This window comes from Nodularia harveyana UHCC-0300 (assembly GCF_034931085.1).
Lineage (GTDB): Bacteria > Cyanobacteriota > Cyanobacteriia > Cyanobacteriales > Nostocaceae > Nodularia > Nodularia harveyana.
The window spans coordinates 1-173,705 of sequence record NZ_JAYGHG010000007.1 but is presented as its reverse complement, the minus strand read 5'-3'; the positions used below and the strand labels follow the sequence as shown (position 1 = coordinate 173,705).

Genomic DNA, 173,705 nt, shown 5'->3' with positions numbered 1-173,705 from the left:
TCTTCCATATCACTTAATTTATCAGATTTTGGGGAGAATTTTTAGCGATGGGCGAACGCACAAGCATATCCGCAGGACTCAGCCCCTCCTTTGGCGATCGCTCTTCCACCCCCCCCTGAACGGTTACTATCAAGAACATTCCATTCAGGTTTACTTCTGAGTAAATTTTCTATATAAAATCTACTTGTTCTACTCATCATAAGAAAAATCTCCTAATAAATTAATGAAAGAAAACTGCTATTTTTTGGCTAAAGCCCAAATACTTGCAGGATATAGCTCTTCATTTTTCAGACTATGCCAATATTTAACATAATATTCACAAATACCATTTTCAGCATGAGAACGTAAACATTGCCTATTTCCCCAAGAGCCAGTTTGAATATGTTCGAGAGGAAATCCACATTCAGCCAAAAAGTATTTTAATCCAGTTTCTGTCCAGCGCGTACAATCAACTGGACAGTGATGTACTCTGATTAAAAATGGTACTGTGATTAAAAAGTAACCTCCTGGTTGAACCATCTCATAAATATTACGTCCAGCACGGTAAGGCCATAGTAAATGTTCAAAAACCTGTTCTGCTATCACTAAATCAAAGGTTTCATCTAATTTTTGACTACAGATATCTAAATCTGGATAACTTAAGCTTTTATAAGAGTGAAAGCTAAAATCTTGCCATTGTTTACCAGATATTTCTAAAACCTTTAATTCTAATGGATTGATACTTTCAACCAGTTTTTTTGTTTCCTGGTTCATTACTATCCTAATCCACTGTTCACACTCATTACCCATGCGCCAGTAGAGATTGTAAGCATAACTAATTATTTGTCGCCAGCTTTTATATATTTTTTCCCCTAAAGAAATTTCACTGTCTTGACAAATTTCTCGCCAAGTTGTTAATTCTCGACGTAAAACTTGGGATATACCTGTTTTTAATGTTAATTTCATTAGACTAAAACCCCAATAAATTAATTTGCGAATAAAATTTGTTTTAACTTTTTCTCAAGCTCAGTTGTCTCTATCTCATAAGATTCCTTAGATCCAACATAACATCTATGAACATCATGATTAAAGCCTAAACATTGAGAAATTACAAAATAGCAGGTGGAAATATGTTCAGGAGGAAAAATTTCGATCACATCTAAAGGTTTTCCATAACGATAAATAATGTTTGCAAAAGCTGCGCCATGCTCCCCAACTATATATCTAGCATTAGCAAAGGTATTTATTTGATCTTCCAAAGATAGTTTACTACAATCAACACACTCAAATCCTAAATTAAGACACATTTTTATAACTTCGTCACGATTAGAAAGGCTTCTTTGAGTATTAGGTGGACGTAAAAGAAGTATCTTTTTATTTTCTCTAGGACTACTTGTGTCAAAATTTAATAAACGCAAATTTCTGAATATACCTTGTTTTGTTAATTCATGGGATCTGATACAAATTAACTGGTTAATCTTAATATATTCTTTGTCTTGAATAATCCAAGAGCGATCTTGAAGATTTGCTAATTTAATAGCAGTTTGAAAATAAGAAGATTTATAAAGTTTTTGGCAAACAATTATAGGTAAATCAGAAAATAAGTTTAAATCTGATAATAAACTCATTTTGGGTAAGGTGTCATTATAAAAGTGAAAATAGTTATTGTCTCCCCAAGGATGTCGAAGTAAAATAGCTTTTTCAAAATGAATATTTGACTGATTTATTTTATGAAAAGCTAATGGTAAATAAGGAAGGGCTACAGTTTGTCCTGTGGGTAAAGCATAGCATTCTTCAATGATTGCATTTGTTCTCGCAATTACCCCTCCCATTAATGGTTCTATAATTGTAGGTTCTTTGATTTCTATGACAAATTCTTGATGACGATAGGGACTATAGGTTGTTAACTCATAACATCGCTGTTTTGCTGATAAATCATCGTCGGGTAAAATGAGATGATCTGATTCTGTAGGTTTAAGAAAATCAGTATTTAAATAATGAACAATGTGGTCTAAAATTGAGTAAGATACTCTTTGCCAACCCAAGTTTCTGAGTTGAAGTTTTAACTCAAAGGGAATAGCTTGAATAATTTTTTTCATTTAATAACCTGCTGATATAATTGCATATACCGTTGAGCCTGTAAGTCAAGAGAATATTCTTTAAGGGCTATATCTCGACAATTTTCACTCATCTTTTTTTCGTAATGCTTTATCTTCCAGTAGCACAATACCATCAGAAAAATCTTGCGTATCTTCTGGTTGAGCTAAGTAACCAGTTATTCCTGGACGGACTAAATCAGGTACACCACCAATTTTGAAGGAAACCATTGGTGTACCACAAGCCATACCTTCTTGTAACAAGCTCAACCAACAAATGAGATTGAAAGCACGTCCTTAATTCACCCAATTTTCAAGTCTCAGTCCCGCAACTCGTCCAAACTCCTTGATATTATTCGTGACTAAAATTAATCCCAGCGAACGTGCATGGCCAGCAATCATTGTGTCATAGGGTCCGATAGGAGTGCCAAGCTTTGTGAGTTCCGCTTTAATTTGTCCAAAATGAGCGGCTGCTTTAGCTTCAAAAGGTTCAACTTCCATGCGGGCTACCAAGTTTTCAATGGTCAGTAAGTTTTGCTCTGTAACAGCAGATCGTTCTGCACCAAAAATAAGTTCGCCAAGGGTGACAGTAGAGATACACATCTGTCCATCATGTTTCTTAAACAAGGCTCGCACTTGCGCCGGTTTATTTTTCATCGTGTAGATCACGATGTTTGTATCAAGCATATACTTGAGCATCCTTTCAACAAACTTCAAAAAGACTCCCGAATTTGCTCTTCTGGCTGTTCACGAGAGGTCATGAAGTCTGATGAAACATTATAGTTATCAAACCAAGTGTCCCAAGATTCCCCGGCTGGGGTAATTATGCGGATGTTACCCACCGCAATAATGGTTACTTTTTTTACGGTTTCTGGCAATTCCACGATTTTGGGTAAACGAACAGCTTGAGTTTTATTCGTTCTAAAAACATTGGTCTGTACACTGCTCATAACACACCTCTATTAAGGGATATACAACCAGTATATCCTAAATGATGATTGCAGCGATTTTCAGTATTTAACACCTTGAGCAAGCGCACGTTACCGCAATACCTGTTCATATAGTTCAATGTACCGCTTTGCTTGCAGTTCTAAGGTGTATTCTTCAAGAGCGATGTCTACGACGGGCTACGCCTACGCCCGACAATTTTCACTCATTGTTTTCCGTAAATGCTCATCTTCTAGTAATTGGGTAATCCCATTACAAAAATCTTGCGTATCTTCTGGTTGAGCTAAGTAACCCGTAATTCCAGGACGAACTAAATCAGGTACACTTAGGTGATTAATAATTTTCTGTCTAGAATAGCTGGGTTACAGAGTAAAAAGCTCTCTGTATGTTCCATACTTTTAAGTAATTGATTTGGACTATTAACTAAATTAAAATCTGGAATACTATAAACTTGATAATTATATTTATCAGCAAAATAAACAAGCTCTTCAGGGTTAGAATTATAAGCTTGTAAGTTTTTCATATTCCACTCTATCAAAATACTAGGCTTTTCCTGCTGAATACATTGAATTGCTCCTTTCAAAACTTCCATCTCAGCACCTTCAACATCTATTTTAATAACCGAAACTTTTGGCTTTTCTCGATTTTTCCATTCTAAATCTATAGTGGTGACAGGAACTGTAGTCTTACCAGTTATAGGCATCCTATTCGTATTGCGAAATCCATCATAAGCTCCCAGATTCTTAAAAGAGAAACAAAATTCTAACTCTCCCATTTCTGCACCTACAGCTTTTTCTATCAAAAACCAGCGATTTGTAAACAAGCTACCTTTTAAGGTTCGTTTTAAGTAACTTACAGAATTAGGGGAAGGTTCAAAAGATACAACAGTACAGGAATCAACTTTTTTTAGAATTGGTATAGCCATCAATCCAATATTAGCTCCAATGTCGAAATAAAAGCTGTTGTCTGATAATAAATTTATAATAATTTTAATATTCTCTTTTTCATAAACTCCTTCAGTTAAATACTTCTGATAAATAATTGAGTTTTTTGGAAAAAAAACTTTTGTATCAAAATAAACAAATGATTTTTTTGCTACCAAGTATTTTAATTTGGTAAAAATTTTCTTAATGATCATTATTTTCATGATATGGACGTATAGAGCTTTTGTATTTACAATTTGGCAAACAAAGCATCTGCTTGTAAGAGTTCTCCTCCCGGTCCACGAAACCCAGGACTTAATTCCATTAAACGAAAATCTAAATTTTCTAACAAAGAATAAATTTCCGAAAAAACCGAAGATCCATCATAAAGAGGTTTAAAAGACACTTCAATCCAAATAAATTTGGTGATTTCTAAAGCCTTTTTCCCAGACATCAAAACCAAGTGTTCACTTCCTTGTACATCGATTTTTATTAAATCAATAGACTTAATATTGTAGCTAATGACTATATTATCTAAGGTCTGAGATTTACATTGAATTATCTCAGATTTGGATAATTTAACCTCAGCTAGTTCAGGCATTTGTTGTTTTATTTTAAGAATAGATGAGGTTGCTTCTGATTCGTTAACTTCAAAGTTAATATACCCTGGAGATTGGGATAAAACTGATTCTACAACATCATATTTTGGGTCAATGAATATTTTCCTCAAGGCGGAGGCTTTATGAGGTAATGGTTCAACCAATAAGCATCTAGAAATTCCACAAGACCTCTCAACAGCTTTGGTGAAATTTCCATCATGAGCGCCAATATCTATTAGCGATATTGGCGCTCCTACCTTTAGATAGCCTTTTAGTAAATTTTGTATTTCATTATAAGGTATGCCTAAAAATTTATATAGATATCTTTTCGCACGTAATACTAATTTAGTAAATAAAAACATAGTATCCTCATTGTGATTAATTTAATTGACTTAAATTCAGTCCTATTTCCAGTGAGCCATACATCCATGACTGCTCGAGGAAGCGAATACCTGCATGAGTTGAAGGTCGTGTAACTTGAAATTCAAGGCAGTCTTCGACACGGTCATAATACTCAACATTGGGGAGGGTTAAGTCTAGTCCAACAAAGTATGAACCGACCGCGAGATGATCAATACTGAACATGAAAGAAATATAGTTTTGTCCTTCTCTGAGAGAGATTAATTCGTTGGATTTTAATGCTCCCAACGAGCCAAAACCAACTGGATTACCAAACCTATCTTTTAGATGTAAATCTAAACTTGTTAGTATTTGACTTGGGGAAAAAACTTCAGCATCTATCTTAACTTGAGAGATTGAATAAGTATCAGTTAGTGAAATTTCTGCTGACACAATTATAGGTTTCTTATTGTTTTTGATAGCTCTCTTGAATGAACTTGAAGCTTTCGCACCTTGTAAGTAAAACTGCACTCCAGCTAATGGTTCACTATCTAGAGCCAAGTGACCTGATTGAAATACTATACAACGTTTGCACAATGACTGGATTGCACTCATATTGTGACTAACAAACAAAACCGTCCTTCCCTCCTTTCCCACATCCTCCATCTTCCCCAAACACTTTTTCTGAAATGCAGCATCCCCCACCGCCAGCACTTCATCCACAATCAAAATCTCAGGCTCTAAATGCGCCGCCACCGCAAAGGCCAACCGCACATACATCCCCGATGAATACCGCTTCACAGGTGTATCCAGAAATTTCTCTACCTCCGCAAATGCCACAATTTCATCAAACTTACGTTTAATCTCCTCCTTACCCATACCCAAAATTGCACCATTGAGAAATATATTCTCTCGTCCTGTCAACTCTGGATGAAACCCCGTACCTACCTCTAATAAACTGGCAACCCTGCCCTTAATTTTGATGTTTCCTTGGGTTGGTTCAGTAATGCGGCTAAGAATTTTTAACAGCGTTGATTTACCCGCACCATTCCGGCCAATAATTCCTACTCTATCACCTTGTTTAATCTCAAAAGATACATCCTTCAAAGCCCAAAATTCCTCAAAAGCAGGATTTTCATTCTTAGCTTTAGGATTTATTAAACTACCAAAGGATTTAACCTTATCAGTAATAACATCCCGCAGAGAAGTATAGCTTTCCTGCTTTTGATGACCAATAATGTATTTTTTACCCAGATTCTCAACGCGAATTACTGTATCAGACATTTTTAATCTTAATTACAAATTAGTTTTTAATATTACTTTTTCTGTGTATTAGGGAATTATATGCACCTAAAGCCTTTAACATCACGTCTAAATTTATTTGCTATCCATCGCTTTGGCAAAATCATCTGTAGTGTTACACAAAAACGCAGGATTTAATATTTCGGCGATGCTATAAGGACAAGTATCTAAAAAAGTAGCTAAACTTAATCCTGTTTCTGCTGAGGCTTCCCGTCGAGCATTACGATAAGCTTTGGGTAAAATAGCGGGAATATATTGCTGTAAACTAGGTTTTTCTGCTAGTAAATCTTGTAAGTCATCCCGTTGGTTAGCAATAGTGGTAAACCAACTTATAGAACGTTTTGTAGGCTGATGTTGCCACTTGAGTAAATGAGCTAGTAAAACCACTAAGCGATTTTTTAACTCATTTTTTTCTCTAATCCCCATAGAATCTAACTCTTCTGCCAGATTTTCCCAGTCTAAAGCTGTTACATCTCGACTAGCTAAAGCTAAGTGCTGCTGACTTATCCAAGCTAAAAAATCTGTTTCGTAGAGAGATGACTCAGACATAAAACCTTGAGAACCCAAAAGTATGTAATTATCTTAACCCTACTAAATTACATCTGCAAACTTTCTTTCCATTTTACGGAAATACCAAATACCACTAATTAATAGTAGAGCTACGAGTCCCAAAGACAGCAGAAAACCTGGTAAATATAACTGTGATTCTCCACCTAAAATAGCCCAACGGAAACCATCAATTACCCCGACAATGGGATTTAATGAGTAAATAAATCTCCATTCTTCGGGAACTACAGTACTACTGAATCCCACAGGGGAAATATACAAACCAAACTGGACAATAAACGGGACAATAAACCGAAAATCTCGATATTGAACATTCAAAGAAGCTAACCATAATCCTGCTCCTATAGAAGCAGCAAAGGCAATACCAATAAATAAAGGTAGCGTCAAAATTCGCCAAGTAGGAACAAAGTTATACCATGCCATTAACCCCAATAAAATTATTCCCGAAATCATAAAGTCTACAAAGCTAACAACCACTGCACTTGTCGGTACTATTAACCTGGGAAAATATACCTTAGAGAGTAAGTTGGCATTGGCTATCAAACTATTGCTGCACTCTGAAAGGGAATTAGCGAAAAACTGCCAAGGCAACATTGCTGAAAATACGAGAATGGGATAAGGCGCACCCTCTGATGGTAAATTGGCTATGCGACCAAATATGATGGTAAACACTATCATCGTCAGAAAGGGACGAATTAATGCCCAAACAATACCAATTGCTGTTTGCTTATATCTGACTAAAATGTCACGCCAAGCTAGAAAATAAAATAGTTCTCTATAGCGCCATAAATCTTGCCAATACTGTTTTTCTGCCCGTCCAGCTTCAATTATTAACTCTTGCTGGGGAACACTTTTTTGAATATTCATAGACAATAAAAAGAATTGAGGGCATGAGAACTTAGCTGTTTGGCATTCATCCGTGTAAACTCGCCCACAGAAGGATTTCCATGAGGATCAATTACTCCTGTTACCTGCTGCCATAGTTCCCTGGGTGCTAAGGAAATGTTATATGTGCCATCATCAGACTGACGCACATAATACCACTTCTTTTGCTGGCAGTGTTCACACCAAAAAGCCTCTAACCACTCTCCTTGTATGGGAACTGCTGTGTGATTAGCTATTGATAAAGATGCAGCTCGCCGACTTAACCCCCTTTGCTGTAACTGACCTGGTTGATCAGCAAAAAGTCTATACTTTTTACTCACACTATCTAGATAACAGCTATGAATAGGACAGTATATAGCTCTACGTTTGGAACGTTTCCGATTTCGGTCACACCTTTTCTGCAATTCGACCTCCTACATACAACTAACAAGGAAGGTTACGTTTGGAGGGACTGAGATCAAATAGACCATCGAAGCCCAACTCCTAAAAACTAGTGATTTATATTTAGAGAAAGTACGAAATTCTTGGTCGATACTTTGTTAAGTAAAATTTGTGTTTTAACCTTATGATAAGGTATCATTCATGAATTCATATAGGAAGTTGTTGGTAATCTTTTTACTGCCTAACTTATAGCATATGCAAGTAACTTTGAGGTATAAACTTGTTTGAATAATTAACAATTGCAACTCCTACTGAAATCCATTGAAGACCTTAAACCTCTCTAATATTCAATGCCTGACGCAAAACCTCAAGGTATTGTTGCGCGATAATTTTAGGTGTAAAGTTTGATTGCAGATACTGACGGGCTGCTTTGCCCATCTGTTTCCTTAGTTCTTGATTACGCCTCAGCAAGCGGATAAATTCCGCTAGCCCATGACCATCACCATGATCAAATGCTGCGCCACACTTTCCTTCACTAATTAGTTGTCTTAAGCTGGAATAGGGTGAACAAACTACTGCCAATGGCCTACCTGTTGCTAAGGCTGAGTAAAGCTTGCTAGGTAAGACTAAACTTTCACTAGATGGGTTAACACTTACTAAAGACAAATCGCTAGCTGTGAGAGAATAGGGTAAAACATCTTTATCTTGATACGGTAAAAATGTAAAATTGTTTAGCCCTAATTGATGGACTTGTGCAATTAATTCTTTGCGTTTAGCCCCTCCACCGATACAAACAAACTGTACTGGCTCATGTTGCAGTTCTATAGCAGCTTTTAATAATGTATCAATGTCATGACATCGGCCCATATTACCAGAGTAAAGTACAGTGAATTTATTCACTAAGTCATACTTCCAAGCAAACCAGTTTTCTTCTTTGGCTATGGGGACAATCAATTCTGGGTTAGCCCAGCTATGAATTATAGAAACCTTATCAGCCACCTGCGGACAGTATTCCACAACGCGCTGTTTCATCTCAGGACTCAAAACTACAATTCCTTTAGCCTTGAGCCAGACTCGCTGATTAATGGCTTGCCAAAGTTTTGCTACCCAATGATTTTTAGATACCACACCCAGGGTAATGGCAATATCTGGGTAAAGATCATATATTATGCAGACATAAGGCAATTTGAAGAGAAGGTTAGCTAAATAACCTACAATTGGTAAGAATGGTGGAGCAGTTGTTACTAATAATACATCGTTGCGCCGCCAACCTCTCAGTAGATAGAGGAAAGTACGCACGGTGTACAAAACACCATTTACCAGTTTACCGCGAATTCTCCCTGGAAAAAGTTGGGCGCTACGCGATCGCTGGATTTTAATCCGATCAAAACGTTCTAAATATGGAGCCTTATTTAAGCTAAAAGCATATCCAGGCTGACTGGTAAAAACCTCAATATTCACCCCATACTCTTCTAATTGCTTGACAAGTTCCTCAATCAATTGTCCTGTAGCCGCATAATCTGGGGGAAAAAACTGTGTAACTACAGATAACTTAATTGATTGCTGGACTTTGAGAGCATCGTGATATTCATCTGCTGCTCCCAGAGAAATGGGTGGCGAGATGACTTTTCCATTAATCGATTTGTTCAGTTTCATCTATCATCTTATTGTAAATAAATCTTTCTGGTGATCCACCGAACTACTTAAATCATTAATAAATGACATGGATCAATCAATTTTTACGTTTATCCCCTGAAATTTTTGTGTTTGATAGTGTTGACTGGGTTAATGATGCATATTAAATAGATTAGGTGAGCATTGCGATCAAAAATAAAGATAGATGATTAAAGTCTCGATCATACAAGCAAGACAAGATAATCACTCCATTAATCAGCAACAGCAACTTGTGTAGTGAGTCCTAAAGTTAATTATGCACCCGTTCAACTATCTCATCCAAGGTAGCTAAGTATAGTTTCCCAAACTACGTTATTCTACTGTGGAAATTTCATACTAACCTAAAATTACTTTGTTGTCATCGTGTACGGTATTCTTCATGAAAAACTTACGGTACGAAGTTAAACTTAAAACAAATATTTGTGCAACCGTACCTTTACTATAAAATTAAGTATTGGATTTCCTAAAATGGATATGTGATTACACTGTACTTCAGTCAAAATCCCATGATTTTTCGCCTAAAAATAGAAGTTTTACTATGATTGGCGGAAGCATAATTTTGATATTTGAGTTACAAATAATACCTATTGGACTGCTTGCTGGAAAATTAATCATGGATTAAACGTATATTTTCGATATATTTTTTGAAACTATTATCAAAATCCCCTGAGTTATAACTAGCTAATATCAGGTGTTATACTAAATCAGTAATATACTCCACAAAGGATTGAGTACATAAATATTTTATTTTTAAATACTGAGTTTGAAATCAACGTATATTTTAATGCACTGATACTACTAGTATACTATTTACAACCTTGGAATTAAATTGCCATATAATAAAAAGATATATACATAACGGTAGTTCCGTTAAAGATATAATAAGATACTTTACTATATGGCGTTCCTAGATGTGGTGAAGTAAAAATTTATATGTGCTTATCTGTTCTTGATTAATCTTTTTCCCCTTGGAAGATACTTCCTAAGCACTAATCCGAACATATCCTCACTTATGAGAGATTTATCGAGTATATAAGCTAATGCTATTATTTTTACCAGCAGAACTTATATCTTCTTATGGGTGTATGTATTAAGAAACTAATACCAAATTTTATCATCTTATCAATAAATGAAGAATCAAGTATATCAGCCTTCAAATCCCGAACAGAATATAAATTCCAAAAGTCCATTTATTCAACATTTAAATATGCCAGGGTATGAAGAACAAGAAGAATGGAATTATCAAGAGTTTCTGGGTTTGCTACAACGCAGACTAGTAGTGATTGTTGGGGTGGCGACAACTTTAATGACAGGTATAGCTATCAACTTGATATTAAATCCTAAACCAGCAGAATATGAAAGCAAATTTCAGATGCTGATTGAACCTGTTAATTACTCGAATCAAGTAGTTGATATTGTCAAAGAAGTTAATCCATTGTCATCTAATCAAGGTAATTTGGATTATGAGAGTCAAATTATAGTCTTGAAAAGTCCTGAACTGATACAAAATAGTATTAAGAAATTACAAGGTGTTTACCCATACATTAACTATAACTATTTGAGTAATTCTTTAAGGATTGTTCGTGTAGGTCAAACCAAGATTCTAGAAGTCAGGTATCGTAGTCAAGATCCGGTAGAATCGAAAGCAGTATTAGAGCAAATTTCTCAAGATTATTTAGAATACAGCCAGGAAAAACGGCAAACTAGTCTAGGTCAAGGACTAAAATATATTAATAGAGAACTGCCATCCATCCAAAATCGAGTAGATCAAATTCAGCGAGAATTGCAAATTTTCCAACAAAAGTATAATTTCATTAGTCCGGAATCCCTTGCGGGTCAAATTGCTGAAGAGAGTTCTGATTTAACTCAAAAACAGCAAGTAATGGAACAAGAGTTAGCCCAAGCTCGTGCTAATAATGCTTTCTTGCAAAGTGAAGATGGTATTAAGACATTATTGGATAGCTATCCTGTGTATCAAGAGTTAAATAATGAATTGCGTCAATTAGATATTGAAATTATCAGTGCATCAACTCTTTTGCAAGACGAAAACCCAAATATTATTACATTAAAAGAAAGACGAAACCAACTGCTACCATTAATACAGGAGGAATCAGACCGATATATCCGAACCAAGCGAGCAGAATCAGCTTCTTTGTTGAGGTCTTTAGAGGTTAATAGGCAAGAACTGCAAAAAAATCAGCAAGCCTTAGAACAACAGAGTAAACAATTACCGAATTTAATCCGGGAATATACTGAGATACAACGCAGATTACAAATTGCCACTGAAGGTTTGAGTCGTTTTTTATCTACCCGCGAAAATTTGCAAATTGAATTTTCTCAGACAGAGGTAGCTTGGCAATTGATTCAAGCACCGGAGCAACCAACAAATCCTGTTGTGTCTTCAAGTCTGATGCGGGATGTGATTGTAGGATTAGCTGCCAGTATCTTCTTGGCTATAGGTGCAGCTTTGATCATTGATAAGCTCGACAACACCTATCACAATGCATGGAGTCTCAAAGAAAGGTTACAGCTACCTTTGTTAGGCACTCTTCCCTTCAGTAAAGACTTGCAAAGAGGACAATTGGACACTATTCAAGCAGAAAAATCAATCAGTGAGTTTTCAGATTCAGTTAATCCAGAGGGGTCAAACTATTACAACTATCCTACAAATTTTATAGAATCCCTACGGGTGCTTTATACAAATATTCAATTGTTGAATTCTGATTCTGAAATACAATCTATTACTCTGACTTCCGCTATGGCAGGTGACGGCAAATCTACAATTGCTTTTCATTTAGCTCAAATAGCGGCAGCTATGGGGAAACGAGTATTACTTGTGGATGCCGATATGCGGCGACCATCTGTTCATGTTTTATCAAATTTAAATAACCTCTGGGGATTGAGTAATTTAATTACTTCAAATTTACCATTTGAAAAAGTAGTTAGACAACTACCTGAGATGAATGCTGTATCTATTATTACTGCTGGACCGCAGCCGCCTGATTGTGCAAAGTTGCTGTCATCAGAAAAAATGAAGGGGCTGATGAACAATTTTCATGACACTTTTGACTTAGTTATTTATGATGCTCCTCCTATGGTTGGACTAGCTGATGCTAGTTTGATAGCTTCTCAAACAGACGGTCTTCTGATGGTAGCAAGGATAGATAAAACAGATCGTTCTGTGTTGGAGCGAGTAGTGGCTGACCTGAAAATCGCACCTATCAATATTTTAGGTGTAGTTGCTAATGGGTATCAAGGTAATATCAATAGTGATTATTATCAACAGGTGTGATGATTGGCCAGTAGATAGACTAGTGCTATCTGCTGAAATTTTGACTAATATAATATGTTGTTTATCTCTGAGAGGATTTTATGCAGATAGTTAAAATTTGCTGATTTATGATGTTTTTGATTATACAGTGGGTAGTCTAAATTAAATATTAAGATGTAGTGTGGGCTTAGTATAGCTATGTCTACTAAGCTGTATACTAGGCTGCATTAGTGATATTTAAGTAAATGTACTATTTTAATATAGTACGTTTTGTATAAAGATATTGCGGGAATAAATTTTAATCAGGGGATGTTTTGATGGAAAAAATACAAAGGATTATCAATGGTAGTGGTATTTATCCAGTTATTAGCGTCAAGTATGCTTTCTGGAATTTAGGGACAACCTTGATAACTTTGCTTCTACTGTTTATGGGTTTCTCAATTGAATCAGCAGCAGCTATGGATAATGTCGTTTCTGAAAATTCAGATCCGGAATTAGGTGCATCTCAAAACCTCATAATATCTTCTATAGCATCTCCACTTAATTCACAGCCAAATGTTAGCTTACGCCAAAGATTGTTGGAATCTAAAAAGACTAATGTTCTGATTATAAGGGATGGTTTGACTACTAAGGTTAAGCAGAATAGATTCAGCAGTTCTTTACCTGTAGACAATTTTTTGCTGGAATCTCAGGACAAGCTAAAAAGCAATGATGATTATGCAATTATTAATACTGATTCGTATTTAAAACAGGAAGCAGAAGGAAATATCAATTTATGGCAGCATAAACCAGGTAAAGTTCTGGTACAACTAGACTCTTCATCATCTGTGGGTGACAGTTTTGGCGAGACTAATAAATTACGCCAAGAACTTTTAATTGAACCCATAGTCGGTCAGGATGAACCTCGAAAATCTGCTCCCTCTTCAACTGCTGGGACTCCTTCTGCTTATGGTGCTAGTTATGGTCAAGCCTATATTGGCGGTGGGTTATTTTTTCCTCTAGATCAAGATAAAGATAGGAATGATGGTTCTTTGTCTCTTGGTTTTGGGTTGGGAAATCCCATTGATTCTGTGGGATTGGAAGTTAATATCAATATTACCAGTGTGGGTGGTGGACCGACTTTTGATTTTGGCGATAGCGGTGGTGTAGGTTTTAAGCTACATAGATATGTAGGGGATAATACATCTGTAGCTATTGGTTGGTCAAATCCGATTAAATGGGGCGATGTGACTTTAGCTAAAGATACTATCTATGGGGTTTTCACTCAAGCATTTGCACTGCAACCAGATAATCCTCAGAATAACTTACCTTTAACTGTTTCTCTAGGTGTTGGGACTGGTGCTTTTAGTTCTAAAGGTGCAATAGAGGCAGGTGACAATAGTGTTAATTTTTTTGGAGGTTTAGGTTTAAGGGTGATTCCTGGAGCATCTCTGGTAAGTAGCTGGACGGGGAGTGCGTTGAATGTGGGTGGGTCTTTTGCCCCTTTCAAGGATACACAGATAGTCATTAATGCTATTATTACAGATGTTACCAATAATTTGGATACTGGCTTGGGTTTGGCGGTAACAGCAGGGTACGGTTTTCGATTTTAGATAGTGCATTATACGGAAATTACATCACAAATAAGACTCATGAAAAAACAACAACTCTCTCTTGCTCTCAGTTTGGCCTTGTTTGGTTGTCTAGTGGGCGCGCCCATGAAAGCAAATGCTGGTAGTGGTCCTGTTACCGGAGGTTCCTTTTTTAACTTTCTGGGAAATATACGAGGAAGTATTAGCGGTTTCACAGGTTTCGGCGGAAGTGGTTTCGGTTTCAGGTTTTCACAAAAAACTCAAGATGAATTGAATGTAGTTGCTACCAAGATATTGGAGGAATACCAAGATGTAAATATGCTATTTGCTGTAGTTCAAAATAAATCACTGATGGAAAATGGGGAAAGTCCTATTGTAGATATCAATATGCTGAATGCTGCTATTGTTAATTACAATAATACTGTAATGGAAAGTAGTCCTGAAGAACTGGAACGATTAGCAAAAGATCCAGAGTTTATCAGAACTGGTAAGATGCTCAAGGAATTAAGGGCTGTTCTGAAGAATAATTAACTGAATGCGAAACTCCCCACCTTCTCTATAAGATGCTATGGAAAGGATTTTACCAAGGTGGGGATTCGTCAGATGTCAGGTGATGATTATAAAATGCTCGGTAAATATGGGTGTTATTAAGAAAGAGATATTAAAATAAGCATTATCATTATAAAAAATAAAGAAAAGCTAATAATATCCCGATTTTTGATTATCTGTGAATTTGGTGATTAGCAGTTTGATGATTAATTGGTGTGGTGTACAGAAATCATGAGCATAACTGTGAGGCGTTTCTATGTCAGAAAAAAATTCTCCAGAGATTATTAATAGTGCTGTGACTCTGTTAGCTAGGTATGCAGAGGGGAAACGCAATTTTAGTGGGGCAAGCTTGGGTGATGCTGACTTGCAAGGTGTTGATCTGAAAGGATCTGACCTCAGCTACTCTGATTTGAGTGAAGCTAATCTCAATGGTGCGAATCTCAGAGGTTGTGATTTAAGTTTTGCAAATCTCAATCAGGCTAATTTGCAAGATGCTAATTTGCGTGGTGCTTTATTATTTTCGGCTGATCTGCGTGAAGCTGATATTCGGGGAGCGAAACTGGAAAAAGCAGATTGCGATCGCAGTACACATTTTCCTGAGAACTTTGATCCAGTGTCTGTGGGATTGCAGATTAAAGAAAGTTAATTAATTTTCGGAATATTGGTGTAATTATACACAACTATATTTTTAGTGAATGTGTAGATAAATAGATAATTTCAATCTACTACTTTAAGTAATCCTCGTTGCAAAGCATCAAATACTCGACTGATCTGCTGTCTTTCTTCTTCATTAAAACCTTCTTTAGATAGGAGTGTTGACATTAATAACTGCTGATCGTAGCGGGTAATTCTGCCAATAGTGAAGATATGCTTTAACAGCTTCTCCAACGGTATTTGCTTTGAGGAAACATTACTTTGCATATTTTTTCTGAAAAAAGTATTATTAGTCCTATAGCTTATAGCTTATAGGTTTAATATAAACCTTTTTACTAAATATGCCCTTAGTAGCACCACGGAATAATAAAGAATAACTAATTTTCAAGTACAGAATAAATCAGTATTGTCCGCATAGATAGAACCACTGAGGAATACACAATAGCTGATTATGACTGTTCTGCCTCCCTTTCTATACCTCCTTTTAGGTAGAATAACCAGGGAACTCAGTCAAAAGTAACTTAAAAATCATGGTATCAGCTCAAATTGGGATTATTGGTGGTAGTGGTTTATATAAAATGGCAGACCTTAAGGATGTGGAAGAGGTACAAATTGAAACTCCTTTTGGTTCGCCTTCTGATGCTTTGATTTTGGGAACACTGTCAGGAACGAAAGTTGCATTTTTAGCCCGTCATGGTCGTAATCATACTTTATTACCTTCTGAATTGCCATTTCGCGCCAATATCTATGCGATGAAGCAAGTGGGTGTAGAGTATTTAATTTCGGCTAGTGCGGTGGGTTCGTTAAAGGCTGAAGCAAAACCTTTGGATATGGTGATTCCAGATCAGTTTATTGATAGAACTAAAAATCGGGTTTCGACGTTTTTCGGTGAAGGAATTGTGGCTCATATTGCCTTTGCTGATCCGATTTGTCAAAATTTAGCTGGGGTGTTAGCTGATGCGATCGCATCTTTAAATTTACCAGATGTGGTTATGCATCGTGGTGGTACTTATGTATGCATGGAAGGCCCCGCATTTTCGACTCAGGCGGAATCCCATCTTTACCGCAGTTGGGATGCAACAGTGATTGGAATGACCAATTTACCAGAGGCCAAGTTAGCCAGGGAAGCGGAAATTGCTTATGCAACTTTGGCACTGGTGACAGATTATGATTGCTGGCATCCAGATCATGATAGTGTGTCGGTAGAAATGGTGATTGGTAATTTACAGCGCAATGCCGTTAATGCTCAAAAGGTAATTCAAGAAACTGTGCGACGTTTGAGTGAAAATCCACCGATAAGTGATGCTCATTCGGCGTTGAAGTATGCAATTTTAACTCAGTTGGATAAAGCACCTGCGGCGACTAAGGAAAAGTTGGGGTTATTGTTGCGGAAGTATTTGTAATTATAGCTATAGTCATCTCCCCCAACTCCTTTCCACAGATGGAGAGGGGAGACACAGAATAGCTGTCATAAGTAATTAACCAGACTTCACCCCACAGGTATGGAGAACAGAGAGAGAAAATTTAAGCTACTTGAAAATCAAAGTTGAAACTAGCCCAATTTTTGACATCTAATATATAGGAGTCAGTTAATGTAATGTTAATGTCGGATTTGACTGCACTAGCATTATGCAAATCTTGTAACAATACTTGGGCGATTTCTAAAGGTTTTAATAATGCTCCAAAGGGTCTTTGATCTGTGATGGGATACTTGGATTTTTCTAGGTATCCTAATGTTTCTTTAAAGGGGGCGGTGCTGAGAATCATTTGGTGTTCACATTCATAAGCTGGACCTGGGATCATCCATTCGGAAGAGGTCACGGCTTTTGGTAATAACAGGGTTTCACCTGGTGGAATAACTACTTGTTGAAACGGGGGCTTGGTGTTGAGAAAGGTAGACTCTTCAGATTGCCAGGGATAAAAGGCGATCGCATTCATCTTATTCTTTAATCCTACCAGCATTAAATATATCGGGCGATCGCTCTGATTCTGCAATCGGTATTGCATTCGACTCCCAATCGGGACAATGGGATTAGTCAGGGCTGTCAGCAGTGATTTTTTTTGCTGTTGTTCTGGGTTCAGACTGCGTGTGGTTTCCCGTTCCATGACGACGCGGGGGGATAAATTGTTAATGATCTCCAGAGTGGCTTTAATTGGTAACTGGGAAGAACCTTCATTTTCTGTGAGTCGCCATAACTTTGCGGCTAAGAGAGTGGGTAATTTTGACATTAACCTTTGTACTAGCAATTTCACAGCTTCCCCGGATTCTCCAGATGTGTTGGGGATCAGTTGGCCTGCGGGAGTGAATAAACCATAGCGGTTAGAAGTTGCTGAGAGTTTTCCAAACACACAATCGGCTGGTTGTTCTCCGGCGACAACTGTCGAAATATTCTCAATGGCGGCGAAAGCACTGGTAGCATCTACTCGCTCAATTCTTTCCAATCCAGTATCTAAACCAACTATCAAATTTAAATTTCTGGGTAATACCCGCACTGCTTCTTGGCATAGTTGTCCCACTTGTAGCGGGGTTTCTGGTTTAATTTTAGGGATTTGGGCTTTGGCGGTGAGGCCAGTGCGCGATCGCAATATTAACTGCTCTCCTGTTAATAGGTTAAACCGGGAATTAGCTCCATAGTTTTCTAATACTTGTGGTGGTAATCCTCCTAGAAATAGCTGGGCTGTTCTACCATCATCTTCTATAGCTCGAATCACGCCCTCAGCCCCTACTGTGAGGTTGGGAAGAAGTAAATTATCCACAGTTAAGGCTTTTTGGAGATTTTTCTCGTCATTATCCCATCCTGGCTGCTGATTGCTACCCAGCTTATGCATATAGCTTGCCACATGGGAAAGGCTGAATTGAATTGTCGTTGCTGGTGTAGTTTCCCACAAATATCGCGTTAAGGCGTAAGTAAATAAGCCAGCACTAAATCCAGAAAATAATATTTCCCTCGCTAACTGTTGAGTGTCAGAGGTCGCAGTTAACACAAGTTCATTACTGGGGTTAGAGTTTTGACTTCTGAGTTGTTGTAAAAACTCTAGTTCCTCAATTGCTAGTTGTGCTTCTGGTAATTCTGGGCGGGCGCGAATACGCCATCCTGTGGACTCGACTTTGCTAGGAGCATAATAACTGGTATCTAATACAGCTGTTACTCGTTCTGTAGGGAGCGATCGCAACAATAGCCGTACTGTTTCTTCTAATATATAGTTGACTATTTCATCTTTTTGTGCATCTTGAGGATTAGCTGGAACCAAAGCATTCTGCACAGTATCAATAAATCTGCCTGATTTGATGCGCGTACCATAGCCACTGAAGTGGAATAATGCCACATCACCAGCTTTAACTTGCTGTCCCAGGTGTGCCAAAAAAGCCTCTTCAATAGATGTCCTGGTGGCTTTTTCTGCCGTTAAAGTCAGGATATCTGAGGCGAGGAAGCCAAATCGATGAATTAACAGTTCTTTTTGCAGTTCCACATCGGTGAGACAACCAGCCAATGCAGGACTTTTTTGATATTGATTAATGCCAATCAATAATGCTAATTTACGTTGACTAGGCTGTGCTAAAGCTTGAGAGTAGCGATCGCTTAAAGTCAACCACTGAGCTTCAGTCACACCCAATACTGCGAGTATAGAACCAATCCGTTGTAAAAAAGTCCGACGCTTCATAATTAGCCATCAGTCCTCAGCCCGTCAGCTAACAGCTTATAGGGCTGAAGTCTGTAGTGTAAAGTTAAAGTTTATACGATTTGCTGATTATTAGTTATCAGTCATCAGTTAGCAGTTATCAGTTATCAGTCAAGAGACGTTTAAATCCCCCACCTTATACCTTGATACCTGTTCCCTGTTCCCTGTTAACTGTTAACTGATTGTTGCATAGCCCGCGCCAACTCCGCCGCCACTTCCGGACGGGAAAATTCTGGTGGTGGTAATTCACCACGGCGCAGCATTTCTCTGACTTTGGTTCCTGAGAGGTGAACCCGTTCTTCTGGCTTACTGGGGCTAGTTTTACTAGTAGCCATTTGTTTGCTGCGTGTGCAGTAAAAAGCGTGTTCAAACTTCATTGGCACAATACCCAATTCACCAGGCTCAAACTCGTCAAAGATGTGTTGAGCATCATAAGTGCCGTAATAATCACCCACACCAGCATGATCCCGTCCCACAATAAAGTGAGTACAACCGTAGTTTTTCCGGACTAAGGCGTGAAAAATCGCCTCTCGTGGCCCAGCATAACGCATGGCAGCTGGATTAATTGCTAAAATCACTCGTTCTTGGGGATAATGGTGTTCCAGCAAAATTTCATAGCAGCGCATCCGCACATCAGCCGGAATATCATCTTCTTTTGTCGCTCCTACCAACGGGTGTAAAAATAAACCATCAACGGTTTCCATTGCACACTTTTGGATATATTCATGGGCGCGATGGATGGGGTTACGAGTTTGAAAACCAACGATAGTCTTCCAACCCTTGTCCCTAAACATCTGTCGGGAAGCGGCGGGATCGATTTGGTAGGCGGGAAATTGGGAATGGGGATCGCGTTGCAATAACCAAATGTCACCAGCCAGATTTACAGAACCTTGATTATAGACTACCTGCACACCTGGATGTTTAGCGTCATCAGTGCGATAAACATTAATAGCCTCCTGATTTTTATCGTAGATATACTTTTGCGTTAATTGCAAAACTCCGATAAACTCACCGCTCAGGTTATCCAAACGGATCAGATTACCTTCCTGGAGAGGGGAGGCTATTTCTTCGGTTACTGACAGTGTAATGGGTATTGACCACGCCACTCCATTCGCTAGCCGCATTTCTTTGACGACGCGGGTGTAGTCTGCTTGGTTCATAAAACCCGTCAGTGGACTAAAACCGCCGATAGCAATCATCTCTAAATCAGAAACCGCCCGCGCATCGAGTTGGATACGTGGTAAAAAGTCGGCTTTTGAGAGAAATTCTGCCTTTTGTTCTGGTGTAGCGATACGGTTAACCAATTGTCCACCGTGGGGTGCAATGGCATCTGGATGTTGACTCAACGTAATCCCCTCTTTGACTTAACTGCAATTGTTTCAAACTATGTACTAACTTACCAAAATGCTGCTACGCAATTGACAAAGAGTTTGAGAATGGAGAGATGCGATAAATTGTGTCTGTAGAAGAAAGGGATAAGTTAGGCTTGAGTTAATGTATTTTACAGGCGGTGAAATATGACGGCTGTATCCCCTGTTGTGAAACCTGTTAGCCAATTACGGTTAGCACCTGGTAGTACAGTGACTATCCAGGATGTGAGTTGGGAGGAGTTTGAGTCTATTTTAAGAGAGTTGGGCGAAAAGCGATCAGCACGTATTGCTTATAGTCAGTCAACGTTAGAAATCATGGTTCCTCTACCTGAACACGAAAAGCCAAAGGATTTACTTTCCGATATCGTCAAAATTTTACTCAAGAAGACTGGGAAAAAATACGAACCCTTTGGTTCAACCACCTTCAAACGGGAAAATATCGCCGGGGTCGAACCAGATGCTTGCTTTTATATTCAGAATTACCAAAGCATGATTAGCCGGCGACGACTAGAACCGAATGATCCTCCTCCCGATTTAGCCATTGAGATAGATGTCACTTCTAAAACAACCCTCGATGCTTATCAGGCGATCGCAGTTCCTGAGTTATGGATTTACGATAATAGTAAGCTGACTATTTATTTACTTGAAAACGGGCATTATCTTAAATCTGATCATAGTCCTACTTTTCCCTATATCCCTTTAACGCAAATTATACCTGCCACCGTGGAAAGGTCTTGGCAAGTGGGAACTGTGCAAGCTTTAGAGGAGTTTGTTGATCAAGTTAATAGTTTCTAGTGGCGTAAATAAAGCCACCATATTTACCTAGTTAAGATTGCAATTAAGCGTATAAATCCAGGACTTACGCAACAATTGCCAAAAATATTGATTTATCAAACCGCCAAGCCGCCAAGAACGCCAAGAAAACGTAGATTATGCGTAAGTCCTAAAATCGTATATTGTATAAATACTGTCTGAAAAATTCACCAGATATGGTTAACCTGACTTTAGACGCAGCGCTGGCGATCGCAAATATTGCTTGTAGTAAGTTCTTTGAGTCAAGTTTCGGTAAGTTAGGCGAAAAATTTACGGAAACTGGAGTGCAAAAGATTGGCGAATTATATACGAAGATTCGGAAGAAACTCAGTGGTAATACGGCTGCGAATAATGCTTTAGCTGAAGTGGAAAAAGGTAAAGAAGATGCGTTACAGCGAGTTGCAGTTTATCTGTTAGATGAGATGCAAGCTGATCCTGATTTCGCCCAGGATGTAAAAAAGATTGCTGATGAAATTAACATTCATCGGGTGGAAGACAACAGCAGCCAGACTCAGAACAACTATGGTGGGCAGAATTATCAAACGAAGACAGGCGATCGCAATAATAATACATTTGGTAATGTCACTCAAAACTACTATGGAAGTCCGCCACCCGATTGACTGGATTCGTCCGTAGGAAAACGGATAAATTCAAACACCACTAATTCTATTATTAACTCGCTACGTCCTAATACTAGCTATTGGCAAGGACGGACAGATGAACTTGGGCAAATGCAGCAATGGATACATTCAGACAAGGTAAGGCTTATCGGTGTAACGGCTGCGGGTGGTTATGGAAAGTCGGCGTTAGTTGCGAAACTCTGTGAACAATTAACAGATTTTCCCCAGCAAATTTGGACAACTTTTAGTGATGCGTATCCTTTTGCAGTTTGGGGACGTTGGTTGTTGGATGAGTTGGGAAAACCAGCGCCAGAAAAACCAGAAGATTTGTTAATTGCTGTTTGCAATTGTTTGCAAACGGAACGATATTTACTGGTACTGGATAACCTGGAAACCTTGCTGCAAAATGAACAGGAAAGGCAGACTTATCTACAGTTTTTGCTACATTGGTTTAGTTCTAGCAGTAAGAGTGTAATTTTGCTGACTAGTCGGGAAAAACCAACTTTACCAAACAACACCCTCAACCAAAGTCATTGGCTACCACTATCTGGACTTTCCCCAAATGCCGGGGTAGAGTTATTGCAAGCGTTGGAAATTCAAGGTTCAGAATCGGATTTAGTCGCATTTGTCAATCAGACAGATGGACACCCTTTATTGCTGAAGCTGGTAGCTGGATGGCTGAAAGCTGAGGAGGGAGAAGAAGCGGATATTAGTCTTTTGCAAGCAGATATTTTTGATATATTAGGTTTGCATCAAGGTAATCCAGAGATGAGTATTGCTAAAATTCTGGATGCGAGTCTGCAACTTTTAGAACCCAGTTTACAAAATTGGTTGCACTATTTGAGTGTATATCGCCTGGCTTTTGACTGTTCAGCAGCAATGGAGATGTCTTCGGGTAATTTCGCTGACGAGACAGAAGTAAAATCACAGCTGCGAAAACTAGCAAAACGTTCTTTATTACAAGAGAAGAAACAGCAAGGAGTGTGGAAGTTTTATTTTCCACCGTTAATTCAAACTTATTTACAAAAATTATCTTCACCAGCAGCGCATGAATACGCCATCGCATACTACGAAAAATGTCGGAAACCGCAACTTTTAACTACAGATAAACTGGATGATGTGGCGGAATATCTGGAAATTTTTCATCATCACTGTGAACTGGGGGAATATATCCAGGCTTTTTCTAGCATCTATTACTGTGAAAATAATCACGATAATTGCGATGAATTTTTGAGAAAAAATTATTATTTTCCCATTCGGTTGACATTGTATGAGCATTTATATCACGAATGGCAGCAGCCGGAGAATAGAGATGAATTAAAGCGCTACAGTGATTTACTTCAAGTTTATGGCGATGTATTGCAGTTTCTCAACCGCCGTGATGAAGCTTTAGAACACTACGAAGATGCTTTAAAATTCTACCGCGAAATTGGCGATCGCTTGGGTGAAGCTAATACATTAAAAGCCATTGGCGATGTTTTGCAGTTTCTCAAACGTAGTGATGAAGCTTTAGAACGCTACCAAGAAGCTTTAAAATTCTACCGCGATATTGGCGATCGCTTGGGTGAAGCTAATACTTTACAAGCCATTGGCGATGTTTTGCAGTTTCTCAAACGTAGTAATGAAGCATTAGAACACTACCAAGATGCTTTAAAATTCTACCGCGAAATTGGCGATCGCTTGGGTGAAGCTAATACTTTACAAGCCATTGGCGATGTTTTGCAGTTTCTCAAACGTAGTAATGAAGCATTAGAACACTACCAAGATGCTTTAAAATTCTACCGCGATATTGGCGCTCGCTTGGGTGAAGCTAATACTTTACAAGCCATTGGCGATGTTTTGCAGTTTCTCAAACGTAGTGATGAAGCATTAGAACGCTACCAAGATGCTTTAAAATTCTACCGCGATATTGGCGATCGCTTGGGTGAAGCTAACGTTCTGCAAGAGTTTGGTAAATTACAACCAGAACCCCAGTCAGCACTCAAATATCTCCAGTCAGCACAAACCCTCTACATCCAAATTGGCAGCGTTTATAGTCAAAGTCGTAATTTGCTGTTTATCGCTGATATCCAATCAAAAATGGCAGATTTAGATGGTGCAATTAATTCATTAAATGATGCAGCTGCACTCGCCAGCACCATTAATTATCAACCATTTCAAGAATACGCCCAAAAGCGCATAGCCATAATTAACTCTCTACTCTCCTTTTTTGCACTAATAGCATCATGGAAAGATAGACTCAAGCATTTGTTTGAGCAACGGTGGTTAAAATTGGCGCTGTGTTTTTTACTCGGCTTAATTACTTTTCTGCTGCTACGCCGCTAAACACAAAATTAGTCAGGAATATTTTTGCTGAAAAGGGTATATATGAGCGCACCTTTTCCATTATCTATATAATACACTGTCAACTCATAAAAAGTCAACAGTCTCAGCCCAGATTAACGTGAGTTCGACGGACATCAAAAACCCCTCTCCAAACCTCTCCCCTGCAAGGAGAGAGGCTTTAAAACCTTGATTCTTCCGTTGGCAACTAGTAATTTTTCTGCCCCTTTCCGCGTCGGAGAGGGGTTGGGGAGAGGTTCATCGAATTCACGTAAATTAAAGCCATTGAAATTTCCGACTTTTCACCCTGTGGAAACCTAACCCCCCAGCCCCCTTCCCTACTAGGGAATGGGGAGAATTTAAAGCCTCTCCAATATAAAAGTTTTGCCTTTTCCCTCTCCTTGTAGGGGAGGGTTAGGGAGGGGTAGGAGAGAGGTTTGGAGAGAGGTTTGGAGAGAGGTTTTCGGTGATTAAATTGCGCTGCCTAACTAACTAAATTGTGCAATAATCCCGCCACCTAAAACTTTGTCGCCGTCATACCACACAGCAGCTTGTCCAGGGGTGATGCTGAATTGTGGTTCATCAAACACCAAACGCACACGGGAGTTTTCCAGAGGAATCACTGTGACTGGTGTGGGTTGAGAACGATAACGAATTTGCACTTCGGCGCGAATGGGTGTGGATGGTTCAGCGATAGAAACCCAATTTACTTGATTGACTGTGCATTCAGGCTGAGTTACCTTGGTGCGATCGCCTACAACCACTTTATTATTAACTGCATCTAATTCAATCACATACAACGGTTCAGCCGCCGCAATTCCCAAACCTTTACGCTGTCCAATAGTGTAATGATGGACACCATCATGTTGTCCCAAAACTTTGCCACCGACATCCACAATATCCCCCGGTTTGGGTGCAAGATATTTATCCAGAAATGCCCGCATGGAACCGTTGCTTTCCACTAAACACAAATCTTGACTTTCTGGCTTATTCGCAGTGGTTAACCCGTATTCTGCGGCAATGCGGCGGGTGTCGGCTTTTTCTAGTTGCCCTAGAGGAAATACGGTGGCGGATAGTAAATCCTGAGACAAATCATACAGAAAATAAGATTGGTCTTTGTTACGGTCAACAGCTCTTAATAACTGGTAACGTCCAGTAGTTTCGTCATAGTTAATTTGAGCATAGTGACCAGTAGCAATGCGATCGCATCCTAACTTTTCACGAGCATATAGCACCATAGGCCCAAACTTCACCGTTTTATTACACTGAGAACAAGGCAGAGGTGTGATTCCAGCGCTGTAACCAGTCACCAGAAAATCAACAATCTCGGTTTGAAACACCTCACGAATATCCACAACCTCGTGGGGAACCCCCAACTGTTCACAGATATCAGCCGCGTCGATCATTCCTTCAGAGCAACATTGACCCTTACCTTTCATTAACCAAAGGGTCAAACCAATTACTTCATAGCCCTGATGATGCAGAATAGCTGCGGCGGTGGAACTGTCAACACCACCAGAAAGACCAACGACGACTTTTTTCATATAATTTTTTTAAGCTATTGGCTGCTACTGATAGAGATAAAAACCCATCCTCAACAGCTTGATGGCGAAATATTGACTTTACTTCTTACCTGGATTTTTATCTAATCCCAGAAACACTACAGTTTCGGGACTCTCCAATTGTAGCACATACATCTTCAAAGCCTTGCTAGTCAAGCACTTCAGTTTGCTAGTTAACTAACAATAGCTTTCTGCCTATTTTGAATGTATTCATTGCCACTTGAATATACTACATATATAAAAGATACTTGCTATAACAGTGCATTTATTGCTTTCAAAAGAAGAATTATCTAGGAATCTTGTTACTACTATGTACAGTCACGTATCAGGTAAATTTACCAGCTTTGAGATTATACCCTTGTTTTTGGGTAGTTGTTTGGCGTTGATGCCTCAAACTAGTCTTGCACAAACACTACCTAATGTTCAGCCAGCAGTGGAATTTAATCAGTATACCCAGAATTTTCAGCGTTATTTAGTGTACGTTGATAGTGGTAATTCCCAAACTTTGCAACAAGTCCGTTTGATTGTACCTGATGCTTATATTCGCCAGTACCAAGGGCGTACTATCATTCAGTCGGGAATTTTTGGTGAAATAATTAATGCTCAAAATCTGGCCAGACAACTACAGTCATACGGCATTAATAATGCTCGAATTGTGAATTTTAGTGATGGTCAAGAAGTTAGTTCGGTTAATTCTGGGCAATCTTCAACGTCAAACTTTCCCGTTCAGACACAAGGTTCAGCCTACTATGCAGTGATTCCGGCTGATTCCATAAATGTACCCTTGATTGCAGACAAGATTAGATTGAGTAGTGGATATTCTGATCTTATATTGGAAAGACAACGACCACGAGGACCACACGTCGCAGTTGGGCCTTTTACTAAATATTCAGTAGCCGTGGAATGGGATAAATATCTGCGAAAGTTAGGATATCGTAACTCCAGGGTTTATTACGGTAAGTAGATTTTATTACATTCAATTTCAATGAAGGGTGGGCAAGACTTGTACTCAGGGTAGTCGAAATGCCCACCAAAAATTAGCACAGGGATTCAGAGGAAGAAGAAGCTGAGGATTCAAACTGATGCAAGCTAGACAAGCACAGGTTTCACAGGTGGTAGTCACTGCTAGCCAAATGCGGGATATTGAAGGGCGAATCTTTGCGGCTGGAATGCCTGTGGCGGCTTTAATGGAAAAGGTGGCGGGATTAATTTCTCTGCGTGTTCAGGCGGTGGCGGGATCTTCTGTGGGGATTTTCGTCGGTCCTGGTCATAATGGGGGCGATGCTTTGGTGGTCGCCCGTGAGTTACACTTTCGCGGCTATGAGGTGTGGCTATATTCTCCTTTTTCTAAGTTTAAGGAGTTAACTTCCCAGCATTTACAATATGCCCAAAGTTTAGGGATTAAGTGTTATCACGATGTTGAGCAGTTACCGGATTGTGATTTTTTGATTGATGGGTTGTTTGGGTTTGGTTTAGAAAGACCAATTACTGATCATATTGCTGTGGCGATTAATCACCTCAATCAATGGGGTAAGCCGATTTTGAGTATTGATATCCCTTCAGGTATACACACTGATACAGGTGAAGTATTAGGCACTGCTATTCGAGCCACTCATACTTTTTGTTTGGGTTTATGGAAGTTGGCTTTTTTACAAGACCAAGCTTTAGAATATATCGGCAAAGCTGAATTAATTGATTTTGATATTCCTGGGGCTGATGTGCAAGCTGTTTTAGGGAATCCACCGCAGATTAAACGCATTACTTCTGTTACAGCACTTTCAACTTTACCTTTACCTCGCCCAGCTGTAACGCACAAGTATAAGGAAGGTCATTTACTGTTGATTTGTGGTTCCCGTCGCTATGCAGGGGGGGCAATTTTAACGGCTTTGGGGGCGCGTGCTAGTGGTGTGGGTATGCTTTCAATTGCTGTACCAGAATCTTTAAAGCCTATTTTAGTGTCGCATTTGCCGGAGGCTTTAATTATAGGTTGTCCAGAGACGGAAACTGGGGCGATCGCACATCTGCAATTACCTGAAAATACTGATTTGAGTTCCTTTAGGGCGATCGCCTGTGGTCCTGGTTTAACAGTGGATGCTGCGCCCATTTTCCCAGAGGTAATTAACAGCGAGATTTCTTTAGTCCTCGATGCTGATGGTTTGAATATTTTGGCAGATATGGGAACCATCCCCACATTAGAAAAGCGTCAAGCGCCAACAGTTCTGACACCCCACACAGGGGAATTTCAGCGATTATTCCCTGATATTGCCGACCCCAAGTCAGACAGAATCAAAGCAGTGCAAGAGGCGGCGGTGCAAAGTGGGGCTGTGGTCTTATTAAAAGGGGCAAGAACTGCGATCGCCAACTCCCAAGGTGCAATTTGGGTTAATCCTGAAAGTACCCCAGCCTTAGCCCGTGGTGGTAGTGGCGACGTATTGACCGGGTTAATTGGGGGATTATTGGCACAAGCTGCGACTAAAGAAATACCTGTAGAGGATATCGTCGCAACCGCCGCTTGGTGGCATTCCCAAGCCGGGATTTTAGCCGCCCAAGAGCGCACAGAATTAGGTGTCGATGCCTTTACCTTGACTCAATACTTGATGCCAGTTATCAAAAATCTAGGCAACAACTAGGCAATGCCCAAAATCTAATAATCTGAAACGTAGTGGGTGACCTGAGACTCGAACTCAGAACCAGCAGATTAAGAGTCTGATGCTCTACCATTGAGCTAGTCACCCGCAAACAGAACCTCATCTTAGCATATTTCTATGAGACTTGCAAGAGGAGAACCAAAGAACAAATCATCTTTAACCAATGGGATCATTTCCCGGATTAACAGCGTGAAGCGGATACCTCATGAATAAAAATATCTATGTCAAAAAAATTTTGATTCTAGCAGCAAATCCTGATAATACTATTCGCTTGCGTTTGGATCGGGAAGTAAAAGAAATTGATGAAGGATTACGACGAGCAAAGAAGCGAGAGCAATTTCAATTAGAACAAAGATGGGCAGTGAGTTTGCGGGACTTTTACCGAGCAATTTTGGATGTTCAACCCCAAATTGTCCACTTCTGCGGACACGGTGCTGGACAGGATGGTATTGTCCTGGAAGATGAGACTGGACAGGTGGCGTTTGTGCCGGCAGATGTCCTAGCCAGTATGTTTAAACTATTTGCCCAAAAAGGTGTAGAGTGCGTAGTTCTGAATGCTTGTTATTCAGAGTTACAGGCGCAGGCAGTTAGCCAATACGTTAATTATGTGATTGGCATGAATAAAGCTGTGGGTGATCAAGCCTCTATCGCCTTTGCTGTGGCATTTTACGATGCTATCGGCGCTGGGGAAGAGGTAGAGTTTGCTTATGATCTGGGCTGCTCTCAAATGATCGGTTTTTTAGAGCATCAAACTCCTGTTCTCAAGAAAAAAGAGTTAATCGAGTTAGTTAATACTTCCTTTAACACAGAAATTATTCCCCCTAACCCCTACCAAGGGTTATCTGCTTTTGAGGAAGAGGACGCACCTTTCTTTTTTGGACAAGAGAAATTTGTTGATAGTTTAGTACAAGCAATTGACAAACAACCATTGGTAGCTGTGGTTGGCCCTAGTGGTAGTGGAAAATCTTCTGTGGTATTCGCGGGGCTGGTTCCTCAGTTGCGAAATGAAGAAAACTGGTTAATTGAATCTTTCCGTCCAGGAAATGAACCTTTCTATCAGCTTGCCTTTGCCTTAGTGCGGCAATTAGAACCGGAAGTTGGTGAAACTCAACAATTGCGAGAAGCTGTAGGATTAGCGAGTGATATGCAGCAGGGTAAAATTACTTTGCAACAGGTAATGTCTCGCATTATAGAACTTAACCCTAACAAACGTTGTTTGCTGATTGCAGACCAGTTTGAGGAACTATACACACTTTGTCAGATCAAGGAAGCACAGGAAAGTTTTGCTGATACATTGCTGAACGCTTTTCAGCAGGAACATCTCACATTAGTCTTAACTTTACGAGCTGATTTTTACGGCTATGTACTTTCCCATCGTCCCTTTCGAGATGCCTTACAGCAATTTACACCACAGTTACTGAGTTCCATGAGCCAGGAAGAACTACGCTCAGTAATTGAACAACCTGCCCACAAGCTAGAAGTACAATTAGAGTCTCAATTAACACAACGTATCCTTGATGATGTAGGGCAAGAGCCAGGGAACTTGCCATTGTTAGAATTTGCTCTCACCAGGCTGTGGAAAAAACAGCAAAACCGAGTGCTAACTCATCAAGCCTATGACGAAATTGGCGGTGTCAAAAAAGCCATAGCTGATCATGCCACTCAGGTTTATCAACAACTCAGTAAAGAACAGCAACAACAGGCACAGCGAATTTTCGTGCAGTTAGTACATCCAGGACAAGGAACAGAAGATACTAGGTGCATTGCTACCCGTGCGGAAGTGGGAGAGAATAATTGGGGATTAGTCAGTTATTTAGCAGGACATCAAGCACGTTTATTAGTAACTGGAAATCGTGAACAGGAAGATACCGTTGAGGTGGTACATGAAGCTTTGATCCGGGAATGGGAAACCCTACAAAAATGGATAAATGCTAATCGTCAGTTCCGTACTTGGCAAGAGCGGCTCAAGGTAGCATTACAGGAATGGAAAAATAGCAAACATGACACTGGGGCTTTGTTGAGGGGTGTACCCTTAGCTACGGCAGAAGATTGGTTAGACAAACGCACAGATGAATTGACTCAAGAGGAACGAGATTTCATTCAAGTTAGCGCTCAACAACGGGATAGGGAAAAACAAGAACAAGAAAACAGGCGACAGCACGAATTGGCTTTAGAACGACAAGCAAAATCTCGACTGCAATACTTGGTAGTTGTCTTATCTGCTATTGCTAGTATTACTACAGGTATTCTTGCCTATCCTCTCGTATTACGCTGGCAAGCAGCTAGGCTGGGAGAAATGGTAACAATTTCATCTGGTGAATTTATTTTTGGTACAGATGATCCTAAGTCCGATCTGGGCGAACAGCCCGAAAGAACCGTGTATCTTCCAGAATTTGAAATTGAAAAGTATGAAGTCTCCAATCGTCAGTATCACTTATGTGTTAGAGCCGGAGATTGCTATTTACCTGTAAAAGGGCTGATTAGATTCAATGACAAAAGGACTTTAGACCATCCAGTTGTCGGGGTTACAGTTATTCAGGCAAACCAATACTGTCGTTGGTTGGGGAGACGCTTACCAACAGAATTAGAATGGGAGCGAACTGCACGAGGTTTAGAGGGTCATTTATGGCCGTGGGGTAATAAAAACCCAACACCTAAATATGCAAATATTGTTATTGGTAAAAACGAACCAAGAAACACCAAACCTGTCAAAAGTTATCCTGAAGGTCGTAGTATGGAAGGAGAAGTTCACAACCTAGTAGGCAACGTTTGGGAATGGACGGCATCTTATTCTGATTGGTCTTCTGACTCTGATCAAAACAAGCATATTTGGGATGGCCAAGTGGAAACATTAACTTGGGATAAGCCGCTAGCTTTACGAGGAGGTAACTGGAAAAACATCATACCAAGAATTACGTATCGCACAGGAAGTTTACCAGACAGTACTTATGACAAAATTGGTATACGCTGTGCTAAGTAATAATGAATATGGTACTTTGTGTATTAAACTTAAATAAGAAATAATACTTAAATATTTTCTCTAAAAAAAAATGTCTGAATTAAAATCTTTAGAATTTTCGCCTCCGAAGCCTTGTTATGAAAGTATTGCCTACTTTGATAATGATAAGGGACAAAAGTTTATTATTAAAGTCAGTAGCTATGATCAAGCATCTGTCGAGGAGTACACAAAAAACTTACAAGCTCACTTAGAATATGTTTCAGAAAATGTAACTGTTACTTCTAACTTAGCAACCGAAAATACTTTTATTGAAGAAGAAACTGAAACAGACCCTACTGAGACGCAATTACAGAACAGCCTTGAAATTGTTATCAAAGCTAATCAACCATTAGGAATGGAGCAACCAAAATCTCTGAGTTTTCGCTTGTCAAATTTGATGGAAAGTGTTGATATTGATGAGAAAGAAATAAAATTCGCTAAGATTTTTCCTGCCCAACAAGGGACAAAGATAACTATTAAAGTAACTAGAGGAATAGTATCGGCTCAACTTTTGAAAGACAAAAAGCCTGTACCAAGACAAAAAATAGAAATAGCTGCTGGAGACGAAAAGCACTTTGAAATTCCTGTAAATTCTTCTGACAAGTACTCTGTTGCAATTACTGGGATCGCTAAGATTACAAGCGAATATGAAATTAACGGAAATGCCTAGTTACGTGAAATATGATAGTAATCTATAGGCTGTAACGCTCTACAACTGTCTCACAGCAAGTTTCACCTGCTCCGTTATCCAATTATCGCTGGTATAAGCCGCCGCACTCAACTTTCTATTCGGGGGTTTTTCACTAGCAACAGCCGCCAACAATTCTTCCAGAGGATTACTTGTTGCTCTCCATGCACGTGTCACCCTACGAGGTTGGTCTAAAGCTGGTAATTCTAGACAACGGAAATTAGTTGCACCTACAGTTGCAAACACCTTAATAAAATTCACACCTTCTTGATATCCATCTGGAAGGCTAGTATGGATGCGAACAAATGTTTCCATTCCTGAATCTAAAGGTTCAAAGTCAGCCGCACCGCTAGGATATATCTGAGAAATACTCCAATCTGGCTGAATTGCTAAAACGGTAATATTCAAAATTTGAGCAGACTGATTACGAATACGTAGAATGACGTTTTCATCAACGTTCAGAATAGGATAATTACCAGAAGTATTCAATAGTAATAATTCATGTCGATTTTCTCCTTGGCATAACTCAAATTGCAGCTTACCTGCTAAAGAAGACAAGGGATCATTATTATTTAACTCTAAAGTGGCTTGATATTTAGCTAAGTGTACCAAGCGGTTGACCACTTTACTAGCAGCATTTAATTCACCTACAATTAATGATGGTCGCAAATTAATTAATTCTCCCCCAGCATCAAGAATTTCATATTCGCCTTGTGTATTGACAGATACTTGATAACTGACAGGTTCATCACTAGGTTTATCAAGAGACAAAAATTCTACCCAGCTATTGCCTTCAACTCTTGTTTTTGCGGCTTTGACTGCTGCCAAGGCTTCTGTAATATTTATACCTGAAGTCAGTTGATTATCTGTAGAGGATAACAGGCGTACCCTGCGGACCAGCTTTACACTAGAACTAAGTTGTAAGGCATAAGCTCCATCTTGAATCATTCCTGCTTTTAAAGTAGGTACTGGCTGAATCGGTGTACGAATCACCTCTTGTTTTACCAGAAGTTGAGTAATTTCTGCCCAGGATTCCTCAGCATTCAATTCTACAATTTTAACCAGAGCAACTCGCTTGTGAGTCTGGGTTAAATCTGTTGTGCCTAATTCGTAGATAACAAACTCTACACCTCTACACAAACCTTGTGCTTTCCCCGCTTGCAACAGGACTCGATTATTTGCTACATCTACTCTTTTAACAATCACAGCAGAGGGAGAAACTATTGATTGTCCACTGAAAATAATGCGATCTCCCTCACCTTGCAACATAGGTGTTTGCTGTTTAAACTGGCTATTGATTTTTGCCAGGATACGTGAGTGTAATACCTTGTAAGTAATTTCATTTCCCAGTGTTTGCAGAGAGTCCAATAGCCAATAAGTCAATGCACCGTTGTGTTCTTTACCATTGAAAGGATACTCATACGCATACTCATTATCCCGACAAGCAGCTAATAAAACATAGCCTTGGGGTTGGGGTAACCAACCACTGGTGGCTGTCAGATTGCGAGTTACTACTTGCCCTTGTGTTAACTGTTGCCAGTTTTGCACTAATTCTTCAGCAGATGCAAGTAGACTATTTTGGGGTCGTAGTGTTGTATCAATGAAATTACTACTCAAACCGCGAATTCCAGGCTCATCTACTCCTCCCCTTGTTGCACCTCCAGAATGACAACTGTCTAGCACCATTGTGATAATTAACCCTTTATCCACCATATTCTGGAGGATTTTTGCTAATTCTAAATCACGAATATAGCGGCTTTCTGAGTTGCCAATATTCATCGGTACAATGACCTCATCAACACCGAATTTTCCTTTAACTTCTGGATAAATTGTTACCGCACGTCCACCGTGACCGGAATAGTGAATGTATACTTGGTCTTGAGGTTGAGCCAATTCAATTAATTTTTGAAATTGAATAATAATATTCTCATAGGTTGGTAACGTTTCCCCAGTCTCTTTTGGCTGACTAGGAGTATCCGAGTGAGAAGCTGTTAATTTAAAAATTTGCAATTCTGGTACTTGCAGGGTTTTTTTCAAAAAAAATTCTACATGATTAATATCGCGTGAACATCCCCAAAGGCTTTTGTAAGAAGAACCATCAGGTAATCTGTTTGGTAGATAAGCATCAATCCCTATTAATAAAGCGAAGAATTTGGAGGTAGGTTGAGCATCTGTTGTAATTAATTCATGTTGCATAAACTGAGAGGATATTTTACTCATATCTTGCACCTAACCCATAGAAAACAAATAATATAGGACTTACGTGTTATTGGTGGAGAAATATGGATGCAGATAAAAAAGCCGTTGTATCACCGGTCAATGTGCGATCGCACGCAGAAGCCGAATTAGAACTGAAGCTGCGGGAACTCAAGTTTAGACAGGAACTGAGAAAAGATTGGATTTTATTTATTGTTCGGGATGTTGTGATTTTCTCAGTGGCGATCGCCTTCGTGTTCTCTATCTGCGGCTATTCCCTATTCATCCTCATTAACAAGTAACGCACATTTAATTAATTTAGCATCTACGCATAATCTACGTTTTCTTGGCGGTATGCGCTTCGCGCCCGCTACGCGAACGATAAATCAAGATTTTTGGCAATTGTTGCGTAAGTCTTCTGATTTTTTTATTGCCAAATAGGGGATGAATTAAGTATGTATAAATAGTGAAAACAAGTGCAGGATATATGCCTCTGAATAATTACAGAAGTTTACTATATTTTCATGCTTATTTGTTAATTATTTAGATTAATTTATTAAGCACAAAAAATACTTCCGCCAATTACGGGAATCAATCAGTGTATTATTATTTCAGAATGATTCAAGGGTCTTATATCTATTTATTTAACTGCCTCATGTATCGGATGTCATCAACGACACAAATTATTAGCTTCTCTAGTAGCAAAATATTTTGATACCAGACACAATTTCAGTTAAGCTAATAACGAGGCTCAGTTTATACTTACTGAAATCTGAGGACAAGCAATAAATGTGTGCCAATTTATATCACATCCTGATATAAAGACAACAATTCCGTCTGAAGGGCAGTAATGCAACCTAAAAAAAAGTTAGATCAACTATGGATCATACGCTGTTTTGCCGCAGTGTTACTATTTGGTCAAGTTATGCTGCGTTTACTCCAAGGAAAAACTTACTACCGGAAAATTTTGTCCCACATGGTAACTGCTGGGCCGAGTTCGGTGTCTCCAGTTCTCCTTGTGGGTGGGTTTTCGGGTATGATTTTTACTATTCAAACTGCCAGAGAATTACTCAAATTTGGTGCAGTAGATGCAATAGGCGGTGCTTTTGCGTTAGCTTTTTGCCGAGAATTAGCACCAATTTTGACAGCGAGTATTGTTGCAGGTCAAGTAGGTTCTGCTTTTGCCGCCGAAATCGGTGCTATGCGAGTCACAGAACAAATTGATGCTCTTTATATGCTGAAAACAAATCCTATTGATTACTTGGTGCTTCCGAGAGTAATTGCTTGCATTTTGATGATGCCAATTATGATGATTTTTGCTTTAATTATAGGTATCACTGGCGGGGTTTTTGCTGCATCACATTTTTATAATATTGATCCGGAAACGTTTTTAGAATCTGTAAGAACTTTTTTGCACCCATCAGATTTAACGATGATTTTAGTCAAGGGACTGATTTTTGGCGCTATTGTTGCTATTAATGGCTGTAGTTGGGGACTAACGACGAAAGGAGGTGCAAAGGAGGTGGGAGAGTCAGCAACAACGGCAGTTGTCACTACTTGGGTATTAATTTTTATGATGGACTTTTTCATCTCTGTGTTGATGTTCGATAAGTCTATAATTTAGCTAGAGTCTCAAATTACAGGTGGATATGCTAAAAAATAAACATCCTTTGATGGGTGTTTTGGCAATTATGTATAATCATTTACTAATCAGATTTTATCTGAAAAAATAACATGAATTACGTAACAGTATGAAAAAATAAACCACAAATGACACAAAGTTAAGAGGGTTCCCAAGAGTTATTGCGTAAGTCATACATAACTAATTTTATTGCTAAAAAAGTATCAAATTCTACTTTAAATTATTATTTTTACTAATCATTTATATAAAAAAATCATAAATATTACTCGGAAACGAGCCATGAATAAATTTGATTGCTATATTGTAATAAATAATTAGTCTGGTGAGGATGAGGAAGGCTGTGCGTGATGATTTACGTTCCTTAGATATTAGTCAGAAAGAGTTACGAAAGTTGACTAGTTTACCTGTTAAAGATGAATTGATTATTCTTAGCCATCCTGTAAGGAGAATTTTTCAAAGGGTTATACATAAACTTAAGGGGTCTGAGGGAGCAACTGTAGTTTTTATTAGTTGTTCTATTTTGGTTGTTAGTTATTTGGTTTTTGATGTAATTATTAGACTCTTTGCTAAGTGGATTATAATTCCTAGTTGGTTATTGTTAATTATTTTAGGTTCTTGGGGTAGCGGTATTACACAGATTTATTTGTATTTATCATGGCGAAAAAAGCTAAAGATTCTGCATAAGAATATGACAAATTCTTTAGAAATACTTTTAAGCGATGTTGATAGATATAATACGATGATTAAAGCAATTGATATTAATGATCAAATAGAAGATGCTGGTAATCCTGGTGTGGTTATTAAAGAAAGAAGCAAAGTTATTGCTGCTCTGAAGCTGACAAGAAATGATTTAGTCAGAGCTTTGAAAACTGAAAGGATTTTAAGAGAAAATAAACATTTTATTCTCACGAATACAGAGTTATTTGCTAATAATTTAGCGACTTTAACGGCAATGCAAGTGACAGAAGAAGCTACGGAGCATGGTAGATTACTCAATGAAGCTTTGCAAATTGCTTTGGATGTGCAACTAGAAATGAAAAGGTTGCAAACCCAAGGCTAAAAGTAATGTTATGGGTTTTTGCCTGAAGCTACCCAGGACTGCGATCAAAGGTCTAACATAAAGAGGTGTGAATTTAGCGATCGCCTATAGGTATGGACTGGAAAGAAATTAGAGGTAACTGGGTACTGATACCGCGCAAGCCTATCGGGATTATCCATTTTTTGGGAGGTGCATTTGTAGCTACTGCACCCCATCTGACTTATCGCTGGTTACTGGAACAACTGGCTGACAAAGGTTATGTGATTATCGCTACGCCATTTGTTAATACCTTGGATCATGTGGCGATCGCTAAAAGGGCATTACTCAACTTTGAACGCACCATAGAAAGACTACATGATGCTGGGACATTACGCCAGATGTATCTGCCTACTTATGGACTAGGGCATAGTATGGGTTGTAAACTACACTTACTCATCGGTAGTCTGCTACCCGTAGAACGTGCCGGTAATATTTTAATTTCCTTCAACAACTACGCCGCTAAGGAAGCTATTCCTTTAGTCGAACAGTTAAATTCTACTTTCCTGGTTGAGTTTACACCCTCACCACAAGAAACCAACCAAATCATACATGAAAGCTACAATATTCGTCGCAATTTATTAATAAAATTTAGTAACGATACTATTGATCAATCAGCACCTTTAACCAAAATATTACAAGCTCGCTTTTCAGACATGGTGACCACACAAACCTTAGCAGGTACTCATACTACACCCTTGGGTCAAGATATCAAATGGCAACCTGGAGGATCATTTACCCCATTTGACGCTTTAGGACAATGGTTTAGACAAGAAATTTACCGAGATTTAAACCAGCTAAAACGCGCCATTCTGTTATGGATAAATCCGTTGTCATCTCCATAGAGTATTTTCTGATTTTCTAAATAAATAATTTCCGTGAATTAATTATTTTCTGATATCAAGAGGCAATTCATAAGATTTTTAATCGATTAAAACATTATGAAGGTCTTTTAGATTGATTATTTCAATTTTTTATTGACTTTTGAATTAGCATTTTATATGTTTCAAATTCTGGTAATTGATGATGATATTTCTATCCAAACACTCCTGAAAAGAATGTTAGAAAGGCAGGGCTATCAGGTAGTTACTGCGAGTAATGGAGAAGAAGGAATTGCTCAGGCGATCGCATACCAACCGGCACTAGTGATTTGTGATTGGATTATGCCAGGATTAAATGGGCTAGAAGTCTGTAAACGCATGAAAACAGATCCCAAATTATCCACTACATTCTTTATTTTTCTGACCTCTTTAGATTCCATTGCTGATCGTGTCAAAGGATTGGATGCTGGTGCAGATGATTTTATCTCTAAACCTATTGAACAAAATGAACTGAAAGCCAGAGTGAGAGCCGGATTGCGCTTGCATCAATTAAGTCAGGATTTACACAACCAAAAACTATTATTAGAAACAGAATTGACAGAAGCCGCAGAATATATGCGATCGCTCCTACCTTTACCCAGTACCGAACCTTTGAGGATCAATTCTCGCTTCATTCCTTCCCGACAACTCGGTGGCGATTGTTTCGATTACTACTGGCTAGATTCCGACTATCTAGCGATATACCTCCTAGATACAGCCGGACATGGACTCAAAGCCGCCCTTCCCTCAATTTCCGTTCTCAATTTATTACGTTCTCGCGCCTTAAAAGGTTTGAATTACTATCAACCCAGTGCCGTACTTAAAGCCTTAAATCAAACCTTCCAGATGAACTATCAAAATGATAAATATTTTACTATTTGGTATGGAGTTTATAACCGAGTTAATCGGCAGTTAATTTATTCTAGTGCGGGTCATCCCCCTGCAATATTAATATCAGGTACATCTCCCAAAAATACTAATATTGAATTACTAAAAACTCCAGGAATGCCAGTGGGAATGTTCCCAGATACCAAATATGTTGATGGCTATTGTCATATTGAAAAATCTAGTAATCTCTATATTTTTAGTGATGGTGCTTACGAAATCACAAAATCAGATGGCACACTTTGGAGCTTAGATGCTTTCATTCAAATACTTGTTAGTATACAACATACTCTTGACCGTCAATTAGAGCAGGTCTTGAATTATTTGATTGCGTTAAACTCCAAAGAGGCTTTTGATGATGACTTATCAATCCTACAAATTAATTTCGATTAATTATTTTTTAGATAGTAAAGTCTGATGAAACTGCTCTTGATCAGCAAATATCTCGAATACTTTATCCATACCTGTTAATTCAAATAATATTCTCACTTGCTCATTAATAGAACAAAGAACTAGCCTAATATCTGCTGCTCGTAAAGTTTTAAAAGCTAAGACCAAAGCCCCCAAAGCTGAACTATCCATAAAGGAAATATCTTCACAATCAACTAATATAGTTTTCGTACCAGCTTCTTTAATATCAGTAAGATGTTGTCGTAGTTCTTCTGAGTTGGTAGTATTGATAATTCCACTAAGTTTCACGATCTTGACTGCTTGATTCATCATAATAATCCCCAGATTTTTGTTAAAAATGTCATGATTTTGTTAGTATTATATCCGAATAGGTAGAATTTGGAAAAACTAGCAAAATTATAGACAAATTAGTGAATGATTAGGCAAACATCATAAATCCTAGATTGAAACTAAAAAAGTATCACAAATTTCACTTTGTCAAAAAAATATAAACATCAGATTGTACTCAGAAAACTTTTACAAATTATCATCCTTAAAATCACAACTTTAATTTGTCCCTTAATACTTACATAGTAAATACAAAACACCCCACTTTCATCGAGGAGTGGAGTGTTAAATAATCTCAGATATAGAGAATAACTTAAACTTTGGAAGACCTTAAGTTATTCTATAACTTCTTTCACTTGGTCTTTGATATTTTCTTTAGTGTGAATAACTTCCGCTTCAACCTGTTTAGCTTGACCGGTAGTTTTATCTTCTGGATTACCTGTGATTTCGGCAACTGCTTCTTGTACCTTACCTTCGATATTTTTCGCAGTAGCTTCTACTCTTTTTTCAATGCTCATATTCACTTTATAACTATCAACTATTCAATAGACTATCACTAAACATTTAGTGTCTTTATCTATCATTGGATGTATTCTGGGGAAGAAAATATACAATATTTATATTATTGTTATCTACCGCCAGAGATAAATTTAGGCTTTGGGCTTCATACTAACAGGACTTACGCACAATTAACGGCAAAAGCAAACACAGAATAAACAGCGTAAGTCCTCATTAACTAACTAAACATTCACCTTAGCTTTTGACCAAATCCCGTTTTCATCTTCGTCAAATTCCTGATGAACAGTTTTCCAAGCTGCTTGTTCAGCTTTGAATTCATCATCTGTCTGATTTAAGATGGCATTATAACGATCCATAAATGTCCGTTGAGCTGCTTTAGAAAGGTGAGAGCGAACTTCCACAGATAAATCCTCTGGACTTTTACAGGGACCGGAACAAGGATGGGTCAATGTTTTATCAGTTGTATGAATTTCTTCGCCTCGACAACTTTCCAGTAATAATTGAAATTCTCCCTGGCGATCGCTCGGTACTTCTGCCATTAAGACAAACTCACCAGCTTGTAAGCGGGTTTGATAAATTGTAGCTTGATCTTCCGGCATTCCCCAAGCAGTTAAAGCCGATACTAATCCAGCGCCAGCACTCCCGGCGATCGCACCACTCGCAGCACCTAACAACAACGCACCAATAGGACCGGCTGCGACAATTGGACCCACAAACGGAATGAATAGCACACCCACACCAGTCAGCAAGCTCAGAAACGAACCAAACAAAGAACCAAAAATAGCTCCCGTTCTTAAGCCTCCCAGAATCACATCTTTCTTACTAATAAAACCAGAAATTCGCGTTTCTGACTGGAAGTCTTTCCCCAGGATCGAAATATGATCTCTAGGTACACCCCTATCGAGTAAACGTCGAATCACTTGGTCAATTTGCTTTTCTGCTTTAAATACAGCTGATATGGTACGTTCTGCTTGATAAACTTCTGGCACTTGATACTCCTTAAAACTAATTTTCGTTATAGAAAAAGTAGATTGACTTTGATGCAGTAAATTGAAATTATCTACTTATTTTCTATTCTTGAAAAAACCTATGTACAAATTATGCAAAATATCGAGACTATAAACATCACCCAGAGGAAAGATTATTCAACATAATTAATTACCACTTAAGGTTAGGTTTAATATGTCTATTAACGGATAAATACTATGGTCAGTGAGACCCAAGAACCACAAACCCGCCAGTCAGGATAAGCTGATAGATTAATTAGTTCTATGAAAAATAACTTTAATACTCTCAATGGTCAATCACCGATTGTCATTGCACATCGGGGAGCCAGTGGTGAATTACCGGAACATACTTTGGCGGGTTATCAACTGGCTATAGAACGCGGTGCTGATTTTATTGAACCTGACTTAGTTTCTACCCAGGATGGGGTATTGATTGCCCGTCACGAGGCTAATATGATTAATACTACCGATGTTGTAAATCGTCCAGAATTTAGCGATCGCCACACCACCAAAATCATCGACGGAGTTACTCACACAGGCTTTTTTGCCTCAGACTTCACCCTGGCAGAAATCAAGACCCTGCGGGCAATTATGCCCCAAAACTTCCGCCCCCAACAGTTTAACGGTCTCTATGAAATTCCTACCTTAGTAGAAATCATCCAGTTAGTGCAGCAGGTAGAAACTCATACAGGCAAAAAAATTGGCATTTATCCCGAAACCAAACACCCAACTTTTCACGATACTTTGGGTTTGTCCCTAGAAGCACCCCTGCTAGAAACCCTAGCCAGAAATAATTTTACTGACCCCAATCGAATTTATATTCAATCCTTTGAAGTCAGCAACCTGAAACAACTCAGTCAACAAACCGATATACCTTTAATTCAGTTACTCGGTGCAAATGGGATCAATCTTGATGGTTCACTCATAGAAACTCAACCTTACGATTTTGTCGTCAGTGGTGAACCCCGCACCTACGCTGACCTGCGAACACCAGCAGGTTTAGTAGAAATTGCCACCTACGCCTCTGGTATTGGTCCCTGGAAACGGATGATTGTCTCAACTCTCTCCGTACCCACCACCCTGGTAGAAGATGCCCATACCGCAGGTTTACTTGTACATCCTTATACCTTCCGCAATGAAGAACGTTTCCTAGCTGCTGAGTACCAAGGTAATCCCGCCCTGGAATACATACAGTTTATTAATTTAGGTATTGATGGCTACTTTACAGACTTTCCTGGTACAGGTCGGGAAGTCCGCGACCAATTGGGGTGAAGAAATTTAAGGTACTTCAATGGGAATTAAACCATTTTCTGGCAAATAGTCGCGGTAACGTCCTTCGTCTGCTAGGACTAATACTAGGCGCACGGGATAATCTGGCGAAATTTGCAAATCAGCCCAGGGGACGGCAATTTCTAAGCAATCATTTAAAGCAACTTGGGCGCGGGTATAACGGGGACACCATTCATAATGTTCTCCAGCTTCCTGAAACTGGGTTGATTGGGTGAGTAAGTTAATTGCGAGATGGTGGTGGTAGTGGTAATTAAGTGGGGCGATATCTGGAACATCTGCGATGGGGATGGGGCTATTGTGCATTGTCTTATTAGGGTAGAACCACAATAAGTTCAACTCTTCAGGTAAATCTCGTCCGGGAATTACACCATTTTTCAAGTCTAGGCGCACATAGAAATTTAGGTGATCTACGCCGTACCACAGGCGCTGAATGACGCTGCTATTGTGCATAGTTCCCCGCGCCCCGCCAATTTCTATGCGTCCGGCTTTGTCCCAGTCCTGTTCATCACCTTTACCATCAATGATGGGATGGATAAATCCTTGTGGTTTATGGTCGCCTTGGGCTTGATGATTTTCTAGGGGTTGGCGGAGATAAGATGGGGCTGGTTCATTTAAGGCTTGGTAAATTCCTAACAGGTGTTGCCGAAATAATTGGTCGAAAATGGCATCCTGATTAGAAGAATGTCCTTCTCCAAACCACCAGAACCAATCGGAACCTTCGGCGGCGTATAGGGCTTCCCAGGCTGCTGGGTTGGTTTCTTCGGTGGCTTCGGGATGTTGGGCGAGGGTGGCTCTGGCGTGGGCTAGGTAGTCCCAGGCGCGATTTTTTACCGGGTCGCCGATCCAGGTGGTGAAACTACCATCTACCCAGGAACCGCTATGTAGCTGTTCTGCGGGAATTGTGGCTGTGGGGGGAAATTGTTCTAGAAATTCGGAGACGGTGACTAGTTTGAGATGGGGTTCGTCGCTTAAGCTTTGATATAGTGCTTCTAAGAAGGGTTTGCCGTCTTGGGGATAAAATTCCCAACAGTTTTCGCCGTCTAAGGCAATGGTGACTAGCCAAGGTTGTTCGCTATGGCTTTCTTTTTGCATTTTGGCGATCGCCTGTAAGTGTCCCACCAAGTCTGCTGCGGCTTGTTTGGGGGACATGGAACTGTAGGTAAAACCAATTAAATCTGACAATCTATGGTCACGAAAGACAATGGAGACATCACCGGCGGGAGTTTCCAGGCGATAGGGTCTATATAATAATTCTGGTTGCTGGATGTTTCCGGCTCCATCTCGGTAGAAAAAGTGTTTCAGCGACCAACCCAAAACCGCTTCATCTGAGCAAATCCACTTGAATCCTTGTTTAATAATATACGGAAGAATTTCTGGGCTGACTGATTGCTCGGAAGGCCATAAACCCCGTGGCTCCTGCCCAAAACGCTCTGTGTATAGTTCCCAAGCCTTACGCAAGTGGCGGGGAATGTCTTCTACCCACTGAAACCGATGTTGAGGTAGTGTCATTCCAGGTACTGCTATCTGCCCAGAGTTGGTATCAGCTAATAAGGGCAAAATCGGGTGAGTGTAGGGCGTGGTGGTAACTTCTAGCTGCCCAGTACCTTGCATTTTCCGGTGTTGGGGGATAATGCGGCTGAGAATTTCGCGCTGTTTGGAATATATGCGCTGGCGATCGCTTAAAGTAAAATTCCGACCCTGCTTAAACCAAGCTGCAATTTCCGGATCATCCCAAAACAAAGGATCAATCCAGGCCAGATTATGCCATGCCAACAAATCACTGTAATCTGGCAATTGCCAATTAGCCAAACACCAATCCTGCCCCTTTTCCTGTCTTTGGTCATATAACTCCCTATAGCGGGGATGGGGGTCAATTAGAGTATGGTGATTAGCATCAAAAAAGTGTTGGATAATAAATTCTCTTTGTTCCTGAGTTATTTGAGCATCAGGAGTCAAACTCGCAATTAAATAAGGATCAAAAGCAGTCCCTGCAATATAATCTTCTAGCTGTAATATTAGGGACGGGACTAAATTTACCGTCTGGTGTAACTTCGGATACTTCTCTAAAATTAATATTAAATCTAAATAATCTTTCGTGCCATGCAATCTCACCCAAGGTAAGCGGTAATCCTGACTGGTAGAAGGGACTGCACTGCTGTTAGGAGATTTATACAGAGGCTGGTGTTGATGCCAAATAAAAGCAATGTGTAATGGATGAGACATATAAAATGGTAGAAAATGAGGAATTGGGTGTGGGGTAAAGACTATAGCTAACCCCGGAAACCCGCAAAATCGCACCTTTATTTCTCGTCTCCGCTTGCGGTGAACCAGCGCTGTAGTCGGGTTTCCCACCGTAGGCGAAGGGGTTGGGGGTGGGGTTCAATATTCTGTTAACAGGAATTGATATGATACCACCACCCCGGTAATTACATTATTTGCTCAATTTCCGCGATTTCGGGAATAATTTCCTTCAGACGACGTTCAATACCCATTCTCAAAGTCATAGCAGAACTAGGACAAGAACCACAAGCACCTTGTAACCGCAGCTTCACAATTGGGCCATCCAATTCTACGAGTTCCACGTTACCGCCATCAGATATCAAGTAAGGGCGCATTTCATCCAAGACTGTTTCCACGTTTTCAATTGTCAGTTCCATTGTTTCAGACCTCTTGTATTAGGAAAATGTTGATATTCCTAGTTTAATAACTTAATTTTAGATACAATCGCCCCTAGATTTTGTGTTGACAAGATTTCCAACGCTGATATGTCAACAACTGCTGGTATCTTATACCATTTCTCGATCAAACCGTCCTGAATTTCCTTCCTGTTTTATTTGTCTACTTTCCGGCCTCAAGCCCTGGGAGTATACCCTGCGCGACTGGTTAAGCGAGACAGCGCAACCCAACGCATTTGTTGGGTTTCATGCTTCAACCCAACCTACGAATTAAGGCTTTTTTCAATTTGGCTAAGGTATTACTCAATGACAAGAACGTAATACAGGTTGTTGATACAGAGGTACTGTGAAGGTGACAGTGGAACCGAGTCCTTCGCCCAGACTGTAAAAATGGACTTCGCCACCCATGGCCTCTATCAGCTTTTGGGATATAGCCAGTCCCAAACCAGTACCGCCATACTGACGAGTCCGGGAACCATCAACTTGAGAGAATAATTGAAAAAGTTTATCTTGTTTGTCTAGAGAAACACCAATGCCTGTATCTGCAACTCTTACCCTGACCATTCCTGGAAATTCTTCTCCTTGGAATTGGGTCGGCTTCAACATTAAATCAGCGCTGACAGTAATGCCACCTTCTTGGGTAAATTTAATGGCATTGTTCGCTAAATTCAGTATAACTTGTAACAGCCTTTGGTAATTACCTTGAACAATAATTTCATCTGATGTGGGCTGTATCTGTATCCGAAAACTCAAGTTTCTGGACTCTGCTTGGGGACGCAGAAAATTTTCCACATCATCAAATAGCTCGTTTAGCTTGACTGGGGAGCAAACTAGCTCCATTTTCCCAGCTTCGATTTTGGCTATATCTAAAATATCGTTAATAATATGTAGCAGATTTATGGATAGATGATGGGCTTCTGAGATGAACTGATGTTGTTCTTCCGGGTCATCTGCCATTCCTTCTAAAATCAGCTTTAAAAATCCGATCATTCCGTTCAGGGGAGTCCGAATTTCATGGGAGACATTAGCTAAAAATTCGCTTTTGAGGCGGGATGCTGCTTCTGCTTTTTGACGGGCTGCTTCTAGTTCTTTGTATAAGGTAGCATGAGCGATCGCCGTTCCCAACTGATCGGCAAACTCTTTTGCTAGTTCTAGTTCCCCATCCGTCAATGGATAAAATTCATCTCGCAGACTAATGGCAATTAATCCGTTAGCCTGGTCTTGATAGCAAGTTGCGACTACTAAGATCTTCTGTTGGGGAAACAGATTATACCCCGATACCTCCATGACGACGGGTTCTAATGTTGCCAAGGCCTGGGCAAAGGCTGGCTCAGAAGTTACATTTATTTCTAAGCCCAGCATGGAAGCACGGTCTGGCTGATGATACTCTGCAATTACCCGGATTTTAGAACTAGAAGGGTAGTAAGGACAGATAATGCAACGCTCTAGCCGCAGGGCTTTTCCCAAACTGTCAACTGTTTGTTGCCAAATGACATCTAAATCCAATGTCCGGCGAATATTTCTGGTAATTTTATTTACCAGTTTCTGGTATGGTGGGCTACCCCCAGTTTTCCGCAGTAAACGTAAAGCCAATTCTACCTGTGTAAGTTCCGGTGCGATCGCCTTAATTTCTGGTTTGTTGCGAGTCATTTGTAACAACCGTCCCATGACCAAAACTGTACTCGCAGTAGTTCCCAATGGTGGCATCATTGGGGAAATCACTAACTCCAACTCCAACAATTCTTGGCGGTAGCTAAACCAGCATTGCAACCTCTCCGGCACCAAACTAGTTAAAATCCGGTGCAGTCGTTCCAAGTAAGCACCATTGTCTAGAGGAACAAAAACTTTGTCCTCCTGGCATTGATTAACTATTTGCTTCGGATTTAATCCCCAGAGTTCGCTCTGCTGCCAATAAAATGTCAGATAGCGTCCTGACCCATCTTGGGTATATACCAACTCAGAACCGACATTGGGCAAAGATTTATCGGTTTTACTAGTCGAATATTCCAGATTCTGGGGAAAGAAGTCAGCCAATTGGGAGTTAGCAATAATAGTCATTAATCGAGTTGGATAGACAAATGGCAACTCAAAACGGTTTAGCTCCAGCTGCTCAAAAAAATTTGGCGTAATTTATTACAGCTTTTGCATCCTTACATTCGGTATTTTGGCTTTTATTGAATCTAGATTGAGCAACTTTACATGATTTTTATTTTGTATTTACTGTTTGTTTATTGATGTCAATCATTCCACTCACCCCGTGGCGGCACAGGTATGCGCCGAGGAGTTCTTGTTAGTTCATCATCTCTGGGAATTTCACCGCGTAACCATTGACGAATTGCCACCTCAATTACTTTACTCGGATCATTGGTGAGGTGCTGAATTTTTTCTACTAACTCCGAGTCCAGGCGGACAGCGATTTCTACCTTATCGGTTCGTTGTTGCTCCGCTCCGGTAGCTTTCTCTTTCATATTCATAGGTTTATATAGTCAGAGATTGTTAGGTCTAAAGCTTTGTCCTGCGGTGATTATCTACCATGAGCGTGAGTTAAGTCACTACTATGAAGCGCTAATTGACTACATAGTGAGATTTTTTCGCCAAAATCCTATTCAACTCACAAGATTTAATTTTCAAAGGTAAATTTGATCAAAGTCGCTCAACAATGGCTCTAGAATTTGTGTCAGTAAACCAGTAGTTATAGGCAGTTACGCTGTGTAACTGCCCACGGTCTCTACATTATTTACCTATATATATTTATTGTACGCTCCTGATTGGTCAATCCCATCATGTAAAATAGACATTACATATAGACTTTACATATATTTTTTAAACTCAATCTTTAATAATCCCTGGGCTAGATATGGTGGGAAGATGGTAAATCTGAAATTCCAAATTGTTTCATGCTCCCAAAACAGCGTCTGGGCTAATAAAGCATTAAAATATATGAAGTAAATTCCTTGTTTAACTTTACCTGACACTTCAGCAAAAATAGTATATGACTGACGTTCCCGCAGATCGCATTCGCAATTTTTGTATTATTGCTCACATTGACCACGGGAAATCTACCCTCGCAGATCGCTTGCTACAAGCTACTGGCACTGTGGATGAGCGCAAAATGAAGGAGCAGTTCCTCGACAACATGGATCTTGAACGGGAGCGCGGCATTACCATTAAGCTGCAAGCTGCCCGGATGAATTACAAGGCCAAAGATGGTCAGGAATATGTTCTGAATTTGATTGATACCCCTGGCCACGTGGATTTTTCCTATGAAGTTTCCCGCAGTCTTGTGGCTTGTGAAGGGGCGCTGTTAGTAGTAGATGCTTCTCAAGGTGTAGAGGCGCAAACTTTAGCCAATCTCTATTTGGCTTTGGAACATGACCTGGAAATTATCCCGGTTTTAAACAAGATTGATTTGCCTGGCGCAGAACCAGAGCGGGTAATTGCCGAAATAGAAGAAATTATTGGTTTAGATTGTAGTGGTGCTATTCTGGCCTCTGCCAAAGAGGGAATTGGCATTAGTGAAATTTTAGAGGCTGTGGTAGAACGCATCCCACCCCCCAAAGACACTCTGGATGCACCTTTACGGGCATTAATTTTTGATAGCTATTACGATATCTACCGGGGTGTAATTGTTTATTTCCGGGTGATGGATGGCAAAATCAAAAAAGGCGATCGCGTTTATTTGATGGCATCCGAGAAAGAATACGTCATAGACGAATTAGGCGTACTTTCTCCCACCGAAAAGCAAGTAGAAGAACTCCACGCCGGAGAAGTAGGCTATTTTGCCGCCGCCATTAAAGCTGTAGCTGATGCGCGGGTAGGAGACACCATTACTTTATCTAAAGCTAAAGCCACAACCCCTTTACCTGGTTACACAGAAGCCAAGCCAATGGTATTTTGTGGGATGTTCCCCATTGATGCTGACCAATTTGAAGACCTGCGCGAAGCTTTAGAAAAACTGGGACTCAACGACGCAGCCCTGCAATACGAACCAGAAACCTCTAGCGCTATGGGCTTTGGTTTCCGTTGTGGGTTCTTGGGGTTACTGCACATGGAAATTGTTCAGGAACGTTTAGAGCGAGAATACAATCTGGACTTAATTATTACAGCCCCTTCGGTTGTTTACCGTGTAATTACCCTGAAAGGGGAAGAACTGTATATAGATAATCCCAGTCGCTTACCCGCTCCCAACGACCGCGAAAAAATTGAGGAACCCTACGTTAAGGTAGAAATGATTACGCCGGAAACCTACGTGGGCAGTTTGATGGAACTGTCACAAAATCGGCGCGGCATTTTCAAGGATATGAAATATCTCGCCCAAGGACGCACCACACTCACTTATGAGTTACCTTTGGCGGAAGTAGTTACCGACTTTTTTGACCAGATGAAGTCGAGATCGCGCGGTTATGCCAGTATGGAATATCATCTCATCGGCTACCGCGAAAATCCCTTGGTGAAACTGGATATCATGATTAACGGTGATCCCGTTGATTCCTTAGCCATGATTGTTCACCGAGATAAAGCTTATGGTATGGGGCGGTCAATGGCAGAAAAACTCAAAGAACTCATACCCCGACATCAATTTAAAGTGCCAATTCAGGCATCAATTGGTAGTAAAGTCATCGCCAGTGAACACATCCCCGCCTTGCGAAAAGACGTACTCGCTAAGTGCTACGGTGGCGACATCAGCCGGAAAAAGAAACTCTTGCAGAAACAAGCCAAAGGTAAAAAGCGGATGAAATCTGTGGGAACTGTGGATGTACCCCAGGAAGCTTTTATGGCTGTGTTGCGTTTAGACCAAAGCTAACCACCTTCACACCTGAATATCCAAAACCTGTCCCTTTCCTGATTCAGGAGAGGGAAATATTTTTTTATCGTTGTTTTTTTTTGACGAGCAACCTTTGTTTCCGTCGTCACCCACCGCAACATCCCTAGTCCCCAATTCCCAGCAATAAAAAACAGAAAGTCTTTTCTCCTCTTTCTCTGGTTGTGTTATTTTGATTTATCAGCTCTGTCCAAAAATTGTAGTAAATATACTCACTAGAATTAGCATCTTTGTATTTTTAGATAAATGTAGTTGTTTAGAGATTTATACCGTATAGGAGAGTTTAATGAAAATACTGGTGCTGAGTTGGGAGTTTCCGCCGAGGATAGTGGGGGGAATTTCCCGTCATGTGGCGGAATTATATCCGGAACTAGTGAAGCTAGGACATAAAATCCACCTACTTACTTCGGAGTTTGGTGAAGCGGCGATGTCTGAAATAGTTGAGGGAATTCATGTTCATCGCGTAGCAGTTGCAAATAGTCATGACTTTTTCCACTGGGTAGGAAATCTTAACCAGAGTATGGGAGATTACGGTGGTAAGTTAATTCTGGAGGAAGGAGGATTTGATTTAATTCATGGTCATGATTGGTTAGTTGGAGATGCTGCGATCGCTCTAAAGCATAACTTTAAAATCCCCCTAATTGCCACCATCCACGCCACCGAATACGGTAGACATAATGGTATTCATACTCCTATTCAAAGTTATATAAATCACAAAGAACATTTACTAGCTGATAACGCCTGGCGAATTATCGTCTGTACAGACTATATGCGGCGAGAGATCCAACAAGCCTTACATAATCCCGAAGACAAAATTGATATTATTTATAACGGGATTCGACCAGAAAAGAAACAACACGACGACAGCTTTCATGCTCAAGCTTTTCGCCGCCAATTTGCCGCCGACCATGAAAAAATTGTTTATTATGTTGGTCGCATGACTTATGAAAAAGGTATCTCTGTATTAATTAACGCCGCCCCTCAAGTCCTAAAGTCAATGGGAGGGAATGTCAAATTTGTGATTATTGGTGGGGGAAATACAGACTCTTTTCAACATCAAGCCAGAGATTTAGGAATTTTCCACAAGTGTTATTTTACCGGATTCCTCTCGGATTCTTACTTGGATAAATTTCAAACCATCGCCGACTGTGCCGTATTTCCCAGTCTTTACGAACCCTTTGGTATTGTAGCTTTAGAAAGTTTTGCCTCTCGTGTTCCTGTAGTCGTATCCAATACCGGGGGATTTCCCGAAGTAGTGCAGCACACCAAAACAGGCATAGTTACCCAGGCCAACAACCCCGATTCCCTCGCCTGGGGAATTTTAGAGGTTTTGCAAAATCCTGGTTATCGCCAATGGTTGATTGATAACGCTTACAGAGATTTAGCCCAACGCTTCAACTGGACAAAATTAGCAAAAAAAACAGAGGCAGTGTATCAGCGAGTTCTGCAAGAGCGATCGCAAACTATCTGGCATTAAATATTACAAGAAATCCAAAGCTTTTAGTCACATAGTCTAGAGAATTAAAGATTACTCCAGATTCTTAGACGTTAAAAAACAGTACAATCCCTGTACGCTGGAAATTTTCCCCTTTTTGGTGCGAGAGTTAGCAGTAATTGTGGTTTGCACCAGCAACTTAATATGACCAAGGTATTCCCAAACATAGCAAAGTGGTTAAAGACTCTAGGAACCTCATGGATAAAGATGGGAGCCGAAATCATATCCCGTCTCAGAGCATTCCTCACACCCCAGTACCAAGAGAAAATAGATTTACGTCCCCCCTTAGCAGGCCCTGTGCATCTTTTAGGCGGTGGTGGACCAGATGTTGAAGAAGCCATTCAATGGATGATTAATCAAGTCAGAGAATCAGCTAGCTATTCCCACAAAGTTAATGTTATAGTCCTCCGCACTTACGGCGGTGATGATTACAATCGCGTCATTTACAATATGCAGGGAGTTAACTATGTAGAGACCCTAGTCATTAGCAATCGCCAAGATGCCAACAGACCAGACATTCTCGATAAAGTTAAAAATGCTGGCGTAATCTTCTTTGCTGGTGGCGACCAATGTCAATACATCCGCAATTGGAAAAACACCAAATTGGAAACGGTGATTAAATCAGTTTACGCCAAAGGCGGTGGTATTGGCGGCACTAGTGCCGGTGCAATGATTCAAAGTGATTACGTCTACGATGCTTGTGCTTCTTCCGAAGAAGGTATTGAAACCAGAGAAGCCCTCGAAGATCCTTACTTAGATATTACCTTCACCTATAACTTTTTTCCCTGGAGTCACTTGAGGGGAACCATCATCGATACCCATTTTGACCGCCGGAAAAGAATGGGTAGAATCATGGCTTTTATCGCCCGTCAAATTCAGGATGGCGTATCCAAAAGTGTTTTAGGGATAGCCATTAACGAAGAAACATCAGTTGTGGTCGATAAATTCGGTATGGCTAAAGTCATGGGTAGAGGTGCAGCCTATTTTGTCTTAGGAGACCATCCACCAGAAGAATGCAAACCCGGAACACCCTTAACATTTTGTGATTACAAAATTTGGCGCGTTCCCCGTGGCGATACCTTCAACCTCAGAAATTTACCCAGCAGAGGTTATTATCTCCGCAGCGTCAAACGCGGACGGTTGTCTTCAGACCCCTATTAAATCAGTGAACAGTTAACAGTTAACAGTTATCACGCCGATTTAGTCGGAATCTTTGACAATTGTTAATTGGGAACTGGAAAACATTATTCTACACTCTTGTGGTGCGGGCATACTATGGCAGACTCAGTACAAGTCTTGCCCGCCTTTATATTCTCGCTCTCGTCGTCATAGACTGTAAACTTTCAACAGTAGAAATTACCTGCTGTGCTACCGTGTCTATTTCCTCAGCCGTATTAAATCGTCCAATACCAAACCTGACCGCAGCATAAGCTAACTTTTCCGAATGTCCCAAAGCTGTCAGCACATGAGAAGGCGCTGTACTTGTAGAAGAACAAGCAGAACCAGAAGAAACCGCCATCACTGGCTGCAAACCTAACAATAACGCCGCCCCATCTACATCCTCAACACTAATATTTAAATTTCCCGCCAGTCGCTGGGTGAGATGTCCATTCAGGTGAACCCCTGACAATTGGGAAAGCTGTTCCCATAACCTTTGTCTCAGTGCCATGAGGCGTTTATTTTCCGTCTCTTGGGCGGCTAAAGCAATTTCGACAGCTTTGCCAAAACCGACAATTTGGGGTGTGTACAAAGTCCCAGAACGCCTTCCTCGTTCATGTCCACCGCCATGCTGTTGGGGTGCAATTTGCACTCTCGGATTACGCCGACGGACGTATAAAGCCCCAATACCCTTTGGTCCATATACTTTATGTGCAGTCAGCGACATCAAATCAACTTTCATCGCCTCTACATCCAGGAAAATTTTACCAATAGCTTGGGCTGCATCTGTATGGAAAATTATCTGATTTTCCCGGCACATTTCCCCAATTTCTGCCAACGGTTGTAATACCCCAATTTCATTATTTGCAGCCATGACTGAAACCAAAATTGTTTCCGGTCGCAAGGCTTTTTTTAACTCAGTTAAATCAATTAACCCATCTGGTTGAACTGGGAGAACAGTAATCTCAAAACCCAGAGATTTTAAATAAGTACAAGGGTCAAGCACTGCACTATGTTCTGTAGCCACAGTAATAATATGCTGACCTTTGGAAAAATAAGCTTCAGCTACACCTTTAATAGCTAAATTATTCGCCTCTGTTGCACCACTTGTAAATACAATTTCTTCTGGTATCGCATTAATAGCTGCGGCTAATATTTCCCTTGATTTTTTTACAGCCGCTTCTGCTTCCCAACCGTAAACATGACCAATACTAGATGGATTACCAAAGTGTTCTGTAAAATAGGGAATCATTGCGGCTAATACCCGTTCATCTACAGGTGTAGTCGAGTGAGAATCGAGATATATAGGACGAATAGACATAAATTAACTTAAAATTTGGCTGAGGTTTTTTAAAATACTGAGGACTTTATATAATTCATTTTCTCTTTTTAATAATGTAAATTGGTCAGACAAAGCATAGTGGGGAATATTTTCTTGAATAAACTTCAGAAAAATAAACTCACTACCATTAGTCACACATCCAAACACAGCTTTTTCTGGATGAGGATTAGCTAACATATAAGTCAGTGCTTGGGGTATAGCTTCTAGAAGAGAAAAACTAGAGCGTTTAGATTCAATTACCAATAACCAGAATTGTGCTTGAATTACTAGAACATCAATTCTACCTCGAATAATTTCTCCGTTATCTTCCGCCGAAATTTCAATTGATTGTTCACTTCTAATAAAAAAGGGTTCGTCATAAAACCCAGCCAGATTTAGCAAAGGTGATAAAACGACTAATTTTACGGTTTCTTCGGATAAAGGAGGATATTTTACTAACCGCAGAAAATGAGATTTTATTTTGTCTAACTCTTGTTTTTCTAAATCTCTAGTTTCCGGTAAATTCTCCAACCATTCTGGAAAAAAGTTCTCATCTTTAGCCTGTTGCAGACCAAATCTGTCTTCTAAATAGGCGAGTCCAACATTTTGCGCTTGGATAAATTGAACCATATTTTTCTGAGAATATATAATTTGGTTAATTAGAACAAACCATTACCTAAAGCTTTGACCTAGTTTCATTAAAATTTGGACAATTTTATATAATTCATTTTCACGTCTATATAAACTGAATCTATCAGACAAAGCATATATTACGGCTTTATTTTGTTTAATTAATTTGATAAATTGGAAATCTTCCCCATTCATGATTAACGAATAGACAGGATAATCAGAAGTAGGCGCAGCTATCATGTAAGTAAGTGCTTGAGGTATTGCTTTCGCTAAGGAAAAACTAGAACGTTTAGATTCTATAATCAATATCCATAATTTATTTTGTATAACTAATACATCGATTTTACCCTTAATAATTTCCTGAGGCGATTCTGACCCTTCTTGATTAATAATAGTTTCGCTAATCTTGATAGATTCTTCTGTGGCGATGTAAAAGGGATAACGATAAAACCCAGCTAAATCTAGTAAGGGAGACAGGACTACCATTTTTACTGCTTCTTCTAGCAGAGGAGTAGTTTCAAATAAGCTGAGATAGTTACTTTTAACTCTATCTAAGTATTGCTTTTCTAATTCAGAAATTTCAGGTAAAGAGTCAAACCACTCTGTAAAAAATTGCTGGTCTTCCGATTTCTCTACAGCAAAATTTTCTTTTAAGTAAGCGAGGGTGATATTCTGCGCTGGAATAACTTGAACCATGTTTGTTGCAACTGGCGAAAAGTCTTATACCTACCTCGATGATAGCGCTATTAGGCTCACTGAGGATTTGAAGTGGCTGCTAATTCCTGTAATTTAGTTAATACTGCTTGTGCGTGACCTTTGGTTTTGACATTCGGCCAGGTGTAGGCAATTATCCCATCAGGTGAGATGAGAAATGTTGACCGGGCGACACCCATATATTCTTTCCCCATGAATTTTTTTAAGCGCCACGCGCCATAGGCTTCTATAAGATGATGTTCTGGGTCACTTAAGAGGGTGATGGATAAGCTATGTTTATCAATAAATTTACAATGGGCTTTTTGTGTGTCTGGACTGACACCTAATATTTTTGCTCCCAGGTTGCTGAAGTCTGGAGTCAAGTCTGTAAAGTCTTTGGCTTCGGTGGTACAGCCTGGGGTATTATCTTTGGGGTAAAAGTAGAGTACAACCCACTGTCCGCTAAAATCACTGGTGCTAATGGGCTGATTATTTTGGTCTGGTATGGGTAGGTTAGGCGCAGTTTGTCCAGTTTCGGGGATGTTAGTCATGATGAGCGTGATATGAGAAGGGCATCAAGATTTTACCTGGATTAGGCTACCATGAATTTTTTATCACGCAGAGGCGCAGAGAGGAGAGTTAAATATATTCAAATTCAGCAATTTTTTTCTTTATCTCATGTCACACTATTTATATATTTTGCTAGTTACAGGCTGCTTATTCTTGGCTGAAATTCCAGTTAATTTCTAAGTTTTATTGTGTACACTATATCCATCCTGAAAAAGTTTAGGTTACCAAATTACGAATTACGAATTACGAATTACGAATTAAAAATATGCGACGTGATTTTACTAACCGCGATGAGTTAATAGCCTACCTGCGGGAACAATTCCCTGATGCGCTAGAACGGGATGATCATATTAGTGAAACTGTGGGAGGACGTAAAGCGGCTGAGAAATTACTCAAAGAAGTTGATCCAGTCGCTTACGAGAAAACACGTAACTCTTTAACTGGGGCTGTAACCAGACTTTCCCCCTATATTCGTCATGGGGTTTTAAGCTTGCGGGAAGTTCGGGATGATGTGCTGGAAAAAGTACAAGACCCGAATGATGCTAGTAAATTGATTAATGAATTGGGATGGCGTGACTATTGGCAGAGATTATATCTTAAGTTAGGCGATCGCATCTGGGAAGATCAAGAAGAGTATAAAACTGGGTACACCCCAACAGATTACGCTGATAAACTACCAGCAAATATCACCGCAGGGACTACAGGAATGGTTTGTATTGATAGCTTTAGCCAGGAATTGCGTCAAACTGGCTATTTACACAACCATATCCGGATGTGGTTAGCCGCTTACATTGTCCATTGGCGGCGGATTCGTTGGCAAGCTGGAGCTAAATGGTTTTTAGAACACCTACTAGATGGCGACCCTGCAAGTAATAATATGTCATGGCAGTGGGTCGCCAGCACTTTTAGCCATAAACCTTATTTTTTCAATCGTGAAAACTTAGAACGCTATACCAAAAGTGTTTATTGTCGCCAATGTCCCCTGTATGGCCATTGTGACTTTGAAGATAGCTATGAAAAATTAGAACAACGACTATTTCCCCAAGGTGAATTTACCAAAAAACCTAATAGTCAAAGTTGGCAAAGAGGCAAAAAAGGTAAACAATGAATAAACCAATAGTTTGGGTACATGGAGACTCCCTCAGTCCGGAAAACCCCGCCTTACAAGAATACCCCGCAGCCCCAGCTATCTGGGTATGGGATGAGGAATTAATTGCAGAATCGCAACTCAGCCTCAAACGGATCACATTTATTTATGAATGCTTATTAGAATTACCCATAACTATTCGTCGTGGTAAAGTAGCCCCAGAAATCTTAAAATTTGCCCAAGAAAACCATGCTGATTTAATAGTAACAACCACCAGTCCCAGTCCCAGATTTAATCATATTAGCGACCAAATCGAAAAAACCTTACCCCTAGAACTGTGGGAAACCGACCCATTCTTAGAATACGACGGACACATAGACCTGAAAAGATTCTCCCGCTATTGGAAAGTCGCCCAAAAACACGTTTTTGATTAACTCTCCCTCTCCGCGCCCCTTTGCGTTTAAATCTTAAAATGCTAACCACCCTCGCTGACAGCCAAAACATCCTTTCCGACCTCATCACCCGCTACTCATCCCGTGTAGATTACCTAGTCATCCGCCTCGAAGAATCAGAAGGAACAGATATTTCACTACGTGGAAACCAAGTAGAAACACTGAGTGAAGGCATTTCCATTGGTGGACACATTCGCGCTTGTTATCAAGGTGGGTGGGGATTCAGCAGCTTTAACCAACTAGCGACCATTAGAGAACGCATTGAAGAGGCGATCGCCGCAGCCAGAATGGTAGGTGATGAAAAAACCATCCTCGCCCCCATAGACCCAGTACAAGCAATATGCAGACTACCCCTCATCGGCACTGACCCGCGCAACATTCCAGTGAGGCAAAAAAAAGAACTGTGCGATCGCTATACTGACCTATTAAAAAGCACTGACCATCGCATTACCACCACCTCAGTCCGCTACAGTGACAGCGCCCAAAAAGTAATTATTGCTACCTCCGAAGGAACCTTCATCGAACAATCTTGGGTAGATATGGAAATGGGCTTCGCCGCCACCGCCAGAAACGGTGAAACCGTCCAAACAGGGAGAGAAACTACAGGTTCTCGCAAAGCCTACGAAGATTTAACGGTTTTGGACGAACAAGTCACAAGTGCCGCCAAAAGAGCTATTACCGCCTTAACTTTACCACCAGTCAAAGGTAATACCTACACAGTAGTCATTGACCCCATCCTCACAGGTTTATTTGTTCACGAAGCCTTTGGACACATTTCCGAAGCTGACATGGCTTACGAAAACCCAGACCTATTAGAAGTCATGAGCATTGGGAGGCGGTTCGGCACAGAAGAACTACAAATTTTTGATGGTGCAGCCCCAGAAGGTCACAGAGGTAGCTATTTATATGACGATGAAGGAACACCCAGTACTACTACGCAACTAATTCAAGATGGTATTTTAGTCGGACGTTTACATTCCCGTGAAACCGCAGGGAAATTAGACGAAGCACCCACTGGTAATGCTCGTTGTCTGAACTATCAATTTAACCCCATTGTCAGAATGACAAATACCTGGATTCAACCCGGTAAAACACCAGTTGCCGACTTATTCTCTGGGATAAAATCAGGAGTATACGCCCGGAACTGGCTAGGTGGCATGACTAACGGCGAAATGTTTACCTTTAGTGCTGGGGAAGCCTGGATGATTAGAAACGGTGAAATAGCCGAACCTATAAGGGATGTCACCCTAGCGGGAAATGTCTTCCAAACCCTAGCCGATATTGAAGCCATTGGCGATGATTTTTATTGGGATGAGTCTGGCGGTTGCTGTAAAGGTGGACAGAACGGCTTACCCGTTGGTTGTGGTGGTCCCAGTCTCAGGATTCGGGATGTAGTAGTTGGGGGAGAAAGCTGAAATACTCCCCAATTTCCATTACTCTGAGCGAGAATCTCCTCTTTCCTCTCGGACTTGGCGTAACTGTTGGATCAGTTTTTGACCAGATTCTAGAGTAGAAGACAGTGAATTGTTATTGACTTTCGGTGTACTCGATGAATCGGGAATAACCACCGATCCCGGCGCTGGCTGCTCATTGTTAATTTGCAGTTCTGGTAATGGTTTGAGACTAGCAGCCGGTGTCTGCTTTTGATTACCTTCAGCAGCATTGCCGTTATTTTGAAAACGCAGACTAAAGGGATAACTACTGATTTTCTGATTTCCTTGAAGAGTCCTGTTACTAAAATATTCTCTTGTCTTTGACTGCAAATCAGGAGAAACTGATTCCCCTTGGAATTTAATATCTAAAACCCTGCCTTGAGGATCTACCACTAAGAAACCCAAAACAGTACCTTCAACATTGGGCTGATTAGCAATAATCGTTTCCCTGATAACTGGTTTTTCTTGGGAATTTGGGTATGCTTGCTTAATGTTTTGTCTCAGGTTTTCATAAGAGGTTAATTGAGCTATGACTCCCTGTGTCCGATTGACTTTCTCAACGGGCAAATCAGGCGTTTTGGGTGCATTTCCTGGCTGCCATTTGGGAATAGGTTGACTTCCCAGCACTAGCTTATCTTGAGCTTGTGGGGTTGGTTGCAGCCGAGCAATTAGCTCTTGGTTAGCATTAGTTGTAGCCCCACTATTAGCAGTTTGGGGAGTGGTATTTCTGGTGGTAGTCGCGGCGGTTCTGGGCAAATCCGGAGGTAGTTGAGAAGGATTTACCTTTGGTAGTCCTTCTACGGGAATTGCTTGGTTTGCTATTTTAACTTCGTTGTAATTAAAACTGGGACCGGATGAGGTAAATTTTTGATTAACCGCATTGAAACCAGAGCTATCAAATGCAAATTCTTCTCTGGAGGGTACTGACTCCGAGGCAGAAGGAGCGCCCGGCATAGGCCTAGCTGCTATGTTCGGTACTGGTAGAGGTCTGCCGGAGGGTAAGGAAACATTGCGGTTAGGAACAATCCTATAGTTAGATGTGATGTTTGGTGGCAGTACAGTCTGTCTATAAACAGGAGGCGGTAAGGGGGGTAATAAACTCCTCTGGGCATCCAGTTTGGGTGATAAAAGTGATGGTTGTTGCGGTAATTCCGGTTGGAAGGCCAGTTGGGATGGTAATGTGCTGGGAATATCTGGTAAACGATTTTGGTCAGATTGACTTAATTCCAAGATACCCACTGTTTTGGGAGATACTGATACCTGAGATGATGGCTCAGAATCTACGGGCATCAATGGCACAATCATGGCAATAGCACCATGAATGCCAAGAGAGGCTATGGCTGCGATTCCAGTGGGCTGGCTGAGGATATCTGGGATATTTTTTAGCAGGGAGACGTAAGACATAGCTGTTATCGTTCACTCGGCTCGGTTGCGGTTGACTAGCAAAGTAATTTTATCTTAATTACAAGGGATGCATCCTGTGGAGAATCATAACAACCTATTCTGGGAATGAAAATGGCAGCATAGGTTGTTTCCTGTTGTTAATTTTTCGATGAGAAAATATTTGTCTGGTTTACTAGGTACGGGAAAATAATCAGTTTTGAATTGTCATTTTTATGAGGAGTTGCACAGTATGGCTGGGAATCTAGGGTATCTGGATCTGCCATAGGCATCAGATGAACTATATTTGTTGCAGTTGCTGGTTTTATTACCCCAATATTTTGGCGTGTTTTCTGTCTTTTTACCAAAGAGCAACCTGACTTTTAAAACACAGTGTAGTTTAGCCTAATTCTACCACATCAACCCCATTTAACTCTGTAGCCAAACTGCCTATTTACCTGGATTTTACCGGGATAAAAATGGTAAGAAAAGCAAATTGACTGTTGCTAACCCATATTCCCTAAAAATGCCATTACCCACAATTATTGTGCCTGGATATTTAGAAAGTGCGATCGCCTACCGCCCATTAGAACAATCCTTACTGCACTTAGGCATACCCACTATGACAGTACCACTGCGGCGGCTTGACTGGTTACCTACCATTGGCAGGACTGTCACCCCCATTGTGGAGCAACTCGATCGCACAGTTAAAGAAATGTTGTACAAACATAATACTCCTCAAGTCAATTTAATTGCTCACTCCGCCGGTGGTTGGATTTCCCGCATATATCTAGGAGATCAGCCTTATCCAGTACCTGGTGAGATGAAATCCTGCTGCTGGAAAGCTCACCCTTTAGTTAGGAGTTTGATTACCCTGGGTACACCCCATATTAGCCAAGAACGTTGGACACGGCGAAATTTAAATTTTGTCAATCACCACTACCCCGGTGCTTTCTACCAAAGTGTGCGTTACATTTGTGTCGCCGGTAAAACTATCTTTGGTACGAGAAAACCCGGCGGTTGGTTAGCTTACAACAGTTATCAACAAACCTGTGGTCAAGGTAATACCTGGGGAGACGGAATCACCCCCATTGCGGCGGCTCATCTGGAAGGTGCAGAAAATCTGATTATTCCCGGTATCAAGCATTCTCCCAGAAGCCCAGGAATTTGGTATGGCTCCCCAGAAGTTTTAAAATCTTGGGTGCATTATTTGTAGTGGAGTGTGGGAGGTTTGGGGGGTGTGGGGAGTGTGGGAGGTGTGGGGTGAGTTTAGGAAAATTTACCTTTCCTTGAGAAAAGTTACATAAATTTATTTTTCTTAGTTAAGATCGTATTAAAAATACACATTTAGCTAAGAACAGCAAGGGGACAGAATGGAAAGTACCCAGTTCGATAGAATTTCCCGGCGAGTGGCGACGATTTTAGCAGTGGCAATTCTGAGCCTGTGCTTGATTTACATCACTACAGGCATTTTGATTTCTTTTTACTACGAACCCACCGCCGGCGGAGCGTATGAATCTTTGAAAACAATTAATACACAAGTCCCTTACGGGTGGTTGTTCCGCAGAGCGCATGATTTAGCTGGGAATGCCCTCATCGTAGTGGCGCTGGTGCAAATTGTTGTGATGTTTTTAGGGCGGCAATTTCGCAAAAGTTGGCTGACTGCTTGGATTAGTGGAATTTTCTTAACTTTAAGCGCCATTGGTCTAGACTGGACTGCCATGCTTTTAGATTGGACTCAAAAAGGCTACTGGCGTTTTAGCATTGAGCTAGGAACCATTGAAGCCATTCCTGTGATTGGTGGGCAATTACGAGACATCCTTACAGGTGGTGGAGCCATTAGCACAGTCACTGTCACGCACCTTTACACTATCCACAGTTATATTCTCACCGTTGCTGCTCTGATTTTGGCTGTGGTACATTTATCAGCTTTAATTTGGCAAGAACAGCAAATGTATAAATTAAATGGATTCAATTCTTAGGCGCGTCACCGGTAAAAAGTTGAGATAATTTCTCTAAGGGTAGTTCTTCCACCTCTGGTAAAGTTTCTAGAGACAAGCGAGTTGATTGGCTACCACCGGATAAACGCTTTAACAAATTAGGTCTGGGGTCATGCAACAAGTATATGATGCGATCGCCTACTAACCACTCTTGACTAGCTGGCATCACCTGTAAACGGTCTTCTCGTTCTACCAACAACGGAATCAAATCCCCCGTCTTAATCTTGTCTTGGATGCGGTCTTGTTGCTTACTAAACTCCACATCATTGAGTGTAGTTGTCCCCAGCTTCACCCTGCCATCATTGAGGTACTCATTCCAAGTCTTAATGGCTAACTCTGTCGTAAAAGCTTGGTTAACCTTCTGATTATTACTGGAATTAGCTTGGGGGTTACGGGGAAACACTGCCAACACACGGGGCGGACTAAATTCTTCCGCCGCCCTTTGAGCCAAGACAAAATTCACCTCACCATTATTAGTCATCGCCAAGAAAGTTCCCATAGAAGCCAATCCAGCCTCTTCTAAAACCGAAACATCCAGCGCACTACTAGAAATCACCCGAATATCTTCAGCTGCGGCTTTGGCACAACGTTCCGGGTCAGTGTCAATCATCACTACTGTTTCTCCCCGTTCTTTAAAGAAACGAGCAATCAACAAACTCAAGGGATTGCAACCCACAATCACCGCTCCTGTGGCATCCTTGGAAGTGATCCGCAGCCATTTAGCAATGGTTCCAGCCGTTAACCCTTGACAAACCACCGTCATGATAATTGTCAAGAATACTAGCGCTTTAATAGCATCACCACCATTAATCCCGCGCTGTGTCAACGAAATGGCAAACAAAGAAGCCACAGAAGCCGAGACAATACCTCTAGGGGCTACCCAACTTAAAAATAGTTTCTGTCGCCAATTCAGGTTACTGTTCCAAGTACAGCAGAGAATATTAATGGGGCGAACCACGAACATCAGGACTAAAACAGTAAATACACTACCCCAACCCAAGGCAAACACACTAGCAATGGAAAGGTCTGCCGCTAGGAGAATGAATAGCACCGAGACGCTGAGAATTGTCAGCTGACCTTTAAAACTTCGTAATAGCCGCTCTTCTGGTACTGAGGAGTTAGCGAATACTGCACCTGCGATTACCGTGGTCATCACTCCCGATTCACTGCGAATCGTCTGCGCCAGAGCAAATAAACCCCAAAGAATCGCCAGGACTACCAGATTTTTGACTTCTGAGGAGAGAAAATTGGCACGCTTAAAAATCAAGCTCATCAAGTAACCACCTACGCCACCAATGATCGCACCAATTCCCAGACGCATCACTAAACCGATAATGGCATTGATGGGGTCAGCATCGCCGTTGATAATGGTGTCCAGAACCACGAAGGCCAGAATAGCTCCTACGGGGTCGATTAAAACTCCTTCCCCTTCCAATATCGTTGCTACTTGACGATCTACGTTGATTTGTTTGAGCAGGGGACTAATCACAGTTGGCCCTGTGACTACAATGATTGAGCCGTAGAGAAAAGCGATATTCCAAGGAAATTCGCCCAGCCAGTGGGCGGCCATACTCCCACCAATTAAGGTGATCAGTGTTCCCAGGGTGACCAGTAATTGGAGACTAACGGAAACTCTGCCCAATTCCTGTACATCCAGGTTGAGTCCGCCTTCAAATAAAATGATTGCCGTTGCTAGGGCAACAATCACTTCTAGCCCCGCGCCCAGGACATGAGGATGCAACACCCCCAGCCCATCGGAGCCAAGGAGAATGCCTAGTAACAATAACAAGACAATACTGGGTAAGCGAAAGTATGCAGCTAACACCTGGGCGGTAATGCCTGCAACAACAACGCTGACTATCTGTAGGGTTATTTCAAAAGATGCTTCCATGTTGTAGATTTTGAGCTATATATTTCAAAATCTTTTGTAAAGAATAGTAAATATCACCTCTACAGAGTACAGCATCACATCCTCTGTCCCCAGGTAAATCCAGAGTTTTTTCATACTTGGTCGTTTATGTTACTTAATTTGGCAATTATGGGGGCAAAAATCGAATGGTGCTAGGGCGGATATTAACAATCTGTAGTTACAAGTGAAAAATTGTCGTTATGACAAGGGGGGAAGAGGCAGGGGGGCAGGGTGCAGGGTGCAGGGGGGAAATGTTTTCCCAATACCCAAGACCCAAGTTGCACTGAGCGTAGCCGAAGTGTCCCCAATACCCAGTTATAGTATCAAACACTAGAAACAATTCCACAGCAACATTAGTGTCTACTGATGTTGTTAGGTTATGTCCTTGATGCACAAATTCCACTATAGGCTATGTGTTGCGGCCCATTCTAGCCTTGAAAAAGTTTTTTGGGAGAACCTGTTGACATCCCCTGTTAAATCAGTTATTTTATATAAAGTCTGAGTCTTACGCCCCCATCGTCTAGAGGCCTAGGACACCTCCCTTTCACGGAGGCGACGGGGATTCGAATTCCCCTGGGGGTATTTCCAGAATATCATATGAGACTTTCTCATGCCTAAAATAGGCTTTTCTAAGGTAATTTTGTAACCGGAAAAGCCTATTTAATTTTTAACCTAACTGCTCTAAACGCTGGTGAATAGCTAAAAGATTTGTCCGCAGATCATTACTGAGACGACGTTCAATGATACTGATGGGCATGGTTAGTTTCGGCCAAACTTGAATGGTGTAACACACAGTAGTACCTTGTTTCTTACCCTGAGAATAAGGCTGGAAAGACCAGCTACCAGAAAAGCCTTTGAAATCTCCCTCTACCATGCAGAAATTAATTTCTTGAGGGAAGTATTCTTCTAAGTCCAAAACTACACGGGCAGAAAAGTTAAACTTGAGTAGGCGTTGAGAGCCTATTTGTTCTAATCTAATGCCACCGTGAGGATGATCCAGCAAAGAACTTTTAGCTAGGTTGGGAATGAAGTCAGATAAGGCTTCATAGTCTGTGAGGAGTTTCCATATCGGTTCCACGGGGTGAGGGATTTGGATTTTAGCGCTAATTTTCCTCTGCCTTTCGGCTATTTTCTCCACGTTCACTACTACATCTGGTAAACCAACTGCATCAATGGCTAAGTTGTTTTCTAGCTGTGTGTGATCGCTAGTGGTGCTGGAATCAAGATTTTCGGTGAGGTTGTGTTGTTCAGTCACTGTCAGTATATGCTTTGCTGTTATGGGAAAATTGGGGGAGAGTTAAGGTAAAACAAACTTCGCTGACGGGAGAGTCTGAAATTGGTTGACTCTCAACGGCGATCGCCCCATTTAAGTGCTGTACTAAAGATTTGACAAGGGCTAATCCTAGTCCAGTACCAGGGTGCCAACGTCCTTTACCACGACGGAATTTGTCGAAAATATAGGTGGCTTCTTCTTCGGAAATGGCACGCCCTGTATTGATCACTTTAATAATAACTTGATCGATTTGTGATTCAACTTGGTGAAATGCTTCTAAGTGAATTAACGTATCTCGCTCAGAATAGTTATAGGCGTTATTTAATAATTCTTGGAGAATCCGGTCAAAACTCTCTAGTTCTGTTTGTAGTGTTAAAGGCTCTTTAGGTAAATCTACGGTAATGCTTAAACCTTTATTTCCTAGCCTTTGAGAAAAGGCTGCACCGATTTCCTCAATTTTACTGTTTAAATCGATGGTCTGAAACTGGATGGGTTCTGGGTCAGATTCTAGTGTTTGCAAGGTGAGCAAGTCATTAATTAAGTTGATTTCCTTAGTACATTCCTGCTCTAAGATGTCTAAATACTTAGATTGACGCTCCGGTGCTATTCCTGGCAGACGTAAATTTTTAATTGACATCAGCATATTTGTCAGGGGGTAGCGCAGGCGATCGCTCATGTTGCTCAAAAACTCATCTTTGAGTTCATTGATTTCACGGAGTTGTCCCACATATTGCCGCGTTTTATCATGCAATTTGGCTTGAAGTTCCAGACTGCTTTGTAATTTCGCTGTCCGTTCATCGACTACAGTCTGTACGTGCCTTAATGTCTGTGATTGAATGATGGCATTGCTGAGTTGAGCGCAGACCATTTCCAGAAGATTTAATTCTGCTGGTTGCCAATTGCGTGGTAATACTTGTTGTAATACTAGGAATCCTAACACCTTACCTTGATTCTCTAATGAGATTAACAGCACTGTTGGCAAAGCTTTTATTTTAAATAATGGGGCGACTGTAGCAGCTGTTTCTATCCCAATAGATTCACTGATGATCACTGGGTTGCCCAGATTTTGAAACACCCGTTGACACAAGCTACACTCTGCCACAGAAAATGTCTGATTTAAACTTTCCCCTTTCCTCTTCTGAAGATTTTGGCTTCCCCGGTTCCATTCTCCAGCCACGGTAGCTTTAGCGTTGGGAATTTGTTTTTTAGGTTGATGTTTAAATAGTGGATCTGTATATTTCAATAATATTAACAAACCCCGATCTACCTGTAGTGATTCGGCTGTAGCGGCGATCGCTAACTGGAGCATTTGATTTAACTCCAAATTACTCCGACTCAGTAGAGTTAACTGCTTGATTAAGCCTTGATGATAGTTATTTTTTTCTAGATACTGATCTTGACTAGCAATTAACTGTGATTGTGTTACTTGATCAAAAGCGATCGCGCAGGACAATGATATATTTTTTAACAATTCTTTTTCTGACTCTTGCCAATCGTAACCCTGCAATTTGAGCAAAAAAATCACGCCGTTATTTTTGCCCCTGAACTGCGTAGGGATAGCCAAAACTGCCTGAATCGGTAATGGTAAATATTCACACCCAACTAACAAACTATTTTGAATAGTCGAAATATCCTCCATTGTCAATGCTTCAGCAGCAGATTGTACTACTGGCAAGTCCATAATTAACTGTTCCATAGGTAACATCTCACTAAGATGTGTCCTTCTGAGATACTCCTCAGAACACCAATTAGCAGCAGTCGCATTACCTGTAGCTTCCTTATTTACTGTGACTAAGCAGCAACAATCAACATTAAAGCTAACCCCTAACAATTTGGCAATCTCTTGTAGCATCAAAGCTGTCACCGAAGTGTTAGCAATGATGTGGTTGATTCTTTGTACCAGATGGTTGACTAGTTGTTCCGAATGCTGCATCAGCTTAAATGGGTATGATTGTAGCCGATCTATTTCATCCGGGTATCTTGATGGCAATGATAGATAATTATTCATTTATGGCACACTTTCGGATACTTAAACCATTTTTCGTCTACTCAATTTCTTGAACTATCCTTCACTTTTTATGACATAGTGACACATCAGAAAGTGGCACATCTTTGATGAAGAATTTTTATACCCTGTTATAGTTCCCTCTATTTCAGATGCCCAGGTTACTGGTACATTTACCTGATGTTCATAACAGGATAAAAATATTGAGAATCTAGTGAAATGATGCACCCAGATATAATTTAGCTTCTTCAGAAAATTTTATTAACTAATTATAGAGCTAGGATATCTGATCTCTAACTATACATAAACCGTATTTTCTCTCGATTTAAGAGAATAAACCTAGGACTATAACTGTATTAATACTGGAATTACGACTAACCTTAAAGATTTTTCACTAAAGTTTTTTGAGAGACTAGTAACTTTACTATTGGTGTGACAAAGACTCATATCTGATAATTACTGGGTATAGAACCCATCTGAGTGAAAAACTAGTTCCCAACACGTCCATTCATGCAATCATCCTTCGTGCTGCACTGACCAGGATAAAAGAAACATAACTTTAAGCAGATATGAGATAGATACTTGATTCGAGTTGAATAGAATTTTAATCTAATGTCATATAAATATAAATTAGCATATATATTTATTCCCCTAAAATCTACCCATAGCTAGATGGAAACTCAATTATCAATACAGCCCACTTCCACTCGTGAAATGGGCTGTACTCATCGGTATAAAAAATTAAGAAGCTAAACTGGCGACACTCAGAGGAACCATATCGCCATTCCTCGTTAGCCCTAGCAACATAGGTTGTTGGGGTGGAATCAATTGACCTGTGAGTACACAACGTTCTTCTTGCTGCGCTGTCGCTGTAATACTAGCCCGAATATCGGCTTGGGAAAACCGGGGTTTCCACTCACCTGACTTTTGTTGTACATAGCTCCAGAGTATATCTCTGATTAAAGCTTGATATCCTTGATTTCCAGCCATTTCTTTGAGTTTATCTTTCAGTTCCCGTTCCAAGCGGATGCTGGTAACTTCCATTTCGGTGGTGGGAGTGCGAGCGATTGTATGCATAACTTTTGCTCCTGAAAAGCATGGAGAGTATGGTAATACAAGTGTAGTATGTTTAAACAAATGTTCAAATAGGTAAAATTGGCTGTCAATTACTTAACTAATATCTGCTGATAAAGCATGGAGCAGAGAAGAAAGAATTAACCGCAGATGGACGCAGATAAGTTTGTAACTAATTAAATTAAGAAACGCTGTATATAGCTGGGGAGTAGGAAGTGGGGAGTGGGGTAAAAGCCTTTCGGTGTCTAAGTTTTATGATCAGTTTATGTCCTAAAGTTTTTGGCGGTTGCTATATCTGAAATTGGATTATACCTCCAGGTAGATACAAGTGTAAGCAGTTTAGAAGTAGAACTATAGAAGCTGAAATTGGCTGAAGAATATCTGTGTCTAATAGGATGATTAATTAAGTATTGACATTTTAATTATTGAAGGCGGGAAGCCACTAATTTTGTTAAATATTTGATACCTGATTCCATTTATGAAAAAGCACAGATTAATATTTTTATACCGATTTTTAGCGACTCCAGGGATTGATTAATCTGAGAATATTCCTTGGATGTGTTATTGCAGTTTTTATTGGGAATAAAAGATGAAGATTGTTAATTTTGTTTTCTCTATTTTACGCCCAGCGCGGTTTGTAATTGTGGCTTCTGCTTGTATGCTGCTATTTTTATCCAGTGTATTACCTGCTTTTGCTATCAGTAGCTATCAAAGTGATCGACGGGAAGGGACTACACGGCTGCTGGAAACTCAACGCAAAACTGACGAAGTGGCTACATCTACACCCTTGACTCGGAAAGAAGTTCAAAAAAATTCCAAGAAAGGACTCAATGAAGTTCAGGGAGATGCTGATATTGATAAGATGAAGAATCCAGAAAATTCACAGAGTTCAACTTCAGTAGAAGATAATGTGCAGAATTTATTAGAAAAAGTGACTGGTAAACAGTAACCTTTACCCGTAATTAGGAATACGATAATATACAAAGCTCCGGTTGCTGATAATCGGGGTTTTCAGATTTTTATATATAATTGAATACATTTTTAGATATCTATTGATTGAGGAAAGTTTAATTATTATTGATCTTTACAGGATATTTTCTGTATTGAGATTGACTGTTTTTTCCAAGTTTGATGGTATGTTTGTTTTGTGCAGTTTCGCTGATATTTTGATTAATTTAAGAGTGCTTTAAGCATTTAATCCAATTGTTATATAATATGGTATAGTCAAGAAAAAAAATCAGGAAGTTTGTGGCTCTTGTATTGTTCATATAAATATGAAAATGGGTGAGCATTTACCAACATTTACTATATCAGTAATTCCCCAATCCCCGACAGTAGTGTTTTCTACTATGATGACACGAGAGCCAATGTGAGTTGAGGGAGATTTCGGGGGCTAACTTAAGATAATTTATTGTGCAGTCGCGCCTGTCAGATGATGATCTGCTGCTTAAATCCCGATTGCTCAAATCCCCTAAATCCAGAAAACACGAAGTTATGCCGAACTTGTAGCACCCCGTTAGTGCCACTTTTGCGAAATCGCTTCCGCGTGATTCGGGTACTTTCCGATGAGGGGGGATTTGGCAGAACTTATTTATCCGAAGATACAGATAAACTGAATGAAAGTTGTGTAGTTAAACAATTAGCGCCAAAGTTTCAAGGAACTTGGTCACAAAAGAAGGCTGTAGAGTTGTTTGCTGAGGAAGCCAAGCGTCTACAGGAATTGGGAGAACATCCACAAATACCAACTCTGTTAGCTTATTTCGAGCAAGATAATTGTTTGTATTTGGTACAACAGTTTGTAAATGGACAGAATTTGTTAACGGAGTTGCAACGGCGAAAAGTTTATAGAACTGAGGAAATCCACGGAATTTTGGGGCATTTATTGCCTGTTATCAAGTTTATTCATGATCGTGGTGTGATTCACCGTGATATTAAACCAGAAAATATTATCCGCCGACATGGTGACGGACGATTAAGCCTGATCGATTTTGGTTCATCGAAGCAATTAACGGCGAGAGTCCAGAAAAAAATGGGTACGTCTATTGGTTCTCATGGTTATTCGCCTTTGGAACAAATCAGAGATGGTAAGGCTTACCCTGCTAGTGATTTGTTTGGTTTGGGGGCGACTTGCTTTCATTTACTGACTGGAGTTTCTCCGTTTCAGTTGTGGATGGAATATGGCTATGGTTGGGTGACTGATTGGCGAAAATATTTGCGGAGTCCATTGAGTAAGGAGTTGGATTATGTTCTCGATAGACTGTTGAGTAAAGATTTGCAGCAGCGTTACCAATCAGCAGATGAGGTGATTAGCGATTTGACTCCAAAACAATTACTAGCGCTACCCGCATCTGGTAAGTCTTGGGGTAAAGAAACAGTAACTCAGGTTTCATTTTTACCGGTTAAATATAGTTTACTGAAAGGTCTGGTGTTGGTATGTGCGTTAGTTCTATTATTTGGGATTGAAGATTCTTGGTATCAGCAGTATCTCCGTGTTCAAACTGTTTTATGGTCTCGGTTGAGTCAACATGATAGTAATTCGGTGGAGTTGGCTGCTGAGGCTGATGTGAGTTTACAGAATATTACTTTGGATCAGGCTCTGGAAGGTCATGAATATTTGGTGTTATCTGTGGCTATTAGTGGTGATGGTCAGATTTTTGCTAGTAGTGGCGATCGCCTGATCAAGGTCTGGAATCTGGCTACAGGAAAGGAAATTGCGACTCTCAACAGCCATTCTCAACGGGTAAATGTCGTAGCTATCAGCCCTGATGGACGGACTCTGGTGAGTGGTAGTGATGATAAAACTATCAAAATCTGGGATTTGGAGACTAATCAGTTAGTTCGTACTCTCCGGGGACATTTGGATTCTATTCAAGCTTTAGCTATTAGTCCGGATGGGATGACTCTAGCTAGTGGTAGCGATGATCAAACTATTAGACTTTGGGATCTTTCCCAGGGAAGATTAATTAGTACGCTGACTGGTCATACATCTTGGGTGCGATCGCTGGCTATTAGCCCGGACGGGATGACTCTGGCTAGTGGTAGTTTTGATAAAACCATTAAACTGTGGGATTTGCAGAAAGCAACTTTGCTCGGTACTTTGGGGGAAGATGCGGAAACGGTGACAGATGTGGCTTTTAGTCCAGATGGGATGACTCTGGCTAGTGCTAGCCGCGATCGCACGATTAAATTGTGGAATTTAGCGACAAAAGAGAAAATTCAGACGTTCCCAGAAAATCCGGCGACGGTGACAGCTATTGCTTTTAGTCCAGATGGAAGAACTCTGGCTAGTGGTGGGCGCGATCGCATGATTAAACTTTGGGATGTGGTCACAGGTGAGGAAATACTGACTCTGGTGGGACACGCTGATACTGTGACTTCACTGGCGATTAGCCCTGATGGTCAGACCTTAGTTAGTGGTGGTGAGGATAACAGAATTATGATTTGGCGGGTGTCTGACCAATCGCGCCCCTGACTAAAATTACTGTACAATCCACACCGGAGGCGATCGCTTCGGGGATATTACCTTGTACTGCTTGCTGTAATAATCCTTCACGAGAAGCCCCGACCACCACCACATCATAACTTTCGGTTTTCACGAGGTTAATTACTCCTTCAGCCACGGAATCAGCTTGGACAGGAATAGCTACTACATTGCTGGATAATTTGCGGCGACGCATCAATATGCGGACGGCTTTTGCTAAAACTGTGATTTCTGGTTTTAACTGCGATGGTTTGAAGACCTGGGTTAGCCGAATATATGGATCATTCCCCAATGTCACTAAGGCGGGTAATAATTTAATTGCTACCGCCGCATTCGGTCCCCCAGCCATTGTCACTAGCCAGCGATTGAAGTGGGTAGTTTTACCCAGTTTGATTAGCATCACATCGCAGGTGGCTTGGCGAATGATCGTGTCTACAACATTGCCGAAAATCTTACCTGGGGTAGAGGTTTCACCTTTCCAGCCCATTAAAATCAGGTTGATGTGTCTTTCTTGGATGGTTTCTAAGATCGCCTGGGCGGGATCGTGGGCGACTCGAATTTGGGTGTGTAAGGGGATGCGCCACTTTTTCGCTAAAACTTCGGCTTGTCTGAGTAAACGGCGACTTTTGGCGGTTCTGACTGCTGTTTCTGATGGGGAACTGTGACGAGATACTAAGATGATTTGCACACACTCTATTTCATAGTGGCGATCGCGGGCAATAGCGGCGGCCATTTGTAAGAGAATGGCGGCGGTTTCGGGATTCGCTACTGGTACTAATAATCGACCTCTGCCAATGTTGGGCGATCGCGTTTGATAAACTACATAAGAAGGTTCCGGCTGTGATTCTGGGGTCAAGTTGCCATAATTGAGATGTTCAGCCTGGGCGCGGATAATATCTGCACGGGTAATAATCCCAATTAATTTTCGCCCTTCCACTACTGGTAAACGGCTGATTTGATATCTATCGAGTAAATACAAGACATGACTCAGGTGATGCTTGGGTTTCACCGTCATGGGAGAGTGGATCATAATTTCCCTCAGTAAGACATCCTGGGGTGACTGTCTATCACGGAGAATGTAGGAATCACTATCCCTTTGGGTGACAAAATCCGATTGGGTGATAATTCCGACTAATTTGCCATTCTCTACTACAGGAAAGCCGCGATGATGGGAACGAGAAAATACTTGCATTGCTTCTTCCAATGTCATCTCTGCATCCAGAGTTTCTACTTGTTCCTGCATGACATCGTGGGCTGTTAACTTGGTTAATATGCCTTCGGGAGAAACAGCTTTGGTAATTGTGATCCCTTTTAGCTGTAAGAGTTTGTCATATAAGGAACCAGGTATGACTTTTTCCGAAACCAAGTAAGCGGCTACAGAGACAATCATTAACGGTAGTACGAGATTGAAATCTGTAGTCATTTCAAACACAATCACAATGGCTGTAATTGGGACTTTAGAAACGGCGCTAAAAAAACCTCCCATCCCGGCTAGGGCGTAGGTAGTAGGGGAATCTACTTGCAAGAAATAAGAGGCGGATACACCCACTAAGTGTCCTAAACAGGAACCTAAAATTAGACTAGGCGCAAATAAACCCCCAGGCGCACCGGAACCAAAGGCGATCAGGGTGAGGAGAAATTGCGAGACAAAGGCGATCGCCGCAAATGATATATTAGGTTCACTAATAATCATATACTCTCGTAAACCCGCATAATTACGGAAAGATTCCGGCAGCATTGCCACTAATAAACCGGAAACACATCCAGCTAAGGCCATTTTTAGAGGTAAGCTGAGGTGGAAAGATTGATAAATTTTGCTACTAGCGATCAAACCACGATTAAATAATGCCCCCAGACACCCGGCTAAAATCCCCAATAGTAAAAAAAAGGGAATTTCTGCTAAGGTAAATTTACTGGAGTGTTCCATTAATTCCAGGTTGAGTTGCAAACTACCGCCACCCAACAGACGGGAGACTACACCACCAATAAAGGAAGCAATAATGGCGGTTCCTAAAGTCAGCCCGGATAAATCTTGCAGTAATTCTTCAATAATAAATAGTACACCAGTGAGCGGGGCATTAAAGGCAGCCGCTAAACCCGCACCCGCACCAGCTGCAATCATCTGGCGGCGATGATCTGGGGAAGTGGGAACCCATCGACTCATTCCTGCTGCTAAACCCGCCCCGACATGAACGGTTGGCCCTTGTCTCCCCAACGCCATTCCGGAACCCAGGGTGATGATCGCACTGATTAACTTGACAATTGCGACTCGCCATGATAAGGCAATCGGCACATTAGCGAGAGTAGCTTTAACTTGGGGAATACCGCTACCTGAAGCTTCTGGCGCAAATCGATTCACTAACCAACCGGCGATGAAGCCAAAGCCCAGACCAATGGCAGGTAAGATTAATATGACTGGGAAGTTTTCGCTAGTTTGGACTCGCCATGTACCTAACGATGATGATCCGACTTTCAGGAATACCGCAGAGAGAGCGGCTACTAGACCAATAATACAAGCTTCGGCGATCGCTAAACCTTTTCTCGGTTGTAACCAGGGGCGAAAGCGCTGAGTTAACTCAGAAAGCGCCATCATAATTAAAAATCAATTATATAAAAACCAGCTCTCACTATTGATATTAAATTTTGATGTAATATTTAATATTTTTTGCCAGTGATTGACAATCCTTCTACTATTAGTGATGGAGTATAACAAGAACCATTCCAATCAGCATCACTACCTAGTGCTACCAGTTGTTTGAGAACTGTATAAACATTACCTGCCACCATTGTATCTTTAACCCGGCCAATGATCTCACCGTTTTTGACCCGGTAGCCCAAATCAATATTTATGGAAAAGTCACCAGAAATCCCGTTACCACCACCTAGCATTTGATCGATAATTAAACCATCATCCATTTGATGAATTAATTCTGGTAGTGATGCGGAACCGGGCTGAATTAAGAGATTATATAATTCAGGGGTCGGATAACTGCTGAGACTAGGGCGAAAACCGTTACCAGTGCTGTGAATACCGAGTTTTTTTCCGGTAGTGCGATCGCCATAAAAATTTTGTAAAATCCCCTCTTGGATAAAGACTAACGCCTGAGTGGGAGTCCCCTCATCATCAAAAGGACAACTATAGGGGCCAGCCTGGGGGTCTTGGTAAAGGGTGAGACTAGGTGATATCACTTGCGTACCTAGACGTTCTACCCAAGGAGAAGCTACTTCCAGAATCCGCTTCCCATTTAAAGCTGCTTGTACAGTCCCCCAAAGCATATCAGCAGCTTTAGAAGTAAACAAAACTGGAACCCGACCAGTGGGGGGTGGAACATTATTTTTAGACCACTCTAATCTCTGTAAAATTTGATGGGCTAATTTTTTTGGGTATAAAATATCTCGTTGGGTTTGTCCATCCGCAACACTTAAAAAATCATTACCCCTCACCCATTCGGCTGACATATAGCAACTTAGGGTAGTATCATTGTAGTAACAATTTAAACCTTGACTGTTCACAAGTCTAGTAGTTTCTACATCACATTCCCAATCACTATTACAAAGCACCTCTGGATAGACATCACGGATGAGAGCAATGGCTTCTTTACCCCAATTGACTAATAATTCTAATGGTACGGTTTGCCCGATGTCTGGATAAGATGCTTGAGAATGTTGGACTAATTCCACTGCTTCTGGTTGATTCAGCTGACTTAAAGCCAAAGCTCTTTCCACCATTGTTTGGGCATCGACATCACCATAAGCTACCGTTAATCCTGGTCGCCCATTGCGCCACAGTCTGAGTGCTGTACCTTCAGATTCACTGGTTTCTAGCTGTTTGAGACGGTTAGCCTCAAAAAATACGGGACGGGAAAGCGACCGCGATTGATAAACCTCAGCCGTTTCCGCTCCCGATTTGATAGCTACTTCCAGCAGCTGTTCCGCTAGTGTATCTTGTGACAAGTTTTCAGAACCCATGACCCTCTGTGAATTATGGATGGTGGATTTTGAGCTATGGCTAGGGACTGGGGACTAGGTATTGGGTACTAAAAATCTTTCCCCCCTGCTCCCTGCTCCCTGCTCCCCTGCTCCCTGCTCCCTGCTCCCTGCTCCCCTGCCTCTACTTATGCCAGATTTAAATTTTGCAGGAGCCAAAATCCCGTAAAAGATTCGGCTTCAGGATCTGACTGGACACCAATAAAATGGACTCCATTAGCTTCTTGTTTAGCTTTCTCATAACCCTTGGCTTCTGCTAAAGTCTGGGGATTTTTGATATTAGCCAAAATCCAACTTTCAGTAGCACCAGTTTCTAAAACCAATCTTTCCCCTTGTTTAGTATCAAAATTCAAGCAAGCCAATTCCAAACCCGATAGCCATCCAGCAATGGGTAAAGCCCTGGGGGAGAAAATTAATACACCAGGAATGCGAGTTTCCGGGGTGACGTTTGCTAATTCCAGGGGAAAAGCTTCACCAAATCCAATGTCCCAATCTGGCATTTCCGCAAATTCCGCAGCTTGTAGGCTGACAAATGCCCACTGTTTACCTTCCAAAGCATCTGGTAATCGTTGGGGTAAAGGGCTATCTAAACGTACAGAGGGATGATTTGCTCCTTGATACCCTGGTTCTTGAGGATAAACTTCCTCCATTCGTTGTCTCAACCATTGATTGAGAACTAAAATGCGCCGGCTAGCTTGGGCGGGTATCCCCGCATCCTGACAAGCTTTAGTAATCATATTGTTCATTTGACGGCGAAAGAAGCGGATTTTGATTGGTGCTTCTTCTGCTTTTTCAATAGCCTCCTGTAACGCCGTCCGCAACCAAACCGAATTCACCTCAGTACTAGGACAATACTTGGCATAACGAAATAGAGATTCCGGTTTTGTGCGAATATCCGAAGGACTTTCACAGATTAAGACTTCCCAAACTTTTTTCTGCTTATCGTCCAAAATAGGACGAGAGTAAAAATCGATTTCCCAAATACTACCCATGTTTTGCCGTGAGATTCTGGCGACTTGATATTTTCTTATATTTTCATCATACGAGGGAATGGGGACTGGGGAGTGGGGAGTGTGGGGAGTGGGGAGTGTGGAGTGTGGGGAGTGTGGGGAGTGTGGGGAGTGTGGGGAGTGTGGGAGGTGTGGGAGGTGTGGGAGGTGTGGGGAGTGTGGGAACGATTTTTATTAATCCAGGACTAATCAGCGAATGGGAAAAAGAGGACGGGATACCAGCTTTGACGCAATATTTCTGCCCCGCAACTGGAAACTAACCATTCTTGGAGTTTACCTATTGTGCCGGAAGAGACTGCGATCGCACTAATATTAGTCATGACTCCTGTCTCTAAAATCTGGGTGATGGGGTTTCCTTCCAAGATTTCTGTCTGTACTTGTACATTCACTGACTCTAATTCGGCTTTAATCTGAGATAGCTTTTCCTCAGCTTGTTCTGGGAGGATTCTTCTCGGTGATCTGGGATTGTCGATGTCTTCTAACACCCAACAAAGCTGACAGTCTTGGAGATATTTATCGGACTGATTTTCAGCTAACTGTTTAACCTGTTTCACCACATAATTCGAGGCTTTACTGTCATTATAGGGAATTAGCAAAGAGCGAAAAAGGTGCTGACAACGGAGTGTTAATTCCTCAGCAGTATAAGCAGAGAATAATTGAGGACGCAATACTAATAAAGGGATCTCTGTCTGGCGGGATAAGTCAGCCATCGTACTACCCACTAGTTTTTCTGTGAGGCTGCTGCGGCTTTGAGAACCCAGTATAATCAGTCGAGATTCGTGGGTTTGGGCTACTTTCAGGATTGTATCTACTGGCTTTCCTGATTCCACTTCTATTGTTACTTTTACGTCACTAGCAGTTTCACTAATGGCTGCTGCTAGTTGGGTTTTAGCTGCTGCTACTTTTTCAGTATCTACTTGGGGAATAATGCCTTTTTCCCAGAATGGAACAACGTGGAGAAACACAATTTCTTTGATTCCAGCCAGCTTTAGACTGGGAATAAATTGTGATAGACGATGCAACCCGTCAGAAAAATCTGTGCAAATTAAAACTTTGTCAAACATAGATAATTAATAAATAATTTCAAGTATTGGATTTGCAGATTTTGATTCTGCACCAGGATATGAATTATGGTGCTGCAAATTTATGGTTAATTGGTGCAAAAGTACTTAAATTCTCTCACATTGTTGACGATTGTTTCAATATGGCTTGGTGCATAAAATTTCTGGATTCGGGAGGGCGATCGCTAAATATCTGGGTGATTTTTGCGCCTCTATGCTTTGCACCAACTCAAGGAGGGTAGAATAGGTCTTATTTCTTACCGTCAACAGAAAAACTATGACCATGAATTTTACTCTCCAAGGTGCATTTGCTAATGGTTCTGTGCTGAAGGTGATTAGCGGCTTGAATAACTTTGACCGCGATCGCGTCGCTGCTACAATCAAAGCGGCTGAAATTGGTGGTGCGACTTTTGTGGATATCGCCGCCGATGCTGCTTTGGTGCAGATGGCTAAAAACTTAATTAATTTACCAGTTTGTGTATCAGCAGTTGAACCAGAAAAGTTTGTGGAAGCTGTGAACGCTGGTGCAGATTTAATTGAAATTGGTAACTTCGATAGTTTTTACGCCCAAGGACGCAAATTTGAAGCGGAGGAAGTTTTAGCACTAACTCGCCAAACCCGCGCCCTGCTGCCAGAAATTACCCTATCTGTGACTGTTCCCCACATTCTGGAACTAGATCAACAGGTACAACTAGCGGAGGAACTTGTAAAAGCAGGGGCTGATATTATTCAAACTGAAGGCGGTACTAGCAGCCAGCCGACACACGCCGGAACCTTGGGATTAATTGAAAAAGCATCCCCCACCTTAGCCGCAGCCTACGAAATTGCTCGTGCAGTCTCCGTACCTGTACTGTGTGCTTCTGGTATTTCTAGCGTCACCGCACCCCTGGCGATCGCCTCTGGTGCATCTGGTGTTGGTGTGGGTTCAGCAATTAATCAACTCAACAGCGAAGTAGCGATGATTGCTGCGGTTCGTGGTTTAGTGGAAGCCTTGGCTACTGCTAACAGTCGCGCGATCGTTTAATTCAGTAGGGGATTGGGTATACCATCCTTTCCCCCGCTTCAATCAGTAAATTCACGGTTTTTGCAGATATTATCTTTACCTTTAATCCTTAGCAATAGAAATATCATTGGACTTAATCACCGCATAAGCTTCTGTCCCTTGAATTATTTCTAACTCGTCGGCTGCATTTGTCGTAATAATCGAAGTTAACTCAACTTCATGCACAACCATCAATGTTACTTGAGTATTCACTTCTCCTCTAATAACTTGTTTCACCACACCTTTGAGAATATTTCGAGAACTTACTTTCAGAGGTCGCTTAGGCGCAGTAGTTTCTACTTCCAAAGCATCAGCAGGTTTATTTTCTCTGGATTTGGTTGGTATTCGTGATGGAGACGATGCAGGTCCATCCAAACCACGTACCAACTCTCGCAAAATTTCGGTCTTTGTGCGTTGAGAATGTTGACAAAATTCCTCTAAAATTTTGCGTTCTTCTTCAGATGTTTGAAATGTAACCCATCCTTGTTCTTTTCTTGGCATAAGATTACCAATAAAATTGGTTATTTTGAATAATTTTGCTAAAATTCCATCCAGCTTTGATTTTACTCAAAAAGTCTACCTAATTTGGGTAAAACTGCAAGCTAGTAAATTGAACCCCTTATCTGAGATTACTACCAATCAGGAGACACCTGAGTAGCGGTCATGATTTACGCCGCATAATCTCATTGTTATAAAGGAATCCACATCATGTCTTGATTGCAGATATAGCGATCGCCGAGGACGTGAGGACAACAACAGATCCTGGAAACTTTGCCATTAGAGGATTTTAAGCTCTTAGCTATAGTTGACACCCGGAATTGACAAGTAGCATACCAACCATATACTAAAAAAATTGGTAAAAAATAGCAATAAGTTGGTATTCTATGAAAAATGAGAAATTGCACCATGAAAAGCAAACGTTTTTTTAGTCTGACCACTTGGATATTAGTGGCGTTTTTAGCAGTCGTAGGTTGTAATCAGGTAACAAACAACACTCGTGACGTAACCTCCACCCCACAGGCTCAGGGAACAGAACTGATAATATCAGTAGCCGCGAGTATGCAAGATGCTATGAAAGCAATAGAGCCTTTATACCGAGATAAATATCCCAATAGTAAAATTACTTACAACTTTGGTAGCTCCGGCTCACTACAACAGCAAATTGAACAAGGAGCGCCGGTTGATGTCTTCATTTCGGCTGCTGAAAAACAAATAGAGGCTTTAGATCAAAAAAATCTTTTAGTTCCAAGTACTCGTAAAAACTTATTAGGAAATGAAGTTGTTTTAATTGCTTCTCAAACAGCCACTGGTATCTCTAACTTTCAAGATTTAACTAATAATCAAGTCCAACGATTTTCCATTGGTGAACCCGAAAGTGTCCCCGCAGGACAATACGCCCAGGAAGTTTTGACGGCTCTGAACCTGTATGATGTCATAAAACCGAAAATTGTCTTCGCTAAAGATGTCCGTCAAGTTTTGTCTTATGTCGAAACTGGTAACGTTGATGCGGGTATTGTCTATGCGACAGATGCTCAGAGTTCAAACCAAGTAAAAGTAGTCGCCACTGCACCAAAAGACAGTCATAAACCCATTATTTATCCTATAGCAGTGATTCAACGCAGTCAAAACCAAGAAGCGGCTCAAGAATTTGTTCAGTTTCTTTCTAGTGACACTGCAAAACAAGTATTTGAGAAATACGGATTTACTCCCCTCAACTAAAGGGAGTGTGGGAGTGTGGGAGGTGTGGGGAGTGTGGGAGAAAGATTGTAATTTCCTACTGACCAATGACTAATGACTAATGACTAATGACTAATGACTAATGACTAATGAATTAAGTATCACTGTACCCAGTTACCAGCATTGAATTACATGGAAGCTGATTTATCCCCTTTATGGATTTCCCTCAAAACCGCTTTAGTTGCTACAATTTTTGCCTTTTTTTCGGGAATTATTGTCGCGCGGTGGATGCTGAATTATCAAGGTAGAGCTAGAGGTTTCATAGATGGTATCTTCACTTTACCTCTGGTTTTACCACCGACAGTTGTGGGTTTTTTACTACTACTATTATTTGGGATCAATAGTCCAGTTGGTAAACTTTTAATGGGACTGGGTGTAACTCTGATCTTCTCATGGCCAGCGACGGTAATTGCATCTACTGTGGTGGCTTTTCCGTTGATGTATAAGACAGTGCTAGCAGCCTTTGAGCAAGTCGAAACCGATTTTATCAACAGCGCCCGGACTTTAGGATCTCCCGAATGGAGGATATTTTGGCAAATTATTCTGCCATTGGCTTGGCCTGGGGTTGTTGGTGGTACAATTCTCGCTTTTGCTAGGGCTTTAGGTGAATTTGGAGCTACATTAATGCTGGCGGGGAGTATTCCCGGTAAAACCCAAACTATACCCATCGCCATCTTTTTTGCGGCGGAAGCGGGGAATATGCGTAAAGCATTAGTTTGGGTATTGGTGATGGTGGCGATTTCTTTAGGTGTGATTGCGGCGATTAATTCTTGGTCTACTGCTGAATTTCCTGCAAAATCTCGGAGGAGAAAGACTGACACTGTTACGAAAAAACTGTTTAATTTTCTGATTTTTGGTCAGTTTAAAGATACTGTAATTTCCAAAAATGATTCCTCATATCCAAAATTAGCACGAGAAAAGATTGACTATTCCGGGGTTCCCAGGTCAGAACCAGAACTTATAGTCAATCTACATAAGAAGTTACCCGATTTCACTCTAGATGTTGCGTTTACCGCCGATAAACATCCTTTGGGCTTGTTAGGTGCTTCAGGTTCCGGTAAAAGCATGACTTTACGTTGTATTGCGGGATTGGAATCTCCCACGCAAGGAAGAATTGTTTTGAATGGGCGAGTTTTATTTGATAGTGAACGGGGGATTAATATTCCTAGTCGTCAGCGTCGGGTTGGTTTCGTATTTCAGAATTATGCTTTGTTTCCTCACCTGACAGTAGCCCAAAATATTGGCTTTGCTCTGCAAGATTTGCCGAAAACAGAACGTCCCAGGCGTGTGGCAAAATACTTGGAGATGATACATTTGACGGGTTTAGGAGACCGTTATCCGCATCAACTTTCTGGGGGACAACAACAGCGTGTGGCTTTGGCTAGAGCTTTGGTAAGTGAGCCAGAAGCTTTACTTTTAGATGAACCCCTTTCGGCTTTAGATAGTTATTTGCGAGATCAGATTGAAAAGTTGCTGATTCGGGTAATTTCCCAGTACCAGGGGATAAATTTGTTTATTACCCATAAGTTAGAAGAAGCTTACCGGGTTTGTGGAAATCTTTTAGTGCTTTCTCAAGGACAGGCGATCGCCTATGGGTCGAAACAAGATATATTTCATAAACCACCAACATATACAGTGGCTCAAGTCACAGAGTGCAAAAACTTTTCTCCGGCTCGGTTGATTAACTCACACACCATAGCCGCATTGGACTGGGAATGTAGCTTAAGTGTGATTGAACCTATTCCAGAACCTTTAAATTTTGTCGGAATTCGCGCTCATCAAATTAGCTTTTCTCATCAACCCCATGAGGATAATACCTTTCCCTGCTGGTTAGCTGACACCAGTGAAACACAACACCGAACAACTGTTTATATCAAGTTGCATGATTTACCTAACGGTGCTGATGATTATCATTTACAGGTGGAACTCTATAAGGAAAAATGGATGGCACTTAAAGACAGGCCGTTTCCTTGGTATGTTCGATTAGATCCCCTTCATCTGATTATGATGCGGGAGTAAGCAAGTTAGTTCTCAAGATTCTGAGCCTAATATACTAAATCCCCCGCAGAGATGGGGGGAAGTATGTTAACAGGACTTACGCGAAATTATGAAAAAACGTTCGCGTAGCGTGCGCGTAGCGCATACCACAAAGGACACAAAGAACACGTAAAGCCTTCGGCATAGCTGCGCTTACCGCGTTAGCGTCTCCCCTTGGGAGAAGTCAAGAGGGTTTGAGAGAGTTTTTGCGTAAGTCCTAGTTAAGTCAAACTATCTTTTAAGGCATAAATTACTTGATCTTGCTGTTCTTGCTTTAGTTCTGGAAACATGGGTAAAGATAGCACTTGTTGAGCCGCTAACTCTGCTACTGGTAATTGTCCTGGCTGATAACCAAGGCTTTGATATACTGGCTGTAAATGTAAGGGATGAGGATAATAAATCATGGAATTTACTCCCCGTTCTTGTAGTTGATTTCGCACTGAGTCTCTGTAGGTGGCGATAGCACCATTTGTCCCCTGACTTAATATACGAATGGTGTATTGATTCCAAACACTCATCCCGCCGGCTAGTTCTTGTGGTGCAACAATACCGGGAATTTGACTGAGAAACTGTTGGTAATAAGCGGCGATCGCACTTCGTTTACTATTCCAAATATCTAAATAACGGAGTTTAATTTGCAGAATAGCGGCTTGCAAACTATCCAAACGACTGTTTACACCAATTTCTTCATAGTAATAGCGATTTTTCTGCCCATGTTCCTTGAGGACTCGCAGTTTCGCCGCTAATTCCGGATCATTTGTGGTTATAGCTCCACCGTCGCCGCAACCACCCAAGTTCTTGGTAGGGTAGAAACTAAAGCAACCAATATGTCCGATGCTACCCACTTTTTGATTATTCCAAGTTGCACCTGTGGCTTGAGCGCAATCTTCTATAACTGCTAAATTATGAGCATTAGCTATGTCCATTAGTGCTGTCATATCCACAGGTTTTCCAAATAAATGCACCGGGATAATGGCTTTGGTTTGAGGTGTAATTGCTGCGGCTACTTGCTGCAAATCTAAATTAAAATTATCACTATCAATATCAACAAAAATCGGTTTTGCACCCACAGCACTAATGACTTCGGCGGTGGCGACAAAGGTAAAGGGTGTGGTAATTACTTCATCACCTTGACCAATTGATAAAGCTCGCAAAGCTAAGTAAAGTGCATCAGTACCAGAGTTACAAGCTATGCAATTACTGACATTATGATAAGCAGCGAACTGTTGTTCAAAGTTCTCAACTACAGGACCGCCAATATAACGCCCAGAAGCTAATACTTCTAAAACTGCTGCACTTACTTCTGCTTCAATATGGCTGTATTGTTCTTTAATATCAAAGGCAGGAATAGAATTTATGCTTTGGATCATGAGTTTTTATTTTATCTAAAAATACACAGGATGCTCTCCGACTACTAATTTTTGCCCTGGTTTATTTTTATTAATAACCTTGGTTAAGACTTTCGCCCCAAATCAGCATCAAATTGGGTTTTTACGGAAATTATTTTATGGACAAGGATACCATTAGTAGGTAGAAAACGTGATAGATATAAGCCAAGATCCCAGAGGTGGAATTAAAGTTCCAAGTGTGCTTGCTGTTCAATGGAGAAAACTGGGGGGAGGAAGTAAAATGACGCAGCAATATGTGCAGATTTTCTGGTGAGGATAATGCAGGATTTAATCAAGTTGGATGTGGTGGATTTAGCTCTGGCTGTAGGTTTGATGGCGATCGCCATTGGTTTATCAGCTTGGGAAAAATTAGGCATAGAGTTAAATTTAGCGATCGCTACAGGTAGAACTATTTTACAACTACTGGTATTGGGATACGTTTTAGACTTCATCTTTGCTTTAAACAATGTTTGGGGGGTTTTGGCGATTTTAGCAATAATTTTGACTATGACCGCAATTGTTGCCCGTAATCGCATCAGTCCCAAAATTCCCCAGGTTTTACCCTTGGTTGGGGGCGCAATTTTTATCAGTACTACGGTCACAGTTCTTTATACCAATTTCTTAATTATTCAACCGGAAAGATGGTACGAACCTCGTTATATCATTCCTCTGGCTGGAATAGTCTTAGGTCATGGGATGAATGCAGCTGCGATCGCCGGGGAACGTCTTGTGAGTACCATTAATAGCCAGCAAGTAGAAATAGAAACACACTTAAGCTTAGGTGCAACTCCCCAGCAAGCAGTCAATGAGTACCGCAAACAAGCCATCAAAGCCGCATTTTTACCTACTCTTAATCAAATGATGCTCATGGGAATGGTCGCTATTCCCGGAATTACCACCGGACAGTTAATTGGCGGAATCACACCTGTAAATGCTGTTTCCTACGAAATTTTAATTATTTTCATGGTGGCGATCGCTAATTTGCTCACAACTATATTAGTCACCAGAGGATTGTACCGTCAGTTCTTTAACTCCGCCGCCCAGTTGGTGAGGTAAGGGAGTGTGGGGAGTGTGGGGAGTGTGGGGAGAAAGATTGTAATTTCCTACTGACCAATGACTAATGACTAATGCCCTAAAATAGAAATTGACGTTCCCCAGCAGTTACAGTGTCTGAATCTCTGCCCATACGCGATCGCTATGTCGTTTTAATTGATCAAATTGTCGAATCCACCCTCAAGGGCAAAATTAGCTCTGTAGAAATGGTGTATCAAATGCTGCAAAAAAATATTGTGGCGGGGACGGGGGAAGTATTGGAATTAGTGTTGAGCGATCGCCTCAGTAGCATTCAAGCTCAAATTGATGGTGAGACAGATGAACTGAAAATAGCCAAAGCGAACCGCAAATTAAGAGCGCTGAAAACCATTCAAACTCAATGGGAACGATATTCTCAGCAAAATCAAGCCACAGAAGCGATCGCCACCGCAGTTAAAGAAATTACCACAGCCTCTACAGATGAACGTCTGGCTATATTCTTAGCTGTCATCGACCCCAATCAGAAACAACCGCCAAATGTCCCACAACTACAGCAATTAGCCAAAGGATTACAACAATTTGCTCAGGTAAATTCTGACCTAGAGGAAATCTCCCTGGGAATTACCCGTGGTCTAGCCACTTGGCAAAGATTACAAGACAGCCTAGTCAGCTGGATGTATGAACAAAATCAGCAATTGGGTTTTGGTGGTGTTCCCGGAGAAACTGGCCCTTGGGCAACTTGGGCAAAAAAAGTTAATAGTCACATACTCCAATCGCTGCTTCGCACCTTAGCAATGGGAGAACCCACCATTGAATTTGCGGAAAAAAACAGCAGTATTCCCCTCAGTGACTGGGTAGAAGTGGCATTAGTTTTACAGTACCTACAACGAGGTTTAGTCAATTGGTTTGACCAACAAGCTTACAACGTCCAAGCCGGCTCTAAGTTATCAATTTCCACCTTTTTAACCTTTGCAGTCATTTGGAGTCAGTTAGCCAGTGGTTTTCAGAGTCAAGCCATCTACACTAATGGCTGTTCTCAAATTATGCTCCAGATTCTGCGAAACTTTTGCCAGAGGTCATATTTTCCCCTGTATGGCGGCATTTTCGCCTCTTTTTCGGGCAGTTATTTACGAGATGCACTAGATTATCTGGATGAACCACTGCGACGAGTTGAGGGAACCCAAGAAAAAGCCAGGATTCTTACACTTTTAGGCTATTCCCAACGGGCGTTAGGAAAATATCAGCGTTCGATTCAGTTTCATCAGGAAGCTTTGGAGATTGCTAGACAAGCAGGCGATCGCCCCTGTGAAATTGCCAATCTCAACCACCTCAGCCGTACCTATGTACAAGAAAAGAATTACACTGAGGCTATTAATTACAGTCAACGCGCCTTAATGTTGAGTCGCCAAACAGGAGAACGCACAGCCGAAGCCAATGCTTTGGTTAATTTAGGTTACAGCGAAGTTATGCAGGCGCGCAAGCTAGAACAGGCAGAAACAGAAGTCTATGAAGCCGCTATTAACTATTTGGAACAAGGCTTAAAGTTATCAGAACAAATAGGAGATATTCAAAGTCAAGCTTTATGTTTTAATAGCTTGGGTATTGCTTATTTAGTTATAGGTCAATCAGCAGCAGCAATTCCCTATTTAGAAAATGGGTTTAAAACAGCCCAAATTGCTGGTGATTTATATTTGCAAGGGCGCAACTTAGCCTATTTAGCAAAGGCTTATTATAATTTACAAAATTCCGAAAAAGCTATTTACACTGGCTGTTTAGGAATGTATCTCCTAGAGCAAATTGCTTCTAATGAATGGCGACAATCAGCAGGTTTACTGGCAATTTTAAAAGGGCAAATCGGCGCTGAATCTTTCCAAACTTTTTTACAGCAACATCGTCCCAAAATCATCGCCATTATTGGTGTAGATGGCTATGATTATATCCCCAAATTGTTAGCAAGATTTCAGGAAAGTATTTGACGGCTGGGGTTGTGGAATTAGAGGCTGAAATAGCTGTTTTTGCCTCCTTCTACCCTGTGGATAACACGGAAGCTGTATTGTAACAAAAAAATACTAAAAGATAGCTGATGCGATCGCAATTTTTACCGATTTAGTGTAAAATAATAGATATAGCAAAGCCCGGCGACAATACCAATGTGAACCGGGAGTTGCAAACTTATATGGAAATAACTCACCACTAAAGGCGAGGCGTTTTCCAGAGACGACATCAGGAGCAATCCATAAGACGACATCAAGAACAGTCCATAAGACCACATCAGGAGCAATCCTTATGAATATATCAGGAGCAATCTCTATGCATAGATTAGCAGATAAAGACCAAATTGATCAAGATGTTTTTACCGATCTGCAAAAACAAGTGCAACAAATGACCCGCACTTTCATTAATATGTGCCGATCAGCCTACTCTGCCAAACTCAACTCTAACCGTGCGGAGTTAAAAGCCATGCAAGAGTTATTTGGCTGGACAGGAAGCACCTTAAACCCCTATGCAAAGGTAGGAAAGTACATAGCGGAGATCGAAATCAGCAATCTAGATTTGCTGGATTGCAACACTATTAAAGCGCTGTGCTACGATAAATTTCAGCCAATATTAGAACGCCTCAAATCTGAACGCCTCACAGTCGCAGAAGTCCGCCAGGAAATGGCAGAAATTAACCAAGAGGTCAAAAAAGACAAACCACCCCAGCAAATATTGGAGTGGAAAAAAAGGAAAACTGGTGAACACACGTTAATAATTTGTTTGCAAGATGTGGAAACCGCGAGAGAATTTGAAACTAGGCTGAAAGCCTCCCAAATCCCCTTACCTTTGTTCATCAGGTCTTTACTGAAACCAGAACCAGAACCAGTGCAATCTGATATTACTAGGGAACCGCCTAGAGAACAGCCCCAAGTTAGACCTTCCCGAAAAACTATCCAGGATGTTAATTTTGTTTTCTGACCAATTCTGGAATCAGAGAAGGACGTTCGGCTACGGGAATTTCAGATGCTTGAAAAGCGGCTAGTTTACTTTGTGCTGTGCCAAAATTAGGGTCACGTCCGATAACTGTGGCTAAAGTTCCAGTTTGTCGCCAATTTTTAGCTGGTGGTGCGTGTCTACCGGCAATGTAGGCAATTACTGGTTTATCAATGGCTTCAGAAATATAGCGGGCTGCGGCTTCTTCACTGTCTCCCCCTGGTTGACCGACTAAAACAATGGCCTCTGTGGTTTCATCTTCATCGAGGATTTGCAGCCATTGCAGAAATGATGAACCAACGATCGCATCACTACCAATACTGACACTTATTGATTGTCCTAAACCGGCTTTAGTTAATTCCCAGGCCACTTCATAAGTTAGGGTGCTGCTGCGGCTAACAATTCCCACGGGGCCTGGTGTATACAATTCGCTGGGCTGAGTACCCAAGAGGATTTTTCCTGGGACAATAATTCCCGGACTGTTGGGTCCGACGATTAAGGTTTCCCCGGCTTCGGCTGTGCGGAGTAATTGCACCATATCTAATGGTGGTACGCCCCCAGTAATGATGATAATCTGGCTAATATTAGAAGCGATCGCCTCTAAAGCTGCATCTAAAACTTGGTATGGGTGGACGCAGATAATCGCTGTGTCAATTGTGCCAAATTTCTCCACTACCTCCTCTACTAAATCGAAGATGGGCAGATCATACAATTGCTGTCCACCATATCCAGGATTGACACCAGCAACCAAATTTGTCCCATAGGCCTTCATTTGAGCAATATCAGTTGCTGTAATAAATTCAGAAAAGCCCTGGATTAATACTTTGCTGTCTGGTGTTAAGTTCATAAAAGGAATAAGTTTATTTATAGCAGGGAATAGGGAATAAGAAATAGGCTCGCCCTGAGCTATCTGTACTAATTCAGGACTTAATGCCGTACCTAACTCAGGATTGTGTTGCTGGTGAAATCATACCTTTTTATGTGCAGTCAGCTTGGCCAAACGCACAGATGCGGCGACGGCTTCATCTAAATTTTCTACTACGATGAGAGCATCAGTTTCCGTATTGATAGTAGCTAAACAATTCTGAGCGATATTAAACTCCGAGCCAGCAATCCGCACTACCAATTGGGGAAAATGGTTATCCCGGCTGGTTCTACTGCTACCTCTGACAGTGGTAGATTTGGTGTCCGGGTGTTCTGGCTGGACAAAATTGCGAATAATTGCGTAGACTTCCTCTGTTTGAGGTACACTACCTAAAAGATTGAGTAGTATTACTTGAATGCTTTTGTCAGCAGCTAATATATTTAAACCTTTAGCCAAGCGATCAGCAAAGCCGCGCTCAAAGCGATCGCTAAAAGTCCGGGGAGAAACATCTGTGACGAAAGCATGGCGCAGATTTAGACAACTACCAGCCTTTCCACCGACACTGGTGACTAGATCTAAGGTAGCCATCATAGAACCCATACCATTGCCTAAAATCCCGATTTTACCGTGCAGGTCTAAACTATCCCAATTGCCTAAATGACGTGTGGAACTTCCGCTCTGACGGTGGGCTATTTTCACGGCTATTTCTGCTAAATCTGGATGGCGACCAATGGCGCGTTCATTAATACTGACTTTCCCATTCAAGGCCATGACTTCACCTGATGCACTCACGGCTAAGGGATTAATTTCCACTAAGTCCAAGTCTTGCTGTACAAATAATTGATACATTTTTTCTACAACAGAACTGACAGACTGCATTAGTTTACCTTGCAAACCCATTTTCAACGCTAGTCTCCGGGCATAGAATGGAGAAAATTCTTGTTCTACTACGACATGGTGCATTTTCTCCCCTGCGGCTTCCCAATCAACATCAGCTTCTGTGCAACCTAGAAGCACTGGTCGGCAGACAGCCGTATCTAAAACTACTGCTAGATAAAGTTCTTGTTCGCCAATATACTGAGATTCTGCCAGTAAAACTTCTGGTAATTCTCTGCCAATGGGCAAGTTAAATAGGGTTTGTGCAGATGCGATCGCATCAATGGTTGTTCCTACAAATCTGACTCCCCCAGCTTTTGCCCTTTCCCCAGCATATACCTGGGATTTCAGTACAATCGGATAGCTAATTTTTAACCGTTTCAAATCTGTAGGATGATCAATTCTTTGGGAAGGCAAGACGGGAATCCCAATGTTACTAAACCATTCCTTAACTTGGTATTCTAATAAATCCATTTACTTGCACCTGTATTTACACTGCCCATTGCATTTATCTGGTGCTGATTTTCACTTTTAATAGCACTATAATTACAGAATTTAGTTTTTTTCATCTACAATAAATAATTTTTTATTTCTTAATATGTTAATTCTATCGGATGCGGTCAAACAATTTTCAATTTGGGAGCAGTTACTATACTTTTATGACTATAGGACTTACGCATAAATTACGGGATAATTAACCACAGAGACGCAGAGGACACAGAGGAATAAGAATTTGAGTGGTCACTGCGATGCCCTGAGCAGTTCGGCAAGCTCACTGTAACACCTGTCGAAGGGAGCTTGTCGAAGTGAGAGTTTTTGTGTAAGTTTTGACTATAAGTGATTGATTTTGCTAGTTGACCTGCCAGTTTATAACAAAATGAGCATTTATGTCAAAAAACTTAATGATTTATCTTAATATTTCTTTTCACTTGCGGTTAGGGCTGAGAAACCTGGGAATTATCTGAGTAGAGCCGTAATTTTACTGATTGACAGTATTACACTACTTGGGATGTATATTCATGCTTTACTTTGTATGTTATGAGCCACCAAATTTAAAAAATCCTGTATAAATTTGTTATTCCCATTTGTTTGGCAATCATCTATTATGGTGTTAAATTCTACCAATTTCCACATAGTTCTATTTGATTTCCTTTTGGACTAGATAAACAAAACAATATAGAAAATCAGTAGTAAATTTCTATGAAAGTAGCAGTTAAACAGCAAGACTTACAACTTTTAGCCCTGAGTTTGCATGAGGAAGTTCTGCGAAAATTCCCTTCTGGTGAAACCTTTGAAATTAAGTGCGCTATTAAAAAAGACGAGTTAATGATTTTGGTGGAACATCTAGAGGATGTGACTTTTAGGACTGAAGATATATTTTTGCTACTGAAACAAGTCCTTGAGTCGTCACTAACGGACCAAGAACAGCGCGTGCGATGCTTTCTGAAAAAATTTGGCGAAGAACTTCCTCACGCTAAATGTTCTTTGATGATCTACCAACGGGAGAAAGTGCGCTCATCCATACCTCTTTCATCTTCTCTCACCTATACTCCACCAATCATAGAGGATGAGCTAGAAGAACCCTATGATGTTTGGGTGGATACACCGGATTCGTTAACTGAGCAGTCAGAACTCCCCGTGAAATCTCTGCTGCTAGGGATAACTCTGATGGGAATTTGTGTGTTTGGTAGTGGATTTTACTTGCTGAGTCGTCCTTGTGTGATGTCTGAGTGCCGAGAACTGCAAGTTGCTGAACAGTTAAACTGGGAATCTCAACAAATGATCCGCACTGTTAATTCCACAAGTGAATTAGTGGGAATACAACAGCAACTAGAGAGAGCTACCAGTGATTTAGACAATATTCCTATGTGGTCACCGCGCTACGAAAAGGCTGAGGAGTTAAAAGCTAGTTTGTCTATGGAGTCAAATCAAATTCAGCAGGTGGTGAAAGCTATAGAGGCGGCGGATGTTGCAGAGCAAAAAATGCCTCCTAGTGGGAAAAGTTTTGCCGATTTACAAGATATGCAACATTTATGGCGAGTGGCGATCGCACCATTGGAGGCGATACCTTCTAGTAGTGAAATGTATGACCTAGTGCAACCGAGGTTATCAACATATCGTCAGAGTTTGCAAACTGTCAATCAGGAATTACTAGGGCAAGAAAAATGGGTTAAAAAAATCAATGATGCTAAAGCTGCGGCCATTGTAGCTACAGAAAGGGCAGCCACCGCTCAATCTTTAAGTGAATGGGAAAAAGCACAGTCTACTTGGCAAATAGTGATTAATGCTTTGAATATTATTCCCCCCACTAGTCCGGTATACCCAGAAGTCCAAGAACTGTTATCAGAGTATCAACCTCAACTATTCAAGACACGCGATCGCGCTATCAAGGAACAAACAGCCGCCAGAAATTATCAAGAAGCCATTAATACAGCTAATCAAGCCAAAACCTACGCAGAAAATAAGCAGTGGGAAATAGCAGTAACATTTTGGGATCAGGCTTTACAAAATATCCAACAAATTTCTCCAGATAGTTTTTACTACAATGCATCTCAGAGACTGATTGAACCTTATTCCACCGCCCTTAAGGAAGCACAAAGAGAACTCCAAACCATTAGGGTTATGGTAGAAGTTCGTGATGATCTCGATGAAATTTGTACTAGAGAAATTCGCATTTGCACTTTTACGATTAATCAAACTGCAATAGCTGTATCCCTCACCCCTAACTATGAATACCTGATTTACACCACATTATTTGCCAACGATCCGGAGACGAACAATCACTGGTATCTTTTGCAAGAATCTTTAGGGGTAATAGGCGATCGCGTGAATCTGCCAGTATTTATTTACGATACCCAAGGACAGGGATTATATACTCATATCCCCAAGGGTAGTAATTAATTACTAGGTTCTGGGATAGGACTTACAGAAGTTTCAGTTAAGGCTAGCTGAGGGAGTGAAGCACAGTATCAAGCCAATTGTATTAGAACAAGCTGACCGAGTAGGGGGAATTTTGCGTACAGAAACATATTGCTAATGTTGTTTAGTTATTTGCAAATTAAAATCAAACCTCATCCAACAGAACGTTCTTATTATGAAGAGTTCACAAAAAAGGATTTAAGCAAAAATAATATTTCTACCGCTTCCGTTGCGATTAAATATCCCTTTGTAGGTGTCCATGTCTAAATTAAGAGCTATTCCTGCGGAGCGCTATCTCTATTCCTTCGGTCTCGTAAGGGATACGAGACGCTACCACAAATGCTATTGCCTATTTTTGAAAAAATTAAAGCATCAAATTCAATTAGGGTAGGACTTTCAGGGATATTTTACCGAAAATGTCATAAAGGGAGCGGTAGAGCCAAAATAATTAAAATCCAATGTTAGAAAATCAGATTTTATTCTCAATTATTATTCCTACCTACAATCGTCCACAGCTATTAACAAATTGCTTGCAGTCTCTAGCTAATCTAGATTATCCTGATAATCGTTTTGAGGTGATAGTTGTGGATGATGGTAGCAAGATATCTCTAGATACAGTGGTTAAACCCTTCCAAAATCAGCTAAATCTCACCTTAATTTCCCAAACTAACACAGGTCCAGCAACCGCTAGAAATACAGGTGCTAATCTGGCAAAAGGGCAATATTTAGGATTTACTGATGATGACTGTACCCTCGATCCAAATTGGCTCTCAGCCCTGGAAAATACCTTCTCCAATAGACCAAATGCCCTCTTAGGGGGGAAAACTATCAACGCCTTGCCAGACAACCCATACTCCACAGCCAGTCAATTACTCATTGATTACATCTACGATTATTACAATCTAAACTCTTCTCAAGCTGAGTTTTTCGCTTCTAATAATTTTGCTGTTTCTAGGGAATTATTTAATCAAGTAGGGCAATTTGATCTTAATTTTCCCTTAGCTGCGGCGGAGGATAGGGAATTTTGCGATCGCTGGTTATTCTCTGGATATTCGTTATATTATGTTCCTCAAGCCATAATCTACCATTCCCATGATCTCAATTTACCGAAATTTTGGCGACAACATTTTAATTATGGTTGTGGTGCATTTCACTTTCATCAGATTCGGTCACGGCGTAATCAAACCTCAATGAAAGTTGCACCATTGCACTTTTATTTGCGGCTACTAGCTTACCCATTGATGACAAAATACCAGATACTATCTAAAGTTTTAATTTCTGGCTTATTATTTATCTCCCAAATAGCTAATATTTTGGGATTTTTTAGAACAAAATTGCAAAATTTTTAATTTGCTATCACATAGAAAATATTTATGAAAATTCTGTTAATTACTGATTATGCTACCCCGACAGGAGGGGCTGAAATTCTGACTATTGCACTTAGAGATGGATTGCGATCGCGCGGTCACGATGCACGGCTATTTGCAAGTTCTGCCCGTCCCATGAACTCTGAGAGCCAAGCTGACTACCACTGTTTTGGGACAACATCTAGTTTTCGTACTCTATTACAAACAGCTAACTTTTGGGCTTTTGGGAAATTAAAACAAATCCTCGCAGAATTTCAGCCTGATGTAGTTCACGTAACCATATTTTTGACTCAACTTTCACCCTTAATACTACCTCTACTCAAAAATGTGCCGAGTCTTTACTATGCTGTTTGGTATCGATCTATTTGTCCCACTGGTACTAAAATTTTACCTAATGGAACAGCTTGCCAAGTAAAAATGGGTATGAATTGTTACCAGAATCATTGCTTACCTTTGTGGGATTGGTTGCCATTAATGATACAAATGAAATTGTGGCAACATTGGAGCAATGCCTTCAACTTGTTTGTAGCTCCTAGTCAAGCCGTAAAACAACATTTAATGGCAGCAGGTATTAATTCCGTCGAGATAGTTTGGCATGGTACACCAATTCAACCCCAACGTCCTCCCCTGTCATCACCTGCAACAGTAGCATTTGCGGCTCGACTGGTGAAAGAAAAGGGAGCAGAGGTGTTGTTAAAAGCTTTTGCCCTGGTGGTAACTCAGATACCAGAGGCAAGGTTATTATTATTGGGAGATGGAGCCGAAAGAGAAACTTTACATCAGCAAATCATTGACTTAGATATTACTACTAACGTCTTAATATATGGTTTTATGTCACGGATAGAGATGGAAAAATTATTCTCTGTTGCTTGGGTACAGGTAGTTCCCTCTCTTTGGCCAGAACCGTTTGGTACGGTTGTGATTGAAGCGATGATGCGTGGAACCGCAGTGATAGCAAATGCAATTGGTGGACTCGCTGAAATCGTTGAAAACAATGAGACAGGCTTGCTTGTCCCCCCTGGAGATTCACAAGCTTTAGCAGATGCGCTGCTAAAAATACTCCAAAATAAGGAATTAGCAGAACAAATGGGTAAAAGAGGCAGACAGTTGGCTATTGACCAATACTGTCAAGATAAGTATGTCGAGAATTTTCTTGAGTTATACCAAATTCTTCATGCTAATTATCCATCAATAAAACAACAAATATGATTTCCAGCAAATCTTAGTAGTTAATAAAAAAATCGTCATTTTTTATATATTGAAACAATAGTAATGATTAAACAGGGTTTTCTGAATTTCCAAATTCTCGTAGAAATATTAAAGCTTTTGAGCAAATTTTTCTTTTATTTTGTTACGCGATCGCAAGAAATTATAAAAGATAAAATAAGCTTTCAAAAAACCAATAATCTTCCCCAAATAATCAAATTTCTATTAAGGATTTACCCTCTTCCAGGCTATCAAATGAGTTCAACTCTAAATGGTTATCTGGGAACTACTATTAGGAACATCTGGAAGAATCGGAGAAAGCCAGATATTATCAAAGTTGTCAAAGAATATGGAAGCAAGGTCATTCATCCTGAAGTTTCTATCATTATTCCTCTCTATGGCAGAATAGACTTCATGAAGTATCAATTAGCTCTATTTGCTGATGATCCCGACTTTCAAGACAATGAGTTGATCTATGTTCTAGATGATCCTCGACTATATCAGGATTTTATTGATTATTGTGATGCACAAGCCGTCACTTTCCAAGTACCATTTAAAACAGTCTATTCAGGGGCGAATTTAGGCTACTCAGGGGCAAACAACTTAGGGGTATCTGTTTCTAGTGGACAGCTAATCCTTCTTTTGAATTCAGATGTGATGCCCATAGGATCGGGTTGGGTTTCATCATTGGTCAATATATATAAGAGTCTTAATAATGTAGGAGTAATAGGAGCTAAATTACTTTATGCAAATGGAAGTATTCAACATACTGGCATGAAATTTATCAACTGTAGCCCTTGGGGTGATTTATTCATTAATTACCATCCACGTAAAAAACAACCTAACTTTCCTGAGATTGACTCTAAACCACAAAAGCTACCGGCAGTAACAGGGGCTTGTCTGCTGGTCTCTCGGCAATTATATGAGCAAGTTGGTGGTCTAGATGAAGAATATATTATTGGAGATTATGAAGACTCTGATTTTTGCTTGAAATTACATACCCAGGGATTTGAAAATTATTATATACCTGATATAGAACTATTTCATTTGGAAAGACAATCCTTATCTATTCACCAGAAAAATGAGGAACTATGGCGAGCAAATTGCACCAAGTATAATTGTTGGCTTTTTAATCAAAAATGGGGACAATATATCAGTGATAATCATCTTTAATTACCAATTTATGTAAATAATATGCTAAACAGAATAAAAATTCTAATCATTTCTCATGGACATCCGGCAATAATCAAAGGAGGTGGAGAGATTGCTGCTTATAACCTCTTCAAAGAATTAAGAAGCCGTGATAATTGTGATGTTGTTTTTCTCGCCTATAAACAAGGTAAACCTATTTATTCTTCTAGCGTTTTTGAAACCTTTAAATCTGATGGTTCTGAGATATTAATAACTGGAGGATACTTCGATTATTATAATTTTTCTCAGTTAAACACTCGATTACACCATTGGGAATTTCGCAGTTTTATAGAGTCTTTTGCGCCTGATGTTATTCATTTTCACCATTACATACATCTGGGACTTGAATTTATTAGAGAAGTTCGTAAATACTCAAAAAATATCCCAATCTTGATGACACTACATGAATATCTAGCAATTTGTAATAATGATGGACAAATGGTAAAAACATTTAACAACCAGTTATGCTACCAATATGAGCCTGATAATTGTCATAAATGCTTTCCCGATAAGAGTGCGGAAGACTTCAAACTTAGAGAGCTTTATATCAAATCCTTCTTGAGATTGGTTGATTTATTCATCGCCCCTAGTAATTTTTTGCTGGAAAGATACGTGACCTGGGGCATATCTAGATCACGAATAATTTATTTAGACTATGGTCAACCAGTGATTCTTCCAACCCCACCCAGAACCCTAGCTGTTGGTGAACAGAGAAACCACTTTGCTTACTTTGGACAACTCAATAAATATAAGGGAATGCTTGTACTACTAGAAGCTATAGAAAAACTGACACCAGAAATACGAACAACTATCTCTTTAGACATTTATGGATCTAATTTGGAATTGCAACCAAAATCCTTCCAAGATAGCTTTTGGGTATTGCTCGACAAAACCAAAGATTGTGTTCATTACCATGGACTTTATCAATCCGAAGAATTAGCTAGATTAATAGCAAATATAGATTGGGTAGTTGTTCCATCAATTTGGTGGGAGAATGCTCCTTTAGTGATAGAAGAAGCTTTCATGCACAAAAGACCAATAATATGTAGTAATATCGGTGGCATGGCTGAAAAAGTTGAACATGAAAAGTCAGGATTAAATTTTAGGGTTGCTGATTCTACAGATTTAGCTGAGTGTATCACCAGAGCAGTGACCGAAGAGGGTTTATGGGAAAAGTTATCTAATGGAATATCACCACGTTTAACTATTCAAGAGGTTGCAGATAAAACTTACCAGATATATGTTGACAAATTACAAAATACCATTGCATGAACTGATATCAAAAATACAAAATAGTTAACTCAAGTTATAAATTAATCAACAACAAGCTAGAAATTTTTTATAAATAGGATAGAGGAAGATTGTCTCAATATAATAACAATGAAAGATCAAAGCCTTACTCAGAAATTTGTTTTTATCAGTTCTTGCTGCGAACCTTGGGGAGGTAGTGAAGAACTTTGGTTTGAATCGGCAAAATATTTAAAAAATCTAGGTTATGTAGTTACTGCTTATAAGAATGGGGTAAATACAAATACTCGATTTAAACAATTGAAAGCTGATGGAATTAAGGTCAAAGATATAAAATACTTAGTTCAACTCCTACGCAAACTAGACTTTTTACTGGTTTCTAATCATCCTGTTTTATCCCTGTTCATAGTCTTCAATAAATATATACTCAAATATTTACAAGCATCTTTAGTAGTAATTTCTCAGGGGGAAAATTTCGATGGAGTAGAAATTGCCAAGCTTTGTCTTAGGCTCAATCTACCCTATGTGATCATCAGCCAGAAAGCATCAGATGCAGTTTGGAAACATGGTATTACCCATAAATTAATGCAAGATGTCTATGTTCAAGCCAAATATTGTTTCTTTGTATCTAAACACAATTTGTCTTTAACAGAAGCTCAAATTGGCTATCATTTGCCCAATGCTGAAGTTATCAGAAATCCTCATCGAGCTATAATTCAAGAAGCTTTACCATATCCCAAACTAGAAAATGATTGTTGTAAACTTGCTTGTGTTGGTCGTTTCTGGATTTTAGATAAAGGACAAGATATTTTATTAAGAGTTCTCGCTCAAGACAAGTGGCAAAATCGTCATTTACATATCTCTTTTTTTGGACAGGGAGTTGATCGAGATGCACTGATGGATATGGCCAAACTTTTGGGAATTAAAAATGTTAGCTTCCCTGGTTTTGTAGAGAATATTCTAGATATTTGGCATCATCATCACGCCCTGATTATGCCTTCTCGTGCAGAAGGTTTACCCATAGCTTTAGTAGAAGCAATGATGTGTGGTAGACCAGCCATCGTCACAGATGTAGGAGGTATTTCAGAAGTCCTAGAGGACAATATCACAGGCTTTATAGCTCAGGGTGCTTTTTTTGCAGCAATTGATGAAGCTTTGGAACGAGCTTGGCAACGTCGTTATGAGTGGGAATATATTGGCAAGGAAGCATCTATATCTATTAGGGAGATAATTCCACCCCATCCAGAACAGATATTTGCTGATAAGTTGGTACAATTATCTACTTTGGAGGTTAATTCTGCGCCTATAGGAGATAGAACATGAATTTGCGTCCTTCTCAGAATGATAAAAGTAGTAGTAATGTATCTGGTTTTGTCAAGATTAACAGTGCTAGAAGTCAGTTATTTTCAATCAGAGCATTTTTGACAGGTGCATGGCTAGATTTACGCTCATCGTCGGGATTTGCTAAACGGCTGTTTTTACAAAATATAGCTCAACGTTATCGTTATTCATCTCTGGGACTGTTTTGGGCATTTGTACCTTCAGCTTTAATAGCCATCTTACTGACATTAGGACAGCGCGATGCTGCAACGCCCACCTTTGGCGATCGCATTCCCCTTTTAATGGTAGGTACAGTGCCACCACAAGTTTATGGTATCTTTGGGCTAATTATGGCACAAACGTTTCTGGAAGCATTAAATATTCAGCGCGTTTCACTTAATCAATACATTCACCTATTGGTCAGACAAAAAATTCCTCTAGAAGCTATCATGATGGCTGGTTTGGCAGAATCCACTTTTGGTTTCTTGATGCGGTTGCCAGTGTTGATTGCTATTCTTTTAGTTTTTAATATCAATCCTGCTTTGACATTTCCTCTCGCTTTTTTGGGTATTGCCTCAATTATTAGTTTCGGATCTGGATTGGGTTTATTATTAGCTCCTTGGAATGCTTTAAGTAAAGATTTAGAAAATGTTATGCAGTTTTTTCCTTGGATTATATTTCTGGTTACTCCTGTATTTGTGGTTATACAACCAGGAAATTGGCTTTATTCTTTACAGCAATTTAATCCACTCACTTATCTATTTGAAGGGACAAGATTTCTAGCTTATGGTGTGGGTACAGTTAATACTTTAGTTCTATCTATATTAATACCTTTAACTGTAATTTTAATTTTAGTAAGCTGGTTATTTTGTCGTTTATGTTTACCTTATATAAATGAGCGATCGCTAAATTAAATCATGGAAAAGATACTATTAGAAACAAGACAGCTATCAAAACGATTTTGTCGAGATCCCAAGTTATCACTTCGCTATACAATTGCAGATATTTTCTGGGAATTTCGCCGTAAACCAGAAGGAGAAAATCATCTACGTCCAGGTGAATTTTGGTCTGTTTACGATGTTAATCTACAACTGAGAGCCGGGGAAGTTCTAGGGTTGATTGGACATAATGGTGCGGGGAAAAGTACATTAATTAATTTAATTACGGGAATTTTACGCCCTACTATAGGTGAGGTGACATGGCATACTAATCAAGTGATAATGATCGATAATCAATCTGGATTAAATGGTGTGCAGACAGGGCGAGAAAATATCTACAATAAACTATCAATGTATGGACTTAGTGAACAGCAAATTAAGAAAAATATTCATGACATTATTGACTATTCGGGTATTCAAAGCTTTATTGATGCCCCTGTGGGTACATACAGTACAGGAATGAAGTTGAGGTTAGCATTTTCTATTTATACTCAATTACAACCAGATGTTTTTATTATAGATGAAGCTTTAGGAGGGGGAGATATTCGCTTTCAGCAGAAGTTTCAAACTTATCTCAGAGACTATATTAAAAAAGGTGGAGCTATATTACTGGTTTCTCATCAAATGTTTCAAATTAAATCACTTTGTCACCGTGTTGTTCTTTTCAATCAGGGACAAGTACATAACACTGGGGAACCTGATGAGATAATTCACGCTTACAACGAATTGATGGAAACAAGAGAAAATTATACAACTAAACAAGAAACTCTGTCAGGGACTATCGAGACAAATAATATTCGTGCTGAAAATATAGATAAAAATTTAGTAACTAGAGAGAAACAGGACACAGTTAAAATTGAACAAGTAGAAGTAATTGCCCTCAATGGAGAAGAAATTTTTCCAGGTAGCAAAGTTGAACTTCGGATAATTTGCCATTCAGAGATTGATAACTATCCTATCAATATCAATTTCGTTTTGGGAAAAGATGGATTATTCCCTATCGCCATTATTTATAGTCATTATGGTGAACAATGTTATAAAATAAAGATGGGGGAAAATAATTTTAAATGTACAATAAATGAATTACCTCTCTTGCCAGGAAAATATCAATTAAAAGTAGTGATAGTAGAAGATGGTAATCTTGATTTATTAGCACTGAAGGGGGAACAGGATGAACCCTTTTTCTTTGAAGTAAAAGGCTTAGTAGATCCTGGAATGAATTTGGCTCGAAGTTATAGATGCTTATTTCATATTCCAGTACAGTGGGAATAAAAATATTAGGTGTATTAAAATATTTTGAATAGATAACTGAGCATGGCCAGAAAAAAGAAAAGATAAGATTGCTACTTTTGATACTAAAAAAATTTTATCAATGTTTGTTTCTATTTTGGAACCGTAAAATATGGCAAATCATCCAACATCAAATTGGAAAAATCTTTTTTCCATACTTTTTCAAGATAATTAGCATATTGTTCAACTAGATTGCTTATTTTCTCTTGTTTACTGCCTTCAATAGTTTGAAAAGGCTCCATAAATTTAACCTCAATTTGACCGGTAGAGGTTAAGGAGATATTAACTGGCATACATATACTGTTTGTTGTTAAGGCCATTTTAGCAAAACCAGGTTGAAAGAGTCGGGGACGATTGAAAAATGGGTAAATCAATGCTTTTTTACCAGTAAAAATTGCATCAGGAGTTATAATGACAATCCCTCCTCTTTTTAAAATTTTGTGACATTTAAAGGTTTGTCTCTTTAATCCTTTTAACCGATCTTGCCCCATTTCTTCTGGTATCATTTCCTCGATCCAGTCATCAGATAAAGAAAGTAATTGAAGTGCTTCTTTATGTGTTCCAATTATTCCCATATTTTTTTCTAAATTTGCTCGATAAAGAATCAGAATAATCAATAAAACTAGAACTGAACGATTAGTCAGCAAAATTACACCTTGCTTTTGTTGATAGATTTTTTGAAAATTGGAAAACCCTATAATCTTTACCCAGTGGTTAAAAGATATATGATTCATTTGTGATAAAGCAATGTATTTCCAACGAAGCCAACAGTTGTTAATTAAACTTTGTTCTATGATATCGTTCTCAGAAATTACTGAGTGATCCATCAAGATCAAGAATTCTTTTATCAAGGCTACTTTATTGTCAAAAAAACGGTTTCTAACCCATGTTTTTTGACAAAACCACTTTAAGAAAGTATGTCCAATACCATAGGGTAATACCCAAGATTTACTCGTGGGAATATAATTGGAAAAAAGATAGGATAAACGTCTATTTAATCTGTATCTTTTTTCGGAATTTGTTAGATGCTTATCAAGAAGTATATCAAATATCTTATGGTGTCCAAAATCGTTCAAGTATTGTTTCTCAGTTAGTAAGTAACTTGGTTGTGAAAAATCAATAATTAAATCATTGGAGGTGATATAAGATTCAGTAAGAGGTGACGTTGCTTTTCCTAAAAAAAAGCTGATAATTTCTGATATTATGTACCACAAAAAAAACTGAAAAGCAAGTATTATTTTTGCTTTTTTTAGAACAAAATCTTTAAATCTCACTGAGCAACCTCCAATAAAAAAGATTTGGCTTGTTGATATCTTACTAATGCTTCAATACAGAAACTAGTTGTTAACTCTGCTGAACCATACCAAGAGTTCTTCTGATTACTACCAAAGTAAAAAATAATATTAGGCCAATTACCACTGTCTTCCTGTGTATTTAGTAAGAAACTAATGGCTTTATCCAGAGTTGGTGTTAGATGGCTGAAATTAAGCAAGGTACAAGCTGCCAAAGCCGCATTTAGCGGATCATCATAGCTGGCATTTTCTAATCTAGATATGATCTTTTCTTTTAAAACTCCCAGTCTATTAATACCATTAAAATAGGCACGAGAGATAAAATAGTAATGACCAAAAACCAAAGAACAAAAATAAAAATCAGATTCTTCCTCTTTGCCCTTAAGAATCACATCAATTACATAATCTATAGCTTTTTGGGTTTCCTCAATTTCGCCTAAATAAAGAACAAGATTAGTATTTGGTTCTAAATCAATAACATTTTTGGTTATAGTTGGAAAAATTTCCCACCATTTTAAAGCAGATGGGTATTTTAGCCGATAATTGAACCAGTATCCAGTATGAGTAAACAACATAGAAAAACTAGGTATCAACCAGTTGGAAAACAGTCCATCTTGGTTACGATTAGCTAAAAGTAGTTTTTTATTATTTAGAGATATACCATATTTCGTTAAAATAAACGACACACAGGATGTATCACTTATATCGGGTAGTGAGGTAAAGGCACGAAGATAAGGATTTTTAGATGGATAATAATGCCAAATCCCAGGACGTACCATATTGGACAAAAGGAAGTTCAATCCTTGGGAAATCATCTCTTTAACCTTAGGAGTTTCCCGAAAGGAAAGACAATAAATAATTAAGGCAGTGGAGTAATTACAGCTATCAAAATAGCAAGTTGTCCTTGTACATCCCTCTACACTTGTATCTCTTTTTTCCGTCAGATAAGTTGCAAATTCACCATCAGGAAGTTGACTAGACCAAAGAAAATTGATTGCCCGATCTATAGCAGTTTCTAACGATAAATTATCCAATAATAATTCAGGCTGTTGTTTCATTTTTTTAGACCATTTAAAAACAGGTAGATTAATTCTTTAATTTACGGTAATATGCAGGGATATCCCATGTCAACAACCCACGAGCATCTCTGCACCACCACCAGATGCGACTTGAGTAGAATATGACATAAATCCCTAAAAAAATTAAATTGATTGGGTCTTTCTCGATGGCTAAATATATAGCTCCTAATGGATAAAATATGTCATAATATTCAAATAAAGCCAAGCGGTCATTGCCAGAAGGCTTAACAATAATAATATTTATTTTCCAGAAATAATGCCGGAGATATTCTGTTATTAAATAAACTGACAGTAAAATCCAAATTAAGGGGTGATGAAAGAAAAACAATATCCCCATGAGTGCTATAACCTCTGCTGGGAACACAATCCATTTCCCCAATCTCTGTAAGGTCAGAGGAGAATTACTCACAGCGAAGGTATTAACCCCAGCACCAAGATCATTTTCAATATCTTGTAATTGATGCCACAAAATACTTCTTAATCCGGCCGCCAGAGACCAAACACCAATCAAAATTAACCAGATAAACGGTAGGGGTTTATGTGCATTGTTTCCTATCCATAATACGGCAAACAAATGTGGCAGGAAACTTTCGCCTAATGCTATTGCCAAAACACCCCAAAATCCCCGTTTCTTTAGGCGAATTGGTGGTATTGAGTAAAGGGCAAAAACCAGCCAATTACTCACATAAATTCCCAAAATTAAAGGGGTATGCCTGAGAAAAACTAATACTATTAACCCTGGTAAAATAGTAGCTATTAAAACAGAAGTAATAAAAAGTGGAGATCTGCCAAACATATAATTAGTTTTTCCACTGATATGATCTTCTTCTGCATCACAAATATCATTAATTATGCTTGCGAAAGTTGCATCTAGAACTAGGGCAATTAAAAGGAAAATTAAAGCAGGCCAGAGAGTGAATAAAGATACATCTAAAATGGCAGATGTAGCGTAACCACTTCCTAGTATTGCTCCTAGTTTGTACACCCACCAATCTTTTGCCCTGATTACAGCAGCTAACTTTTCTAGTTGAATCATGAATTTACTTAGCATGAGAAAAAATTATTGTATTTTATAAAAGCATTTACTTGCGATATCCTATGACTTTAATAGGTACACCTCTGTTAGGTGTGAGAATTACCCCGCGACGCTTAGGTATTTCCCTTCTACTATCTGTTAAGGCAAATTCGTAGCGAGACAGTAAGGTTACTAAGGCTACTTTAATCTCAAACATAGCCAGAGCTTCCCCTATACAACGCCTAGCTCCGCCGCCAAAAGGCATAAATTCGTAAGGGCTATATTTGCGTTCTAGGAAGCGTTCAGGTTTAAATTTATCTGGTTCCGGATAAATATCCTCTCTTTGGTGTAAAAGGTAAATACAGCACATAATACGGCTATATTTTGGCAATTTATAATCGAGTATATCTAGATCCTGCTGCGCCACTCTGGAAAATGTAAACACAACGGGAGCATGAATACGTAAGGTTTCATTACAGACTGCTGTTAAATAGGGCAGGGCAACAACATCATTTGCTGTATATTCCTCGCCTAAACTATCTATCTCCTGCAAAACCCTCTTTTTTACTTCTGGTTGGCGATGTATCCAGTACAGCGCCCAAGCCATTGTTGTAGAGGTTGTTTCCAGTCCTGCTAACAAGAGTGTGATTAGTTCATCTCTGAGTTCTTGTGGGGTCATGCCCTGACCTGTTTCATCTTTAGCTGTCATCAACAATGACAATATATCAGTTCTATTACTTTGAGTAGAATCGCTAGAACGTTCAGAGATTTCTCTGTAGATTAGATCATCTAACTCTTCTCGATGACGCAGAAATTTTCCCCACAGACCCCAATCTTTTTGGAGAAATTTTAAAAATAGAAAACCTGAAGTAAAGGGGGAATTAAAAGTATCAAATATATAAATTAACAGTTGTCTGATCTTATCATAGCGATCTCCCTGATAAAGACCAAATACTGCCTGCATAATTACCTGCAAAGAAATATCTTGAGTAAGTTCAACTGCCTTAAAACTAATATGGAAGGGGTTTTTGGCGATCGCCTCAGTAGTTAATTTGGTTACTAACTCTCCATAGACCTGTAACCTTTCTCCGTGAAAAGGTGGCATCAAAAGTCGGCGACGAAGTTTGTGTTTTTCCCCCTCCAACATAACCACTGCACGATCACCTATGAGAGGTTGGAGGACACCAATACCATCACCTGGTGAAATCAATTCTTTGCGATCGCCCAAGGTGGGCGTATCCCCATCGTGAGTTAATATGTATTGTATTAGTTTAGGATTATTGACAAATATCAAGCGTTGATTTGCTCCAATCCCGTTGATGTCTGCCTCAAAGATATCGGGGCTATATTTTTGGCAATTTTGTAGATAAGAAACAGGGTCAATGATCCATTGGATGAACTGTAACCATTGAGGAGCCTTAACTATAGGTACTTCTTTTGGCATGATAAAGTCGTTATAAAAAAATAGGGAGTGTCATCTTTTCAGATCGCTTAAAATATTTCGGATATCTTCTGAGTTTATGTCATAGCTGTAATTGTGTGAAATTATATCTCGCCAGTCACGGTATAAACCCAGAGGCGGTGGGAAAATGAGGGATTTAGCTGTTGCTGTTGCCAAAAATCCTGAAACAATGGAACTATAGCAGGGAACAGGGAAGAGGGAACAGGGAACAGGCTCGCCCTGAGCGTAGTCGAAGGGCTGGAAACTCTTTAATTGTGAGGGTTTCATGATCTGTTTCTGTCCTAAACTCCTTGGCGGTTGCTATAGAAGCTAAATTTATATCTAAACTATGCCTGAACTTCCCAAGAGTCTCGAAGAAGCGATCGCGCAATCTCGTATAGCCACCCAAGCAGCCCTTGCAGATGGCTACAGTCGCTTACAAGTTGATTTTTTGTTCCCAGAACTAAAACTGATGCCGGTGGCGGTACAATTTTTGCCGATGTTTGCAGAATATGATTCCCGCCTGAAGGTTTTCTTTCCTGATGCTGGTGCGGCGGCTTTAGCTAAACGTGATTGGGCTGATACACCGTTTAAAATTTTGGATATCGGTACTGGTCGGGCGGCTTCTCTACAGTCGAAAATTCAGCCAGAAGATGAGATCTTCTTATTTATTTCGCCCACGGCGGTGGAAGTTCCCCAAGTGGAAAAGTTATGCGAAGATATAGGCGATCGCCCTTTTGTAATGTTAAATCCCCGCCTGGAAGATTCTGGGGTAGTGGGTATTGGTTATACAGCCAGACAAACCCGCCAGCGTTTCATTAGCACTATTGAATCTTGTTATTACCTGCGTCCTGTGGATGATACCACGGCTGTATTTCGCTGCTATCCGGGATTATGGGAGGTATGGGTTGAAACTAATGGCGAGTATGAAAAAGTGGCAGAATTACCCAAAAGACCCACCGGTGATGAGTTGGATTTAATTATGGGACAACCACAAACAGCCTCAGATGGTACACCTGCGAAAAAGCCGAGCATATTTAAGGGTTTACAACGGTTTTTTAAAGCTTTGAGTAGTTAATATCATCTCCGTTTAATTAGTTACGAGTACCACAATCATGTCACCCCACCCCCAACCCCTCCCCGCAAGCGAGGAGGGGAGATATAGCAAAGGTTTGGTAGGTTTTCGCGTTTCGTAATTATTCAATCGGACTTGATATAACCGCAGTCCAGAAATGATTCACCACGGATGTTAGTTGATATCTGTGGTATTGCACGCCCAGGAGGTTAGGACATAAACCGATAATAAAACCCAGTCCCTACTCCCTACTCCCTACTCCCTCCCCTCTATGACTATAATGCTCACCAATGACGACGGAATTGATGCTCCTGGCATTCAAGCTCTGTTTCAGGCTATAAATGGTGAAAACATCATGATTGCTGCCCCTAAAGACCATCAGTCAGGATGTGGGCATCAAGTTACGACTACTTCTGCAATTCATTTGCAACGCCGTTCGGAAAATAAATATGCGATCGCTGGGACTCCGGCTGATTGTGTGAGAATTGCTACCAGCCACATTTGCCAAGATATCAAATTTGTACTTTCCGGTATTAACGCTGGGGGAAACTTGGGCGTAGATGCTTATATTTCCGGTACTGTGGCGGCGGTACGGGAAGCTGCTACCCAAAATATTCCCGGAATTGCGATTTCCCAATACCACAAAGGTAGACAAACTTGGGATTGGAATGTGGCTAGCCAGTGGACTGCTAAAGTTTTAGCCGATTTACTCCCCCGTCCCTTGGAACCAGGAAGTTTCTGGAATGTGAATTTGCCACATTTACAACCGGGAGATCCTGATCCTGAGATGGTATTTTGCCCACCTTGTACTAAACCTTTACCGATAAACTATCGCATGGAAGGGGATAATTTCTATTATGTGGGGGACTATAGCCAACGCGATCGCACCCCTGGGAGTGATGTTGATGTTTGTTTTTCTGGTAATATCGCCGTCACTCTGTTAAAAGTCTAATTTTTAGCAGGTGCAACTGAGATACTTTTGTGCTGCACCTGCTTTACTTGTACATTAACGTAGTAATTCTTCTACTTGATGCTGACTCCACAAATTTTTATAGAGACCCTCTGTTTGCAATAGTTCTGAGTGATCACCTATTTGGACAATTTGACCTTTATCCATCACCAAAATCCGGTCAGCCATAGCCGCCGCAGATAGCTGATGAGTAATAAAAATAATGGTTTTACGTCGGGAACCACTAGACAGATTTTCGAGAATTTGTGTAGCAGTTTGATTATCGACGCTGGAAAGGGCATCATCTAAAATTAAGATGGGGGATTCCATCAACATCGCTCTAGCTAAGGAGGTACGTTGTCGTTGACCACCAGAAAGAGTTATACCCCGTTCCCCAACAATGGTTTCATATTGATCGGGAAAATTAGTAATCTCTGCATCAATCTGGGCTAGTTTAGCTACAGACTCCACATCTTGTAACTCACTAACTGGGTCTCCGTAGCGGATATTATTTTTAATTGTGGTGCTAAACAAGAAACTATCTTGAGGAACGTAGGCGATCGCCTGACGTAAATCTGCTAATGATATCCTGGTAATATCGACATGATCGAGAAACAATTGTCCCGGCGCAATATCTAACAAACGCGGTAACGCATTGGCTAAAGTTGATTTACCAGAACCAATCGCCCCCACAATCGCCACAGTTTCCCCAGGAAAAATTGTAAAGTTGACCTGATTTAAAGCTGAACTAGTCGCACCAGGGTAAGTATAGGTGAGATTTTCCGCCGTCAGTTCTCCTTTAATCTCATTCCAGGGTAAATCTATAGTATCGGCTGCGTCTTCAATTTTCGGTTCTACAGACAGAATCGACTCTAGACGATCAATACTAACTTCACCACGTTGATAAGCAGTAATGGTGAAACCTAATAAAGCCGTGGGAAAAACTAGACGTTCGACATAAATTAGTAGCGCCAAAAAGTCGCCCACAGCCAGGGTTCCCGTGGATATTTGTGTCGCCCCCAGCCAGATAATTACCAGAGAACTGAGATTAGCTAAACCGCCAATTAACGGAAACAGTATATTACGGCTTTTAGCCAATTTTACGTTAGCCGCCAATAGCTGCTGATTCTTGTCGGCAAAAGCCTGACGCTCATTTTCTTCTTGGGCGTAGATTTTAATCAGCGCTATCCCACTGACATCTTCTTGAATGAGTTCACTCATCTCAGATAATTCTTCTTGGACTATACCTTGTTGGTCGCGGAGGCGATCGCTAAATATATGCACCAACCAGAACATAAAGGGATACACAGCCAAAGAAGCCAGTGTGAGATTCACATTAATTGCCAGCATGACTGGTAGGGTGAGAGCATAGGCAAACAGAGTATTTGCTAAACTCAGTACCGCAAAACCCAACAATCTCCTGACATTTTCCACATCACTGGTAGCACGATTAATTAAATCCCCAGGAGTATTAATTTCAAAATAGGCAGGTTCTAGCCGCAGTAAATGTTGAAAAATCCGTTGTTTGAGATCAAATTCTACCTGTCTTCCTACCCCAAATATCCAGATGCGCGAAGCCATCCGGATCAGCCACATGGAGGAAGTGAGCAAGACAATTGCTACCACATAATATAATATGTCCTTGAAATCAAAGCTGTCCGAAAGTTCGTCAACGGCTGAACGAATCAACCAGGGGATATAAACACCCAGCCCATTGACAGATAATAAAGCGAAAATGCCTAATGTAGTTTCCCGCCAATGGGGACGTAAATAAGCACCGAGTTTACCAAGCCGTCGAAATTCTGCCATTAAAGGGATCTTGCAACTTAATCTTCTAAGATTGAACTGCGGATAAGTTTGTATTTTATGGGAATTTGGGCAGTCCGCCCTACCTTACTTTAGCGAATTCAGATTAAACCACAGATGCAGACAGATAAAAACCGATCAAACATCTGTGGTTACCATTCTCAGAGGTTAAAGTTACTTTTCTAATTAGGTGTTTGATTACCACGCAAGAAAAAGTAAATTTGGCTGAGATAACTTTCCCAAACTTGAGTTGTGAGTTGCAGAGTTTCTGCACTGGGTACAAAGTCTTCAATTCGCAATCCGCGAGTAGCAATTTCTTGGGGAGGAGTTTGGGACAGGTAAGGTGGAACATTCACACCCAAAGAGTTGAATGCTATGGTTGTATCTGGATTCAGCAAGGTAGGATTGCCCGGCACATCGGAAATTATCGTCGGGGTAGTGGCTGGATTCCATGCTACCAGAGCCTCTTGTCCAGAACTGTCAAGTCTGAGATCCGAAACTAGACGATGATTCTGAATAATTTGCTGAGTGGCGAAGCTGGGATTACCAAGGATAGCGATAGGCGCACTCACCAGAAAGTAGGCGATCGCAGGTGTACTCGCCAACAGTAAAATTGTCAACGACCAACCCAACAAATAACCGCCTGGTTTATCGATTCCGCCGCCCTTAATTTTTTGAGCCGCAAACATCAGTAGTAAAACAGAAGCCCCCAAAGGTTTCAGGGGAAATGATACCACCTTCCACAAAGATGCCACAGCTGGTTCAGTAGGGTTAATAAACGACAAAGCTAGGACAACCAAGACAATGACTAAAACTAATCTCCCAATAAAGGTTCCAGAAGGATAAAATCTTTGGAACAGAGAGTATACAACAGTGCCAATCAACAGCCACAGCAGTACTCGACTTAGCAATAGAAACATAGATTAACTCTCAAATTTTCTGGTGCTGTGAGCCAGTTGTAAACAGGAGTTTCCTCCATGAACAACTGACACACCCGTAAGGGTTAGCCTCGATATTTTCGGCATAAAATGTATTTTCTCGTCAAATTGTAATCGTACTATTACTTGAGAGCAAATACCTCCAGCCCATTACCACAGACTACCGCCGTAGTGATTTTAGTGCAATTTTTCCCCACTGCGTGTATTATTTTTGATTTTTAGGATGAGTAATGTAGCACCAGTAAACTCAACTCATTGTGTAGTTATCAACTCTAAAGGAAAAACTATGTCGTCTGAACAGCCCAGCATCTTAGTTACAGGGGGAGCAGGATATATTGGTTCCCATACTGTACTTGCCTTGAAGCAAGCCGGTTATCAAGTCATCATCCTCGATAATTTGGTTTATGGGCATCAAGATTTGGTAGAAAAAGTTTTGCAGGTAGAATTGGTAGTAGGAGATACAGGCGATCGCCCTTTATTAGATGATTTATTTAAAACCCGTAATATCACCGCCGTTATGCACTTCTCCGCCTATGCCTACGTAGGGGAATCGGTAACAGACCCGGCTAAATATTACCGTAATAACGTTGTGGGTACTCTGACGCTGTTAGAAGCCATGCTAGCAGCCTCCATTAAAAAATTTGTGTTTTCTTCCACCTGTGCCACCTATGGAGTCCCAGAAATCGTACCCATTCCCGAAAACCACCCCCAAAACCCCATTAATCCCTATGGGGCTACCAAACTGATGGTGGAACGGATTCTGTCGGATTTTGATATTGCTTACGGTTTAAAATCAGTCCGGTTTCGCTATTTTAATGCAGCTGGCGCTGATCCTACTGGATTACTAGGAGAAGATCATCAACCAGAAACCCACTTAATCCCCTTAGTCTTACTCACAGCTTTAGGTAAAAGAAAATCTATTTCTATTTTTGGCACAGATTATCCCACCTCTGACGGCACTTGTATTCGTGATTATATTCATGTCAGCGACTTAGCAGCAGCCCATGTTTTAGGATTGCAATATCTCTTAGAAGATGGCGACAGCGAAGTTTTTAACTTAGGTAATGGTAATGGTTTTTCCGTCAAAGAAGTAATTGCAGCTGCTCAAACAGTTACCGGATTGAGTATACCAGTGACAGAATGCGATCGCCGTCCCGGAGACCCTCCATCCCTCATTGGTAGTGGCGAAAAAGCTAGAAAAATCCTCAACTGGCAACCACAATACCCAGACATCAAAGATATTGTCACTCATGCTTGGCAATGGCATCAACACCGACACGAGTAACAGTAAACAGTTATCAGTAAACAGTAAACAGTGTTCAAGGCGATTTACTCAGGGGTTTCCACCCAACTATCTCTGATAACTGATAACTGATAACTGATAACTGATAACTGCTCTCATTCTCCTTTCTTCCCCCGCAGCACAAAAAACACAATACCCAAAACTAGGGAAATCACCCCAACTAGCAGCATAATATTGGAACCTGATGTAATCTCCACTTCTTCAGTCCCGATATTATTGCCATCTGGCACATTTTCGGGATTTCTGACTGTTCCACTAGCCACAGTTACCTCAAAATCAAATTGAAACGGTTTAAAACTCGCCTCAGTCGCCGGTTTACCACTGAGCTTTAACTGATACCGTCCTGGCTTCGGGAAAGTAATTTCAGCACCCGGAATACCTTGATAACGTTCAACGGCTACAGGTTCTAAAGATGGCTCAATTAAAGCTGGTTCCCCCGGCGTATGGGGTTCAGCATAAATCAATAATTCACAATCACATTCCGTTAAAGGAACCACCTCACCACCTTTACGTGTCAGCGCAAACCAAGCTTGAGAAGGTTCTCCAGCACGAGGATTATCATTCGGCTCAATGTGGATAGTAGCACCCACATCTTCTGATATTTGCACCTGATGGGCAAAAATAGGATCAGCAGTAGTTATTGAAATGAATAAACAACTCAAAAATAGAAAAACATAGATAATTCTTCGGCTGTTACCATACTTCTTACTACGATTTATTTGGGGGTACATAAAACTTCTCTATATTTAACATTGACCAAAACAAAGGTGAACGCACCAATAACACCACCAAGGTGACAATTACTATTAACACTACCGCTAATTTATTTGCCCATGTTGATTGCAATGAACCAAAATAATGGGAACCAATCAATACAGCATGAATGGTACTTAAGAGTAAAGCTGGTACACTCAACAGATGAATATATCGCCAAAGCTTACCCAAGTATTTTTGTAGTGATTCAAAACTTGTCAAAGCTGCCGGGGTAATTAACACTAATGCTACAGCACCCGCCGCCATGCCCCACTGAAAATCTGGCGGTAAGAACCAGAAAGCCCGAAATTGCCACTGCAAGGAATGTTCAATGCTATGGGTGGTATGAACCACAGCCAGGACAAAAGCACCCACTCCCAACCCCCGACGGTAACGCAAAGGTGAAGCCCATAGGCGGCTGATGGGACGGGCAATTAGTGCCAAGATTAGGCAGATTAAAGCGGCGTGTCCACTGTAATCTACCATTGTGTCACCAGTCCGCAACAAAGTCAGTATGCCAATGATTAATGTTACCCAGCCGCCTAAGCGAAATAACTGACTGCGCCGATCTTTATTCACCAAAGAAGTAGAGACACCTACACCTAGCATCGTGGGTAAAGTTCCCATACCAAAAGCCAACATGGTGGCTGCACCCATCCATAAATTACCAGTTTCCGCCGCCTTAATTTGGGCTGCATATAAAAAACCACAGGGCATTAAACCCCAGGTCATGCCTAAAAGCATGGGTGTCCACCATCTAGTTTTAGAGGAAAGCTTCAGCATCCCTGCACTAAGACGCTCATGTAAACGTCCTTGTAGTAACGGATGTAACAGAGGGATTCGTGGTAGTAAGTCTGGTGTTACTTGTCCTAACCCAAACCAAATTAGCATTAGCCCCGTAATAATTGCCATCCACCGCCGGAAATCACTGCCTACACCTGCAAACTGTCCACCTTGCAGTAGTACTGAACCCAGCGCCCCTATACCAGCACCTACTAAAGCGTAACTCAACAGCCGCCCCAGGTTAAGTAAGAGATGAAATTTTAATTGCTGTCGCCACTGCGGTATTTTGGCTGCTGTTTGCTGCTGAGAAAGGGAAAAGGCGACGGTTAGGGGGCCACACATCCCAAAGCAATGGCCAAAGCTGCCCAGGAAACCCAGGATGGTGATGAGTGACAAATCTAGCATTCTGATAAATTCTGGCGGCAGGTTTCTAGTGCGGAAATTTACCTTAAGTTTATGGCTTTGTCAAAAGACGAGTTGTCAAACTCTGTGTTCGTCTGTGGTGAAATTGATTCTATGGCTACGCTTGTAGAAAATTGATTATTGCACTTTCCATGACTGGAAATAAAAACTGGAAATTGACAAAAAGGAGTTGTAGCTTAACTAGAACAGGACTTACGCAATAATTGCCAAAAATCTTGATTTATCCAACCGCCAAGCCGCCTTCGCGTAGCGTCTCCCCTTGGGAGAAGAACGCCAAGAAAACTTAGATTATGCCTAAGTGCTATAGAAGCAAAAATTTTACAAAGCTATTTTTGCAGAAAATTAACCGCTTTTTATGTAGGAGTGGCCTTTGATTATGACCCAGAAACTAACGACAGAACAACTAACGCAGATTATCGCTGAGGTGGGAAACCTGCAAGCCAGTCGAGAAGCAGAAATTGCACCGGAAGAGGTCAAACAAATTTTACAGGAATTAGGTTTAGCACCAGAGTTGCTAGATGAAGCGCTGGTTCAAATGCAGCGTCGGGAAGTTCTAAAAGTACGGCAAAAACGTCATCGGACAGTTGCTATTGGGATCTTTGCTGCGGTGGCGATCGCCATTACTGGGACAATATTCACTATTAAACAGCATAATTCTACTCTGGAGCGAGTTTCCACTCAAAGCAACCGGATCACTCTCACCCAAGATGATGGCGCTGACCTGAGAAATATTACCCGCCAGAACAACCCAGAAATTTTTTACCGTGTGACATTAAAAGATACACCCGTGGGTCAAAAGCTAGATTTAAGGTGTAATTGGATTAATCCTAATGGCGAAATTGTCAAACAAAACCGCTATCAAACCCGTGAAATTGACACATCCATTTGGAATACTCAGTGCCGTTACACTATAGGTTCTGCATCAACTCCAGGTAGGTGGAAGGTAGAAATGTTCCTCCAGGGTCGCCAACTTAGTGAAACGGAATTTGAAGTGAAATAGTATGGAAAACATTCCGCCTGGTGAAAAGACTAATCAACCCCAGCAATTTATTGGCTATTGGGGTTATGGTTCTCGACGTGAGTTAGAAGCGCAGCTAAATATGATGAGACTGAGGTGGGAATCAGGGAATAAAGGAACCACAGAGGCACAGAGAACACAGAGATATGAGGATTTTAGAGATATTTTCGATAAGTCCTCTATGCTGAAAAAGCTGCATATTTCCTTTGAAAAGCTATCTGATTCCGCGCCTATTTGGAATGTTATTTATATTGGTAATTCCCCAAGAAAAATCTTTTCTAATCATCATCCAGAACTACTAGCTGGTATATCTGCATCGGGAATAGAGACTGAATTATATACAGATATATGGGTAAAATTACAGGGAACAGACTTAATTTTAGGACGAGAACCTTTTGGCAAAGTCCCCCTGTATTGGATGCAACAAGGACAAGTGATTTGGTTTGCATCTCGTCTGCAACTGCTTTTGTCAGTGATGGAAAATCCTGAAGTTAATATTCCGGCTTTATACGGTTATTCTTGTTTTTCTTATGTTCCCAATCCCTTAACTCCGGTGAGTCAAATATTTGCAGTGACTGCTGGAGAAGAATTAGTTTGGCAAAGTCAGTCTGAATCACAAAGGCTTTCAGCACCAGTTTCTCAACGTTTATCAGAATGGTGTGAAGCAGCTGTGCAAATAAAAGATGAAACAACGGCTGTCCAACAACTACAAACTCTCCTGAAACAAGCTATTCAACGGCAAATTTCCGACTTAACAGATGAGCCTGTCGGCGTTTTTCTCTCTGGGGGATTAGATTCTGCGGTTGTCGCCGCCTTACTGGTGCAAGCAGGGATAAAGGTAATTGGCTATACCTTGGATTTTGGAAATTATGGGATTTCCGAATCTCTCTATGCTGAAATGGTTGCCCAACATCTGCAAATTCCTTTGGTAAAAGTTGATGCTAAACCTGAGCAAATTCAGAAGGCTCTAATTTCCACTGTACAGGCGCTAGATTTGCCGTTTGGTGATGGCGTAACAGTGCCATTATTCCTGTTAGGACAAAGAGCTAGCCAAGATACTAGGGTGATTTTTAACGGCGAAGGTGGCGACCAATTGTTTGCAGGTTGGACGAATAAACCTTTAATCGCCGCCGGGGTTTACCAAAGCGAAAATTTATCTATGTCAGAAAGTTTTATTCAACAATATCTCCGCACTTTTCACCGTCTTTGGGGTTATGAGGCTCAAATCTATCAGCCAGATATTTATGAACAAATCCAAAATTTACACCCAGAAGATTGGATTACAGAAGCACTTAATCCTGAGTATAGTACAGCAATTTTGCATCGGTTGCGTCGTGCAGGTTTGATGCTGAAAGGGTCACAGAATATACATCCCCGCGCTACGGCTTTAGGGTTTGCTCATGGGTTATATGTGCGATCGCCTTTCTGCGACTTACCCTTAGCTGAGTGGACTTTTCAGCTATCTGGAGAACTGTGTTTAAAGGCATCTTGTGAGAAATATATCCTCAAGCGCAGCGTAGAAAATTTATTACCTTCAGAAATTGTTTGGCGACAAAAGCGCGGTATGGGAGTTCCCTTAACCTCTTGGTGTTTAGATCAGTTTTGGCCTCACATAGGTAAGTGGTTAAATCCTGGTAAACTACGTCTAGAAAATCGCTTTTCTCCCCATCTGGCAGCAGAAATTGCTGCTGGAAAATTGGGCGCTCATATTCAAGGTCGTCGCATAGGTGAAATTTTATGGTTACTAATTATGTGGCAACTTTGGCGAGTTTATGTATTAGGTGAAGAGTCTGGTAAAGCATCTTTTGATCATCCATTTTGGCTACCACAAACACTATGGAGATTGCAGAAAAAATGGCAAAATTAATCACAAGTTATCCTCTATCCTTGGCTGAAGAGTTACTTAATACTTATGATTCACCTCTCTATATTTATCAAGCTGATATTTTAAATCAAACTATCACACGCATCACAGAGGCTTTTAATTATCCTCAGACTCAATTTCGCTTTGCTAGTGTTACCAATGGCAATATATCACTGCTGCAAATTTTTCACGACGCAGGTTGGGGACTTCATGCTAATACTCCTGGAGATATTTATCTGGGATTACAAGCAGGTTTTTCACCAGAACAAATTGTCTACAGTGGGAGTAATTTAAATCGGGTCGAGATGGAACAAGTTTTAAATTGGGGTGTGGGAACTCTCAATTTAGATAGTATTTCGCAGGTGCAACTTTGTTGTGAAGTCTATAAATCTTTGAGTAACTCTTTTTCTCCTCGTCTAGGCTTACGTCTGAATTTACCAGAGATTACTGGTGATAGCCGGATTGGTGTACGTGTAGAAGAATTTGCTGATGCGATCGCCCTCACTCGTCAAGTAGGATTAAAACTGAGCGGATTGCATTTTTATCGAGGTACAGGGACAAATGCAACCACAGCCTTTACCAAGGTAATTGATCAGGTAATAGCCACAGCCCAACTTTTACCTGATTGGGAATATTTAGATTTTGGCGGTGGTTTTGGCTATCCCTATCATCATGAAGGTGCAGCTTTTAACTGGGAACAATTTGGTGCAGATTTGAGTGATAAAATCAGTCGTTTAGGCAGAAATATTGAGTTAGTTATTGAACCTGGACGAGCTGCGATCGCAGGTTGTGCTACTCTACTTACTAAAGTAGTTTCCGTCAAATGGCAATCAGAAAAACAACTGATTGGGGTAGATACTACTGTGGCTAATATATCTGTTCCCTCAGTACATGGCGGTTATAGAAAAATTGTCGCGTGGAAAGAATCAGAATCTGCAACTCATCTCACAGATGTGTGTGGAAACACAACTTATTCAAGAGATTATTTAGGAAAAAATTGCCAATTACCAGCTTTAGAAATTGGTGATATCATTGCCATTTTAGATGTTGGTGCTTATGGTTATGCAATGTCATCTCACTTTTTACATCGTCCCAAACCAGCCGAAGTTTTATTAGAAAACCGTACACATCGCTTAATTCGGCGGCGGGAAGATTACAGTATTTTATTAGCAAATCAGGTGATTTAATAAATTACTCATTTAATATTTATCAGAGTTTGCGGTTTATATAAAAGACACAATTAAGTCAGGGTAAACAAAAATTAAATATTCCCAAATCCTTACCCAGGATAAATATTTCGAGAGTTAACAACCAGGGAAAATTAACGATATGAAATGTATTAAATGCGGAACTGATAATAATCTCAAGGACAGAACACGTAATCAAGGGCGATGTATTAAATGTCAACATCAGTTTGTATTTGAACCGACCAGCATGGGTACTATTAGGATTACTGACCCCTTTTTTGCGAAAGCTATTGCTGACATTTCCGCAAATAACACTTTGTTTTTTACTCCTAAACAGTTATTTTATATTTTGAATAATCGTGTTAATGTTTATAGCACAGTGGGTTGGAAATGGTTATTTAACTATTGTTTTTTTAATATATGGGCTACAGGATTTTTCGGAGTTTTCTCTTCTATCTTTGTAGGATCATGGCTGTTACCATTAATTGAATTACCTAGAGAAACGACCTTTATAGTTGTTAATATATGTGTCCAAATATGGTTTATTTACAGAATTTATACCCAGTCAAGTAAAGTTAACCATAATCAACGAATGCAAAATGCTAAAGTTTTGTGTTTGATAGGATTTATTATGCTGATGGGCGGAATTTATACTAGTGTAGTTATATTAAATTCATTCGCTGTATTTACCATCTATGTTCTTTTAGGGATGTTGTCGATTTACTTAGGATTGAAACGGTTAAATCAATCTCTAGTTCCGCAGGAATTTTTATTTTCTCAATCTCAATTTCAAGAATGGTTTTTTCATTGGGAACAAATCAATGGCTCAATTGTCAAAATGCTTCCTTTTCCTCGTCAACAAATTGCACCTGTAACCATTAATCCTGATGTCACAGCTTACAGTTTTGATAGGTTAGTAGTTTGCGATAGTGCAGCTATTGCTCAACTATTAATTGCGAATAATTTCCACTTTGAAAATAACTGTGCAATTCTCAGCGTTACTGGATATCCGGAAAGCATTTTTGACACCACGATGCAAATGCTTCGCCGCAATCCAGAATTAAAAGTTTATAGCTTCCATGATTGTAGTCCCCAAGGTGTTGGTTTAGTTCACCATCTCGGTACTAGTCCTAATTGGTTCCAGGACAGTAACGTTGCAATTATTGATTTGGGATTATTACCACGTCAGATTATGGCTGCGAAGCGGGGAATGTTTATTCAATCTTCTGATAATTCGGCGCAAAGAGCTAAAGAGTTACCTGGGAAAGTTCGTCAGAGTTTATTAGCTGAAGAATTAACATGGCTAGAAGCTGGTAATTTTGTGGAATTAGAATCATTTAGTCCGCAAAAATTGATGCGAATTTTGCATCGTGGTATGGTCAATGGTCAAAGTTTAAATAACGGTGAAAGCAACTTGCTTTTAGTTGATGATTCGGGAAATTCTAATTCTATGTATATTCTCCAAACCTTTGGTTAATTGTTTATTTTCGATTTACTTGCAACCAAATTTCTAAACTCACAAGTAACCACAATTTGACACCATAACGACTCCAAGTATCGCCTTCATAGTTTAACCAGTTGCGAATTGGTAATTGATTAAAATAAGGCGCGATGGCTGCATTGCGATTCAGTAATAAATCTCTGGCTTCTTTTTGCCAATATTTACGAAATCCTAACTGTACGGGAACCATCATGCCACTTTTAGGGCGATGAATAATTGCGGCTGGTAAAATATCGGCGTTCGCCTGTTTTAAAACTGCTTTTTCTTGCACTCCCGAAACCTTGTACTCAGGAGGAATTTGCATACTTAATTCTACCACTCTTTGATCAAATAAAGGAGAACGACCTTGTAAATTAGCAGCTTGAGTTAAGTTACTAACTTTAGTGAGAATTTGGTCAGCACCTTTAAATTTAATATTCATGGCCATCAAACGATTCAGATAGCTGGCTGGGGAATTTAAATCTTCTTGAAAAACCCAAGGTGCTGTTTCTATGGCGGTCAAAACTTCTGGTTTTAAAAGTTGTGGTAAATCAGCAGCGCACTTTTGAAAAGAAATTAAATAGGCTTGTAAAGAATCTTGATTTGTGACAGAATTATATAAACTATTCATCAGCATTGGCTGGTTTTTAGGTCCGCCAAAACAAGGGTCGCCACCTTCACCATTTAAAACTACTTCTACTCTTTCTCGCGCTAGTCTTCCTAGTAACAAATTAGGAATAGTTAGTGGGTCGCCAATGGGGTCATCTAAATAGGCCATTGTTTGGGGTAAACGTTCCCACATATCTTTAAAAGTAATTTCTAAAATATGGTGTTGTGTTTGGCAATGAGTAGCGACGAGACTGGAAAATTCTAACTCATTGGGACATTCTGAGCCAAAATGAATTGAGAAGGTGTGGACTGGGGAATGATGAAATTTTGCCGCTAAAGCAGTGATGGCGCTGGAGTCTAAACCACCTGAAAGAAAAACCCCTACAGGTTCGTTTGGTGGTGGTAAATATTCTTGAATAACTTGGTCTAGGAGTTCTCGCAAGCGATCGCCATGCCATACTAAAGGTTGGTCTATGGCTGTAATCTGTTCTTGCAACTGCCAATAAGCTTGCACTTTTTCGTGAGGAAATTGTAAAACAGTTCCAGGTCGGAGTTCCCGCACGTCTTGCCAAAGGGTTCTTTCTCCGGGGACAAAGGCGCAACAAAGGTAATCGCGTAAAGCCACCAAATCCACATCAGAGGAACGATAAGGTGATAAAGTTCTCAATTGAGGCGCAATCCAACGCACCCCACCAGTGGTAGTGTAATACAGAGTCCGGCTACCGATGCGATCGCGGATCAAGTGCAAAACCTGTTTTTCCCGATCCCAAACCACCAGTGCGAACATTCCCACCAGTTGCTGAAGACATTCAAAACCCCATCTTTCCCAAAGATTGGCAACTAGTTGGAGATAATTCTCTCTAAAGCTATGTGGTTCAATTCCCAACAGTTCTAGCAACTGCGTTTGGTTCGTTAACCAAATATCACCAACAATAATAAATCTTTTTCCCGGACTGATTGCTAATTTCTCGCTCAGAAATCCAGAAGCTGCGCGTGGTAGAATCACCACAAATTTTTCATCTCGCCAAGCTATATCTTCATAACTTGCATCAACTTCTCCCCAACCTACGCGCCAAGTCGGATTAGTTTTGATTAATGAGTTTTGAGAAGATTTACGGCTTTTAAAGATATCAAATAGCATGGTGAATTTTTAACGCATAATAATTGATTTATGAATCTGGTGGGATATTTTTTGTTTGTCATACCATTTCTGTGTAAAGCTGCGCTGAATTTCTTTCCTTCCTTCCTTCCTTCCTTCTTTGTGTACTTCGTGTTCTTCTCCCAAGGGGAGACGCTAGCGCGAACGTGGTTCGTTCCTCCTATAATTCAGCGCATCCTCATAAAGAATTGGTATAACTTGTAAACAGTTATTTAACCAATATTTTTAAAGTGTGATTGGTGAATCTACATAAATTGTCGGTTCTTGCATCGTAAACTCGATACCAAAACTAACTAGTTTTTTGGAAATTTTCTCATTGGCTAATTCTAATAGGCGTTTACGTAATTGTAAGGAGTTATCACTAGAACCCAAAATAAAAAACGTTACTCTGGTGCGAGTTGTCTCGGTTGAATTATGATTTAAAAAAGTAATACTAGTGCTACCTGGATCTATACCAAATAGTGAGTTAGTGCTTTCGGCTACTACCTGCTCAACTAAAGCCTTTTCTTGTTCTTGCAGCAGGGTGACAAAATCGAGGTAGAGCAACACCATGACTTTTTTACCTCGAGTAATATTTTCAATTTCTAAGTTAGCTAAAATCGAGTTGGGAATAATAAATAAGGTACTCTTAGCAGCAGTCCGAATTTTGCTAGAACGAATCCCAATTGATTCTACTCTTCCAAATAACCCTTCCGGAATTTGTGCAGATTTCTGCAAGCGAATATATTCTCCAGCAATAAAGGGTCTATCTAAATACAAAACAATGGTTCCTAACAACTGTTCTAGGGTCTTTTGTGCCGCAAATGCGATCGCTAAACCACCGATACCAAAACCAGTTAATAACCCAATTAAATTAAATTCTTGACTCTGTGCAAAAGCAATAATAGCAATAAACCCAATCATCACATTTGCTAGGGTTTCAAATACTAAAAGCAATTCGTCTACTTCTCTTCCTAATTTACGCACTAATTCAATACCATAGACGCGAATAAATTGGCGAAATAGACGAGAAGAAAGCCAAGCTAGACTAATAATTACAGCTAAGTCGATAATGGGTGAAAGAAATCTATATATCGATTGATATTCGCTAATCCATGCTAAGGATAAGGATATCAAAATTAAACTACCTGCGATTCTAAATAAGTTTCTAATCGGTTCAATTAAGTTATTGTAAATACTTGCTACCTGCTGCGGTGCAAAACGTTGAATAACAATTCGCAGAAAAGTAGGAGTATATCTTCCAGCTAATACAGATAGCAGGATAAACAATAAAAATAGACCAAATCTAGACAGGAATAATATGGTGCTTTCGCGCTGGAAAAATGCCAGGATAATCTCTGAAATCTGATTCATTATGTCTAAATTGTAATCGGTGAGTCCACATAAATTGTTGGTTCTTCTATCTCAAATTCAATCCCATATTCTTTTAAATATTCAGTCATACTTTGAGTTGCTAAATCTAATAGTTGACGACGTAATTCCATAGAAACATCTCCAGAACCCAAAATGAAGAAAGAAACTTGTGCTTGACTTTTATCTGGGTCTACTAGATTATTAATATTCTTAAAGTTCACGTCTGTATTGCGTGAATCTAGTCCGAAAATACCATTGGTACTTTCTAAAATAATTTGACGAATTAGTGCTTTTTCTTCACTACTAATGGCTCGATAAAATGTCAAATACAATATAGACATGACTTTTTTCGCGCCTGTGAAGTTTTCTATATTGACTTGAGTTAAGGAACTATTGGGAACTATCACTACGGTTCCTTTCCCAGAGGTACGAATACGTGTGGATCTCAAACCGATAGATTCAACTCTACCAAAAGTACCGTCTGGTAGTCCGATATAATCATCAATTACAAAGGGACGGTCAAGATATATTACAATCCCACCTAAAACTTGTTCTAAGGTTTTTTGCGCTGCAAATGCTACTGCTAAACCACCAATTCCTAAACTGGCTAGCAATCCTAAAAGATTAATTTGATGACTTTGAGCATAAAGCAGAATAGCTAGAAATATAATGATAATATTAGCTAGCCATTTAAAAAGGATGAGGAATTCACTGCTAATTTTTTTCCCGGTTTGAAAAGCAGCATTTAATAGATAAAAATCAAAGAAGTTCTTAAATAATCTAGAGGCTAATAAACTTGTGGCGATCGCCAGAGATAAACTAATAATAATTTCTAATGAATTAGTCCAGCTATTTCTTGGTAGTAATAATGAAAGTAATTCTACCCCAAAAATTGCTGATGCAGAAATTATAAAAATTTCATTAGGCTGAATTAAGTTTTGGTAAATATCTTTATTACTTTGAAAACTTTTGATTTTTTCTAATCCTAATTTCAACCAGACAAAAATTAAACGAGAAGTTAAGAATATACAGCTTCCAGCTACTAATCCCAGTAGAGCAATTGTGATTTCTCTAGTGGTAATAATTTTTGGTAAAAAATCTAACATTTATCCCATGAATCATGCAACTTTTATGTAGCCAAAGCACACACAAAAATCAGCGCTGACTACTTCTGACAGATACGCCTTTAGTTAGTCAACGACTAGAATTTGTGTTGCCATTAATATTACAATAATTAGTCACTCATTTGAGTGCTGGGAAAAGGCTATCCACAAGTAAATACTGGATAGGTAGGTTACTGATAGGATACAAATATTTAATATACAATCAAACTCTTTCATGTTACTGTACTCAAGGTAAAAGTGTGCGAGAAGGTGGAGAATCTTAGAATGTAAACCTGGCTATCAACATCCAAATTGCCGGATGCACCAAAACGAGTTCAACTATAACTAAGTAAAATTAATTACGTCGCCTAATAAATAAAACTACTAATTGAGGGTAGATTAGACGTGGCTAACTCCCGTAGTTATTTATGACAAATTGATGTACAAACAAATACACTGTCTTACCTGACCCCAATTAAGCTGAGGTGGGAGGCTAAATAGCTATGATAAATTGACCTAGCCTAATTTTCAGCTAGCTGTTTTCACCAAAGCTTTATTTCTGCTGCTAGCCACACACTGCTGTACAAATCAGCAGCAATAACAAGCTAGCTAGCATTAGTTAGCCTATGAGCTTATTCTTGTGTACGTTATCTTTATCTTTGCTTCTTATTATAAATCTAAACTCGACAAATGTTTAAAAAATAGTCAAAAAATTTAGTCTTTGAAATATTTACGCGGAATATTCTCTTCTATTCTCTGTGCAGTTTTCTTTCATTACCACTTAACTTGCACACTCATTGTTACCCAATATACAAAATTTATGACGTTATGTAAACCCTGCGTCTCTGTTTATTGAGAATCAGGAAATGTTGCCATTGCTAAATTTGAATCTGAAATAGCAATATTACATTCCTTGGAGTATATTCTATAAGCGCGCCGCAAATGCAAGGGTAGCTTTATTCAAAATTAAAATTGGTGAGTTTTTAATACTAGCATGAGCGATCGCCATCATACAATTGCAGAATTCCGTGATGTTCTATGATCAAATTTAGCTTCTTAGCTGTTGCGATAAGTGCTGGGTAACCTTAAGGTTTATAAACTATTGAGTAAACTTGGGAAATCTCTCCCCACCCGCAAAGCCTTTATGAGATCAATTTCTAGGCGTTGACTAGGATAAGCCGCAATAAAAGTTAGTATAGAAAGACCATCTGGTTGAGTAGCACCTAAAACTAATGCAGATCTCAACGCTTGTACTCCGGCCTCATCGTCTCTGACTAAAGCCTCAGAAACGTTACCGAGAATTGTTGTGCCAATTTCAGTATAGAGTAAATTACTGAGTGTGACGAAATTAATCGGTAATTTTGCTCTCAGTGCTTCCACAAACAAGCGGCGTTCTTTGGGAGATATTCGTCCGGTATAAAGCTCAAAACCCCTGGGAAATTCCCCAGTATCTGCCGAGTGCTGTAACTCCGCTAGGGAGATAGATTCTGCAAACAGACCAAAACGGACTACAACGGTATCAGCAGCCAGTACAGAGGTATTTGACCCCCAAAACTGTGTCAACGCGATCGCACTCCAGAAACTTGCAACTATCGTTAGGTTTTTCCAGTTGCTTCCCATGAAACTTTGACTTCATCAATAAAAAGAGCATAGCAGCGCTATGCCCCTATTAAATATTATTCCTACCCTATAGAGGCATAGGAATGATCCATAGTTAGTTAAACTTTAGCAGATGCCTTAGTAACTACATTTAGTTCACCCTTGGCATACTTAGCAGCAAAATCTTCTAGAGAAACTTGCTTAATCTTGCTAGCATTACCTGCTGTACCAAATTGCTCATAACGGTCTGCACAAACCTTCTGCATATATTTAATGGAAGGCTTGAGGAAGTGGCGGGGGTCAAATTCTTTGGGATTTGCAGCCAAAGCTTCACGAACGGCGGCGGTGATAGCTAGACGGTTATCGGTGTCAATGTTAACCTTACGCACACCACACTTGATGCCTTTTTGAATTTCTTCTACAGGTACACCGTAGGTTTCGGGAATTGCACCACCATACTGGTTAATAAGTGCAAGTAAATCTTCTGGTACAGAAGAAGAACCGTGCATCACCAAGTGGGTGTTAGGCAAACGGCGGTGAATTTCTTCAATGCGGCTAATTGCCAAAATTTCGCCTGTAGGCTTGCGAGTAAATTTGTAAGCACCGTGACTGGTACCGATAGCAACAGCTAACGCATCTACTTGAGTTGCTTCTACAAACTGTGCAGCTTCGTCGGGGTCAGTTAGCAATTGAGAGTGGTCAAGTGTACCTTCAAAACCGTGACCATCTTCAGCTTCACCAGCACCAGTTTCTAAGGAACCTAAACAACCTAGTTCACCTTCAACGCTGACACCGAGGGAATGAGCGACGTTTACCACTTCGCGGGTAACGTTGACATTGTACTCAAAGCTAGCGGGGGTTTTAGCATCAGCTTCCAAGGAACCATCCATCATGACGCTGGTAAAACCGTTCTTCATTGCTGAGTAGCAAGTAGAAGGTGCATTACCATGATCTTGGTGCATGACAATGGGAATGTGAGGATAGGTTTCTACTGCTGCTAGAATCAGGTGACGCAGAAAGTTTTCTCCAGCGTAAGCACGAGCGCCTCGTGAAGCTTGTAAAATTACAGGGCTATCTGTCTCGGCTGCTGCTTTCAGGATTGCCTGAATTTGCTCCAAATTATTAACGTTAAAAGCTGGAATACCGTAACCGTTTTCAGCCGCGTGGTCCAAAAGCAGCCGCATTGGTACGAGCGCCATATATAGTCCTCCTAATTTGTTTTTCAGCTAATCAGTCTACGAAAAGCGTAATATTTACGCTAATCTTAATACTTTTTTCAACTTATAGGAAATTATAACTAGTGTCGGGTGTTTATGTTGAATAACTTTACGCCCTCTTTCATCACGATGCCTTATAGTATGCATATACTACTGTATGGTCAGTCACAGTCTCGTTTAATGCTTTAGTTACTATATATCCCAAATCTGGTCTTAGTGCGGTAAAGGGTGGCATCTCAGAAAACTATGAGTCAGCTAGCGATACATTACTTATATTGTGGCGATCGCCCAAATTAGCACACCTAGTTTATTTATGATTTCAAGTGGGTCGCCCGAGACTCGAACTCGGAACAAATCGGTTAAAAGCCGAGTACTCTACCATTGAGTTAGCGACCCTTTTGTTTTGCAACTTTGCTATAGTAACACGATAATCTGAGATTTGCAAATACTTTTAGAAAAAATTTGCTGTTAACCTTACAGATGCCGTGCAGCTAGCTTTTGGAGCTAATACAGTCAGATTTTCGCCAGTATTCACAGCATTACGAGGAGCAGTCCAAGGTTCCAGACAGTAGAAATCTTTGCCTTTGAGTGTCCAAAACACCAGACGAGAATAAATCTGATCGTAATCTAAAGTCAGTTTTAGCCGACGGCTACGGTCGATGACTGTGGCACATTGACTAGTCAAATCCCCAAAAGCCACATCAATTTCATCGCGGTTGAAATCAAAACTACCCTCAAAGGCATGAATTTCCTTAGTATTCTGGTCTTGATACTGCCCAGAAGGAATTTGAAACTCTAGCTGATTCTTATCACCATCCATAAGAAAATAAGGATGGAAACCAGCAGAAAAAGGCATAGGTATAGATGACAAATTCTGATACTCCTGCCGAATTACCAGAGTATTACCTTGCAATTCATAGGTAAAAATCAATTGCCAGTCAAAAGGATAAACTGCCTGAGTTTGCTCGTTGCTCTTAAGTACCAGAGTCAAGCTAGCTTTCCCTTGAGTTTTTTCCTCAGTTACCTCCCAAGGTAACTCCCGTGCAAAACCATGTTGTTTGAGAGTGTAGCGTTGCCCATTATGGGTGTACAAATTATCTGGTAAATTGCCACAAATAGGAAACAGAATCGGATTTCCGCCTCTGACGCTCAATTCCGGATGAGTAAAGCGTTCAGTATCCAGATAGAAAATTTCTTGCCCCTGCATCCGCCAACGGGTGATGATACCGCCTCTTTCTGGGACTACTTCGATTTGAGAGCCAGCACTTTCATCACTCAGGATGTGAGTCTTGTATTGTTGTTGTTCAACGCTGATAGTAAACACAAGTTTAATCCTTATTTGTTCATAGGGCATCCGACCTTGGGGATAGATCCGGGGGACAAGCAGAAATAGAAATCATCTAGTCCCCGGTCACTGAGCGACTTGTAGTGAGCGCCGTCGAAGTAAGTCGAAGTCCAGTCCCCAACTTATTTGTCTTCTGCAAACACAAAGCGATACAACTCACTGGGGTCTGGTTCAGGACTACTTTCGGCAAACTGCACAGCTTCGTCGATGACTGCTTGAATTTTCTGGTCAATGGCTTTGAGTTCACCATTGTCAGCTAAGTTTTGCTCAACCAGATAAGCTGCTAGCTTCTTAATAGGGTCACGAGAGAACCAGAATTCTTTCTCGGCTTTGCTGCGCATTTCATCTGGGTCAGCGAGGGAGTGTCCCCGGAAACGGTAGGTAAGAGCTTCAATTAATGTGGGACCTTCACCTGCACGGGCGCGGGCTACGGCTTCTTGGGCTACGGCTCGCACTGCTAACACATCCATCCCGTCTACTTCCACGCCTACCATGTTAAATACACTGGCTTTTTTGTAAATTTCTGGCTGGGAAGTGGCACGTTCATGAGACATCCCAATTGCCCACTTGTTATTTTCTACCACAAAAATAATGGGCAGTTTCCAGAGGGCGGCCATATTTAAGGTCTCGAAAAACTGACCGTTGTTAGCTGCGCCGTCGCCAAAAAAGCAGGCTGTTACTTGGTCTGCCTTTTCGTCTTTTAACACTTCCCGGCGGTATTTGCTTTGAAACGCGGCTCCAGCTGCTACAGGAATACCTTCCGCCACAAAAGCATAACCACCTAGTAAGCCATGTTCGGCAGAAAACATATGCATGGAACCACCACGACCTTTGCTGCACCCTGTGGCTTTGCCAAATAACTCCGCCATCACTTCTCTGGCTGGTACACCGGCACTGAGAGCATGAACGTGGTCGCGGTAGGTGCTGGAAACGAAATCTTCCCCTGGTCGCATGGACTGGATGACACCTGTGGAAACGGCTTCTTGACCGTTGTAGAGGTGGACAAAACCAAACATTTTGCCTCTGTAGTACATTTCAGCACATTTGTCTTCAAATGAGCGACCCAGTACCATATCTTCATACAGCCGCAAGCCTTCTTCTTTAGTGATGTTGATAGTGGCAGTATTAAATGTAGGTAACGTGCGTTCGTGAAACATTATTTTTTAGTATTCCTATAGTAAAACTGAAATTTACCATGTCAAATAAGTTGAGAAAAGACAATATTTGCTTTTCATCCCCAAAAATTTAGGCACCAAACAGGTTTATCGGCAATAGAGGTGCAGCGATGAGTGAATCTTTTCTGGTTCTACCCAAGCTTGGCGAGGATTTAACTTTAGGAGCAACGGATACACCCCTGAGTTTGATCACTCCCTACTCCTGTTTATAGGCTATCAATCAGGATAGCTTTGTTTCTGCATATCCATGCACAATTTAGCAAAAATCCATCAGCAAATTTATTTATGTAGCGATATAGTTGTAAATTAAATTTGTTTATGTTAATATCACGAATCCTTAACTAACAAATTTCTTTTTTAAGATAGTTTCTGAAACTGCATTATTGGGAGAATTAGTGAAGGATGAAGAGCTATAAGTTCTTAAAAGCTGAAATACTGCGAGTTAAAACCTAGTATTGATGTTTTTTAGACAAATGATAAATATTACCACTTGATTATTATTCAAATTTGAGAAAGGGAAAAAATTAGTTGTTTGAACATATACTTATAATCTAGGTTAACCACGGTATTATTGACTCTATTATTATGGCAGGGTTTACGTGCCTGGAATCCTCTAGGTGAATTATGTTGATCACGGTGCAGGGGAAGTAGACTGTGCGAATTCCGCTAGATTACTACCGAATTTTGGGACTACCGTTGGCGGCAAGTGATGAACAGTTGCGACAGTCATACAGCGATCGCATTGTACAATTGCCGCGAAGAGAGTATTCTCAAGCAGCAATTACTTCTCGCAAACAACTGATAGAAGAAGCTTACGTGGTTTTATCCAATCCTAAAGAACGTAGCAGTTATGACCAGCTGTATCTTGCCCATGCCTATGGACCTGAAGGTAATGCTACTGTTTCCGTGGAAAACCAGACAGAAGGCAAAAACGCTGATACTGATATCCAGAGTCTGAGTATTGACATTTCTCAAGGGGAATTAGTTGGTGCTTTATTGATTCTGCAAGAACTGGGGGAATATGAACTGGTACTGAAACTAGGTCATAATTACCTCACCAATACTAACGATGTCGCCTCTGCCAGAGTAGCGAATAATCTTGACAGTGAAGAATTTCTCGAAAGTTCTGAATACCCAGATATTGTTCTGACTGTAGCTTTAGCTTGTCTAGAACTAGGTAGGGAACAATGGCAGCAGGGTCACTATGAAAATGCGGCTATTTCTCTAGAAACTGGTCAAGAACTACTAGGGCGTGAAGGGCTATTTTCTAGCGTCCAGACGGAAATGCAGGCGGATTTGTATAAATTACGCCCCTATCGAATTTTAGAATTGTTGGCATTACCCACAGAAAAAGTTGCCCAAAGACGACAAGGATTGTCATTCTTACATGATATCTTGAGCGATCGCGGTGGCATTGATGGTACTGGTAATGATCAATCTGGTCTGAATATCGATGATTTTTTGCGGTTTATCCAGCAATTACGCCACTATTTAACAGTTGCTGAACAACATAAGCTCTTTGAAGCTGAAAGCAAGCGTCCCTCGGCTGTAGCTAATTACTTGGCAGTTTATGCCCTCTTAGCACGGGGATTTACTCAACGCCATCCGGCTTTAATTCGTCAAGCCAAGCAAATGCTAATGCGTTTGGGAAAACGTCAAGATGTGCATTTAGAGCAATCACTGTGTGCGCTGCTATTGGGACAGACCGAAGAAGCCACCCGTGTTTTAGAACTTAGTCAAGAATACGAAGCCTTGGCTTTGATTCGGGAAAAATCTCTAGATTCTCCTGACTTACTACCGGGACTATGTTTATATGCTGAACAGTGGTTACAAAATGAAGTCTTCCTCCACTTTCGAGATTTAGCTAACCAGCAAGCCTCATTAAAAGATTATTTTGCTAATTCACAGGTACAAGCCTATTTAGAAGCCTTGCCGACCGATGCCGAAACCACCCATGAATGGGCTGTAATCAACCGTCAGTCTTTTTCCCAACCCCCCCTGCAAAGTGATCATGCAACTGCTGTTTCTCCTCAATTTGCTTACGCTAAAACACCTACTGCGGATTTAGCAGCAACGCCAGAACAGAAAATAAATGAAAATCCTAACTCTTCCCTCAGTAATGGGAAGACATGGCTGGATAAAATGGCACCGAATGCCCACTCATCGCCAGATTTAGCAGATTTTGCTCATCCTCAGCCACGAACGGGACAAACTCACCCTAGTATCAATGGTGCTGGTGGGTTAACTTCCACAGGTCATGCGAAAAAGCGCCGTCGCCGCAAGGCGCGTCCAGGTATTAACCATGCCGATCCTCAACAGCAAGCGGCTTTGGGGGCTAATTTAGCGGGAAAAACACAACTTGTTTGGACTGTCTGTGCTTCCTTGGCAGGAATCTTAGTGTTTTGGTTGTTAGTTTCCACAACATTTGGATGGGTGAAAAACTTATTCTCCCCTGCACCAGTTTTGCAAGGTGAACAGTTAAGGGTAGAACTGAATCAACCACCCATAAATATTCCCGACCCCAACACCGAGTTACAACCCCCAGAAGGTACTCTGAGTGATAAGACGGCGCAAGAAGTTATTCAAGTTTGGTTATCGACTAAAGCCGCAGCTTTAGGGCCGCAATATCAGGTAGATAGTCTACAAGGTATCTTAACCGGTACAACTCTTTCTCAATGGCAGCAACTAGCCCGACAAGAAAGGTTGCAGAACCGCTATCGGACTTATGACCACACAGTGAAGGTGGAATATGTTGATCAAAAATCCAATCAAGCTGTAGTGGTGGCGACTGTCAGGGAAGTAACACAGTTCTATGACCAAGGTCAGATTAGAAATTTTTCTGATGAAACTTTGCGAGTCAGGTATTCTGTAATTCGACAAGGTGATGTCTGGCGCATCCAAAGTATGTCAGTTATTAATCAAATCAGTATTAATTTCGGGAGTCGGGAGTCGGGAGTGGTCTGATTTTACCAGCAGAGTATAAGAGGATGTTTGAAAAGTCTTATTGTCGGTAACAAAACATTCTAGATCCCCCTAAATCCCCCTTTTTAAGGCTAGGGGGGATCATTACGTGCCTAAAATCACAGCCGAACACTTTTAAAACAACCTCTAAGGTTGATCTCTGATTGGGATCAAGTTTTTCGGTATTCATGATCTAAATGTCATGACTCTATAACATTTAGCCGGGAGTGTGAGATTGATTTGAGTATTTTGTCATGGTTTAATGACATTGTGATCCCGCAACAGGTTATAAATGCGTAGAACAGCCAAAAAGTAACTGGAAACCCCTTGATCCCTAGTCAGGTTTACTGGTTAATATTTACTTAACAAAGTAACTGCTTCGATCCCAAAGAAATGCTAATCATGGCAGCATCGAGGAATCTCAAGGTAGTTAGTCTGAATTTAAAAACAAACTAAAAAGTTAAACACTGGGCAAAACCAGAGGTCAAGAATCAGAAATTCATCTGGGGTAGATGACATTTTATTTTAGAAAAGATTCTGTAACCCAGGAAACTCATTTACCTCGCCAACTACTGGAGGCCACAATTATGGCAAAAGAACGCCCACCGCTAGAAGAGATGACATTACGGCAATTACGCAAAGTTGCCAGTGAATATAGCATCTCTCGTTATAGCCGGATGCGTAAATCTCAACTGCTGGCAGCGATTCAAGAAGTCCAGCGCAGCAAAGTATCTCTTAGTCCAAATCGTTCACTGGAGGCACAGGAAACCGTGGAAGCAGCAAAATTTGAATTAGGTCAAGAAGACCGGACTGGTGGTTCTCTGGCTGATGTTGATGAAGGATTGGCGGACTTACCACAGGGTTATGGTGAAAGCCGGATTGTACTTTTACCCCGTGATCCTCAATGGGCGTATACTTACTGGGATATTCCTAATGAACATAAAGCGGAACTACGCCAGCAAGGTGGACAACAATTAGCCCTGCGGATTTACGATGTGACTGATATCGATTTAGATGACCAAAGCCCTCACAGTATTCAAGAATATCCAGCTGATGAATTGGCAAGGGAATGGTATATTCCTATTCCAGTGAGCGATCGCGATTATGTCATAGATATTGGCTACCGTACTGCTGATGGTCGTTGGTTAGTATTGGCACGTTCTGCCAGAGTCCACATTCCTCCTGTTTATCCATCTGACTGGATTGAGGATGCTTTTGTAACTGTCAATTTTGATCAAGATTTACGTGGTCAAACTGTTTACGAATTAGTCCCTCCGGCGAAGAAAGCAGCCCCAGTTTCAGCCGGAGTAGGAGTAAAAGATCACAGTAGCCCCATATATGACGAAATCTTTGGGTTGGCTGAGTCTGCTGAATCACAACGAGTTGCTGGTTCTATTTTCGGTTCCATGCAGCAAGTACCGGGTTATCCACGTCCTGAAGAAGCTATTAGTTCCTACGTTTTCCCTTCTGGTGTAGGTATGTGGGCAGTTCCCACTGCGTCTGGTTTAACTATGTCTGGTGCTGGTATGTCTGGTTCAGGCTTCTCGGCTGGCGTACCAATGAATCCCCGCAAATTCTGGTTAGTTGCTGATGCTGAGTTGATTGTTTACGGTGCAACTGAACCTGATGCCACTGTGACAATTGGCGGTCGTCCCATTAAACTGAATCCAGACGGGACATTCCGCTTCCAGATGTCCTTCCAAGATGGTTTAATTGACTATCCAATTGTGGGTGTTGCGGCTGATGGTGAACAAACACGATCAATTCACATGAAGTTTAATCGTGAGACTCCATCCCGGAATACTAATACTAAAGATGACGCTGTTTTAGAATGGTTTGCTTAATACCATTTCTTAATAAATAGGACTTACGCAACAATTGCCAAAAATATTGATTTATCTAACCGCCAAGCCGCCAAGAACGCCAAGAAAACGTAGATTATGCGTAAGTCCTAATAAAGTTGCGCTAAATATCTTTCCTTCTTTCTTTGTGTCCTTTGTGTCCTTTGTGGTTAGTTACTCCTAATATTTCAGCGCATCCCGACACAGAATTGGTATAGTCAATCAAAAATAGAAAAATCTTCCCCGCTATATTAATTTGATGGCGGGGTTTTTGTTTCGTTAAACCTTAGCTGAACTTTGGGTTTTCAAATAGCTAAATACAGATTTATCGCCAATATCTGAGGGAATTGCTTGGAATGCTTTACGCCCGGCAAATACTAGTAATAAAATTGCCCAAATTCCTAATAAAACTTGTTCTGATTCAGTTGGTAAAATCCCGACTAAATGTCCTAGCAGAAGTAAGGGGACTGTGAAAGTTAGGACTTTAGTTTCTAGGCGATTAAAACAAAAGGCTTCTTTGAAGAAAATACCTGTTAATGCTACGAAGGTAAAGCCAATGCCAAATAATGTCAGGGGTTGGTTGTAAACTGCGATCGCCAAAGGTTGACTACTAGAGAATGCCAGGACTATGGCTGATATACTGCCGATTACCCAACAAACTTGTAATAGTCGGTGCAGTACTGCCATGTAGATGTGAATTGTCCAGAGGCTAATACCTAAACCCAGACTGAAACAGGCATATAAAGGGGTGAGTGCTGCTATAGTAGTGGGGGTATTGTTGAATAAAACCAAAGCGCTACCAATGGCAAAGCTGAGTGTCGCTAGCATTAACCCCGCCCGGTAGATAATTACGCTAGTGCGATCGCTCTTGTCAATTGTAAATTCCCCAAACTGACCTTGATAAACTTCTGATGGCGATAGTGTTTGTGTAGTCATATTCAAAAAACTAGAGTTGGGATAATTTGTAGCAGTTAAAGACTAAATTTTGTCGAGGGTATTTAAGCTGAATTAAACTTAATTTTTATCCGGTTTAGTGTTTCTGCAAAAATAAAACTTGTAACGGATCTTGCCTGTGAATTTGCAATTGTGAAGAAGCATTACCGCTATTGATGGCAATTTCTACCCAGCCATGACTACCAACTAAAGCCGCTAGTTCTCCCACTTTCACATCGCTGTAAGTTTCACATCCGGGTATTTGCACCCCAGCAGCTTGAACACACCAATTTTGACCTTGCACATATTTTCCGGGAATATTGCTGACTAAGTTGCCAAAATGGTCAATATATTGAATACAACCTGTCACACCGGAATTAGTTGGGTTGCATTCGCCTATATTCAACTGTACCAAAGTTGCGGCATCGATTTCTGTTCCTAGCTGTTTTAAAGGTACACCACTAGCCAGATGAGCGCCGATGGGGGCAAAAATATCTCTACCGTGAAAAGTTTTGCTAGGGTCGGGTGTGCGCCAATAGTTAGGGTTTGTGAGTTCAACGGTATTAATGGCTGGACTTTGACTGAGGACTCCACTAAAAATGCCATTATTTGGACCGACGAGGAACCCTTGAGCAAATTCTACGGCGATCGCGCTGCGCCTACTCCCCACTCCTGGATCTACCACCGCCACATATACAGTACCCACGGGGAAATAGGAATAAGCATTGAGTAGAGAAAATCTAGCTGCGGCGATATTTTGCGGCGGAATCTGGTGTGTTAAGTCTACCACCCTGATTTGGGGGTTGATTTGAGCAATAACCCCTTTCATCACACTCACATAAACATCTTGATCGCCAAAATCGCTGATTAGCGCTAGCAGTGGTGGTTGATTGATCTGTTTTTCAGGCATGGGTAAACGAATTATATTAAGAGATAATTTTCTGTATCTACAGATACCAAAAATTTGATATATTAAGAATACAAAACATATTAAAAATTAAACAGAGGTAATCTGATGAGTCAGAATAAACTACAAACTATCAGTAAACTACGAGAAACTCATAGGCTGAATATTCAAAAAAGCCTAGAACATCGCTTACAAGTAGCAAAAGATAACAGCGACGAGCGGCTGATTCATCAATTGGAAGCAGAAATCAAATATATCCGTTAAAACAAAAGTTTATAGGGTTTGTCAATTATATTGGCAAACCCTAAATAATGGTACATTCAACTAGATAATTATCTCGAATATTGTTCAACGTATTCTTTTCTGTGGTCTTTCATCACTGTTGCTAACGTCTAATTCTTCCCGACGCAGGTTTTCTTGAACCTCAACGTTATCTGTTTCCACAACCTTATTAACATTAGCATTGACTTCTTTAATGCAGCCTTTAGTAACAGCTTGATAAATTATCCAAACTTAATCGGGACATAATTGTTTTATTTTTATCCTTTTTCCTCACTACTTTATTTCGTAATTACCTGTTTACTGAGGATATTTGTGACTTTAAAGGACATAATGACGAATATAGCAATCCTAAATGATATGTGAGAGTTCAATAAGCCTCAAATGCCTATAAAATAAGGATTTTTATCTCAGTGTTTTCTCACATTTGGGTTAAGATTGCTATATTTGGCTAAAAAATGCTGTCATAATTAGGCTATTTTGAATTACAAAAATGTAACTATTATGTCCCGTTTACTTTATAGAAATCTCTAGACAGAGGTTTTTATTTTTAATATGATGTGTTCCGGAGATTAAAAAGTAAAATATTTCCGGTTTTTTCTACACTTTTTGATTTTTAAACCAAGGAGAATACCAAAATGGCTAACATTCAAATTGCTGATTTAACACAAGTTGAAAATCAATTCGATGAACTATCTGATATGGAATTGGAAAATGTAGTAGGTGGTGATTGTGTGATTTTTATTGTGCCTGTATTTGTTAGTATCAATATCATCAGTATCAGTTTTTCCTTTAATCCTTGATCTCTCTCAGAGGATGTCTGAGAAGTAAGAAAGCCCACGTAACGGTATCCTGTCAGTAGAAAAAATACTTAAGTACGACAGCGTTACGAGAGCCATGAATCCATCCTACCCAAGTAACTTGACTTCGCAACAATGGGAACTGCTATCAAGACTCATTCCAGCAGCGAAAACCGGCGGTAGAAAACGCAGTGTTGATTGCGATCGCAAGTTAACCAAGCGGCTCGATAAATTTCCCAATTTGTGAATACAAGAGAGAGACGTTGTATACAACGTCTCTACATTCTGATTAAGGTTTGGGCTTGTAAGTGGAAGCAACGTGTAATTCTTTCAATTGCTTAACATCGACCCCTGAAGGTGCATCAGTGAGTAAACACCGGGCTTGTTGTGTCTTGGGAAAAGCAATGACATCCCGAATGGATTCTTCCCCAGCCAACAACATCACCAAACGATCCAAGCCATAGGCAATACCACCGTGTGGCGGTGTACCATATTCAAAGGCATCTAAGAGAAAGCCAAATTTATTCTGTGCTTCTTCCGGCGACAAACCAATGGCTTCAAACACTTGCTGTTGAATATCCCCTTGATAAATCCGCAGACTTCCACCACCAATTTCTAAACCATTTAACACCAAATCATAAGCTTGGGCGCGGGCGGTTTTTAAATCACTGATATCTTCGGGATGGGGTGCAGTAAAGGGGTGATGCAGTGCTTCTAGGCGTTTTTCGTCAGCATTCCACTCAAACATGGGGAAGTCTGTAATCCAGAGTAAGTTGATTTTTTCGGGATTAATTAATTTAAATTCCTTAGCTACAACTTGCCGCAATCTGTCTAAAGTTTTATTAACTGTCGCGGTGTCACCAGCCCCAAATAATAACAAATGTCCCGGTTCTGCACCTGTGCGTTGCAAAATTTCCTGTTTTTGGGCTTCACTGAGGTTGTCTTTAATTGCGCCGATAGTGTCGATTTCACCATTTTCTCTGACGCGGATAAAAGCTAAACCTTTTGCACCGGCTTCGCTGGCTTCTTTAAATAAGTCACCACCTGGTTTAATGCGGACGTTAGAAATGGCATCGTTACCCAGGGGAATGGGGAGAATTTTGACTATACCACCACGGGCGATCGCATCCCGAAAAACTTTAAATCCAGAATCTTCAAGAACATCGGAAACATTGACTAATTCCAAACCATAGCGAGTATCTGGCTTATCACTACCATAGCGTGCGATCGCATCGGCGTAGGTCAGACGGGGGAATGGTAAGTTTAACTCAATACCTTTGACTGTTTTGAAGATATGAGCCACTAACTTTTCATTCAGTGCCATAATTTCCTCTTGGGACATGAAACTCATTTCCATATCCAACTGGGTAAATTCTGGTTGTCTGTCAGCGCGTAGATCTTCATCACGGAAGCAACGGGCAATCTGATAATATCGATCCATACCCGATACCATGAGTATCTGTTTGAATAGCTGGGGTGATTGGGGCAAAGCAAACCACTCGCCAGGATTCGGACGACTGGGTAAAATGTAATCCCGCGCCCCTTCTGGGGTAGAACGAGTTAAAACCGGGGTTTCGATTTCAATGAAACCTTCTAAATCTTCTAAGAAACGACGCATGGCTTTCACCACTTGATGACGCAATTGCATATTTTGCGCCATGCGTTCTCGGCGCAAATCCAAATAACGATACTTGAGGCGCAAGTCTTCCCGCACAGATTCGTTGTAAGCGCTGGAAACTTGAAATGGTAACTGTTTACGAACGCTATTGAGCAGTGTAATTTGATCAGCGTAGATTTCTACTTCCCCTGTAGGGATGCGGGGATTTAAAGATTCATCGGGACGCTGGGTAACAGTACCAGTAATTTCCACCACGTATTCATTCCGCAGGGTATTTGCCAACTCGTAAGAATCTGGGGTGCGTTGAGGGTCACTGACAACTTGGACAATACCAGAGCGATCGCGTAAATCTAAGAATATCACACCCCCATGATCACGGGGACGATCTACCCAACCGTACAAAGTAACAGTTTCTCCAATATCTTCTTTTCGGAGTTCGCTGCAATAGTGAGTTCGCATAAGTGTTAGTTTTATTCTGTCGGGCTAGATGGGCTAATAAATGTCAAAGCCTTCCCATTATCTAGCATCAATAGTAATTCTAGTAGTTTCAGTGCAAGAAAAAAATCAAATTACCATAAACCTATATTTTGCCCAAGGCCATACTCAGTGGGGAAGCCAAATACAGCCAAAGCAATTTGCGCCATTTCTCATTTTTCCGGCCAAATCAGATCCAAGCGGTTTTGGGCTGTTTGCAAAGCCTTCTCAGGAGACTCACCCAGCAACGTCGCCTCAATAGCTCGACCCAGACTATCAGATAAACTACTATAACCAGCAATAATTGGTCTACCACGTGCCACAGGCATTTGGTCTAGAAAAACTTTCAACACAGGTTTTTCCTGAATCAATTGCTGAAAAGCTGGACTAGCGATAGATTTGAGATTCACCGGCAGAAAACCTGTGCCAATACTCCATTCTGTTTGAAACTCTTCACTTAAAACAAACTCTAAAAACTTAAGTGCAGCTTCTTCTCTGGCTGGAGTAGTTTTCATCAGATACAAATTACCATCACCAATGGCTGTAGCTTCTGTCACATTTCCCGGCATGGGAAATACCTGATAATCGACATCAGACTTCATAATATAAGTCCAAGGGCCTGTAATTTGCATAGCTACACGACCGGCGATGAAATCATCTTCTTCATAACCTCGCTCTGGTGCAGATAATTTCGCTGAACCATCTGTGATTAAGTCTTGCCAAAATTGTAAAGCAGTCACAGCTGCTTCCGTAGTCAAATTTGGTCGATTGTCAGTAACTATCTCCCCGCCAGCACTCCATAAAAAAGGGAACCAATTAAATACAGTCCATTCACCTTTACCTAAAGGCAATAGTATTCCATACTGTTCTGGTTTACCGTTGCCATCTTTATCTATAGTCAATTTTTTGGCAACTTCTCGTAATTCTGACCAAGTTTTCGGAGTTTGGGTAATTCCCGCCTTTTGGAAAAGTTGCGGTCGGTAAAAAATGCCCAGATTGCTGGTGTAAAGTGGAACTGACCACAGATGATCTTCTAATGTAAATTCCTGTAATAAATTGGGGCTAACTTCGGATTTTAGGGGTAATTTATCCAACCAATCCTCTAAAGGTCGAATTGCATCTAATTCTACAAACTTACCTGTCAGTTGCGGATAGAAAGTCAGGATATCTGGAGGAACATTTCCCACAACTGCGGCGAGAATTTTTGGCAATTGTTGGTCTAGTGCGCCGGCAAAAATAGATTCTACTTGGATATCAGGATGAGTCTGATTAAATTTATCGACTAACTTTTGAAAGACATCTCGATTAGCTGGGGGATTAATTCCTTGCCAAAGTGTTAAACGAATCACACCATCGTCTCGCTGTGCTGAAGCTTGACATCCAGACAACATGATTAGACATGAACTCAGCACAATTCCAATAAATAATAGCTTGATAGCAGAAGCTATGTACTGGCGGAAAAAATTGCTGATGGGGTTTAGTAATCTGTGACTTTTCATGCTAATTAGTTAGCTAGATGAGGAAATTTTGGCGAATGCGCTCTTAGTAACACTTGTTTCGGCTCTAGTATAAATATAAGTCTGTGGTTCACTGACTTTTCTAGTAGCAAAGATTTTTTCTGCTCGTTCCCAAAGGTCTGTATCTTCTCCATAAGTAAGATTAGCAAATCCCTTTAATTGAAAAAATACGTGTCGCTTACCGAAAAATGTCGGACCCAAAACACATTCTCGCAGGTTAATTGTTTTACCTGGTTGAAAATAATCTGCTACAAAAATTTCTTCTTCCGAATAAAATCCCCCTTCAATTAAATCAACTTCTGGATGACCTTGCATATATTCTAAACGGGATTCTAGATGATGGGTTTTATAAGCATCATCACTATCTATAAATGTCAGGTAATTTCCAAAAGATGCCTGAATCCCCGCATTTTTAGCGTATGCTTGTTTACGATTTTGATGTTTTAAATAACGAATATTGGGGAATCTTTGCAAATATGAATCAACAAGTGCAAAAGTATTGTCTTGACTCCCGTCGTCTACTATAACCAGTTCCCAATCCTGAAAAGTTTGATTAATTACACTATCAATACATTTTTCCAGATAATTTACCCGATTATAGGTACATAAAACAACTGTTATTTCTGGGTTAATATCAAAAGTAATGCTACTCATTGTTGCTGATATCTAAAAGTAAATTAACTGTAATTGAGAGAAATAAAAACTTCCGCCGACTTACTTACCACTCTCATTTCTCTGTGAACTCTGCGCCTCTGTGGTTAGTTTATTCCTATTTATTTTTCAGCCATGATACAAGTAGCAACAGGATAATCTGGATGAAAAGCATCTAGTTCTGCGGTTGTCAGTTCTTCCACAGCAATTCCATGATAACTAGCAATGACAGTTGTGGGATTACCATAGACATATAATTGCTGTTGGCTATAATTTCTAAATATATAAGCAAACGCATCTGGTAATGGTCGCCAATAATCGGATGGAGTAGCATGAACTCTAATGGCGCTGGGAACCATTGCAAAACACTTTCCTCCTGGTTTTAACCAAGTGAGAATGTTTTCTACTGCTATCCAAGGCGCATAACAATGTTCTAGGACGTTAAAAATAATCACTGAATCTAAGGATGCTGGTTCAATTATGGAGACATCATGAACATCCCCAACTATATCTACTCCGGAACCGGCTTCTAAGTTAAGAATTTTATATGATGTACCGGGATTAATTTCATAAAAATCTTTATCTTTAGGCGTTCCTCCGATTTCAAGGACATCACCACCAATTTCATGTTTAATTTCGGCAATAAATTTGCTGAGATAGTATCTATCTACAGGTTTTCCTCTGGTTAATCCAAATGCTTGACATATAGGAACTGCCTTTTTTAAGTCACCCCAATCTATGGAACCTGTGACTGGTGATAATAAACCTATGGTTTCTAGTTTGTCTACTATGGTGCGGAAGTCTTCGAGGGTTTGAATGGAGTCAATATCATCTGTTAATTGAGATTGGGAAAATAATTGTGGTAAAACTTGGTAAGTTTGTTGACTGATTTCACCGAGTTCATATTGCAGGTCTTTTTCGATGAAACTCCGAAAGCCTTTACTAAATATTGTCAGGCTACCATCTGCTAAAAATACTATGGCATCTTTAGATAGAGGCTGATATTGATTTAGTTGTTCAATGTCTGGTTTTGCAAGAGAGTTAATTTGGATTTTTTGCCAGATTTGGTATGCTTTTTCTAAGGAATGTTCATGGATGAATATTTCCATGATTGTTAACCATGATTTTGCGGGGATGATTTCGGCGGTGCGCTGACTCCAAGCAAAGATGGCATATAATTGGGAATCTTCGACTTTTATAAAAGCATTGGGGATATATTTTTTAGACATATAGTTATTTTTTAAAGTTTTCTGTACATTCTCAGGACTCAGGTATTATAAGCTATTTATGGAGGCTTTGATGATTGATTTGGGGATTTTGTGACGAATTGTGTATCTAACAATTATGGGACTAAGTACCCGAAAATTTGTATACTTTGGTTTTCGCTAATTTAACTATTAATTATGTCTTGGTCTGCTACTATCTCCCAACTGTTAGAAGTTCTGCGCGCCCAACCTGTCAATTTATCTGAAACTGCTTTCACACAAGTCAGCAGCGCTATTCAAACGGATACTCGGAAAATCAAACCGGGTGAGGTGTTTTTGGCTTTACGAGGGGATAATTTTGATGGACATGATTTTGTCTCCACTGCGATCGCCCAGGGTGCAATAGCCGCTATTGTAGATGGTGATGACGACAATGCAGATTTACCGCTATTACAAGTCAGGAACACATTACAAGCATATCAGCAACTGGGGAGGTGGTGGCGCGATCGCCTGAATATTCCGGTAATTGGGGTCACAGGTTCTGTAGGTAAAACCACTACTAAGGAACTCATCGCCGCAGTTTTGGCAACTACAGGAAAAGTGCATAAAACCTATGGCAATTTTAACAACGAAATTGGTGTACCCAGAACTTTATTAGAACTGAGTACAGAAGATAATTATGCTGTGGTGGAAATGGCCATGCGGGGTGAGGGACAAATCGCCGAATTAACCCAGATAGCCCGTCCAAATATTGGCGTAATTACCAATGTGGGAACCGCACATATTGAGTTGCTGGGTTCTGAAGAAGCCATCGCCCGTGCAAAATGTGAACTATTGGCGGAAATGCCTCCAGATGGTGTGGCAATTCTCAATCATGATAATGCTTTATTAATGTCTACGGCGCAACAAGTTTGGTCTGGGAAAGTGGTGACTTATGGGTTGTCTGGTGGTGACATCCAAGGGCAAATTATAGATCACGAAACCATTCAAGTTGGGGGAATGCAACTACCTTTACCGTTACCTGGTCGTCACAATGCCAGTAATTTTTTAGCTGCTTTAGCTGTGGCGCAAGTTTTGGGAATTGACTGGTCAAGTTTGCAAAATGGTGTCATGGTGAATATGCCCCAGGGGAGATCGCAACGGTTGACCCTAGCTAATGATATTATTCTCTTAGATGAGACTTATAATGCTGCACCAGAAGCTATGACCGCAGCTTTAGAATTATTAGTAGATACACCGGGAAAACGCAAGATTGCTGTATTAGGTGCGATGAAAGAATTGGGAGAGCGATCGCGGCAATTGCACCAAAAAGTGGGTGAAACAGTGCAGAGGTTGCAATTAGACGGTTTACTAGTTTTAGTAGATGGCAAAGATGCAGAGGCGATCGCTCAAAGTGCAGTAGGAATACCCTCAGAATGCTTTACGACTCATAGTGATTTACTCGCCAGATTAAAGACATTTATCCAACCCGGCGATCGCATCTTATTCAAAGCCGCCCATTCAGTGGGACTCGATACTGTTGTTAACCAGTTGCGAGCAGAATTTCTCTAACTTCTCCTAATTAGAAATTTGATGACTAAGAATGTAGAGATGTTACCTGTCACGTCTCTACAAAATTTTATCGGATACCAAGTTAAGATGTAGCTTCATTTTGATGTGGCATTCAAATACCGGAATTATCATAATCTACGCTAATGTATATATTCCTAAATTCATAAATTTACTTATATAAGTTGAACATATCTTGATATATTGAGGGCAATATAAATTTGCATCACCTAATTTTTGCAGAAAAATAGCTACGATTTAACCAAATGTTAAGATTTTGTTACTTAAACCTTAATATACAGTAACAAAGGGAAAATATACTATATATATAAATAGACTACATCAAATCTCTGGATAAATACAGATGACAAGTGACACCTTTAAAACTAGAGTGAAAACTTTAAGAATAAACAGCACTGATATTTCTGATCAATAACAGGGAAATTAGTAAATGCCTAAAAATGATAGTGTGAGAAGAATCAAGAAAGTTTTAACTGTTAGTAACCAGACAAAATCTCAAAACTTGCCAAATACTTGGACATCATGGACACAGCACCTAGTGGAATCAGTGCCATTTTTAATCACTTGTGCTGTGTTTATCAGCGTCATTAGCTTAAAAAGTCCCATGCTGCTGTTTTGTTTACTAGCAGGTAGTTTAATCACTATAATCTTGCATCAAGTTGGACAACAGGTGGATGTACCAAAGCGATGGCTGATGCTATCAAAAATATTGGCAATATCTGTTATCCTCGGTTTATTTTGGTTAGACTATTTTGCCGCACCTGCTCATGCTCAATTTTTTGGGAAAGCTGAAGATTTTTTCCAAACTACTCTGACACAAGGAAGTGATAATACTAACAATAGTCAGCCAGCAGTGAGCTTAATATTTAATATCTTAAGGGCAATTTATTTACTATATATTGCAGTATCTCTGATTGGTGTAATTAATGCAGTTCGTAAAGATGAAGATTGGCAAAGTATCGCTAGAGTTCCTCTATTGGTAGTTGTCGCTGTCACCGTAGCGGATGTATTGACAGGGTTTGTGATTGGTGATACAAGCAGTAATTAATATGTGTTGATTTTTATGGCTGAAGAACGAGATCAAGAATTTCGCCCAGTTAATCAAATTCTCGGCTCACAACCATCATTAGGGCCAATTCCTGCTGATCAAATTTTTCCTTGGTTGGTAATTCTTCTCGCCTCTTATTTTGTAATTAATGGCATTTTTGGGGGACTGTTTACAGATGACTTTCAACGATGGTTGTGGACAGCATTAATTGCAGGTTGGGGAATCGCCACTTGGTGGATATTAACTAGTGGTAGAAGTTGGCGATTTTTAAGCAAATTCATTGGAGTTCCCACTTGGACAAGAGGCTTTGCGCGTTATCAAAGCTTTCTAGAAATTAACCATGAAGCAAAAAATCGGAAAACAAAGCATCAGCATCGCCGGTAAAGAAAGTAGACTGACACCTTTTGAAGATGCTTTACATTTGGCGACCATGTTAAGGGTGGCGCTGGATGGTCGTGATGTCGGCGCTTACATCTTGAATAAAGAAACCCAAAAAGATCGGTTTTGCTTTGTCTTTGGATTTGAATGTCGGGGGATTCATACTACTTTACGCGCGGAACAAATCGCCACAATTTTTAATAACATTGAATCAGGTTTAAAAGATATTCCTGAAGGTGAAAAAATGACCTTGCATATAGGGTCGTTTAGTTCTGACAAACAAAGACAAACAGAACTAGGTGATTTAGTTAAGCGCACACCATCACGGGATATTAAATACTTATTAACATCAGAAAGAGCCAGAATCCAAGAACTGACTCACTCTGGGGTACGTAAACCCAAGTTTCTGCGGATATATGTAACTTATACCATTGAACCTAACGCCACTAAAACTGATGATTGGATTGAGAAACTTTTGGCTCAAGCTGAAGGATGGTGGTTACAGTTTAAAGGGGAATTAACAGAGGTTCAAAACCAACGCATTGAAACTTTAATTATCAATGCTTACCAACAAGGTTTTTCGCGCTGGGAACAACTGTTATCTAACAAAATGGGGTTAGATGTAAAACCTTTAAATGCTGAAGAACTCTGGTCAGAAGTTTGGGGACGATTTAATCAGACACCACCTATAGAAATTCCCCAATTACTACATTTAGATGAAAATGGACTACATGAGCAAGTTAATTCCGATTTAGCTAGTACGAAATTACTGTTAGAAAATACCCACAGTACAACTTTGCTGATGGAATCTCATGTACCCTGTGCTGACCGCAGTTGGGTGAATGTAAAAAATAACTATATTGGGGCGTTAACGTTTCTGGAAAAACCTGGTGGTTGGGCGAATAAATTTGCTCAGTTACGTTATTTGTGGGAATTATTAGCCAGAGAAAGGGTAGTAGATACAGAGATTTTTTGTGAATTAACTGCGGCGAATCCGGCTTTAGTCAAAACTACTTTACAACGAGTGCTGAAGCAATCAAATATGACAGCATTGATGGCGCAAGAAAAAAGTAAAACTATTGATGTTAATGCTCAGTTAAAGTTGAAAAAATCTGTAGCCGCTCAAGAACAATTATATGAGGGTGCAGTACCGATATATACGAGTATAGCGATTTTTGTCCACCGTCCCACTGTGGCAGAATTAGATACGGCTACTAGATATATTGAAAACTGTTTTCAACGACCGGCACAGGTAATTAGAGAAACAGAATATGCTTGGAAGATTTGGCTGCAATCTTTACCGATAGTTTGGGAAGGTTTATTAGTTAAACCTTTTAATCGTCGTCAATTATATTTAACTAGTGAAGTTCCGGGATTAATGCCTTTAGTGTTAACTAAAGCGGGAGATAGTCATGGTTTTGAATTGATTGCTGAGGAAGGGGGAACACCTATACATTTAGATTTATTTAACCAGCATAAAAATTTAGCTTTGTTTGCGACTACTCGTGCTGGTAAGTCGGTTTTAGTATCGGGAATTTTAACTCAGGCTTTAGCGCATGGGATTCCGGTGGTGGCGTTAGATTTTCCTAAACCTGATGGCTCATCTACCTTTACTGACTATACGGAGTTCATGGAGGGAAATGGGGCGTATTTTGATATTTCCAAACAATCTAATAATCTGTTTGAGCAACCTGATTTGCGATCGCTGACTCCTGAAGCACAACGCGATCGCCTATTAGATTATACTGGATTCTTAGAATCAGCTTTAATGACAATGGTTTTAGGTTCATCCACTGAAAACCAACTGCTGTCCCAAACCGTCCGTTCCCTCCTCAACCTAGCCTTAAGCGCTTTCTTTGCAGATATCAGCATTCAACAACGATATCAACAAGCCATTGCTGGCGGATTTGGGAGTGAAGCTTGGCAAAAAACCCCCACCTTAAAAGACTTTTTGGGTTTCTGTTCCCCAGAACATCTGCAATTAGATTCCCTCAGTGGTCGGGTAGATGACGCACTCAGTCAAATTCAACTGCGGTTAAGGTTTTGGCTTTCTAGTCGGGTGGGACAATCCATTTCTGCGCCCTCTAGCTTCCCCACAGACGCGCAACTTTTAGTGTTTGCGTTGCGGAACCTTTCCGATAACGAAGATGCAGCAGTCCTATCTCTCAGTGCTTATTCAGCCGCTTTACGACGCGCCTTAAGTAGTCCAGCCTCGATTTTCTTCATTGATGAAGCCCCAATTTTATTTGAATTTGACCAAATATCAGATTTAGTGGGGAGAATCTGCGCCAATGGTGCTAAAGCGGGAATTAGAGTCATTCTATCAGCACAAGACCCTGATACTATTGCCAAATCCAAAGCAGCATCGAAAATTTTACAGAACTTATCAACTAGATTAATTGGGCGGATTCAACCAGTAGCTGTAGATAGTTTTGTGAGTATTTTAAAATATCCTCGTGATATTATTTCTCGTAATGCTACGGAAAGCTTTTTTCCCCGCAAGGAAGGTATTTATAGTCAATGGCTATTAGATGATAACGGCATTTATAGCTTCTGTCGTTACTATCCAGGTTATGAACAATTAGCTGTGGTGGCTAATAATCCTAATGAGCAATCTGCACGCCAAAAAGTTATGGGAGAACATAGCGATAAGTATGAGGCTATTTCTGTATTTGCTCGTCAGTTAATTGCTTCGTTAAGAGGTGGTTGAGGGATGAATTATTGCACGCAGAGGCGCAGAGTCGCAGAGATTTGGAGGAGTTAAATATGCAAAAGGTGACTGTTTTGAGTTTGGGGTTTTCTCTGTTGTTGGTTTTCCCTGCAATGGGACAGTTAGGGAGGGTGTGGACGGAATTTCAATTCTATTCTGTGGATATGCAAAATTATCTGAGAAATAATCTCAGCGAAACTTTAAGTCCTCTAGAAATTAGTGGTCAAAATGCTGTGAATAATTCTCTTGGTGAATTGAATATACCTAATCCGATTGAGGCGGGAAAAAGTTTTCGTCAGGATATATTTTTTAACCCGACAACTGATAATTTTGAAAATAATCCGGTTGTCCAATCAAATTCGGTAAGTAATGAAATCAATCGTTTAATTACTCGTAGTGCGGTGGAAAGTCTGATGGGTAGAGATGGACAAATACGATTAAAAGTCAAGTTAGAAGAGACTGAAAATACAATTAGAAATATTAATGAAATTGTCGATGATGCTGAAGAAAGTAGCCAAAACTTAATCTTTCAGATTTCTCAAGGGCTTCCCTTAATTCCAGACGTGGGACAACAATTATTAGCACAGACAAATGCTGGTCAAGTTAATTTACAATTACAAACTCTGAGAGTTCAAAGTGACCAGTCCAAATTTATTGGGGAAACACTTTCTCAGACAATACAAACTAATCAATTTTTGCAATATTCTAATTTGAATTTAGCAAATATTTCTCAGGAAATGGCAGCAATGAATCGCTCGCGGCGAGTAGATTCAGCTACTGAAACCGCAAGACTTATCCGCACTACTTCTCAGGTAGATTTGTTTGGTAGAGAAGAAAATTAGTATGTTGTGAAAAATGCATCTTTATATTTTGCAAATCTTCCCGGAAATTGGGATTAATGAAACTTTTGATAGTGGTGCTGTCACTGCTAGGAGCATGGCTGAAAGTTGGGATAATCAATGGCTAGATTTATTACAAAATAATAGCACTAATAATTTGTATGGAGCGCTAACAAATCTGGGTGTGTTTTTCGCTGTGGGGACGTTGTTATTTTTTATGATGCAATGGCTCAAAGATTTGATCTACAGTGAATATTCTCGTCCGATAACGGGTTTAATTTGGCCTTTTATCGTGGTGCTATTATTAAGTAATACGGGAGATGGTAGTATACTTTCTACTTTGACATTGGGGGTCAGAAACTTTATTGATACAGTTAATCAGCAAGTGATTACTACAGCAGATGCGGAACAAAATTATCAGCAAGCGCTGAATATAAGTTTGGCGGAAGAAATAGCTGGTTCTTTGTTGCGTCCTTGTCAGTCACTTACGGGGGAACAACAAACCCAATGTTTTAATAAAGCAAGTGATCAAATAGATAATCTCTGGCGAGAATATAGAGATTTATATGGTAATAGAGTTTGGATTGATAGGTTAGAAAATCAGGTAATTTCTTTGAAGTTTAATACAGGAAGTTTATCAGATACTAGCTTTAATGCTTTGTTGGGTAATACCACACAAACGACGATTAAAAACTTTTTAATTTCTTTACAATATGCTTTTCAAAATTTAATTGAAGCGACGATGTTACTCATCGCTGCATTGGGACCTTTGGCTGTGGGTGCATCTTTGTTACCTGTGGCTGGTAAACCTATTTATGCATGGCTGACAGGATTTTTGGCGGCGGGAATTGCGAAGATTTCATTTAATATAATTGCTGCTGTCACCGCCTCTGTGATTATTAACGGTCCCGCAGAAAATGCTAATGCTAACCCTGATTTAATGTGGTTCATCATTTTTCTGGGAATTTTAGCCCCTTTATTATCTTTAGCTGTAGCAGGTGCGGGAGGATTTGCGGTTTTTAGTGCTATTAATAATACAAGTTCTGTGGTGAAGGATAGAATATAATTTTTCAGTCTGGTCGATGGAGTAAAAATGACAAAATTACTGCAAAAAAGAAAATCAACGGTCAATGTTTTAACAATTTTTGCGATCGCCACTTTTAGTTTACATCTATCAGTATTATTTTTCTTCATCTTGCAAGGCTTAAATATTCGCCAATTGAGTTTGAGAAAACCGCCTAACTTTGTGCAAATCATTGACGGTCAACCCATAGCTGCTGTGGATGATTTAGCGAGGGACCCGGAAGCCATTGGTCAATTCATCAGTAAAACGATGATATCTATGTTTAACTGGTCGGGAACTCTACCACCACAGAGTTTTGCAGAAGCGGGAGAACCGCAACCAGACTCAGGAATCCAAATCAGAACGCCACAAGGTGGGACTCAAAGAGTAACTACCAGCAGTTGGGTAGCGAGTTTTGCAATATCGGAAGATTTTCGTAAAGGTTTTTTAAGTGCGATCGCCCAAATGACACCACCAGAAGTATTCTCTAACAATCCCACCCAAAGAATATCAGCAGAATTAGTCATCCAGCGCCTTTATCCTCCAGAACAAATAGCCCCCGGTAAGTGGCGCGTGGGGATGGTCGCAGACCTAATTCAACAAAAACAGGATACAAATAGAAGAACGGTAACACCCTTTAATAAAGATGTGTTAGTGCGTGCTGTGGATTATTTTCCCTACCCCTTAGCCAATCGTACTACTGATATCCAAAAAGCTATTTATAACAATCGTATTCGGAGATTGGAGATTTATGAAATTCGGGAATTATGTCTACTAGAAGAATATAGTAACTCTAGTCAAAATCAATCAAATCCCTGTCGAAATTCTCGGAGTTTTACCAGATGAATTATTCTGAATATAGAGTTCAATTATAACAGGACTTACGCAACAATTGCCAAAAATATTGCTTTATTTATCGAACCGCCAAGCCGCCAAGAACGCCAAGAAAACGTAGATTATGCGTAAGTCCTATATAATTTATATCCTCAAGTATTTATGCAAATAATCAAACCGGAAACCAAAAAGACTAGCATTTTACCACTATTAGTTGTAGTCACATTTGGATTACATTTATTTAGCTTGCTTTTACTTTTGTTCCACAATTCCATGATTCAAGCTTTACAAAAGCAGTTAACACCCCAAAGTTTAGTACAACTGGTTGATGGTCGCGCCATTACCGTAGACGCGCAAGAAACTGATTACAGAAATCCAGAAACAATTCGCCGCTTTGTTGGTGAAACTATGACTTTAATGCTTACTTGGTCACAGCAACAACCACCTCTCATAGTATGGCAAATTAGCTCTCAACTGTTAGCTAGTGATTTGAAACCCAAGTTTCAGGCAGAAATTACCAACTTAAATCCCACGGGACAATTAGCAAATATTAATCGCCAAACTGAATATGTATTAGTAATAGAAAAAATCTCTCAACCGACTAAAATAGCTAATGGTAAATGGAAAGTTGAAATGTTAGCTAATCAATTAAATTTTAGTCCAGCCAATAATCTCGGAACTTCAACGGAGTTCAATAAACAAATATTTATCAGAGCTACAGATAAACCAGTGGCTACACTTCCCACCCAACCACTACCTTGGCATTTAGCAGCTTATCGTCTAGGAGAAGCTAGACTAGAAATTTACCAGATATGTGACCTGAAAGATAACACCTGTTCTTGAAATTCAACCCCAATAATCTACCATGACCTCTTATTCAATCCATCCAGAATTTACTGAAAAATATCGAGTCTCACCCATCTCTCAGCAGCCAGAACCTGAAGTAAATTCTGCTGACTGGGAATCGAGAATGGCGCAATTAGTTGGTTTTCAAGAAGAATCACCACCAGTAAACCTTGACCAAGCAGAGGTAGATACCGGCAGTTTGCAGACTTCCCCATCTCAGCCACAACCAATACAAACTGAGGAATCTCTGTCATCTAATCCCTTTGCAAAATTAGCCTTGGTGGGTGGTGCGACTTTAAGTATAGTGGTGGTGGCTGGTGTATTTTTATCGCAAATCATGAATACCGGCAATCAACGACCAGTAAATAATATTGTTTCCTCAGAATTACCAACAACCAGTGAATCTCCGCAACAAAACTTAGCCGAAGAAGTAGAGCTTCTGAAAACCAAATTAGCCCTGGCGGAACAAGCCCAGACTGTAATTGCAGCTCAACGAACTCTCAGAAATAGAGTAGCTGCGCGGGTGGAAACCCCACAAGTGAGGGAACGCACACCTAGACCTGTAGAAATTGCGGCGACTCCCAGAGTAGTAACGGTAGAACGCATCGTTGAAAGACCTTCTCCACCAGTTCCTGTGCGCCCAATTGCTATAGAACATACACCATCTCCAGCACCAGCACCAGCACCAGTGACCATTGCAGAGATTCCACCATCTCCACCCAACCCCCTAGATGAATGGACTAGGTTAGCCAAGTTGGGTAGCTATGGTCAGGTTAACACCACTGGTCAATCTAGAGTGAGTACGGCTTTGTCTGTACCGGAAACTAATGGTAATTTAGCAGCCCAATTCGGGAACTCTCCGCCGGAACCAAGTCCACAGCCAGATGTTCTCGTGAGCCAAGAACAATCACAAAGGGCGAAAGCTATCAAAGTTGGGACTAGTGCTAAAGCTGTGTTAGCAACAGCTGTCTTTGGGGAAACTACTCGCTCCAGGGGTGATGACACTGATGAAGACGGTAATGTATTTGTGTTGCGTTTGACAAACCCAGTAAAATCTGTAGATGGTGCGATCGCATTACCTGCTAATACAGAATTACTCGCAGAAATTAGCTCTATTTCCGAACGCGGATTATTGATATTGAATGTGACCACAGTTATCTCAGAAGAAAACAGCGAACTCAGAGAAAAGAGCTTACCCAAAAATGCCATTACGGTACGCGCTCCCCAAGGTAAACCTTTAGTAGCCAATCAATATCCCAATGAAGGATCATCTATAGCGGGAATGGACTTAGGACTATTCGTTTTAGGCGGTATTGGTAGAGGAGCCGAATTATTTAATCGTACAGAATCCCAAGTCACAGTTGGGGATGGTAGCACAGTCATCACCAACAACAACAATAGAGCGAATATCCCAGCCGGCATTTTAGAAGGTGGGTTAAGGTCTGTAGTTCCACAAATTTCCCAACGCAACCAACAAGCCATCTCCCAAATGATGCAACGCACTAACGTTTGGTTCCTACCAGCTGGCAAAGAAGTGGAAATCTATATTAATAGAACCATGCAATTATAATGCGTAATTATATAAATCTTGTGGGGTAGGCATACTTCGGCTGCCCTGATTTACTTCACTCACAAAAAAGTGCTGTTCTACCCTCATCCCCACTTTCTTATTGATAGCCATGAAACAGATTAATTTAATCCGAAAAAACCTAAATTATTCTGATTTATTACCTCTGACTTCTCTGATTTTTGCATCAGTAATATTCTTATTTGCAGGTCGTACATTAGCGAATAATGCTGTTCTACGTTCCCTGTTTTCTTGCCAAGCACAAGGTTTAGGGGGAGTAGTACCCACTATCGAAGTCTCCTATCAGCAAGGAACAAATTTAAGCTTTTTACCAGCTGGAGAAACCATTAAAAAAGTGTGGTTAAACGACCCTTCACAGGTAACTATGGATTTTGATGGGCCGATGTGTATGCAATTCGGAGCAGAACAGAAATTAAATACAGGAGACTGTGCCAAATCAGCCGCAAATGTGATTCAACTACGACGCATTCCCAGGCTAAACATTCCAGGACTGCCTAAAATGGACAATACACTATTAACAGTAATTACTGAACAGGAAAGTAGAAGTAAACTCTATACCTTCAGGATATTATATCAAGACACTCCCCCCAACTATCACACCTTAGCCATTTATCCCGATCCTGTACCTGGGGAAACAGCTTGCGTCATCAATCAAAACTTCTAACTCTCTGCGTTACAAAAATCTTTTCCTCAAATAATCGGGACATAATTGTTTTAGTTTTAGCCTTTTTCTACTACTGATAATTCTGTAATTTTGTTCCTTGACTATAGTTATTTTGATAAAAAGCCCAAAATTAAAGAACTTTAGCTTCAAGATACTGCGACAACTGATTAATTATGATCATCAAACTGTAACTTTTATGTCATCTTTACTTCATATAAATTTCTAGACATAGATCCTTAACTTCAATAAGATGTGAGTAATAGCTATATTTAGTAATTGCTCTGAACTTAATAAATTCCAAAATTATGACATTTATCTTAAATTCGGATAATGTTTTTGATTATTTGCTCACACAAGGGTTATTGGATAAGTCCCAAGAACCTCCCAGCAAGATAGAACCACTGACAGCCAAGAATTTCAACCTATTACTCAGCTTTACAGATAAACACAAGCTGCTGATTAAGCAAGAGCGACTTAATCAAGAAGGTAAAGCAGCTGGTGAGTTTTTGATTGAATATCGCATTCAAGAATTTATACAGCGATTTCCAGAACTCAATAACTACCGTCAAGTTTTACCAGAAGTGCTGCATTTTGATGTAGAAAATTCCATTATTGTTTTCAGATATCTGGATGATTACCGCGACTTGATGGATTTCTACACGAAAGAAAAGAGCTTTCCTATAGAAATTTCTACCGCAATTGGTAATATCTTAGGAACTATCCACCATGATACTTTTGAGAATCAAGAGTATCAAGAATTTTTCACCAAAGACTCTATTAATTTTAATCAAATATCACATTTGATTCGGGGATTGGAACGGATTGAACCAGAAATTTTTGGTTTAGTTCCTGATGACGGGTTAAAATTCTTTGCTCTCTATCAACGTTATGATAGCTTGGGACAAGCAATAGCCGAATTAGGTGAATCTGTACAACCTGCTTGTCTGACTCACAATGACTTAAAACTAAATAATATCTTACTGCAAAACAATTGGCAAGATTCTGATCATATCATCCGGTTAATTGATTGGGAACGTTCGGCTTGGGGAGATCCAGCTTTTGACTTGGGAACAATTATTGGTAGCTATGTTCAAATCTGGTTGGGTAGTTTAGTTATTAGTAATTCTTTGAGTATTGAAGAATCTTTACGTTTAGCAATCACACCTTTAGAACTGCTTCAGCCTTCTATTGGTGCATTAACCAAAGCTTATTTAAGCACGTTTCCAGAAATTATAGAACACCGTCCCGACTACTTGCAGCGAGTAGTACAATTTGTAGGGTTTAATTTAATTCAACAAATTCAAGCGATGATTCAATATGAAAAATCCTTTAACAATATGGGAATTGCTATGATGCAAGTTGCTAAAGCATTATTAAGTCGTCCTGTACAATCAATCCCAACCATTTTTGGTGCTGCTGCTGTGGAATTAACCAGCTTTAATCCTTCCGTTACTACTAAATAAATTATGCAATTATTAGATACTGGTTTAACTGGACAATTACTAGAAGTTATCGAAGATATTGTTGACAAAGTTGAGATTAAATCTGATTTTTCTATCCACCATCCAGATTACAAACCCTTAGAATTACCAATTGAAGTGGTTGAACGGTTCCAAAAAATGCCCAACCAGATACAGCAAAAATATCTCGGTTTGCAACTACGGAGTTTTATTTATGGCATTTATTATAACGGTTCCATGCGAAGTGCATTGGCACTAGATGCAGAAGAGAATAATCTACTCCAAGATTTAGAAAATAATAGTTTTTTGGGTGTAGATTTGGGATTTTATGAACAGTTACACAACAGTAATCAGGGGGAGGGATATTTTGATTCTGGTTGGTATGTTCTGAGAGAAGAAACCGATGGGACATTAGCGGTTACTAAAGGCGCATTAAGGTTACATATTGAGCGAGAAAAACATTTGCAAAATATCGAAAAAGCGGCTGTAGTGGGTGATATCGTCGCCATTCGTTTACCCAAAAACAGAGTGCAAAATGGCTTTTACATGGCCGTTGGTAATCAGGGTTTTACTCGTCTGGAAAATGACCTCAATAACTCCGTAACTGTGCGGATTTACTTTAATTTTACTCCTGAATGTGCTGTAGCAGTCATGGGTAGTTTAACACAGCAATTAAATAGCTTAAAAATCCCTTTTAGTTTTAAAGTGTTGTACAATCCCCAGGATTACGGACGACATGATTCAGGGGTATTGTATTTTGATAAAACTGATTATGAGGGAGTTCAGGAAGTTTTGCTGGGTGTATATGGGGAGAATAAATTGCATTTTCAGTCAGACGTTCCTTTATTTACAATGCAATTAGCACCGGGGTTAGGTTTGGCTGAAGAACCAGACCAAAAGTTTACAGAAAAAGAAAGTTTTGGGATGAATCGCTGTCAGATTGTAGCCAATGGGTTATTAAAAGCTTGGTATCAAGGGGATAATTCAGTTGATGGTAGGATGCAGGCCATTTGTGCAGAATTTTCTACTTTGGGAATTGATTTACAGCGTGTTTATTTAAATGCTGGTTCTGAGGATATTTATCAGCTTTTGGCTTGAGTGGATTACAGATACAGCACTTCCCTCTGTTATGAGGTACAAGAACCCCACCCCCAACCCCCTCCCCGCAAGCGATGAGGGGGCTAAGATGTACCTTACATAATTGGAAATAGCTGTAATTACAATGCTTCTAAATTAATAATTCAAGTTGCAACATGAACTGTGAGTTGAAGAAATTTCCAACTATCAGCCATAAAAGCCTATTAAAATAAATCCTAATTAGTCAGGAGAAGATTTTGTCTTTTCCTGATTTTGCTTTTTGTTCATGTTTGAGAAATATCACATTAATCGGGACATAATTTTTACATTTGTGTCCCTTTTTTAGTCCCTCTAATTCTCTATTTTCTCTGTTTATTTCCAGAGTTTTTAACTATGGCGGTAGAATGATTTTTCTAACTGCCATATAGTTTTACATTTGTAGATTTTTAATGCAAAAAATGTAACTTTTATGTCCCATTTAATTGATGAAAATATCTAGACATAAATTATGAAGTTGAATAAGATAATATCAATCGAGGTTCAAAACATTATGTTTGATTCTTGAAAACAATAAATTTGAAAAAGGAAAAACTCAAATGGCTAACATCGCAATCTCTGATTTACGTCCTGCTGGTTCCGAATTGTTTATGGATTCTGAGAGCTATCTTAATGATTTGACGGATGCAGAAATGATGAATACTAAGGGAGCGTCGAGTCTGGTCTGTATAACCATCGGCATTGCTATTAGTGTACATGGATCTAAGAAAGGTTGGTGGTAATCAAAGGTAGTAAAGTAAACTACTCTATTAGTTTACTTTACTACTTAGCAAAACTATTAAATTAAACAAACACTATCACAAGGTGAGTTAGGAAAAGCCTAACTCACCTTGATTTTCTTTATAATTTAATTACTCTAAATTAAGATTAATCTCTACTTGATTTATTTTACTCTTGATCCAACTTAATAATAAATCCATCAAAATTTCCTGCTTTAACTCATCATTCAACTGCGACTGTATAATTTCCTCTACAAAAATCAAACTTATCCCTTTAGCTGTCACAATTGGTTTAAGCAACTGAGGAGGTTTCGCAGCGAAGACAGCAGCAGATATTTCTGGCTTTAAATCCTGGCGACGCAATACTCCCAAATATCCCCCTTTACGCCGCAATTCTACATCCTGAATATATTGGTGAGCCACATCATAGAAACTCATTTCACCTTCTTGAATTGCATAAAAAAGTTCTAGCGCCAAATCTTCATCTTCTAATACAACCTCATACATAACGACACCAGCATAATTTAGCTGATTTTCAAAAAAGTAAGGCTCTATTTTATCTGCAAAGAAATGTTGGCTTAACTTGCCAATAATTATATTGTTATAGACTATTTCTTCAAATTCATCTATAGATAAACCATGTTTTTCCAACCATTTCCAAGTATCCTCAGCACTGGTCAGTTTATTCGTTAAACGCAATAAATTCGCTGCTTTTTGTAATTCTTCTGTATCCACTTTTATCCCTGCTTCCTCCGCAGCAGCTAAGATCATCTTCTGGCTAACAATCTGCTCAACTAGGTCAGGAATTTTGCAGGATAGCTTAACTTGTTGGAGAATATCTTCAGCAGTAATGGTGATAGGTTGTGACATGATTTACTCCTTAAATTAGATAAAATTAAACAATTTGAAAAAGACAACAACATAGTGAAATTTCTACAACTTCACACCCCCCTGCTGCAACTGCTTAAACGGATCAAGTAGGAAATCAATAATCCGGCGCTGACGCACAATTACTTCCGCCGTCACAGTATCCCCAGGATTTAAAGGAATACATTGATTTGGACTAGGAATACAATCTTGATTTATAGAAATTTCTAACTCATAGGCTGCTACCTTTCCATTAGGTGTATCTATCTCTATTGTATTGGGAGAAATCTTTAATAATTCAGCCGCAATCACTCCATAGTCCTGGAAAGGATAGGCATCAAATTTCAACTTTACTGGTAACCCCTGGCGTAGGGAACCACTCTCAGTTGTCGCCATTTGCGATCGCACTATTAAGGGGGAACCTGTAGGAGCAATTTCCGCAATCATCGTTCCTGGTTGAACTACAGAACCGGATTTTTCAATGGGTAACTGAAATAAAGTCCCGGTGACGTTGGCTTTGATAACTCGTTGATTAAGTTGAAATTCCCACGACTGAATTTGGCTCTTAGTTTGAGCAATTTCTGCATTCAGGGTAGAAATTTCGGTGTCTATATTTTTGAGTTGTTCTTCGGTTCTCAGCACCGCCAGCTTACCAGAATGAGTCAAGGTCTTGTAACCATTTTCTTGTTCATTGAGCCTTAATTCAGCTTGTTGAATATCCGCATTAAATTGGCGAATGGTGCGTTCGTAACTACTGTGTTGTTCAGCTAACCTTAACTGGGCTTGTTCCATATCTGACTTACTCTGTTCATATAATCTTTCCTGTTGTTGAACTATATCTTGCTTTTCTACAACTACAGTTTCTGGGCTAACTCCTTGTTCCCAAAGTTGATGATAACGTTTAAGTTCTCGTTGGCTACTGGCTAAAGCCTCTGTGGTTAATTCGTGAGCAGTTTTACTGTATACAACACTTTGCTTGGCTTGATTGACTTGGGATAATTTTTCCTCTTTTTGGAAATTAGATAAACTCTTAATTGCTGTTAAATTCTGGCTGGCTTGGTCAATTTGAGACTGTTTCTCTAACTCTTGAGATTGATTTTGTTGGCGCTGAGTTGCCAAAGCGACAATTAACTGATTCTTTAATAAATTTAACTGTGATAATCTATTTAATTGTCCTTCTAATCTATCTTTTGTTTGTCCTAACTCGGCTTGAACTAATTCTGATTCTAGTACCAACAAAGTCTGTCCAGTTTCAACTACATCGCCTACTTTGACGTTAATTTCCGCAACGGTTCCAGCAACGGGTGCATCTAGCCTGACTGTTTTTCCTTGGGGTTCTAGTCTTCCTCTAGCGACACCTGTTTCATCTACCCGCGAAAACATCGCCCAGGGTAAAACTATAGAGACAAACACAATCAGGAAGTATAGTAATCCTCTTGTCCAAACTTGGGGTAAGCTATCAAGTAAGTCTTTGGTGACATGAGACCAATCATCTGTTACGGGGGCTGGATTGGCAAGTTGATCTTGATTATATTCGTTGTTGATTGTTTGATTTAAGGTTTCTGGCATGATTCCTGTGAATATAATTGTATGGTTGTGAAAGTTGGGAAGGAGGAGAAAAACGAACCACTAAGAACACAAAGGACACAAAGTCAAGAGGTTTTGACGCTATGGGGTAGGGAATCAGGGGGAAATAACACAGTTAGGCTGCATTATCTAATTGCTGTTGATTGAGATAAAAATAATGTCCCCGTTTAGCCATTAATTCTTCGTGAGTACCACTTTCAATTAACACACCTCTATCCAGGGCTAAAATTAAATCTGCATTGCGGACTGTGGAGAGACGATGAGCAATTACTAATGTGGTTCTGCCTTTGAGGATGGTGTTGAAGTTATTTTGAATTATGCGCTCTGATTCAGCATCTAAATGGGAAGTGGCTTCATCTAAAATCAATAGTGTGGGATTATTTAATAAAGCTCTGGCGATCGCTAAACGTTGTCGTTGTCCACCAGATAGCATTCCCCCACCTTCACCAATTTGGCTTTCATAGCCCATAGGCATTTTTTCGATAAATTCATCAGCACCGGCTAACTTTGCTGCTTCTCTAATTGCTACTAAACCTGCTCCTGGGTGACCTAAACTGATATTTTCTCGAATTGTACCGCCGAAGAGAAAAGTATCTTGGTCAACTACCCCGACTTGTTCCCGTAAGGAACGTAAGGAAAGGCTGGTGATGTCTTGTCCATCAATTAACACCTTACCATCTGTAGGTGGATACAACCCCAAAGCTAACTTAGAAATAGTCGTCTTTCCAGAACCACTACGACCGACTAAAGCCACCATTTGTCCTGGTTTTACGGTAAAGCTGAGGTTTTCTAGAACGTTAATATCACCTTCTGGGTGATAACGAAATGTGACATTATCAAAGCGGATATGTCCTTGAATTTGTGGTAAATATTGGCGAATTTGATGATGTAAATCTTCTTCTGGTTCTGTATCTAATACATCATTAATCCGCTCGACGGCAATGATAACTTCTTGTAACTCATTCCACAAAACTGTTAATCTTTGAAATGGGGCAATTACATTTCTCAGCAGCATATTAAATGCTACGAGTTGTCCAATGGTTAACTGATTTTGAATTACTAGATATGCACCATACCATAGTAACCCAGTGGTCACAACTGCATCAATTAAGTTACTAAATATTTGCAGCCGATTGCCAATAACTTGTCCAGAGAAGCTGGTTTTAACTCTCTTATTTAATAAATCTTCCCAATGCCAACGTACTGTTTGTTCTACTGCTGTAGATTTAACTGTTCTGATCCCAGAAAGAGCTTCAATTAAGTAACTACTTTCAGTGGCATAGGCGCTAAAAATCTCTCTGGAAATCTTCCGTAAAAAGGGCGTAGCAACCAATGCTAACAGGAAAAAAGGCGGCACAATTACTAAAGCTAAAAGTGCCATTTTCCAACTATACCACCACATCAAGCCTACATAGATAAATACAGTGATTAAATCTAGTAAAATAGATGAGGCTTCACCGGAAAGAAAGCGTTGAATCTTGGTATTTTCTTGGACACGGGAGATGATATCGCCCACATAACGAGATTCAAAGAAACTCAAGGGTAGACGCAGGGTATGGCGAATAAAAGCCACGATTAAAGCCACATCTAATTTATGGGCTGTGTGGTCTAATAAATATTGCCGTAACCCCATCATAGCGACGCGGAATAAACTAAACATTAGTAGTCCTAAGCCGACAGCAAATAAGGTGAGTTCAGAACGTTGAACTACTACTCTGTCTAAGATTAACTGCGTAAATAATGGGGTAATCAATCCAAATATCTGAATAAATACAGATGCAGCAAATACTTCCAACATCACCAAGCTGTGGGGCTTGATTAATTCAAAGAATTGCCAGAAGGGGGTGATGGTCTCTTGGGTATCTTTTAAAAATGCTGTGGGTTGCAGCAGCAGTGTATAGCCAGTCCAATTGGTTGTAAATTCAGCATGGCTAAGGGTTAGTTGACCAATGCCTGGGTCGGCGACAATGACGGATTTGGGGGTAATTTCATAAACAACAATGTAATGTTTGCCTTCCCAGTGAACAATTGCTGGTAATTTTTGCTCGGCTAACTTGTTGAGAGTGGCTTTAACTGGTCTGGTGCTAAAGCCAATACTTTCGGCTGCTGTGGATAAACCGCGCAAGGATGCACCATTGCGGTCAACGTTGGCGATTTCTCGGAGGCGATTCACACTAAACCGTTTTCCCCAATAACGAGACACCATAACTAAACAAGCTGCACCACAATCTGATCCACTTTGTTGGGCAAAAAACGGGTAACGGCGTATGGTTTTTTGTAATAAATGTCCAACGCGCTGTGTGGGACTGGGGAGGTAAGCTTTGCTAATTTTTTTGGCTGGCTGGGCTTCTAGGACAGGTGTTAGCGGAATTTCGGGTTGATCATCTCTAGGTAATTCCTCTGGATTGACAAATTTGGAATTAATTGTATTAGCTTGGGCGAATAAATGCTTTTGGATGTGGGGATATTTCTTGATCAAGGCTGACACAACTGTAGCCGGAATAAAGCATAGTTGTAAGTTAATACTTGCTCTGGCTCCGTAAGGCTGAAAGTTAGCTTCTGGGAATAGGGTAAATTCCCCAAATGATGCTCCTGCTTCTACGGTGGTAATTAACTCATCTGTGTGATTTAACAGCCTGACTTTACCAGTAATGACAATGTATAATCCTGGCTCTACATCTTGTCCTTGCCAAAACTTGCCGACTTTGGGGCTTTTGAATTTAAATTGTTGGTAGTAGCTGTGAAATTCTTCCGGGGAGAAGGAATAACCTAACACTTGGTTCAGCTGTTCGTGAGAAAGCACGGAAGCGGATAGATTTTGCACCATGAGTTTTGAAATTGCTATCTAATAATGTCAGTTGAAGATGGGAAAATTCCTGTGTTTCTGAGAGGATGTCTGATTTGAGGTCTTGAATCAAGATGCTAGGACTAGCAGGATTTTCTGTGGCTGTTGGTTGGTGATGATTAGTTTTGGGACGTGTGGATAATCCCATTTGTTTGAGGAGTCGCTTGATGTGGCGATCGCTGACTTCAATACCAAATTCTTTAGCCAAATGTTGACCAAGCCAGTTAGCTGTCCACCGCCCAAAAGCATAACCATAATCACGGGGACTATTAACGACCAATTCTTGCAAACGCTGCAAATATGCCTCATTTACCACTTTAGGACGACCAATGGGACAATCTTGCCATTTATGCGCCATACCACTGCGGGCTATGTGCATCCAATGTCTGACTGTGGCTGGACTACACCCTAAAATTTGACAAATTGCTGCTTGGGATTTTCCCTGGTCTGCTAGCAGAATAATCTCAATGCGTTGTCGATATGAATTAGGTAAATCTTCTTGTAACCTTTTTTGTAATAATCTCCGTTGAAAGGGTGTTAAAATTTGACCTATTTCATTGTCTACAACTTTCACCTCTGCATTAGCTTGATGCTCAGACATAAACATCCTCTAAGTATAAAGTATAGCTGGGGATTGGGTGGTACTGGCGGGTTTAGTCATCTCGGTGGGCAATCCTCGTTGAATGATATCTGTAAACCCGCCCCTACTGGGGACACTGGTTAAGATCCTTTTGGTGTCTCGGTTTTGTTATCCGTTTATCCGTCTATCCGTTTATGTCTTAACCTCCTTGGCGGTTGCTATACTGGATATATTCAATCTGTGTCATGATGATTACGGAAAATTAATCCAGATAAAATACAAAAGTTTATTGCTTCACTCTGTTTTTCAGGATCAAGGAAAATCAGACTGGTATATTGTCAGGACTTACGCAAAATTATGAGAAAAGGAACCACAAAGGACACAAAGTAAAGAGGGTTTGATAAAATTCTTGCGTAAGTCCTAATTATTTCGTCCTCTTCCTAACCTTGATAGGATGGTTAAAAAGCTCGGTTTTGTGATACTACTATTGTTCAAGATTTTTCTCCGTTAATTGCGATCGCGCAACAAACCCGCCAAGCTGCTAGTAAATTGGCACTTCTGGACACTGAGGCGAAAAATCAAGCCCTGGAAGCGATCGCCCAATCTTTAGAATTAGCTAACAGATGAGATCATACAGGCAAATATCGCTGATTGCGAAGCCGCATCTGCTGAAGGTATTGCCAAACCACTGTATAAACGGTTGCAGTTAGATGAACATAAATTAAGAGATGCGATCGCAATTGGCTAAATATTTGCCGCTTGAAGATCAATACTAACTAGTTGCTAGTAGTATAAATTCTGAATTTTTGCTGAGGTTTATACATTGATCAGTATCTAGTATCTTTACTGCAAAAGGAGGTAAAGTTCCTGACTTTACCCCCATATTTATAAATAGTAGCCAAAATGAAAGAACAATATCACCTTAACTGATAGTTATAATGTTGCCAGAATCATGTTAGTTGCTAACTATAGCAAGTTAAGACAGGGAAATTACTTATGAGTAAAGATTTTTATTATGCTTTTTTTCCGACTTTTAAAATATAAATAAATACACTAAACCCTAGTAATAAAACTGTTAACCAATCGCCCCAACGCACATACAAAGTTTGGCTTTGCCGTTTGTATATAGTTGCTGCATGAGTTTGGTATGTGTTATATTTCGACATCCATAAAGTTTTGCCGTGAGGGTCAACAAAAGCTGAATATCCGGTATTAGTCGCCCTAACTGACCATCTATCGGTTTCAATAGCCCGCATGATATCTAAGGCGTGATGCTGAAATGGCATAGCTGCGGTATAGTGAGCATCGTTAGAAGCACTGAGAATAAACTGCCCACCGGCAGCAGCTTGACGGCGAAATAGTTCGGGAAATGCGGAGTCGTAACAGATACCAACTATCGCCCGACCAAAGGGGGTATCAAATACCTGATTTGCTGTACCGGGTACTTGGTGAGCATTTAAAGGTGATAATCGTTGAATTAGACCCCCAAAAATTCCTTCAAAGGGTATATATTCCCCTAACGGGACTAACTTGGTTTTGTCGTAACGGCTGAAAACTTTACCGCTTTTAGTGAAGGTAAATAAACTATTTGTATAACTACGTCCTCGTTCTCCAAAAGCCCCAATCCACGCAACTACGCCTGTTTCTGCTACTGCTTGCACTAAGCCAGTTTGGGGTAAGTCGCGCTGGAAATATGGCAAGGCGGTTTCTGGGGTGAGGACTGCATCTACACTTTGCTCTACTAGATTGTAGTATCCGGTGGTGTAACCTGCGATCGCCTGGCGCAAACCTTGGGGTATAAGTTTAATTTCGTTGGGAATATTACCTTGAATAATTCCCACTTTTAATGCGGCTTCTGGTGGTTGGGCTAGGGGACGGCTATATAAGTAAAAACCCAGAAGGTGGAGGGTAATTAATAGTGTTGTGGCGCAGGCTAGATTTTTATTTTTTACGAACCGCAGAGACGCGGAGGACACAGAGAAAGTTATCCAGGCTTCGGCTATGAAGCCATTGACTGCAACTATGGCGGCGGTGACAGTATTTGCTCCGGAGAGTTGACCGAGGTGTAAAATTACCAGGTTGTGGGGACTTTGGGTATAAGCTAGTGAACTCCACCATAAAGGGCCAGCACTCCAAAGACTTTCTAAACCGCACCATATCGCTGTACCCAAAAGAACACGCTGCCAAGTGTTTTCCCCACCAAAACGCACCATCCCCAACCCCCAGAGGGTCACAAGGGAACCCCCCAATAGGCTAATAAATGACCAACAAAACAGGGTAATTGCCAAACTCGGCAACCAAGGAACGCCCAACCAATTCATAGGATGAATGCCAGTAATCCAGGATAGGGCGACTCCGTGATAGCCAACACCCCAGGCGAGGGCGAGGAGAAGGGGAGATGAGGCAGAAGTTACAACTAATACCCACAGGGGCGCTAGGGCAATCCATGCCAAAAACCATGCACCGATGGGGGCTACCGTTAGCCCCATTGATACACCACTGGCGAAGGTGATTAAGTAAGGGAGTAAGATATGAGACTTACGCAAAATCATGGAAAAACGAACCGCAAAGAACGCCAAGGACAGGAAGAAATAAGAGTTTTAGAGAGTTCTTGGGTAAGTCTTGAGACAATTAGCTTCTCCCTATATTTTTTACTCAGTTTCTTCCACGACATCAACATCATCAACAGCATCAGGTGGAACTATGGCTACACCGTTAATGGCATCTTCTTCGTCGAGGCGCTGCACTCTTACGCCGGTGGCTGAACGGGATTGTATAGAAATGGCATTCACTGCCTGGCGAATGATAATACCACGCTTTGTTACCATCATGATTTCATCATCGTCATTATTCACAATACGTAAGGTAGCTAATTTGTCTTTGCCTTTACGGTTTTTAAATTTGGTAGCCATTAAACCTTGTCCGGCGCGGTTTTGCAGTCGGAATTGACCTACGGGAACGCGCTTGCCATATCCGCCCATTGTAATTACCAACACCCAAGGGCCTATACTGCCGGTACTTGCTACTTCGGTGGATTCTTCCTGGTTTTCAAGTTCTACGGCTTCGGTTTCTACAGTTTCGATTTCTGCGGTGTCGGCTTCATCTGTGTTTAAGGTGTTGAGAATGGCGGCTGGAAGTATATCCATTCCTACCAGTTCATCGCCTTTCTTCAGTTTCATGGCTCTGACTCCACGAGTGGCTCTACTTAAGGGGCGCAACTGTTCGTGGGTACATCTAAAGTGAATGGCCATACCTAGACGAGAACCAACTAAGATGCTGTCCTCTACTCTCGCCCGTCGCACCCAGCGCAGTTGGTCGCCTTCTTCGAGAGAAATGGCTATTAAGCCGTTAGCTCTGATGTTACTAAATGCAGCTAGTTCGGTTTTCTTAATATTGCCGCCCTTGGTGAGCATAACTAGATATTCTTCGCTGCTAAACTCATCTACGGGGACAATTGAGGTAATTTTTTCTTCTTTGGGAATGGGCAGCATTTGTACAATGGGTGTGCCGCGACTGGTACGGGAACTTACCGGAATTTGATAGGCTTTTAAACAGTAGACGACACCGCGATCGCTAAAGAATAAAACACTGTCATGATCGCAACAGGTCAAGAAATGCTCAATGGTATCATCGTCTTTAACCTTGGCGGCGGCTTTACCTCTAGTGGCTCGGCTTTGGGCTTCAAAGGTATTGACGGGCATTCGTTTGATGTAACCTTGTTCTGTGACGAGAATGATCGCTTTTTCATTGGCAATCAAGTCACGCTCGTCTATTTCTCCCTCTCCCGGTAAAATTACTGTGCGCCGGGGTGTAGAAAAGCTCTCTTTTAACTGGGCGATTTCGGTTTCGATGATGTCTAATATCCGTTCTCGCCGGGCTAAAATATCCTGCAAATCTGCAATCTGCGTTTGTAAGTCTTCGTGTTCTTGACGAATCTTATCGGCTTCTAAGGCTGTTAACCGCCGGAGTTGCATTTGCAAAATTGCGTCGGCTTGCACTTCTGACAATCCGTAATTTGCAATTAACTCTCCTTTGGCTGTGGGTGCGTCTGGTGCATGACGAATTAAGACGATAATTTCATCTAATTGGGATAAGGCGATTAATAACCCTTGCAGGAGATGATCACGGGCTTCGGCTTTTCGCAGTTCGTAACGGGTACGTCTGGTAATGGATTCGATGCGGAAATCGAGGAAGACTTCTAAGAATTTTTTGAGGTTGAGGATTTCCGGTTTACCATTCACCAAGGCCAGCATATTCGCCCCAAAGTTGGCTTGGAGTGGGGTTTGCTTGTAGAGGTTGTTGAGGACTACACGGGGGTAAGCATCGCGCTTAAGTTCAATGACGATTCTCATACCGTCACGATCGCTTTCGTCCCGGATATCTGCAATTCCCTCTAACCGTTTCTCGTTCACCATATCGGCGATTTTTTCAATCAACGCCGCTTTATTAGTTTGGTATGGTAACTCGGTGATAATAATTGCGTCTCTATCTGGCCGCCCTCTTTGTTCGACGGTTTCAATAGTCGCTACACCACGCATGGTAATGGAACCGCGTCCGGTGGTGTAAGCTTCCCGAATGCCAGATGTTCCCAAAACCTGCGCCCCTGTGGGAAAGTCTGGCCCCTGAATATACTCCATTAACTCCAGGTCGGTGATGTCTGGGTTGTGAATCAGTGCCACTAAACCATCAATTAATTCGCCCAAGTTGTGGGGAGGAATATTCGTAGCCATCCCGACGGCAATCCCAGAGGAACCATTCAGCAATAATTGGGGGATGCGTGATGGTAAAACTGTGGGTTCTTGTTGGGAACCGTCAAAGTTATCGATGAAGTCTACGGTTTCCGATTCAATGTCTTGCAGTAGGGATAGATTGGTTAAAGCTTGCAAGCGACATTCTGTGTATCGCATTGCCGCCGGCGGATCATTGTCTACTGAACCAAAGTTACCATGACCGTTAATGAGGGGCGATCGCATGGAAAAATCCTGTGCCATCCGCACCAAAGCATCATACACTGCTGTGTCGCCGTGGGGGTGATATTTACCCAACACTTCCCCAACTACACGGGCGCATTTCCGAAACGGGCGATCGTGCATCAGACCTAGCTCGTGCATTGCGTAGAGGATGCGACGATGCACAGGTTTCAGACCATCCCTGGCATCTGGCAGCGCCCGACCCACAATAACACTCATGGCGTATTCCAGATAAGACTGGGACATTTCGTTCCGCAAGTCTGTCGGGATAATCCTCTCCTGTGAGGTTGTCATAACCTAAAAAACTCCAAAAAATGTAGATTTTAGCCCTTACGCTTTACCAAGCGCCAAATTATTCTCAATTAATCTTGAATAATTGTCATATTTTGTTAACATTCTAACATATACAGTGGGATATTGCCGAGCTAGTTAATAGCTGAAACATCAGAAATTCAAATTTAAAAGTTAACATTTGATTTGCTATGATCTAGAAAATATCTTCAATGTTTTGAGAGGATATGTTTTAGAGTATAAATAGGCAATAAAATTATAATTTTATATTGATTTTTTGGTTATATTTCATTTCTCAAAACAACTTTATTTATCATATTAATTTGATTATTTAATCTGAGATTTATGCACGGATTCAGTTAGATTAACTCAGATAAAATCTCCGGGGCAAACTTCATTCATTCAAAACACTAAATAGTCAGATGGTTTTCCTATGCTAACAGTTATTTATTCCCAGGAGTTTCTAGATCACAAAACTGGAAGATACCATCCAGAAAACCCACAACGCCTAACAGCAATAGTTAACGCCCTGAAATCAGCAGCTTTTGCCGAAAAAATTACTTGGCTTACGCCTACCCCAGCATCTGCAAAGCCATCACTTATGGCGACACTGCTAAAAGCTCATGATCCAGTTTACATCAACAAAGTTAAAGAAATTGCGGCTACTGGTGGCGGTTATTTAGACGGTGATACACCAATTTCTCCCCGCAGTTATGATGTGGCGTTGTTAGCGGTCAGTGCTTGGATGGATGGAGTGGAGACTGTGCTAGAAACAGCAAACCCGGCTTTTGTGTTAGCGCGTCCACCAGGACACCATGCTGAAAGTCATACAGGGATGGGATTTTGTTTATTTTCTCATGCAGCGATCGCCGCCTTATATGCCCTAGAACAACCAGGAGTTAACCGTGTCGCCATTTTAGACTGGGATGTGCATCATGGTAATGGGACTCAGGCGATCGTCGAAACTCACCCCCAAATAGCCTACTGTTCTTTACATCAATATCCCTGCTATCCCGGTACTGGGAAAGCGTCTGAACGCGGACTACATAATAATGTTTTAAACCTACCTGTACCACCTGGTAGTGATATCAGTGTATATCAGCCACTCCTAGAACAAAAAGCCATCCCATTTTTAACTAACTTTCAACCAGATTTACTGATTATCAGTGCTGGTTATGATGCCAACAGCGAAGACCCTTTAGCTAATATCAATTTAAAACCAGGAGATTATGGCTTATTTACTGATGCTTGTTTAAAAATAACCCGTAAAATTCTCTTTGGTTTAGAAGGTGGTTATGATTTTCCCTCCCTTTCCCAATCTGTATTAGCCACAATTGAACGCTGCTTAACTTAGATTTCCAGTTTTACAGCAATTTTCAGGTGAGACTCTACCTAATTTCCTTCTTTCTTTGCGCTCTTTGTGGTTCGTTATCTCATATCCCCCGAAACAGCGTAGAGACAATTCGATAATTGTCCCCACTATGCTAAATTCTGAGGTTAAGTAGACTTTGAGATCATAGATGGATCAATCTCAATTCCCAAACCTTCAGCCACACGCTGACCGTAATTCATATCAGCCCGGAAAAAATGGCAGAGTTGACGCATTTGCAGATCACTACGAGCTTGACTTAAACTACCGACAATGTTTTGAATCAGACGTTCTTGTTGATCCGGTTTCATCAGCCGATAAAGTTCTCCCGCTTGGGTGTAGTCGTCGTTTCCTGGGCGGTGGTCATAGCGATCAGCTTTGACATGACCTAAATTCAAAGCCGGTTCTGCATAAACACAATTTTCCTTTGGTGTATCCTCATTGCTGTTGGGTTCGTAGTTGGGTGTATTCCCAGCATTGTTACCCAATGCCATTGCACCATCACGCTGGTAGTGCATTACGGGGCATTTTGGTTGATTAACAGGTAATTGCTGATAGTTTGCACCAATGCGATAGCGTTGAGCATCGGGATAGGAAATAATGCGAGCTTGCAATACTTTATCTGGAGAGAAGCTAATACCCGGAACGACGTTAGAAGGAGAAAAAGCGGATTGCTCAACTTCAGCAAAGTAGTTTTGCGGGTTGCGGTTGAGTTCCAGAATACCGACATCAATTAAGGGATATTCCGAATGCTTCCAAACCTTGGTTAAATCGAAGGGATTATCTGGATGATTTGCGGCTTGTGCCTCGGTCATTATCTGAATGCAGACTCGCCATTGAGGATAGTTTTCAGAGGCGATCGCCTCAAATAAATCACGAGTTGCATGGTCTGGGTCTTCTCCCTTGATACGAATTGCTTCTTCGGCGGTGAAGTTTTCAATACCTTGGATAGTTTTGAACTGAAACTTACACCAAAATCTTTCTCCTTGAGCATTGATTAGGCTGAATGTATGGCTACCGTAACCGTTCATGTGTCGGTAAGTTTTGGGAGTCCCGCGATCGCTAAACAGAATTGTTACCTGATGCAGAGACTCTGGACTCAGTGACCAGAAATCCCACATTGCATTGGCATCTTTGCAATTAGTTTGGGGATTCCGCTTTTGCGTATGCACGAAATCAGGAAACTTCAGTGGATCACGGATAAAAAACACTGGTGTATTATTCCCTGCCAAATCCCAGTTGCCCTCTTCTGTATAAAACTTGACGGCAAAACCTCTGGGGTCACGTTCGGCATCGGCTGAACCTTTTTCACCACCTACTGTAGAAAACCGCAGCAGAACAGGAGTTTCCTGACCAATTTCAGCAAAAACTTTGGCTTTACTATAACGAGTGATATCTTGCGTCACAGTGAACTTGCCAAATGCAGCCGCTCCTTTTGCATGAACAACACGCTCCGGAATTCGTTCCCGGTTGAAGTGAGCCAGTTTCTCCATCAGGTGGAAATCCTGCATCAGCACAGGGCCACGCTCACCTGCTGTCAAAGAATTTTGGTTATCTCCCACCGGAATCCCATCAGCCGTTGTCAATATTTTGGGGTCTGTCATAGTAGGTAATGTTTCTATTGATTTACCGGGATGTTGCCATATTTCTTCCTTCACTCAACTCTCAACTGATCAACAAGATTTTATTCATAATCATTATGACTTTATGCAGATAGTAACCCCAAAGGAGATATTGCAATTAATTATTGACGTGGAAATCCAGAACCATCCGGGTGATGGAACTTAAATCCAGGCTTGAAAGCAATGTAGGCGGTTTTTATCTGGATGATTCCATGAATTAATATTTTCCTACTGCAAAATTCGAGGAGATGTTTTTTTAATAAAAAATTCCACTTTATAATTGCATTTAAAAGTGGATACTTATCAGTGGTAAATTATTACGTAAATTCTCTTGATATATTTTCTTGCTATATCAGGGACAGAAGATTGATTAATATACGTTTCATAAATATTTATAAATTTGAGAGTTCTATAATATTTAATCAATAACACGTGATTTAATTGACCACTAAGATGGTGTATTTACGTAATATTGCACCGCGATAATCAATACATAAATAAATTTTCAGTATTTTCTATGACTAAATATCTGTTGATATTCATCTAATCTTCAAAAAAAAATTGCAAGTAGTCTCATTGTTTAGCTAAAGTTTTGTTAAGATATTTATATGAGCAGTTTTTCCACAAGAATGATGAAATCAGGATGTGGAGAAATAAAAAACACTCGTCACACAAGGATAAAGAGGTGAAGCAATGACCACCTATATGTTTTTTGAAGATGCCCTCCGGATATTTGCCAATGTCTATTTACTATCAGCAGTAATGCTAGTAGCCGCTTCTGGTATTGGTTTAGCCGTCATAGAAACGATTGAAAAGACAGGAGAACGCTAAATTAGAAGTTACTGCAATGCTGCTTGTCCACAGATATTAACTACTGGTATTTACCGGAAAAAATATTCTAGGGATATTTAACTCTTGAAGTTGCAACGCCACACAGAATCCCTGCAAACTCAACACATCCACAGGTAGATCACTGTAACGCCACTGAAAGCTCAATTCAGGAGTAAGTATGCAAATGATGTTACTAGCGATCGCCAAGACCCCGCCTCATGATACAGATTAACTAGGTAGTTCTTTATTCCTAGCAATATTCGTAGTAAAACTTAATCTAATTCTCTGCGCCCTTCCAAAGCTCTGGCCAGCGTCACTTCATCAGCATACTCCAAATCACCACCCATAGGTAAACCAAAGGCAATCCGTGTCACCTTGGTAAATGGTTTAAGTAACTGACCGATATACAGAGTTGTGGTCTCCCCTTCGATAGTCGGACTAATTGCTAGAATTACCTCTTGGGTTTTTTCTTGACTCACCCGCCGCACCAAAGCTGAAATAGTTAGCTGTTCTGGGCCTATACCATCCATAGGGGAAATTACCCCGCCTAAAACATGATACTTGCCTTTGTATTCGCGGGTTTTTTCCAGTGCAATCACATCACGAGAATCAGCTACCACACAGATTGATGTATTGTCACGGTTAGGATGGCGACAAATTTCACAAACAGGATCAGCAGATAGGTGAAAGCAAACAGTACACAAACCTATCTGCTTTTTTGCATCAATTAGAGCTTGTGCTAAAGCCTCCACTTCTGCTTCTGGGCGCTTTAAAATGTGCAAAGCCAGTCGCTGGGCTGATTTAGGACCAACCCCTGGTAAGCGCTGCAACTGCTCAATTAACCTTGCTAAAGGACGTGCGTAAACCGTAGTCTTCTCTCCTGTATTTTTTCACCATCACTATGATGACATTTTTCGCGTACTTCATTGCTCTATGAGAATTTCATCCCATGAAAAAACGCCCCCCATTTCTGAGAGGCGTTTCTTATTCAGCTAAACTTCGAGATTAGCCGTTGATAGCAGGTGCAGTCAATGCAACAGGAGCAACATCACCAGCAGCCAAGTCTAGGGGGAAGTTGTGAGCGTTACGCTCGTGCATTACTTCCATACCCAAGTTAGCGCGGTTGATTACGTCAGCCCAGGTAG

Annotated in this window: 140 protein-coding genes, 3 tRNA genes and 6 pseudogenes; 72 read left to right on the top strand and 77 right to left on the bottom strand. The window is 40.4% G+C overall.

Features of this window, described 5'->3' with window-relative positions; all coding sequences use genetic code 11:
• Positions 1-237: 237 nt before the first annotated feature.
• The 13 genes and pseudogenes from VB620_RS07250 to VB620_RS07190 form a co-directional block, all read right to left on the bottom strand.
• Positions 238-945: a methyltransferase domain-containing protein gene (locus tag VB620_RS07250; RefSeq protein WP_323195463.1), complete on the bottom strand. Its 708-nt coding sequence runs from the start codon at positions 943-945 to the stop codon at positions 238-240.
• A 20-nt stretch (positions 946-965) separates the two neighbouring features.
• Positions 966-2,078: a glycosyltransferase family 61 protein gene (locus tag VB620_RS07245; RefSeq protein WP_323195462.1), complete on the bottom strand. Its 1,113-nt coding sequence runs from the start codon at positions 2,076-2,078 to the stop codon at positions 966-968.
• Positions 2,075-2,339 (bottom strand): annotated as a pseudogene (locus tag VB620_RS07240) (glycosyltransferase); the annotation flags it as partial. The gene VB620_RS07245 and the pseudogene VB620_RS07240, both read right to left, overlap by 4 nt.
• Positions 2,340-2,372: 33 nt before the next feature.
• Positions 2,373-2,792, bottom strand: a complete 420-nt coding sequence (gene vapC, locus VB620_RS07235; protein ID WP_323195461.1) for a type II toxin-antitoxin system tRNA(fMet)-specific endonuclease VapC — start codon at positions 2,790-2,792, stop codon at positions 2,373-2,375.
• The gene (vapB, locus tag VB620_RS07230; RefSeq protein ID WP_323195460.1) at positions 2,789-3,025 is read right to left on the bottom strand and encodes a type II toxin-antitoxin system VapB family antitoxin; all 237 of its coding nucleotides are present in this window, start codon (positions 3,023-3,025) and stop codon (positions 2,789-2,791) included. Before vapB ends, vapC begins: the two co-directional genes overlap by 4 nt.
• Before the next feature lie 90 nt (positions 3,026-3,115).
• Positions 3,116-3,346 (bottom strand): annotated as a pseudogene (locus VB620_RS07225) (glycosyl transferase); the annotation flags it as partial.
• Positions 3,347-3,348: 2 nt separating this feature from the next.
• Positions 3,349-4,161, bottom strand: coding sequence for an FkbM family methyltransferase (locus VB620_RS07220; RefSeq protein WP_323195459.1), 813 nt, complete (start codon positions 4,159-4,161; stop codon positions 3,349-3,351).
• 35 nt (positions 4,162-4,196) lie between these two features.
• Complete coding sequence (locus tag VB620_RS07215) at positions 4,197-4,907, bottom strand: FkbM family methyltransferase (protein ID WP_323195458.1); 711 nt, start codon at positions 4,905-4,907, stop codon at positions 4,197-4,199.
• Between the two features lie 16 nt (positions 4,908-4,923).
• Positions 4,924-6,168: an ABC transporter ATP-binding protein gene (locus VB620_RS07210; protein ID WP_323195457.1), complete on the bottom strand. Its 1,245-nt coding sequence runs from the start codon at positions 6,166-6,168 to the stop codon at positions 4,924-4,926.
• Positions 6,169-6,261: 93 nt separating this feature from the next.
• Complete coding sequence (locus tag VB620_RS07205) at positions 6,262-6,735, bottom strand: DUF29 domain-containing protein (RefSeq protein WP_323195456.1); 474 nt, start codon at positions 6,733-6,735, stop codon at positions 6,262-6,264.
• A gap of 42 nt (positions 6,736-6,777) precedes the next feature.
• Positions 6,778-7,620, bottom strand: a complete 843-nt coding sequence (locus VB620_RS07200) for an ABC transporter permease (RefSeq protein ID WP_323195455.1) — start codon at positions 7,618-7,620, stop codon at positions 6,778-6,780.
• Positions 7,617-8,042 (bottom strand): hypothetical protein, encoded by a 426-nt coding sequence (locus VB620_RS07195; protein WP_323195454.1) that lies wholly within the window; start codon positions 8,040-8,042, stop codon positions 7,617-7,619. The genes VB620_RS07200 and VB620_RS07195 overlap by 4 nt, the downstream gene beginning before the upstream one ends.
• 307 nt (positions 8,043-8,349) lie before the next feature.
• Positions 8,350-9,675 carry a glycosyltransferase family 4 protein gene (locus tag VB620_RS07190; RefSeq protein ID WP_323195453.1) on the bottom strand — a complete coding sequence of 442 codons (1,326 nt, stop codon included), beginning with the start codon at positions 9,673-9,675 and terminating at the stop codon, positions 8,350-8,352.
• A 1,147-nt stretch (positions 9,676-10,822) separates the two neighbouring features.
• On the opposite strand from VB620_RS07190, the gene VB620_RS07185 reads away from it, so the two are divergent.
• From VB620_RS07185 to VB620_RS07170, 4 genes are all read left to right on the top strand, one after another.
• Complete coding sequence (locus VB620_RS07185; protein WP_323195452.1) at positions 10,823-12,985, top strand: GumC family protein; 2,163 nt, start codon at positions 10,823-10,825, stop codon at positions 12,983-12,985.
• A gap of 296 nt (positions 12,986-13,281) precedes the next feature.
• Positions 13,282-14,556, top strand: coding sequence for a hypothetical protein (locus VB620_RS07180; RefSeq protein WP_323195451.1), 1,275 nt, complete (start codon positions 13,282-13,284; stop codon positions 14,554-14,556).
• Between the two features lie 39 nt (positions 14,557-14,595).
• Positions 14,596-15,066, top strand: a complete 471-nt coding sequence (locus tag VB620_RS07175) for a hypothetical protein (RefSeq protein ID WP_323195450.1) — start codon at positions 14,596-14,598, stop codon at positions 15,064-15,066.
• A 274-nt stretch (positions 15,067-15,340) separates the two neighbouring features.
• Positions 15,341-15,730: a pentapeptide repeat-containing protein gene (locus VB620_RS07170; protein WP_323195449.1), complete on the top strand. Its 390-nt coding sequence runs from the start codon at positions 15,341-15,343 to the stop codon at positions 15,728-15,730.
• Positions 15,731-15,801: 71 nt separating this feature from the next.
• On the opposite strand, the gene VB620_RS07165 is transcribed toward VB620_RS07170, so the two are convergent.
• The gene (locus VB620_RS07165; RefSeq protein ID WP_323195448.1) at positions 15,802-16,005 is read right to left on the bottom strand and encodes a hypothetical protein; all 204 of its coding nucleotides are present in this window, start codon (positions 16,003-16,005) and stop codon (positions 15,802-15,804) included.
• Positions 16,006-16,268: 263 nt separating this feature from the next.
• Between VB620_RS07165 and VB620_RS07160 the strand changes: the two genes are divergently transcribed.
• Positions 16,269-17,141 carry an S-methyl-5'-thioadenosine phosphorylase gene (locus tag VB620_RS07160; RefSeq protein ID WP_323195447.1) on the top strand — a complete coding sequence of 291 codons (873 nt, stop codon included), beginning with the start codon at positions 16,269-16,271 and terminating at the stop codon, positions 17,139-17,141.
• 121 nt (positions 17,142-17,262) lie between these two features.
• On the opposite strand, the gene VB620_RS07155 is transcribed toward VB620_RS07160, so the two are convergent.
• Together VB620_RS07155 and sat are read right to left on the bottom strand one after the other, a co-directional pair.
• Positions 17,263-19,401, bottom strand: a complete 2,139-nt coding sequence (locus VB620_RS07155; RefSeq protein WP_323195446.1) for a caspase family protein — start codon at positions 19,399-19,401, stop codon at positions 17,263-17,265.
• A gap of 185 nt (positions 19,402-19,586) precedes the next feature.
• Positions 19,587-20,765, bottom strand: coding sequence for a sulfate adenylyltransferase (sat, locus tag VB620_RS07150; protein WP_323195445.1), 1,179 nt, complete (start codon positions 20,763-20,765; stop codon positions 19,587-19,589).
• 171 nt (positions 20,766-20,936) lie between these two features.
• Here sat and VB620_RS07145 point away from each other — a divergent pair, with 171 nt between their 5' ends.
• The 3 genes from VB620_RS07145 to VB620_RS07135 all read left to right on the top strand — a co-directional run bounded on the left by VB620_RS07145 (position 20,937) and on the right by VB620_RS07135 (position 24,547).
• Positions 20,937-21,584, top strand: a complete 648-nt coding sequence (locus VB620_RS07145; RefSeq protein ID WP_323195444.1) for a Uma2 family endonuclease — start codon at positions 20,937-20,939, stop codon at positions 21,582-21,584.
• Between the two features lie 194 nt (positions 21,585-21,778).
• On the top strand, positions 21,779-22,222 hold the full coding sequence (locus tag VB620_RS07140; protein WP_323195443.1) for a hypothetical protein: 444 nt from the start codon (positions 21,779-21,781) through the stop codon (positions 22,220-22,222).
• Complete coding sequence (locus tag VB620_RS07135; RefSeq protein WP_323195471.1) at positions 22,223-24,547, top strand: tetratricopeptide repeat protein; 2,325 nt, start codon at positions 22,223-22,225, stop codon at positions 24,545-24,547.
• A gap of 485 nt (positions 24,548-25,032) precedes the next feature.
• Here the strand turns inward: VB620_RS07135 and mnmA are convergent, their stop codons facing one another.
• Complete coding sequence (gene mnmA, locus VB620_RS07130; protein ID WP_323195442.1) at positions 25,033-26,088, bottom strand: tRNA 2-thiouridine(34) synthase MnmA; 1,056 nt, start codon at positions 26,086-26,088, stop codon at positions 25,033-25,035.
• Between the two features lie 328 nt (positions 26,089-26,416).
• Between mnmA and VB620_RS07125 the strand changes: the two genes are divergently transcribed.
• Positions 26,417-27,070 (top strand): hypothetical protein, encoded by a 654-nt coding sequence (locus VB620_RS07125; protein ID WP_323195441.1) that lies wholly within the window; start codon positions 26,417-26,419, stop codon positions 27,068-27,070.
• A gap of 118 nt (positions 27,071-27,188) precedes the next feature.
• Positions 27,189-28,736: an NAD(P)H-hydrate dehydratase gene (locus tag VB620_RS07120; RefSeq protein ID WP_323195440.1), complete on the top strand. Its 1,548-nt coding sequence runs from the start codon at positions 27,189-27,191 to the stop codon at positions 28,734-28,736.
• 33 nt (positions 28,737-28,769) lie between these two features.
• On the opposite strand, the gene VB620_RS07115 is transcribed toward VB620_RS07120, so the two are convergent.
• A tRNA-Lys gene (locus tag VB620_RS07115) sits at positions 28,770-28,841 on the bottom strand.
• 118 nt (positions 28,842-28,959) lie between these two features.
• Here VB620_RS07115 and VB620_RS07110 point away from each other — a divergent pair.
• Both VB620_RS07110 and VB620_RS07105 read left to right on the top strand, forming a co-directional pair.
• Positions 28,960-31,734 (top strand): nSTAND1 domain-containing NTPase, encoded by a 2,775-nt coding sequence (locus tag VB620_RS07110; RefSeq protein ID WP_323195439.1) that lies wholly within the window; start codon positions 28,960-28,962, stop codon positions 31,732-31,734.
• 70 nt (positions 31,735-31,804) lie between these two features.
• Positions 31,805-32,422 carry a hypothetical protein gene (locus VB620_RS07105; RefSeq protein ID WP_323195438.1) on the top strand — a complete coding sequence of 206 codons (618 nt, stop codon included), beginning with the start codon at positions 31,805-31,807 and terminating at the stop codon, positions 32,420-32,422.
• A gap of 39 nt (positions 32,423-32,461) precedes the next feature.
• Here VB620_RS07105 and VB620_RS07100 read toward each other — a convergent pair whose 3' ends face one another.
• Complete coding sequence (locus VB620_RS07100; RefSeq protein WP_323195437.1) at positions 32,462-34,660, bottom strand: caspase family protein; 2,199 nt, start codon at positions 34,658-34,660, stop codon at positions 32,462-32,464.
• Between the two features lie 62 nt (positions 34,661-34,722).
• Here VB620_RS07100 and VB620_RS07095 point away from each other — a divergent pair, with 62 nt between their 5' ends.
• From VB620_RS07095 to VB620_RS07075, 5 genes are all read left to right on the top strand, one after another.
• Entirely contained in the window at positions 34,723-34,938 is a 216-nt protein-coding gene (locus VB620_RS07095) for a hypothetical protein (RefSeq protein ID WP_323195436.1), read from the top strand.
• 548 nt (positions 34,939-35,486) lie between these two features.
• Positions 35,487-36,260: an MlaE family ABC transporter permease gene (locus tag VB620_RS07090; protein WP_323195435.1), complete on the top strand. Its 774-nt coding sequence runs from the start codon at positions 35,487-35,489 to the stop codon at positions 36,258-36,260.
• 346 nt (positions 36,261-36,606) lie between these two features.
• Complete coding sequence (locus VB620_RS07085; protein WP_323195434.1) at positions 36,607-37,338, top strand: hypothetical protein; 732 nt, start codon at positions 36,607-36,609, stop codon at positions 37,336-37,338.
• A gap of 92 nt (positions 37,339-37,430) precedes the next feature.
• Positions 37,431-38,198, top strand: coding sequence for a DUF1350 family protein (locus tag VB620_RS07080; protein ID WP_323195433.1), 768 nt, complete (start codon positions 37,431-37,433; stop codon positions 38,196-38,198).
• A 156-nt stretch (positions 38,199-38,354) separates the two neighbouring features.
• Complete coding sequence (locus VB620_RS07075) at positions 38,355-39,491, top strand: PP2C family protein-serine/threonine phosphatase (protein WP_323195432.1); 1,137 nt, start codon at positions 38,355-38,357, stop codon at positions 39,489-39,491.
• Here the strand turns inward: VB620_RS07075 and VB620_RS07070 are convergent, their stop codons facing one another.
• The 3 genes from VB620_RS07070 to VB620_RS07060 all read right to left on the bottom strand — a co-directional run bounded on the left by VB620_RS07070 (position 39,492) and on the right by VB620_RS07060 (position 41,344).
• Entirely contained in the window at positions 39,492-39,818 is a 327-nt protein-coding gene (locus tag VB620_RS07070; RefSeq protein ID WP_323195470.1) for an STAS domain-containing protein, read from the bottom strand.
• Positions 39,819-40,171: 353 nt separating this feature from the next.
• Positions 40,172-40,354, bottom strand: a complete 183-nt coding sequence (locus tag VB620_RS07065; protein WP_323195431.1) for a CsbD family protein — start codon at positions 40,352-40,354, stop codon at positions 40,172-40,174.
• A gap of 222 nt (positions 40,355-40,576) precedes the next feature.
• Positions 40,577-41,344, bottom strand: a complete 768-nt coding sequence (locus VB620_RS07060; RefSeq protein WP_323195430.1) for a ChaB family protein — start codon at positions 41,342-41,344, stop codon at positions 40,577-40,579.
• Positions 41,345-41,641: 297 nt separating this feature from the next.
• Here VB620_RS07060 and VB620_RS07055 point away from each other — a divergent pair.
• Positions 41,642-42,628 (top strand): annotated as a pseudogene (locus VB620_RS07055) (glycerophosphodiester phosphodiesterase); the annotation flags it as partial.
• Positions 42,629-42,640: 12 nt separating this feature from the next.
• On the opposite strand, the gene VB620_RS07050 reads toward VB620_RS07055, so the two are convergent.
• The 5 genes from VB620_RS07050 to VB620_RS07030 all read right to left on the bottom strand — a co-directional run bounded on the left by VB620_RS07050 (position 42,641) and on the right by VB620_RS07030 (position 47,801).
• Positions 42,641-44,875, bottom strand: a complete 2,235-nt coding sequence (locus tag VB620_RS07050; RefSeq protein WP_323195429.1) for a glycoside hydrolase — start codon at positions 44,873-44,875, stop codon at positions 42,641-42,643.
• Entirely contained in the window at positions 44,820-45,035 is a 216-nt protein-coding gene (locus VB620_RS07045; protein WP_323195428.1) for a hypothetical protein, read from the bottom strand. The genes VB620_RS07050 and VB620_RS07045 overlap by 56 nt, the downstream gene beginning before the upstream one ends.
• Positions 45,036-45,078: 43 nt before the next feature.
• A complete protein-coding gene (locus VB620_RS07040; protein ID WP_323195427.1) occupies positions 45,079-45,309 on the bottom strand; it encodes a NifU family protein in 231 nt (76 codons plus the stop codon).
• A gap of 321 nt (positions 45,310-45,630) precedes the next feature.
• Entirely contained in the window at positions 45,631-47,385 is a 1,755-nt protein-coding gene (locus VB620_RS07035) for a sensor histidine kinase (protein WP_323195426.1), read from the bottom strand.
• Positions 47,386-47,564: 179 nt separating this feature from the next.
• A complete protein-coding gene (locus tag VB620_RS07030) occupies positions 47,565-47,801 on the bottom strand; it encodes a hypothetical protein (RefSeq protein ID WP_323195425.1) in 237 nt (78 codons plus the stop codon).
• A 518-nt stretch (positions 47,802-48,319) separates the two neighbouring features.
• On the opposite strand from VB620_RS07030, the gene lepA reads away from it, so the two are divergent.
• From lepA to VB620_RS07015, 3 genes are all read left to right on the top strand, one after another.
• Entirely contained in the window at positions 48,320-50,131 is a 1,812-nt protein-coding gene (gene lepA / locus VB620_RS07025) for a translation elongation factor 4 (RefSeq protein WP_323195424.1), read from the top strand.
• Positions 50,132-50,435: 304 nt separating this feature from the next.
• The gene (locus VB620_RS07020; protein WP_323195423.1) at positions 50,436-51,626 is read left to right on the top strand and encodes a glycosyltransferase family 4 protein; all 1,191 of its coding nucleotides are present in this window, start codon (positions 50,436-50,438) and stop codon (positions 51,624-51,626) included.
• Positions 51,627-51,788: 162 nt separating this feature from the next.
• Entirely contained in the window at positions 51,789-52,805 is a 1,017-nt protein-coding gene (locus VB620_RS07015) for a cyanophycinase (RefSeq protein ID WP_323195422.1), read from the top strand.
• A 145-nt stretch (positions 52,806-52,950) separates the two neighbouring features.
• On the opposite strand, the gene VB620_RS07010 is transcribed toward VB620_RS07015, so the two are convergent.
• The 4 genes from VB620_RS07010 to bcp are packed head-to-tail and all read right to left on the bottom strand — an operon-like array spanning position 52,951 to position 55,997.
• A complete protein-coding gene (locus VB620_RS07010; protein WP_323195421.1) occupies positions 52,951-54,123 on the bottom strand; it encodes a cysteine desulfurase family protein in 1,173 nt (390 codons plus the stop codon).
• A gap of 3 nt (positions 54,124-54,126) precedes the next feature.
• The gene (locus tag VB620_RS07005; RefSeq protein WP_323195420.1) at positions 54,127-54,753 is read right to left on the bottom strand and encodes a type I restriction endonuclease; all 627 of its coding nucleotides are present in this window, start codon (positions 54,751-54,753) and stop codon (positions 54,127-54,129) included.
• 42 nt (positions 54,754-54,795) lie between these two features.
• A complete protein-coding gene (locus VB620_RS07000; RefSeq protein ID WP_323195419.1) occupies positions 54,796-55,449 on the bottom strand; it encodes a type I restriction endonuclease in 654 nt (217 codons plus the stop codon).
• A 56-nt stretch (positions 55,450-55,505) separates the two neighbouring features.
• Complete coding sequence (bcp, locus tag VB620_RS06995) at positions 55,506-55,997, bottom strand: thioredoxin-dependent thiol peroxidase (RefSeq protein ID WP_323195418.1); 492 nt, start codon at positions 55,995-55,997, stop codon at positions 55,506-55,508.
• A gap of 284 nt (positions 55,998-56,281) precedes the next feature.
• On the opposite strand from bcp, the gene VB620_RS06990 reads away from it, so the two are divergent.
• From VB620_RS06990 to VB620_RS06980, 3 genes are read left to right on the top strand one after another with little or no spacing between them, the layout of a single operon-like run.
• Positions 56,282-57,124, top strand: a complete 843-nt coding sequence (locus VB620_RS06990) for an FAD-binding domain-containing protein (protein WP_323195417.1) — start codon at positions 56,282-56,284, stop codon at positions 57,122-57,124.
• A complete protein-coding gene (locus tag VB620_RS06985; RefSeq protein ID WP_323195416.1) occupies positions 57,121-57,537 on the top strand; it encodes an adenine nucleotide alpha hydrolase family protein in 417 nt (138 codons plus the stop codon). Before VB620_RS06990 ends, VB620_RS06985 begins: the two co-directional genes overlap by 4 nt.
• 38 nt (positions 57,538-57,575) lie before the next feature.
• Entirely contained in the window at positions 57,576-58,970 is a 1,395-nt protein-coding gene (locus VB620_RS06980; protein ID WP_323195415.1) for a TldD/PmbA family protein, read from the top strand.
• A gap of 18 nt (positions 58,971-58,988) precedes the next feature.
• Here the strand turns inward: VB620_RS06980 and VB620_RS06975 are convergent, their stop codons facing one another.
• A complete protein-coding gene (locus tag VB620_RS06975) occupies positions 58,989-60,392 on the bottom strand; it encodes a hypothetical protein (RefSeq protein ID WP_323195414.1) in 1,404 nt (467 codons plus the stop codon).
• A gap of 502 nt (positions 60,393-60,894) precedes the next feature.
• On the opposite strand from VB620_RS06975, the gene VB620_RS06970 reads away from it, so the two are divergent.
• Together VB620_RS06970 and VB620_RS06965 are read left to right on the top strand one after the other, a co-directional pair.
• Positions 60,895-61,584, top strand: a complete 690-nt coding sequence (locus VB620_RS06970) for an esterase/lipase family protein (protein WP_323195469.1) — start codon at positions 60,895-60,897, stop codon at positions 61,582-61,584.
• Positions 61,585-61,741: 157 nt separating this feature from the next.
• Complete coding sequence (locus VB620_RS06965; RefSeq protein ID WP_323195413.1) at positions 61,742-62,350, top strand: cytochrome b N-terminal domain-containing protein; 609 nt, start codon at positions 61,742-61,744, stop codon at positions 62,348-62,350.
• Here VB620_RS06965 and VB620_RS06960 read toward each other — a convergent pair.
• Positions 62,340-64,259: a cation:proton antiporter gene (locus tag VB620_RS06960; protein WP_323195412.1), complete on the bottom strand. Its 1,920-nt coding sequence runs from the start codon at positions 64,257-64,259 to the stop codon at positions 62,340-62,342. The two genes, VB620_RS06965 and VB620_RS06960, sit on opposite strands and share 11 nt — an antisense overlap.
• A 527-nt stretch (positions 64,260-64,786) precedes the next feature.
• On the opposite strand from VB620_RS06960, the gene VB620_RS06955 reads away from it, so the two are divergent.
• Positions 64,787-64,859: transfer RNA gene (locus tag VB620_RS06955), tRNA-Glu, on the top strand.
• Positions 64,860-64,944: 85 nt separating this feature from the next.
• Here the strand turns inward: VB620_RS06955 and VB620_RS06950 are convergent.
• The 3 genes from VB620_RS06950 to VB620_RS06940 form a co-directional block, all read right to left on the bottom strand.
• The gene (locus VB620_RS06950; protein WP_323195411.1) at positions 64,945-65,532 is read right to left on the bottom strand and encodes an SRPBCC family protein; all 588 of its coding nucleotides are present in this window, start codon (positions 65,530-65,532) and stop codon (positions 64,945-64,947) included.
• Complete coding sequence (locus VB620_RS06945) at positions 65,525-67,558, bottom strand: GAF domain-containing sensor histidine kinase (RefSeq protein WP_323195410.1); 2,034 nt, start codon at positions 67,556-67,558, stop codon at positions 65,525-65,527. The genes VB620_RS06950 and VB620_RS06945 overlap by 8 nt, the downstream gene beginning before the upstream one ends.
• 738 nt (positions 67,559-68,296) lie before the next feature.
• Entirely contained in the window at positions 68,297-68,632 is a 336-nt protein-coding gene (locus tag VB620_RS06940; RefSeq protein WP_323195409.1) for a ribbon-helix-helix domain-containing protein, read from the bottom strand.
• Between the two features lie 586 nt (positions 68,633-69,218).
• Between VB620_RS06940 and VB620_RS06935 the strand changes: the two genes are divergently transcribed.
• Together VB620_RS06935 and VB620_RS06930 are read left to right on the top strand one after the other, a co-directional pair.
• Positions 69,219-69,578, top strand: a complete 360-nt coding sequence (locus VB620_RS06935; protein WP_323195408.1) for a hypothetical protein — start codon at positions 69,219-69,221, stop codon at positions 69,576-69,578.
• Positions 69,579-70,064: 486 nt separating this feature from the next.
• The gene (locus tag VB620_RS06930) at positions 70,065-72,101 is read left to right on the top strand and encodes a serine/threonine-protein kinase (RefSeq protein ID WP_323195468.1); all 2,037 of its coding nucleotides are present in this window, start codon (positions 70,065-70,067) and stop codon (positions 72,099-72,101) included.
• Here VB620_RS06930 and VB620_RS06925 read toward each other — a convergent pair.
• The 3 genes from VB620_RS06925 to VB620_RS06915 all read right to left on the bottom strand — a co-directional run bounded on the left by VB620_RS06925 (position 72,064) and on the right by VB620_RS06915 (position 77,089).
• Positions 72,064-74,700, bottom strand: a complete 2,637-nt coding sequence (locus VB620_RS06925; protein WP_323195467.1) for a chloride channel protein — start codon at positions 74,698-74,700, stop codon at positions 72,064-72,066. The genes VB620_RS06930 and VB620_RS06925 overlap by 38 nt on opposite strands.
• A 65-nt stretch (positions 74,701-74,765) precedes the next feature.
• Positions 74,766-76,079: a TldD/PmbA family protein gene (locus VB620_RS06920; protein ID WP_323195407.1), complete on the bottom strand. Its 1,314-nt coding sequence runs from the start codon at positions 76,077-76,079 to the stop codon at positions 74,766-74,768.
• Positions 76,080-76,225: 146 nt separating this feature from the next.
• Positions 76,226-77,089, bottom strand: a complete 864-nt coding sequence (locus VB620_RS06915) for a Tab2/Atab2 family RNA-binding protein (protein WP_323195406.1) — start codon at positions 77,087-77,089, stop codon at positions 76,226-76,228.
• A gap of 8 nt (positions 77,090-77,097) precedes the next feature.
• Between VB620_RS06915 and VB620_RS06910 the strand changes: the two genes are divergently transcribed.
• A complete protein-coding gene (locus VB620_RS06910) occupies positions 77,098-77,367 on the top strand; it encodes a hypothetical protein (RefSeq protein WP_323195405.1) in 270 nt (89 codons plus the stop codon).
• Here VB620_RS06910 and VB620_RS06905 read toward each other — a convergent pair.
• Entirely contained in the window at positions 77,293-78,171 is an 879-nt protein-coding gene (locus VB620_RS06905) for a universal stress protein (protein WP_323195404.1), read from the bottom strand. The two genes, VB620_RS06910 and VB620_RS06905, sit on opposite strands and share 75 nt — an antisense overlap.
• 135 nt (positions 78,172-78,306) lie before the next feature.
• A complete protein-coding gene (locus tag VB620_RS06900; RefSeq protein ID WP_323195403.1) occupies positions 78,307-78,453 on the bottom strand; it encodes a hypothetical protein in 147 nt (48 codons plus the stop codon).
• Here VB620_RS06900 and VB620_RS06895 point away from each other — a divergent pair.
• Positions 78,446-79,192, top strand: coding sequence for a DUF561 domain-containing protein (locus VB620_RS06895; RefSeq protein ID WP_323195402.1), 747 nt, complete (start codon positions 78,446-78,448; stop codon positions 79,190-79,192). The genes VB620_RS06900 and VB620_RS06895 overlap by 8 nt on opposite strands.
• 81 nt (positions 79,193-79,273) lie before the next feature.
• On the opposite strand, the gene VB620_RS06890 is transcribed toward VB620_RS06895, so the two are convergent.
• A complete protein-coding gene (locus tag VB620_RS06890; protein ID WP_323195401.1) occupies positions 79,274-79,711 on the bottom strand; it encodes a TOBE domain-containing protein in 438 nt (145 codons plus the stop codon).
• A gap of 405 nt (positions 79,712-80,116) precedes the next feature.
• On the opposite strand from VB620_RS06890, the gene modA reads away from it, so the two are divergent.
• On the top strand, positions 80,117-80,929 hold the full coding sequence (gene modA / locus VB620_RS06885) for a molybdate ABC transporter substrate-binding protein (RefSeq protein ID WP_323195400.1): 813 nt from the start codon (positions 80,117-80,119) through the stop codon (positions 80,927-80,929).
• A gap of 150 nt (positions 80,930-81,079) precedes the next feature.
• Positions 81,080-82,966: a molybdate ABC transporter permease subunit gene (gene modB / locus VB620_RS06880; protein ID WP_323195399.1), complete on the top strand. Its 1,887-nt coding sequence runs from the start codon at positions 81,080-81,082 to the stop codon at positions 82,964-82,966.
• A gap of 239 nt (positions 82,967-83,205) precedes the next feature.
• On the opposite strand, the gene VB620_RS06875 is transcribed toward modB, so the two are convergent.
• Complete coding sequence (locus VB620_RS06875) at positions 83,206-84,354, bottom strand: DegT/DnrJ/EryC1/StrS family aminotransferase (protein WP_323195398.1); 1,149 nt, start codon at positions 84,352-84,354, stop codon at positions 83,206-83,208.
• A gap of 297 nt (positions 84,355-84,651) precedes the next feature.
• Between VB620_RS06875 and VB620_RS06870 the strand changes: the two genes are divergently transcribed.
• Positions 84,652-85,428, top strand: coding sequence for an ABC transporter permease (locus VB620_RS06870; protein WP_323195397.1), 777 nt, complete (start codon positions 84,652-84,654; stop codon positions 85,426-85,428).
• Between the two features lie 110 nt (positions 85,429-85,538).
• Positions 85,539-87,380: a tetratricopeptide repeat protein gene (locus VB620_RS06865; protein ID WP_323195396.1), complete on the top strand. Its 1,842-nt coding sequence runs from the start codon at positions 85,539-85,541 to the stop codon at positions 87,378-87,380.
• 93 nt (positions 87,381-87,473) lie between these two features.
• On the opposite strand, the gene VB620_RS06860 is transcribed toward VB620_RS06865, so the two are convergent.
• On the bottom strand, positions 87,474-87,674 hold the full coding sequence (locus VB620_RS06860) for a hypothetical protein (protein WP_323195395.1): 201 nt from the start codon (positions 87,672-87,674) through the stop codon (positions 87,474-87,476).
• Between the two features lie 16 nt (positions 87,675-87,690).
• Between VB620_RS06860 and VB620_RS06855 the strand changes: the two genes are divergently transcribed.
• Entirely contained in the window at positions 87,691-88,359 is a 669-nt protein-coding gene (locus VB620_RS06855; RefSeq protein WP_323195394.1) for a hypothetical protein, read from the top strand.
• On the opposite strand, the gene VB620_RS06850 is transcribed toward VB620_RS06855, so the two are convergent.
• Positions 88,343-89,221, bottom strand: a complete 879-nt coding sequence (locus VB620_RS06850) for a succinate--CoA ligase subunit alpha (protein WP_323195393.1) — start codon at positions 89,219-89,221, stop codon at positions 88,343-88,345. The genes VB620_RS06855 and VB620_RS06850 overlap by 17 nt on opposite strands.
• Before the next feature lie 120 nt (positions 89,222-89,341).
• Positions 89,342-90,589 carry an ATP-grasp domain-containing protein gene (locus VB620_RS06845; RefSeq protein WP_323195392.1) on the bottom strand — a complete coding sequence of 416 codons (1,248 nt, stop codon included), beginning with the start codon at positions 90,587-90,589 and terminating at the stop codon, positions 89,342-89,344.
• A 726-nt stretch (positions 90,590-91,315) separates the two neighbouring features.
• Here VB620_RS06845 and VB620_RS06840 point away from each other — a divergent pair.
• From VB620_RS06840 to VB620_RS06805, 8 genes are all read left to right on the top strand, one after another.
• Positions 91,316-93,016: a hypothetical protein gene (locus tag VB620_RS06840; protein WP_323195391.1), complete on the top strand. Its 1,701-nt coding sequence runs from the start codon at positions 91,316-91,318 to the stop codon at positions 93,014-93,016.
• A gap of 476 nt (positions 93,017-93,492) precedes the next feature.
• A complete protein-coding gene (locus VB620_RS06835) occupies positions 93,493-94,383 on the top strand; it encodes a glycosyltransferase (protein ID WP_323195390.1) in 891 nt (296 codons plus the stop codon).
• A gap of 24 nt (positions 94,384-94,407) precedes the next feature.
• Positions 94,408-95,610: a glycosyltransferase family 4 protein gene (locus VB620_RS06830; protein ID WP_323195389.1), complete on the top strand. Its 1,203-nt coding sequence runs from the start codon at positions 94,408-94,410 to the stop codon at positions 95,608-95,610.
• A gap of 63 nt (positions 95,611-95,673) precedes the next feature.
• Positions 95,674-96,780, top strand: a complete 1,107-nt coding sequence (locus VB620_RS06825) for a glycosyltransferase family 2 protein (protein WP_323195388.1) — start codon at positions 95,674-95,676, stop codon at positions 96,778-96,780.
• Positions 96,781-96,801: 21 nt separating this feature from the next.
• Positions 96,802-98,070 carry a glycosyltransferase family 4 protein gene (locus VB620_RS06820; protein ID WP_323195387.1) on the top strand — a complete coding sequence of 423 codons (1,269 nt, stop codon included), beginning with the start codon at positions 96,802-96,804 and terminating at the stop codon, positions 98,068-98,070.
• Between the two features lie 108 nt (positions 98,071-98,178).
• Entirely contained in the window at positions 98,179-99,369 is a 1,191-nt protein-coding gene (locus tag VB620_RS06815) for a glycosyltransferase family 4 protein (protein WP_323195386.1), read from the top strand.
• On the top strand, positions 99,366-100,280 hold the full coding sequence (locus tag VB620_RS06810; RefSeq protein ID WP_323195385.1) for an ABC transporter permease: 915 nt from the start codon (positions 99,366-99,368) through the stop codon (positions 100,278-100,280). Before VB620_RS06815 ends, VB620_RS06810 begins: the two co-directional genes overlap by 4 nt.
• Positions 100,281-100,283: 3 nt before the next feature.
• Positions 100,284-101,576: an ABC transporter ATP-binding protein gene (locus VB620_RS06805; protein WP_323195384.1), complete on the top strand. Its 1,293-nt coding sequence runs from the start codon at positions 100,284-100,286 to the stop codon at positions 101,574-101,576.
• A gap of 110 nt (positions 101,577-101,686) precedes the next feature.
• On the opposite strand, the gene VB620_RS06800 is transcribed toward VB620_RS06805, so the two are convergent.
• The 4 genes from VB620_RS06800 to VB620_RS06785 are packed head-to-tail and all read right to left on the bottom strand — an operon-like array spanning position 101,687 to position 106,424.
• Complete coding sequence (locus VB620_RS06800; RefSeq protein WP_323195383.1) at positions 101,687-102,868, bottom strand: LpxL/LpxP family acyltransferase; 1,182 nt, start codon at positions 102,866-102,868, stop codon at positions 101,687-101,689.
• On the bottom strand, positions 102,865-103,944 hold the full coding sequence (locus VB620_RS06795; RefSeq protein ID WP_323195382.1) for a prenyltransferase/squalene oxidase repeat-containing protein: 1,080 nt from the start codon (positions 103,942-103,944) through the stop codon (positions 102,865-102,867). Before VB620_RS06795 ends, VB620_RS06800 begins: the two co-directional genes overlap by 4 nt.
• Positions 103,945-103,972: 28 nt before the next feature.
• Positions 103,973-105,001: a UbiA family prenyltransferase gene (locus tag VB620_RS06790; RefSeq protein WP_323195381.1), complete on the bottom strand. Its 1,029-nt coding sequence runs from the start codon at positions 104,999-105,001 to the stop codon at positions 103,973-103,975.
• Positions 105,002-105,047: 46 nt separating this feature from the next.
• Positions 105,048-106,424 (bottom strand): cytochrome P450, encoded by a 1,377-nt coding sequence (locus VB620_RS06785; RefSeq protein ID WP_323195380.1) that lies wholly within the window; start codon positions 106,422-106,424, stop codon positions 105,048-105,050.
• Positions 106,425-106,770: 346 nt separating this feature from the next.
• Between VB620_RS06785 and VB620_RS06780 the strand changes: the two genes are divergently transcribed.
• Positions 106,771-107,499, top strand: a complete 729-nt coding sequence (locus tag VB620_RS06780) for a DUF1995 family protein (protein ID WP_323195379.1) — start codon at positions 106,771-106,773, stop codon at positions 107,497-107,499.
• A 268-nt stretch (positions 107,500-107,767) separates the two neighbouring features.
• Positions 107,768-108,448: a 5'/3'-nucleotidase SurE gene (gene surE, locus VB620_RS06775; RefSeq protein ID WP_323195378.1), complete on the top strand. Its 681-nt coding sequence runs from the start codon at positions 107,768-107,770 to the stop codon at positions 108,446-108,448.
• A gap of 54 nt (positions 108,449-108,502) precedes the next feature.
• Here the strand turns inward: surE and VB620_RS06770 are convergent, their stop codons facing one another.
• Entirely contained in the window at positions 108,503-110,254 is a 1,752-nt protein-coding gene (locus VB620_RS06770) for an ABC transporter ATP-binding protein (RefSeq protein WP_323195377.1), read from the bottom strand.
• 179 nt (positions 110,255-110,433) lie between these two features.
• Complete coding sequence (locus tag VB620_RS06765; protein WP_323195376.1) at positions 110,434-111,171, bottom strand: hypothetical protein; 738 nt, start codon at positions 111,169-111,171, stop codon at positions 110,434-110,436.
• Positions 111,172-111,475: 304 nt separating this feature from the next.
• On the opposite strand from VB620_RS06765, the gene galE reads away from it, so the two are divergent.
• Complete coding sequence (galE, locus tag VB620_RS06760; RefSeq protein ID WP_323195375.1) at positions 111,476-112,474, top strand: UDP-glucose 4-epimerase GalE; 999 nt, start codon at positions 111,476-111,478, stop codon at positions 112,472-112,474.
• Between the two features lie 113 nt (positions 112,475-112,587).
• Here the strand turns inward: galE and VB620_RS06755 are convergent, their stop codons facing one another.
• Both VB620_RS06755 and VB620_RS06750 read right to left on the bottom strand, forming a co-directional pair.
• Complete coding sequence (locus tag VB620_RS06755) at positions 112,588-113,223, bottom strand: hypothetical protein (RefSeq protein WP_323195374.1); 636 nt, start codon at positions 113,221-113,223, stop codon at positions 112,588-112,590.
• Positions 113,201-114,433: an urease accessory protein UreH domain-containing protein gene (locus tag VB620_RS06750; protein ID WP_323195373.1), complete on the bottom strand. Its 1,233-nt coding sequence runs from the start codon at positions 114,431-114,433 to the stop codon at positions 113,201-113,203. The genes VB620_RS06755 and VB620_RS06750 overlap by 23 nt, the downstream gene beginning before the upstream one ends.
• Before the next feature lie 394 nt (positions 114,434-114,827).
• Here VB620_RS06750 and VB620_RS06745 point away from each other — a divergent pair, with 394 nt between their 5' ends.
• From VB620_RS06745 to VB620_RS06730, 4 genes are all read left to right on the top strand, one after another.
• Positions 114,828-115,451, top strand: coding sequence for a DUF3859 domain-containing protein (locus tag VB620_RS06745; protein ID WP_323195372.1), 624 nt, complete (start codon positions 114,828-114,830; stop codon positions 115,449-115,451).
• A gap of 1 nt (position 115,452) precedes the next feature.
• A complete protein-coding gene (locus VB620_RS06740) occupies positions 115,453-117,336 on the top strand; it encodes an asparagine synthetase B family protein (RefSeq protein ID WP_323195371.1) in 1,884 nt (627 codons plus the stop codon).
• Positions 117,324-118,520, top strand: coding sequence for a diaminopimelate decarboxylase family protein (locus tag VB620_RS06735; RefSeq protein WP_323195370.1), 1,197 nt, complete (start codon positions 117,324-117,326; stop codon positions 118,518-118,520). The genes VB620_RS06740 and VB620_RS06735 overlap by 13 nt, the downstream gene beginning before the upstream one ends.
• 142 nt (positions 118,521-118,662) lie before the next feature.
• Entirely contained in the window at positions 118,663-119,997 is a 1,335-nt protein-coding gene (locus tag VB620_RS06730; protein ID WP_323195369.1) for a toprim domain-containing protein, read from the top strand.
• 4 nt (positions 119,998-120,001) lie between these two features.
• Here the strand turns inward: VB620_RS06730 and VB620_RS06725 are convergent, their stop codons facing one another.
• The 8 genes from VB620_RS06725 to pdhA all read right to left on the bottom strand — a co-directional run bounded on the left by VB620_RS06725 (position 120,002) and on the right by pdhA (position 129,542).
• Positions 120,002-121,750 (bottom strand): asparagine synthetase B family protein, encoded by a 1,749-nt coding sequence (locus VB620_RS06725; protein WP_323195368.1) that lies wholly within the window; start codon positions 121,748-121,750, stop codon positions 120,002-120,004.
• A 243-nt stretch (positions 121,751-121,993) separates the two neighbouring features.
• Entirely contained in the window at positions 121,994-123,121 is a 1,128-nt protein-coding gene (locus VB620_RS06720) for a mechanosensitive ion channel family protein (RefSeq protein ID WP_323195367.1), read from the bottom strand.
• A 5-nt stretch (positions 123,122-123,126) separates the two neighbouring features.
• Positions 123,127-124,227, bottom strand: coding sequence for a mechanosensitive ion channel family protein (locus VB620_RS06715; protein WP_323195366.1), 1,101 nt, complete (start codon positions 124,225-124,227; stop codon positions 123,127-123,129).
• A 1,089-nt stretch (positions 124,228-125,316) separates the two neighbouring features.
• Complete coding sequence (locus VB620_RS06710) at positions 125,317-125,844, bottom strand: alpha/beta hydrolase (protein ID WP_323195365.1); 528 nt, start codon at positions 125,842-125,844, stop codon at positions 125,317-125,319.
• A 98-nt stretch (positions 125,845-125,942) separates the two neighbouring features.
• Positions 125,943-127,022 (bottom strand): class II fructose-bisphosphate aldolase, encoded by a 1,080-nt coding sequence (gene fba, locus VB620_RS06705; RefSeq protein WP_323195364.1) that lies wholly within the window; start codon positions 127,020-127,022, stop codon positions 125,943-125,945.
• 342 nt (positions 127,023-127,364) lie between these two features.
• Positions 127,365-127,436: transfer RNA gene (locus tag VB620_RS06700), tRNA-Lys, on the bottom strand.
• Positions 127,437-127,491: 55 nt separating this feature from the next.
• The gene (locus VB620_RS06695) at positions 127,492-128,364 is read right to left on the bottom strand and encodes an aldose epimerase family protein (RefSeq protein WP_323195363.1); all 873 of its coding nucleotides are present in this window, start codon (positions 128,362-128,364) and stop codon (positions 127,492-127,494) included.
• 143 nt (positions 128,365-128,507) lie between these two features.
• Positions 128,508-129,542 (bottom strand): pyruvate dehydrogenase (acetyl-transferring) E1 component subunit alpha, encoded by a 1,035-nt coding sequence (gene pdhA / locus VB620_RS06690; RefSeq protein WP_323195362.1) that lies wholly within the window; start codon positions 129,540-129,542, stop codon positions 128,508-128,510.
• A gap of 672 nt (positions 129,543-130,214) precedes the next feature.
• Here pdhA and VB620_RS06685 point away from each other — a divergent pair.
• Positions 130,215-132,524 carry an IMS domain-containing protein gene (locus VB620_RS06685; RefSeq protein ID WP_323195361.1) on the top strand — a complete coding sequence of 770 codons (2,310 nt, stop codon included), beginning with the start codon at positions 130,215-130,217 and terminating at the stop codon, positions 132,522-132,524.
• A 584-nt stretch (positions 132,525-133,108) separates the two neighbouring features.
• Complete coding sequence (locus VB620_RS06680) at positions 133,109-134,365, top strand: DUF4912 domain-containing protein (RefSeq protein ID WP_323195466.1); 1,257 nt, start codon at positions 133,109-133,111, stop codon at positions 134,363-134,365.
• Positions 134,366-134,641: 276 nt separating this feature from the next.
• Here the strand turns inward: VB620_RS06680 and VB620_RS06675 are convergent, their stop codons facing one another.
• Both VB620_RS06675 and VB620_RS06670 read right to left on the bottom strand, forming a co-directional pair.
• Positions 134,642-135,298 carry a DUF2301 domain-containing membrane protein gene (locus VB620_RS06675; RefSeq protein WP_323195360.1) on the bottom strand — a complete coding sequence of 219 codons (657 nt, stop codon included), beginning with the start codon at positions 135,296-135,298 and terminating at the stop codon, positions 134,642-134,644.
• A gap of 94 nt (positions 135,299-135,392) precedes the next feature.
• Complete coding sequence (locus tag VB620_RS06670) at positions 135,393-136,205, bottom strand: SAM hydrolase/SAM-dependent halogenase family protein (RefSeq protein ID WP_323195359.1); 813 nt, start codon at positions 136,203-136,205, stop codon at positions 135,393-135,395.
• 105 nt (positions 136,206-136,310) lie between these two features.
• Here VB620_RS06670 and pirA point away from each other — a divergent pair, with 105 nt between their 5' ends.
• From pirA to VB620_RS06655, 3 genes and pseudogenes are all read left to right on the top strand, one after another.
• The gene (gene pirA, locus VB620_RS06665) at positions 136,311-136,466 is read left to right on the top strand and encodes an arginine synthesis PII-interacting regulator PirA (protein WP_323195358.1); all 156 of its coding nucleotides are present in this window, start codon (positions 136,311-136,313) and stop codon (positions 136,464-136,466) included.
• Positions 136,467-137,119: 653 nt separating this feature from the next.
• The gene (locus tag VB620_RS06660; protein WP_323195357.1) at positions 137,120-137,284 is read left to right on the top strand and encodes a hypothetical protein; all 165 of its coding nucleotides are present in this window, start codon (positions 137,120-137,122) and stop codon (positions 137,282-137,284) included.
• 94 nt (positions 137,285-137,378) lie between these two features.
• Positions 137,379-137,480: pseudogene (locus VB620_RS06655) on the top strand (transposase); the annotation flags it as partial.
• A 90-nt stretch (positions 137,481-137,570) separates the two neighbouring features.
• Here VB620_RS06655 and aspS read toward each other — a convergent pair.
• The 4 genes from aspS to VB620_RS06635 form a co-directional block, all read right to left on the bottom strand.
• Positions 137,571-139,358, bottom strand: coding sequence for an aspartate--tRNA ligase (aspS, locus tag VB620_RS06650; RefSeq protein ID WP_323195356.1), 1,788 nt, complete (start codon positions 139,356-139,358; stop codon positions 137,571-137,573).
• 188 nt (positions 139,359-139,546) lie between these two features.
• Positions 139,547-140,872 carry an ABC transporter substrate-binding protein gene (locus tag VB620_RS06645; RefSeq protein WP_323195355.1) on the bottom strand — a complete coding sequence of 442 codons (1,326 nt, stop codon included), beginning with the start codon at positions 140,870-140,872 and terminating at the stop codon, positions 139,547-139,549.
• Positions 140,873-140,881: 9 nt separating this feature from the next.
• The gene (locus VB620_RS06640; protein ID WP_323195354.1) at positions 140,882-141,544 is read right to left on the bottom strand and encodes a glycosyltransferase family 2 protein; all 663 of its coding nucleotides are present in this window, start codon (positions 141,542-141,544) and stop codon (positions 140,882-140,884) included.
• Positions 141,545-141,663: 119 nt separating this feature from the next.
• Positions 141,664-142,770, bottom strand: a complete 1,107-nt coding sequence (locus tag VB620_RS06635; RefSeq protein ID WP_323195353.1) for a methyltransferase domain-containing protein — start codon at positions 142,768-142,770, stop codon at positions 141,664-141,666.
• 174 nt (positions 142,771-142,944) lie between these two features.
• Between VB620_RS06635 and VB620_RS06630 the strand changes: the two genes are divergently transcribed.
• The 13 genes from VB620_RS06630 to VB620_RS06570 all read left to right on the top strand — a co-directional run bounded on the left by VB620_RS06630 (position 142,945) and on the right by VB620_RS06570 (position 157,601).
• Positions 142,945-144,297 (top strand): UDP-N-acetylmuramoyl-tripeptide--D-alanyl-D-alanine ligase, encoded by a 1,353-nt coding sequence (locus tag VB620_RS06630; RefSeq protein WP_323195352.1) that lies wholly within the window; start codon positions 142,945-142,947, stop codon positions 144,295-144,297.
• Between the two features lie 448 nt (positions 144,298-144,745).
• Positions 144,746-145,363, top strand: a complete 618-nt coding sequence (locus VB620_RS06625) for a hypothetical protein (protein WP_323195351.1) — start codon at positions 144,746-144,748, stop codon at positions 145,361-145,363.
• Between the two features lie 15 nt (positions 145,364-145,378).
• On the top strand, positions 145,379-145,747 hold the full coding sequence (locus VB620_RS06620; protein ID WP_323195350.1) for a hypothetical protein: 369 nt from the start codon (positions 145,379-145,381) through the stop codon (positions 145,745-145,747).
• A complete protein-coding gene (locus VB620_RS06615) occupies positions 145,704-148,451 on the top strand; it encodes a hypothetical protein (protein ID WP_323195349.1) in 2,748 nt (915 codons plus the stop codon). Before VB620_RS06620 ends, VB620_RS06615 begins: the two co-directional genes overlap by 44 nt.
• Positions 148,452-148,507: 56 nt before the next feature.
• Positions 148,508-149,293: a hypothetical protein gene (locus tag VB620_RS06610; protein WP_323195348.1), complete on the top strand. Its 786-nt coding sequence runs from the start codon at positions 148,508-148,510 to the stop codon at positions 149,291-149,293.
• A gap of 13 nt (positions 149,294-149,306) precedes the next feature.
• Positions 149,307-150,356 carry a hypothetical protein gene (locus tag VB620_RS06605; protein ID WP_323195347.1) on the top strand — a complete coding sequence of 350 codons (1,050 nt, stop codon included), beginning with the start codon at positions 149,307-149,309 and terminating at the stop codon, positions 150,354-150,356.
• A 27-nt stretch (positions 150,357-150,383) separates the two neighbouring features.
• Positions 150,384-151,199: a hypothetical protein gene (locus tag VB620_RS06600; protein WP_323195346.1), complete on the top strand. Its 816-nt coding sequence runs from the start codon at positions 150,384-150,386 to the stop codon at positions 151,197-151,199.
• Between the two features lie 150 nt (positions 151,200-151,349).
• A complete protein-coding gene (locus VB620_RS06595) occupies positions 151,350-152,030 on the top strand; it encodes a hypothetical protein (RefSeq protein WP_323195345.1) in 681 nt (226 codons plus the stop codon).
• A 22-nt stretch (positions 152,031-152,052) separates the two neighbouring features.
• On the top strand, positions 152,053-153,603 hold the full coding sequence (locus VB620_RS06590; RefSeq protein ID WP_323195344.1) for a TrbI/VirB10 family protein: 1,551 nt from the start codon (positions 152,053-152,055) through the stop codon (positions 153,601-153,603).
• 109 nt (positions 153,604-153,712) lie between these two features.
• A complete protein-coding gene (locus VB620_RS06585) occupies positions 153,713-154,285 on the top strand; it encodes a hypothetical protein (protein WP_323195343.1) in 573 nt (190 codons plus the stop codon).
• A 305-nt stretch (positions 154,286-154,590) separates the two neighbouring features.
• Positions 154,591-155,748, top strand: coding sequence for an aminoglycoside phosphotransferase family protein (locus VB620_RS06580; RefSeq protein WP_323195342.1), 1,158 nt, complete (start codon positions 154,591-154,593; stop codon positions 155,746-155,748).
• A 3-nt stretch (positions 155,749-155,751) separates the two neighbouring features.
• Entirely contained in the window at positions 155,752-156,843 is a 1,092-nt protein-coding gene (locus VB620_RS06575) for a T3SS effector HopA1 family protein (RefSeq protein WP_323195341.1), read from the top strand.
• 533 nt (positions 156,844-157,376) lie between these two features.
• On the top strand, positions 157,377-157,601 hold the full coding sequence (locus VB620_RS06570) for a hypothetical protein (protein ID WP_407674184.1): 225 nt from the start codon (positions 157,377-157,379) through the stop codon (positions 157,599-157,601).
• Between the two features lie 129 nt (positions 157,602-157,730).
• Here the strand turns inward: VB620_RS06570 and VB620_RS06565 are convergent, their stop codons facing one another.
• The 4 genes from VB620_RS06565 to VB620_RS06550 all read right to left on the bottom strand — a co-directional run bounded on the left by VB620_RS06565 (position 157,731) and on the right by VB620_RS06550 (position 163,498).
• Positions 157,731-158,468, bottom strand: a complete 738-nt coding sequence (locus VB620_RS06565) for a peptidylprolyl isomerase (protein WP_323195340.1) — start codon at positions 158,466-158,468, stop codon at positions 157,731-157,733.
• A gap of 63 nt (positions 158,469-158,531) precedes the next feature.
• Positions 158,532-160,034 carry an HlyD family efflux transporter periplasmic adaptor subunit gene (locus tag VB620_RS06560; RefSeq protein WP_323195339.1) on the bottom strand — a complete coding sequence of 501 codons (1,503 nt, stop codon included), beginning with the start codon at positions 160,032-160,034 and terminating at the stop codon, positions 158,532-158,534.
• Between the two features lie 133 nt (positions 160,035-160,167).
• Complete coding sequence (locus tag VB620_RS06555; RefSeq protein WP_323195338.1) at positions 160,168-162,879, bottom strand: peptidase domain-containing ABC transporter; 2,712 nt, start codon at positions 162,877-162,879, stop codon at positions 160,168-160,170.
• Entirely contained in the window at positions 162,773-163,498 is a 726-nt protein-coding gene (locus VB620_RS06550) for a helix-turn-helix domain-containing protein (RefSeq protein ID WP_323195337.1), read from the bottom strand. The genes VB620_RS06555 and VB620_RS06550 overlap by 107 nt, the downstream gene beginning before the upstream one ends.
• Positions 163,499-163,963: 465 nt before the next feature.
• Between VB620_RS06550 and VB620_RS06545 the strand changes: the two are divergent.
• Positions 163,964-164,216: pseudogene (locus VB620_RS06545) on the top strand (glutamate-5-semialdehyde dehydrogenase); the annotation flags it as partial.
• Positions 164,217-164,490: 274 nt separating this feature from the next.
• Here VB620_RS06545 and lnt read toward each other — a convergent pair.
• Positions 164,491-166,029: an apolipoprotein N-acyltransferase gene (lnt, locus tag VB620_RS06540; protein WP_323195336.1), complete on the bottom strand. Its 1,539-nt coding sequence runs from the start codon at positions 166,027-166,029 to the stop codon at positions 164,491-164,493.
• A 99-nt stretch (positions 166,030-166,128) separates the two neighbouring features.
• Entirely contained in the window at positions 166,129-168,741 is a 2,613-nt protein-coding gene (gene gyrA, locus VB620_RS06535) for a DNA topoisomerase (ATP-hydrolyzing) subunit A (RefSeq protein WP_323195335.1), read from the bottom strand.
• A gap of 430 nt (positions 168,742-169,171) precedes the next feature.
• Here gyrA and VB620_RS06530 point away from each other — a divergent pair, with 430 nt between their 5' ends.
• The gene (locus VB620_RS06530; protein ID WP_323195334.1) at positions 169,172-170,092 is read left to right on the top strand and encodes a histone deacetylase family protein; all 921 of its coding nucleotides are present in this window, start codon (positions 169,172-169,174) and stop codon (positions 170,090-170,092) included.
• Positions 170,093-170,235: 143 nt separating this feature from the next.
• On the opposite strand, the gene VB620_RS06525 is transcribed toward VB620_RS06530, so the two are convergent.
• Positions 170,236-171,711, bottom strand: a complete 1,476-nt coding sequence (locus tag VB620_RS06525; RefSeq protein ID WP_323195464.1) for a catalase — start codon at positions 171,709-171,711, stop codon at positions 170,236-170,238.
• 711 nt (positions 171,712-172,422) lie between these two features.
• Here VB620_RS06525 and VB620_RS06520 point away from each other — a divergent pair.
• A complete protein-coding gene (locus VB620_RS06520) occupies positions 172,423-172,560 on the top strand; it encodes a hypothetical protein (RefSeq protein ID WP_323195333.1) in 138 nt (45 codons plus the stop codon).
• A 272-nt stretch (positions 172,561-172,832) separates the two neighbouring features.
• Here VB620_RS06520 and recR read toward each other — a convergent pair whose 3' ends face one another.
• A complete protein-coding gene (gene recR, locus VB620_RS06515; protein ID WP_323195332.1) occupies positions 172,833-173,390 on the bottom strand; it encodes a recombination mediator RecR in 558 nt (185 codons plus the stop codon).
• A 175-nt stretch (positions 173,391-173,565) separates the two neighbouring features.
• Positions 173,566-173,705 (bottom strand): annotated as a pseudogene (locus VB620_RS06510) (photosystem II q(b) protein); the annotation flags it as partial.

Coding starts and splice junctions, on each gene's coding strand:
- VB620_RS06840 (WP_323195391.1), top strand. CDS start 91,316: ATGAAAGTAGCAGTTAAACAGCAAGACTTACAACTTTTAGCCCTGAGT.
- VB620_RS06975 (WP_323195414.1), bottom strand. CDS start 60,392: ATGTCTTACGTCTCCCTGCTAAAAAATATCCCAGATATCCTCAGCCAG.
- VB620_RS06890 (WP_323195401.1), bottom strand. CDS start 79,711: ATGCCAAGAAAAGAACAAGGATGGGTTACATTTCAAACATCTGAAGAA.
- VB620_RS07200 (WP_323195455.1), bottom strand. CDS start 7,620: ATGAATATTCAAAAAAGTGTTCCCCAGCAAGAGTTAATAATTGAAGCT.
- VB620_RS07005 (WP_323195420.1), bottom strand. CDS start 54,753: ATGGTTCAATTTATCCAAGCGCAAAATGTTGGACTCGCCTATTTAGAA.
- modA (WP_323195400.1), top strand. CDS start 80,117: ATGAAAAGCAAACGTTTTTTTAGTCTGACCACTTGGATATTAGTGGCG.
- VB620_RS06785 (WP_323195380.1), bottom strand. CDS start 106,424: ATGCCAAAAGAAGTACCTATAGTTAAGGCTCCTCAATGGTTACAGTTC.
- VB620_RS07140 (WP_323195443.1), top strand. CDS start 21,779: ATGGTTAACCTGACTTTAGACGCAGCGCTGGCGATCGCAAATATTGCT.
- aspS (WP_323195356.1), bottom strand. CDS start 139,358: ATGCGAACTCACTATTGCAGCGAACTCCGAAAAGAAGATATTGGAGAA.
- VB620_RS06795 (WP_323195382.1), bottom strand. CDS start 103,944: ATGAAACAACAGCCTGAATTATTATTGGATAATTTATCGTTAGAAACT.
- VB620_RS06520 (WP_323195333.1), top strand. CDS start 172,423: ATGACCACCTATATGTTTTTTGAAGATGCCCTCCGGATATTTGCCAAT.
- VB620_RS06530 (WP_323195334.1), top strand. CDS start 169,172: ATGCTAACAGTTATTTATTCCCAGGAGTTTCTAGATCACAAAACTGGA.
- VB620_RS06560 (WP_323195339.1), bottom strand. CDS start 160,034: ATGCCAGAAACCTTAAATCAAACAATCAACAACGAATATAATCAAGAT.
- VB620_RS06770 (WP_323195377.1), bottom strand. CDS start 110,254: ATGGCAGAATTTCGACGGCTTGGTAAACTCGGTGCTTATTTACGTCCC.
- VB620_RS06875 (WP_323195398.1), bottom strand. CDS start 84,354: ATGATCCAAAGCATAAATTCTATTCCTGCCTTTGATATTAAAGAACAA.
- lepA (WP_323195424.1), top strand. CDS start 48,320: ATGACTGACGTTCCCGCAGATCGCATTCGCAATTTTTGTATTATTGCT.
- VB620_RS06790 (WP_323195381.1), bottom strand. CDS start 105,001: ATGATTCAACTAGAAAAGTTAGCTGCTGTAATCAGGGCAAAAGATTGG.
- pirA (WP_323195358.1), top strand. CDS start 136,311: ATGAGTCAGAATAAACTACAAACTATCAGTAAACTACGAGAAACTCAT.
- VB620_RS06805 (WP_323195384.1), top strand. CDS start 100,284: ATGGAAAAGATACTATTAGAAACAAGACAGCTATCAAAACGATTTTGT.
- VB620_RS07085 (WP_323195434.1), top strand. CDS start 36,607: ATGAGGAAGGCTGTGCGTGATGATTTACGTTCCTTAGATATTAGTCAG.
- VB620_RS07180 (WP_323195451.1), top strand. CDS start 13,282: ATGGAAAAAATACAAAGGATTATCAATGGTAGTGGTATTTATCCAGTT.
- bcp (WP_323195418.1), bottom strand. CDS start 55,997: ATGACTAACATCCCCGAAACTGGACAAACTGCGCCTAACCTACCCATA.
- VB620_RS06585 (WP_323195343.1), top strand. CDS start 153,713: ATGAAACAGATTAATTTAATCCGAAAAAACCTAAATTATTCTGATTTA.
- modB (WP_323195399.1), top strand. CDS start 81,080: ATGGAAGCTGATTTATCCCCTTTATGGATTTCCCTCAAAACCGCTTTA.
- VB620_RS06870 (WP_323195397.1), top strand. CDS start 84,652: ATGCAGGATTTAATCAAGTTGGATGTGGTGGATTTAGCTCTGGCTGTA.
- VB620_RS07245 (WP_323195462.1), bottom strand. CDS start 2,078: ATGAAAAAAATTATTCAAGCTATTCCCTTTGAGTTAAAACTTCAACTC.
- VB620_RS07100 (WP_323195437.1), bottom strand. CDS start 34,660: ATGAGTAAAATATCCTCTCAGTTTATGCAACATGAATTAATTACAACA.
- VB620_RS06575 (WP_323195341.1), top strand. CDS start 155,752: ATGCAATTATTAGATACTGGTTTAACTGGACAATTACTAGAAGTTATC.
- VB620_RS07040 (WP_323195427.1), bottom strand. CDS start 45,309: ATGGAACTGACAATTGAAAACGTGGAAACAGTCTTGGATGAAATGCGC.
- VB620_RS07030 (WP_323195425.1), bottom strand. CDS start 47,801: ATGAATATGAAAGAGAAAGCTACCGGAGCGGAGCAACAACGAACCGAT.
- VB620_RS06850 (WP_323195393.1), bottom strand. CDS start 89,221: ATGAACTTAACACCAGACAGCAAAGTATTAATCCAGGGCTTTTCTGAA.
- VB620_RS06970 (WP_323195469.1), top strand. CDS start 60,895: ATGCCATTACCCACAATTATTGTGCCTGGATATTTAGAAAGTGCGATC.
- VB620_RS07145 (WP_323195444.1), top strand. CDS start 20,937: ATGACGGCTGTATCCCCTGTTGTGAAACCTGTTAGCCAATTACGGTTA.
- VB620_RS06600 (WP_323195346.1), top strand. CDS start 150,384: ATGACAAAATTACTGCAAAAAAGAAAATCAACGGTCAATGTTTTAACA.
- VB620_RS07035 (WP_323195426.1), bottom strand. CDS start 47,385: ATGACTATTATTGCTAACTCCCAATTGGCTGACTTCTTTCCCCAGAAT.
- VB620_RS06905 (WP_323195404.1), bottom strand. CDS start 78,171: ATGTTTGACAAAGTTTTAATTTGCACAGATTTTTCTGACGGGTTGCAT.
- VB620_RS06745 (WP_323195372.1), top strand. CDS start 114,828: ATGACCCAGAAACTAACGACAGAACAACTAACGCAGATTATCGCTGAG.
- VB620_RS07015 (WP_323195422.1), top strand. CDS start 51,789: ATGACCAAGGTATTCCCAAACATAGCAAAGTGGTTAAAGACTCTAGGA.
- VB620_RS06670 (WP_323195359.1), bottom strand. CDS start 136,205: ATGCCTGAAAAACAGATCAATCAACCACCACTGCTAGCGCTAATCAGC.
- VB620_RS06930 (WP_323195468.1), top strand. CDS start 70,065: ATGATCTGCTGCTTAAATCCCGATTGCTCAAATCCCCTAAATCCAGAA.
- VB620_RS06935 (WP_323195408.1), top strand. CDS start 69,219: ATGAAGATTGTTAATTTTGTTTTCTCTATTTTACGCCCAGCGCGGTTT.
- VB620_RS06620 (WP_323195350.1), top strand. CDS start 145,379: ATGGCTGAAGAACGAGATCAAGAATTTCGCCCAGTTAATCAAATTCTC.
- VB620_RS06610 (WP_323195348.1), top strand. CDS start 148,508: ATGCAAAAGGTGACTGTTTTGAGTTTGGGGTTTTCTCTGTTGTTGGTT.
- VB620_RS06565 (WP_323195340.1), bottom strand. CDS start 158,468: ATGTCACAACCTATCACCATTACTGCTGAAGATATTCTCCAACAAGTT.
- VB620_RS06625 (WP_323195351.1), top strand. CDS start 144,746: ATGCCTAAAAATGATAGTGTGAGAAGAATCAAGAAAGTTTTAACTGTT.
- gyrA (WP_323195335.1), bottom strand. CDS start 168,741: ATGACAACCTCACAGGAGAGGATTATCCCGACAGACTTGCGGAACGAA.
- VB620_RS06680 (WP_323195466.1), top strand. CDS start 133,109: ATGGCAAAAGAACGCCCACCGCTAGAAGAGATGACATTACGGCAATTA.
- VB620_RS07080 (WP_323195433.1), top strand. CDS start 37,431: ATGGACTGGAAAGAAATTAGAGGTAACTGGGTACTGATACCGCGCAAG.
- VB620_RS07095 (WP_323195436.1), top strand. CDS start 34,723: ATGGATGCAGATAAAAAAGCCGTTGTATCACCGGTCAATGTGCGATCG.
- VB620_RS06675 (WP_323195360.1), bottom strand. CDS start 135,298: ATGACTACACAAACACTATCGCCATCAGAAGTTTATCAAGGTCAGTTT.
- VB620_RS06835 (WP_323195390.1), top strand. CDS start 93,493: ATGTTAGAAAATCAGATTTTATTCTCAATTATTATTCCTACCTACAAT.
- VB620_RS06920 (WP_323195407.1), bottom strand. CDS start 76,079: ATGGGTTCTGAAAACTTGTCACAAGATACACTAGCGGAACAGCTGCTG.
- VB620_RS07175 (WP_323195450.1), top strand. CDS start 14,596: ATGAAAAAACAACAACTCTCTCTTGCTCTCAGTTTGGCCTTGTTTGGT.
- VB620_RS06960 (WP_323195412.1), bottom strand. CDS start 64,259: ATGGAAGCATCTTTTGAAATAACCCTACAGATAGTCAGCGTTGTTGTT.
- VB620_RS06595 (WP_323195345.1), top strand. CDS start 151,350: ATGCAAATAATCAAACCGGAAACCAAAAAGACTAGCATTTTACCACTA.
- VB620_RS06640 (WP_323195354.1), bottom strand. CDS start 141,544: ATGAGTAGCATTACTTTTGATATTAACCCAGAAATAACAGTTGTTTTA.
- VB620_RS06915 (WP_323195406.1), bottom strand. CDS start 77,089: ATGGGTAGTATTTGGGAAATCGATTTTTACTCTCGTCCTATTTTGGAC.
- VB620_RS07165 (WP_323195448.1), bottom strand. CDS start 16,005: ATGCAAAGTAATGTTTCCTCAAAGCAAATACCGTTGGAGAAGCTGTTA.
- VB620_RS06965 (WP_323195413.1), top strand. CDS start 61,742: ATGGAAAGTACCCAGTTCGATAGAATTTCCCGGCGAGTGGCGACGATT.
- mnmA (WP_323195442.1), bottom strand. CDS start 26,088: ATGAAAAAAGTCGTCGTTGGTCTTTCTGGTGGTGTTGACAGTTCCACC.
- VB620_RS07250 (WP_323195463.1), bottom strand. CDS start 945: ATGAAATTAACATTAAAAACAGGTATATCCCAAGTTTTACGTCGAGAA.
- VB620_RS06855 (WP_323195394.1), top strand. CDS start 87,691: ATGAATATATCAGGAGCAATCTCTATGCATAGATTAGCAGATAAAGAC.
- VB620_RS06750 (WP_323195373.1), bottom strand. CDS start 114,433: ATGCTAGATTTGTCACTCATCACCATCCTGGGTTTCCTGGGCAGCTTT.
- VB620_RS06895 (WP_323195402.1), top strand. CDS start 78,446: ATGACCATGAATTTTACTCTCCAAGGTGCATTTGCTAATGGTTCTGTG.
- VB620_RS07160 (WP_323195447.1), top strand. CDS start 16,269: ATGGTATCAGCTCAAATTGGGATTATTGGTGGTAGTGGTTTATATAAA.
- VB620_RS06725 (WP_323195368.1), bottom strand. CDS start 121,750: ATGCTATTTGATATCTTTAAAAGCCGTAAATCTTCTCAAAACTCATTA.
- VB620_RS06820 (WP_323195387.1), top strand. CDS start 96,802: ATGCTAAACAGAATAAAAATTCTAATCATTTCTCATGGACATCCGGCA.
- VB620_RS07065 (WP_323195431.1), bottom strand. CDS start 40,354: ATGAGCATTGAAAAAAGAGTAGAAGCTACTGCGAAAAATATCGAAGGT.
- VB620_RS06630 (WP_323195352.1), top strand. CDS start 142,945: ATGTCTTGGTCTGCTACTATCTCCCAACTGTTAGAAGTTCTGCGCGCC.
- fba (WP_323195364.1), bottom strand. CDS start 127,022: ATGGCGCTCGTACCAATGCGGCTGCTTTTGGACCACGCGGCTGAAAAC.
- VB620_RS07105 (WP_323195438.1), top strand. CDS start 31,805: ATGTCTGAATTAAAATCTTTAGAATTTTCGCCTCCGAAGCCTTGTTAT.
- VB620_RS07205 (WP_323195456.1), bottom strand. CDS start 6,735: ATGTCTGAGTCATCTCTCTACGAAACAGATTTTTTAGCTTGGATAAGT.
- VB620_RS06945 (WP_323195410.1), bottom strand. CDS start 67,558: ATGAATAATTATCTATCATTGCCATCAAGATACCCGGATGAAATAGAT.
- VB620_RS06710 (WP_323195365.1), bottom strand. CDS start 125,844: ATGGGAAGCAACTGGAAAAACCTAACGATAGTTGCAAGTTTCTGGAGT.
- VB620_RS07070 (WP_323195470.1), bottom strand. CDS start 39,818: ATGAATCAAGCAGTCAAGATCGTGAAACTTAGTGGAATTATCAATACT.
- VB620_RS06940 (WP_323195409.1), bottom strand. CDS start 68,632: ATGCATACAATCGCTCGCACTCCCACCACCGAAATGGAAGTTACCAGC.
- VB620_RS06555 (WP_323195338.1), bottom strand. CDS start 162,879: ATGGTGCAAAATCTATCCGCTTCCGTGCTTTCTCACGAACAGCTGAAC.
- VB620_RS06990 (WP_323195417.1), top strand. CDS start 56,282: ATGCGACGTGATTTTACTAACCGCGATGAGTTAATAGCCTACCTGCGG.
- VB620_RS06525 (WP_323195464.1), bottom strand. CDS start 171,711: ATGACAGACCCCAAAATATTGACAACGGCTGATGGGATTCCGGTGGGA.
- VB620_RS06660 (WP_323195357.1), top strand. CDS start 137,120: ATGGCTAACATTCAAATTGCTGATTTAACACAAGTTGAAAATCAATTC.
- VB620_RS07090 (WP_323195435.1), top strand. CDS start 35,487: ATGCAACCTAAAAAAAAGTTAGATCAACTATGGATCATACGCTGTTTT.
- VB620_RS07155 (WP_323195446.1), bottom strand. CDS start 19,401: ATGAAGCGTCGGACTTTTTTACAACGGATTGGTTCTATACTCGCAGTA.
- pdhA (WP_323195362.1), bottom strand. CDS start 129,542: ATGTTTCACGAACGCACGTTACCTACATTTAATACTGCCACTATCAAC.
- VB620_RS06925 (WP_323195467.1), bottom strand. CDS start 74,700: ATGGCGCTTTCTGAGTTAACTCAGCGCTTTCGCCCCTGGTTACAACCG.
- VB620_RS07110 (WP_323195439.1), top strand. CDS start 28,960: ATGAATAAAAATATCTATGTCAAAAAAATTTTGATTCTAGCAGCAAAT.
- VB620_RS06765 (WP_323195376.1), bottom strand. CDS start 111,171: ATGTTTCTATTGCTAAGTCGAGTACTGCTGTGGCTGTTGATTGGCACT.
- VB620_RS06810 (WP_323195385.1), top strand. CDS start 99,366: ATGAATTTGCGTCCTTCTCAGAATGATAAAAGTAGTAGTAATGTATCT.
- VB620_RS07020 (WP_323195423.1), top strand. CDS start 50,436: ATGAAAATACTGGTGCTGAGTTGGGAGTTTCCGCCGAGGATAGTGGGG.
- VB620_RS06740 (WP_323195371.1), top strand. CDS start 115,453: ATGGAAAACATTCCGCCTGGTGAAAAGACTAATCAACCCCAGCAATTT.
- VB620_RS07075 (WP_323195432.1), top strand. CDS start 38,355: ATGTTTCAAATTCTGGTAATTGATGATGATATTTCTATCCAAACACTC.
- VB620_RS06900 (WP_323195403.1), bottom strand. CDS start 78,453: ATGGTCATAGTTTTTCTGTTGACGGTAAGAAATAAGACCTATTCTACC.
- VB620_RS07010 (WP_323195421.1), bottom strand. CDS start 54,123: ATGTCTATTCGTCCTATATATCTCGATTCTCACTCGACTACACCTGTA.
- VB620_RS06715 (WP_323195366.1), bottom strand. CDS start 124,227: ATGTTAGATTTTTTACCAAAAATTATTACCACTAGAGAAATCACAATT.
- VB620_RS07185 (WP_323195452.1), top strand. CDS start 10,823: ATGAAGAATCAAGTATATCAGCCTTCAAATCCCGAACAGAATATAAAT.
- VB620_RS07000 (WP_323195419.1), bottom strand. CDS start 55,449: ATGGTTCAAGTTATTCCAGCGCAGAATATCACCCTCGCTTACTTAAAA.
- VB620_RS07125 (WP_323195441.1), top strand. CDS start 26,417: ATGTACAGTCACGTATCAGGTAAATTTACCAGCTTTGAGATTATACCC.
- VB620_RS06580 (WP_323195342.1), top strand. CDS start 154,591: ATGACATTTATCTTAAATTCGGATAATGTTTTTGATTATTTGCTCACA.
- lnt (WP_323195336.1), bottom strand. CDS start 166,029: ATGATTTTGCGTAAGTCTCATATCTTACTCCCTTACTTAATCACCTTC.
- VB620_RS06980 (WP_323195415.1), top strand. CDS start 57,576: ATGCTAACCACCCTCGCTGACAGCCAAAACATCCTTTCCGACCTCATC.
- VB620_RS07050 (WP_323195429.1), bottom strand. CDS start 44,875: ATGTCTCATCCATTACACATTGCTTTTATTTGGCATCAACACCAGCCT.
- VB620_RS06985 (WP_323195416.1), top strand. CDS start 57,121: ATGAATAAACCAATAGTTTGGGTACATGGAGACTCCCTCAGTCCGGAA.
- VB620_RS07120 (WP_323195440.1), top strand. CDS start 27,189: ATGCAAGCTAGACAAGCACAGGTTTCACAGGTGGTAGTCACTGCTAGC.
- VB620_RS06605 (WP_323195347.1), top strand. CDS start 149,307: ATGCATCTTTATATTTTGCAAATCTTCCCGGAAATTGGGATTAATGAA.
- vapB (WP_323195460.1), bottom strand. CDS start 3,025: ATGAGCAGTGTACAGACCAATGTTTTTAGAACGAATAAAACTCAAGCT.
- VB620_RS06815 (WP_323195386.1), top strand. CDS start 98,179: ATGAAAGATCAAAGCCTTACTCAGAAATTTGTTTTTATCAGTTCTTGC.
- VB620_RS06735 (WP_323195370.1), top strand. CDS start 117,324: ATGGCAAAATTAATCACAAGTTATCCTCTATCCTTGGCTGAAGAGTTA.
- VB620_RS07170 (WP_323195449.1), top strand. CDS start 15,341: ATGTCAGAAAAAAATTCTCCAGAGATTATTAATAGTGCTGTGACTCTG.
- VB620_RS07215 (WP_323195458.1), bottom strand. CDS start 4,907: ATGTTTTTATTTACTAAATTAGTATTACGTGCGAAAAGATATCTATAT.
- VB620_RS06550 (WP_323195337.1), bottom strand. CDS start 163,498: ATGTCTGAGCATCAAGCTAATGCAGAGGTGAAAGTTGTAGACAATGAA.
- VB620_RS06730 (WP_323195369.1), top strand. CDS start 118,663: ATGAAATGTATTAAATGCGGAACTGATAATAATCTCAAGGACAGAACA.
- VB620_RS06825 (WP_323195388.1), top strand. CDS start 95,674: ATGATTAAACAGGGTTTTCTGAATTTCCAAATTCTCGTAGAAATATTA.
- galE (WP_323195375.1), top strand. CDS start 111,476: ATGTCGTCTGAACAGCCCAGCATCTTAGTTACAGGGGGAGCAGGATAT.
- VB620_RS06780 (WP_323195379.1), top strand. CDS start 106,771: ATGCCTGAACTTCCCAAGAGTCTCGAAGAAGCGATCGCGCAATCTCGT.
- VB620_RS06845 (WP_323195392.1), bottom strand. CDS start 90,589: ATGGATTTATTAGAATACCAAGTTAAGGAATGGTTTAGTAACATTGGG.
- surE (WP_323195378.1), top strand. CDS start 107,768: ATGACTATAATGCTCACCAATGACGACGGAATTGATGCTCCTGGCATT.
- VB620_RS06590 (WP_323195344.1), top strand. CDS start 152,053: ATGACCTCTTATTCAATCCATCCAGAATTTACTGAAAAATATCGAGTC.
- VB620_RS07210 (WP_323195457.1), bottom strand. CDS start 6,168: ATGTCTGATACAGTAATTCGCGTTGAGAATCTGGGTAAAAAATACATT.
- VB620_RS07220 (WP_323195459.1), bottom strand. CDS start 4,161: ATGATCATTAAGAAAATTTTTACCAAATTAAAATACTTGGTAGCAAAA.
- VB620_RS06615 (WP_323195349.1), top strand. CDS start 145,704: ATGAAGCAAAAAATCGGAAAACAAAGCATCAGCATCGCCGGTAAAGAA.
- VB620_RS06645 (WP_323195355.1), bottom strand. CDS start 140,872: ATGAAAAGTCACAGATTACTAAACCCCATCAGCAATTTTTTCCGCCAG.
- VB620_RS06830 (WP_323195389.1), top strand. CDS start 94,408: ATGAAAATTCTGTTAATTACTGATTATGCTACCCCGACAGGAGGGGCT.
- VB620_RS06720 (WP_323195367.1), bottom strand. CDS start 123,121: ATGAATCAGATTTCAGAGATTATCCTGGCATTTTTCCAGCGCGAAAGC.
- VB620_RS07190 (WP_323195453.1), bottom strand. CDS start 9,675: ATGAAACTGAACAAATCGATTAATGGAAAAGTCATCTCGCCACCCATT.
- VB620_RS06635 (WP_323195353.1), bottom strand. CDS start 142,770: ATGTCTAAAAAATATATCCCCAATGCTTTTATAAAAGTCGAAGATTCC.
- VB620_RS06755 (WP_323195374.1), bottom strand. CDS start 113,223: ATGTACCCCCAAATAAATCGTAGTAAGAAGTATGGTAACAGCCGAAGA.